We start from the raw sequence: 215,542 nt of genomic DNA on the forward strand, positions 1-215,542 counted from the left end.
GTACGGCTGACGTTGCTCCGCGCGCTCGTCGCGATAGGCTCGACGTTCTGCTTCGTCGCCGCCGTCCGCGTAATGCCGATCGCCGACGCTCTGGCTATCGCCTTCGTGTCTCCCTTCATCCTGTTGCTGATGGGGCGGTTCATCCTGAAGGAGCAGGTCGGACCGCGCCGGATCGGCGCCTCGGTCGTGGCATTCTTCGGGACAGTGTTGGTGATCCAGCCTTCCTTCGCCCGCTTCGGCACCACGGCCCTGTTCCCGATCGGCAGTGCCTTCTGCTTCGCGCTATACATGCTCGTGACAAGGCATCTCAGCCGTATTCAGCACCCCGTCACGATGCAACTTCATACGGCCTTGGCGGCTAGCTTTCTCTGCCTGCCCCTCGTGGCCTTTGGCAGCTTTGCGGAGGTCGCACCAATCCGCTTCTTGCTTCCGGAAGGGGTGGTCTGGTGGTCCTGTCTCTCGGTAGGCATCGCAGCGACCGTAAGCCATCTCGCCATGACCTTCGCGCTATCCCTTGCACCGTCGTCCACGCTGGCGCCATTGGGTTACCTCGAGATCGTGACGGCGACGCTCTTCGGCTTCCTGTTCTTCGGCGACTTCCCGGCAGGCATGACGTGGACTGGGATCGCCATCATCGTGAGTGCGGGCCTATACGTCATTCATCGCGAGCGGGTCGTATCGAAAACCTCTGGGTGACACGGGGGCCCAGTAGGGCTGGATCGACGAACACGATGCATTGCAATGAGCGACGGCAGCGAACGGGGCCTTCGGCAGCTTCTCGAACTCTCCTCTACGAACAGGAAGCTCGATGACCGAAGATCCTTGGACCAGCCAGCCCACTACCTTCCCTCCGAACCCCAACAGATGCGTACCAAGCCCGATCACGGCGAGGAGTCGTATGTCGGCAAGGGCCTGCTCGACGGCCGCGCCGAGCTGATTACCGGCGGCGACTCCGGCATCGGCAAGGCGGTCGCGATCGCCTATGCCCGGGAGGGAGCGGACGTCGCGATCTCCTATCTGCCGGAGGAGCAGGCCGACGCCGACGACACGAAGGCTTGGGTCGAGAAGGCGGGCCGGCGGTGCCTCCAGTTACCGGGCGACATCCGCGACCCCGACCACTGCGTCTCGCTGGTCGAGCGGACCGTCGCTGAGCTTGGCGGAATCAACGTGCTCGTCAACAACGCCGCGGCGCAGACGACCAACGAGGACCTCGGCGACAGCGACGGCATGATCCCCGAAGAAGGCGACGTCGAGCCGCTGGTCGAGATGCTCGGCCGCCCGCTGCACTCCTACCGCGACTTCGCCTTCAAGATGGCCAATGCCACTCACTGAACCTGACAGTGCGCGCCAGTATCACGCCCGACCCTTTCCTAGGGGCGAGGCGTTGGTGTTGGGTGGACCCGACGCAGTAGTCAGGTTGGTTCAAGCTGCCCGATCGGCAGATGCCACTACGTCGGCGCTCGCTGGCAACTTCATCGGACAGGTCCGATCCGAGCGGCGCCGCACGGCCTCCGCTCGCAAGCTGCCCGTCAGTTTACGTCCCAACCTGTAATCGGAAATCTTTTCCGGATCGGCGAGAATGCTGTAAGCCGCTTTCGATCCTGACACCCTGACAAACAGCCTGTACTGTTGCGAATTCGCCTAGTGCCACCACGGTCACAACGCTGAAAACGATTCCGGCTGGTCTCGCCAGCACATAAACTTAGTTCGATAGACGCGATCAACCTAGTCCGTGAAAGCGGCCGCTGAAGGAACTGCCGAATTACTGCGTGGACGGCGCGGGCCATGCCGAGAGCATCTGGTGTGTCGCTGTGAACGCGTCCCATCTTGGCGGCCACGCCCGTCGGGCGGAACTTGGTTCTTGGTGTCGTGCTCATGGCTAACCTTCCAAACTGTAGAGCCTCAAGGAACTCGACAGGGCCGCCGCTGACACTGGCGGCCATGTCTTGTCAGATCGACTGATCGTGCGAGGGCTTGTCCCACAGGTTGATGCCGCCCTCCACCGCGTGAAGGTCGATCTCGGCCAGCTCCTCGGCGGTAAAGGCGAGGTTGTCGAGGGCGGCGACGTTCTCGCCAACCTGCTCCGGGGAGCTTGCGCCGATCAGCGTCGAGGTAACGCGGGGATCGCGCAGGACCCAGGCGAGCGCCAGCTGGGCCAGTGTCTGGCCGCGCCGTTTGGCGATGGCATCGAGCGCCCGGACCCTGGCGATGTTCTCCTTGCTAAGATGTTCGGCGCGCAGCGAGGCACCGCCCGGTCGGTTGACGCGGGCATCGGCCGGAATGCCGCCGAGATATTTGTCGGTCAGCAGGCCCTGCGCCAGTGCGGTAAATGCGATGATGCCGGCGCCGGTCTCTTCGGCGGCATGGAGCAGGTCTGCCTCGATCCAGCGGTTGAACATGTTGTAGGCTGGCTGGTTAATCAGCAGTGGCACGTTCCGCGCGGCGAGGAGCTTAGCGATCTCGCGAGTCTTGGTGCCCGAATAGGATGAGATGCCGACGTAAAGCGCCTTGCCCTGCTGGACCGCGGTAGCCAGCGCGCCAGCGGTCTCCTCAAGCGGCGTATCGGCGTCGAATCGGTGGGAATAGAATATGTCGACATAGTCGATGCCGAGCCGCTTCAGACTCTGGTCTAGGCTGGCTAGCATGTATTTGCGACCACCCCCGCCCTGGCCGTAGGGACCTGGCCACATGTCCCAGCCGGCCTTCGTCGAGATCACCAACTCGTCGCGATAGGCCGCGAGGTCTTCCTTCAGCATGCGGCCGAAATTGATCTCGGCGCTGCCGTAGGGCGGACCGTAATTGTTGGCGAGATCGAAATGGGTGATGCCGAGGTCGAAGGCCTTGAAGATGATCGAGCGCTGGCGTTCTAGCGGGATGCTGTCGCCAAAATTGTGCCAGAGGCCGAAGGAGAGGGGCGGCAGCAAGAGCCCGCTGCGACCGACGCGGCGGAAGCTGGCATTGTCGTAGCGATCGGGAGCGGCTTGGTAGGTCATCTTTGATCCTGTGTAGAGAAAGGCCGAACGAGCGGACGTCGTGACGAAGCGGCAAACAGACGTCGTCGATCGATCCATATGGTGATTCTGGCGCTCGAAACTATGCGGCGGCTGCCCGCGCAGCAGCGTTTGGGCGAGATCATCCTACGCGCCTTTTCAATTTCGGCACTGCGTCGGAACGGAGGCGCCTAGGCAAGGTTCTACGAGGCCACACCAGGCGCGACGATCGCGCCTTTGAACCCCGGGAGACGATATGAGCGGCCAGACCTTGAATGACCTTTTCGTTCACCAGCTCAGGGACACCTACTTCGCCGAGAATGCGATTTTGAAAGCGCTGCCGGCGCTGATGGACGCAGCATCTTCGGAAGATTTGAAAGTGGCGCTCGGCGTCCACCTGGAGGAGACCAAGAACCAGATCAAGCGTCTCGATGATGTGTTCGGGATCATCGGGGCGAAGGCGGAAGGCGTCGAGTGCAAGGCAATCCTCGGGATCATCGCTGAAGGCGAAGAGGTAATCGAGGAGTTTGCCGGGTCCGAAGCACTTGACGCGGGGATCATCGCTGCGGCGCAGGCGGTGGAGCACTACGAGATCACTCGCTACGGAACGTTGTATGCCTGGGCGAACCAGCTCGGTCTGGAAGAAGCTGCCGAGCTTCTCAAGGAGACGTTGATCGAGGAAGAGAACACGGACGAGATTTTATCGGATCTTGCAGAGTCCTCGGTCAACCAGGAAGCGGAAGAGGGCTGAGTCAAAAGGGGCGTCTCGGCATTGCCGGGACGCCTCCGGACCGCAGTTCTGGTTCCGAAGGGGTAACGTACACTAGTTCTTGCCGAACTTGACCGACGTCGAGTCAGCCAAAATCCGGAGCCCGGTCCGTCCGAAAGCGCTCCACCAGTCCCCCCATGTGGCTGGTCGAGAAGTTGTACAGCGTCGCCGCTCCGACCGCTTCTGCTGTAGCAGAATGGACCTCGTCGTCGGTAAGACCGAGATAGTCTCCCGGCATCAGGAGGCCCGTGATCTGTCGCCGTCCGTCGGGTAGGGCAGTTGACAGCTGACGCATTCCAAAGGTCAGGCTGCAGACGCGAGATTGTCGATCGCCTTCGATTACCAAGCCTAGTTGGGTTGCAACGTCCCGGAAGTCATAACGGCCTCGAGGGCGCAAATCTCCCCCCAGCCCAGCACCGCGTACAGTGCCATGGATCGGGCTTCGCAAGCTGCTCAAACGCGACACGCGTGTATCTGCTGCCAGGGAGCGAGTATAATCATAACGTCTGTGATCATTATCGGATCTTCTATCTGGACAGGCTGCATGACCCGACCCGCTAGCGCGCGTCGGGTGCGAATGCTTCCGCTACGGGCTCTCCCCTTCGGGGGGCTTCGCACGGTCGTGTGGCAGTGACGTAATGATGTCCGAGGCAGCTGGTCCGTCGGGAGATTGGCCAGGGGTAAGCCGAAATCAATGCTGATTAGACAACCGGTTTCGCCCCAACGGTTCTGGTTCGACGACATCGACTGTCGCCTCTTCGGCGCCTACGCCCAAAATGAAAACGCCCGACCTCTGGGGCCGGGCGCTCATGAGTGCAGGTGGCTTCAGATCAGTGTGCCATCATCTCGCTGACGATCTCCTTGGTGTTCAGCGAGGACGAGTAGTAGGTCGGCCAGTTCGTGACCTCCTTCAGCAGGGCGGCACGATCGTTGCCCCAGTAGAGGTGGTAATGGTCCGCCTTGGCTGGCGCGATCCCGTGGTCGCTGAACTGGATGAACTGCGGGGCCCCGGCGTCGCCGTTGGTCTTCTTGAACATGAAGCGGACGCCGCGGTTGCCCTTCTTGTAGGTCAACGTCTCGCGGCCGTCGGAGGCATAGGTCCCCTTCAACGGCTTGCCATCCCGGTAGAAGGTCACGATGTCGCCTTCGATCGTGATGCGCTCCACGTCCGTGCGATAGCCCGTCTCGTACTCGGCCTTGACCTCGTCGGCACCCATCGTGCCACTCTCGGCCTTGTGCGCCCAGACAGGATCCAGCGTGCCGTCCCGGAGATAAGGGTACAGGGACTGCCAGTCGCCCGCGTAATCCGACAGTGAGCGGTCCTTGATCTGGCTGTCCTCGAAGTAGCCTGCGTAGATCTTCGGGTCGCCATGGCTATGGGCGTGACCTGCGTGATCGAGGCCGTTGCCCTCATGAACGACGCCGCTGCCGCCGGCCACGACGATGTTGTACGGCATGCCCTCGACGGGGATGGTCCCGGCCTCCTTCAGTGTATCCCTGGCGATGCGGCGAACCATCCCGGCCTTCGGGTCGCTTATGACCACCTCGTTCCCGGCCAGTGCGAGCCGCGGACGTGGGTCGTTCCAGTGGCCATCCATCGAGTAGGGTTCGGTCACCCGGGCACTCTTGGCCACTTTGCCGTTGAGGACGTCGATCTGGTGAAGCGTGCCATCCTCTGTCAGCACGTAGCCGAAGCGGGCGTTGGCAGGATCGAGGACGAAGTCGATGCGCCTGAAAGGCAGTTCGATGTGCCGGAAATGGGGTTCGTCGACGGGATCGACCACGACCAGGCCCTTGTCGCCAAGATTGCCGAGGAACACCTGCATGCTCTTCGAGCCTAGGATAGTTCCCGTCATCTCACCCGCTGGCAGGTCCGCCGGGTAGGGCAGCATCTTGAACGAGGGTGCATCGGGGCCCGCGGTAACGGTGAGGATTCCCTCCTCGCAACCCGTCGCCAGATAAGCCCCGGAGAAGGCCTCACCGTGGATCCCGGTGCAGGTCGCGACCTCTCCGACAGGTGTGCCGTCCGGCTTCACTTGTTGCAGGCCGAGACGCTTGGGCGCCGCATCGCCTTCGACAGGGGCGTCGGAGGCAACACTCGTCACCCAGGCGCTGCCGATCGGGGCGGCGTAGCCATGATGGGCCCGTCCCTGCGGAAGGCGGCGCGCCTCGACCTTGCCCTCGGAGAGTTCGTGCGCGTCGACGATCTCGGCGTAGCCGCCGCGATCGAAGTTGATCACTGCCTTGCCGCCATGGTCGATCAAGTGGAAGGGGCGCGGTCCCGTCAGCGGGCCTTCGACGGCCACCGGATCGGCAATGGCGATGTCGGAGTGGTCGCCATGGGAGTGGAGGACGATGCCACTCTGGATGAAGTGAACGGCATCCTTGTCGGACTGGACTGCCGCGACGGCTGCTCCGTTGTCGACGGCGTAAAGCTTGCTTTGCCCGGTCGTCTCGAACGTCCACCGCTTGTCCGGCGCGCCGAGGTCGAACGCCGTGACCTTCGGATCGGCGTGATCGCCGACGAAGACACGATAGAGCGTGACGTCGTCGCGGTCCTGGTCGGCCTCTTGTGCCATGGCGTTGGCCGCCAAGACGAGTGAGATGCCCGTCACGCACGTAAGAGTTCGCAGCATTGTCTTCTCCATTGAGTGGGGATGAAGGGGATAAGGGCCAGAAGGCGCTCAGTCGGCGGCGAAGGCCTCGACGATGGTCCGCGCATTGTGGCGCATCATGTCGGCGTAGCTGGACGCAGGGCCGTCGTCGGTGGACAGGGCGTCCGAGTAGAGCGTTCCGCTGAGGGTGAAGCCTGCCTCGGAGGCGATCTGCTCGACCAGCCGGGTGTTCGAGATGTTTTCGGCGAAGACCGCCACCGCACGTCGCTTGCGGATTTCGCGGATCAGGGACGCTACGTCGGCCGCCGAAGCCTCGGAGCCCGTAGACACGCCTTGCGGGGACAGGAACGTCACGCCGTAGTCGCGCTCGAAGTACCGGAAGGCGTTGTGGCCGATCACGCCGACGCGACGGTCGGCAGGAACCTTTGCCATCGCCTCTTTGATCTGGGTGTCGAGAGCCGAGAGCGTGGCCTGGTAGGTCCTGGCATTGGCATCGTAATCCTCGCAGTTGGCGCTGTCCGCCGCGCAGAAAGCGCTAGCGATGTTCCGGACGTACACCTTCGCGTTGCCGACCGATTGCCAAGCATGCGGGTCGTTGGGTGTGGCGTGGAAACTCGCCTGACCGTTGGTGAAGTGGTAGTGGCCGCCGTTCGGGTCGGTCAGGACATCGGCACCATCAGTCAGCTTCACCATGGGAGCCTGGGTACCGCTCGACTCGACAAGTCGCGGCAGGAAGCCTTCGAAGGCGAGGCCGTTAACGAGGACGACGTCGGCGCGGGCTAGTGCCCTTGCGTCAGCCGGACGTGGTTCGTAGACATGGGCGTCCGCGTTCGGACCTACGAGCGTGATCAGTTCGATGTGGTTGCCGCCAACCTGCTTTGCGAAATCGCCGATGACGGAAAAGCTGGCCACGACGCGTAACGGGTCGGCTAGCGCGTGCGTCGGCAGGGCAGATGCCACAAGGCATGACACGAGGCCGAACCTCAGGATGGTCATCTTCATAGGTTGCCTCACTGGTTGGGGTGGTTCCGAGGGAGACGGCACCGTGCCCGTTTCCGGGATGAAGGGATGCGTTCTCCGACGATCGTTCTCGCCGGGCCTCCAACACACACGCCCTTCGACCTGCCGTTCGATCTTTCCGACCCAAAGCGATGAAGCCTCCTAAACGTTATGTAATACCATTACAAGTTAGATGACGATTGCTGGCGATGTTCGTGGGGGATGCCGGGCGCGGATCGTATCCTCGGGTCAGCAGTTGCGGACTACCGCTTCGTCCTTCACCTCCGCAGAACTACGGCGAGCACGAACAACGCGCCCGCGGCGGACGTGACGATACCGACAGGAAGCTCCTGCGGGGCAAGGACCACACGGCTGGCAAGGTCGCTGACCAAAAGAAGGATGGCTCCGAGCAGCGCCGATGTCGCGACCAGTGCTCCGTGGCGTACGTCGACAAGCGCCCGGGCAAGATGCGGCACCGTGAGGCCGACGAAGCCGATCACTTTGCTGCGGCCGTGCTCCCAGTCGGGCATGCAACCGACACGGATGTCGACCTTCTTGTCGAGGAGATCATGGTCGTCGCGCGCGGGAAGAAGGCGGGGCGAGCCAGTTTTCGGGCGATGCTGGCCCACGGCAACCCGGACGCCGTGTCCAAGGACCAGGAACCCTGCAACGCTCGGTTCGACCTCAGTCCCTGGTCGCGAGCGTTGAAGCCGATCCTTGGCTATTGGCCCTTGGACAAGCTCGTGAAGCGTGACCGCGTTTTCGAGGACGGCGCCTACACGAGTATCCGGTACCAAGCGACCCCACTTGGCCAGGCAGTGTACGCCGCCATGCTCGCTGAGGATCTGAACTGATTTCTCCGGCATAAGGTAGCCAAGGGCCACCAACTGGGCGCTTCAATGCGCACTGGGAATGGCGAAGTTGGTTGGAAAGCTGGCTGTCCGCTTACTGACACCATAACCGTAAAGCCGCCGAGCCGGATGTCCGGAAGCCGTTACCGAGCATTCTGTCTAGGCAGGAGCTTCGATCCCGCCCGTGGTACCCGCGTGACGCCAAGCTGCCCGCACCATATCTAACCGGCGTTCTCAATGTTGTCTGCTGATCGGCCAGGCACTCGCCTCGCGATGCGTCTTACGTTTTTCGTCGCTGGATTCGGCGTCGCTTGCTGGGCGCCGCTTGTGCCGTTCGCCAAGTCCCGGCTCGGAGTGGATGATGGGACGCTTGGGCTTCTCCTCCTCTGCCTCGGCCTCGGCTCGATAGCCGCAATGCTGGCTGCGGGCCCGGCGAGCGCAAGGTACGGGAGCCGGCCCGTGATCCTTGCCGGCGGCTTCGGCTTGGCACTCCTTTTGCCTCTCCTCGCAGTGGCCAGCACGCCACTGACCTTCGGCCTGGCACTTCTCGCCTTCGGTGCTTCGCTCGGCTCGATCGACGTCGCGGCGAACACTCATGCGATCGAGGTGGAAAAATCGGCGGGGACGCCACTGATGTCCGGCTTCCATGCCCTCTTCAGCATCGGTGGCTTCTCCGGGGCGACATTCATGACGTCGCTCCTTTCCGCATCGTTCAGCGTTCTTACCGCAACCCTCATGGCCGCAGCCGTGATGGCAGTCTCCATGGCTGTCGCATGGCCCCGTTTCCTGAAGTCAGTTCAGGCGAGTGACGGGCCGCATTTCGCGCTGCCACGTGGCATTGTCCTTCTTCTCGCAGCGCTTGCGGCGATCATCTTCTTCGTTGAGGGCGCCGTCCTTGATTGGAGTGCGCTCCTCATCACCGGGGCGGGTCTGGTCGAGACGAGGCAAGGCGGCCTCGCCTACATGCTGTTCGCGATCGCCATGACTGGCGGCCGTCTGGTCGGCGATGCGTTGACGGCTCGGCTGGGAGATCGAAGGACGATCCTCTTCGGCGGGCTGGCGGCCGTACTTGGCTTCGTTGTCGTCCTGGGTGTACCCGTCGGATGGCTGGCCCTGTCGGGATTCGTCCTCGTCGGGCTCGGAGCATCGAACATCGTCCCCGTGCTGCTTCGGCTCGCGGGTTCTCAAACCATCATGCCCTCCGGGCTTGCGGTCGCCTCGATCACCACCGCTGGCTATACGGGCATGCTCGTCGGTCCCGCCGGCATCGGCTTCTTGTCCCATCACGTCGGGTTGCTAACGTCATTCTGGCTTCTGGCCGCGCTTCTCCTTGTCGTACCGCTTTGCGCCCGGGCCGCAACCATCCCCAGCAAATGAAGGAACCGCCACATGCGCCTTGGCACGAAGCCCGGAGTGCCAATGGCAATTATCCGCGAAGAACTCGTAGAAGGAGGTCGTCCAGGCGTCCGGACTGATCGAGGGTCTGAAGATCATCGCCTCCGCCGATGTGGGTCGAACCGACGAAAATCTGCGGCACCGTACGACGGCCGCCGCTGTGGGCGACCATGACGTTTGCCGCTTCTGGATCTCGATCGACGTCGATCTCGATGAAGGCAACTCCCTTCTCGGACAGGAGCGCCTTGGCTGCCTTGCAATAAGGGCAGTCCGAAGTCGTGTACATCAACACACCCGCGCCGTGCACGGGAGCCGTGTTGTCTTGCAACCAGGCGACGACTTCAGCGGCCGATCTGTTCGGAGGGAAGACCGGATAGAAGACGTGCTCAATCACACCATCCTTGATGACGAGGGTAAGCCGCTTGATCAGCCGCATGCCCTCCACAGCCATCGTTGGCAGGCGCAGCGTGTCGGTGAGCTTGAAATCGGCATCGCTTAGGATGGGGAACGAAAGCTTCAATCGGTCGGACAGCTCCTTCTGGTACTCCGGCGTTTGCGTGCTCAATCCGAAGACCGAGACGCCAAAGGCTGCAATGGCGTCCTTCTGGGTCTGAAACGACAAGGTTTGCGGCGTGCAGCCGCGAGCCCCGGGGATGTCGTTCTAACCTAGCGGTAACTCGACGCCGGGAACGCCGGTCATCGGATAGGCATAGACGACCGCGCGGCCCGGAAAGATGGAGAGGTCCACCACCTCGCCCGAGGTCGCGCGGAGCGCGATGCCCGGCATCTGCATGCCAGTCAGATGATCGGCCCCACCGTCGTCTACCGGGGGCGGCAGGTTGTCGGGAAGGGACATCGGATTCGTTGTGTTCGGGGAGTTGGTCATAAGGAGCCATCCTCGGTCATTGGTAACCCTGCCTTTTGGCACCCCGTCACGTCCTGGAAAGAGGTCCATTATGTAGAGCCATTCTGAGGAAATTTTACTGAACCACTTTCAGCAAGCGTGTTTGGAACCAACTTGCCGAGGATGGTGCGCAGGGTGCGGGCGGCCCCTTCCAACTCCTCACGGGAAAAGCCTCCGAAGCCAAGCATCAGTCCCGGTCGCCCCTTGGCGTCGCCGTACATCGGGGAGATCGGCCTAACCGAAACAGACGCGGCTTTTGCCTGCCGGGCGATTTCGATGTCGTCCGTGCCGTTTGGCAGCCACAGCAGGATGTGCATGCCCTGGTCACTCGGTTGGACGCAGCATCCTTCCGGGACATCCACGAGGGCGCTCAACAGGATCGTGCGACGCTCGGCGTAAAGACCGCGTATCCGCCGGATGTGGGCTTCGAGCGCGCCCTCCTTCATGTAGGCGGCCAGGACACACTGGTCGGCCGTCGGGGAGTGCCTGTCGAGGATGGCACGGGCACCCGTGAACGCGCGGACGAGCGGTTTCGGCGCGAAAACGTATCCGAGGCGCAGGGAGGGAAACAGGACCTTGCTGAACGTGCCAAGGTAGATCACCCGCGATGTGCAAAGTCCCTGCATGGACGGAAAGGGATGGCCCGCGTAGCGCAGCTCGCTGTCGTAGTCGTCCTCGACGATCCAGGCCCGTCGCGTTTGCGCCCACCCGATCAGCGCCTGTCGCCGTGCCATGTTTAGGGGCATGCCCAAGGGGTATTGATGGGACGGCGTCACGAAGGCTGCCCGCGCCTGTGGGCAGGCATGGACGCCGGCGGCGACATCGATGCCTTGCTCGTCGACCGGGACGCGATGGACCTGCACTTCAAGGTCGTCCAAAACTGCGGTGAGGCCCGGATACGCAGGATCCTCGGCCCACACCGCATCGCCCCGCGCAAGCAACACCCGACCTGCCATGTAGAGGCCCTGCTGAGTGCCCGACGTCACGACCACCTGGTCGGGCTCGCAACGAACGGCCCGCGCCCGTCGAACGTGATCGGCGATCGCCTCCCTCAGCTCGGGAAGGCCCTGTGGGTCGGCGTAACTCGCCGGGCCGGCACATCCCGATCTGCGCAACCGGTTGCCCAGTTGCCGCCACCTGTCGTCCGGCTCGATGCCGCAGGCCGGAACGGCGACCGCGAAAGGGATGGGCGGTGCGGCTCCATCGCGTCTGCACGGCCGCCAACCGCGCCACCGAAGCGGGAAGGTCGGCATCACCTGGATCGGGCGAGCCCATGCCGCCGGATGCCGCCTGCGTCATGGATTGGATGTCGCTCAGGTCTGAGGCGACTGAGGTCCCGGCGCCCACCGAAGCTTCGAGATAGCCTTCCGACCGCAACTGCTCGAAAGCCTCCACGACCGTTCCCCGGGAGATGCCGAGCGAGGCGGCCAACGCGCGTGTCGAGGGCAGCCGCTCGTTGGCGGACCTGAAGGACACCCGCCCCCGCTGCGTGCTGGCCCGGATACCGCTGGTTGAAAGTACCGAAACGCCGGGAACGTTTTATCTTGCGCGCTCGGACGGAGATCGTCATGCTGGGATGCTTCGGCAGACGAAGCACGGCAACAAGCTGGCCGAGATGCTTCGCCTCGATACCCTTTTCGAACCGTTCACACGCATTCCGGCGAAGGAGGGCGGGGTGGACATCGAGGGCATCGCGGTTTCGGGGAACCGTCTCGCGCTCGGGATGCGCGGACCCGTCATCCGCGACTACGCGGTTCTGCTGGAGGTGGGAATCGAAGCGGAATCGGACGGTACTCTGAAGCTGCCGTCGCCTCCGATGAAGCGGCTTCTTGACCTGGAGGGCCTCGGCATCCGGGACCTCAAGCAGCGTGGCGACGACCTGCTGATCCTCGCAGGGCCGACGTCGAGCCTATCGGGTCCGTGCGCGCTCTATGTTTGGCGGAACTGGGTCAACGAGCCCGCGTCCGGGGCGGACACGGTCTTGGTCCATCGACCCGAACGGCTGATCGACCTTCCATACGGAAGGGGAGTCGATCACCCGGAGGGCTTGGCTCTTTGGGGCAAGGATGGCGGGAGGAACCGGATACTTGTCTTGTGTGACAGTCCGGCGCCCGCCCGCTTCGCGGATGGACCGGCGACGTTCCTCGCCGACCTGTTCGAGTTGCCCGACTGATTGCCGGCCCAGCATCAGGTAGCTGAAGCCACCGCACTGCTCGGCAAATGTCCAGACCAGTGCCTGCCCTAAAACGGTCATTCGAACGCGCCTTGCCAGTCGTAGAGCGCTGCCGTCGTGGCATATTCCCGTAGATACGAGAGCTTGCCGTCGTACAGCTTCGCGATGGTCGCGCCGTTAAAGCTCTTTTCCTCACTGCGCCACGAGTAATGGAAGGTCCATTCCGCAGTCTCACCCTCGGGCGAAGATCGTAGATCGTGGACTGTCCAATCGATGACCCGACCGTCCTCGGCCAGCCACCTCGAGACCCACCGTTCAACCCAGTAGTGCCCGCGGTAGATCGGTCCGAAACTTTCGATGACGACGCAATCCTGGGTGAGCGTTCCGAGGATCGCGGACAAGTCGTGTGCTCGCCAGCCGGCGATATATTGCTCCAATGGCGTCATCAGTTTGCTGCCTTTCCGTGGATCCACCTCGATACGGCATGCCAACGCTTCGTGCACGAGGCCAGGTTGTCAGCGAGCGGCACGCGCCTGCCTCACCTCGAGCTACGAGGATCGCGGGCGTGGCGTATCACTGGAGCCGGCGCATGCCCACGGCGAGGCCAACTACCGCGCAAACCCTCAAGGTATCAGCACGCGGCGCCGGAAAAGATTTCCGATCCGGGTGGAAAGGCGACAGTCAGCTTCTGGACGCCACAAGCGGGAAGCAGACCATAACCGAGCTCGACGAGCCAACCGATGGGCGGCCGACAATGTGTGGTTTTTCTTACCCACGATAGCGCAGGGCCTCGACGATGACGTTGAAGGCCGGCGAGGACTGCCGGCGGCTCGGGTAGTAGAGGTGGTAGCCTTGAAATGGGGGGCACCACTTGCTCAGCACTTGAACCAGTTGGCCCTCGCGGATGCAGGAACGTGCCTGCTCCTCGGGAAGGTACGCAACGCCAAGGCCTGCCAAAGCGGCGTCCATGATCGGCCCGGAGCTGTTGAAGACGAGCTGCCCGTCGACCCGCACCTTCAGTTCACGCCCGTCTTTTTCGAACTCCCAGGCGTACAAGCCGCCGTAGGTCGGCAGGCGCAGGTTGATGCAGTTGTGACTGAGGAGGTGCTGCGGCTTCGTCGGCTTTGGGCACCGGGCGAAGTAGGACGGCGCGCCCACCACCACCATGCGCATCTCGGGCCCGACCGGCACTGCGATCATGTCCTTCGCCACCTGCTCCCCGAGACGAATGCCCGCGTCGAAGCGGTCCGCGACGATGTCCGTCAAGCCGTAGTCAACGGTGACCTCGACCTTGATGTCTGGGTACTCCGGCAGGATCCGGCCAAGGGCGGGCGAGATGATGGCGTCCACGGCGTGCTCGTCGGCGTTGATGCGGATCGTGCCCGCCGGCTTGTCACGATACTCGCTTAGGGCATTCATCCCTGCGACGATGCCTTCGAACAAGGGGCCCACGGTCCGGAGCAGACGCTCGCCCGCTTCGGTCGGCGAGACGCTGCGGGTGGTGCGGGCGAGGAGGCGAACGCCGAGCCGTGTCTCGAGCTGGCGGACTGTGTAGCTGAGCGTCGGCTGCGAGACGCCGAGCTTAGCCGCCGCGCGCGTGAAGCTGCGCTCCTCCGCCACTGCGAAGAAGGCCTTCAGGTCACTCAGGTCGTCGCGGCCATTCATAGATAACATCTATAGCCTCGTGCGGATTGGGCTGTCTAATCCTGAGCCCCTTCCTGACTTATGTTTTGACCGAGACGCGGCGGCAACCTCTGAAGCCATGCCTCGTGATCGCCCGCGAACCATCGTCCATTCACGACAGAAGGGGACCGAACTGATGAAGCTGCTGTCCGCGTTGTTATTTGCCCTCACGATAGGAACTTCAGCAATGGCCCAGGAAACCGCCACCCCCGCTAGCCCCCTTAGAGAACCCTCGGCCCTTTCCTCTGCCGACATTCAGGCGGTCGCTCCGGCTCTGGCCCGCTATGGACAGCAGGACATCGCCGCCAGTCTCTGGGAGCGCCCGCAGCTATCTCCCCGTGACAGAAGCCTCGTTACCGTCACCATCCTGATCGCGCGTAACCAGACAGTGGACCTTGCCCACTACATGGACGTTGCCCTCGACAGCGGCGTGACACCTCGCGAACTGTCCGAGGCGATCACCCATCTTGCCTTCTACTCGGGCTGGTCGAGCGCCATGTCCGCAGTATCCGTCGCCAAGGACGTCTTCGCCGCCCGCGGCATTGGAGGCGATCAGTTGCCGCCCGCCTCGCCGGAGCTTCGCCCCATCGACATGCAGGCGGAGGCAAAACGCGTGACCAGCGTCGAAGGTCTTGTAGGGACCGCGTCCCCGGGCCTTGCCCAGTACACCACTGACCCGCTCTTCCGAGACGTTTGGCTGCGCCCCGATCTCTCCCCGCGTGACCGCAGCCTCGTCACCATCACGTCGCTGATGGCCAATGGTCAGGTCGCACAGCTCCCGGGCCACTTGAACCGCGCCTTGGACAATGGCCTGACGAAGGACCAGGCGGGCGAGGTCGTTACCCAAGTCGCCTTCTACGCGGGCTGGCCAAACGCCTTCTCCGCCGGCCCCGTCGTCAAGGACGTGCTCGAAAGCCGACCTGACTGAGCGCAACCTGCAATCAGCCACGGCCCAGGGCCGTTTTGTCCCTTAACTTTTGAAGGTACCACCATGAAAAACACGCTCATCGCCGCCACGTTTGCCGTCGCAGGCGCCACCTCCGCCTCCGCTCAGGAGATTCGGGTTTTCCCGAGTGGCTCTGCCCCGTCGATGATGGCCGATCCCAAGAACTTCTCCGGCCAAGTGGTCGTCGACCTGCTCGTGCCGTCGGGCGTCGAGACGCCCGCGTCGTCCGGGCTGGTGAACTTCGCTCCCGGCGCCCGCACGGCGTGGCATAGCCATCCAGTTGGGCAGATGCTGATCGTCACCTCGGGCAAGGGATGGGTCCAGCGGGATGGTCAGCCGCGCCAGGACATCAAGCCCGGCGACGTCGTGTGGATCCCGGCGGGGATCAAGCACTGGCATGGCGGAACCGACACGAACGCCATGAGCCACGTCGCCGTCACGTACATCCAAGACGGCAAGAACGCCGACTGGATGGAGCTTGTGACCGACGAAGAATACGCCGCCCGCTGACGCACCATGCGCGGAGCCGGCCAGCCCGATCCGGCTCCTCGCCGCAGCGTAGTTCTTCTCGTCTTTCTCGGCCATCGGCCCGGGCCCATGCTGCCGTCCCCCTTCGATCGGGGACGGCAGCATGGGGCTCAGCGGCTCAGGAAAATCCCATGAGAAATGATTTCCGCCTGCGCGACGCGCTGACATCCATTGCGGTCGCCGCCCTTATGGCGGTGTCCTCGCCCGTCCAGGCTCAAGCACCCCTTGAGGTGACCACTGCGGGTGGACCTGTCATCGGCACGGCAACCGACGGCATCGAATCCTGGCTTGGCATTCCCTACGCCGCGCCACCTGTCGGACCGCACCGCTGGCGCCCGCCCGAGCCCGCCGCGGCATGGACGGTGCCATTGAAGGCCAACGCACCGTCCAGCGCATGCGCCCAGAACGCCGATCTCGGCATATTCGCGCGCGCCGGCGGCAGCGAGGACTGCCTCTACCTCAACGTTTACCGGAGCGCGCAGGCCGCGGCGTCGGGTCAAGACCTTCCGGTGTTCGTGTGGATCCATGGTGGCGCCTTGCAGGTGGGCGACGGCGGCCACTACGACACGACAAAGCTGACCACCGAGGGCAAGGCGGTCGTCGTCACGCTCAATTATCGGCTTGGCACCTTCGGCTTCCTGTCGCACCCCGATCTCGACGGCGAAGGACACGACTTCGCCAACTACGGCCTGATGGACCAGCAGGCCGCGCTTCGGTGGGTGCAGCAGAACATCGCCCGGTTCGGTGGCGACCCTGCGAATGTGACGATCTCGGGTGAATCCTCGGGCGGCAACAGCGTTATGGCGCACATCGCGTCGCCATCGTCGGCGGGCCTTTTCCAGCACGTCGTCGCCATGAGCGGCGCCGGCATCATGACCCGCCATCCCGCGTTCGGTGCGCCGCGGCCGCTCGACGTGGCGCGAGACGTCGGCACCGCCTTTGCCGAGGCCACCGGGTGCGCCTCCGGAGGGGCCGACTGCCTGCGCGGCCTGTCCACCAAGCGGGTCCTCGACGCCCAGACGCCTTTCCTGCTCAACGAGTTCATCATCGATGGCAAGGTGCTTCCGATCCATCCCGCCGACGCCTACCGTTCCGGCGAGATCAACCGCGTGACCCTCGTGCACGGGTCGACGCGGGACGAGGGGCGCTTCTTCGTCGCCCTTCCCGAGCTCGCGACCGGGAAAGCACCGACGGACGAAGACTACCCTGTCTGGATCGGGCGCCAGTACGCCGCCCTCGCGCCAAGGGTACTCGAGGAGTATCCCCTCCACGACTACGACAGTCCGAGCGAGGCGTTCGCCGCGGCGAGCACGGACAGCATGTTCGCGTGTACCGGATTGGCGATGAGCCGGGCGTTGGCCGACAAGATCCCGGTCTATGCCTACGAGTTCGGCGACCGCACCGCACCGTCCTATGTAGGGCCGACGACGTTCCCGCTCCTTGCAGCGCATACCTACGAGCTGCCCTACGTCTTCACGGGCTTTCGCGGCGGCGGATATGCCCAGGTCAAGTTGAACCCGTTGCAGGAGAAGCTATCCGACAAGATGGTCGGCTATTTCGCGAACGTCGCTAAACTGCCGTCGCAGGGGACGGAGTGGCCTAAGTTTGATCCTGCTCGCGAGAACGTCATGACCTTCGCGCTCCCGGCTTCGAGGCTGGTATTGGGACGCTTGGCCAACGCACATCACTGCGAATTCTGGGACCGGACGGGCACTTATTGATGTCCGCCTCGGGATGCGACACAGAGGTGCAGGCAGTCCACTATCCGACCGCGCAACCGGAGTGCCGTCGCACGCTCCGATTCGACCAGTACTCCGCTCAAACTCTATGCCGGAGCGCTTCGAGAACGAGCGAAAACGCGGCCGACGGTTGGCGACGGCTGGGATAGTAGAGGAAATACCCAGGGAACGGATCGCACCAATCCTGAAGGACACTGACCAGTGAGCCGGAGCTCACGTAAGGCTCGACGTACTCCTCGGGAAGATAGGCCAGGCCCATTCCGTCCAACGCTCCCAAGCGAGCCAGGGTGTTGGAGTTGACCAGAAGCTGGCCCTCCACGCGCACGTTCACGGCACGTCCCAACTTCTCGAACTCCCAGACCGCCCATCCGCTGTTTGCCGTGTAACGTAGGTTGATGCAGTTGTGCTCAGCCAGATCGTGAGGGGTGACGGGCGGCTTGCGGGACCTGAAGTATCCGGGCGACCCGACGATCGCCATCCGTGTGTCAGGGCCGATTCGGGCAGCCACCATGTCCTGCGCGACCGTCTCACCGAGGCGAACGCCGGCGTCGAAGCGCTCAGCTACGATGTCGACGAAGCCGGCGTTGACGCTGATCTCCACGCGTAGGTCCGGATAGTCCGGGAGGAGCTTGGCGATCGCCGGAAGAATGATCCCTTCGGCGGGCGTATCGCCCACGGTAATGCGCACCGTACCCGCGGGCTTGTCTCGGACGTCCGTCAGGGCGGAAAGACCTGCTTCGATCCCGTCGAAGTGGGGCGAGATGGTCTTGAGGAGGCGTTCTCCCGCCTCGGTCGTCGAAACGCTGCGCGTTGTCCTGTTCAACAGTCGCACGCCGAGCCTGGCTTCGAGTTCCCGCATCGTATGGCTGAGGGCCGGCTGCGAGACGCCCAGTTCCTTGGCGGCCCGGGTGAAGCTGCCGGCCCTGGCTACAGCCAGGAAGGCGACGAGATCGCCGACGTTCTCCCGCACGACTGATAACCCCTGTTTATAGCTCCATGCGAGATCTACCGTCTAATGGGGACCGCGTACAGGCACTAGTTCTTGATCGAACGCCGGCCCGCAGGTTGGCCAACAACATCGCCAACCCCGTCAGGAAGCCCCATGCACGCCACGATCCTCTCGCTCTCCATGCTCCTCGCCTCGGCATCCATCGTGATGCTGCCCGATCGCCACGCCTTCGCCCAGGACATGTCCAACGGCGCGAACAACTTCTACAAGAGCGACACCGTCGACGCGCAGAAGGTCTCCTTCCGCAACAAGATCGGCATGAACGTCGTCGGCAACCTTTTCGTGCCAAAGGCCCTCGACCGCAGCACCCAGGCATCGGCGATCGTCGTGGGCCATCCGATGGGCGCCGTGAAGGAGCAGAGCTCCAACCTCTATGCTCAGAAGCTCGCCGAGCAGGGCTTCGTCACCCTGTCCTTCGACCTGCCGTTCTGGGGAGAAAGCGATGGCATGCCCCGCAACACCGTGGCTCCGGAGCTCTACGCCGACAGCTTCAGCGCGGCCGTGGACTTCCTGTCGACGCAGGCTTTCGTGAACGCCGAGAACATCGGCGTCCTCGGCATCTGCGGCAGCGGCAGCTTCGCCCTCAGCGCCGCTCAGATCGATCCGCGCATGAAGGCGATCGCGACGGTCAGCATGTACGACATGGGCGCCGCCAACCGCGATGGCCTGCGCAACGGGGTGACGCTGGAGCAGCGCAAGGCAGGTATCGCGGCTGCGGCGGAGCAGCGGATGGCCGAGTTCACGGGGGTGCCCGTCGCCTACACGGGCGGGACGGTCACCGAACTGACAGCGGACGCCCATCCCATCCAGCGTGAGTTCTATGACTTCTACCGCACCTCGCGTGGCGAGTTCACGCCGCCCGGCCAGCCAAGCGTGCCGACCACCCAGCCCACCCTTTCGAGCAACGCGGCCTTCATGAACTTTTATCCCTTCGCGGCGATCGAGACGATCTCGCCACGCCCGGTCTTGTTCATCGCCGGGAGCGAGGCGCACTCGATCGAGTTCAGCGAGGACGCCTACCAGCTCGCAGCCGAACCGAAGGAACTGGTCATCATCCCGGGGGCCGGCCACGTCGACCTCTACGACCGTACGGGGCTCATCCCCTTCGACAAGCTGACCGAGTTCTTCCGCGGCAACCTTAGCTGACCTTCGAACAGGGACGGGTCTCGTATCCGTCTGCCAGTGACTCGCCGACACACAATGGCGCGTCACGCCAACCCACGATCCCACAGGAAACACCATGTCCAATCCGAGCCGTTTCGTCGGCAAGGTCGCCTTGGTCACGGGGGCGGCCAATGGCATCGGTCGCGCCACTGCTCTCGCCTTCGCCGTAGAGGGGGCAAAGGTTGCCATCCTCGATCGCAGCGAGGCGTCCCTCCGCGGCACCGCCGACGCCATCGCGAGCGCTGGCGGCGAAGTCCTCGTCCTTGCCTGCGACGTCTCCCGGCCAGAGGAGGTCGAGGCCGCGGTCGCACGCGTCGTCGAACGGTTCGGGCGGCTCGACTGCGCCTTCAACAATGCCGGCGTCGAGAACGAGGCTGCCCCGCTCCACGAGATTGACCTGGAGGAATGGGACCGGGTCCTCGGCATCAACCTGCGCGGTACCTTCGTGTGCATGAAACACGAGATCGCTCAGATGCTGCGCCAAGGCGGCGGCGTGGTGGTGAACACTTCGTCGGGCGCCGGGGTGCGCGGCGTCGCGGGAGGCGCCTCCTACTCGGCGTCCAAGCACGCGATGATCGGGATGACCAAGTCCGCCGCGCTCGACTACGCCAAACTCAACATCCGGGTTAACAGCGTCTTGCCCGGCAACATCGACACGGAGATGATGGACCGCTTTACCGACGGCGACATCCAGAAGGCCATAGACCTCGAGCCCGTCGGCCGGCTGGGCAAGCCTGAAGAGATCGCGGAGGCCGTCCTCTGGATGTCCTCGGACCTCGGCGCCTTCGTGACCGGGGCGTCGATCGCCGTCGACGGTGGTTGGTCGCTCTGACCGTTCGCGGCCCGAAGGCCACAGAGGATATCGGAAAGGAACCCTATAATGCGCAGACGTTACGCCGCCGCCCTCCTCGCCCTATTCATCACGGAACCCGCCATGGCCCAGCAACCCATCCAGATCACCTCGCAATGGGGGAACGTGACGGCTGAACTCGCCGACAACGAGGCCGCTCGCTCGCTGGCGGGAATGCTGCCGCTCACGATCCAGATGGGCGATCATCTCCGTCAGGAGAAGACGGGCGACCTGCCGTCACCGCTTCCGGAAGGCGCGCGCCAGCGCGACTTCTCTTCGGGAACGCTCGGGCTCTGGGGATCGAGCGACTTCGTGATCTACTACCGGGACGGCCGCGTTCCCCTGCCGGGCATCGTGATCCTCGGCAAGGTCACCGGAGACGTCTCGATCTTCGATCGACCGGGCGAGATCACTGTCAAACTAACGCGCTGACACCGTAACTGGCGTTTAGCCATTGGAGACGGTCGTCAGAACATGATGTAGCCTCTGGCCGCTGAGCGTCGACTTGACGGATACCAGCTCCGCCAAGTCGAAGTCGTTCACCTGATCGCGGCATTGCGGCGGGGATTAGGTCTCGTCTGCGAGCAGACCGAAGCGAAACGACGAGGATGCCGCATTGGCCAATGTCTCCAGGCACGATCGTCAGATCAATACGGTTTCGGTCGCCCTAATCAAGGCTGAGCGCAACGGCTTCAGGATTGCCGTCATCGGCCGGACGATCGCCATAATGGCGATCGCTCTGGCCTCGCTGTTCGCGTTCTACTTTCCGATCAACGTCGCCGTGGCATTTTCCACGACGATGATCGCGGTCGGCGGGCTCGCCTCGCTCCTGGCAGTCGGCACACGCTTTGAAATGGCGACGAGGTTTGCGCTCTTCGCGTTCGATGCAAGCGCGGTGACCTGTCTCCTGGCGTTTGTTCCGCTGAGCAGCGGCGACGACATTCCCCAGAACCTCGTGTTCCTGACCAGTTCCACCCAGCACTATTATCTGGTCGTCGCCGCATCCGCCCTGACGCTGTCACCGACCCTTGTCCTCTGGACGGGAGCCTGGGCCGTCTGCGGCCTCCTCTTCGCGACCGGATGGATCGTGCATGGGATGGAGCAGGTTCTGACCTACAGCGACCTGCCGATCGCACCGACGCGCGACGTCTACTTCCAGATCGTGCTTAGCGCAAACTTCATCGGCCTTGCATCGAGGATGCAGGAGGCCCTCATCATCGCCTTGATGACCGCCACGGCTGCTCTAGCCGTCCATCGCGCCAGGGGGGTCGTGAAGGATCATGCGAACGCCGATGCCAGCCATCGCCATGTCCGCAATCTCTTCCAACGCTACGTTCCCGCGCCCGTGCTGCGGGAACTGCTCGACGAAGGCCATCTCGTTCCGCAGACAAGGGAAACGACCCTGCTGTTCGCGGACATAGAGGGCTTCACGCGACTGTCGGAGACAATGCCTCCCGTGCAGATCGTCTCTCTCCTGAACGAGCTGTTCACCGCGGTCACGGGCATCGTCGACCGATACGACGGTGTCGTCATCAACTATGTGGGCGACGCCGTCATCGCGTCCTTCAACGCCCCGCTTCCAACCGAGAACCACGCGGACAAGGCGATCGACGCGTCGCGGGAGATACTGGCGATGGTGGAGGAGCGTCGGTTCGACGGCGTCGCGATCCGCCTCCGGATCGGCATCGCCACAGGCAGCGTGGCGGCCGGGACGGTCGGCGCAGATGAACGGCAGGTCTACACACTCTACGGAGATGCGGTGAACCTGTCCCAGAGGCTGCAAGAGCTGAACAAGCTGAAAGGTACGAGATGCCTCATAGCGGGAGGTACCGTCAGCAGGGCTGTCAAAGACCACCGCTTGCAAAGTCTGGGAGAGGTCGAGATCCGCAATCTGTCCGCTGCAACTGAGATATTCAGTTTCCAATAACTGCCGCAGAAGCTAGCGGACACGTTCACCTCGCTGATCGGCTGTGGCGGAGACTGTATCGGTTGCCCTCGAGGACGTGCCGATGGCTGGTTGGAACGACGCGGTTTGCTTACCTGAAAGCGAGACACGGCTCGACCATCTTCACACCAGGCTGGCCATGCGTGACCTGATCAGCATTCGGCGTAAAGGCGCACGCGGTCACTCCCGCGTGTCTCCCATCCTCAGGCCACGTCTGGGAGGCTCCCGATCAGCTGGTCCAGGGTGATCGGGTAGGACCGAACACGGATGCCCGTAGCGTTGTAGATCGCGTTGGCGATCGCTGGCGCGACGCCGGTCAGGCCCAGTTCGCCGACGCCCTTGGCCTTGAGCGGCGATATCGTCGGATCGACCTCCTCTACGAAGAAGGCATCAAGATGCGGGATGTCGGCATGGACCGGGACCTCGTAGCCGGCGAGGTCGTGGTTCACGAAGAAGCCGATCCGCTTGTCGACCGCCATCTCTTCCATCAGAGCGGCGCCGACGCCCATCACCATGCCGCCGATCACTTGGCTGCGCGCCGTCTTGGGACTGAGGATCCGGCCCGCGGCGCAGACCGCGAGCATGCGGCGGACGCGGATCTCGCCTGTGTGGGCGTCGACCCCGACCTCGGCGAAATGCGCGCCGAAGGTCTGCTGCGCGTACTCCTTCGACAGGTTGCCGAACTCCATCTTATCCTCGACGATGATGTCGCCGGCCGCTGCGGCCTGTCCGAGCGGCACCGCGCGGTTGCCCGAGCTGACGTTGCCGTCGGCAAACGCCGCATCGGCCGAGTTGAAGCCGAGCCGCTGCGCCACGGCTTCCCGCAGCTTCACGCAGGCGGCGTACACGCCTGCCGTGACCGAGGCTGCTCCCTGCTGTCCGCCGGAACCCGGCGTTTCGGGAAAGCTGGAATCGCCGAGCCTGACAGCCACCATCGATAGCGGCACACCCATCATCTCAGCAGCCGTCTGCGCGACGATCGTGTAGGATCCAGTCCCGATGTCGGTCATGTCGGTCTCGACCGTCACCAAGCCATCCCCATCAAGCCGAACCCGGGCTCCGGCCTTGCTGATCGGGCCGCCGCGGATTGCCCCCGCCATGCCCATCCCGACAAGCCATTGCCCGTCGCGGACGCTGGCAGGCATCGGCTTGCGACTGTCCCAACCGAAGCGCTCTGCGCCTGTACGCAGGCATTCGACGAAGTTCCGGACGGAGAAAGGGCGCTCGGGCTTTTCGGGATCGGCCTGCGTGTCGTTGAGTATGCGAAACTGGACAGGGTCCATTCCAAGCTTCTCGGCCATCTCGTCCATGGCGATCTCCAGCGCCATCAGGCCGGGCGCCTCGCCGGGCGCCCGCATGGCGTTGCCTTCGGCAAGGTCGAGCACGGCGAGGCGGTTTCGCGTCATCCGATTCGCGCCGGCATAGATCGAACGTGTCGAGAGGGTCGAGGGCTCGGTCCGGCCACCCGGCTGGTTGCCGCTCCAGTTCTCATGCCCGATGGCCGTGATGGTGCCGTCGCGTTCCGCGCCGATCCGGATGCGCTGGATCGTCGCCGGGCGGTGGATGGTGTTGTTGAACATCAAGGGGCGCTGAAGCGTGACCTTGACCGGACGCCGCGCCGCCCTGGCCGCCAACGCCGCCAGGACGAGATCTGACTGAACGGTGCCCTTTCCCCCGAAACCGCCGCCGATGAACGGCGATTGCAGATGGATGCTCTCCTTCGGGATGCCCAAGGTCTTGGCGAGATCGCGAAGCCCCCAGTTCATCTGCTGGATGGAGGTCCGGCAGGTCAGCCGGTCGCCGTCCCACCAAGCGATCGTCGCGTGGGGCTCCATCATGGCGTGGGCTTGGTCGGGCGTCTCATAGGTTTCGTCCACCTTGACGGGCGCGGCGGCGAAGGCTCCATCAAAATCGCCGACCGAGGTCTCAGGCGGTCCGCCGAACTGCGCCTTCTCCGCGACCGGCGCGGTCTCCACCTGCGCGGCGAGGTCGAACGAACCCTGCTCCCTCGTGTACTTAACGCGAACGAGCTGGGCGGCGGCGCGAGCCTCTTCGAACGTCCGGGCGACCACCACGGCAACGGCCTGGTGGTAGTTATCGATCTCGGGAGCGGCGAGGAACCGCTGGACATAGAACTCGCCCTTTCCCAATGGGCCGGCGTTCTCATGCGTCACGACCGCGAGCACGCCGGGCGACGCCATGGCCGCAGTGGTGTCGATTGAGGCGATGCTGCCCTTGGCGATGGCCGAACCAAGGATAAAGCCGTAGGCGGCATCCTGGGGCAGGTCCTTCCATTCGTAGGCGTAGGTCGCGGTCCCCGTGGTCTTCAATCGACCTTCGATGCGGTCGACGGGCTGACCAACCACCTTCATCTGGTCGATTGGGTTCGTTTCCGCGGGTGTGTCGAACTTCATGGGATCGATTCCTAGCCTGTCCCGCCACCACGCCGAGCATTGGCTCGACCAGCGGAGTCTTGAACGCGTTGTTGCCGTTCGCTTGTCATGGGCAAGCAGTCGCTTTTCGACGACGTTTGCCGCCACCTGTCATCAAGATGACCGATATTGATGGGACTCGACGGGTAGCACCTCGAGAAGATGCGGCAGCCAGTAGCCCGCAAAACGACGCAGGCCTCACTATGGACGATAGGCGGCGGCGTGGAGGCGGTGTGGATCGTCCTCGAGGACGTGCCGATGGCTGTCGGGACCGATGCGGTCCACATTGCTGAGATCGAGCAACAGCTCGACCAACTTTGCGTCAGGCCCGACTACGGAGGGCCCGACCAACTCCTGGCGTCACGGCGCGCTAGGAAGGTCCCGCGCGCGCCGGTCATTCCTCAGGCTACGTCCGGGAGGTCTTCGATCAGCTTGTCCAGCGTGATCGGGTAGGATCGGACACGGATGCCCGTGGCGTTATAGACCGCGTTGGCGACCGCCGCGCCGACGCCGCAGAGGCCGAGTTCACCGATGCCCTTTGCCTTCATCGGCGAGGATCGCGGATCGGTCTCGTCGAGGAAGATCACCTCCTGGTGCGGGATGTCCGCGTGGACAGGAACCTCGTAACCCGCGAGGTCGTGGTTGACGAAGAAGCCATGCCGCTTGTCTAAGGCGAGCTCTTCCATCAGCGCGCCACCGACGCCCATGGTCATGGCGCCGATCACCTGGCTGCGGGCCGTCATCGGGTTGAGGATGCGGCCGGCCGCGCAGACGGACAGCATCCGGCGCACGCGCACCTCCGCCGTCGACACGTCGACTCCCACTTCCACGAAATGGGCGCCGAACGTCGATTGCTGCTCGGCGTCGGTGAAGGCGGTATCCCATTCCATCGTGTCTTCCGCGACCAGCTCGCCATCGGCCGCCGCATCCGTCAGGCTGACCGAACGATTGCCGGACCGCACTTCGCCGTCCGCGAAGACCAGATCGTCCGCCGAGTTGAAGCCGAGTTTGGCGGCGATTACTTCCCGCAGCTTGACGCAAGCGGCGTAGACGCCCGCCGTGGACGAGTTGGCGCCGAACTGGCCCCCGGACCCCGCCGATACGGGAAAGCTGGAGTCGCCTAGATTAACCGCGACGCGGAAAGAGGCAGCCCCATCATCTCGGCCGCCGTCTGCGCGATGATCGTGTAGGAGCCTGTACCGATGTCGGTCATGTCCGTCTCGACGGTGACGATACCGTCCTGCCCCAGGCGAACCCGAGCACCGGAAGGCAGCGTCATGTTGTTGCGGAAGGCCGCGGCGACGCCGACGCCGACCATCCACTGCCCGTCGCGGACCTGGCCCGGCCGGGGATTGCGGGCATTCCAGCCGAAGCGCTCGGCGCCCTGGCTCAGGCACTGAACGAGCTGACGCTCCGAGAAGGGCCGCTCCGGTTTCATCGGATCGACCTGCGTGTCGTTGAGTGCCCGGAACTCGACCGGATCCATCCCGAGCTTCTCGGCCATCTCGTCCATGGCGATCTCGAGCGCCATGAGGCCCGGTGCTTCCCCGGGGGCGCGCATGGCGTTGGCTTCCGGCAGATCCATCTTGGCGAGCCGGTTGGACGCCAGACGATGAGCGCCGGCGTAGAGCAGCTTCGTCTGCGCGACGGCGTCCTCGGGATCGCCGCCGGTCAGGTTGCCGGACGCGCTCTCATGGCCGATCGCGACGATGCGACCGTCCTTGCCGGCGCCGATCCGGATGCGCTGGATCGTGGCGGAGCGGTGCGTCGTATTGTTGGGAATCATGGGACGCGTCAGCGCCACCTTCACCGGGCGCTTGGCCGCCTTGGCTCCAAGAGCTGCCAGGACCGCATCGGTGCGCAGGAAGAGCTTGCCGCCGAAGCCGCCGCCGATGAAGGGCGAGATCAGGCGCACCTTATCCTTCGGCATATTCAGCGTCGTGGCGAGATCCGTCACGCTCCAGTCGATCATCTGGTTCGACGTCCAGACGGTCAGCTCGTCCCCGTCCCAGCGCGCGATGGAGGCATGGGGCTCCATGGCGGAATGGCTTTGGCTCGGCGTCGTATACTCTTCGTCGAGCTTGACCTGCGCATCGGCGAAGGCCTTGTCGAAATCGCCGTGGCGGTCTTCTCCCGGAGTCGCGCTGCCCTCGCTACCGCTGCGCACGACAAGCGAAGCGTCCTTGGCCAATCCCTTCAGATCGAACTGCCCATCCTCGCTGATGTAGTCGACCCGAACGAGGCTTGCGGCCGCCCGCGCCTCCTCGAAGGTACGCGCCACGACGAGCGCGATAGCTTGGTGGTAGTGTTCGATCTCGGGGCCGCCCAGCAGCTTGGCGACGTTGAACTTGCCCTTGCCAAGCGGCCCGGCGCTCTCAGCCGTGACGATGGTTATAACACCTGGCGCGCGCCGTGCCTCGTCGAGCTGCATGGCGGAAACCCGGCCCTTGGCGATCGCGCTCCCAACGACGTAGCCGTAGGCAGTATCAGGACCGACATCATGGCGCTCGTAGGCATAGGGCGCGGTACCCGTCACCTTGTGGCGACCGTCGATACGCTCGTGCGGCTGGCCGACGACCTTCAACTGGTCGATCGGGTTGGTGCCGGCGGTTTTGTCGAACTTCATGGGGTCAGCTCCTCGCCTGCGCCATCACCGCGCCGAGCGTGCGCTCGACCAGCGGGATTTTGAACGCGTTGTGTTCCGTCGGCTCGGCATCGGCCAGAAGCCGTCCGGCGGCCGTCTTCGCGCCATTGGCAAAAGCCGCATCGGCTCCGTCGACACGCCAAGGCTTGTGGGCGACGCCGCCGACCGCAAAGCGGCCAGTGCCGTCCGGCTGAACGACGGCGGCGACCGAGATCAGCGCGAAAGCGTAGGACGCGCGATCGCGGACCTTGCGATAGATGTGCCTGCCGCCGAGAGGTTTTGGGAGCGTCACCGCGGTGATGAATTCGCCCGCCTCCAACACGGTCTCGATGTGGGGCGTATCGCCGGGCAGGCGGTGGAAGTCGGCCATCGGAATGGTGCGCGTCGCGCCGTCGGGCTTCACCGTCTCGACTTCGGCATCGAGCACCCGGAGCGCGACATTCATGTCGGACGGGTTGGTCGCGATGCAGGCCTCGCTGACGCCCACGACGCCAAGCTGGCGCGAGTAGCCTTCGAGCGCCGAACAGCCGGAGCCCGGGGTGCGTTTGTTGCAGGGCATGTTGGTGTCGTAGAAGTAGGAGCAGCGCGTGCGCTGGAGCAGGTTGCCCGCCGTCGTCGCGCGGTTGCGGAGCTGGCCCGAGGCGCCGGCGACGATCGCCCGCGTCAGCACGCCGTAATCCCGCATCACGCGCGCATCGGCAGCGAGATCCGTGTTGCGCACGAGTGCACCGATGCGAAGCCCGCCCTCCGGCGTCGCCTCGATCGTGTCGAGCTTGAGCCCGTTCACATCGATGAGGTGTGCGGGCGTCTCGATCTGAAGCTTCATCAGGTCGAGCAGGTTGGTGCCGCCCGCGATGAACTTCGCGCCCGGAGTGGCACTTGCGGCCTTGGCGGCTTCCGCGGGAGAGGTGGCGCGTTCGAACGTGAAGGATTTCATGCTGGCCTCCCGGCGACGTCGGTCATTGCTTCCGCGATGTTGGAATAGGCGCCGCAGCGGCAGATGTTGCCGCTCATCCGCTCGCGAAGCTCGACGTTCGACGCATCGGGCGAGGTCGCGAGATCAGCCGTCACATGGCTCGGAATGCCCGCCTTCACTTCGGCCAGCACCGCGACCGCAGAGACGATCTGGCCAGGCGTGCAATAACCGCACTGGTACCCGTCGTGCTTTACGAAGGCATCCTGCATCGGGTGGAGGTTGTCGGGGGTGCCGAGCCCCTCGATCGTGGTCACCTCGTCGCCCTCGTGGAGGACGGCAAGCGTAAGGCAGGAGTTGATCCGCCGTCCGTTGACCATCACCGTGCAGGCGCCGCACTGACCGTGGTCACAGCCCTTCTTGGTCCCGGTCAGGTGCAGGTGCTCGCGCAACGCATCGAGGAGCGAGGTGCGCAGGTCGAGGTCGAGTTCGCGCCGCTCGCCGTTGACGGTGAAGGACACCTTCGACGTCACGGGGGGTAGATCGCCCCCTTCGGACGCCTGCGCGTAAGACGAGGACGGGACGGCCAAGGCCGCCGCACCGGCGGAGACGCCTACCATCAAGTCCCGGCGGTTCAATTCAAGGTCGGTCGATCTCATCGTGGTTTCCCCGGTTGAGTGTTCGGTTGGACCACCCTCCATCCCGAATGGTTTCGGCCGGCCGACGATGTCGGCGTACGAGGCATGGGCAGCCCGATGCAGTTTGAAACTAGTCTAAACTGCGCGTTTGATTACCGCTCAAAAGCTGAATGCTCCTATGAGCGGCGGTTATGAATGGGCGGGAGGAAATAGCCGCTTTGGGAGGCGCCAGTCACAGCTCACGTCGGCTCGTGTCGCTAGACTGGGGACAGTCCGCAAGCTTCAGGCGCTCTGCGCGTTTCCGGCTTTCCGCGCCATGACCGCCATTCCGGCAGAGCAGCAGAGAAGGACGGCACTGAGGATGAAGGTGCTTCGGTAGCCGCTGTGATCGAAGAGCACGCCCCCTGCCGTGGCGCCAAGGGTGATGGCGAGCTGGATCACCGCCACCATGAGGCCGCCCCCGGCGTCCGCGTCTTCCGGCACCGTCCGGGACAGCCACGTGCCCCAGCCGACGGGCGCCGGGACGCTGATGAGTCCCCAGAGACCGAGAAGGATTGCCGTCGCGGTAGTAGAGGCGCCGAGCAGGACCAGTGCGACGGCTATCGCCGCCATTCCCAACGGGATGAGGATGAGGACGGAGAACAGTCGCGAATTCAGGAGCGCGCCGACCAAGGACGTGCCGACGAGCCCCGTCAAGCCAATGACCAGAAGCAATAGCGACAGGACCGAGATGTCGACCCGGGTGACGGTTTCGAGGAATGGGCGCAGGTAGGTGAAGAGGGCGAACTGGCCCATGAACAGCAGGAAGATGGCCGCCATGCCGTAGGCGACCGCCGGATGCCGCAGCAGGCGGAAGACATTGCCCGCTGGCTTTGCCTCCGGCTCCGGCGGCATGGAGGGCATCGACAGGAGCTGCCAGACGATGGCGAGAACTGCGAGTGGCACCACCGCGAAGAAGGCGCCACGCCAACCGATGATGCTGCCGAGGTAGCTTCCGAGCGGAGCGGCGACCGTGGCCGCGAGCGCGTTTCCCCCGTTCAGCATCGCAAGCGCCTTCGGCACCGCGTCACTCGGCACGAGGCGCATGACGGTCGCGGTGCTCATGGACCAGAAGCCTCCGATGGCGATCCCGAGCAGCGCGCGGCCGGCCATCATCACCAGATAGGTCGGGGCGAGCGCAACGATCGCTCCGGAAAGGATCAGGAGCGACGTGTAGAAGAGCGTCACGGCGCGTCGATCGTAGCGTGTAACGAGGGCGGAACCGAACAGGCTGGTCAGGACGGCGAAGACACCCGAGATCGAGATCGCCTGCCCTGCCTGCCCCTCGGTGATCCGCAACGTTTCCGCGATGGGGGTGAGCAGGCTGACGGGCAAGAACTCGGATGCGATGAGGACGACGACGCCGAGCGACATCGACAGGACAGCGCCCCAGGCGGCGGGCCCGGCGGAAGCAGGTGCCTCGGTTCGGATGGCTATGGACATGAGGGTCTCTCAGTTTGACGGCGGTCGCCTGCGCGTCGGGCAGACGACCGTCTCGTTCGGCAGGCAACTTCTCCGGCCTTCCCGTCGAAGTCAGTGCTGGAGATAAGCCCCCGGGGTGAGTGGCACTATCCTGGAAGATCGACATGCTATGATAAACGCAGCTTATCAATCGTATCCCGCTTGCTGGCGCTGTTGCACCGTGGTCGGCGACCGTGATCCGCGAGCCGGGGCATTGCTACCCACCCATCGCGGCATTGCCTGAGCTAGCCGGCCTCGGCCGTCCGGTCAAAGAGCTCACGTAAAACGCGGCGATCGCCGGCAGGGCAACCACGCCTGCCCAATGCCCGAAGAACGGGGCGACCGCGGTCGTGAAGTCCCAGAAGTCGAGACTGTAGGTGAAGGTGAGCTTGCCCCACACGTCCAACACGGACCAACTCCAGAGGCCGAAGGCACCGAGAACCGCAGTGACCAGGCGAAGTGCCGAGGTGCGCTTGGCGTTCGTGGGACCAAGTCCAAGCGTGTTGCGGACCAGGGTCATCACCCGCGTCCAGTGAAGCCCGACATGAACGCCGACGACGACCATCACCCAGTAGGCCGCGAACCAATGGATGTCCCGCAGGGAGATGCTGTCTTGAATCGGCAGGGCGGCGAACACCGACTTGGAGATAACCACGCTCGTCACGAGGAGCACCGCCATGTTGATCACCAACACCAGATGCAGGATCAGCTTCAGGACGCGACGACCGTTGTATCGTCCGTGCGCCAGGTTCGCGAACCAATGGCGGTTCACCACAAGATGCAAGGCAAGCAGGGCGAAGACGGCCGTGCCGAATAGTTCGTGGGCGATGTTCCCGAGCCACCAGTACGCCAACGACAGGAGGAGCCCCGCTGCCATGGCAGCAGGAAGTCCCAAGCGCTGGGCGACGACGGCGGAGACCGGACCCCTTCCACGGTGGCCGCGGAGGGCTATCACTCGAACTCCACGGCGTCGGAGTACGTGAACATGAACTGGCGGTCCTGTCGGCTGCGTTGATGGCAGGAGTAGCACCGCTCGACGTTCTCGTCGGCCTTGACCGATCCATCGGGGCGGAACCACTGGTATTGCCAGTCGGCGATGCCATCGCCCGTCTTTTGGGCAACGAGGTATCGCTCGAGAACATCGCTCTGGTAGTCGACGAGGACGACGTGCGACCCGGTCGGCACAGACTGGCCGGCTTTGATGGCGTCGAGCGCCGAGCGGTTGGTGAGCATGTGCTCACGCGTCACGCCCCGGCGTACCGTCGTGTAATGCTCGAGTTGCTCCAGCGGCGGAAACGTCACCGCGTTCTCTTCCGCATGCGCCGAGGGCAGGCTTGCGTCGCCCGGCAGCATGAACGACGCCACGGCGATCGCGACGAGAGCGATGGCCGCCGTCCACACCGCTCGCTGACTCTTGCTTCTCATGCACCCGTCCGTTCCATTGGTTGTTCGAGGTGTCTCGATGCCAAGGTACGCGGGCGCGTTAGGTAGGATTAGGCGGTTAAAGCGGCATAGACCAATAACGAAGGCTTATGAGTGAGTGGACTGCCGAACTGCTTTCTCGGAAGGTGCCGAAAGCTGAGAACGACCCACGGTCATGTCTGCTTTCGTGGTAGCCGAATGGACTTCTGGATGACTAAGAAGGGTCGAAAGCGGCTGGACCGCTTTCGGGCGTCGGCGACGATCGGCGCGACCAGGTGGAAAGCCGTCTGTCTGCTTTAGGAGCTTTTTCCCGATGCCGAACTGCCTGAGCCTTTGACATTGAGAGTTCGGGCTCATTGATCTCGGAGAGGCTGACAAACGGCTGTTTGTCGTCATGGCCGGCAGCGTGCTTCGCCTCCGGCCTGTCTGCTAGACCGCCACCATCATCTCCATGAGAGTGTCGTTGCCGAAGCCGCCCCCACCACCACCGCCGGACCCACCGGCGAAGCTATCGAAGCTGAAGTCACCTATTCCGTAATCAGATGAGAACGACCCAGCGTCGAAGCCGAAGTCGCCGCCAAAGCTGTCGTAACCGCCGCTGTTGAACCCGAAGTCCGTAACGCCGTAGTCGGCGGCGAACGATCCCGCATCGAAGCTGCTAGCGTCATAAGTGCCAAGGTCTGAGGTATTCAACGTATCGTTGGTGAGAACCCCGGATGTGTCGGCGTACGAAACGGTTGGGTCTGTAACAAGCAGGAGATCGCCGTCTGCATATCCCGCCCGCTGTGGTTCGCCCAGCTCGATCGCCATATCGTTCGCGGCTAGATGGGCGACCGCCTCTGCTGAGTTATCCCATACCGCATCCGGCGTTGCATTCGGGTCGAGACCACCTTCAAGAGTTAAATGCGCCAACTCAGATGCGAGATTAAGAGCCGGACTCATGACTTCGCCAGTCGAAAGCTGAAGCGCGACTTCGGGGTTCCAGCCGACGCCTGACGCGTCCATGAATGCCTGATCGGCATTGATATCGGCCCGGTCGAAAGTGATGCTTGTGCCGCTCGCAGCGTCGATGATCTCAGTCGCGTAAGGCGACTGCTGAAGGTAGATGAGCGATTGCTCGAGGTTGTTGCGTCCTGCGTCGTCTCATTTATCATGTTGAAGTCGTTAGCCGTGACGCGGCCCTCACCCATGACGACGCTCGACGTAGCGGTATCGAATTGCTCTTGCATGGTATTTTTCTCCCTTACGGCGGTCCCTTGGAACTAGCTCGGGTCGAAGATTACCTAATTCAATAAATAGCTAGAGAGCCTGTTCTTAGATCCGTTTCTAATAATGCCTTACCAAGCTAGCCATCCAGCCTTATCGGTCAAACTGTTTCTGCCCACGATTTGGAGTATCCGGTAACCTATTCTCAGAGCTACATTTTCGCCGAGTTCTTGACTTGGCGTACGCGATCGGTTTGCCGCGCCTTCGCCACATTTCTACGGAGCTTTCCCTAAGCCGTAAATTTTCTGTACACGTCAATCGAACCACCGAGGGTGCAGCGCGAACCTGCACCATTTGGACCACTGTCAACGGCAGTTATCAGCGTTGGCCGGCCAGACGCGCATAGTCAGCTTTCGGCTCTTTGTGGGATCGGAAATCGTTTCCCGCCTGGGTGGGTTCCTGCCTGTCCGCTTCCGGATCGGGTTGGGCGAAAGCTGCCTCTCGATCCGTCAGAGATTAGATCTCGAAAACCCGATCGAACCCCACGCGCTCCACGAAGGATGGATCGTGGCTCACGACGAGAAGCGCACCGTCGAAGCTTCGCAATGCGTCTTCCAACAGTTCGACGGACTCGATGTCGAGATGGTTCGTGGGTTCGTCCAGGATGACGAGCCACGGTGCCGCCGCGCCTAGAAGAGTCGCGGCAAGGCCTGCCCGCAGCCGCTCGCCGCCGGACAGAGTGCCGACGACGCGCCTTGCATCCCGATTGCGGAAGGCGAACCGAGCACAGATGGCGTAGGCCTCCTCGTCGCTGGCATCGGGAAGCAGCCGGCGGATGTTGTCGAGAATGCTGCCTTCGGGATCCAGCAGCCCGACATGTTGGTCCAGCATGATGATGCGTCCCTCGGCGCGGTACACCGTGCCCGCGACGGGGGCTAGAAGACCGGCGGCAATCCGCAGAAGGGTCGTCTTGCCCGCGCCGTTCGCTCCCTTCAACGCGATGCGCTCCGGCCCGTCGATGCGGAAAGTCCACGGCCCGAGGCAACGGTCGCCCGCTTCGGCCACGACGCCCGCCATGGCAAGGACGTTGGCGCCTGATGGCAGGCCGCTCGGGGGCAGCGTGATGGTCAGGGGCGTCAGGACTTCCACCTGCGCACGAGCCTGTTCCGCTTCTGCCCGAGCAGTGCCCATGCGTCGATCGTTGATCGCCCGTGCCCTCTCGCCGCTGTTCTCCGCTCGCTCGGCTCGCGCATCCAGCAAGATCTTCGGCTCGGACCCCTTGGCTGCAAACGCACGTCCCGCCCTGTCGCGTCGCTCCTTCGCCTCGCGCTGCGCCTGCGCGGCCTGCCGCGCCGCTCGGACACCCGCGTCGGCGCGCTCCAGTTCGGCGCTGGCGCGGCGCCGATCCTCATCGCGGGCAGCGGCGAAGGCCGACCAGCCCCCGCCGAAACTGCGCGCTCCGGTCGCCGTTAGCTCCAGAATGCGGTCCACATCTTCCAAAAGCTCCCGATCGTGGCTGGCGACAAGGACGCCTCCGCGCCAATCCCGCATCAGGGCTTGGATCGCACCGCGACCGACGGAGTCGAGATTGTTCGTCGGCTCGTCCAGAAGCAGGAGGTCTGGTGCCTCGATGAAGAGACGAGCAATGCCAACTCGCGTCCGCTCTCCGCCCGACAGCGTTTGGAGGCAACGGTTCAGCAGCAGCTCGGGAAGCCCTGCATGCGCAAGAGCGGTACCGATGCGGCTCTCCAAGGTCCAATCCGCAGCGTTGAAATCGCTAGCGGTGCCGTTCCCTGCCAGGATGCGCTCCAGCATCTCCAGACGATCCATGACGCCAAGGGCTTCGGCCAACGTCCACCCTCCCGGCATATCCTGCTGGAGGACACCGATCGTACCGTTCGCCGAACAGCGCCGGAGGATGGCTCTGCGAGACCGGCGGCGATGCGAATAAGAGTGGATTTGCCGGAGCCATTGCGGCCGACGATTCCAACACGCTCATCGCCGATTGCGAACGTCAGATCGTGGAAAAGAGAACGGTCAGTTGTCCGAGCGGCAACGGAGTCGAACGTGAGGAATGCGGACATAGGCAACCGTAGAAGGGATAGAGACAAGGCGGATCGCGTTGCTCGTCCTGTTGTTCACGGCTGCACTCCCTCTGCGGTTCGTCCTCCAGCGTACGATTCGAACGCCTCTCGTGCAACCGAACATCCGCTTCCTGGGATCTCTGATGGGCGAGCGGGTGTCTTGGAAGGGTCGTGAACTGCCGTCCCCTCGGTGTGCCTTTGCTACCAAAGGACGGATCCATCCATGGGGCACGTCAAAAAGCTGGGATCGCATTGAGGATTGCGGCGAACAGAGTGTCGCATTGTCGAGACGGCTTGCGGTAGCTGTAGCCTCAAGAGGCGAGCCGTTGGACTGGCTGCGGCACTGAAGGAAAATACTGGCTCTCCGGCCGCTCCAGCCCGAAGTGGCCGCGCAGCGTCTCACCCTCGTACTCCGTTCGAAATAGGGCCCGGCGCTGGAGGATCGGCACCACCTCTGAGGTGAAGGCGTCGAACAGCAGCGGCAGGATCGGCGGCATGACGTTAAAGCCGTCGGCTGCGCCAGACTTGAACCAGTCCTCGATGACGTCGGCGACCTGCTCGGGCGAGCCGGCAACGGTGAAGTGTCCGCGGGCTCCGGCAAGACTGTGAAGCAGAGCGCGAAGCGTGGGTCGCTCGCGGCGCACAAGGCCGATGATGCCTTCAGCCCGGCTGCGCGCCGCCTGCACCGTCTGAGGGTCCGGGAAGTCGTCGACCGACAGGACCGTGTCGAGATCGAGGCGGGAGAAGTCGTACCCACCGAAACGGTCCGACAGCCGCGCCAGTCCGACTGCCGGGTCGGAGAGCTCGTTGAGATCTTGGAGAATGCGCTTAGCTTCAGCCTCTGTAGCTCCGATGGCGGCGCTGATGCCGGGAAGGATCAGGATGTCGTCGCGGCGTCGACCGATGCCCGCCGCCTGTCCCTTGATGTCTAAATAGAAAGCGGCGGCGCTTTCCTTGTCGAGATGGGCGGTGAATACGGCTTCCGCGTGCCGAGCCGCGAACCGCCGGCCGTCGGCGGAGGATCCTGCCTGGACGAAGACGGGACGTCCCTGCGGCGATCGGGCGATGTTCAGTGGGCCTCGGACGTTCTTCCACTTTCCGCGATGGTCGATCCGGCGGATGCGGTCGGGATCGGCGAAGCGGCCGCTCTGACGGTCGTCGAGAACGGCATCGTCTGCCCAACTGTCCCAAAGCTTCGAGGCGATCTCGACGAACTCCTCAGCGCGCTCGTAGCGCTCGGCGTGCTCGATCTGGACGTCATAGCCGAAGTTCGGGCCGGCACCCTGCACCCAGGAGGTGACGATGTTCCAGCCGACCCGGCCGCCGCTGATGTGGTCGAGCGACGCGAACTGGCGCGCGAGGTTGTACGGTTCGGTGTAGGTGGTCGACGCGGTCGCGATCAGCCCGATCCTGTCGGTCGCCCCGGCAATGGCGGCAAGCGTCGTGATCGGCTCCAGGCCGCCCTTCGCCACATGGCCGATCTCGTCACCGATCGCGAGGGCGTCGGCGAAGAAGATGCTGTCGAAGTGGGCCGCTTCGGCGCGTCGGGCGAGGTCGCGGTAGTAGTGGATGTCGGTCAGCGCCAGCGGGGTCGATCCCTCGTGCCGCCAGGCGGTCTCGTGGTGACCGCGGCCGTGGACGAAGAGATTGAGGTGAAGCTTGCGGGTCATGGAATTGTCCTCTCAGAGCTGGTCGACGACGCCGAGCGCGTCGAGCAGGGTGGCGCGCAGCCCCTCGAACTCCGCATCGGAACGCCGGCGCGGATGCGCGAGCTTGATCTTCCGGTCGAGCACGATCCGTCCTTCGTCCATGACGAGCACACGGTCGGCCAGGACGAGCGCCTCCTCCACGTCGTGCGTAACGAGAAGAACCGTCGGCCGATGGATGCGGACAAGGTCGAAGAGGAGGTTGTGCATCCGGATACGCGTCAGTGCGTCGAGCGCACCAAACGGTTCGTCGGCTAGGAGAAGAGCAGGATCGCGCACCAGCGAGCGTGCCAACGCGACGCGCTGCTGCTCACCACCGGAGAGCTGGTTCGGCCAGTCGTCGCCCCGACCCTTGAGGCCGACTGCTATTAAGGCTGCCAGACCGCGATCCACAGGCGCGTTGCCGCGCACTCCAAGCGTGATGTTCGCCAACACCGTCTCCCAAGGCAGGAGACGGGAATCCTGAAAGAGCACGGACGCGTTCTCGGGAACGTCAATTGTGCCCGACCCCTCGACGTCGTCGTCGAGATCGGCGAGTGCGCGCAGCAAGGTGCTCTTTCCGGAGCCGCTGCGGCCGATCAAGGCGACGAACTCGCCGGGCGCAAGATCGAGTGTCACGTTGTTGAGGACTGTCCGGCCGTTGAAGCCGCGCTTGAGGTTGCGGATCCGGACCGCCGTGCCGGGCGAAACGCGTGGCGCCGCCGGATGGCGATGGTCGACGTGCTGGGCGAAGGCGCTCATGACCCAATTACCTTCCGATAGCCGAGGACCTGTCGCTCGACGGCGCGGACGCCCACGTCGGAGAGAAGCCCGAGGATCGCGTAAATTGCCAATCCGACGACGATGACATCGGTTTGGCCGTAATCCCTCGCACGGTTCATGAGGTAGCCGATGCCTTTGGTTGTGTTGATCTGCTCCAGCACGACGAGCGCGGTCCAGCAGGTAGTGACCGAAAGGCGGAGGCCCGTGAAGAAGCCAGGCAGCGCACCGGGAAGCGCGACCCGTCGGACGAACTCGGTGCGGGTCAGGCGGACGGTGCGGGCAAGCTCGACGTAACGGATGTCGATCGAGCGCAGCGCCGCGTGGGTGTTGATGTAGACCGGAACGAGCACCGCCATGGTGATGATCGCGACCTTCATGGCCTCGCCAATGCCGAGCCAGAGGATGGCGAGCGGGATCAGAGCGAGGGTCGGGATGGCGCGCTTGATCTGGACAAGGCCGTCGATCGAGGCCTCTCCCCAACGGCTGAGGCCGGAAGCCAGTGCCAGCGCAAGCCCCAGGAAGACGCCGAGGAGAAGACCAGAGTACGCTCGGCCGGCCGACGCAAGGAAATGGTCGACCAGTGCGCCGTCGGCGATCATCTGGACGCCCGTGAGGATGGCGGTGGACGGTGCAGCGAGGAGCCTTGGCGACAATATCCCGGTCTGGGAAGCCAGCTCCCAGACCGCCAGGACGACGGCTGGTCCGATCAGGTAGCCGCCGCGCCCGAGGCGGCGCGGCGTAAGGGAGAACGATTTGCGTTGCGGGTTGGCCTGCCTCCCCGACGGCCGGACCTTGGTGGTCCTCTGCCAGCCGAGCGAGGCCTTAGTACCATGCGACTTTGTCTGATACGTCATCGTTCGGCTCCGGATGGGTTCAGTTCGAGGCGGTGGCGAGCACCTCGTCGAACCGCAGGTCGAACTCGTCGGAAGCCTCGAGGCGCGTCGGGATGTCCCCGGCCTCGACGATGATGTCGATCAGGCCCTGCTGGCGTTCGATGAGCGTGGAGAGCTGCGGGAAGGAGATATCGCCCTCGGCGGCGACGAGAGCGTCGCCCTCGGCCATGGTCAGCTTCTGTCCCTTCACGTAGTAGGCGTCGACCCAGGCGTCGGGGTTGGCTTTCGACCATTTCTTCGCGGCGATGTAGTGCTCGACGAAGTCGCGGACGGCGGCCGTCTTGGCCGGGTCCTCGAGGGCCGCGCCGCTCGCATAGAGGTAGGAGAGCGACCGGGGCAGCTTGTCCTGCTCGGCCTTGGGCAAGACCTTGCTTTCGCGATTGCCTTCGGCGAGGTAGCGGGAGAAGTGGGGTTCAGTCAGAGGGGCGAGATCGACCTGTCCGTTGCGGATTGCGTCCGGGAAGTCGGATACGCGAAGCGGAACGAGCTCGACATCGTCGCGCGTCAGTCCGCCGAATTTAAGCGCCTGCAACACGAAGGGCTGGCGGCCCGTGCCCTCGGCATAGGCGATCTTCTTGCCCTTGAACTCGGCGAACGAATTGATCTTCAGGCCCGGCCGCACGGCGAAGTCGTAGTCGGGTTCCGACCCGGCGAGCGCGGCCACGATCGGGATTTTCTCGCCCGACGCCTGTGCCTGGATCGGCGGTGTGTTGCCGACGCTGGCAACGTCGAGCGCCCCGGCGCGGAACGCCTCGAGGATCGCCGGGCCGCCAAGGAAGTTGGCGTAGGTCACGTCCGCCGACAGCTTCTCCTGTTGACCGGAGGCTTTGAGGAGAGTCTGGACGACCTCGTTCTGGTCGGCGACGACGAGCGCGGTCCCTGCGGGCACGTCCTTGGGGAGTGCAGTCTCGGCCCGGGCGACGGCAAGGCAGAGCGGTGCGATCATCAGGGAGAGGGCCAGCGAGCGGAAGGTGCTCCGAGCGGTCTTCATGGTGGGATGCGACATCGACATTCTCCTTCAGCCACCATCCGAGGGGGCTACGGGGAGAATAGGCGAGCTGGGAAACCGAAGAAGGAAGGCGATCCTTAAATCTACTGGATAAGTAGAATGATCATTCGCAGTTTCGCCCGGCTGGATAGCGACGTTTTTCTGTTTCACCCTGCGGGGGCAACCGCCGACGTTCGAACAACTGCCAGTCGAAGCGGTTCTTGCGAAGGCCCTGTGCCGACACCCCGGTACCTATGCGGCCACTGGCAAGGCGGGTGCCCTCCAGACCTCATCTCAAAGAAGCTAAAGAAGGCAGATACGATGCCGTCCTAGTGGTCGAGTCCAACCCTTGGTCCCTTAACCGAACATCCGTTGTGGGTGGAAAGCGGTCGGTCAGCTTTCGGGGCTGATTGGCGTTCCTTGGTGGAATGCCATCTGCCATTGGCCGTCGATCAGTGTCCAAACAGAACTGCGCAGCGTATGTAGGTCTGGCGATCCTTCCCCCTTCCATTTGGTTCGGTAGGTCAACAACACTACGCCCACGGCGAGGGTCTTCAACTCGTATCCGTAGGCGGTCAGTTGTCGCAACTCACGACCCCCTTCAGCGGCGAGACTGCGAACGACCTCATCTTTCCCGTAAACTCGGCCAGTCCTTCCAAACTCCAAAAAATCATCTGTCAACAGTGCGGCCACTGTCCCCGGAACCGCGCGAACGGCGGGATCATGCAGCCGCTCTTCCAGGGTACGCACGAGGTCCAATTCGCTGAGGAATGCCATCCTTGATCTCCATTGCATCTTGGCCATTCAGTGTGGAATGTCCGCCTTGGGTCGAGGCTGTGTCAAAACCCTGATTTGAGCTAGACTTGTGATCTCACTTAGGGAGGTCGGCATGGGTCGGTTCATCGAAGGGGAAGACCGGCGCCAATCCTGGCTTCTTCCCAGTTCGTTGGACGACTACGTGGCCGAGGATAACCCGGTGCGCGTCGTCGAGGCTTACATCGACGAGCTCGACCTTTGCACCTTGGGCTTTGTCCGACCGGAACCTGCCTCGACAGGACGTCCGGCCTACGATCCGGCGACGCTCCTGAAGCTGTACCTTTACGGCTACCTGAACCGCGTCCCGTCCAGCCGCCGACTGGAGCGCGAGGCGCAGCGTAACGTCGAGGTCATGTGGCTGGTTGGTCGTCTGGCGCCCGACCACAAGACGATCGCCTTGTTCCGGCGGGACAATGGACCCGCGATCCAGGCGGCGTGCCGACAGTTCGTGGCGCTGTGCCGCCGGCTGGGGCTCTTTGCCGGGGCGGCGGTGGCCATCGACGTCTCCAAGTTCAAGGCGGTCAACAACCGCGATCGCAACTTCACCGTGGTCAAGGTCGCCAAGCGGCTCGAGCAGGTCGATGCCAGCATTGCCCGCTTCCTTGCGGCGCTCGATCGGGCCGACAAGGAGCCGAACGACGTTCCCGAAGTTAGGGTCCAGCGCATCGGCGAGAAGATCGCAGGCCTTCGCCGTCAAATGGCGTTCCTGCGTCAGATGCAGACCCAGGTAGAGGCATCGGACGCGGGCCAGGTCTCGCTGACCGACCCGGATGCGCGTTCTATGGCCACCAGCGGACGCGGCACCGGTATCGTCGGCTACAACGTTCAGATCGCGGTGGATCCCGACCATCATCTCGTCGTGGCGCACGACGTCGTCAACGAAGGCCACGACCGCACGCAGCTCGTATCAATGGGCGCCAAAGCCCAGGAGGCGATCGGTGCTGAAAAGATCACGGTCGTCGCCGATCGTGGCTATTATAACGGCGAGGAGGTTCTGGCCTGCGAGGGCACAAGCATCCTGCCTGTCATGCCTCGGGCCGACACGTCGGGCCACGCCAAGAAGGGCCTCTTCGTTCGCGCGGACTTCACCTACGACCCGGTTGCCGATCACTCTGTCTGTCCCGCCGGCGCGCTGTTGACCAAAGCCAAGGTCCGTTCTGACAGGCATGGCGACATCGACCACTACCGTAACCTCGACGCCTGCCATGCCTGCGCGATGCGGGAGCGGTGCACGCCCGAGAGGGTAAAGCGGATGAAGCGCTGGCGGCACGAGGGCGTGCTGGAGGCCATGCAGAAGCGGCTCGACGTGATGCCGGACGCCATGGCGGTTCGTAGGGCGACGGTGGAACACGTGTTCGGCACGCTGAAGGCGTGGATGGGCGCGACGCCGTTCCTGACGAAAGGGCTCGGAAACGTCAGAACCGAGGTGAGCCTCGCCGTTCTGGCATACAACATGAAACGAATGATCCGTTTGTTTGGCACCGTCAGGCTCGTAGAGGCCATACCGGCCTGAAGTAGGCTGCTGTGTCGTTCCTCGCCCGCACTCAGTTGTCGTGCCAGACGTCAGTTACAGCGTTTCGACACAGCCTCGGTCGGAAGGAGATGGGCCGTAGCCCGTTCAGGCGATGACGCCGCCGCCATCCACCCGCACGGTGGAACCCGTAGCGAACGGTGTCGTCATCAGGAACAGTACGGCATTGGCGATGTCGTCGGGTCGTCCCACGGTCTTTGCGGGCAGGTTTGCCGTCGCCCGGTCAAACATAGCCTGCCGGGCCTCGTCCGACAGTTTCGACCACAGCGGCGTGTCGATCATGCCCGGTGAGACCGTATTCACCCGGATCGGCGACAGCTCCAGCGCTAGACCCCTCGCTAGGCCATCGAGCGCGGCGTTGATCGCGCCCTGCGTCACGGACGCGGCTGAGGGACGATCCGCGAGATAGCCGGTGATGAAGGTGAGCGACCCGCGCTCGGCGATCCGGGCGGCCCGCGCCACCCGGTAGGCACCCCAGAACTTGCTTTCCATTGCATTTCGCGCGTCCTCGAGCGGTAGGGTGCGCACTGGGCCGGTCGCCGTCTGCGCGGCCGACACGACGACGTGGTCGAAGGTGTCGCGGCCGGCGAAGAAGGTCTCTATCCCGTCGATGTCCCCGGTGTCGAGAACCGCTGCCTCGGCGTTCGGTCCGAGAGTGGAACGCGCCGCCTGGAGTTTGGCTTCGGAGCGAGAGGCGATCGTGACCGTCGCCCCCGCCCGGTCGGCCTGCTGGGCGATGGCGAGCCCGATGCCCGAGCTGCCGCCCACCACCAGTACGCGGCGTCCGTTGAGTTCCGTCATGGCTTGGTCCCTTTCCATCGGTCGATCGGTCCTAAAACGCTTCGAGCCGCCGATCCGGTTCAACTGTCGTATCGCGAATGAGGGCAGGGCGACGCTTTCCCAGGCGCCGACCTGCGTTCTAGGTTCAGATCTCGGGGAAGAGCCCCCGGACCGGGCTCACGCCTTCGAGGAGCGAGGCGACGTGCAGGATAATCGTCTCCGCATGCCAGGCGCCGACGACCTGCACGTTGATCGGCAGGCCCTCCCGGCTCGTTCCGAACCGCATCGCCAGACCGGGCAACCCAGTGACGTTAAGTGGCACGGTCGCGCCCTGGAGGTAGGTCGCGTCCACCTCCTGGCCGTCGATGGTGAACGTTTCCACCCCGTGCTTGTGCGCCGGGATCGGCAGCACGTGGGTGATCAGGGCGTCGAAGCGGGCGAAGTAGTCCGCGTAGCCGTCTCGCAGTCGCTCCGCAGCCTGCTCGGCGTCGATGAAGTCGGCCATCGAAGTGTCGGGCAGCGACAGCATGGTCTTCGACATCTTGTACATCTCGCTCTCGTGGCCGCGCGTCGCCTCGCGGAACGCGGGCTTCATCTCCATGACGTGCAGGCGATTGAACACGTCGAGGGCAAAGTCACGCTCAAGTGCCGGGATGCCCACCTGCTCGACGTGGACGCCAAGGTCCTTCAAGGCCTCCGCCGCCGCCTTCACAGTCGCTGCGACCTCGGGGTCGACAGGCCCGAAACCGGGACCGACCATCCAGCCGACACGAAGCGGGCGGTCGGGATGCCCCACAGTGCCTGCATTGAACCGACCAGTGATCGTCGCGAACGCATCCTCGCCGTCCGGCCCGGCGAGCTGGGAGAAGGCTAGCGCGACATCGCGCACCGATCGAGCCATCGGCCCGACATGCCAGAAGCGGCGTGGCGCACGCGGCCAGATGCCCGTCATTGGCACTCGGCCATGCGTCGCCTTCATGGAAGTGATCCCCGTCTGCGCGGCGGGACCGCGGACGGAGATGGCAAGATCGGTGCCCAGGCCGAGCGGCGACATGCCCGCGGCGATGGCCGCAGACTCGCCGCCGCTTGAACCGCCCGGCGTGCGACTCAAGTCCCAAGGGTTGTTCGAGCGACCGGACAGGAGATTGTCGCTCTCGATCCAGTACGAGAACTCGGGAAGGTTGGTCTTCGCGAGAAGGATGCCGCCGGCCTGCTTCATGCGGGCAACGCTCGTGGCGTCGCGGTCCGGTGTCCGTCCCCGGAAGATCGGCGAGCCGCGTTGCGTCAGGACCCCGGCGGTGTCGATCGAGTCCTTCACGGTGAACGGGACGCCGTGCAACGGCCCGAGCTCCTCTCCGGCCAGCACGGCGGCTTCCGCAGCCTTGGCCGCGTCGAGCGCGCCTCCAGCGACAGTTACGATCGCGTTGATCGTCGAGTCGATGGCCTCGATGCGATCGAGGTGCGCCTGCATGACCTCGACGGGCGAGACCTCCTTCGTGCGGATGAGTTGGGCGAGCTTGGTTGCGTCAAGGCGGGTGAGTGAGGCAGTCATCGCTGGGCTCCTATCTATCAGTTGATAGACAACCCGTAGAGCTTCACATATCGACCGTCAACGTCTATCTATCATTTGATAGAGAAGATTTGCGGAGAGCGATGATGGGTTCGAACATGAAGGAAGACATCATGGCGGCGGCCAAGCTTGCCGCGCAGGCTCATGGCTACACCGGCCTGAACTTCCGCGAGCTCGCGGCCGAGGTAGGCATCAAAAGCGCGAGCATTCATTACCACTTCCCAACCAAGGGCGACCTCGGCGCGGCGGTGGCGAAGCGCTACTGGGAGGACTCGGCTTCCGTCCTGGACGGCATCTGGAATGGCGGAGCCGGTGCTTCGGAAGCCTTGAGGGAGTATCCGAACACGTTCCGCCGGTCGCTTGAGAACGGCAACCGCATCTGCCTGTGCAGCTTCATGTCCGCCGAACACGACGACCTGCCGGACACGGTGAGGCAGGAGATTTCCCGCTTTGCCGAGATCAACGTGGCGTGGCTGACCAAGGTCCTGTCGGACGCGACCGACATGGAGGCCGACGCGTGCGAGCGCCGGGCCCGCGCCATCTTCGCTGCCGTCGCCGGCGCCCAGCTCATGGCCCGTAGCCAAGCCGACGTCGCCGTATTCGACAACCTGATCGATGGCTATTGGGATGCCGGGCTGCTGCCGGCTTGAACGCATCGAAGAAGGCCGGCCGAAACCGAGCCAGCTTCGTAGGGCGAGGGCCAATCGTTCGGCCGTCACGAGGTCGACCAACCCCGGGACATCGCCAGCATGAGGCGTGATTTCCAGTGGAGATACGGACGCAGATCCCAACTGGACGGGTGCCATGACCGCTCACCGAGAACGTCCGCTGTCGGGATCCCATCACGCTGCCTTGTAAGGCAATGATGGGTCGATAGCTGTAAGTCCGGTATCGGCTGCCACCTCATGCTGCGCATGCCTTTACTGAGACCGCAGCAGTTCATCGTTGAGTACCGATCCGTCGTCTTCGATTAACTCCAAGTCCGAGATCCCGTCCATATCTCCCACGGGAGGTCCGTTTAGGAATTCATCAGGATCGAATGCGCAGTCGATGTCTGCGATGCCAAGCTCGTGCAACGTCATGGCATCTGTGGGCGGGCGCTTCGGGGGCATGGCAGCTCCGTTGCTGTGGCCGGGCGCTGGACGTCGCCGCCCTACCAGACTCAATCTACCACGTGACAGCTTGATGAAGGGTCGATCTCGGGCCTTTCATTCCAAGCTTTCCGGACGCCCCGTCAGCACAGATGCACAGATCGGCCAATCGGCGAAACGTCTTGTCTACTCCCGGACGCCTTCAGCTCGCGACAAATCAACCTTCATCGGATTGTTAAATAACTTCCTTACGAAAGGTAAATGCGCTCAGCCATTTTGCAGCATGCTGCGAGTGGCACTGGTTGCAGCCTCTCTGGAGACGTGCCGTGGCTATGATCCTTTCCGGTGCTCCATGGCTCACCCGGCTCTTCGGTGCCGTCCTTCTTGTATGCTTCGTCGGGCAAGCGAAGGCGGATCCAATCCAGGGGGCCGGGTCGACGTTCGCGGCACCGATCATCCAGAAGTGGTCGCAGGACTATGAGGCGGCGCGGACCGACGGCGGCGACTTCACGTCGCCGGACTGGAAGGTCGATTACGAACTCGTCGGATCTCTCGCCGGCATTATGCGTCTCGACCAGCCCGAACTGGATTTTGCGGCGACGGATGTCCCGCTGGCGGCGGCAGAACTTTCCAGGCACGGGCGGCAGCAGTTCCCGATCGTCATGGGCGGCATTGCTGTCGTTGCCAATATCGACGGCATTGAGCCCGGCGCGCTGCGGCTAAGCGGCCCGGTGCTCGCCGACATCTATCTCGGCAAAATCGCGAAGTGGTCCGATCCCGGGATCCGCGCTCTCAATCCGCAACTCCCGCTTCCCGATAGCGACATCTCCGTCCTGCATCGCCAGGACGGCTCCGGCTCTACCTTCGCCTTTACCCAGTTCCTTGCCGCCGCAAGCCCAGAATGGAAGGAAAAAGTGGGCGCCGACACGCTGGTGACCTGGCCCGTCGGCACGGGAGCGAAAGGTACCGCAGCGCTTCTTTCCGCGCTTAGCACCACCAAGGGCGCGATCGGGTACGCCGAATTCGGCCAGGCGCAGCGCGCCAAGCTTGTCTTTGCCGCCATCGAGAACAAAGCGGGGCGGTTCGTCACGCCCGAACCCGCGGGTGTGGCGGCGGCCGCCAGCAGCGCCGACTGGTCCGAGGCGAACGCTTTTGCAGCCAGCCTCGGAGATGGTGGCGGCGACGGCGCATACCCGCTGAGCGTCGCGACCTTTGCCGTTCTTCCCGTGGCAGGCAGGCCCGCCCAGCGGTATCGCCGGGTGCACGACCTCTTCCGGGTGGCCTTTAGGCAAGGCGACGAACAGGCCCGGGCGCTCGGCTACGTGCCGCTTCCGGCAGACCTCGTCAGCAAGATCGAAAGCTATTGGGCAACCATCCCGGTCGCGACACGATAGGCCGCCCGGCATGGCGCCTCCGAAGAAATAGCAGAGGGCGCCGCGTCGCCCGCAGTCGTAGCCCGTAGGGGAGCAAGCCGCATGGAAGTCAACATCTTCAAGGACATCCTTGTCCCGGTGATCGGGGGGCTGGGCATCTTCATGCTGGGCCTCGAATTCATGGCCAATGGCATCCAGGCGCTGTCCGTCAACAAGATGCGCGCCTTTCTCGCCAAGGCGGCGGGGACTCCGATCAAGGGCGTGCTCGCCGGCACCTTCATCACCGGCATCATCCAGTCCTCCACCGCGATGACCGTCATGGTCGTCGGCCTCGTGAATGCCGGCGTCGTGGGGCTCAGACCCGCGATCAGCGTGATCATGGGCGCCAATATCGGCACGACCCTCGGCAATGGCCTGATTGCGTTGCCGCTCGGTCCGCTGGGGCTCATCCTCGCGGGCGTGTTCTCTCTGGTCTACTGCTTCTCCAACAACGAGCGGGTGCGCAACATCGCGCTCGCCTGCATGGGCTTTGCGCTCATCTTCTACGGCCTCAACCTGATGACGGGCGGCCTGCGCCCCCTGCGCAACATGCCCGAGGTGATGGACCTCTTGCAGACGCTGCGAGCGGACAGCTTTGGCAACCTCCTCAAATGTGTCTTTATCGCCGCCGGTGTCACCGCAATGATCCACTCCTCCTCGGCGACCATCGGCATCGTCATGGGCCTCGGCGCAGCGGGCGTGCTCGACTGGACGACGGCCGTTGCCTTCTCTCTCGGCGCCGACCTCGGCACAACCATCACTTCGTGGATCGCCTCGCTCAACCTCTCCAAGAACGCCAAGCGGGCCGCCTACGCCCACATGTCGTTCAATGTGATCGGCGTCTGCGTGACGGTTCCTCTGTTCTTCGTCTCTATCGAGGTGCTGCGCTGGGCCATGCAGTTCTTCGGCGGCGATCCAGGCATTGCTGTGGTCGTCGACGGCAAGGAGACGTTCCCCCTCGTGCCCGTGGCGGTCGGTCTCTACTCGACCTTCTTCAACATCTTCAACGTGCTTCTGCTCTTCCCTTTCATCGGAGTGTTCGACCGGGTGCTGTCGCGCATCGGGCACAGCTCGGCCGAGGACGTCGAGGACTATTCGGTGCCGCGATTCCTCGACCGCAAGCTCGCGGGCGACTTCGCCGCGGCGATCCCGGCCGTGCAGAAGGAAACGGCCCGACACCTCGAAGCTGGCGCGCTGTTCCTCGATATCGCCCGCAAGAGGAAGGAAGCACCGTCGGATCCTGGCGAGCATTACCTTGCAACCGACATCCTCAGCCGCGACATCCGCACCTACACCGCCGACCTGATGAAGAACGACATGCCGTTCGAGCAGCTCGATCTCGTCGCCAGCCTGATCGAGGAAGCCGACTTCACCGCCGCGCTAACGGAGTCCCTGCACCAAGTGGCCCGCCGCGTCCGCCGCGAGAGCTTCGGCCCGGAAGCGGAAAAGATCGTCCAGACGGCGCTCGATCGGCTGGATGCCGATCTCGGCGAGATCATGCCGAAGCATGGCGTTGCCGATGCCCGGCTGCCGGCGGGACACGTCGCTTTCCCGGATGTCGGCGAGCTGCGTGCCCATACCCTTGCCCTCGGACCGAACGCCGGGGCCGGCGAACGCGGCACGATACTCGCTTTGCTGGGTTCGGTGGAGCGCGCCGAACTTCTGATCGGACGCATTGATGCTGAACGCAAGTCGGTCAACCGTCAGGCGGTGATCGCCCGTGCTTCGGCTTTGCGCGAACAGAGGGACGAGACCTCAAGCTATGGCATGAATCCTGTCCCTGCAGAGTAGCCTGAGGAGGTACCAACACGCAACGAGACCTATCGCGAGCACTTTCTTCGCAGTCCACTAGGTCTATGGAGCCCCGATGCGCCTTGCCGTCTACAACGTCGAGAATCTCTTCGACCGCGCCAAGGCAATGAACCTCGACACCTGGGAAGACGGCCAGGACGTCCTCGAGGCATTCGCGGAGCTCAGCGGGCTTCTCGGCTCCATTCGCTACGGCGATGGCGACAAGGCGCGAATGGCAAAGCTTATGATCGAACTTAGCCTTGAGCGATCCGATACGGGGCCCTTCGTCATCCTGCGCCGCAACAGGGGCGGTCTGGTGAAGCGGCCGCGGGCGGGCGGCATCAAGATCGTCGCCGACGGTCGCGTCGACTGGGTGGGGACGTTGGAGCTTCGCGACGAGCCGATCAACGAGCTGGCTATGCGGCATACCGCAAGGGTCATGGTCGAGGTAGGCGCGGACGTGCTGGGCGTCGTGGAAGCCGAGTCCCGTCCTGTGCTGTCGGCTTTCAATACCGAGATCCTTCCGGCGATCGGCGGTGAGGCCTTCAGGCACGTCATGGTCATCGACGGTAACGACGAGCGGGGCATCGACGTCGGGCTGGTGTCCCGAGAGGGCTTCCCCATCGGCGCGATGCGCAGCCATGTCGACGATCGGCTGCCCGATGGGTCCCCGGTGTTCTCCCGCGACTGCCCTGAATTCAACGTCGCGACGCCCGGAGGCAACCGGATCGTCGTCCTGGTGAACCATCTCAAGAGCAAGGGGTACGGAACGACGGCGACCTCCGACAAGCGCAGACGCGCCCAGGCACGACGGGTAGCCGAGATCTACGCGGACCTGAGGCAGGGCGGCGAGAAGTACGTCGCCATCATCGGCGATCTCAACGATACGCCCAATAGCGAGCCGCTCCGGCCCCTGCTGTCGGGCACCGACCTTCAAGATGTCTTCGAGCATCCGGCCTTCGACGATGGCGGGCATCCCGGCACATACGGTTCCTGTCTTCCGGCGAACAAGATCGACTACATCCTTCTCTCCCCCGAGCTCTTCGGCCTCGTGTCTGCGGGCGGGGTATACAGGAAGGGCATGTGGCCGGGCGTGCGGCCGCGCAAGTGGGAAGCCTTCCCGGAGATCGCCCGCAAGCAGGAAGCGGCTTCCGACCATGCCGCGGTCTGGGTTGATATCGATCTTTCCTAGGCAGGAACCAACAAACCCTACACAAGGTCCGGATGCAGCTCGTCTCCGCGCCGCTCGTCTCGAACGCGATGTGCCATCATGGATGGCACGCCCGAAGACGTAGACCGAGGCTTCCCTATAGACGAATGGCAGCACCGGGCAGCAGACGATCAAATTCAGGCTTGCAGGATAAGCTGGAACGAAGACGGTCGCTGCCGTCTTCCACCTTCATCGCGACGAAGGAGGACGAAATGTCGAACACACCAGGCATCAGCCCGCTGACCACGGATATTGAAGAGATCCGTCATACAGACGACACCTCGTTCGACGAGATCGATACGGACTCTGGCAAGCGTCCGGAGATCGACGACGAGTTGGACGAAACCGACGCTCTTGCCGATCTTCCAGGCAAAGACAGCGGCGCCCCATAATCGAAGAGCCCGCCGGTTGGGAGCCGGCGGGCTCTCGATGGATGCGACGGCGTTGGGAGCGCTGACGCAACGGCAGTGCAGCATGGAGCCGTGTCACACGCCAGATACTCAACCGGGGTAGACGACGCGAAATACACGCTTCAGGACACCTCCATGAGCACTCCCCAGATACCCCAAGCCGTCGTCAAGATGCTGACTGATGGCTTCTCTGCAACAAAAGCGTTCCGTCACCACGCTGGTCTCCCGATCCAATACGTCTCCGCTCGCAGCGGGATACCGGTTAGCCGCCTCGTCAACATCGAGAGCGGAGTCTCGGCTTCGGATGCCGAGATCGCGGCGATCGGGAAGGCTCTCCATCTCCCGCACGGCGTCCTGAGCTGATGCCGCGGCGTCTTCTCCTTCGCGTCAGAAAGCTCCTTCGCTCGGAACCCAGGCGCCACCTATGCGGCTTCGAGCGTCGGCGCATCGTCACGATGATCGATGCGGGGGTCACGCACCGGACGCTGATCCGCCAGCATGGATACACGCGAGCCGAAGTCGATCGCGCGATCCTGGCGCACGTCGGACGGCCGGATCCGGACGACGAGGGTTGACTATGACGGTGCACGGAGTGCGTTTGTGACATCGAGATGAACGTACGGACGGATACGATGCCAAGTCTCATCGAGAATATCGCAGTCGCGGTCTCGGAGCTCGCGACTCCGGAAATGAAACCGAAGAAGCTGTTCGAGGCCGTCAAGGCGAAGTATCCCGAGGCCTCGAAAGGCGACATCGTCCGGGCCGCATTTCTAGCCGTGATCTCGCAAGCCGACGCCGATCCCAAGAAGGCGGACCGGATGCAGGCTGCCGCCCTAACGGAACGGTCGTCGGATCCGGAGAAGGCCAAGGCTAAGCCGAAGAAGCGGAAGTCGAAGACGAAAGCCACCGAGAACGGTAAGTCGGCCTAATCTGCTGCCGTCGCCTGCCGGTCGATTACGCTGATCCTATCGGCAGGCAGTCGGTGATACTCTACCGGAACTCGAGCGCCAAGCGCGAGCGTTACGACCCAGCGCAAGTCGTCGGTCAACGACAGGTCGTCATAGACGACAACGCCATCGACATGCTCTAGCCAGATCTGTGCTTCGACAACGTAGCCGCGGTCACGCCTAATACTGGATGGCCGCTCGCGACGGTGACCCGCGGCACTACCCAGGACACCGAGCTGACCAAGATGGCCGCCGAGCGCGGCTTCACGGTCACCCGCTACGACGACGACGCCACGATGGTGACGGCGGCGGTCAGCGGCCAGGCGAAGATGGTCGCGACCTCGGCAACGCTGGTGAACCAGATCGGCAAGCGCAACGAGACGCTCTCCTTCGAGCCGATAGCGGAAGGGCCGCTATCCGCCTCAGCCACTGGGAAGCCGCAAGGCCGCTTTCGGTCCCGGCGGATGTTCAGTTATACTCGCTAGGTTCTTGCTAAGCAGCGACGCGCAGGCAGTAAACGACCGCCATTTCGCATGCAATGACGATTTGCCTGGTGGATGTCGACGCGCTCTGTCGGGTATTCAATCTGCGGCTTCAATTCTCGCCTGTGGTCAGGATGTTCGGCCGAGGTGTGGCGCAGGCTTGATGCAGTCAAGAACGCTCGGGAGAGTTTTGACGTCACACCGACGTCACATCCCACTGATCTCGCACGCGAACCCATGCGTTTGCGAGGTGTGTTCCAAGCACACTGGGAAGCGCGACTGCGTCCCGCGCTTCAAAGGCTCTGACCATATCCTCGTGCTCAGCAATCGCGGCTGCCCACTTTTCCGGCCCTTCGTGCCCGATGAACCGGACGCGTTTCAACCTGGACTGGAGGAGTGCGTGAAGGTTGATGAGCGTGAAATTGTCCGAAGCAGCCACGATGGCCGAATGGATGTTCTGGTTCAGCTTGAAATATTCCAGCCGGTCGCCTTGCGCATAGGCCGCCAGCATCGCGTCGTGCAGGTTACGCACCATAGCAATGTCGGCGTCGCTGGCGTTTCTGCAGGCGAGGGCTCCGGCCAGTTCCTCCATCGCCTTGACGACGAGGAGCATGTCTTGGACCTCCTTGGCGCCAAATCGCTTGACCACGGCACCCTTGCCCGGAACCAGTTCCACTAGCCCCTCGCTCGCAAGGTATTTCAACGCCTCGCGCAGCGGCGTCCGGGAGACGCCAAGGTGCGTTCCCATCTGCGCCTCATGAATGCGCGCGCCAGGTAGCAGCTCTCCCTCGATGATCATGTCCCGCAGCCGGTTGACGACCTCGCCGTGCAGCGATTGGCGGGAGATCATCCCGGAGGACTTCATGTCGGAGATCAATGTTACGCTTTCGATATCCATCGTCCGCACCTTGGGCCTGGGTGTCAGGGGCAGTAGCACGAGCAGAGCGCGAGAGCATCCAATCGCGTTCTCTGCTTTCATAATTTTGTATACCGAATACAAAATGCTTGCCAGTGCTGTGAGGTGTCGCTAGCGTCCGGGTCAGTCAATGGCATCTGGGAGGACGCTGCGATGGCGCTTACTGCAAATCTTCGGGCTCAGTCCGACCGGATCGTGATGGCGCTCGTCATGGGCGATCCGTCGGGCGTCAGCTCGGAGCTGGCCGCCCGCCTGCTGGCAGAAGAAGATCTCGCCCAGTCCGTGCAGTTCGTCGTCGTGGGCGATCGGCGCCTGATCGAGGACGGCGCGCGGACCGCCGGTGTCGATCTCGATCTCGATTACACCACCAATCGTGCGGACCTGACCCCGCGTTCCCACAAGCCGCTGTTCGTGGACCTGCAGAACCTGGCGCTCGCCGATGTCAGCCGCGGCGAGGCGACCCTTGCCGGCGGCAGCTTCGCCACAGAGAACTTCCGCTTCGGCCTAGAGATGGCGCATCGGGGCGAGGCGGCAGCGGTCTGCTTCACGCCCTTCAACAAGAAGGCGATGCGCTACGCCTATCCCGGATATGACGATGAACTGCGCTTCGTCGCCGATGTGCTGTCCTTCACCGGCAAGGCGCGCGAGTTCAACGTGCTGCAGCAGATCTGGAACGCCCGCGTCACCTCGCATATCCCGCTCTCGGCCGTGTCCGCGGCAATTACCGAGGAGGCCATTCTCGCCGAGCTGGATCTCACGGCTTCCTGCCTGAAGCGGGCCGGTATCGAGCATCCCCGGATTGCCGTGGCCGGCCTCAACCCGCATGCGGGCGACGGCGGAAGCTTCGGCATGGAGGAGATCGACGTGATCGAGCCAGCTGTCGCCCGGGCCAAGGCACTGGGTTTCGACGTCGAGGGGCCATTTCCCGCCGACACGGTCTTCCTGCGGGCCGTTAAGGAAGGATTCCACGCTGTGCTGACGATGTACCACGACCAAGGCCAGATCGCGATGAAGATGATGGGCTTCGACAAGGGCGTGACCATGATGGGCGGCCTGCCGTTCCCGCTGTGCACCCCGGCCCACGGCACCGCTTACGACATTGCCGGCAAGGGCATTGCCGATGTCGGCGCCTCGCGCGAGGCGGTGCTGCTGGCGGCCCGCATGGCGCGCCGGGCCAACGAGGGAAAGTCGACGTCGCACTGACGTCGACCCAAGCTGGCCGACCTGCGGGAGAAACCCGGGCGGCCGAAGTTTTCACAGGGGAGGAATGCCGATGCTCAGATCCATCACACTTGCGGCGACTTTTGCAATCGGCGCCGCGTTGCCCGCTCAGGCTTTCGAGCCGAGCCGCCCAGTCGAGTTCGTTGTCACCTCGGGTCCCGGGGGCGGCACCGACACCTTTGCCCGGACGATCCAGATGATCATCGGCAAGCACGACCTCATGAAGGCCTCGGTGATTGTCACGAACAAGGGTGGCGGCTCCGGGGCGGAAGGGTTCGCCTATAGCGCCGCGCATGCCGGCGACGTCCACAAGCTCACCTTTGGGACCAATAACGAGTACCTGCTGCCGAATGTCGCGAAGATGCCCTACAAGCCGGCTGATCTCGTGCCGGTCGCATCTCTCGCCCTCGACGAATTCCTGATCTGGGTGAACGGCAAGTCCGAGTACAATGATGCCGGCGCCTTCATAGCCGCGGCGAAGGTCGGCAACATGCAGTTCGGCGGCAGCCAGTCCAAGGACACCGACCAGATTCTGGTCTCGATGCTGTCGCAGGTGACCGGTGTGAAGTTTCGCTACATCCCCTTCAATGGTGGCGGCGAGGCGCTGACCCAACTCGCGGGCGGCCACATCGACGCAAACGTCAACAACCCCAACGAAAACCGCGGCCAGTGGGAAGCCGGCCTTGTCAAGCCGCTCTGCGTCTTTCGCGAGGAGCGGCTCCCTAAGAGCGAGCCGGTGTACGAAGGCAAGGGCTGGCACGATATCCAGACCTGCAAGGAGGCCGGCATCGCGCTCGACAACTACCGCATGCCGCGCACCGTCTGGCTGCCGGCCGGTGTCGATGCCGAGGTGGTGACCTACTATCGCGACGTGATGAAGAAGGTGTCGGAAACGCCTGAATGGGCGGAGTACATCACCAAGACAGCGCAGAGCGGCGAGTTCCTGGCCGGCGACGAGTTCGCCGCCTATGCCGAGAAGGACAGCAAGCGGGTCATCGAGGTGCTCGACCGCGAGGGCTGGCTCGTCAAGTAGGATCCCCGCGGCCGGGGTGCGCTCGCCCTCCGGCCGCTCCCATCTTCAGCGAGGCAGTCATGGAAAATTCGGATCACGGCAAGGGCCTGTCGCGGCATGCGATGGAGATCGCCACCGCCTGCCTGACGGGCGTCGTTGGCCTCGTCGTCTGCTACGGCTCGTGGCAGATCGGCATCGCCTGGGAGGAGACCGGCCCGGCGTCGGGCTATTTCCCGTTCTGGATCGGCGTGCTCATCGTCCTCGGCAGCCTCTGCAATCTCGGTCGGGCGCTGGTCCTGAAGCACCATGTCGGTGAGGTCTTCCTCGATCGGCGTCGGCTCGGGCTTGTCGCATCCTTCTTCCTGCCCGTCCTCGCCTTCGCCGTGCTGTCGGTGTTCGTCGGCCTCTACGTCGGGACGCTGATCTACATCACCGCGGCGATGATTTTCCAGGGCCAGTATCCCTGGTGGAAATCGCTGCTGTCGGGCCTCGGCGTCGCTCTCGCCTTCTACCTGATCTTCGAGGTCGGCTTCCAGGTTCCCCTGTTGAAGGGCCCCGTCGAAGCGATGTTCGGCATCTACTGACGACGTTCGTCCGCCAGCGCCCGCGCTGCCTGCCGCCACGGACTCCGGCTCCCGGGAGGGGATGACATGACAGACAACCTCGGCCACTTGATGGACGGCTTCGCCACCGTCCTCAGCACCTATCACCTGATGATCATGATGGTCGGCGTCATGCTGGGTGTCCTGGTCGGTGTCCTGCCAGGGCTCGGTGCCCCGAACGGCGTGTCGTTGCTGCTGCCGCTGACCTTCACCATGGATCCGATCTCGGCAATCATCCTCCTCTCCTGCATGTATTGGGGGGCGCTGTTCGGCGGCTCCACCACCTCCATTCTCTTCAACATCCCCGGCGAGCCGTCATCCGTGGCGACCACCTTTGATGGTTATCCGATGGCGCGACAGGGGCAGGCGACGCGGGCGCTGACGCTCGCCTTCGTCTCCGCCGGCATCGGCGCGCTGGCCGGCGTGGTGATGATCACGCTCCTTTCCGGGTGGGTCGCCGGCTTTGCGCTGCGCTTCTCATCGCCTGAATTCTTCGGGGTCTACTTCCTCGCCTTTGCCAGCTTCATCGGCATGAGTTCCAATTCACCCTTCAAGACGCTGGTCTCGATGATGCTGGGCTTCGCTTTCGCTACCGTCGGCATGGACACCATGTCCGGCGGCATGCGGCTGACCTTCGGCATGACCGATCTCATCAAGGGCATCAGCTTCCTCATCGCCGTGATGGGCCTCTTCGGCATTGGCGAACTGATGCTCACCATGGAAGAGGGCCTCTCGTTCAAGGGCATCTCCGCCCGCGTTCGGGCCGTGGATGTCTGGAAGACGCTGAAGGAGATGCCCCGCTACTGGGCGCTGATGATCCGTTCGATCTTCATCGGCATCTGGATGGGCATTACTCCCGGCGGCCCGACGGCGGCCTCCTTCATGAGCTACGGCTTCGCCCGGCGGTTTGCCCGCGACCAGTCGCAGTTCGGCAAGGGCGATCCGCGCGGCATCGTCGCGCCGGAGACAGCCGACCACTCCGCCGGCACCTCGGCGCTGCTGCCGATGCTGGCGCTCGGCATCCCGGGCTCGGCCACCGCCGCGGTGATGATGGGCGGCCTAATGATCTGGGGCCTGACCCCGGGCCCCATGCTGTTCATCAACCGGCCTGACTTTGTCTGGAGCCTCGTCGCTTCGATGTATCTCGGCAATGTCGTCGCGGTCATCGTGGTGCTCGCCACGGTGCCGCTCTACGCCTCGATCTTGCGCGTGCCCTTCGCCATCATCGGCCCGATCATCGTCGCGGTGATCATGACCGGCGTCTATCAGGTTGCGAATTCGACCTTCGACTTCTGGCTGCTGCTGGGCTTCGGCCTCCTCGGCTACCTCTTCAAGAAGCTCGAATATCCAATCGCGCCGCTGGTTCTGGCCATGGTGCTGGGATCGAAGGCCGAGGCTGCGTTCCGCCAGTCGCTGCTGATGTCGGAGGGATCGCTCCTGGTGTTCTGGTCGAACCCTCTTGTGGCGACCATCATGAGCCTCGGCGTGATCATGCTGGTCTGGCCGCTGATCTCCAAGGTGATCGGTCTTCGCCGCTCCCGCACCCCGATCGAGAACTGAGAGCCCCTTGAATTATCACAGCTACTTCCCGCCCGGCGCGCGCACCGTCGAGACCTGCGTCGTTGGTACCGGTGGCTTCGGTCGCTCTTTCATCGCCCAGGGCCTGCATGTGCCGCTGATGAACGTCCGGATCGCAGTCGACGTGTCCGCTGCCGCGGCCGCGAGCGCGTTGCGGGCCGTCGGCATTGCCCCGGCGTCGATCGCCGAGTGCGAGGGCCCGTCGGAGGCAACAGCGGCCTGGGAGGCCGGGCACTTCATCGCCGCCGGAGACCTCGCCGCAGTACTGCACCTGCCGATCGATGTCGTTGTCGAGGCAACTGGCCATCCGGAGGCGGGCGCCCGGCATGCGCGCCTCGCCATCGAGGCCGGGCGTCACGTTGCCTTGGTGTCGAAGGAGGTCGATAGCGTCGTCGGTCCGGGCCTTGCCCATCTTGCTGCGGCCCATGGTGTCATCGTGACGCCGGTCGACGGGGACCAGCCAAGCCTTCTGATCGGGCTCGTCACCTGGGCGGAAGTGCTGGGCTTCGACATCGTTGCCGCCGGCAAGTCGAGCGAATACGACTTCTGCTACGATCCGGTGACCGGAGAACTTGCCAGCAACGGCACGACGGTCCATGCCCCGGCCTTTGGCGATCTTCTCGACCTTAGCGATCGCCCGGCTGCCGAACTGGTGGCCGCCCGTGCCAAGGCCGCCGCCGCGCTGCCGCAACGCGCCGTTCCCGATCTCTGCGAACTCGGCGTTGCTGCCAACGCGGCCGATCTCGTTCCCGACGTGCCAGCCCTGCACTGCCCGATCCTGCGCACCGGCGAGGTCGCCAGCGTGCTCTCGACCATCGCGGACGGCGGCATTCTTTCCGGCGAGCGCCGGATCGACGTGTTCCATTGCCTGCGTCTGCCGGGCGAGATCAGCTTTGCAGGCGGCGTTTTTGTCGTTGTCCGCTGCCGGGACGGCGCGACGTGGGAAATGCTGCGCGAGAAAGGCCACGTCCTGTCGCGCAACGGCCGCACCGCCATGCTCTATATCCCCCGCCATCTTCTCGGCCTGGAAGCGGCAACCAGCATCCTCGAGGTGGCGCTGCGCGGAGTATCGAGCGGGGCCGAGCGTCCTTTGCCACGCCTTGACCTCGTGGCAGTCGCCGAAACGAACCTTGCGGCCGGGACGCTGCTCTCGGCCGTCGGACATCACCACACGATCGCCGGCGTCGGATCGGCCCTGCAGCCAGCTGGTCCCTTGTCGGTCGATCGCGCCGCCCCGTACTACCTCGTCGCCGACAGGCACCTCGCACGGCCAGTCGCAGCCGGACAATTGATCCGCCTCGGCGACATCGACACGGCGGAGAAGTCGGAGCTTCTGGCCCTCCGCCGCTACCAGGACGAAGCATTCGCGGCAGGCGGTGAGTTGTAGTCAGGGCGCACATCGTCGGAAGCGGACAATCTGCTTTCGGCTCGAACTCACCCCGCTCGCAACCGCCGGCTTGGGTCGAGAGCAGCCCCTCAGCCGCTTGCTAACACCGATGCGTCTCAGCCGCCTGAGAGGGTGGAAATGTTTTCTGATCTCTGGCTGGAAGACCTTGGCACGGCAACCGACCAGATGTCGCTACTCCCGGCACCCAACGCCACTGGTCGTGACTGCGGAGAACGAGCGGCACGGCTTCGGTGAAACCGATTCCACTAAGCTACCCCTTCCATGTCCCTGCCATCCCAACGGCAGCTTGGGTCAGGAAAGCCAAGTTGGTAGGTAGGCAGGAGCTCGCGATTGGATGCAGGTCGAACGTCGATCTGACTAGTCTGGAAAACCCCGCGCGGCGAGACGCTGGAGCCTGGGACGCAGTCTCAGAAAACCTCGATACCCTCGCTCGAGGATGGCAAGCACCCAGGGGCATCGTGCCGCCAGTCCAAGTGGACGCAACATTGGGATCGCGCGCCACATCGCCGCGAAGGCCGCTGCGCCGTCCAGCATCACGCCGTCCTCGCGAGCGTGGAAGCGAGCGAGCAACTCGGCCCGGTCCACCGGGCATCCGAGCTCATCTTCGGTCGCATCAACGAACTGGATTGCGCTGATGCGGTCGAGCCGCCTCATCAGGGCAATCTCCCGGCGACAAAGCGGACAGGATCCATCGTGCCATACAGTCAGGTTGGTCATGACCGAGATGTAGGTATCGCCACTCATTCTGTCGATCGCGCCACTTCATACAATAGCTGGTTCGCTCTATCCAAGGTCACCCCCGTCAGCCCCTCCAGGAGCACCTCCATGGCCGATCGCGCGATCATCGTCGTCGACCTCCAGAACGAGTACCTCCCATCCGGCAAGCTTCCCCTCGTCGGACTGGATGCCGCCCTGTCAAACGCCGCCCGCATCATCGACGAGGCGCGTTCCAGCAACGACGTCCTCATCCACGTGCGTCACGAGAGCGCAACGGCGGATGCGCCAGTCTTCGCGGCAGGTTCTGACAACATGAAGACAATCACGGCCGTCCAGCGCGAGGCGACGAGACCGTCATCGTGAAGGAGCACCCGAACTCGTTCCGGGATACCGAGCTCAAGACGAAGCTCCACGAGAACGGCATCGAAGAAGTCGTCGTGATCGGGGCGATGAGCCACATGTGCATCGACGCGACGACACGTGCGGCGGCGGACTTCGGCTACTTGGTGACCGTAGTTCATGATGCCTGCGCTACCCTTGACGTTGAGTTCGGTGGCAGGACGGTTAAGGCAGCCGACGTCCATGCAGCCTACATGTTTGCCCTAGGCTGGGGTTACGCCAAGGTCGTCTCTCCGGACGAGTTCCTAGCGCGCTGATCACCTCGGCCGCCAGAGCCTGATTTGCGACCGATTGGTCCATTCGAAAGACCGGAAGACACTCCCCGGTCTTCGCCTCGACGCCGGCGGCGTTACGAAGCCATGACAACGACGCCCCGGGTGGAGCGCTTGGCTTGGTAGAGTGCCGCATCGGCCTTGGCGACCAGCGGGCGTCGGGTTTCGGCATCTTCGGGGGCGACCGCGATCCCGACGCTTGCCCCGATGTCGATGGTGAACCCGTCAATGAGGAATGGCGCACTTAAGGCTTCGACAACACGCGCGCCCATGGCCAAGGCAGCGTCCCTCGAGGATACGGCCTTCTGCACGATGACGAACTCGTCGCCGCCTACCCGTGCGATCCTGTCGCCCTCTCGGACAAGCCGGGACAGCCGTGTCGCCACCTCGACCAGAACCTTGTCCCCGACAGGGTGGCCATGCCGATCGTTGACCTCCTTGAAGCGGTCGAGGTCGATGAAGTGCAACGCTGTCTTGGAGACGCTCGGATCCGACAGCGCGGCATCCAGATACGCTTCGAACGAGAAGCGGTTGGATACGCCCGTGAGGGAGTCAATTCCAGCGAGCTGGACGCTTTTCGCCCGGGTCACCAGCAGCTCGACGGTCGCGACATAAGCAGTCTGGACGGTCTCGAAGCTCGTCACCATCATCGCGGCCAGCAAGATGGCGACGCCGATGTCGATCCTCGATCCCAGAGCAAGGGCAGCGGCGACGGGAAGCACGGCAAGTGCAAGACACAGCATGCACATCCACCTCAGCACGGAGCCGCGCACGACGACGCCCGCGGCGTAGCTGAAGGTGACCGCCAGCATGAGCATGCGGTAGTCCTGGACAGGCGCCAGCATGATACGGGCTCCGATCAGGCCGAGCGCAAGGGCGTGCACACATGCGATCGAGGCGTAGAGCGAGCGCCAGCGAGAGACGTCGAGTAGGTGTGGACGCATCCGGAAGAGAACCATCACGCCGAGCTGGACGACGGTCACCGTCGAGGACGCTACCGTGAAGGCGAGCAGCGTGCCGTCGCTAAGGGCGATTGCCGTCAGGCAACCGATGGCAAGCGTTGCTACACCCAGCGCCGATACGGGCACGAGGGGGCTCAGCAGCATGCTCAGGAGCTCGTGCTCAACCTTCTTGGGCCATCCCATCATGAATCGCTTCCGTTCATCGAGATCGCATCTAGGTGCCGATCGGCAAACGGAGGGGCGACCAAATAGCTCAATTGGTATCCGACGTCGGTCTCGCCACGCGGTGATACGTTCTCAAGGCTCAGAGAAAGCCCTGGACCGTTCCAACGCCGTCGAAATCCTCCGCACCTCATCGACGGTAGGATAGGATCCGCCTTCGATCGCCAGGAGCCTAATTCGGCTCAATCTCGATACCTCGGCGACCTGTTCGAGGCTAAGCCGCGAGTACAGCCGGAGCGCCTTCGTTGCAAAGACGCCGTTGACCATCATCTCCGCGATGCTGGCGTTCTCATGGTCGTAGTCAGCCATGCCAGTCTCCGCTTCGGAACGCCGATGAAGCATGAGCAGGCCTCACCTGTATGACGACATGGGCTTAAGGTGACCATTTCCAAAGAATCGATTCGGCAGTAGGTAGGATAAGCCACCAAATGGACTTGTCGGAGGGCGCTTTGGACGGCCCGCTTCATAACCTGGTTGGGCGACAGCTGCCTCGTGATTCAATATAGGATTAGACCTCGAAGGCGCGGTCGAACCCCACCGCCTCTAGGAAGGACTGATCGTGACTTACGATGAGAAGCGCGCCGTCGAAGCGTCGTAGCGCGTCCTTGAGAAGCTCTACAAAGTCGATGTCAAGATGGTTGGTCGGTTCGTCCAGGACGCCGTCGTCTACCACTCGGGCTACGGACACACGAAGCGTGCTGCGGAGGCCGTCGCGGACGGCGCGTCGGCCTTGCTGATCGCGATCGACGCCAAGGGCAACATCTCGGATCACGAGTGGAACGCCCTTGCCGTCGCGGACGCCATCATTTTCGGCTCGCCGACCTACATGGGCGGTCCGAGCTGGCAGTTCAAAAAGTTCGCCGACACGTCCACGAAGCCGTGGTTCGAGGAGAAGTGGAAGGACAAGGTGTTCGGCGGCTTCACGAACAGCGCCAGCATCAACGGCGACAAGCTGAACACGCTCCAGTACATCGTCCTGCTGGCGGGCCAGCACGGCGGACTGTGGGTCAGCCTTGCCATGAAGCCGGCGAACGTGAAGGCGTCCAAGCGCGATGACCTGAACCGGATGGGCTCCTACATCGCCCCGATGGCGCAGTGCGACGCGGATGCCGCCTGGACGAGATGTCGACGGGCGACCTTGAGACCTGCCGCCTCTACGGGGCCCGGGTTGCGGACGTCGCCACCCGGCTTCACGCCCGGCCGGCCGCCTGGGCTTCCCAGGATCGCTCCGGTACGAGGATCGGGTCGCGGCCGGATACGGTCTTAAACCGCGCTCTAATCTCCAAACCACCCGTTGAAAACTAATGCAGCTTAGTCATCCTCGCACTACCTCGATCGCCCAAAGTCGAGGTAGTTGCTTGGAGGCAGAGCTCAATTTGCAATGGCCGCTTCTGACACTGGCACCGCATCGCCATCATTCGGAGCGGCGGACTCCAACGGTCGTCCAGCTCGCCAGGCCTCCGGATCGACCCAGAACTGTACGAAGTGCTCGGCCTCGGCCTCTTCCCGGTCGTTGCCATCATAGGAAGCATATTCGCTCTCCGTGATAGGCCCCAGTGGCGCCCCATACTCGCGCTGATGCTTCCACATGTTTTCCGGCCACGGACCGAACTTGCCCTGCAACGCGCTGTAGTCGATGCCGAGGATGTCGCCTTCGGCCCAGCTGGGGTCGCTCATCGAGGACGTTTCCCGCAACAGCGCCAGCGGCAAAGTTTTCCGCAGTCCTTCTGTCTGACGTTCGACGTGCGAAGGGGCAGCCACGGGCTTCCGTTTGCGACGGAGGCTGTCAGGGGTGATGACATAGTGGCGCCCTTCATACCGCCGCTGGGCCTCGGGGTGGAACTCTTCACCTGTCAGCGCGGATGCAATGGCGCAGCCGAGGTGCAGCGCTACAACGGGCGGAAAAGCATTCGCGATCTGCCGATAGACGTCGTGCTTGCTACCCTGGAAGGGCCACCTCGGCGAAAAGCCCTGCAGCGCGGCAATCACCTTATTCGTCGGCATCAGTTCCCCGACATGGTCATGTGTCGGAGCGTAGTTGCCCCATCGGCTGACGACGAAACCGATATCGCTCCAAACCTGCCGCGACTTGGGCTGTCCGAAATCCGGGCTGGCCTTCTTCAGGCTCCCGCCGATGACCGTCGGCGCTGTGCGATCAAGCCGATCAAGAAGATCTTGCGGTAGCTCAAAGCCCCGGGCTGTCAGAACGGACGCAAGGCCCTCCGCCATCGTATAGGGCATCTCGGCGTAATTGCCGGCGGACACGGGCCACTTGAATCGAGCCATTGCCGCTTTTTCCTTGAAGGCCACAAGTATGGCGCGCTTGCGATCCTGGGGAACTCCAAAATTGGAGCAGTGAACGACCCGCCACTCCGCCTGGTACCCCATTCTTGAAAGCTTCTTCAGGATGTCCAGGCGGTAAAGGTCATGCGCCGGGCCCAACAGACCCGTGACGTTCTCCAACATCACGGCGCGCGGCTTCAAGCTCTTCACCAAGCGCAAGGCCTCCGGGAAGCAGTCGCGCTCGTCGTCTTTGCCCTTCCGCTTCCCGGCCTGTGAGAACGGCTGACAAGGCACCCCTCCGGCGAGCAGATCGACAGGGCCAACGTCGCCCGGTTCGTAGCCGACAAGATCGGCTTCGATGACGTGCTCCGGACCGAAGACCGCACGCAATGTCTCGCACGGTCCGGCTTCACGCTCGAGCATGCCCACATGGTTGAACCCGGCCTTCGCGAGGCCCGCAGCCTGACCGCCGCCGCCAGCACAAACCTCAAAGGCAGTCAGGCCGTGTTTGAACACAGACCCGATCAGCGAGTCCTGCAACCGCGAAAGAGGCTCGGCCTTGTTCGTCGCAGTCATGGTGTCGGGCTCCTGGGGCACCCGCTCGATCGGCAAGGCGGAATGCAAATGGTCAATCTGGTTTCGAACGAGTGAGGATGCAGCGTCGACGTCGGCCGGATCCGAAGAGACCTTCAGCTTGCCGACGGCGTTAGCCAACGCTCGGACCGTGTTGCGGTTGGCATCCTGGGGATCTGTTCCGGAAGCCATCGCCATGAGCTGCGTATGCAGGGACCGGGCTGCGTCGACAACGTCGAACGACGGATCCCGGTCGGTCGATGCGAGCGCAGCCGACAGATCCTCAAGCCTACGCGCAACCTCGGCTGCATGCTCGCGTGCAGCCTTCCGGAATGCCTTCATTCCGATGACGGCATCGGTCGCCTTTGGCTGTTCTCGGATCGCCAGTCTCATTTCGGCGACGCTGATCCGACGATCGGAAACGAGCCCGGCCACGACCCTTTCGATGACTGCGTCCGAAGCTGAGGCGAGGACGACCGCCGCCGACGGCGTCAACTTGGTCTCAACCAGAACCTCCCTATGGACGCCCAGGCGGGCTGCTACCTTGCGATACCCGAGGACGGTCCGAGGCTCGATCTGGCACTGGTGCTTCACCCATGCCCCAAATGAGCCCTTGAGCAGGGTAGCAGCTTCCTGAAACGCAAAACCCAGTTTGAACGTGTCCTCGAGACTGCTCTTTCCGATCGAATTGACGTCATCGCACAGTTCCCTGACCCGATCGGTGATCGCGCGCTGTTCGGCACGTTTGACGGCAAGCGCGTCGAGTTCGCGTTGCTCGGCGGCAAGCTCCGCCTCGGTTTTGATGACTTCCTGTTTTTTTCTGGCCATGTCTGTCTCGATCAAGAGTTGTCACGTCGAGATTGCGCAGCTCCGAGTTAAGCCGTGATCCGGAGAGCGCTTAAAATTTTAACGACTGTACAATCACAGCTAGCGGCGTCGACGAGGTCGACCGATCTACACAACTACAGGACACAAAATCTTAGCTTTCGGTTGCGTAGATCTCGGCGATCCTCAATTGGAAATAGTCGACATGAACATTCACACGACGCGGTCGATCGAGAGGGTTGTCTTTGCGCCCGGAGAGCCGGCGGCGTGGCTGCTGACCCGTCTGGCCCGTCAAAACGGCTTTGAGGATGTGGCGAAATTCGGAAGCGTCATCGGTGTTTCCGAAGCTGAGGTCCGCCGCGGCAATCGCATCGATCAGCTAAGCCACCTTGCTGGCTTGGATCCGGAACTCGTTCGCGAATGGTCGCCCGTCGGAACCACTGCAATGAAGGCGCGCCTGCGCGGCGAAGTCATCCGGATGCCGTGGGACTGGCGCAATCCCGCCATCGGAAAAAAGATCCGCTTCTGCCCGAACTGCGTGGCGGAGGACTTGCGCGGCGGGCCGGACGCCTCGGAGCGGGTGCCATACGTACGGGCATGGTGGTGCCTCAGGGACATCCACCACTGCCACGTCCACGGGAAGGTCTTGCTCGAGACTGCGGATACGACGTCTGGCACCATCACCACCGACCTATGGAACGAGTGTGCCAAGAGGGAGGCCGACATCGCCGATACGGCGTCCGTTGCCGCTGATCTCTACGTGCTCGGTCGCATTGGCGTGACGAAACGGATGCTGATGCCAGGCCTCGATGAGTTCGAACTGGGCGAGGCTTCGGCGGTCCTGTCGTGGCTTGGCGAACTCGCAACCGTCGGAAAGGAGGCGCTCGACTTCCGAAGCTTGCCATTCGGCGAAGCAATGAGGGTACGCTCTGCTGGCCTGGAGATCGCAAAGGATTGGCCGAAGAGAATTCAAGGCCGGCTCAACGAGCTCTTCGAATTGCCCCGAGGAGAGAAGGGCGGCCCGAAAGCTGTCTACGGTCGCTTCTACAACCGTCTATACGACTAGCGGTTCGGTCGGGACGGCCACGAGGCCCGGACAGCCCTAGCGCAGATCGTCGAGGAGCATGCTCTCGAACGCCTCCCGTTTGGAGTCGACACCACTTTGTTCGAAAAGCCGACGTTCTCGAGCAAGATGGTCACGCTGCAGCACGCAGCACTGATCTCGGGGTTCAAGAAAGCCGAGTTCATCAAGGTCGCCGCGGGAATGGGGATCGTCCTGGAGGAGGGCGACGTACTCCGGCGCCGCGGGGTCGATCGTGCGTTGGCGGACGATTTGGCGGACATCCGGCGCCGGTCGCTCACCGGTGAGGAGCTGGCCGAAGAAGCATGCCTGGACCTTGAGGACATCGTGCACCTCAAGTCTAGGGCTGTCATCGCTCCGTATCTGGCTGGCGCCACACCAGCCAACGATCTCTACCACGCAGATGCGCTGCAAACGCTGATGCAAAGGGAAGCGCAACAGGCCGCACACTCTTACGCCGTCACCTGACGTCAATGAGCAGAGTAGTTAGCGTTCGATCAATAAGCGGCGGGCGCATCCAAATCCATTTATTAGTAGGGGACTTCCTGGAGACAGCGCGGTCCGAACACCTTGTTTCTCTGAAGTCAGAGGGAGATGCCTACGACAATCGTAGCACCGCGCTGAGAGTTCGTTAGAACCCAAACCGAAATTCGGCGGCTGAGGATCGGCGAGTGATTTTTGGGGCTCGCGAGGAGGCGATTGCAGCCGATATCGCGGGGTATCGGCAAGATCGCCGACGAAGTGAGGTGCGAAAAGCGCCGACGAGCTAACCCGTCCGAGTTTCGGGTTGGGCTCTTAGGCCATCGTCTCAATGGCAGAGGCGCCAGAGTAGGAGGCTTCCCATTTCGTCGGGATGATTGCTTCCGAGACGTCAATGCATTTTTCGTCGTTGCGCACGAGGTTCCGCAACCGCACGTTTTAGCCGAAGGCTTTTCGACCAGGGGCCCGTTGGCCTCCCTGGTTTCCGACCTCGATGTTTGCGATGATTTGATGTCGTTCTGCAGGTGCCGCTCGCGTGAAGTTGGTTGAAACAGTCGGCCAAGATTAAATCAATGGGTAGCCGCTGGAGATATGGAAAGCGGTTGGTGAAAGCGGCAGGGCCCAGTCAGTTGATCGAGAAACACGTTTCTCACATTCCGAAAAGTCCGAATAATGGGATTTTCGGAATGTGACGGGCGGGCTAGTGTCGACCCACCCGTTCGTCGTCTGCTTCGGGACTCGCTTAGTTGAGGCTTTCCTCGGCCTATGCCTTTCACCGCAGGCCTCCCGCCGATCAACCCCGGCGGCTAGTGTCCCCTGTGAACGTCACGGATCTCTTTGACGACGTCGACCCAAGAGCCGCGCGCGCTGCGACTGAAGGCGGCCACCGATGTGGCCATCACGCAATGCCGCGGTTGACGTGCCGGGCATAAGGCAAAGCCTGCTAGGCTCGGATGCCTCAAGAAGGCCACAAGGACCTTCTCGGTATCTTCGGTCGCCCACTGCATTCTTAGCACCCGCATGGCCGTCGTGACCGCCGCCCTAACGCTACGCAAGTAGACCTGCGGCCGTCCGCGCTGCGTCGGGCGACGGCGGGCTATCAGGCGGATCCCATCTCGAGTACCGTCGCGCACTCCGCCTCCGACACAAAAAGCAGCGCTTCGGCGATAGCGAAAGACATGCGAGCGCCTTGAGGACGAACATCGGTGATGTGGCCGATGTCAGCCGCGTTCTCGGCGCGCGCCATGGCTGCCTGCGCGTCTTCCCAGATCGCGTCGTCGTTCAGGTGGTCGAAGCTTGCGTTGCCTATCGCCAAGCCCTCGCGCGCGCGCGTCACCGCGACGTTGTGGAACGCGACGGACGAGGCTTGGCAGATCGTCTGGGCGGCGCGCAGGCCCGCGAGCAAGTGCCGGGCCAGCTTCGCAGATGTCGAGGGCAATCGCCGCGAGGCGCGTGCGTGCTGTTTGCGGGCGGCAAACCACTTTAGCAAAACGTCGTCCTTCCGGAGCGGACGGGCCGCATTCGGTGGCGGGAGGACCATCCGCATGACAGTGGTCTTGTAGTGCATGTATCGCATGTCGCTCATCCCTTGATGACGAAAGAGAAGCGTGTCCGCCGGCGGAGCCGCGGTCGGATGGCCTAGTAGGCTAGCCGAGGTTTTTGTAGGGCACTCCACCGACGGCCGCGATGCGGAGCTTGCTGATGGTCTCGCCCGAGAAAAGGCCATTCCGCTCGCCGATTTCGCGGAGCGTGTGCCGCCCCATGCGCACGAGGAGGGCGTCCCGCTCGCGGCTGGCCTCCTTCTGCCGCGCGCGCATCGCGCCATCGAGGTAGCCCTCGCTGTCGACGGGCGTGAGGGCGATGAACGCCTGAAGCTCGGCGAGCCGGGCGACGTCGGTGGGATCCTCTGGGGCTTGGTCCATGGTCGCACCTTGGAGCCGTCGACCATGGGGCGTCAATCGCGTCCGGGGTGGTCCACCAGGCGACAGGCGATCGCATCTGCGTGATGCCATCGGACCTGGCGAGGTATTCGCGCCGACCATCACCGTCAACGCGATTAGCAAATAGTTGACAGGGATGCCAATCGCTCGCCCTGAAGTAGAGTTTCTGGATTTCGTAGGTGGCGAGAAGTCTTGTCAACAATTGAGTGCCTGTGGCGTCGTCGAAATGCAACACAACGTGAAGAGAGGCGACCGAAAAAACTTGCGGCGAGTAATGCGCCACCACATGATCATTGCAGGCGAATTGCAGGGGCGGGTCGCTGGGGGTCCGAGGGGGCCTAGGGAGAGCAGACATGAAGAGCAAGGCATTCAGGGCGAGCGAAAAGGCGGCAGCGGACGTGGGCATCACGAGCGTCCGCGAGGACGGGAACACCGTCGTCGTCGACTATAGCGGATCGAACGTGCGCATCTCGCTGAGCATGTACTCCGAGGGAGGCTGGAACGTGGTGGTCGACGGAACGAACGAGGGCACCAAGCGGGCACCGAGCGTCGCATTCAAGCACGCCGTCAAGTTGATCGATGCGGCCGATGCCCGCCGGCAGGCCGAGGCCGAGGAGACCGCCATCCGAGACCTCTACGCCGCTGCCCGCATGGGAGGAGCGCAGGTGTCGTTGGTGAAGCCGGACCGCGTCGTCGCCGACTGCGAGGGACACACCGTCGAGCTCCGACTTAAGGAAGGCTACTGGTCGGCACATGCCGGCGTCGATTTCGCGGTGGCTGTGGCCGACACCGCCGCCACGGCGATGAGGTTTGCTCTCGACTGGGTGCGGAGAAAGATGGCGGCGACCGACAGGGCCGCGCCTGTCGAGCGCGAAGTGACGCTCGACGACATGCCCAATCCCTTGGGCACGATTGAGTACCTGTTCGACGATGGGCTCCCGCTGCTGACCGACTTCGCCGAAGTGCGGAACGCCATCGAAGAGACGTTCCAGGCCGGCGACGCCGACCACACGACGAGCGCCGACGAGCTGCGCGCGATCTGCAACATCGACGCCGAGATTGAGGACCACGAAATCCTCAACGCGCTCGCCGAGGCCGTCCGGGACGAAGGCGCCCCAGTGGTTGTCTTCACGCTCGGATGCGACCGTGTCGAGCTCCAGATCGAGCAGGTCGAGTCCGAGCGTGAGGCGGTGGCCACCGCCGAGGAGGCCCTGACCGACATCGCCGGCAGCCAAGCTCGGCTGTCCCGCGTCGGCAGCCACGAAGAGGGGGATGGCATCTTGCGGGCCTACCGGGTGCCGAGCGGCGACTACGAAATCGAGGACTTCGAGACCGTCGAGCGCTTCGGCGTCGAGGTCGGTCGCTACCGGGTAGAGTACGCCGAGGCTGCCTGACACGCGCAGCGCGGGGCTTCGGCTCCGCACCCGTGCCGGCGGGTCCGGCGAGAACAGGAGATCGAGATATGACGAGCATCGAGACACAGATCAAAGAGATGACCCGGGAGCGCCGCCGCCGCATCCTCGACGGGCTAGAGCCGTTCGATTTCGGCCCCCAGACACCTTGGGTCGACACCCGCGTGGTGTCCCGGTTCCAGCCCATCGCATCGCTCCGCGAGGCCGTCGCGGCGATGCCCGCCGTCCTACACGACGAGGGCGACGTCGAGACCTGGGGAGCCGCGACCTACCTCGACATCGACCTTGAGCGCGGCACCGTCCGGCTAGGTAGCGGTCACGACGATGAAGCGGACCGCACCCGCAACAAGGCGGGCCTCACCTGCTGCTACGAAATCCACCCAGGCACGCCGGGGCACCGCTTCGTCGAGGTGCTCGACGTCGCGGAGCGCGAGATGCCGGCGATCGTCGCCGGGTTCGATTCCGACGACTACGGCATGTGCGGCGGCCTGACGACGGACGAGTCTTACGAGGCCCTACTGCGCGTCCGCGACGCCGTGCTCGCGTTGGGCTACGGAAAGGAAGCAGTATGACCCACGACCTCGCCCATGCGGTCGCTTCGGAACGCGCCGACCGCGCGCTCCGCTACAAGAGCCTGCGGCATCGCTTGAGGATGACCGTACCCGAGCTGGCGACGGCGACGGGCTACTCGGCCGGTCATGTGTCGCGCTGGTGCCACGCCGGCAGGACGGCGGTGCCCGTGCCGCAGCGCGCTATCACGGTGCTCGAGGGCGCCCTGCGCGCGCGGGCCCGGGAGGATCTCGCGTTCCTCGACGTCGGCGAGACCGAAGAGGGGCACACGGAGCATTGACGCAGGCCGAACGAACCAAGCCGCCGCCGGGTCAGGACCTCGCGGCGGCTTTCGCTTGCAGGCGATCCACGTGCTCTCGATGGGCTTGCTGGTGATCGACGTTGGCCTGCACCCACGCGGCATCCCAAATCGCGCGCAGCGCCGGATCCGCCGGGCGCGGCGACGCGTCGTCGTCCGACAGTTCGGCCGCGATCTCGTATGCCTGTCGGCCCGTGTCCTCGGCATGCTCGAGGTCGTCCTGCGACGGATCCGGCCAATCCGTGCCGGGAGCCGCCGACGGCATGGCCGGTAACGGCAGGATGGGTGGCGACGGCATGTGCCTCGGCACCCTTTCCCTGATCCAGCCGCGCTGCGCCTCGTCGAGACGGGCTCGGACGGCGGCCTCCGCCGCCGCAGCTTCACGGCGGTGCCGCTCCAGCGCGGCGGCCGGCAGATCCGGCACTGCGGCGAGGACCCACGGCGGGATCTCGTCTTCGTCTTTAGCGAGCCACCTTGAGATGATCGCGTGCGACAGCGTCTCGCCAGACCTGCGGCCACCCTTGCCGTCGACCCTGAATCCAACCAGGTCCTTGGCGATCTCCGTCCGCCAGTTCTTCCCGTACAGTGCCTCGCCGTGACGTCGCAGGTCTTCCGGCTCCATGCGTCCGCGCGGCCAGTTTGCGCGCAGCTCGGCGAGCGTCGCCGCGTCGAGGTGGATGTGCGCCTCGGCGGGCATCTCGTCCATCGACGGACCGGGAGGGACGGGTAGTCGGCGGGGCTTGCGCTTGGGAGTCTCGGCCATCGCGTGACTCCTCCACATTCCATGGGCATATGACAACCCACGTTTCGACAGAGGCCCAGTTAGGAAGTGAAGGGCGGCTAGTTACTTCAAGGCCCTGCCGTCCTCGCCAATGCAGTTGACCTAGCGCGGCGGGAACGAGAGTTTCCTATAGCCCGCGCCGGATGTCGAAGGGATCGACGAACTCTTCATCGAGTCCCTTTCGATCTTGGCCTCGGCGTGGGAGATCGTGCGGTTGGTCAGGCGCAGGCTTATGATGCCCCCTGCTGCTTGACCAGCATCCGGTCGATACGGAGGACGGCGTGGGCGAAGGCTACCCAGTTGGCCCGAGGTGCCGAAACCTCGCTGTGGTCTCCGAGCATGGCCTCTTCGGTGCCGCAGCCGCAGAACAAGCCGTCGATGGACGGCGGTAGGCCGACGATCTCAGCGGCGGCGTTGATGTCCAGCTTTCCCGCTGTCATGCCGCCACCTGCTTCGCCAAGTCCTGCGACCCAAACCCTCCGACCCAAGACATCCAGAGCGTCTCCCGGGAGTGCCGGGTCGTCGTGAACTCCCCATCCACCACCTCCTTGAGGACAACGTGCAGTTCGCCGGCCGGGATGGGCATCCGGGACATGTGGTCACGGTGCTCGCGGCGGCCGCGCACGACCTTCGACGACAGCACTCGGACGTCGCTGTCGTCGCCCCCGAAAATATCGACGGACAGCAGCTCGTCGGCCGTCAGCAGAGCTGTGCGGCGCCGTAGCTCGTCGAGGAGGCCAGGAACGTAGGCACCTGTCTCGGCTATCTCCACCGTCCGCGCGGCGTACGCCCTTGCGGAGTGGAAGCTGGGCAGGCCGTCGCAGTCCTGCTCGCCAACGATGGTGTCCTTGTCCCACGCGTAGCTGACGTTCTCGCCCTCGGCATGCCACTGCCAGATGCCGGGATTCACCTCGACGATGCGGACAGTGAAGACCTCGTCGACATACCGCCGAACGAAGTCGCCCGGCTGGCTTTCGGGAGCCGCGGGCAGTTCTCCAATGCTCATCGAGCTGCTCCCCAATCCAAGGCCTCGAGGACGTCCTCCGGCGTGCGGTCCGGCGACGCGAGCCGCACGCCCAGGTCCTCGCTATAGGCCACGCGCTGCGCCTCGGCGTCGACGAGCACGGGGTATGCCGGGAGGGCGGGTGCCGGGGCGGGCGGGATGCCGAAGAGGGCTTCCCACGCCGCGATGCCCTTGGCGAAGTCGGGGGCCATCAGGCTGCCTCCGCCGTCTGCATGCGGAAGACCGTATCGATGGTCTCCTGGATGCACTTCATCTGGTGCTCCGCCAGCTCGGCGCGGGCGTTGGCCGCAGCGGCCGCCGCGATGAGCTGCTCGTTCACCTTGACGAAGTACGCCAGCCGGGCCTCGGCGTCGTCCTTCCGTCCGGACGGCTCCTCGAAGGCCTGGAAGACCTCCCGGGAGTGCCCGCGCAGGCGAGCGATGTAGGAGTGGATCTACTCCACGCCCTCGTGCGTCGAGCGGATGCGGATCTCCTCACTGTCGCCGTTCAGGTGCTCGACGGGGATGAATCCCTGCCAAGCGAAGTCGGCGTTCAGGTGAGTGTCTGCGACGTCCCACGGCACGTTGCTCGTCGTCGGCGCCAGCACCGCGGCGAGCTGGCGGTCGGTCTTGTCGGTCATGGAAAGGGCCTCCTAGGTGATCCCTAGGAGGCCTGCCGGCCGTGCAAGATTCCATGCACCGTGTGATTGACCGGGCTGGTCACCGCATGGAGGCAGTAATGGCCGTGAACGCTAATCAGGCGTCGCCCCCTCGGACCAGTAGCGCTCCTCGGCGGCAGCCCGTCGTCGGCGTGCCTTGGCCTCGTCAGAGAGGGTGTAGTGGGCGAGGCGATCAAATGACTCGGAGCGGTCGAAACCTGCCTGCGTCAGGGACTTCAGGGCCGCCTTCAAGAGGGTGCCGTACACCGCCGCCGCCGGAGAGTCGGGAGCCTTATGGGCGGCGGCGGCCAGCTTGCGGACCGCGCCGGCCACGGCTTGAACGACGGCCCGCGTCTCCGGCGCGCCGCGCGGGGCCGCCGTGCCGTCCGACCGCGTCTTAGCCCGCTCCCGCAGGCGCGCACGGTAGCGGCGCTGCTCCTCGGCATGCCTCGTCCTCGTCGCCATCGTCGTCGCCCTTCCGCTCACCTCGTGAGCATGCAGGGCGACGACGCAAGCGACGATCAAGTCGTGGCGGCCAGCCGTTCCAGGGTCAGCACGAGCGGCCGCAACGTCGTGGCTTGGCACCGTGCGCGGGTCGTCGATGCAACGGCGGTGCGACCCGGAAAAGCCCGGTGCACGAGGCGCTGGATTGCATCGGCGCCGGGACCGCCAGCGGCCAAGATGATGATCGCGGCGTCGGACAGCACCGCGCGGATGGCCTCGTCGCTAGCCACGGGACGACCGTTCTCCGCCTCCTCCCGTGCCTTCTCCCTCGACCGCCTCTTGGCGTCCCGCATGTACGCCGCGCGGTCCTCTGGAGATCGTTCGCGCACGGCTTTGGGCTTCTTCGACCGGGACGCTGCGACGGCTCGGTAGAGCAAGGCCAAGGCTTCGGTCTTCGAGTCGGCTGATTTCGCGTTCGACATGTCAAATTCCAGTTCAGATCACCAGCATGATCCTTCGGCGGGCACGGAGCAAGGACTTTGTTTGACAGGTCAAACACAAATTAAAATTGCCCCAAACGGGTTTCGGGCGTAAGTTCGAGGCCCCCATGTCGGATGGTCGGCAGAAGGTCTTTCGGGATCCCCCGGGGCCAAGGGACACAGGTTTCGGCGCGGTAGCGGAGGCCCATCGCGGTAGCGTGGTCGACGGGACAGGCGGGATATCCATCAGCACGTCATCAGGGGACATCCGTGCGGAGCTGGCTCGGCGCGGGACGGAAAGGACGGGACGGGTATCTCCAGCCTCCGGCCAAGAAGCCGCGAAGCGGGCCGGCTGAAATCGAGGCCGCTCGCGCGAGTGGAGTCGGCGAACGGACGCGGGATCCACCTGGCGCTAGCCGCTGTCTCCGCTCGCGCGAGTTGGGATTCCAAACTGCGACGACCGACGGGCTATCTTTATGAGTCCGACGATGAGGCGTTGACAGGTATGGCCTGCCGACCTCGGCCCCTCGATCATCGTCAACAGTTTTACCGTCGCAGATTCCGCATCGACATCACGCATCCGCGACGCGCCCGTTCGCGCAAGCGGCGGACTCCAGACGCGCGAGCCGAAGGGCAACGAGTATTCTTATGTATCTGCAAGCGAACGGTGGACAGACTTTGACCCAAGCCCTTGCCTCGCAGGGACGCAGCCGACTTTATTTCACCGCAATTTCCGCAACGCTCTTGTGCGTCGCCTTTGACCGGGTGACCCTTTGTCAGGGAGGTCAACGAGATGCAGCCAGTGACGACCAAGAGAGGCAACAGCGAAGCGCCGTTCATCGACACGCGCGCGCGCACTCGCGTCGTCCGCCCTCGTGGCGATATCGGCCGGGCGCTCGCGGACGGAGCTCGGCTTCTCCGGCACGTCGGACCTGAGACACCGCGTCCGCTGGACCTGCTAACGGAGGTCAAAGGGGACGAGCGGCTGACCGCCCGCGACCAGGTGCTGTGGGAACTGCTTGTCGCCACCGCCTACCAGCGTGCCTACAACGCGAGGCGGACAGGCGCGCCCGTGGTCGTCGGCACCGAAATCTCGCTCCCGCTCCGGGACGTCGCCGCCTACCTCGGCTCCGCCGCGCGTAGAGCGGACGTGGCCGCCTCCCTCACTGCGCTGTCGGGAACCATGGTCACCGTCGCCGGCATCCGCGGGAGGCGCTTCGCGATGCCGATGCTCGCCGGCGGGAAGATTGCGGGCAGCGATGTCCGCTTCGCCCTGCCGACCGCGCTATGGACGCTGCTCGCGACCCAGCGGCGCTACGCGTACCTCGAACTCGACTCCCTTGCGCGCATGAGCAGCCGCCACGCTGTGCGCCTCTACAGGCACCTAGCGGCGCATGTAGCGGGCTACGGTCTCCGGTGGTCGCCGCAGTGCGCCGATTGGACGCTGGAGGTCCCGGCTCGCGAAATGGCGCTGGCGCTTGGCCTGCCGGAAGACGCGCCGGGAAGTCGGGTCGGTGAGGCGCTGGCTCGGTGCCTTCCGGACCTCCAGGCCGTGCGAGCGTTCTCGGTTACGCTCGGCGAACCTCGTCGGCGGGCGGCCCGAGGGGCACCCGTGGAGGCGTACCGACTGATCCTTCGCGCCAAGCAGCCGAACGCCTTCGCGGCTCCATCACTTCAGTTTGACGAGAAGCAGGCGCGCCTCGACGGCGTGCGGGACGCGCCTCGGTTTTGGGTCGCCCAGCATGTGTGGCGGAAAAGCGCGATGCTCGGTGGCACAATCTTCCCTCAGCTCCTCCTCGACGGGTGGCTGGTCGCGCTGGACGAGGCACTGTCGGGTGCTCTCGTAGGCGACGTAGGCGCCGGGCGGAGCTATCGCGGCGCTTCGCTCCTGCGGGCGATCGACGATATCGGCGCCTCCCGCGCCGCGTTCCTGTTCTGCACCGAGGAAGCTGTGGAGGCCGATTTGACGAGGCTCGGCTTCCCCGACGAGATCGCCCGAAAGACGCGGGCGAAGGCGGCACGCGCTGCACGCTGGACGGCGCATCGGGCCGGCCTGCCGCCGAAGCCGAAGGGTGCGAAGGCGGAGAAGGCAACTCCCGTGAAGCTTCGGCGAGTCACGGGCCTCGCGCGGCTGGCGGTTGAGGACGACGAGGGAGGGTTTGGCGTCGTGCTGCGCCTTGGTCCCGGTCGCTCCGGTTTCGAGGCGCGTCAGCATGCCCCGGAAATCTTTGCGAAGATCGGCTGGACGGGCGGGCGCCCTGTCGGGCTGTTCGCAGAGTATGTGTCCCGCGCCGAGCGCAAATGGGTGCGGGTCGCGCTCGGCAATCACGCCGCTTCCGAGGCTGACATCGAGCGTGTTCTCGGTCACTCAGGTGGGCTTTTAATTTCGTGGAGGCGCGATGACCCCAGCTTCGATGTCGCCAACGTCCGGGCGGCGGGCGAGGACATCATCGTCGAGGACGGCCAAGGGAGGCCTCAAGCCGACGACAGGGATCGCATCGAATGGCTGCCGGGTTCGGCCCCCTTGGCTTGGTTCTCGGCACCCGCCGGCAACCACCCTGACTGCGACGAGTTCGCGACCGACGAGCGCGACGAAGACGAGGACGACCTATCGATTTACGAGGGCGACTACGACGTGGGCGAGGACGAGGACGACCCGTTCTAAGCGATCGCATCCCGTTAACCCTGCCGGCGTCCCACACCCGGCAGCCCCCTCGACGCCGGGCCTCGTGCCGGCTACCTCTACGACCGAACCGGAGCCGAACCCATGGACACCTTCTCGATACGCAACTGACGCCCCCGTCAGCCCGCCGCCGCAATCACGCGGTGACGACCGTATCTTGAGGAGATCCGCATGCCGCCCCGTTCGATTCACGCACCCCGTGGAAAACTCGACGTCCGCGCCCTTGCTGCCGCAACCCGCGTGCACAACGCCGAGGATGCTGCGCCGGCCCCGGCCTCGCTCGACGGCCTTCCGCTCCTGCGCCTCTGGTCGCTGTCGTCCCTCGGCGGCGTGAGCATTCTCGGCGTCGCCGAGGACGGTAGCGTTCAGTCCGTTCAGGTCGATGCCTATGCCGGCGACGGCACATGGGCGCGCTTGCTGGACGGCGGGTACATCCGTCTGGAGCATCCATGGCTGCTGCCGATGTCGACGGGAGCGCACCGATGAGCGCCCGCAACCTCACGCCCGACGAGCTCGACTTCGTGCGTGATGGAATCCGGCTCTACGAGTCCTTGGCGGCAGACCTGCGGGCGCTGGAAGCCAGCGGGTGGCCATCGCCGGGTGACCTGCCGGATGCCCCGCTGCTCGACAACTGGAAGACCCAGTTGCGGCCAGTGAAGGTCCTCCGTGGTAATGTTGCCGGGCATCCTTCAATCGATGACGGCGACATGGAGACGTCGCCCATCGTAGCCCTGCCGGCGGGCCATCGGCAGGATGTCGTTCGAACGCAAAGCCGCTGGTACCGCCTCGGGAAAAAGGGAGACATCACGATGAGCCGCCACCCTCTTTCGGCCGACGAGCGCACTGAGATCGAACGCACATTGCGCGGTCACGAGTCCATCGCGGCCGACCTCCGGGACGTCCTCAAGCACGGCTGGCCGTCGCTCCCAGACGCGCCGCAGCTCGAAGGCTGGTGCCGGGCCTCGACCTCTCTGGACACAATCGAAGGCGAGGTCGGTGGCACCTGGGTCCACACCGCTCCGCTCGTTGCCGTCTCCGTTGAGGCCCGCGTCATGCGCACCGCAGGCGGCTGGTATCGCCTGGGCCCGAAGCTGGAGATCATCCCGACATGCGAGATTCGATGATGCTCTGGCAGATGACCGCAGACCAGCGCGACGACCTCCTCGATCAGGCCCGTCGGCATGAAGACCTTGCCGCCGCGCTGCGCGAGCTGGCGACCCTTCGCCGGCCGGCCGACCACCGCCTCGCGACGGCCCCGGTGCTTCACGGGTGGCGCTGGACTTCGGAAAGCGTGCCCTCTCTGCGTGGCACCTGGCGGCGCGACAGCGAGCGCGGTCGGGTCAGCGAGGACGTCGGCACCGTGATCGCGCACATGCCGGACATGTCGGCTGTCCTGACGATGCACGGCTGGTTCGCGATGGGCGTGCCGGACGACGCACGGGCACCGACGACGGGGGTGATCCAGTGATCCGCGTGGTGTCGCATCCCGATGCGCTGCGCGAGCGCGCCGACGAGCTGGAGACCATGGCCCGCCGGCTTCGCGCCGCCGCCGACGGCGACTGGCCGACACCCGTTGCGTCGGCGCTGCTCGAGGGCTGGTCCGTCACCACCCGTCCAGTCGACGTAGTGGTCGGCATCCGGGCGGCATCCGGCAAGCATCACATTTCGGCGCCCTTGCTCGTCCTCGACGAGGAACGAGGCGTCGCGATGTCGACTCACCAGACCTACCGCCTCGGCGCCCGCAAGGACCCAGCTTAATGCCCATACGACGCTCGAAGGCCCTCAGGGGCGACGCACAGCTCCACGGATAGCGCACCTCGGCCGTCGGCTGGGGTGGATACACCCCCCACGACAGGACGAGTCACATGAAAGCCGAGACTCCGCGCGACTGGCGCGACGACATGAACGATCGCTACGGCCGTCTGTTCGGCGGCCATCCCGCCTACGCCGACGTCGGCGAGGGCTGGGCCTCCGTCGTCCTCGACCTCTTGGCCGAAATCGATCGCCTTGTGCCGGCCGGGTACGAGTCCTTTCGAATCACCGACATCAAGTCCAGGTGGACGGGGTTGAGGTGCTACCACACGGGCGGTGAGGACGTGGAGGAAGCCGTCGACCGCGCCGACGAGCGCACCAGCCGGACGTGTGAAACCTGCGGGGCGCCCGGCACCGTCCACGGACGCGGCTGGTACGTCGTCGCCTGTGCCGCGCATGCGCCCCGGGACGGAGGTGCAGCATGAGGGTTTGGCTCCTTTCCGACCTCCACCTCGAGACACGGGGCATCTCGCTCTCGCTCCCGGAAGCCGACGTCTGCGTGGCCGCCGGGGACATCTGCGGCTCGATCGTGGATTCGATGATCTGGCTGTCGGAGCGCGTCGGACGCTGGATGCCTGTGGTCTACGTGCCCGGCAACCACGAGTTCTTCGCTGACGACCGCAGCGCCGCGCTGCGCCAAGCCCGCACGCTGGACGACCGCAGGTGGCTGGACGGCGTACACCTGCTGGACGACCGGCAGGTCGTCCTCGGTGGCATGCGCTTCGTCGGGGCGACGCTCTGGACGGACTACGCGCTGGACGCGACACCGGAACCGGGTCCGGCGCGCGACCGCGATCTCGCCTACGCGCAGCGCCGCGCGGCGGAGCTCGTGCCGGACCACCGCGAGATCGGCGGGTGGCATCCGTCGGATGCGGTCGCCGCTCACCGCGTGTCGCGCGCTTTCATCGAGACCACGCTGGCTGCGCCGTTCGACGGCCCGACGGTCGTCGTCACGCACCATGCGCCGTGCGCGCTCAGCCTTTCGCGAGAGTTCACCCGGACGGGCCTCGACGGCACCTACGCCTCGGATCTTTCGTCGACGATCGAGGCGGGCCGGCCGGAGCTCTGGATCCACGGACATGTCCACGGAGCGCGCGACTACCGGGTCGCCAGCACACGGGTCGTCGCCAACCCTCGCGGCTACGCGTCCGAGGACACGGGCTGGGATCCGGGCCTCGTCATCGACGTCGTGTCACGTCAGGAAGGAGACCGCACATGAGCGGGAGTGCACGCAAGCCGCGCGGCGTCGAGGCGGCGATCCTTGCGCTGGAGTGTCCGGAAGCCCGCGCCCGGCTGCTCGCGAAGCTGGAGAAGCTGCGCGAGACCACCAGCCGGGCAATCGAGATGGCACGTCAGCGTCGGCTCCAGCCACGCCGTCCTGACGGCTGGATCCCCATCGGTGAGGTGTCGCAGCGAGTTCGCGCGGCGATCGAAGAGGTGCGAGACAAGCCGGCGATGTCAGTCGAGCAGGCGATCGCGATGTTCGATGCGCTCGATACCACCAAGCACTGATTACGGCTCCTCGTCGCGGAGAGCGGCGGACTGCGCCGCCCCGTGCTCATCGAAGCCTTCCTCTCCGAGCACGGCGCCGAGACGGCTTACGTCAAGCGTGACGTGAGGCTTGTTCACATCGGACCCACGCGATGCCACCAGCGCGGCGATCCGTGCCGAAACGCGCTCCGCTTCCCGTCGCGACGGCTTGCGCTCCGGCTCCGCCGCGACCGTGGCGGCTCGGTGAAGCGGGTTCCTCATGGGCGCATCGTGCCGTCGCTTGATGTCGTCGTATTCTCCTAGGACGGCTTCCGCCCACGCCGACAGGCCAGCATACTTCAGAGCCATGCGCTGGCTCTTGTTGTAATGATCGCGGGTGACCGCGCTTTCCTTCGTTTCCGGCGCGTCTCCCGACGCAGATGCATGGTCCAAGATCGCCGACGCGGCGGAGCCGGGGAGCTGCGTGTTTGAGGACAGATGCGTCACCAGGGAATCGCGGAGTTCGTGCAGCGTGAAATGCGGCAAGCCAGCCGCCGTGAGCTGATCTTGCTCGACGCGCTTGCCCCCCAGCATACCGCGTAACCGCCCCAGCAGGTTGTTCAGGGCCGTGTCGTTGAGCGGGCGGTCCGCGCGCTCATCCTTGCCCTTGACCTTCGTCGTGCGCATGGGAAAGACCCACACGCTCTCTCGGCGATGGGGATCCGACAGCGCGCGGCCGATGGTCCGTTCGTAGATCTGCGGCGGAACAGCGAGCGAGAAGTGGCGTCCGGCCTTCATGTCGACGGGCAAGAAGCGCACGTCGACCCAGCCTTCGGTGGCGGTGAGATCCTCAATCCTCGCGACTTGGACTTGGTAGGCCGCGTGGGTCCGCTGCGCGGTCAACGCGACCCACCACAGCGCCGCCAATGTAACCTCCTCGGTCTCGCGCCGGATCTTCCTCCCAGGGGCGATCCGGTTCAGCTCTGCAACATGGAGGAGGGTGGCCACTTCGCGTGCCGTCAAGGGGCGCGGGGCTGGCTTTCCCCTCATAGCATCCAGCTCTGCCTCCGACGCGTATCGATGATGCTGTAGCTCCAACCACCACGGCCCGACGTCGTCGAGCTGCGCAGAGGAGTGGCGACCCTTGGCCCACTTGTAGGCGGCTTTCACATAGACGCAGAGCTTGTGCTGACGACCTTTGACACCGTTCCCATGGTCCCACCATTTGTCGCGGATGGTTTCGATGTCCGTCTTGCGGACGTCGCGGGCCAGTTTCTTGTCGAGAGCGGCGACGACCTCGGGATGACGGAGGACGAACGTGACCTCCGTGATGGTGTTCTGCTTGTCGGGCTTGATGGCCCCATTCGACTTGATGGTAGGCCGGGAGACGTGATCCGCGATGTACCGTTCGGCCAGGGCGGCAAAGGTCCAAGCTCCGCTTTCGCGTGCGGCAATCGACGCCCCAGTTGCGGCGGCGACAGCATGGCTCTGCCCTTTCGTCCGCGCGGCGATGTAGCTGTCGACTTCCTCCCCAGCCTTCATCATCTCGCGGACATGGTCCGCCAGCTCAGTCACGCCGGCGAGCGTGTAGAGGAGGCCGGGCTTCTGGCTGAGTACTCTTGTTTCGCGCTGGATGTCTCCCAACCGCTTAAACGAGCCGTTGAATTTGACGAACCATCCGCATGATTTTCCCGACACACGGATCGAGATGCCGACGGCCCCCACCTGTGTAAACACGAGGGCATTGCTCGACGGATGCCGACCGTCGGCCTCGGCTAGGGCCTGCTTGTAGACGTCGGAGTTGAATCGGACCTTCAGGGTCGGCATGCGCGGCCTCGGAGTGGATATGCCATATCCATTCCATATCCACCGCCCCTGTGAGATTCTAGCCGGCGATGCCGCTTTACCCACTACGAGGCTCCTAGCGATCACCTAGAGCACGACAGCAAAAAGCCCGGAAAACCGGGCTTTTGCAGGAACTTAGGAGGTTTTGAATGGCTGGGGAACCTGGATTCGAACCAAGACTAGCGGAGTCAGAGTCCGCTGTTCTACCCTTAAACTATTCCCCAGCAGGAGAGCGGCGCGGGAAGGGCGCCGGTCGGGAGGGCTTATAGCGCTACATCGGGGCGATGGGAACCCACCCTGTGGCGTTTTTAGGGGGAGAATGTGCGGGGCAGTGTTCAGGCGGCGCATTTGTCGGTTTTGGTGACGGTGGAGCGGTCTGTCGGGGACGGCGGCCGGGCGGCGAGTTCGACGGCGCTGGCTGCCTTCCTGTGGGGCGGCGGCGGGGCTCCCTTGTGCTTGCCCACCGGCTTGATACACTCGCCTTAACCAAGGAACCAAGGCGCACGGGCCAGCCTCCACGGCCGCTCTGTGCCGGAGAGAAATAGTGAGCATCGATGAACGTACCGGGAGACTGCAGCCGCCGTCGACAGTAATGCGGGAAGAGAGCGGGCGCGGGCCTGATGGCATGGCGACGCCCGGCCGTGCCAAGGCTACTGGCCCGATTCTGCGACCCGACAACGACGCGGCGCGGCCGGAGGGGCCGCGCGCAGATTTTCAGCCCGCTGGCGTTTCCAGTCCGGCGGGCCCGCGGCCGAATCAGGCGAGATCGGCGCTGCCTTTGGCGGACGGCCCTCATTCAGGCGTTTCGGGCCAGCCATATGCCGAGATAGGTTTGTCGGGTAACGGCATCTCAAAAGCCAGCGCCCCGAGGGGCGGTCGCGACGCGTCCGCGGCTTCGCCCCGCTCTGCGGCCGGCAAAGGCCCCGCCCGCGAGGAGGGGGATGCGCCCGGCGCTGATGATCCCGGTGCCAAGGCGAGCCTCACCAAGCGTCAGAAGCGGCGCCGGCGGCGCGGCAGCGGCGGCACGGGGGCGCCTCAGGGTGAGACGCCGGCTCCCGCGCCGGCCGCCAGCGAAGTGCGCGAGGCAAAACCCGGCCGGCGTCGCCGCCGGCGCGGGGCGGCGCGTCAGGGCGGCGAGCCGGGCGGGCAGGCGGGTGCCGTGCCGGCGACCGTGCCGCAGCCGGCGCGGCTGTCGCCGACCTCCGGCGCGGCGGTGCGCGCTCCGTCCCAGCCGCAGCGCACGCCGCAGCCGGTGACGGACGACCGGCCGCCGGTCTATGCCGCGCTGGATCTTGGCACCAATAATTGCCGGCTGCTCGTCGCCGTGCCCTCGCGGCCGGGGCAGTTCCGGGTGATCGACGCCTTCTCGCGCATCGTCCGGCTGGGCGAGGGGCTCGGCCGCACCGGCCGGCTCGCCGCGCCCGCCATGGACCGCGCGGTCGCGGCGCTGACGATCTGCAGCCAGAAGCTTGCCGCCCGGCAAGTCGCCGGCGCCCGGCTGATCGCGACCGAGGCCTGCCGCGCGGCGGCGAACGGCGAGGAGTTCATCGAGCGGGTGAAGCGCGAGACCGGGCTCGACCTCGAGATCGTCAGCCGCGAGAGCGAGGCGCGCCTCGCCGTCTCCGGCTGCGGCTCGCTCGTCGACCGCGCCGCCAAGGGCGCGGTGCTGTTCGACATCGGCGGCGGCTCGTCGGAGATCGCGCTCCTCGATCTCCGGCAAGGCTATTCGCGTCGGCTGTCGAACCACATCGTCGCCTGGACGTCGCTGCCCGTCGGCGTCGTCTCGCTCGCCGAGCACTATGGCGGCCGCGATGTGACGCCAGCGCTGTTCGAGACAATGATCGGCTCCGTCGTCGAGCGCATCGAGAGTTTCGAAGGCCGCGACAAGCTCGCCGACCTCGTCGGCACCGGGGATTTCCACCTTCTCGGCACCTCCGGCACGGTGACGACGCTCGCCGGCGTCCACCTCAATCTCGAGCGCTACGACCGCCGGCAGGTTGACGGACTGTGGCTGACCAACGATGAAGTGAGCGAACTGGTGGCGCGGATCGCCGGCTGGAGCTTCGAGGAGCGCGTCGCCAATCCTTGCATCGGCAGCGATCGGGCGGACCTGGTGCTGGCCGGCTGCGCCATTCTCGAGGCGATCCGCAGGGTCTGGCCGGCGCCGCGGCTGCGCGTTGCCGATCGCGGCCTGCGCGAGGGCCTGCTCACGGAAATGATGGTCGCCGACGGTGTCTGGCGCAAGGGTGCCCCGGTGCGCCAGAAGGTATTGGCATGAACACGATTTTCCCGCGGGGCCGGGCATGAGCGGCGCCGGCGGCGGCCGCGGCGACGACCGCGGGCTGACCGTCCGGGTCAAGAAGGGCAAGCTGAAGGCGTCCTCGCGCGCCTGGCTCGAGCGCCATCTGAACGACCCCTATGTCCGCCGCTCCAAGGCCGACGGCTACCGCTCGCGCGCGGCCTACAAGCTGACCGAGATCGACGATCGCTACAAGCTCCTGACCAAGGGCATGCGCGTCGTCGACTTGGGCGCGGCGCCCGGCGGCTGGACGCAGATCGCCGTCGAGCGCTGCGCCTCGGCGACGGCGGAGTCGCGCGTTGCGGCCATCGACTACCTGCCGGTCGATCCGATCGCCGGCGCGACGATCCTCGAACTCGATTTCCTCGACGAAACCGCGCCGCAGAAGCTGCTCGATGCGCTCGACGGCCCGCCCGACATCGTCCTCTCCGACATGGCCGCGCCGACCACCGGCCACCGCCGGACCGACCATCTGAAGACCATGTATCTCTGCGAGGTCGCCGCCGACTTCGCGGTCAAGGTGCTGAAGCCCGGCGGGCATTTCCTCACCAAGACCTTCCAGGGCGGCACCGAGGGCGACCTCCTCACCATGCTGAAGCAGAACTTTACCAGCGTGCACCATGTGAAGCCGCCGGCGAGCCGCGAGGACTCGGTCGAGCTCTACCTCCTGGCCAAGGGTTTCAAGGGCCGCAAGCCCGTCGCTGTGGACGAAGACGAGGACGTCTCGCCGCTCGGCTGACCCGTCCCGGCATGCCGATCTCCGCCCTCAAGGGGGAGATGGCCGGAAGACCAGAGCGGGGCGCCGCAGGGCGCGGCGTCTCCTCGCGATCAGCAAAAGACAGGCTAAAAGGTCTGCGGCAGTTCGCCCCCCTCTGCCTGCCGACATCTCCCCCTCAAGGGGGGAGATCGATCGGCCTATTCCGCCGGAATGCGTCGCCCGGAAATCTCCGACCCGGCCGACTGCGGCAGCTTGAGGAAGGCGGCGACGGCGAACACCGTGATCGCGCCGACGATCAGGAAGGCCGCCGAAAAATCACCCAGCGTCGAGACGCCGGTATCGCCGACGGCGAGGCCGATCTCGAGGATCGCGCCGGCCACCGCCACCCCGCCGGCGATCGCCACCTGCTGGAAGGCGGCAAGCAGCGCCGTCGCGTCGCCGGCCTTGGCGGACGGCACGTCGGCGAAGGCCAGCGTGTTGATCGAGGTGAAGAACAGCGAGCGGAAGAAGCCGCCGATCAGGAGCAGCACCACCAGCACCAGAACGGGCGTCTCCGGCCGGTAGAAGCCAATCATCATCACGAAGATGCCGCCGATCGCCCCGGTGCCGATCAGCGTCTGCTTGAAGCCGAAGCGTTTCAGGATCGGCTTGGCCAGGAACTTCATCATCATCGCGCCGCCGATCGAGACGGCGCTGATCACGCCGGATTCGAGCGGCGTGTAGCCGAAGCCGATCTGCAGCATCAGCGGAAACAGGAAAGGCACGGCGCCGGCGCCGATGCGGAACACCGCGCCGCCGATCACCGCCGCCCGCAGCGTCGGGATGGCGAGCAGCCGCAGCTCCAGCACCGGATTGTGGTGCCGCCGCGCATGGCTGATGTAGAGCAGCGCCGAGACTGCACCGAGACCGGCAAGGCCGAGGCCGAGGGCCGGCGGCAGCGCCGGCAGCGAGACCACCGAGAGGCCGAACACCACGCCGGCACAGGCTACTCCCGACAGCACGAAGCCGGTCCAGTCGAAGCGGATGCCGGGGATCTTCTCGACCTCCGGCAGGAAACGGGTGGCGAGGAGAATGCCGGCAATGCCGATCGGCAGGTTGATCAGGAAGATCCAGCGCCAGTCGGCGTAGGTCGCGATGGCACCGCCGATCGGCGGTCCGACCAGCGGCCCGATCAGCGCGGGAATGCTGAACCACGCCATCGCCGAGACGAGATCGGCTTTCGCCGCCGAGCGCACCAGGAGCAGCCGGCCGACCGGCGTCATCATCGCCCCGCCCATCCCTTGCAGGAAGCGCGCGGCGACGAAGCCCTCGAGCGAGCCGGCCATGGCGCAGGCGAGCGAGCCGAGGACAAACACGCCGATCGCCCAGCGGAACACCGTCTTGGCGCCGAACTTGTCGGCGATCCTTCCGGAGATCGGGATGAACACGGCCAGCGAGACATAGTAGCTCGTCAGCGCCAGCTTCAGCGCGATCGGGTTGGTGCCGATGTCGCGGGCGATGGTGGCGAGCGACGTCGCGATCACCGTCGAGTCCATGTTCTCCATGAACAGGGCGACGGCGAGCACGAGGGGCACGATGCGTTTCACGGGCTACACCAGGAGCGGGTGATATTATAAGTCTGCCTTACCGCGATGCGGCGGTAGGTGATAGCAGGCGAAGGAATGAGGGCGTGACACGCAGCGCCGGCGCGGGTCAACTCGGCGTGTCCTTCCCTTGAGGTGGCTCCATCCGCGACCAGTTGTGGCCGCAACCTGGGTTTTGCGCGCGTTGCCACGCTCGCAATCGCCCATCCCCGCAGCAGGAGACAAGAGATGACCGACGACAGCCGCACCGACCCGAGCCGGGTCAGCCGCCGCAACGCCATGAAGCTCGCCGCCGTCGCCACCGGCGCGTCGACTTCTCTCCTCTTCGGCGGCGCTGCCCTGGCGCAGTCGGCCGGCGCCGCTGCGCCGGTGGCGCAAAAGGCTGCTACCTCGCCGAAATGGTTCCGGTTCGCCTTTGGCGAGGCGGTGATCACCGTGGTGCTGGATGGCCTGCGGCCGGGCGATGGTCCGTTCCCGACCTTCGGCGAGAACCAGACGGCCGAGGCCGTCGCCGAACTGATGCGGGCGAACTCTTTGCCGGAGACGAAGTTCGTCACCGGTTTCTGCCCGGTCCTCGTCGAGAAGGGTGGCACGCTGGTGCTGTTCGACACCGGCATGGGCGAGGGCGGCCGGGCCAACGGCATGGGCCTCCTCACCCAGCGCATGGCCGAGGCGGGATATGCACCGGTGGATGTCGACATCGTCGTCCTCACGCACATGCACGGCGACCACATCGGCGGGCTGATGGAGAATGGTAAGCCGGCTTTCCCAAAAGCACGCTACATCGCCGGCCAGGTCGAGTTCGACTTCTGGACCTCGGCCGAGGCGAAGGCCGGGCCGCGGGCGCAGAATGCCGAGATGGTCGGCAAGAACGTCGTGCCGCTGAAGGACAACACCAGCTTCATCGCCGAGGGCGCCGAGATCGTCCCGGGCCTTACCGCGCACGAGGCTTTCGGCCACTCGCCGGGCCATCTCGTCTTCACGCTCGTCGAGGGCGACAAGACGCTCTGGCTCACAGCCGACACCGCCAACCACTTCGTCGCCTCGCTGCAGAAGCCGGATTGGGAGGTGAAGTTCGACATGGACAAGAAGGCCGCCATCGCGACGAGGCACAAGGTCTTCGACGAGATCGCCAAGACCGGCGCGCTGTTCATCGGCTACCACATGCCATTCCCCGCCGCCGGCTACGCCGAGACGATCGACGGCGGCTATCGCTTCGTGCCGCTGACCTACCAGCTGGATATTTAGAGGCCTCGAGAGCGAGCGCCTCCGAACGCCGCGCGCCTCACCGCGAGCAACCGATTTCCGCCATGATCGGGACGACATCGGCACGGGAACGGCAGACGTTCTCGCAGGGAATGCCGTCGCCGTCGCGGTCAGCGCCGTTATGCTGACCGGCGCACCAGGCCGTGATGGCCTCCCGGCAAGTCGCGTAACTCTTGCAACTCGCCGCCGCGACGCTCTCCACTGAGGCCGCAAGGGCGAGGAGGAGAACGAGGCTGCGCAGAATGATAGGCATGCGGGTCATAAGGTCTTTCTTGGCACCAGGCAGCAATTGCCATTGAATGGATGTCGCCGTGAGCGCGGCGAATGAAGATGGTAGGTCAGATGCGTGACCATCTTTCTGCCGTATGCTTAGCTCGGCTCTAACGCTCAACGTCCTGCACTCCGCGCTTCGGCTTACGAAATCGGCAGTGCCTGCCCCTCCAAAAGGTCCAAGGTCTGGAGCATGCCGTCCGTGACCGAATTTGCGCGGAAGCCACGCAGGCTTATTCCCCTCCCAATGTGAGTGATGGCTGAGATTACATCAGCCTTTGTGGACGACTTCGAAAGAGTATCCGTCGGGATCCCTGACGTCCGCAGCGTAGTATCCTGGATAGTATTCGAGACGGGCACGCGGCGGGATGCCGCCCGTCGCACCAGCCGCGACGGCGGCCTTGTAAAATTGATCGACAAGGGCGGTGCTGCCGGCCTTGAAGCCCCAATGGATAGCACCCGGGTTCGGCTTGCCTTCTCTGAGCCAAAAGATCGCGCTTTGACCGTCGCCAAATCCCCAGAGGTTAGGGTGACCGTCCTTCCCCTCGAATGGCATGAAGAACCTGATGTTCAGCGGCTCGAGGGCTGATTCGTAAAACGCTAGAGATAGTTCGATCTTGCTGACGGTCAGAATGATATGGTCGAGCATTGCGGCATCCTAGTTTTAAGTTGAGAACAGGGAAAGTCGCCCACTTGGCGCCGGGCAGGGCAGAAATCCGACATTAATTCCAGGGCGTCACGCTTACTTTCCGGAGGCAGTCTATATTTCTACCGCTAGTGCCGCGCAAGAACGCACATTAATGTAAGCAGCTAACACGAAAGTAAGAATGAGCAAGGCAGTCGATAGAATGCAGACCGCCGCCGGTCTTCTCTGTGGCTACGAAGATCCGATTGCGTTTCGTGAGCTTCTGACCAAGGTCGGGGACAAGTGGAGTATTTTCATCATGCTCGCGCTCTCGATGCTCCCCAACAGGCGGGCAAGGTTCTCCGAGCTCAAGAGGTCGATCCCGGCAATATCGGAGCGGATGCTGTCGCTCACACTGCGAAATCTAGAGCGGGACGGCCTGGTTAAGCGCGAGCTTTTTGCGGTGGTCCCTCTCCGGGTGGAGTATGAACTGACCCCCATCGGGAGAAGTCTGCTGCCCGCGTTGCAAGGCCTGGTGGATTGGGTGGCCGCCAACGCCGACGAGGTGAAGGCGGCGCGGATCTCATTTGACGCCCAATAGGCCTTGACGTTTCTCCTCGTCCCAGACGCCATACAGCCGGACCAGAAGCGTCATTCGCTTGTGAAGGATGCGGGGACTGAAACTTCAGTACCAATGTCATCTTCTGGTTAAGCGTTGACGCCTCCAGAGCGTCCGCAACGGTTCGTGGTTTGCCACCCGCTGGCCGATCCTGCAGCCCGGAGCCGGACCTTCCAAAGGTGTTGAGCCAAGCCCTGCGTGCTTTCCGTGCTGACATCATCCCGCGCTTCGCCCCCCCTCCGCCCGACAGTGGACACGCTGTTCATAAGCCGCTTGCGCCTTCCCTCCCGTCCGTCATCGTGCTAGCAGCCCTTGCCAATCCTTCACCGCGGGCGGTCCTTGCCGGACCCGGCGGTTTGTTTATTTTGGGGACTGGCCAATGGCACGCATCATCGAAACTGCCACCGGCGCGACCGCGCTGACGTTCGACGACGTGCTGCTGCAGCCCGGGCATTCCGTCGTCATGCCCGGCGAGGTCGATCTCTCCACCCGCATCACCAAGACCTTGCGCCTGAACCTTCCGATCATCTCGGCGGCGATGGACACCGTCACCGAGTATCGCCTGGCCATCGCCATGGCGCAGGCCGGCGGCATCGGCGTCATCCACCGCAACCTCACCCCAGCCGAGCAGGCCGATGCGGTCCGACGAGTGAAGAAGTTCGAGAGCGGCATGGTGGTCAATCCCGTCACCATCTCGCCGTCGGCGACGCTGGGCGACGCCCGCGCGCTGATGAACATGCACCACATTTCCGGCATCCCGGTGGTCGCCGACGCCGGCCCGACGCCGGGCCTTCTGGTCGGCATCCTGACAAACCGCGACGTGCGCTTCGCCACCGACGACTCGCAGCCGATCCACGAGCTGATGACGAAGTCCAACCTCATCACCGTCCGCGACGGCGTCGACCAGGCCGAGGCCAAGCGGTTGTTGCACCACCACCGCATCGAGAAACTCGTCGTCGTCGACGACGCCCAGCGCTGCATCGGCCTCATCACTGTCAAGGACATCGAGAAGTCGCAGCTCAACCCGCATGCCTCCAAGGATGCGCAGGGCCGGCTGCTTGCCGCGGCCGCGACCAGCGTCGGCGATGACGGCTTCGAGCGCGCCGAGCGGCTGATCGATGCCGGCGTCGACCTCATCGTCGTCGACACCGCGCACGGCCATTCGCAGCGCGTCCTCGACGCCGTCACCCGCGTGAAGAAGATGTCGAACGAGGTGCAGGTGATCGCCGGCAACATCGCGACCCCCGGCGGCGCCCGCGCGCTGATCGATGCCGGCGCCGACGGCATCAAGGTCGGCATCGGGCCGGGCTCGATCTGCACCACGCGCATCGTCGCCGGCGTCGGCGTGCCGCAGCTCTCGGCGATCATGGGCGCCTGCGAGGAGGCCGACAAGGCCGGCATCCCGGTCATTGCCGACGGCGGCATCAAGTATTCCGGTGATCTGGCGAAAGCCTTGGCGGGCGGCGCGTCCGCGGCGATGATTGGCTCGCTGCTCGCCGGCACCGACGAGAGCCCGGGCGAGGTCTATCTCTACCAGGGTCGCTCGTTCAAATCCTACCGCGGCATGGGCTCGGTCAGCGCCATGGCGCGCGGCTCGGCCGACCGCTACTTCCAGGCCGAGGTGCGGGACACGCTGAAGCTGGTGCCGGAAGGCATCGAGGGCCAGGTGCCCTACAAGGGCCAGGTCTCGGCCGTGCTGCACCAGCTCGCCGGCGGCCTGCGCGCCGCCATGGGCTATGTCGGCGCCGCCAGCCTCGAGGAGCTGCGGGAGAAGGCGACCTTCGTGCGCATCTCCAATGCCGGCCTGCGCGAGAGCCATGCCCACGACGTCACCATCACCCGCGAAAGCCCGAACTATCCGGGCTCGGGGCTCTAGTCTCACAAAGACACTGCGTCTCCCGTGCGTCCGCTCGGATGCACGGCGTTATGAAGGGAATGCCGAGATGAACGGAAACATCGCGATCTTCTGGCCGATGATCGTCCAGGCCTTCCTGACCATCGCGGTCTACTTCATGCTGTTCTTCCGCCGCAAATCGGCGGTCTCGGCGGGGGAGGCGAGCCTCGGCGACTTCCGGAGGGCCGGCGCCGAGCCCGACCGCAGCAGCGCGGCGGTGAAGAACCTTGCCAACCAGTTCGAGCTGCCGGTGCTGTTCTACGCCGTCTGCCTGTCGCTCTACGTCACCAACGGCGCCAACTGGCTGGCGGTGATCCTCGCCTGGGTGTTCGCCGTCTCGCGCATCGTCCACGCCGCCGTGCACCTTGGCAGCAACGACCTGCGCCTGCGCGCCCCCGCCTTCGCCGCCGGCCTCTTCGCCGTGCTGCTGCTCTGGATCATGCTGGCCTTCCACGTCTTTAACGTCGTCGGGGCGCTGGAGGCCGCGGGCGCTGCCTAGACCGCGCCGACGCAGCGTAGCGGCACGGCGGTCACGCCAAGGCAAGCTTGACGTCTGTCAGCGTGAAATCCGCGCCCTTGAATGATGGCCGAGGTGTCGATCACCATCAGGTCGGCAGGCCATGTTCGTCATAGCCGAGAATATCGTCGGCACAGCGCGGATCGGCGTCGGGAAGCCGGGCATAGCGCTGTCCGATATCCCGTAGTTGCGCCGCGATTTTTTCGGGATCTTCCGGGCGCTCGCGCGCGAGGCGCTCCTGCAGGGCCGTGGTCACCGCCGCTGTCAGGCTCTCGCCCTTGATGTCAGCGAGTTCCTCCGCCATCCGCTGCATTTCAGGGGTCACCTCTATGCGCATCGGCCCCTCTTGGAAGATTGCGATCAAGCATAGAATGCGATCTTCGACCGGTGCAAGCTTGTGATGGCGGGTCTTTTGCTGGCTGTCCGCACGAACTCTTTGACGGGTAGGTTGGGGCACTCCTGACGCCTGCGCGGAGTTCGTAGAGAGATCCTTCAGGCTCCCGGCCTATGCTGCGGGTCTTGCCGATCCTGCGGATGCCTGCCCCATGAAGATTGCCATCGTCGGATGCGGCTTCGTCGCCGACTACTACATGCTGACGCTCGCCAACCATCCGGAGCTCGAGCTCGTCGGCGTCTACGACCGCGACCCCGCGGCGCTCCGGCGGTTCTCGGCCTATTTCAAGGCCCGTGCCTTCGAGAGCCTCGACGCGCTTCTCGCCGAGCCCTCGGTCGAGCTGGTGCTGAACCTCACCAATCCGTCCAGCCATTACGCAGTCTCGAAGGCGGCGCTCGAGGCCGGGCGGCATGTTTATTCCGAAAAGCCGCTGGCGATGTCGCGGGAGGAAGCGGGCGACCTCGTGGCGCTCGCCACTGAGCGCGGGCTCGAGATCGCGGCCGCGCCTTGCTCCTACCTCTCGGCCGCCGCCGACACTGTCCGCAGCGCGATCGCAGGCGGGACGATCGGCGCGGTGAAGCTGGTCTATGCCGAGATGGAGGACTCGATGGTCTTCCGCGAAGACTATCGCCGCTGGACCAGCCCGTCCGGCGCGCCTTGGCCGGCCGAGGACGAGTTCGCCGTCGGCGCGACGCTCGAGCATGCCGGCTACTACCTCACCTGGCTCTGCGCCTTCTTCGGCCCGGTCGAGACGATCACCGCCTTCTCCGCCAAGCTGTTCGACGACAAAGGCACGCGGCAGCCGGCGGCGGACATCGCCAACGACCTCTCGGTTTCTTGCCTCACCTTCCGCTCCGGCGTCGTCGCGCGCCTCACCTGCGGCCTCGCCGCGCCGCGCGACCGCTCGCTGCACGTCGTCGGCACCGAGGGCGTCCTCTCCTTGACCGATGGCTGGGACAACCAGTCGCCGGTGTTCCTGCGCACGGCGGAGGGGCACTGGGCGTCGCGGCCCGCGATCCTCGGCAAAATCCTGCAGCGGCTGGAGCGTGGGCGGCCGCTGCGCCACTGGTTCGGTCGCAAGCTGACGGTCGCGCCGAGCGCTGCCAAGGTGCCCGGCACCTCCTCGCGGATGGATTTTGCCCGCGGGCCCGCGGACCTCGCCCGTTCGATCGCCGCTGGCACGCCCCACCCGTACGGCGGCGCCTTCGCCCTGCACGTCACCGAACTCGCCCTCGTCGCCCAGAACGCCGACCGCTATTCCATGCCGCACCGGCTGACGAGCAGTTTTGGACTCACCGGGAGCCGCTGATGATCTCCGGCGTCACGGTTGCGGACGGGCCGCCGCGCTGTCGCGGGCACTGGCCGCCGCCCGCTCGACCAGATCGAGCACGGCGACCGTCTCGTCGAGCGGCATGACCGGGCTCTCCGTCCAGCCGTGCTGCAGGCAGAGGCTGAAATGGTCCGCCTGGTAGTGGAGACCAGTGCCGATGTGGAGCGTCGGGTAGCGCCGCGTCGCCAGGCGGCCGACCAGCGGCCGGAGCGCGGAGAGGGCGGTCAGCGGGCGCACCAGCGGATGGGGGGGCGCCGCAGCTTCGCCGGGCTCGCCGGGAGCGGTGGCGGGTTCGACGCTGCCGGTCTGGCGCAGCGAGATCAGCGGCGGACACAGCACCGGCCGATGGGCGCTGGCGATCCCGGCCGTTCCGGTGACGACGGCCTCGTTGGCACCCTCGACGTCGAACCCGCAGGACAGGGTGGCGATCGCCTGGTCGTAGCCGAGCAGCAGGCCGGCGACGGCGATCGCGCCGTTCCCGGCCCGGATGACGGTCGCATCGACGCTGCGGGGCATGCCGGCGAGGTGGACCGCGAGCGACAGCGGATAGACGCCGAGGTCGAGGAGCGCGCCGCCCTTCACCGGATCGTAGAGCGGCGAGGCGGCGTCGAAGGGCTGCGGATAGGCGACGGAGATGTCGAGCCGGCGGATCTCGCCGATGCGGCCCTCGTCCACCAGGCGTTTCAGCCGGACGATGCCGGGCGTGAAGCGCATCCACATCGCCTCCATCACCAGGACGCCCGCGCGGCGCCCGGCCTCGGCGACGGTGCGCGCCTCCGCGGCGGAAAGGGCGAAGGGCTTTTCCACCAGCACCGGCTTGCCGGCGGCGATCGCCTGGAGCGCCTGCCGGCCGTGGGCCTCGTTCGCCGTCGCGAGATAGACCGCGTCGATGTCGTCCCGCCGCAGCAGGTCTTCAAAGCATCCGCCGACGATATCCGGGCCGAGCTTTTCGGCGAAGCTGGCCGCCCTCTCCGCCGATCGCGATCCGACCGCGACGATCCGGCCGGCGCGGGAATGGTGCATGTCGGCGGCGAAACGTGCGGCGATGCTGCCGGTCCCGATCAAGGCCCAGCGGGTCTGGTCTGGCATGCGATGGACTTCCGTTTCTGAAGGTGGCGCCGAACAGCCGATCCCGGTTTCTACAACCTGTGAGGGACCGCGCTGCCTTCCGTTTCGGCCGAAGATGGAGCATCTGCCCTTCCGGGCAACCGCTGGATCAGCGATGCGATCGCCTCGAAGTCGCGCCGCCGCGCGGCCGAGGGCCGGAACGCCAAGGCCAGCGTGCGCGAGGGCGCGGGATCCTGGAACGGCAGGATCCGGATACCGCCGCCCCGGCTCTCGGCGGCCACCGCCATGTCTGGAATCAGCGTCGCGCCGAGCCCGCCCGCGACCATGCGCAGGATGGTGGTGAGGCTGGTGGCGCCAAGGCTCGCCAGCTGGCTCGCCTCGACCAGTTCGCAGATCTTCAGCGCCTGGTCCCTGAGGCAATGGCCTTCCTCGAGCAGGATCAGCCGCTCGGTGGCGAGCGTCTGCACGGAGATGCGGCCCTGGAAGCGCTCCGACCCATGGGCGGGCACGGCGAGATGAAAGCGGTCCTCGAACAGCTCGATGGTATCGAGCCCCTCCGCTTCGATCGGCAAGGCCAGCACGGCGCAGTCGAGGTCGCCGTGCAGGACGTCCGCTGTCAGCGTCTCGGTCAAGCTTTCGCGAATCTCGCAGTCGAGTTTCGGATGCTCGCGGGCAAGCTGCGGCAACAGATGCGGCAGCAGATAGGGGGCGACGGTGGCGATGAGGCCGAGCTTCAGCCGGCGGTCCAGCACCGCGTGCCCGGCAGCGCCAAGGCCTTCCAGATCACGGATGTCGGTGAGGATCTTTCGCGCCCGGTCGCGGACCAGCGCGCCGTCGCTGGTGAGGAGGACGCCGGACGGCCGCCGCTCGAACAGCGGTCCGCCGAAGCTTTCCTCCAATGCCGCAATTTGCGCCGAAAGCGCTGGTTGGCTGATGTTGAGGTGCTTGGCCGCCCGCCCGAAATGCAGGGTTGTGGCCAGCGCCTCGAAGTAGCGGAGCTGTCTGATCGTGATCATGCCCGATAGGATAAACTGATCGGGCAGCCTAGCAAATACGATTTGCTGTTATGACCCCAAAGGGTCCATTGCTGACTGGAAGCATTCCAAACCGAGGTGACTCCATGACCGAGAAACTGACGACGACCGCCGGCGCGCCGGTGCCGGACAACCAGAATTCGTGGACTGCGGGCGAGCGCGGCCCGATTCTGCTGCAGGACTACCAGCTGATCGAGAAGCTCGCGCACCAGAACCGCGAGCGCATCCCCGAGCGCGTCGTCCACGCTAAGGGCTGGGGCGCGCACGGCACGCTGAAGATCACCGGCGACATCTCGAAGTACACCAAGGCCAAGGTCTTCCAGCCGGGCACCGAGACGCCGATGCTTGCGCGCTTCTCGACCGTCGCCGGCGAGGCGGGTGCCGCCGACGCCGAGCGCGACGTGCGCGGCTTCGCGCTGAAGTTCTACACCGAGGAAGGCAACTGGGACCTCGTCGGCAACAACACGCCGGTGTTCTTCGTCCGCGACCCCTACAAGTTCCCGGACTTCATCCACACCCAGAAGCGCCACCCGAAGACTAACATGCGCTCGCCGACCGCGATGTGGGACTTCTGGTCGCTGAGCCCTGAGAGCCTGCACCAGGTGACGATCCTGATGTCGGACCGCGGCCTGCCGCAGACCCCGATGAACATGAACGGCTACGGCTCCCACACCTTCTCGTTCTGGAACGATGCCGGCGAGCGCTACTGGGTGAAGTTCCACTTCAAGACCCAGCAGGGCCACAAGCACTACACCAACGAGGAAGCCGACCAGATCATCGGCAAGACCCGCGAGAGCTACCAGGAAGCCTTGTTCGGCGGCATCTCCAAGGGCGAGTTCCCGCGTTGGACCGTGCAGGTCCAGATCATGCCGGAAATGGACGCCGAGAAGACCAGCTACAACCCGTTCGACCTCACCAAGGTGTGGCCGCATTCGGAATACCCGCCGATCGAGATCGGCGTGATGGAGCTGAACCGCAACGCCGAGAACTATTTCGCCGAGATCGAGAACGCGGCCTTCTCGCCGTCGAACATCGTGCCCGGCATCGGCTACTCCCCGGACAAGATGCTGCAGGCCCGCGTCTTCGCCTATGCCGACGCCCACCGTCACCGTCTCGGCACGCATTACGAGACGATCCCGGTGAACCGTCCGAAGAACGAGGTGCACCACTACCACCGCGACGGTCAGATGAACGTCTTCGGTGGCATCAAGACCGGCAACCCCGACGCCTACTACGAGCCGAACTCGATGAACGGCCCGGTCGAGGTGCCCTCCGCCATGGAGCCGCCGCTGCGGATCCACGGCGATGCCGACCGCTACAACCACCGCATCGGCAATGACGACTACGGCCAGGTGAGGGACCTCTTCAACCTGTTCGACGCCGGCCAGAAGCAGCGGCTCTTCGCCAACATCGCCGCGGCGATGTCGGGCATTCCGGAAGAGATCGGCGAGCGCCAGCTGGCGCATTTCGACAAGGTCCACCCGGATTACGGCGCCGGCGTGCGCAAGGCCCGCGAGACCCTGACGGGCCGCGAGCCGGCGATTTCGGTCACCGCCGACACGCCGCAGCAGGCCGCCGAGTAAGCCACAGCGACTCAGTGATGAATAAGAAGGCCGGGAGCGATCCCGGCCTTTTTCGTTAAGCCGGGCTTTTCCTTTGGGTAGCGAGCAGTCGCTTGTTGGGCTTTCGGATTGGCCGTATGATCGAGCCAGCCAGAGGCCCGGCTTGAGGGAGACGGCAGTGGGAAGCAACTGGACGCTGAAAGACGCCGAAGCCGAGTTCGTGACGCTCGCCCATGCCGCGAGCGACGGCGAGCCCCAGCGGATCGCCATGCCCGACGATGCGGCGGTGGTGCTGGTCTCCGCCCGCCAGTACGACCTGATGGCCCGGCGCCCCAAGACCTTCGTCGAGCACATCCTGGATTTTCCCATGCTGCCGGAAGGGATGGAGGACTTCATGGACTTCGACAACCGACCGCAACTCATTCCACGCGATATTGATTTTGGAGACTGAGGCCGGTGTTCCTCCTCGACACCATAGTCGTTTCCGAACCGCGCAGGCCAAAACCCGACGCGGGCGCCCTGCAATTTCTCGCTTTGGCTGATCGCGCGCTGACTTTTATCAGCGCCATTAGCTTTGGCGAGATCGCGGCGGGTATCGAGAAGAAACGGCAGGCCCATTCGGCTCTCAGCGGGCGGCTTGACCTCTGGTTCGCCGAAACCCGCGCCCTGTACGAGGAGCGCACGCTGCCGGTGACGGTGGAGGTCGCCTTGCGCTGGGGAAGTCTGTATACGCGGCTGGGACGCCGTGACATGGATCTCCTCATCGCCGCCACCGCGCTGGAGCACGACCTCACCGTCGTCACCCGCAATACCCGACACTTCAAGCCGACCGGTGCGAAGCTTCTGAACCCTTACGAAACGTGATTCTTTTGACTTTATCCCAGATGCCGCCGCTGCCCCGCCCCGCCGGGAGCGTGATCCCATGCGTCTAGGTGGCCGGATCGCGGCCGCGATCGAAATCCTCACCGATACCGCCGCCAAGCGCCGCCCGGTCGCCGACGCCCTGAAGGACTGGGGCCTGTCGCACCGTTTCGCTGGCTCGGGCGACCGCGCCGCCATCGGCAACATCGTCTACGACGTCCTGCGCAAGCGCCGCTCCTATGGCTGGCGCATGGGCAATGACAGCCCGCGCGCGCTGGTCTTTGCAGCGCTGATGGACAGCCAGCACCTCGATCCCGAGGCAATGCTCGCCGCCCTCGAGGGCGACCGCTTTGCGCCGGAGACGCCGAGCCTCGAGGACCTCGGCCGCTTTAACGCCAGCGACCTGTCGAAGGCCGCGCCCGCCGTGCAGGCGGACCTGCCGGACTGGCTGGCCAAGGAGTTCGAGGCCTCGCTGGGCGAGGACTGGATCGCCGAGGCGCAGGCTCTCTCCGCCCGCCCGCCGCTCGACATGCGCGTCAACACGCTGCTGTCGGACCGCGACCAGGTGCTGGCGGCGCTGGCGCCTTTCGGTGCCGAGGCGACGGCGATCTCCGAAACCGGCCTGCGCATTCCGCCGATCGCCGGCAATGGCCGTCATCCCAACGTCCAGGTCGAGGCCGCCTTCCAGAAGGGCTGGTTCGAGATCCAGGACGAGGGCTCGCAGATCGCCGCGTGCCTTACCGGGGCCGAGCCAGGCGAGGAGATCCTCGACTTCTGCGCCGGTGCCGGCGGCAAGACGCTGGCGCTCGCCGCCGCGATGCACGGGCAGGGCACCGTCCACGCCTATGATGCCGACAGGCAGCGGCTCGCGCCGATCTACGACCGGCTGAAGCGCGCCGAGGCCGGCAACGTCCAGGTCCACGGGCCGCGCGAGGACATCTCCGTCCTCGGCAGCCTGATGGACCGCGTCGTGGTCGACGCACCTTGCACCGGGGCTGGCACGTGGCGCCGCCGGCCGGATGCCAAGTGGCGGCTCGCCGCTTCGGCGATCGACAAGCGGGTTGCCGAGCAGGATGCCGCGCTCGATGCCGCCGCGCGCTTCGTGCGGCCGGGCGGCACACTCGCCTACATCACCTGCTCGCTGATCGGCCGGGAAAATGCCGGCCGCGTCAGCGCCTTCCTCGAGCGCCACCGCGACTTTTCCGCCGGCGACTCGGCCGCGGTGTTCGCGAAAGCCTTCCCAGCGGCGGGAACGCCGTACCGCGAGGAGAAGGTGCATGGCGGCACGGTGCTGACGCTGACGCCGAAGCTGACGGGCACCGACGGCTTCTTCTTCGCGCAGCTCGTGCGCCAGTGAGAGGCCCTGCCGCCCGCTACGGCCTGCTCGCCTTGTTTCTGGCGGTGTCGCTCGGCGGCGGCATGCTGGTCGGCATCTCCAACCCGCCCGGCGAATGGTATGCCGGGCTGGCAAAAGCGAGCTTCAACCCGCCGGGCTGGGTCTTCGCTCCCGCTTGGACGGTGCTCTACATCCTCATCGGCATCGCCGGCTGGCGGGTGCTCATGGCCGGACTGCGGCTGCCGCTGGCGATCTGGGTGCTGCAGCTCGCGATCAACCTCACCTGGTCGCCCACCTTCTTCGGCCAGCACCAGATCGGCCTCGGCCTCGCCATCCTCGTCGCGATGTTCGCGGCGATCCTCGCCTTCATCGCCACGACCTGGCGGCGCGACAGGCCGGCGGCGCTCTGCTTCCTGCCCTATGCGCTCTGGGTAGCGTTTGCCGGGCTTCTCAACGGCTCGATCTGGTGGTTGAACTGAGGCACCGGTGCCCCGGAAAGGCGCCGGTCACTTCGGCATTGAAAAGATAGAGCGTCTCTTGTGCGTCCTCTTGGACGTCCAGCGCTCTAGGAGAGACGCATGAGCGAGGTCGATCGGGTGAACGCCGCCGCCGCGGCCGAAAGCATTTCCGGAAGGCGGGTGCTCTTCGTCATGGCAGCTTTGCCGGAATACGGCCCGCATTTGCGCCAGCGCATCAGGCCGTTGATCACCGGCGTCGGCCCGATCGAGGCGGCGCTGGCCACCGGCGTCGCGCTGCAGACGCTGAGTGCCTCCGGCGGCCTGCCGGACCTTCTGGTCTCGCTCGGCTCGGCCGGCTCGCGTGTCCTCGAGCAAGGCAAGGTCTACCAGGCGGCGTCGGTCTCCTGGCGGGACATCGACGCCTCGCCGCTCGGCTTCACCAAGGGCGTCACCCCCTTCCTCGACCATCCCGTCGACACGCCGCTGCCGACGCCGATCGAGGGCTTCGCGGCCGTCCGCCTGTCGAGTGGCGCGGACATTGTCTCCGGCGCGGCCTATGACGCGATCGATGCCGAGATGGTCGACATGGAGACCTTCGCCATCCTGCGCGCCTGTCAGCGCTTCAGCGTGCCGCTGATCGGCCTGCGTGGCATTTCGGATGGGGCTGCCGACCTCCACCACTACGACGACTGGACGAGCCTTCTCCATGTTGTCGACGAGAACCTCGCCGAGGCCATCGACCGGCTGCCCGCGGCGATCGAAGCGGGACGGATCTAGCCGGCGCTGCCGCCTGCCATCCGCGGGGGTCCGCAGACCCTCCTATCGTGCGGCCGCTCGGGGCCGAGACTCACCGAAACCCTTGCCTTCCCGGCGATGCCTGCTTAAAGGCTTGCAATGACCGCACATCCAGACACAGTCCTCATCATCGATTTCGGCTCCCAAGTGACGCAGCTCATCGCGCGCCGCGTGCGCGAGGCCGGGGTCTACTCGGAAATCGTGCCTTTCCAGCTGGCGGAAGCAGCCTTCCAGCGGCTGAAGCCGAAGGCGGTGATCCTGTCGGGCGGTCCCGCCTCGACCGGCGACATCGGCTCCCCCCGCGCGCCGCAGATGATCTTCGAGGCCGGCATCCCGATCCTCGGCATCTGCTACGGCCAGATGACCATGTGCGTGCAGCTCGGCGGCCGCGCCGAGAGCTCCCAGCACCGTGAGTTCGGCCGGGCCTTCGTCGAGGTCCAGCGCGACTGCGCGCTGTTCGCCGGCGTCTGGCCGGAGGGCACCCGCCATCAGGTCTGGATGAGCCATGGCGACCGCGTCATCGACATGCCGCCGGGCTTCGAGATCTTCGCGAAATCCCCGGGCGCGCCCTATGCCGTCTTCGGCGATGCGGCCCGCAACTTCTACGGCCTGATGTTCCACCCGGAGGTGATGCACACCACCGACGGCGCCAAGCTGATCCATAACTTCGTGCACAAGGTCGCGGGCCTTCCCGGCGACTGGACCATGGCCGCCTTCCGCGAGAAGGCGATCGAGGAGATCCGCGCCAAGGTCGGCACCGGCCGCGTCATCTGCGGCCTGTCGGGCGGCGTCGACTCGTCGGTGGCGGCGGTGCTGATCCACGAGGCGATCGGCGAGCAGCTGACCTGCATCTTCGTCGACCACGGCCTTCTGCGGATGAACGAGGCCGAGGAAGTCGTCACGATGTTCCGCGACCACTACAACATCCCGCTCGTCCACGTGGAGGCGCAGGACCTCTTCATCGACGCGCTGGAAGGCGAGATGGACCCCGAGGTCAAGCGCAAGACCATCGGCCGCCTGTTCATCGAGACCTTCGAGGCCGAGGCGAAGAAGATCGGCGGTGCCGACTTCCTGGCGCAGGGAACGCTCTATCCCGACGTCATCGAGAGCGTCTCCTTCACCGGCGGGCCGTCCGTCACCATCAAGTCGCACCACAATGTCGGCGGCCTGCCCGAGCGCATGAACATGCAGCTCGTCGAGCCGCTGCGCGAATTGTTCAAGGACGAGGTCCGGGTGCTCGGCAAGGAGCTGGGCCTCCCCGCCCACTTCGTCGGCCGCCAGCCCTTCCCGGGCCCGGGCCTTGCGATCCGCTGCCCCGGCGGCATCACCCGCGCGAAGCTCGAGATCCTGCGCCAGGCCGATGCGATCTATCTCGACGAGATCCGCAAGGCCGGCCTCTACGACGCGATCTGGCAGGCGTTTGCCGTGCTTCTGCCGGTGCAGACCGTCGGCGTCATGGGCGACGGGCGCACCTACGAGTTCGTCTGCGCGCTGCGCGCCGTCACCTCCGTCGACGGCATGACCGCCGACTTCTACCCCTACGACATGGAATTCCTCGGCAACACCGCGACCCGCATCATCAACGAGGTCAAGGGCATCAACCGCGTGGTCTACGACGTCACCTCGAAGCCGCCCGGCACGATCGAGTGGGAGTAGGGCCGTCCCCTCCGGGCCCTGGCGAAATACTGCTGTGAAGCGACAGAAGGCATCGTGATAGAGCACCTATCTCGATGCCTTTTGTTTTTCTGTCGCAGGGATGCAAGGTCTGACAGGCTGGCCGATGGGATCGCGGCCGTGTCAGCGCCCCTGGCGTCGATGAGCCCCGATCCTTACCAACACTCGCTGAACGTTGCGCATCCCGCGCGCCTGCCGGACACTCGAGCGGTCCTGGCGGACCGCGACCGCACGCCCGCTGGGCGCCGGAAGCGCGGATATAATTTGATACACGGCGTAACGGTTGGCTGCCTATATATCATCCATCACCTTACACCGCGTGCCCGCACTGGGTTCGGCGAGATCCTGACCAGAGTGGCCGATATGAACCAGACAGCAAATGCCTCCTGGGCGCTGCCGACCACACGGCAGCGGGCCGTCATCGGCCTGATGCTGGCGGCGTTGAGCCTTTCCGCCTGCTCCGGTGAGTCGAAGGACGCGGCGGCCCGCCCGGCGCCGGTGCCGGAGGTCGGCGTGGTGACCGTCCATCCGCAAGAAATCTCGATCACGGCCAGCGTCTCCGGCCGCGTCGTGGCGCTGCAGACGGCGGAGATCCGGCCGCAGGTGGATGGTCTCGTGCAGAAGCGCGTGTTCCAGGAGGGCAGCGAGGTCAAGGCCGGCGACGTGCTCTACCAGATCGATCCGCGCAGCTATCAGGCAAAGCTTGCCGCCGCCGCCGCGGCGCTGAAGAAGACGCAGGCCGCCGTTCCCTCGGCCAAGGCCAAGGCGGAGCGCTACAACAATCTTGGCGCGACGAGCGTCGTTTCCAAGCAGGACGCCGAGGACGCGCAAGCGACTTACCTCCAGGCGGAGGCGGACGTCGCCGTCTCGGAAGCCGACCTCGAGACCGCGCAGATCAACCTCGACTACACCACGATCAAGGCGCCGATCGATGGCCAGATCGGGACGTCGTCGGTCTCCTCCGGCTCGCTCGTCACCGCCGCCCAGAGCAATGTTCTCGCCACCATCCGCCAGCTCGACACGGTCTATGTCGATCTCACCGAATCCAGCGGCAACCTCCTGAAGTTCCGCAAGGAGCTGCAGGAAGGGGCGGTGCGCAGCGTTGCCGGCGGCGAGGAGAAGATCGAGGCCAAGCTGACGCTGGCGGACGGTACCCCCTATTCCGAGACCGGCACCATCGAGGCCGCCGACCGCTTTGTCAGCGAGACGACGAGCAGCTTCACCTTCCGCTCCAAATTCGCCAATCCCGACCGGATCCTCCTACCCGGCATGTATGTGCGTGCCACCGTTCGGCTCGGCATCGACAATAACGGCTTCCTGCTGCCGCAGCGCGGGGTCAGCCGTAATTCGAAGGGCGAGGCCGTTGCCAGGTTCATCGCCGCCGACGGCAAGGCCGAAACCCGGACGCTGACGGTGCTGCGCGATGTCGGCTCGAACTGGCTGGTGACCTCTGGGGTTGCCGATGGCGACAGGCTGATCGTCGAGGGGCTGCAGAAGGTGCAGGATGGGCAGACCGCGACGGTGACCGAGATGGCGATCGACGCTGCCGGCAATGCCAAGCCAGTCACGACGAACGCCGAAAAGGTCCCGGCGGCGGCAGGTGTCGATCCCTCGGCCGCGGCGACCGCACCGGCAGAGCCCGCCGCCCCGACATCAGACCCCGCCAAGGCGGCCAAGCCCGCGACGGCAGCGGAGTAGGGGCATGTCGCATTTCTTCATCACCCGCCCGGTCTTTGCCTGGGTCATCGCCATCGCGATCATGCTGGGCGGTCTTCTGGCCCTAACCCAGCTGTCGATCTCGCAGTATCCAGAGATCGCGCCACCCACCGTCAGCATCAGCGCCACCTATCCCGGCGCCAGCGCCGAGACGGTCGAAAACTCAGTGACGAAGATCATCGAGCAGAACATGACCGGGCTCGATGGCCTGCTCTACATCTCCTCGACCAGCGCCTCGTCGGGCGCCGCGTCGATCACTCTCACTTTCGAGAACGGCACCGATCCCGATACCGCGCAGGTGCAGACCCAGAACAAGCTGTCGCTGGTGGAATCGCAGCTGCCGGACGCCGTGCAGCAGCAAGGCGTGACGGTGACGAAGTCGAGCTCCGGCATCCTGATGATCGCCGCGCTGACCTCGCAGAACCCGTCCTATTCCTCGACCGATCTCGCCGACTTCATCAGCTCCGACCTTGAGGATACCATCCGGCGGGTCGTCGGCGTCGGCAATCTCAACATCTTCGGCTCAGGCTATGCCATGCGCATCTGGCTGGATCCGAACAAGCTGGCGCAGTTCCAACTGACGCCCTCGGACGTGACCGCCGCCATCTCCGCGCAGAACGTCCAGGTCTCCGTCGGACAGCTCGGCAACCTGCCGGCCGTGCCGGGCACGCAGATGAACTTCACCGTGACGTCGCAGAGCCAGCTGCAGACGCCGGACCAGTTCCGCGCCATCACCCTGAAGACCGATACCGGCGGCTCCGTCGTCACCATCGGCGATGTCGCGCGGGTCGAGATCGGGGCGGAAAGCTATTCCTCGTTCAGCCGCTACAACGGCCAGACCGCGGCGGGCTTCGGCGTGAACCTTGCCACCGGCGCCAATGCGATCAACACCGCCGAGGGCGTGCGCGCCGCGCTGACGACGCTGGAAGGGGCGCTGCCTTCCGACGTCAGCGTCGTCTACCCCTATGACACCACGCCCTTCGTCGAGCTCTCGATCGAGAAGGTGATCCACACGCTGCTCGAGGCGGTGGTGCTGGTCTTCGTGGTGATGTTCGTCTTCCTGCAGAATTTCCGGGCGACGCTGATCCCGACCATCGCGGTGCCCGTCGTGCTGCTCGGCACTTTCGGCGTCCTCGCCATCGCCGGCTACTCCATCAACACGCTGACGATGTTCGCCATGGTGCTGGCGATCGGCCTCCTCGTCGACGACGCCATCGTGGTGGTCGAGAACGTCGAACGGGTGATGACGGAAGAGGGCCTGTCGCCAAGGGAGGCGACGGAGAAGTCGATGAAGGAGATTACCGGCGCCCTCGTCGGCATCGCCCTCGTGCTGTCGGCCGTGTTCCTGCCGATGGCCTTCTTCGGCGGCTCGGTCGGCATCATCTACCAGCAGTTCTCTATCACCATCGTCACCGCCATGCTCCTGTCGGTGCTGGTCGCCATCGTGCTGACGCCCGCGCTCTGCGCGACGATCCTCAAACCCGCGCACGACAAGCCGAAGAACTGGTTCTTCCGCAAGTTCAACTCGGGCTTTGCGCGGATGACCGGCGCCTACGAGGGCAGTGTCGGCGGCATGATCCGCCGGCCGCTGATCTTCTTCGCCGTGTTCCTGGCGATCGGCGGCGGCGTCGTCTGGCTGTTCGGGGCGCTGCCGAGCTCCTTCCTGCCGGAGGAGGACCAGGGCGTCCTGATGACGCAGATCGAGCTGCCGGTGGGCGCCACCGCCGAACGGACGATCGAGGTCGTCAAGCAGGTCGAGGACTACTACCTCAACCAGGAGAAGGACAACGTCGCCGGCGTCTTTGCGGCCATCGGCTTCGGCTTCTCCGGCACCGGGCAGAACAATGCCATGGCCTTCGTCAAGCTGAAGGATTTCGACGACCGGACGGGCGCCGGCCAGAGCGCCGGCGCCATCGCCGGAAGGGCGATGGGGGCCTTCTCGAGGATCCGCGACGCGCAGGTGATCGCCCTGTCGCCGCCGGCGCTGCCGGGCCTCGGCAACTCCTCGGGCTTTAGCATGTATCTGAAGGACTCCGGCGGCAATGGCCGGCCGGCTCTCCTCGAGGCGCAGGACAAGTTGCTGGCGGCCGCGGGCAAGGACGCATCGCTCGCCGGCGTTCGCCGCAACGGCGCCAGCGAGCAGCCGGAGTTCCAGGTCAACATCGACCAGAAGCTCGCGGGGGCGCTCGGCATCGCGATCTCCGACCTGAACAACACGCTCTCGACCGCCTGGGCCGGCACCTATGTCAACGACTTCGACAATGGCGGCCGGATCAAGCCGGTCTACGTCCAGGCGGACGCCGCCTTCCGCATGCTGCCGAGCGACATCGACCGGTGGTATGTGCGCAACGGCACCGGCGAGATGGTGCCGTTCTCGGCCTTCACCCAGACCGCCTGGACCGAGGGGCCACCGCGGCTGGAGCGCTATAACGGCGTTGCCGCCGTCAACATCCAGGGCTCGCCCGGCGCCGACGTCAGCTCCGGCGATGCGATGAACACGATGGACGCACAGGTCGCCGCGCTCGGCAGCGGCTACACTTCGGAGTGGACGGGCCTCTCCTACCAGGAGCGGCTGTCCGGCTCGCAGGCGACGCTCCTCTACGCGATCTCGGTGCTGGTGGTCTTCCTCTGCCTTGCCGCGCTCTACGAGAGCTGGTCAGTGCCATTCTCGGTCATCCTCGCGGTGCCCATCGGCGTCTTCGGCGCCCTCGTCGCAGCAACGCTGACCGACCAGGCGAACGACATCTACTTCAAGGTCGGCCTGCTGACGACGATCGGTCTGGCGGCCAAGAACGCCATCCTCATCGTCGAGTTCGCCAAGGATCTCGAGGCGCAGGGCAAGGAACTGGTCGCCGCGACCCTCGAGGCATCGCGGCAACGCCTGCGGCCGATCCTGATGACCTCCTTCGCCTTCATCCTCGGCGTCACGCCGCTGGCGCTGGCGACGGGCGCGGGCTCCGGCGGCCAGCGGGCCATCGGCATCGGTGTGATGGGCGGCATGTTCGCCGCGACCTTCCTCGGCATCTTCTTCGTGCCGCTGTTCTACGTCTCGGTGATGAAGCTGACGGGATGGCGCCGCAAGCCGTCCGCCGACGCAAGGCCCGCCGCCACGCCTTGACCGGACGAGCCTCACCGTCTGGTGAAAGGGGAGGGTGTCTCCGTTCGCCAGCGGCTCGGCCGTTCCCGACGCGTCGCCCCTGCGTTAGGGTTGAGCCGGGCTGCCTTCGCGGGCAGACCCGCCTGCGTTGAAGGGACTGCGTCTTGGCTGCTGCCGAAACCCCGGTGAGGGCTTGATCCTCGACATGACCGCCTTGCCGACCGCCATCGAGCTCGTCTGCCGCGACGGCGTACGGCTCGGCGGCCATCTCTGGACGGCGCCTTGCGGCGGGACCCACGGCACGGTGATCGTCAACCCGGCGACCGGAGTCCTCGCCCGCTACTATCACCGCTATGCCGCCTTCCTGGCCGAGGCGGGCTTCCATGTCGTGACCTACGACTATCGCGGCATCGGCGCGTCGCGGCCGGCGTCGCTGCGGGGATGCGGTCACCGCTGGCGGGATTGGGGCGAAGAGGATTTCGATGCCGCCTTGCGCTTCGTCCTCGACCAGTCCCTGCCGAAACCGCTGCAGGTGGTCGGCCATTCGATCGGCGGCTTCCTGCCGGGTTTCGCACAGCACGCGCTCGCCATCGACCGGATGCTGACGGTCGGCGCTCAATATGCCTACTGGCGCGACTACCGTGCCGAGGACCGGCGGCGCTTGTTCCTCAAATGGCATGTCGCGATGCCCGCGCTAACGCTGATGCTCGGCTATTTCCCAGGAAAGCGGCTCGGCTGGCTGGAAGACCTTCCGGCCGGCGTCGCGCTGGAATGGAGTTCTCGACGGCGCCGGATGGAGGAGAGCTATCACCGGCGGGAGCGGGCGGCAATTCTCTCCCACTTTGCGGCCGTCCGGGCGCCGATCCTTGCCGTCGGGCTCAGCGACGATCCGCTGGCGCCAAAGCCGGCGATCGATCGGGCGCTCGCCTACTATACGGGGGCGGATCGGACCGCGGTCGTCCTCGCGCCCGAAGATCTCGGCTTTCCCGCTATCGGTCATTTTGGCCTGTTCCATGCGCGGCACCGCGACGGTTTTTGGCAGGAGACGCTGCGCTGGCTGAGCGACGGCATCAATCCATGGCCGTCCGCAGGGGGCGGTGTAAGCGCTGGGGATGGCGGTTCCGGGCAGAGCGCGCCGAGCCCAACCCGCTCTGACAAGGAAGGCGCGGCGGCGCTGCTTCCACCCTGACGGTGACGGCGCGGGCGTCCGCCGGCATTTTCATCCGCCCGCTCTTGCGCCGGGCGGTTGCGCCTGATTCTGTTCTGACTACGCATCCTGTTTATTCAGCGTATGCAATCCAAGGTTGTTGCCGCACTGGCGGCGCGCTAGGCTCGCAAGCCCTCGGCGCGAAGCTTCCAGTGGCGGGAACCATGATCGGGCTCGGCCATTTCGCCTTTGAAAATGTGGAGGATTTCAGAATGCGTCTGGTGCGCTTTGGCGCTCGCGGGTCGGAGCGTCCGGGCCTGATCGACCGCGAGGACGAGGTTCGCGACCTCTCCCAGCACGTGCGCTCGCTCTCCGGTGCGTCGCTCGATCCAGACGCCCTCCGGGCGCTTGCCTTGATCGATGAGGCGTCATTGCCGCTCGCACCCGCCGGGGCGCGCCTGTGCGCGCCGTTGTCGCGGATCGGCAAGATCATCGGCGTCGGGCCGAACTTCGAGGCGAGCGCGTCGCTGGCCGGCTTCAAGTCGAGCCCCGAGCCGACGGTGTTCATGAAGGCGACCTCGGCGATCAGCGGACCGAACGATCCCATCGAGATTCCCCGCATGTCGAACCGCACGGACTGGGGCGTCGAGCTTGCCGTGGTGATAGGCCGGACCGCGAAATACATCCGCGTCGAGGACGCCATGCAGCATGTCGCGGGGTTCACTCTGGCGAACGACGTGACCGAGCGCAGCCTGCAGCTGCAGCGGGGCGGGCAGTGGACCAAGGGCAAGTCGCACGACACCTTTGCGCCGCTCGGCCCCTGGCTGGTGACGCCAGATGAGCTGCAGGACTACGGCGACCTGACGCTCTGGCTCGAGGTCAACGGCGTTCGCCAGCAGCAAGGCTCGACGGCCGACATGATCTTCAAGGTGCCCTATCTCGTCTCCTACCTGTCGCGCTTCACCCGCCTGGAGCCGGGCGACGTGATCCTGACGGGGACGCCCGGCGGTGTCGGCCTGTCCTACGACCCGCCGCGGTTCCTGGCGGTCGGAGACCGGATGCGGCTTGGGGCGACGGGGCTCGGGGTGCAGGATTATGTCTGCGTCTCCAGCTGAGCCGCTCCTCTTCCCAGAATGCCGCTGACAGCCTGGAGCGCTCCCGCGCCGCGGGCGGCCGGGAGGGTGATATGGAAACGGCGGAGCGCCGGGGTTGGTGTTGCGCAAGGTGGCGGGCATGTCCGGCGCACCGCGGGTTTTCCGGCAGACGTTGACCATCCGCCCCTGCACGTCCTGACCCAGGGCGCTGGCGCCTGGGCCGCTGCCTCTCGGGAATGCCAATCCCTCGAGGCCTTCCATCGGCAGCGCCGGCCCGGCCAAGGCCCTTGCCGCCGCCCGTCCTTCGCTGCCTCGGCCCGATCTGCCCGGCGGGTCCCGTGCCCGGCGGGGGCTGTCTCAGGCATCGACCAGCGGGCGTCCACCCTTTCGCGACGGAGGGCGGACCCGGAGGCTGCAGGAGGGGCGGGTGATCAGTCCGCCCCTCCGCAGTCCGCAAAATCTGACATAAAATCCCATATAGGAAAATAGTCTAGACCGGAGATTGCGTAGCTGGGTGCGCGAAAACCGGTCGGGACAAGGCCGACCGGCTTTCGCTGCCCATGCAAGTCAGCGGCGCATCCCACGATGGGACCGCATTTTTGCAGCCGCTCTCCTGTCGCCACTTTCCCGCGCTGATTGTAACGCAGTGCTAAGCCGACGGTGACGGTCTTGTCCTGTTGCCCCCAGCCGATTACTCGGCCGCGGGCTTGCGGGTGCGACGGACGCGTGGCTTGGCCGGCGTGATGGTCTCGGGGGACGCCGCGAGGTCGTTCTCGACCTCGACCGTCTCGACGGCGTCCTCTTGCACATCACCCGTCCCGCTGGTGGCGCCCAGCGCTGTCGCATCGCTCAGCTGTGCCGCCTCTGCAGGCTGGGTCGTCTCGGGGAACGAACGCGGCGGAGCAATGTCGTCCGGCGCGGCCGCAGGCGCGGCTGCTCCCGCCGACGGGCGGTCGTGCTGGGTGGCGATCGGCGACACATCGGCCATCGGAAAGCTGTCGACGGCGACGACCCCGGCGACCGCGGTGCGCGCCGCAGCCCACTGGTCGAATTCCGCGGCCGTGATGACGCCCTGGTCCAGCGCCTTCTGGGGATCGCGGATGCCGGCGTCGCGCAGCTTGCGGTCGATCGGGGCCGCCTCGGCGACCAGCTCGAAGGCCGCCTCGAGCGCGGCAACGGGATGGTCGGTCCGCCCCTCGCCGAGATAGAGGTCGGGCGTCAGCCGGTCGCGCTGGGTGGAGGGGCGCATCAGGATTTGCGCGACCTCGGTCACCAGCTCGTCCGAGGGCATCGGCAGCGGGATGGCGAAGGGGAAGGCGACGACGCGCGTCAGCACCGCGGCCCAGCGGGCGGGCAGGTTGTCGAGCACGCCGTTGAAGGCGACCCCGATCCGGAAGAAACCCTTCTGCATGACGTATTCGACCAGCGGCCGGTCGGCCTCCGGTCGGCCCTCGCTCTCGAAGCGCTTCAGCGCGGCGCCGAGCAGGTACATCTCGGACAGGATGTCGCCGAGCCGGGCGGACAGGAGCTCCCGCCGCTTCAGGCTGCCGCCGAGCGTCAGCAGCGCGAGGTCGGAGAGCATTGAGAAGGCCGAGGCGTAGCGCGACAGCTGGCGCCAGTGGCTGGTGAAGGCGACGCCGACCGGCGCATGTGCTGCCAGCCCGCCGGTCCAGCCATGCAGCAGCGAGCGGAAGGTGTTGGTGACCGCGTGGCGGGCGTGCGCCCAGAAATGCGTGTCGAAGCTTTGGAGCCCGGCCGCCTTGTCGGTGTCGGCCAGCGCCAGCATTTCCTTGAGCAGGTAAGGATGCGCGCGGATGGCACCCTGGCCGAAGATCATCAGGCTGCGGGTGAGGATGTTGGCGCCCTCGACGGTGATGCCGATCGGCAGCGACTTGTACTGGGCGCCGAGATAGTTGCCCGGCCCGTCCATGATCGCCTTGCCGCCATGCACGTCCATCGCGCGCTCGACGGATTCGCGGGCGCGGTAGGTGGCGTGCGCCTTCATGATGGCCGAGACCACGGAGGGCCTGTGCCCCTCGTCGAGGGCGGCGACCGTCAGCCGGCGCGCGGCGTCGATCTGGTAGGCGTTGGCGGCAAGGTCCGCCAGCGGCTCCTGGATGCCCTCGAACTGGCCGATCGGCAGGTTGAACTGATGGCGGATGCGGGCATAGGCGCCGGTGACGCGGGCGCAGTAGGCGGCCGCCGCGGCGGCCTGCGAGGGCAGCGAGACTGAGCGGCCGGCGGCGAGTGCCGTCATCAGCATGGTCCAGCCCTGACCGATCTGCGCTTCGCCGCCGATCACCGCATTCATCGGGATGAACACGTCCTCGCCCGTCAGCGGGCCGTTCTGGAAGAAGGTGAACTGCGGGATGTGGCGATCGCCGGTGGTGACGCCCGCGGTGTCGGTCGGGATCAGCGCGACGGTGATGCCGAGCGACTCGCCCCGGCCGAGGAGGTTGTCCGGATCCGACAGCTTGAAGGCGAGGCCCATGACCGTCGCGACCGGGCCGAGGGTAATGTAGCGCTTGGCGAAGTTGAGCCGGATGCCAAGGACCTCTCGCCCCTCGTGCTCGCCGTGGCAGACGATGCCGTGGTCGGTCATGGAGGCAGCGTCCGAGCCGGCCTCCGCCGAGGTCAGGCCGAAACACGGAATCTCGCGGCCGTCGGCGAGGCGCGGCAGCCAGTAATCGCGCTGCGCGTCCGTGCCGAAGTGGAGCATCAGCTCGCCGGGTCCGAGCGAGTTCGGCACCATCACCGTGACGCCGGCGACGACGCTCGCCGACGAGACCTTGCGGACCACCTCGGAATGGGCGGTGTGCGAGAAGCCGAGGCCGCCATACTCCTTGGGGATGATCATCCCGAAGAATTTCTCCTGGCGCAGGAAGTCCCAGACTTCCTTCGGCAGGTCGCGGTCTTCCCAGACCAGCTTCCACTCGTCGATCATCGCGCAGAGCTGGTTGACCGGGCCGTCGATGAAGGCCTGCTCCTCGGGGGAGAGGCGCGAGGGCGGCATGTCGATGAGCTTCTGCCAGTCGGGGCTGCCGGTGAACAGCTCGCCGTCCCACCAGACCGTGCCGGCGGCGATCGCCTCCCGCTCGGTCGCCGAGATCGCCGGCAGCACGCCCTTGGCCCAGCGGAAGATCGGCTTGGTGATCCTGTCCCTGCGAAACGACATGGCATCCTCCCTCGAAGTGTTCCTTGACGGGGAACTTAACGCAGCGGACGGGAAAGTCGCGTATTGGATATGTCTGCAACTTCGCCGACAGTTCTTCTCGGCGCAAGCGCGACACCCGGCCGCGGCAGCAGCGTCCGGTACGTTGACGCCATATCCACCGTTTCCAGTCGCCCCGGGGCCGCTTACTTTCGACGGCCCAGCAGCCCTCGATCGCTCGGTTGCTTGACCGTGCCGTGCTTCAGCCTTCCGCCGAGGCTTCTTCGCGGGCGATGGCGTGGTGGCCGATGTCGGTGCGCCAGAAACCCTCCGGCCAGTCGATCTCGGCGACCGCGGCATAGGCCTTCACGGCCGCCTCGCCGACGCTCGGAGCCGAGGCGGTGACGCCGAGGACGCGGCCGCCCTCGGCCAGCATCCGGTCGCCGTCGCGCCGGGTGCCGGCATGGAAGACGATGGCGCGGTCGTCGTCCTCGGGCAGCGCGCGGATCTCGCTGCCCTTGGCATAGGCGCCGGGATAGCCCTGTGCGGCGACGACGACGCAGAGCGCCGGATCGTCGCGCCAGACCGGCGTGCAACCGGAGAGATCGCCCCGCGCCGCCTGCATCAGGATCGGCAGGAGGTCGCCCTCGAGCCGCATCATCAGCACCTGGCATTCGGGATCGCCGAAGCGGGCATTGTACTCGATAAGTTTCGGCCCGGTGCCGGTGAGCATCAGCCCGGCATAGAGCACGCCGGAGAACGGCGTGCCGGCTTCGCTGAGGCCCCTCAGCGTCGGGCGAATGATCTCGGCCATCACCTGCTCGATCAGGGCAGGCGTCATCACCGGAGCCGGCGAGTAGGCACCCATGCCGCCGGTGTTGGGGCCTTGATCGCCGTCGAAGGCGCGCTTGTGGTCCTGCGCGGTGCCGAACAAGACGGCGCGCGTTCCGTCGGCGAGGCAGAAGAGGCTTGCCTCCTCGCCGGTCATGCACTCCTCGACCACCACCTCGGCACCCTCCGGGGCGCCGGCGAAGCAGTCCTCCACCGCGGCGAGGGCGGCCTCAATGGTCTCGGCGACGGTGACGCCCTTGCCGGCGGCGAGCCCGTCCGCCTTGACGACGATCGGCGCGCCGCTCGCGCGGACATAGGCTTTGGCGCTCTCGGCATCGGCGAACCGCTGGTAGGCCGCGGTCGGGATCGACATGCGGGTGCAGAGGTCCTTGGTGAAGCCTTTCGAGCCCTCCAGCTGGGCGGCGGCCGCGGTCGGGCCGAAGACCAGGATGCCGGCGGCCGTCAGGGCATCGGCGATGCCGGCGACGAGCGGCGCCTCGGGGCCGACGACGACGAGATCAACGCCCTTATCGCGGCAGAAGGCGGTGACGGCGGCGTGGTCGGTGATGTCGAGCGGGACGATTTCCGCATGGGTGGCGATGCCGGGATTGCCGGGCGCAGCGTAGAAGGCGCCAATCTCGGGCGATTGCGCGAGTTTCCACGCCAGCGCGTGTTCGCGTCCGCCGGAGCCGATCAGGAGGAGATTGGTCATGGAACGGGGCCCGTCTTTCATCGCCGAAAGGCCGATTACGGGCGAGGAAGGCGCAAGGTCAAGGTCGCAAAGGCGCTACCAACGGGAAACATCTTGACGAAAGAGGCTTTCGGCGCACTCTCCGGCCATGTCGAATCTCAGAGATCCCGTTGCGTCCGCCCCGCCCGAGCACCGGGTTGCCGACGCGCCGTCCGACAATTTCGTCTACCGCCTGCTGCCGCAAGGTGCCTGGCCCTATGCGCAGCTCGCGCGCTGGGACAGGCCGATCGGCTGGCAGCTGCTGCTCTGGCCGTGCTGGTGGTCGGCCGCGCTCGCCCCGCAGGCGATGGCCGCGGGGGCGGTGACTACCGGCCTGCCGAGCCTCTGGCACCTCGCGCTGTTTCTCATCGGCGCCATCGCCATGCGCGGCGCCGGCTGCAGCTACAACGACCTCGTCGACCAGAAGATCGACGCCAAGGTCGCGCGCACCCGCTCGCGGCCGCTGCCATCGGGCCGCGTCACGAGCGGGCAGGCCAAGATCTTCGTCGTCGTGCAGGCGCTGGTCGGCCTTGCCGTGCTGCTGCAGTTCAATTTCTTCGCCATCTGCCTCGGCATCGCCTCGCTCGGCGTCGTCGCGGTCTATCCGTTCCTGAAGCGGGTGACCGACTGGCCGCAGCTCGGCCTCGGCCTCGCCTTCTCCTGGGGCGCGCTGATGGGCTGGGCCGCCTATTGGGGCTCGCTCGGGGCAGCGCCACTGCTGCTCTTTGCCGGCAGCGTGCTGTGGACCATCGGCTATGACACGATCTACGCGCACCAGGACAAGGAAGACGACGCGCTGGTCGGCGTGCGTTCGACGGCGCGGCTGTTCGGCCGGCACACAAAGCGGGCGCTGGCCTGGCTCTATGGCGGCACGCTCGTCTGCTTTGCCGCGGCCTACTGGCTGACCGGGCCGGATGTCGGGCCGACCTGGCCGGCCTTTGCCGCCCTTGCCATCGGCGCGGGGCAGATGTTCTGGCAGATCCGCACGCTCAACATCGACGATCCCGACCAGTGCCTGGTGCTGTTCAAGTCGAACACGTCGTTCGGCTGGATCGTCTTCGCCGGGCTGATCGCCTCGGCGCTCTGGGCGCTGGCGTTTCCCGGCTGAGGCCGCATCGACGCAGAAGGTTTCACGCAGAAAGGCCGGCGCATCCAGGGATGCGCCGGCCTTCTTTGATCGCTGAACAGCTACTGGTATCAGGTCCGGGCGATGATCTCTTCGCCGGAGATGACCATCCGCATCCCCAGGCCGCCGGGCTTGCGCCGGGCGAGGAAGCGCGGGCGCCGGTTGCGGTGCGGGCTCGCCGAGCGGCGGCGCGGGGCGGCGGCCGAAGCCCGGATGGCGCCGAGCGTCTCCTCCAGCGGCCGGACGCTGCCGTCCGACTCCACCATCAGCATCGGCAGGTTGAACAGCTCTGCCCAGCCGCGCCAATCGGCGGCGACGTCGAACAGGTCGCTGGCGACCAGCAGCGGCACGGAGAACTTCGGGTCCTCGTGGTAGAGCTCGAGGGTGACGGTCACCTCGCCGGCGCCGTCCTCCATCGCACGGGCGGCGATGCCCTTGAAGGCACGGGCCGGCAGCGCAATCGACATCGGCACGCCCGACATCTCCAGCTTGCGGCTGATCACCGCGCCGCGGTGGTCGACGCGGTAGCTGACGCGCTCGCCATTATCGAGCATTTCGAAGCTCTGCTTGCGGTCGGCCGCAGCAGGATCGAGCCGGATCGGAACATTCGCCCATTCGGGTTTCAGGGATGCTGAAGTGGAAGCCATGTTCATCTTGGACGCCTCTATGCCTCGCCTGAGAGCCGATCGCTCGGTCTCCCGGTATGACCGATGTCTCCCGGCCTTTGATGACTTGAAGCTACAGCCGGCATCTTGAGGTCAGCCTAAGAAAGTCAGTTAAGTGATCCTGACTATCCACAGGGTTACTGAGTCGAAAAACTGAATAGAATTTTAAACGACTTTTCCCGGATTCAGCAAATGGAAAGGATCGAACGTCCGTTTTAGATCGCGCATCAGCTTCATTTCCACAGCATCCTTGGTACGGGCAAGTTCATCTCGTTTTAACTGTCCGATACCGTGCTCGGCCGAGAAGCTGCCGTCGAGGCTGGCGACGATGCCGTGGACGATCTGGTTGAGCTCGGTCCAGCGCGCGAGGAAGGCCGCCTTGTCGGCGCCGACGGGCTGCGAGACGTTGTAGTGGATGTTGCCGTCGCCCAGATGGCCAAAAGCGACAATGCGCGCGCCTGGGATCGCCGCAAGGACGGCGGCATCGGCGGTGGCGAGGAACTCCGGCACGCGGGCGATGGGCACAGAGACGTCGTGCTTGATCGAGCCGCCTTCCGGCTTCTGCGCCCAGCTCATCTCCTCGCGCATGGTCCAGAACGCCTTGGCGTCGGAAAGCGACTGGGCGATCGCGGCGTCGTCGATGGTGCCGTCCTCGAGCGCCGTGCCGAGAATTTCCTCCATCGTGTCGCGGGCATCCTCGGCCGAGCGCGAGGAGGAGATCTCGACCAGCACGTACCAAGGATGCGCCGATGCCAGCGGGTCGCGGGCGCCTTGCGTGTGGCGCAAGGTGAACTCCATGCCGCGGCGGCCCATCAGCTCGAAGGCGGTCAGCTGCGCGCCGGCCCGGTCCTGCGTCAGCGTCAAAAGCTGCAGGGCGGCCTCCGGCGAGGTAAGGCCGACATAGGCGACCTCGCGCCCGGCAGGCTTGGGGTGAAGCTTCAGGACGGCGGCGGTGATCACCGCGAGCGTGCCCTCGGCGCCGATCAGAAGGTCCTTCCAGTCATAGCCGCGGTTGTCCTTCTTCAGCCGGCGCAGGCCGTGCATAATCTCCCCCGACGGCAGCACCGCCTCGAGGCCGAGGCAGAGCTCGCGGGCGTTGCCATAGGCGATGACGCCCGTGCCGCCGGCATTGGAGGAAAGGTTTCCGCCGATCTGGCACGAGCCCTCCGACCCCAGCGACAGCGGGAAGAGGAGGCCTGCCTCATCGGCCGCCGCTTGTGCCGTCGCGAGCACGACGCCGGCCTCGACCGTCAGCGTGCGGCCGACGGGGTCGATCGCGCGGATGCGGTTGAGGCGCGACAGCGACAGCACCACCTCGGCCGACGAGCGTGGCGACTGGCCGCCGACGAGCCCGGTATTGCCGCCTTGCGGCACGATCGGCGTGCGGGTTTCGGTGGCGAGCGCCATGATAGCGGCGACCTCGGCGGTGGAGCCGGGACGCAGCACCAGCTGCGTCTGGCCGTGGAAGAGGTCGCGCGGTTCGTGCAGGAACGGGGCGATCAGGTCGGGCGAGCGCAGCGCATTGGCCTCGCCAACGAGCGCGGTGAAGCGGGCGAGCGAATCGGCGGAAAGCGGGGGATGATCCATGCGCGGACGATAGCCACGCCGCGGAGCCGCGTCGAGCGGATGCGCCTTACCCGCGGGGTGCGGCGGCGCGCGAGAGCCGGTCGTTGATGGCTTCGCCAAGGCCCTCGGTGGGGATCGGCGCGACGGCGATGCTGGCAATGTCCGGCCGATCGAGCGCGCTGAGGGCAGCAAACAGGTTGGCGGCGGCCTCGCGGAGATCGCCGGACGGGCTGAGGTTGACGATGCCCGCTGCTTGCTCCTCGCCGGGAAGGCGTGTCGGACCGAAAGCGATCAGCCATTCGCCGGGCAGGACAAAGCGCGCCTCCAGCCGGACGCGGCCCTCGGGCGCGTAGTGCGAGGCGAGCTGGCCGGGCGCCTCGATGCCGGCATCCGGGCCCGGCCTGAACACCGGCAAGCCGATGCGGGCGGCGATCTCGGCGGCGGGAATGCCGCCGGCGCGCAGGAGCGCGATGCGATCGCCCATCGGCTTGACGATGGTGGATTCCAGCCCGACGGCCGACGGACCGCCATCAATGATCAGATCGACGCGCTCGCCAAGGCTCGCCTCCACATGGTCGGCAGTGGTCGGGCTGACGCGGCCGGAGCGGTTGGCGCTGGGCGCGGCGACCGGCCCTCCGAGCGCGGCGATGATCGAGCGGGCGATGCCGTGGGGCATCCGCAGCGCGATGGTGGACAGGCCGCCGCCGACGAGCGGATGGATGCCGGCACTGTCGCGCAAGGGAAGGACAATGGTCAGGGGCCCCGGCCAGAAGGCCTCCGCCAGCTGCCGAGCGAGCGGATCGAACATGGCCGTCGCCTCGGCCATCGCCATGTCGGACACATGGGCAATCAGCGGATTGAAGCGGGGCCGGCCCTTTGCCGCGAAGATGCCGGCAACGCCCGTGCCGTTGGTCGCGTCGGCGCCGAGGCCGTAGACGGTCTCCGTCGGAATCGCCACGAGGCCGCCGGCCCGCAGAACTTCTGCGGCCAGCGCAACACTGTCATCGGAGCGGGAGGATATTCGCCGGGTCATACCGGGTCTTCTGCCGGCAAACCACGGCAAAAGCAAAAAAGAGCAGCGGCCCGAGGGGGAGGGCGGCTGCTCTTTTCACTGTCAGATCCGGCGGGGGGACCGGATGGTCTGAAAACGCCCGGGCTTGGCGACATCGATCGGGAAGGGGGGCCGGATCGGGGTCGGGGGGTGCCAAGTGTTCGTGTGGCGTTGCTGGAATAAGCGTGGCGGTCGGGAAGGGTTCCGGGGAAAGTAAAAAATATCTAAATTTCTGGGGGAGTTCGGCGAATTCTTTTGCCGCACGGCGGTCGCACGACGGCAGCGTGGGAAGTCAGCGGTGGTGGGGGACTTGGCAAAGGGTGCGGGCCAGCTTGAGGAGCGCTAGCGATGTGCGTTGCGCGCTGAGTGTTCTGTGACGAATGGAAACGTCCCAGTTTCGTCATCCCGGACTTGATCTCTGCGAAACTAATGGTTTCGCTGGGATCCATTCCTCTGCGGTGGATGCCGCAGTCCGTGACAGAACACCGGAAGGTCGACCGTACGATCGCTCGTTCAAAGATTTGGAATGGATCCCAGCGAAACCATTGGTTTCGCAGAGATCAAGTCCGGGATGACGAAGCGTTGGCGTGAGCGTCCAGCTTATTCAAGCCAACGGGCAGTCCCCGTGCACAAGGCGCCCCCTTCAGGCCAACAAATGCTACCGCCTCTCAGGCCGCAATAAACTAACGCGTGGCGACGAAGGCATTCGCGACCCTTTCGGCCGCGGCGATGATGCCCTGGCTGCCGACGGCGGGGAGCCGCGGGCCGCGGGTGCTGGCGTTCGTATCGTCCTTGACCCTGTCGGCCATGTAGGCGGCCTTTTCGGCTTCGGCGGCGCGGCGGAAGCCGTTGGCGGAGATCTGCAGCCAGCGGCGCAGGCGGGCCTTTTCGGCGGCATCGAGCGGATCGCGCGCGCCGGCCATGGCTGGCGGCAGGTCGGGGCCGAACACTTCGCGGGCGCCGCTGGTCAGTCCGTCCAGCGGGCCGAGCGCGGCGATCTGGATCGGACCGCCGGCATGCAGGATCTTCGGCGCCGGCTTCAGAGCGGCGGCGTCGACCTTGCGGGCAGCGGCCTTCTCGGCCTCGGCGGTCGCGGTGATCAGCTGCAGCGGATCGATATGCGGGGCCGGATGCTCGGCCGGACCGTAGGCGGCGAGGAACGTCGAATCCCGGTCGGGCGCGGCGGTCTCGGCTGGCGGGGCGGCAGTCCGGGCGACCACCACCGGGGTCTCGGCGGGCCGGCGGTTCTCGGCGAACCGGACGAGGTCCGCCGACAGCGCGGCGAAGACCGATCCTGCCTTGCTCGTCAGGCCCTTCAAGCTGGCGACGAGGCTCGGGGCGGCCGGCGCGTCGAGCGGCTTGATCAGGTCCTTGAACGGCCAGGCGGCGCGCAGGCCGGCGACGTCGTAGGCGGAGACGTTGACGTCGATGTCGTGCTTGGCGCCCTTGACGCGGTAGGGGCACTGCTTAGGCGAGCAGTTGTGCATCGAGGAGAACTGCCAGAGCGCGTAGCTCGGCCAGGTCGTCTCGGGGAAGAGCCCGGTGATGTCGTCGCGGTAGCGGGCGTACCAGAGCGGCAGGCGCGACAGCAGCGGATAGGTCTCGCGGTAGTCGGAGATCCACTTGGCGGTGGAGCCATTGGTGTAGAGGACGGGGTAGCGGCCGGTGCGGATCTTCACCTGGTCGGCGAAGATCTCGGCATCGGCAAGGCTCATCCACTCGTTGGTGTTGTCCTCGATGTCGATGGCGATGAGGTCGTCGGCCTCCGGCTCGGCGAAATCGATGAAGTGGTCGGCCTGGGCGCGCGGATTGCCGGGACGGGCGAGGTGGTAGGCGCCCCATTTCAGACCCAGCGTCTTCGCCATGGTCCGCCGCGTCATATAGAGTTCCTTGGTGACAGAGTACTTCCACCAGCGGTTCTTGCAGAGCAGTTCGTCGTCGCCCGTCTTGCCGCTGCAGTTCCATTCCGGCGGCATGCCGTCGGAGGCCTTGTTGATGAAACCGGCGATGCGCTTGTCCTCCGCCAGTTCCTTCCAGTCGATCGGGTTGAACTCGTAGGCATCGACGACGAGCGCGCGATCCTCCGCCTTCCAAGGCTTGTTCCAGGCGGCGCCGGCGGTGTCCGTAAACACGGCGACGAGCGTCATGGCTGCCACGAAAGCGGCGCGCAAGTTCTGCATCCAGAAATTCCCCTTCGCAGCCACCCCGCCCCCAAGCGGTTTTGGGGACCTTCCCCAGCGGCTACAGGGACTTGTGTGCCTGACCAATCGGGCCTGTTCCGGGCACGCTGAGTAATATCAGATTACCGGATGAAACATAGCGTGATAATTTGGTGGCGTGTCATAGTTAAGGGATTGTTCCCGTTGCCTTAGCGCCACCTTGCGCGAAACTGTCGCCGCCGCACAAGGCGGGGTCCCAACCCTAGAAAAGGGCCGCAAGCGGCTGATCCCGAATGCGAAAACGGCAGCCTCCGACACAATTCGGGGCTGCCGTTCTGCAGGAAGGGTGATGCGTCCTGTCGGCCTTCAGCCGGCGATGCGGGCGAAGTCGGCGACCTTGCGGGTGGCGAGGCGGATGCGGGCGAGGAGGGCAAGCCGGTTGGCGCGCACCGCCGCGTCGTCGGCATTGACCAGCACCTTCTCGAAGAAGCCGTCGACCGGGCCGCGGAGGCCTGCCAGCGCCGTCATGGCGCTCGCATAGTCCTCACGGGCGACGGCCGCGGAGACGTCGGCATCCACCGTGGCGATCGCGGTGGCAAGCGCCTGTTCCTCGGGCTCGGCCAGGAGGGCGGGGGCAACGCTGTCGGCGATGCGCGTGCCCTTCTTCTCCTCGGCGGCGAGGATGTTGGCGGCGCGGCGGGTCCCGCCGAGGAGGTTCTTGCCGTCCTCGGTGGCGAGGAAGGCGCCGAGCGCTTCGACACGGCGGGCGATGTCGAGGAGGTTGTCGCCCGACGAACTGCCGATCTCCCCCCTGGAGGGGGAGATGGCCGGCAGGCCAGAGGGGGGCACGCTGCCGCCAGCGTTCGAGGACGCACCATCGGCGGGCGTCGTGTCGCGCGCGCTCCCCTCTGCCTTGCCAGGCATCTCCCCCTCTTGGGGGGAGATCGAAGCGTCGGCGTCGAGGACACCAGACAGCACGGCGTCGACGAGATCATGCCGCGCGCCCTGATCGCGGAGCTGAACCTTGAGGCGGTCGTGGAAGAAGGAGAGGAGGTCGGCGTCATCGACGATGTCGGCAAGACGCAGGTCAAGCGAGCGGTCGAGCACGATCCGGATTAAGCCGAGCGCTGCGCGCCTGAGGGCATAGGGGTCCTTCGACCCCGTCGGCTTCTCGTCGATCGCCCAGAACCCGGTGAGCGTGTCCAGCTTGTCGGCGAGCGCCACGGCGATCGCCACCGGATCGGTTGGGACGGCGTCGGACGGGCCTTGCGGCTTGTAGTGTTCCTCAATGGCCGCTTGCACCGACGGGTGCTCGCCCTGGAGGCCGGCGTAGTAGCGGCCCATCAGCCCCTGCAGTTCCGGGAACTCGCCGACGGCCTCGCTGGTGAGGTCGGCTTTCGCCAGCAGCGCGGCGCGCATCGCCAGCGCCGGGTCGGCGCCGACCATCGGGGCGATCTGTTCGGCCAAGGCCGCGATGCGCTGGACGCGGGCGCCTTGGGTGCCGAGCTTGGCGTGGAAGGTGACGCCGAGGGCGTCGAGTTTCGCCATGCGCTGGTCGAGCGGCTTCGACAGGTCGAGGCCGAGCTTTTCGGCGGAGGCGGCAAGGCCCGCCTGGTCGGGGAGGGCGCCCTGGTCGGTCTGCCAGAAGTAGAGCGCATCCGACAGGCGGGCGCGCACCACCTTGCCGTTGCCGCGGGCGATCTCGGCGCCGCCATCGGAGGCTTCGATGTTGGCGACGAGGATGAACTTGTTCGACAGGCCCTCGCCGCCGACCGGGCGGGTGACGAAGCATTTCTGGTTGGTCTTGATGGTGAGGCGCACGACCTCCGGCGGGATGGCGAGGAAGGCTTCCTCGAACGTGCCCATCAGCGTCACCGGCCATTCGACGAGGCCGGAGACTTCTTCCAGCAGCGCCTCATCCGGCACGACTTCGAGGCCGATGGCGAAGGCGAGGTTCTCGGCGTCGGTCTTGATGATCTGCTGGCGGCGCTCGGCGTCGAGGACGACGTAGGCCTTCTCCAAGCTTGTTACGTAGTCGTCGAAGCGGCGCACCCGGATCGCGTCCGGGGCGTGGAAGCGATGGCCGTAGGTCAAGTTGCCCGAGCGGATGCCGGAAACCTCGAAGTCGACGACCTCGGGCTCCGAGGTTTCCGGGCCGAACATGCAGAGGATCGACTGCAGCGGGCGGACCCAGCGCAGGCTCCCGGGCGCTGCCGAAGCCTTGCCCCAGCGCATCGACTTTGGCCACGGAAACTCGCGGATGATGGCCGGCATCAGTTCGGCGACGATTTCTTCGGTCGGCCGGCCAGGCTTGCGGAGATGGGCGACATAGAAATCGCCCTTCTTCGGGTCGCTGTGGACGTGCGCCTCCTCGATCGACGACAGGCCGGCGCCCTTCAGAAAACCCTCGATCGCCTTGGCCGGTGCGTCGGTGCGCGGGCCCTTGCGGTCCTCGACGGTGTCCTTGGAACGGGCGTCGACGCCGCGGATGTCGAGCGTCAGCCGGCGCGGCGTCCAGTACTCGCGCGCGCCCTCATAGGTGAGGCCGGCGGCGACGAGGCCATCGGTGACGAGCTTGCGCAAATCGCCCGCGGCCTTGCGCTGCATGCGGGCGGGGATTTCCTCGGAGCGCAATTCGATCAACAGGTCGGGCATCGGTCTCTCCACCCTCCGAAGAGGGGTTTCGGCCGGCGGTCGGCCTTATCGTTTCGGTCGCGGGCGGCGCTTGCCCGGCGGCGGCGCCAGGGCAGGCTCGTCGCGGCGCGGCAAGCCCTGCCGCTCTTCGACCACGGCGCGGATGGTGTCAAGAACGGCGGCGGCATCAGTGCGCACGGTGGCATTGGCGAAGCGCAGCACGCGGTATCCCTTGGCGTCGAGCCAGACGTCGCGGGCCGCGTCCTTGGCGAGTTGGCGCGGGGTGCGGTGCTGGTCGCCGTCGAGCTCCACGATGAGGCCGAGGGGGTGCGAGACGAAATCGCAGAGATAGGGGCCGATGCGGACCTGGCGGCGGAAGTGGCGGCCTTCGCCGGGGATGGCCTGAAGAGACGGCCAAAGGGATTGTTCGAGGGGGTTGGAGGTCGCTTGCACGGCCCGGCGGTCGCGCTGGGCTTTCAGCTCAAGGCGGGTCAGCGCCATGGGGTAGGGCGGGGCTGTGCGGCGTATGTCGAATGGTTGCGGGTGGCACACCCCCCTCTGCCTGCCGGCATCTCCCCCTCAAGGGGCGAGATCGGCTTGTCGCCGGCGGCCGAGTGCCTGATCTCCCCCCTTGAGGGGGAGATGGCCGGCAGGCCAGAGGGGGGTGTGAGCACCGTCAGCGGAAGCGGTGTAAGCCCCGGCAGCGGGCGCGGTGAGCACCCCAACAGCGCAGGCGGAAAGCGCCGCCGGCCGCCCTGTCCCGTCCGCCTCATGCCCTAGATGTCGCCCTTCGACGTATCGCAGGCGGCGATGTTGCCCTGCTCGTAGCCGCGCTTGAACCAGGTCTGGCGCTGGGCCGAGGTGCCGTGGTTGAAGCTGTCGGGCACGACGTAGCCCTGGCTTTCCTTCTGCAGCGTATCATCGCCGATCTGCTGGGCGGCGTTCAGGGCCTCGTCGATGTCGCCGGGCTCGATGTAGCCGGCGCCTTGCGTGTCGTGTGCCCAGATGCCGGCATAGCAGTCGGCCTGAAGCTCGATGCGCACCGACATGGCGTTGGCGTCGGTCTGGCTGGCGTTCTGCCGGGCGCGGTCGAAGGCGGGGAGGATGCCGGTGATGTTCTGGACGTGATGGCCGACCTCATGCGCGATGACATAGGCCTGCGCGAAATCGCCGGGCGAGTTCAGCTGGCCTTGAAGTTGCCGGAAGAAGCCGAGGTCGAGGTAGAGCTTCTGGTCGTTCGGGCAGTAGAACGGACCGCTGGCCGAACTCGCACTGCCGCAGGCGGAGGCGACCGAATTGTTGAAGAGGACGAGCGTCGGCTTTGGATACTGCTGGCCGGCATCGGCGAAACGCTTCGTCCAGACGTCCTCTGTGTCGGCAAGCACCGTCGCGACGAAATCGTCGGTGGTGTCGGAGGTGCCGTTGACGCTCGGTCCGTTGGCGGTCTGCGACTGCGTCTGCTGCTGGCCGCCATCCATGCCGAACAGGAACATCGGGTTGACGCCGAAGCCGAACCACAGGACGCCGGCGATGATGATCAGCCCGACGATCCCGATGCCGCCACCCCGCCCGGCGCGCATCGGCACACGCATGCCGCCGCCACCGAAACCGCCGCCGCCATCGCCGCGGCGATCCTCAATGTTGTCGCTCTGCCGCCGACCTGTCCAACGCATGGATGCTCACTCCTGACTGACGTCCCGCACGGCAACGTTCCGCCCGCGGTTTAGTGCCATGCCGGTCACATTTTGCGTGATCGCCGTCGCAGATGACAAGCGATTAGCCAAGTCGGGGCTCGATGTTCGGCCTCAGGCCGCCTCGATCGCCGGCGCGACATAGCCGAGCCCGCCGCCTTCGGTCGCAAGGAAGGCCTCCCCGCAGGCCTTGGCCAGCGTGCGGACGCGAAAAATGTAGCTCTGGCGTTCGGTGACGGAGATCACGCCGCGGGCGTCGAGGAGGTTGAAGACGTGGCTCGCCTTGATCGCCTGGTCATAGGCCGGCTGGGCCATGCGGTGGCGTCGTTCGGCGTCGGCCTCGCCGGGGGCGCCGGCCTTCAGCAGCGCCTGGCACTCGGCTTCGGCCTCGTTGAAGTGGCGCAGCAGGACGGCGGTATCGGCGTGCTCGAAATTATAGCGGGAATATTCCTGCTCGGCCTGCAGGAAAATGTCGCCATAGGTGACCTTCTCGTCGCCTTCGCGGCCATTGAAGTTGAGGTCATAGATGGAATCGACGTTCTGGACGTACATCGCGAGCCGCTCGAGGCCGTAGGTGAGTTCGCCCGCCACCGGCGCGCATTCAATGCCGCAGATCTGCTGGAAATAGGTGAACTGCGAGACTTCCATGCCGTCGCACCAGCACTCCCAGCCGAGGCCCCAGGCGCCGAGCGTCGGGCTCTCCCAATCGTCCTCGACGAAGCGGATGTCGTGCAGCGCGGTGTCGATGCCGATCGCCTTCAGCGAGCCGAGATAGAGCTCCTGAAGGTTGGGCGGGTTCGGCTTCAGGATGACCTGGTACTGGTAGTAGTGCTGCAGCCGGTTGGGGTTCTCGCCGTAGCGGCCGTCCTTCGGCCGGCGAGAGGGCTGGGCATAGGCCGCGTTCCACGGTTTTGGCCCGAGCGCGCGCAGCGTGGTGCCGGGATGGAAGGTGCCGGCGCCGACCTCCATGTCGTAGGGCTGCAGGATCACGCAGCCATAATCCGCCCAGTAGCGGTGCAGCGTCAGGATCAGCGCCTGGAAGGAGCGCTCAGGGCGCATGTGCAGCGGCAGGTCGGTCATGGCGGGCTCTCGCTGTCTGGCCCCCGCGTCCGCGGTCCCCGGGGGATGCGGCGGGGGAAGGTGCTGCGCGAGTGCCATGCGCCGGCCGCGAGCGTCAAGCGCTTCGGCACCAGAAGAGGCTGAGAGCCAGACGCCAGCCAGTCCCGGCCGGACGGCTCAGTCGCGCTTGAGGCGGTAGATGCCGTCGGCGTCGCGCACCAGTGTGCCCTGCGCACCGCTTTGGCTTTCGGCCTCGGAGCGCCGGTTGCGCTCGGTGACGCGGACGGCCTCGCGCTTCAACTGCTTGAAGCCGTAGACGGCGGCGGCCCCGACGAGGCTGAGAAGGATGAATTGGGGCATCAGATCGACCATGGTGACGGGTCCGAAAACTATGAGCCGCGATCGGGCGCAAGTAAAGCGCCGGGCGGGGACGCCGGATGCGCCGGCGCCTTTCTCCGCAGGTTACAAGCCGTAGCGCGACCAGAGGCCGCGCTCCTCGGCCAGCGCGCCGAACTCCGCGACGGCGCCGGCCCCGATCCGCGCCGGATCGAGCCCGGTCGTGACGCCCGTGGCCGCCCGGCGGCCGAAGAGGCCGCGGTTCTGGCTGATCAGCACCGGTTTCACCTTCTCGCCGAAGCGGGCGTGGAGCACCGAGCGGAGGTCGCCAAGGCTGTCGACGAGACCAAGCTCCAGCCCGCGCTTGCCCGACCAGAACAGGCCGGTGAAGAGGTCGGGATGATCGGCGAGGCGGCTGCCGCGGGCGTTTCTAACGAGGTCGATGAAGGTTTCGTGCACCTCGGCCTGCAGCGCCAGGAGATGGGCGACATCCTCCGGCCGCTCCGGCTTAAAGGGGTCGAGCGTCGCCTTGTTGGTGCCCGACGTGTGCACCCGGCGCTCGATGCCGAGCTTGTCCAGAAGATCGACGAAGCCAAAGCCGCCGGAGACGACGCCGATCGAGCCGACGATCGAGGAGGGGTCGGCGATGATCTCGTCGCCGGCGCACGCGATCATGTAGCCGCCGGACGCCGCGACATCCTCGACGAACACCAGCACCTTCTTGTTCTTCTCGGCCGCAAGATCCCGGATCCGCTTGTAGATCAGCCGCGACTGCACCGGCGAGCCGCCGGGCGAGTTGATGACGATCGCCACCGCCGGCGCCTTCTTCATGGCGAAGGCCTTGTCCAGGAGGGAGGCGGTCGAGGCCAGCGACAGCGTCTGCCGCAGCGGCCCGGACCCCGCCATGATCGCCCCGCTCAAGCGGACCACCGGCACCGTCAGGGCATCCGACCGGAAGCGTTTCGGAAGATATTTCTGGAACGGGAACGCCACGCGGCTCAGCCTCTCGATGGGGATCAGAGCCTGGATATGGGAAGCCGCGGGGCTGTTGGCAAAGGTAGGGGAATGAAGGGGTGATCTGGTGCCGGATGAGCCGCTTTCGATTTGGATAGAGGTTCGGGGCGGGATGCCGATCCTGCAGCGAAAATGGTGCGCTTGGGGCGATGGCATGGGTCCCCGCCCTGCGGGCGAGGATGACGACCGGAGAGGGGGCGGCGGCTGGAGAGGTCGGAGGGCGGCGGTCGGAGGGCCGCGTCAGCGCACAGAACGGCCGGGCGTTCATCCACGGCAACCCGCTTCCTAAAACCTAGATGCCGCAAGTCGCGACACCCCTCCCGTCGTCATCCTCGCCCGAAGGGCGGGGACCCATGCCGGAGCGCTAGAACTAGGCTCGTCGGTGTCGGAGGATTTGGGGACGGGTTACCCGCTTCGCGCCAGCTCGCTCAGGTGAGTCCCAGGTTGATCCAGGCGGAGCCCATGCCGATGCCGGTGCCGATCTCGGTCAGCGCGCCGTCGCCGCCGTGCAGGATCGCCGGTGGCAGCAGCGATAGCGGGGCCCGCGAGGCCTTGCGGGCGTGGACGAGGATGCGGTTGGCCGGGCGGTCGGCATGGCTGTGGACCGGAAGAATGCGGACATCGCCGAGCCGGTTCGGCACGGCCGCGAGGATCTCTTGAAGGTTGACCGGCCGGGCGACCATGGCGAACAGGCCGCCGGTTTCGAGAAGGGCCGCCGCAATGCGGATCCAGGCGGTGAGGAAGCCGTCGTCCGGCATGCCGCGGGCGGTTTCGCGCAGGCGGTCGGTCGAGGCACGCCCGCCGGCGGGGTGGAAGGGCGGGTTGGTGAGGACGGTGGCGAAAGTGCCGTCGCCGAGCCCCGCGGCAAGACGCGAGCCGCGCCCGGCGAGAAGATCGGCCTCGACGACGGCGAGGCGGGGCGAGTGCTCGGCGTTCTCGGCGAGGGCGAGGGAGCGGCGCGCCAGATCCGCCATGACCGGCTGATTCTCGACGAGGGTCAGGTCGAGGCGCGGGCAGCGCACGGCCGCGGCAAAACCGGCGGTGCCGGCGCCGGCGCCGAGATCGGCGGCCTTGCCCGCGCGGTCCGGCGGGAGGCTTGCTGCCAGCAGCAGTGCGTCCAGTCCGGCGCGGAAACCGAAGCCGGACGGCTGCAACAGATGGAACCGGCCGGCGTAGAAGGCGTCGAGCGTGGTGCCCGCGGGGCCACCGGATTTTTCGGCTGCAGGCATCAATCCGTCAGAGTTCAAGCCTTCCGGACTCGCGCAGGCGCTCTCGGCGTTGTCTACGCCCGCTGGCACGCCGGCGGTTCCAACCGGCGCACCCGCCGTTCCAGCCGGCGCACCCAAAATTTCAGCGGGAGAGTTCATGGCCGAGATCGGCATCGCGCAGGAGCCGGCGGGCCTGGTCGACCTGTTCCTCGTCGATCATCACGCGCCGCGGCAGTGCGCCGATCGAGCCGTCGAGAATGCTCATGTGCTCGTCTGCGACGAAATGCTCGATCTCGGCATCCCGCAACAGCGACCCGACGAAGGAGATCAGCACGGGGTCGTTGGACCGCATCAGTTCGATCATCCGCTGCTTTTCCTTGCCTCATCGCCCGCATCCGTCGATGTCGGGCCTTTCAGGCGGGTGCCGCGCCGCCGAAGCCGACGATATGGCATCCGGCACGCGCCTGCAGCAATCCCGAGCGCCGCTTTTCGGCCGGACCTCGCGCTTTGCGATGCGGCGTCGCAGCGACGCAGCCTTTCCCTTGGCGGCGCAAACCCCATCTACCGGCTTGCCGGGCACGCCCGACCGTGTTTAGTCCTGCCGCAACCAACGGAGTGAACCCTCGTGAGTGTTGCCAGCCCCGTCCGGGAGACATCCGACATGGCGTCCGCTAGGGCGTCCGCCAGAGCATCAATCGACCCGATCGTCCAGCTGACCGCGCCCGACATGGGCAAGGTCAATGCGCTGATCCTGTCGATGGCCGGGTCGAATGTCGCCCTGATTCCCGAGATCGCCGAGCATCTCATCTCGTCCGGCGGCAAGCGGCTTCGGCCGATGCTGACCATCGCCTCCGCGCTCGCCTACGGCTATCGCGGCGCCGACCATGTGAAGCTCGCGGCCAGCGTCGAGTTCATGCACACGGCGACGCTGCTGCACGACGACGTCGTCGACGAGAGTGATTTGCGCCGCGGCAAGCAGACGGCGCGGATGATCTGGGGCAACCAGGCGAGTGTCCTCGTCGGCGACTTCCTGCTCGGCCAGGCCTTCAAGATGATGGTCGAGGTCGGCTCGCTCGACGCGCTCGACATTCTGTCGCGGGCCTCGGCGGTGATCGCCGAGGGCGAGGTCTGGCAGCTGTCGGCGGCCAAGAAGATGACGACGACGGAGGCCGATTACCTCCAGGTGATCGGCGCGAAGACCGCCGCGCTGTTCTCGGCCGCGACCGAAGTCGGTCCGGTGATCGCCGAGGCCGGGCCGGAGGCGCGGGCGTCCATGCGCGCTTACGGGCTCAATCTCGGCCTTGCCTTCCAGCTGTTCGACGATGTGCTCGACTATCGCGGCACGGCGAGCGCGCTCGGCAAGAACACCGGCGACGATTTCCGCGAGGGCAAGATCACGCTGCCGGTGATCCTCGCTTACGGTCAGGGCGACACTGCGGAGCAGGCGTTCTGGCGGGACTCGATGGAGCAGGGTGTCAACGACGATACCGCGCTCGCCGAGGCCAAGCGGCTCCTTGACCGGCACGGCGCGATCGAGGCGACCATCGAGCGCGCCCGCGGCTTCGGCGAGATCGCCTATGCGGCGGCCGCTGCGCTGCCGCGCTCGCCGAGCCGGGATGCGCTGATCGACGTCGTGGAATTCTGCATCGACCGGGTCAACTGACACGGTTTTCCGGCGGGGATGCGCCGCCGGGACCGGTGGTCAACGCAGACGTGCGCGCGGCCTGATCGGCCGGCTCTGGCGAAACGGTCGCAATATGGTCATTCTAACAGAACAATGAGAGCAATGGCCGCGTCTTCGGCGTGGCGGGCCATTCGATCGAATCGCAGCAGGCGAGGCCGGGCAGAACCCGGCAGCCGGCCAGACGATATCCGCCCATCAAAGGATTTCCTCGTGCAGCGTATTTCCCGGCTTGCCCTCGTCCTCGCGCTCAGCGCCGCCGCCGTGCCCGCCGCCCATGCCGCCGGCACCGAGACGCCGAAGCCCGCGGCGATCGTGCAGCCGCCGCTGATCCAGTCGCTCTCCGGAGCGTATCTGGCGGCGAAGTCGGCGCAGATCGACGGCGATCTCAACGCCTCCACCGGCTATTTCGGCCAGGCACTGGACCTCGACCCGACCTCTGAGATGCTGCAGCAGGAGGCAATGTTCGCCTTTCTCGCCGCCGGCCAGTTCCGCGAGGGCATCGATCTCGCCGCCAAGCTGCGCGATGCGCCCGATGCCGGCAAGGTGGCCCGCATCGCGCTCGGCGTCGATTTCCTGAAACAGAGCAAGTTCGAGCCGGCGATGGCCGAGTTCGACATCGTCAACCCGAGCGATCTCGATGCGCTGCTGCTCGGCCAGCTGTCGGCCTGGGCCGATGCCGGCAATCAGAAGTTCGACGATGCGCTGGCGCGCTTGAAGGAGTTGGACGGGGCCGAGTGGTACCCGATCTTCAACAACTACCAGTCCGGCCTGATCGCCAGCTTCGGCGGCAAGACGGATGCGGCCCGGACGTTCTTTGCCAAGGTGCTCGACGACAAGGCCAATGCGCAGACCTCGCCCGACGCCTATCTCGCCTCGGCCGAAGCTTTGGCGCGGCTGGAGATCGGCGCGGGCAAGAAGGACGCGGCGCTCGCCGCGCTCGCCCGCGGGCTCGACCTTGCCGAGAACTACGATCCGCTGCTTGACCTGAAGGGCCGCATCGAGAAGGACGAGAAGATCGCGCCGTCGATCGCCAGTGTTCAGCAAGGCGCGGCGGAGACGCTCTACATTCTCGGCCAGGCGATCAACCGCGGCGAAGGCCAGCAGGTGGCAATCCTCTATTTCCAGCTCGCTCGGACGCTGGCGCCGAACAATCCCGGCCTCCTGACCGCGCTCGCCGGCATTGCCGAGCGCTCCAAGCGGCTCGACGACGCTATCGCTTTCTACCAGCAGATCCCGCAGGATTCGGCGTTCCGCCGCACGGCCGAGCTGCAGATCGGCCTCGACATGTACACCGCCGAGCGCAAGGACGAGGCGAAGGCGCATCTGCGCCGTGCCGTCGAGACCTATCCCGACGACCTGCAGGCCTATCTGGCGCTTGCCGATGTCGTCGCCGCCGACAAGGAGTACGGCGAGGCGGCCAAGGTGCTGGACAAGGCGGTGACGCTCGCCGTCGAGCGCAAGGAAGAGACCTGGAACCTCTACTACAAGCGCGGCATCGCCAACGAGCGGCTGAAGCAGTGGGACAAGGCCGAGCCGGACTTTAACAAGGCGCTGGAGCTCTCGCCCAACCAGCCGCAGGTGTTGAACTATCTCGGCTATTCCTGGGTCGACATGAACCGCAACCTCGACAAGGGTCTCGGCATGATCAAGACCGCCGTCGATCTGCGCCCCAATGACGGCTACATCATCGATTCGCTCGGCTGGGCCTATTTCCGGCTCGCGCGCTATGACGACGCGGTCGAGCAGCTGGAGCGGGCGGTGCTGATCACGCCGGTGGACCCGACCATCAACGACCATCTCGGCGATGCCTACTGGCGCGTCGGCCGCGAGCGGGAGGCGCGCTTCCAGTGGGCCCGCGCCCTGGTCGGCGATCCGAAGCCCGAGCCGGAGGAGGTCGCCAAGATCGAGGCCAAGATCAAGGACGGTTTGCCGGCGGATGACCGCAAGGCGGACATGAGCGCTGGCGGGCCGACGAAGGCGCAGCCGGCCAAGGCCGACCCCAAGGCCATGCCGGCACCGAACGCCACGCCGGCACCGAACTCCACGCCGGCACCGAACGCCACGCCGGCACCGAAGGCCGCACCGGCGCCCGACGCCGCGCCGGCGCCCGGTGCCGTGCCGGCGCCCGCTGGCGCCACGCCGAACTGACAGGCATGACGCAGCCTCGCGTCCGCCTGTCCGGCCGCGACCTGCCGGCTTCCGCCAAGATCAACCTCGCGCTGCACGTCACCGGGCAGCGCGCGGACGGCTACCACAGCCTGTCGAGCCTCGTCGCCTTTGCCGAGATCGGCGACAGCCTGAGCTTTGCCCCGGCGGATGCCGATAGCCTCGAAATCACCGGCCGCTATGCCGCCGTGCTGGGCGCCTGCGCGCCGCACGACAACATTATCCTGAAGGCGCTTGCCGCCGCCCGCGCCGTCGCTGCGGAGGCGGGCATGACGCTCGCCCCCGTCGCGGTTCACCTCGACAAGCGGCTGCCGGTGGCCTCCGGCATCGGCGGCGGCTCGGCGGATGCCGCCGCGGTGCTGGCGCGGGTGGTTTCGGCCGCTCCCGCTTTGCGCGAGCCGCTGCGCCGGGCGGCGCTGTCGCTCGGCGCCGACGTGCCGATGTGCCTCGACGGTGTCCCGGCGCTCGTCGAAGGTGTCGGCGAGGTCGGGAAGCCGCTCGCCGGTTTCCCCGAAATCGATTGCGTCCTCGTCAATCCCGGCATCGCCGTCTCGACGCCCGATGTTTTTCGCGCCCTCGACGTTCGCGCCAACCCGCCGCTGCCGCCGCTGCCGGCGGGAGGGTTCGCAGGCCTCGAGGCGCTCGCCGCCTATCTCCGTGAAACCCGCAACGACCTCGAGCCGCCGGCGATGGCGCTGGTGCCGGTGATCGCCGAGGCCGCGGCGGCGCTGCGGCAGGCCGGGGCGGTTCTGCAGCGGATGTCCGGCTCCGGCGCGACGGTGTTCGGCCTGTTCGATACAGTGGCATCGGCGCAAGTGGCTGCCGATGCCATTGCTGCCGTCCAGCCGGACTGGTGGGTCGTCGCCACGCGGTTGAAGCCGGCAAGCCTTCAGGAGAGACCGAGATGACCGAGAGAAGTTTCCTGCCGCTGTCGATCGCCGTGCTGACGGTTTCCGACACAAGGAGCCTTGACGACGACAAGTCGGGCGCGACGCTCGCCGACCGGCTGACGGCGGCCGGACATCATCTGGCGGACCGGAAGATCGTGCCGGACGACGTCGGCGCCATTCGCGAGACGGTTCTCGCCTGGTCGAGGGATGCCGCCATCGACGTCGTCATCACCACCGGCGGCACCGGCTTCACCGGCCGAGACGTGACGCCGGAGGCGCTGGAGCCGATCTTCGAGAAGCGGATGGACGGGTTCTCGGCGATCTTCCACCGCGTCTCTTTCGAGAAGATCGGCGTCTCGACGATCCAGTCGCGGGCGACCGGCGGCGTGGTGAATTCCACCTTCGTCTTCGTGCTGCCGGGCTCGCCCGGCGCCTGCCGCGATGGCTGGGACCTGATCCTCGCCGCCCAGCTCGACTACCGGCACAAGCCCTGCAACTTCGTCGAGATCATGCCGCGCCTCGACGAGCACCTGCGCCGTGGAGCGGGCGAAGCGACCTCTTCGTAGACCAGCGGATCAGCTTCCGATGGGGTGGACTCATCCCATCGGAAGAGGGTCATAGGGGAGCCGTCTTCATCGACGGAGCTGGCTCGAGCCTTCCGCTCGGCGACCGAACCTGGTGATTAGGACCGGCGCGTCCGCTGCCGCGGCCGGATCGTCGCCTCCAGCGCTGATGTGGCGAGGCCCTTGCCGATATCCTCGAGCGTCGCGCTGCGGCTGGCGGGCCCGCGGGCCTGCGTCTTCGTCAGAAGGAGGCCCTCGACAAGCGCCGTGCGGCGGCCGGTGAAGCGGGCGAGAAAGCTCTGGCGATCGCGCGGGGCGCGCGAGAAGCGGGCGGCGCGGGGCGTCTTCGCCTGCAACTCGACCTCGCCGATATGCGCGTTGACCGAGTCGATCCAGTCGAGCGACAGCCGTGAGCCGGTTTCCAGCAGCAGCAGCCAGTCGCCCTTCGCCGCCCCGACGATCGCCGGCAGCGTCTCGCCCGAGACGATGCGGCAGCCCGCGTGGTCGGCGACCTTGCGCGTCGCGTCGTCGAGCCCGCGGTCGATCACCACCACCTCGCGCACCAGCCCTTCGACCGCCCCCGCAACGAGGGTGGAGAGCGTGAGGGCAAGCCCGTTCGGGTCTTCTGCGGCGTCGATGAGCACGGTGAGCATGTCACCGCTCTAGCCGATCTGTCGCGCCCTCGCCAGCCACGGTGTATTTTGTTCTTGTAATGTTCTCATCGGAATCCTAGGTTTTAGGTCACAGCTGAACGAACGTTCGGAAGGTTTCCCATGCAGGACGTCATCACCGCAGACCGCGCTGCCTTCGCTTCGCCGAACGGCGTCGACATCGCCAACCACATCATCGCCGAATCCGGCCTCCGGGTCGGCTTCGAGCGGCGGCGGGGCCGCGGCGCCGGGGTCAACCCGACGGGTCGCTTCGAGCCCTTCGCGCGCAGCGCCTACGACGACGGCTGGAACTCGCTGGAGGAGCTGCCGGCGTTCAAGACCGACGTGCAGGTCGAGAAGCCGAAGACCATCATCACCCGCAATTCCTCGCCCGACATCTCGTTCGACCGCTCGATCAACCCCTATCGCGGCTGCGAGCACGGCTGCGTCTACTGCTTCGCCCGGCCGACGCATGCCTATATGGGCATGTCGCCGGGGCTCGATTTCGAATCAAAACTCTTCGCCAAGCCGAACGCTGCTGAGCTGCTCGAGCGTGAGTTGGCCAAGCCGGGCTACGAGCCGCGCTCGATCGCCATCGGCACGAACACCGATCCCTACCAGCCGATCGAGAAGAGCTGGAAGATCATGCGCGAGGTGCTGGAGGTGCTGGAGGCGGCGAACCATCCGGTCGGCATCGTCACCAAGTCATCGCTCGTCACCCGCGACATCGACATTCTCTCCCGCATGGCCGCCAAGGGCCTCGCGCGGGTTGCCCTGTCGATCACGACGCTCGACCGCACGCTGGCGCGGGCGATGGAGCCGCGGGCGGCAACGCCCGCGAAGCGACTGGAGGCGGTGAAGGCGCTGAGCGAAGCGGGGATCCCGACCATGGTGATGACGGCGCCGATCATTCCGGGCCTCACCGACCACGAGATCGAGCGCCTGCTCGATGCCGCCGTCACGGCGGGGGCCAAGCACGTCGGCTACGTCCTCCTGCGCCTGCCGCTGGAGGTCAGCCCGATCTTCAAGGACTGGCTGCTGACGCACTATCCCGATCGCTACCGGCACGTCCTGTCCCTGCTGCGCTCGATGCGCGACGGCAAGGACTACGATGCCGAGTGGGGCAAGCGGCTGAAGGGCACCGGGCCTTACGCTTTCCAGATCAAGCGGCGGTTCGAGATCGCGGTGAAGAGGCTTGGGCTGAACGAGACCCGTCCGCAGCTGCGCACCGACCTCTTCACCCCGCCGCGGCAGGCGGGTGTGCAGCTGTCGTTGCTCTGAGACTTGAAGGCGTCGTGGCCTGCGGGCTCCGGCGTGATCAAATAAGCCCAGCGATGTCCCGAGGGGGCTGAGGCAGGGCTACGACATCGCCGGCCGCCCCCTTGGGCCGGCGACGCTCGGTGCGTTCTCACCCCGGAGCGACACCGAGCCTTGTGGAGAATCGGAGAATGCGCGAGTCTGGCCGCACCATGGCTCGCCGACCCTCCGATTCTCCCGCTTCTTTGCCTACGCTCGTCGTGGTGCCGGATTTCCGCATCGAGACCGAGAGGTTCGAGCGGGGTGCACGCTTCGTGGCGGGAATCGACGAGGCGGGAAGGGGCCCCCTGGCGGGGCCCGTCGTCGCCGCGGCGGTGATCCTCGATCCCCAGCAGATCCCCGATGGGCTGAACGATTCCAAGAAGCTTGGCGCTGACGATCGCGAGCGGTTGTTCACCGACATCCTGCGGGTCGCCACCGTGTCCATCGGGTCGGCGAGTTCGGCCGAGATCGACCGCGTCAACATCCGTCAGGCGACGCTTTTGGCCATGCGGCGGGCGGAGGGCGGTCTCGCGCAGCCGCCATGCCATGCGCTGATCGATGGCAATGACGTTCCGCCGTCCCTCAGACTGCGCGCGACGGCCGTGGTGAAGGGCGATGCGCGCTGCCTGTCCATCGCCGCTGCATCGATCGTCGCCAAGGTGACGCGGGACCGGATGATGGCGCGGGTCTGCGCGCGCTACCCCGCCTACGGCTTCAGCCAGCACATGGGCTACGGCACACCGCAGCACCTCGCCGCGCTGCTGACGCACGGCCCTTGCGTCTTCCACCGCATGACTTTCAGCCCGATCCGCCAGGGCGAACTGCTGCTGGTGTAGGTGCTGCGGGTAATTCGGCAGGTTGGCGGCGCACGCACCCCCCTCTGGCCTGCCGGCCATCTCCCCCGCAGGTGGGGAGATCGATCATCGCCAGCGCCGCGACTGCCGATCTCCCCCCCTTGAAGGGGAGATGCCCAGCAGGGCAGAGGGAGGCGAGCGGCCGCACCCTGTCATGTCGAACGATTTCAGAAGCTTTGCTGCCGTCAGTGGAAGCGTCGACCAACTGCCGACAATCCACCCAAACAAAAACGCCGCCCCTCTCGGAGCGGCGTTCGATCACTGCGGAAAGCTGAGCCTAGTTGAGGCGCTGGCGGACGTCGCCGATCGCCTCGTCGACGAAGCGAGCGCTTTCGGTGCCGTTCTGGCTGCGCTCGGCGAGGATCCGCGTGGCGGCGGCGACGGCGATGTCGACGGCGGAGCGGCGGACCTCGGTGATTGCGTCAACCTCGGCTTGGGCGATCTTGGTCTCGGCCATGGCGGAGCGGCGGGTGATGTATTCCTCGCTCTTGACGCGGGCCTCTTCGAGCAGGCCGTCAGCCTCGCGCTGCGCACCGGCAACGATCTCGCGGGCTTCGATCTCGGCGTCGTGGCGACGACGCTGGTATTCGGCGAGCTGCTGCTTGGCTTCTTCCTTAAGGGCGCGGGCTTCCTCGATGTCCGAACGGATCTTCGCCGAACGCGCGTCGAGCGCCTTGGCGATCATCCCCGGCACCTTGAAGTAGGCGACGACGAGCAGGAAGATGATGAGGGCGACGAGGGCCCAGAATGTGTTGTCCAACGCCGGTCTCCTTAGCTGCGCACGGCGCGCACGGCGCCAGCGACTTCTTCGCGCGGTACGTCGAGACGGGCAACGGCAGCGAGGATTTCCGCGGTTGCCTCTTCGGCGATGGCGCCGACATCGGCGAGCGCGCGGCGCTTGATCTCGTCGATCCGGGTCTGCGCGGCGTTGAGCTTCTCGTCCAGCGAGGCCTCGATGCGGGCACGTTCAGCCTCGGCATCCACCTTGGCGGTGTCGCGCGCGGCGGTGGCAATGAGGTGCGAGCGCTCGCGGGCGGCGGTCAGTTCCTGCTGGTAGGCGGCCATGGCCTCGTCCGCATCGGTCTTCATCTTGCCGGCGGCGTCGAGGTCGAGCGCGATCCGGTCGCGGCGATTCTCGATGATGGCGCCGATGCGCGGCAGGATGGCCTTCTGCAGGACCCAGTAGAACAAGCCGAAAGTGATCGCCAGCCAGAGCAGCTGGGAAGGGAAATAGGTGGTGTCCATCGGCGGGAAGACGCCGACGCCATGCTCGCCGTCACCGGCGACTTCCGTGTGTGCGCCGTGCTCGACCGGAGGCTGTGCTGCGATGGGAGCGGTGCCCACCGTCGGCTCTGCGGTTTGTGCCTGCGCTTCAGTGACGAACATCTGTCTCTCCGACGGAAGGAACCAGCCGCCCCATGGTCGGGGCGGCTGGGAAAACGGTCTCGACGGGTCTGATTAGACCGCGAAGAGGAGGAGCAGCGCGACCAGCAGCGAGAAGATGCCGAGCGCTTCCGTCACCGCGAAGCCGAAGATCAGGCGGCCGAACTGGCCGTCAGCAGCCGACGGGTTGCGCAGGGCGCCCGAGAGGTAGGCAGCGAACATGTTGCCGAGGCCGAGGGCCGTTCCGGCCATGCCGAAGCATGCGAGGCCGGCACCGATGTACTTTGCAGCTTCCGCGTCCATGGTAATCTCCTTTGGTGGAACGTGCGGTGGGAAGTCACGACCCCGGGGGGACGCGGCGTCTTGGGGGTTCAATGATGAGGATGGACCGCATCGTTGAGGTACATGCAGGTCAAGACCGCGAAGACGTAGGCCTGCAGGAATGCGACCAGGAATTCAAGGCCTGTAAGGGCGACCGTCATGATCAGGGGAAGGATCGCGCCGCCGATGCCGACCGCGCCGAGGGCGCCGAGCGACACCACGAAGCCGGCGAAGACCTTCAGCGTGATATGGCCCGCCAGCATGTTGGCGAAGAGACGAACCGAGAGCGAAATCGGACGCGACAGGAACGAGATGACCTCGATCAGCACGACGAAGGGCAGGATCAGCATCGGCACGCCGGTCGGCACGAAGAGCTTGAACCAGGACAGGCCGTGCTTGGCGATGCCGTAGACCACGACCGTGCCGATCACCACGATCGCCAAGGCGAAGGTGACGATGATGTGGCTGGTGACGGTGAAGAAGTAGGGGAACATGCCGAGGAGGTTGGCCACCAACACGAACATGAACAGCGAGAACACCAGCGGGAAGAAGCGCATGCCGGACGTGCCGGCGGAGTCGCGCAGCATGTTGGCGATGAACTCGTAGGACATCTCCGCCATCGACTGCGCGCGGCCGGGCACCAAAGCCTTGCCGGACGTCGACCAGTAGAGGAAGGCCGAGGCCACCGCGACGGTCGCGACCATGTACAGCGCCGAATTCGTGAAATCGAAATGCAGCCCGCCGATTTCGATCGGCACGATGGGCTGAATCACGAATTGGTGGAGCGGATCGTTCGCCAAACTATGTAGCCCTCTTGCATCCCAGCGTCCCGTCGCCGGGCCGCATTGCCATAGCGTCTGAGGCTGCGGAGGGCAACACCCCCTTCGGTCATTCCAAAGGGCGATTCTCGCGATTTGTGGCGTCTTTCGGAACGCTCGTCGGGGCCGGGGCGGTTTTTCCGACCGATCGAAGGACGTTGAGGACGCCCGCGACGAAGCCGAGAATCAGGAACACGATGAGGCCAAAAGGCCCGGTGCCGGCGATGCGGTCGAGGAGATAGCCGATGCCGGCCCCGGCGAGGATGCCGGCGACGAACTCGCTGGCAAGCTTCATGCCGTCGGCCGCGCCGCGCAGGCCGGTGGCGGGCGTCGGCTTGACGAGGCCGGCCTTCACCTTCTGCTTTTCCAGCTTCTCGGCCAGCGCCTCGCGCCGTGCCTGCCACTCGGCGGGGGACACCGGATCGGTTTCTCTGTCGTTCATGCCTGTCCTCGATTCGTTCGGCCATCAAGACGGCAGGTCGGGCGGGGATTCAAGCGGTGCCGCCGTCGCGATCCGTTTCTCCGCTCCGCCAAAGTCGCGAGCCGTCGAGGCCGTACAGAGGGTTGTTGCCCGGAACCATCCCCAAACAGGCCGCCTTAGTCTCGCAACAAGGAGACCTGTCATGACCGATACCACCCGTCGCACCTTCCTCACCGGCGCAGCGCTTACCGCCGGCGCCGTCGTCACCCTCGGCGCCACCGGCAGCGCGTCCGCGCAGCAGAGTGGCGGTGCCGCAACCGCCGCCACGCCCGCGGCTGCCGCCTATCCGAAGCCGCCTTATCCCGTGGAGATGCAGCCCTGGCCGGGCCTTGCCTCCAAGATGAACCCGCGTCCAGACCACGGCGAGACCAGCTACAAGGGATCCGGGCGTCTTGCCGGCAAGAAGGCGCTGATCACCGGCGGCGACAGCGGCATTGGCCGGGCCGCGGCGATCGCCTATGCCCGCGAGGGCGCCGACGTCGCGATCAACTACCTGCCGGTCGAGGAGCCGGACGCCAAGGAAGTCATCGCCCTGATCGAGGCCGAGGGCCGCAAGGCCGTGGCGATCCCCGGCGATCTCCGGGACGAGGCCTTCTGCCAACGCCTCGTCGCGGAAGCTGCGGAGAAGCTCGGCGGGCTCGACATCCCTCGTCAACAACGCTGCGCGCCAGCAGACCCGGCCGGAGATCGCGGCGATCTCCTCGCAGGATTTTGACGACACGATGAAGACCAATGTTTACGCGCCGTTCTGGCTGACCAAGGCGGCGGTCGCACGGATGCAGGCGGGTGCCGTCATCGTGAACACCTCGTCAGAGCAGGCCGGCAACCCGTCGGAGGACATCATCGACTACGCGATGACGCGTGCGGCGGTGTTGAACTTCACCAAGGGTATGGCGAAACAGCTGGCGCCAAAGGGAATCCGCGTCAATGCGGTGGCGCCCGGCCCGTTCTGGACGCCGCTGCAGGTCAGCGGCGGCGCGACGCCGGAGAAGCTGAAGAGCTTCGGCAGCGATTCGCCGATGGGTCGGGCGGGCCAGCCGGCCGAGATCGCCGGTCTCTACGTTGCCGCCGCCGATCCCTCACTGAGCTTCTCAACCGGACAGATTTTTGGCGCGACGGGCGGCAACGGCCAGCCCGCCTGATCTGCAGGCTGGCGCTACACCGTACGAGTGCTCCTGAAACAAGAAAGGCCGCCCCGGATGGAGCGGCCTTCTTCGTCGGATAGGCAAAGTTGAATGTCCGGTGAGGGAGGTGGGTCAGCCCCAGCCGCCGCCGAAGGTGCGGTAGAAGATGTGGCGGCCGATGGTGTCGACCTTCTGCATCGCCTTGGCCCAGCGGGGGGCGACGTAGGTGGCGTGGTAGTGCGTCGCCGAGCCGACGTCGGCCAGCCAGATCTCGCCCCGGCTGACCTCGCCGGCGATGCGCTTGGCGGTGGAGAAGGCGCGCTTGTTGGTGATGCGGTCCTTGATGCCGTCGCAGGCGAAGGAGAACTGGCAGCGGTTGCGCCAATTCTTGTTCTGGTAGACGACGCCGCAGATCGATTTCGGATAGGTCGGGTTGCGGACCCGGTTGAGGATGACCTGGGCGACCGCGGCCTGTCCGGTCTCCGGCTCGCCGCGTGCCTCGAAATAGATGCCGTTGGCAAGGCAGGTCTGCTCCTTGGCCGAGAAGGCCTCGGACGGCAGCGGCGTCGCCGCCCACGCATGGTCGTCCTTGCCGAGCGGCGGGATGAAGCCGTTGGAGCCGGGACGCAGGATCCTGTTGAACAGGGATGCGACGGGGTTCTCCGCCTCGGGCGCCGCGCCATAGGCGAGGACATTGGTTTCCGGGACGCTCGCGATGACGATTTTGTCGGGGACATGCGCCGGGCGGGCGTCGAGCCGGGTGGTGGCGGGGTCGAGCGAGGCGACCATCACCTTCTCTTCCGGCCTTACCACCGGCGAGCCCGCAGCTTCGAAATTCATTGCCAGCGCGATGGTGTCGCCGCGTGTCTCCTGCCGGATGAAAGCCGTGCGCAGCTCGGCGCCCACCGCAGCGCCGGGTCGCAACAGGCTCTGCCGCTCGAGGATGGAGCCGGCGGTGAAGGCCTTCGGCGGCGCCTGCTGGGTGATCGCGAGGACGCGGCCTTCCTTCTGGTAGCGGGTGACGCGGGTCTCGTCCGGCGTCTCGACGTCCGGGCTGCGGGAATTGACGGTGTAGAGATCGCCATTGCCGGCGCGGATGCCGGCGCCCGCGGGCATCCGGCTGCGGGCGGCGGCGCCGAAACTGATCTCGGCCTTTTCGACGGCGCCGGCGGGGGAGGGGATGAAATAGGCCTGCCAGCGCGTTTGAGCGCGGTCACCCTCGAGGAGGCTCGTCATGTCCTGGAAGGCGACGGCCGAGGTGAGGGCCGGCACCATGGCGAGACTGCAGCTGACGACCAGCGCAGCCCGCCGCAGAACCGGCTGCGGCCGCTGGATCGATCCGCCCTGGCGGCGCGCCGTTTTCGTCATGGGAAACCTGCTTCATCACTGAACGAAGCCGATCATCCCTCATTAACCTTGTTTCTTGGTTAACGACCCGTTGAAATCATTCGCCAATCCCGATCCGCCGGAAAAGGCGGCGACAGTGGCGGTCGCCCGCCGCTCCGGAAGCGCCGTCAGGTGTACTTCTTCGCCTTGCCGGCGAACGGGTTGTCCGGCTTGCGCAGGATCAGCCGGATCGGCACGCCCGAGAGCTTGAAGGTCTCCCGCAGCCCGTTGACGAGGTAGCGCGTGTAGGACGAGCCGAGCGCGTCCGGGCGCGTCGTCGACAGGACGAAGGTCGGCGGCCGGCTCTTGATCTGCGTCATGTACTTGATGCTGACGCGGCGGCCGGAGGCTGCCGGCGGCGGGTGGTGGCTGACGACCTTTTCCAGCCACTGGTTCAGCTTGGACGTCGAGATGCGGGTGTTCCAGATCTCGTGCGTCTTGGTGATCGCCTGCATCAGCCGTTCGAGGCCATCGCCCGTCTCGCCCGACACGGTCACCGCCTGGATGCCGCGCGCCTGCGGCAGCAGCCTCTCGGTCTTTTCGCGCAACTCCGCCAGCACCGCCTGGCGGTCCTCGATGAGATCCCACTTGTTGAAGGCGATCACCGGGGCGCGGCCTTCGCGCATGATGAGGTCGGCGAGCGACAGGTCCTGGCGCTCGAAGGGGATGGTCGCATCAAAGACGATGACGACAACCTCGGCGAAGCGGATGGCGCGCAGCGAGTCGGCGACCGAGAGAATCTCCAGCTTTTCCTGGATCTTCGCCTTGCGGCGCATGCCGGCGGTGTCGAACATCTTCACCCGGCGGCCGCGCCACTCCCACTCGACCGAGATCGAATCGCGGGTGATGCCGGCCTCGGGACCGGTCAGCAGGCGGTCCTCGCCGAGGAAGCGGTTGATCATCGTCGACTTGCCGGCGTTCGGGCGGCCGATGATGGCGATGCGCAGCGGCTTGGTCGCATCATAGGGCTCGACCGGCTCTTCCTCGTCGAACTCGGCGTCGTCATCGAGGATCGTGACGTCGGCGCCGATCGGCTCCTCCTCCTCGGCGAACGCGGCTTCGCCCAGCGCGCCGACGATGGCGTCCCTGAGATCACCCATGCCCTCGCCGTGCTCGGCGGAGATGGGGACGGGCTCGCCGAGGCCGAGCGAGTAGGCATCGTAGAAGCCGGCGTCGGAGCCTCGCGCCTCGGCCTTGTTGGCGACGAGCAGCACCGGCTTGTTCTTGCGGCGGAGCAGTTCGCCGAAGAACGAATCCTGCGGCGTCAGCCCGGTCTTGGCGTCGACCATAAACAGGCAGAGGTCGGCGAGGTCGATCGCCGTCTCGGTCTGGGCGCGCATGCGCGCCTCAAGGGTTTCCGAGCCGGCTTCCTCGAGACCGGCGGTATCGACGATCTCGAATTCGAGGTCGAGCAGCGTCGCGTCGCCGTTGCGGCGGTCGCGGGTGACGCCCGGCCGATCGTCGACGAGGGCTAGCTTCTTGCCGACGAGGCGGTTGAACAGCGTCGACTTGCCGACATTGGGGCGCCCGATGATGGCGATGGTGACCATGGTGGTACTATCCGGTCCGGAACTGGAAAAAAGGCAATGCCCCCGGACCGGCGCCGGGGGCTCTGCCGTGAGTATACGGCATTTCGTCGCCCGCCGGAGGCCCCCGAAGGTGAAACCTCGGGGGGGGGGACGCTCCGGCGAGCTAAAGGGGCAACACGGTCCGGCGAGGTTTCGCGCCGGACGTGGGAAGCGGCGGAGGCCGCCGGGATCAGTTGGCCGGGGCGGGGGTTCCGCTGGTGGCCGGGGCCGGAGTCGCCGGCGCGTCGGCCGGTGCCGCAGGAGCGGGCGCTGCCGGTGCTGGCGTCTCCGGGGCGGGCGCTGCTGGCGCTGCCGGGGCTGTGGCTGGCGCGTCCGCCGGCGGGGGCGTCGCCTCGGTCGGCTCCGTCGGTGTTGTCGGCATTTCCGGCACGACGAGGCTCGGGTCGAGGCCTGCGGCAGGCGTTGCGGCATTCGGCGTCGCCGGCGCGCTGCCGGCGGCGGGCAGAGCGTCGGCCGGCACGGGCTTGTTGCCGGCGGCGATCAGCTCGAGCAGGAGGCGCGTGCGCAGCGCGATGCCGTTGGGCGTCGCCTGGTCGTCACTCAGCTGCTGGAACAGGCGCTTGGACTCTTCGAGGTCGCCGGCCTTCCAGGCGGCAAGGCCCATGGTCTCGCGCGCGGCAAAACGCAGTGGCTCGTTGTCGCCCGACAATTGCTGGACGCGCTCGGCCACGTCCTCGACGCTGCCGGTATCGACGAGGATATAGGCCGCGCGCACCGCCGCCATGTTGCGCAGCGGCTTGGGCGCGCCCGCATCGTCCGAGACGGCGTCGAAGGCGGCGATCGCGCCAGCCTTGTCGCCCTTGGCCTCGAGAACGCTCGCTGCGCGCATCCGCGCGAGATCGCGATAGGCACCATAGCCCTTGTCGGAAAGCGCATTGAGCGCGGCCAGCGCCGCGTTGTTCTGGCCGGCGGAGGCGAGATCGAGGGCCGCCAGATACTCGTCACCGGAGGCATTGGCGCGGCTGATCGAATACTGCCGCCAGGCGACGTAGCCGGCGGTCGCGACAACGGCGAGGATCGCGAGCGCGATCAGCCAGCGGCCATAGCGGGCCCAGAGGACGCGCGTGCGGTCCTGGCGGATCTCTTCGTTGACCTCGCGAAAGAAACTCTCGTCACTCATTCCGGGCATCACCTTGGCGATGCGGGAGGCCTTGCCGGGCAAGGCTGCCGCATGGAAGCTTTGGCTGGCGTTCTAACGATTTTTGCTGGAAACGAAAGGGCCGGCGGCCAAAGCGGGCTTGATCGCGCCGGCGCGCGGCGGGCGACCGGGGCGATGCGGCGCTGGCGCGATCGGCGGTTCGGCCGTACGCGGGATCGCCAATCCGCCGCGATTGACGATTACGTCAATTGGCCGTAGCCGTGACCTCTGCAAAATGCCAGTCCTTTCGGGAGAGATGCATGTACAAGGCCCCCGTTGCAGACATCGCCTTCGCGCTGACCTCGGTCGCCGGCCTCGGCGACTCCATGCGGGACGGGCGCGTCGGCGACCTGACGCCCGACCTTCTCGACGCCATCCTGGAAGAGGCCGGGCGCTTCGCCTCCGAGGCGATCGCGCCGCTCGGCGTTGTCGGCGACCGCGAGGGCGCGCGGCTGGAGGCGGGAAAGGTCACGACGCCAGCGGGCTGGAAGGCGCTCTATGCCGACTGGGCCGCCGGCGGCTGGAACGCGCTGACCGGGCCGGTGTCCCATGGCGGCCAAGGCCTGCCGGTGGCGCTCTCGGCCGCGGTCTTCGAAATGTGGAACGGCGCCTCGATGGGTTTTGCGCTCGCCCCGATGCTGACGGTCGGCGCGGTCGAGGCGATCGCCGCGCACGGCTCCGAGGAATTGAAGCGCCTCTATCTCGAAAAGCTCGTCTCCGGCGAATGGACAGGGACGATGAACCTCACCGAGCCGCAGGCGGGCTCCGACCTCTCGGCCCTCAGCACCCGCGCCGAGCGGCGCGACGACGGCAGCTACCGGATTTTCGGCCAGAAGATCTACATCACCTTCGGCGAGCACGACTTCACCGCCAACATCGTCCACCTCGTCCTCGCGCGGCTGCCGGACGCGCCCGCGGGGGTGAAGGGCATCACGCTGTTCCTGGTGCCGAAATTCCTGGTCGGGGACGACGGTGCGCTCGGGGCCCGCAATGACGTCACCTGCCATTCCATCGAGCACAAGCTCGGTATTCACGGCTCGCCGACCTGCACGATGATCTACGGCGACGGCAAGGGCGAGACCGGCGAGGCCGGTGCCGTCGGCTGGGTCGTCGGCGAGGAGAACAAGGGCCTCGCCTGCATGTTCACGATGATGAACAATGCGCGCCTGCATGTCGGCACGCAGGGCGTCGGCATTGCCGAGGCCGCGACGCAGCTGGCGCTGGCCTATGCCAAGGACCGCCGGCAAGGGCGCTCGACCCTTTTGGCGCCCAACGCCGAGCCCGCCGGCCGAATGAGTCCGATCGTCGAGCACGCCGACGTCGCCCGCACCCTGTTGACGATGAAGGCGCTGACGCAAGGCGCGCGCGCCATCACCTTCGCCTGCGGCCATGCGATCGACCGCGGCCATGCGGCCGGGGCGGAGGACGCCCGTGCCTGGAAGGAGCGCGCCAACCTCCTGACGCCGATCGCCAAGGCGTTCGCGACCGATGTCGGCGTCGAGGTCGCCTCGCTCGGCATCCAGGTGCATGGCGGCATGGGCTATGTCGAGGAGACCGGCGCGACGCGGCTGCTGCGGGACGCGCGGATCGCGCCGATCTACGAAGGCACCAACGGCATCCAGGCGATCGACCTCGTGCTGCGCAAGCTGCCGCTGTCGGAGGGCGGCGCGATCGAGGCCTATATCGCCGAGCTGTCCGAGGTGGTGGCTGGGGTGCGCGCCAGCAACGCGCCGGGCTTCGGACGGACGGCCGACGCATTGGAGGCCGCTCTCGTCGACTTCAGCGCCGCGACGGCCTTCCTGCTGCGGGCGATCGCGGGCAAAGAGACCGAGACGGCGCTGGCGGGGGCAACGCCCTTCCTGCGGCTGGCCGGCCTTGCAGCCAGTGCGGCCTATCTCGCCAAGGGTGCGCTCGCCGACGGCAGCCGCGCCGACCGCGTGGCGCTCGCCCGCTTCATGGCTGAGAACCTCCTACCGGAGACAGCAAGCCTGCGCGTGCAGGTCGTCTCCGGCGCCGAGAGCCTTGCGGCGGCGCGCATCGCCTTGCAGTAGGCCGGCACGGATTTCTTCAGACCCAGCGCTTGGCCCGCGGGCCGAGCACCACAGGAGCCGAGATGAGCGAGTTCATCGAGACCAGTGTCGCCGACGGCGTCCTCATCATCAGGATGAACCGGCCGGCCAAGAAGAACGCCATCGACCGGCCGATGTATACCGCCATGGCCGCAGCGCTGGCGCAGGCCGACGCCGATCCCGCCGTTGCCGCGACCCTTATCTGCGGGGTGCCCGGCGCCTTCTCGGCCGGCAACGACATTGCCGACTTCGTCGCCTTCGCGATGGGCGGCGGCAAGACCGGCGAGGTGGAAAGTTTTTTGCGGGCGCTGGTCGCGTCGCAGAAGCCGCTGGTCGCCGCCGTCGACGGCCTCGCCATTGGCATCGGCACGACGCTCCTGATGCACTGCGACCTCGTCTTCGCCTCCGACCGCTCGACCTTCCGCACGCCCTTCCTCGACCTCGGCCTGGTGCCGGAGGCCGGGTCGAGCCTGATCGCGCCGATGCTGATGGGCCACCAGCGGGCGTTTGCGCTGCTGGCGATGGGGGCGACCTTCGACGCCGAGGAGGCGCGTGCCGCCAACCTCGTCTACCGCGTGACGGACAGTGCGACGGTCGAAGGCGAGGCGATGGCGGCGGCAGCAGCGCTGGCGGCCAAACCGAAAGAGGCGCTGCGCATCGCCCGCACGTTGATCCGCGGCCCGAAGGAGGCACTGCTCGAGCGCATCGAAGAGGAAATTCGGCACTTCGAGGCGCGGCTGGCCTCCGACGAGGCCCGCGCCGCGTTTCAGGCCTTCATGACACGCTGAGGTCTACGCCCCGGGCATGGCCGGTCGCCAGGCGAGGCGCCCTATTCTCCGGGTTTGGCGACCGGCGGGACTTCCGGCGCACCGTCACCGTCCGCCTTAGCGTTGCGGGCCTCGCGGAAGAAGCCGTAGACCGTCGTCCCGCTGGCGATGATGAAAACGACGGCGATGCCGGCGAACACCCAGCGGCCGGCCGAAAGATAGCGCTCGACCGCGGTGCCGAGGAGATAGGCGCCGCCGCAGTAGACGCCGGACCAGAGGGCGGCGCCGAGCGCGTTGTAGAACGAGAAGCGCCACCACGGCATGTGGGCGGTCCCGGCGAGGAAGCCGCAGAGCTGGCGCAGGATCAGGATGAAGCGCGCGATCAGGACGATCGGCGGCCCGCGCTTCAGGAACCGCGCCTCGATCACCTCGATCCGCGCCCGCGGCAGCCCGACCTTGGCACCGTAGCGGTAGACGAAGGGCCGGCCATAGCGATAGCCGAGGATATAGCCGACATTGTCGCCAAGCGTGCCGCCGACGAAGGCGGCCAGAAACACCTCGACGATCCCCAGCCGCCCTTGGCTCGCCAGGACGCCCGCCGCGATCAGCAGGCTCTCGCCGGGCACCGGCAGCCCGGAGGATTCGATGAAGATGCCGAGAAAGACGACCACGACGCCGTATTCGGCGAGGAAGTTCATGATCTGGTCGAGCATCTTGGCTTTCGCGGGACGGGGCGGGGTCTTCTAGCAATGCGGCCGTCGGGCTGCAATGCGAGGCGGTGGGTCGCCACTGCGGTCTCAGCGGAGCACGATTTCCGGATGGTCCACCGCGCAGTCGATTTCCAAGCATCGGCATGGGTCCCCGCGATGCGCGCGAGGATGACGAGCTTGAAAGGCGCGCCGCCCTAACGCTCGTCATCCTCGGCCGCAGGCCGGGGACCCATGCCGCCGCCTCCTCGTCCTCTCACCAGTCCCGGAAGGTCCGTCCGTTCTTCTGGAGGCTTGCTTGGCCGGGTCAGTACGCAACGACCGTCAGATGTCCCATCCAGCTTGCCTCCTCATCAGGAAGCGGACTTGCTATCGGTATGGCGGGGCACGTTTACATCATGGCGAGCCAGAAGCGGGGCACGCTGTACATCGGCGTCACCTCGGACCTGTCGCAGCGTGTCTATGAGCACAAGGAAGGTCTGACGCCCGGCTTCACCAGTCGCTACGGCTGCAAGCGGTTGGTTTGGTACGAGGAGTACTATGATTTTCGGGATGCGATCGTGCGCGAAAAGGCGCTGAAGAAATGGCCGCGCCAAAAGAAGATCGAACTGATCGAGGGGATGAACCCAGATTGGTCGGAGCTTTATCGCGGGATGGGCTGGTAGTTGCGCACCTAACCCATCGGTGGTTTGAAGAGCGCTTCACACCCCTCTAGCCATCATCCTCTCGCGCAGCGCGGGGACCCATGCCGGGAGTTTGCCACCAGGACGGCGTTTCAGGACCGGTGGCCGTCGTCACCAATTTCAATGCATCGGCATGGGTCCCCGCGCTTTGCGCGAGGATGACGAACTCGAAAGTTGCAGTCTTACCGCTCGAACAGCGCCACGGCCTCGACGTGGTGGGACCAGAGGAACTGGTCGATCGGCGTCACCGAGAGGAGCTTGAAGCCGCCGTCGAGGAGGATGCGGGCGTCGCGGGCAAGCGTTGCGGGGTTGCAAGAGACGGCGGCGACGCGCTTGACCTTGGAGAGGACGATTTCGCGCACCTGCGTCTCGGCGCCGGCGCGAGGCGGGTCGAAGACAAGGCCGTCGCATTTGCTGAGTTCGCGCGCGGTCACCGGCCGGCGGAACAGGTCGCGGCGCTCGGCGGTGATCTGCTTGAGGCCCGAGACGCCGCGGCGGCCCTGGTCCAGTGCGGCGAGGGCGGCCGCGTCGGTCTCGACGGCGAGCACGGAGCTCTTCGCCGCCAGGCGAAGCGCGAAGGTGCCGATGCCGCAGAAGAGGTCGGCGGTCGCCTTGCAGGCGGCGAGGTGGCCGGTGACCAGGGCGGCCATGGCTTCTTCCGCGGAGGCGACGGCCTGGATGAAGGCGCCGGGGGGCGGCGAGACGGCGATGCCGCCGATCGGGATCGTCGGCTTGCGGGTCTCGACGATGATCTCGCCGTCGAGCGTCACCCGCGGGAAATCGCGGCGGAGCGAGAAGGCGAGGATCGACTGGCGCATGCTCTCGGTGAGCTTGGCCGTGTCGGACAGCGCGATGTCGAGGCCGGCGGAGGTCGCCGTCACGCTCATCCGCATCGGCCGCTTGCGGTCGGCGACGATCAGCGCGAGGCCCTTGAGGTCGGCGAGACGCGCGGCGATCTCGGGTACCACCACGAGGCAGACGTTGATCTCCGCGACGCGGTTGGTCTGCTGCTCGAAGAAGCCGAAGACGATGTTGTTGCCCTCGCGCATGCCGGAGAACACCGCGCGGCGGCGCGTGTTCGGCAGGCAAGGCACGAGATCTTCCACGGTGATCTCGATGCTGCTTCTCGCGAAAGCGTCGACGACGAGGTCACGCTTGAAGGCGCGGTAGAGCGGCTCGCTCGCATGCTGCAGGTCGCAGCCGCCGCAGACGCCGAAATGCGGGCACGGCGGCTCTTGTCGCTCCGGCGAGGCGTCGATGAGCGTGCCGATCGACAGACGGGCACCGATGCGTTCGACGGCGATGCGCTCGCCCGGCAGCGCGAAGGGCACGAACAGCGGCTCGCCCGCGGTGCCGTGCGCGAGGCCGTCGCCCTTGGCGCCGAGGCTCTCGATAGTGACCTCGAGGCTCATGCCTTGCGCCCGTGCATCAGGAATTCGTGGTTTCCGTCGCCGCCTTCTATCGCCGACGGGATCGGGTCGGAGGCCGTCCAGCCGTCCTGCTCGTTCAGCCATGCGCTGAGCTCGGAGGCGACGGCGGGCGCGGATTCCGGATCGCGGAGCAGGCCGTTCTTGGCGATGGCGAGGCGTCCCGCCTCGAACTGCGGCTTGATCAGGAGGATCGCGTCGGTGCCCGGCTCGGCGAGTTCCAGCGCCGGCGGCAGCGCGAGCTTCATCGAGATGAAGCTGACGTCGCAAACGAGGAGGTCGAACTGGTGGTCGCCGAGATGGTCCTCGTCGAGGTCGCGGGCGTTAAGGCCCTCGATCGAGGTGACGCGGGGATTTCCCGAAATGCGCGGATGGATCTGGCCGTGGCCGACGTCGATGGCGATCACGTGCTCGGCGCCGCGGCGCAAGAGGACCTCGGTGAAGCCGCCGGTGGAGGCGCCGACGTCGAGCGCGGTGCGGCCCTCGACCGCGATGCCGAACGTGTCCAGCGCCGCCTCGAGCTTCAGCCCGGCGCGCGAGACGTAGTCGGCGGCGGGGTCGTCGAGGGTGATCACGCTTTCCGGCGGGACGTTTAGGCTCGGCTTGGTGACGGTGTGCCCGTCGACCTTGACGTGGCCGCGCAGGATCGCGTCGCGCGCCCGGGCGCGGCTCGCGGCAAGGCCGCGATCGCTGACGAGAATGTCGAGCCGGATGCGCGACAGGTGTTGTTCTTCGGTGCAGGCCATCGCTAGCTCATGCGGCCCGCGCCGCGAAATGGCAAGCTGCGAATGATTCCAGTCTGCCGGCTCAGGCCTTCATCACGCGGCTGGCGCTGGTCCCGAGCGCCTTGAACACCGCGTCGACAATGCCTGTCTTGTCGAGGCCCGCCTGGCGGATCATCGCATCCGGAGCGGCGTGGTCGATAAAGGTATCAGGCATCACCAGTGGGCGGACCTTCAGACCGTGCTCCAGCAGGCCACGCACCGCGAGGAACTGCAGGACCTGCGTCGCGAAGCCGCCGGTGGCGCCTTCCTCGACGAGGATCAGCACCTCGTGCTCGCGGGCGAGGCGGGAGATGAGGTCGGCGTCGAGGGGCTTTGCGAAGCGGGCGTCGGCGACCGTGGTGGAGAGGCCGAAAGTCTCAAGTTCCTCGGCCGCGGCGAGGCTGTCGGCAAGGCGCGAGCCAAAGGAGAGGATGGCGACCTTGGTGCCCTCGACGAGAACCCGACCCTTGCCGATGGCGAGGGCCTGCCCACGCTCGGGCATCTCGACGCCGGTGCCATTGCCGCGGGGATAGCGGAAGGAGATCGGCCCGTCCTCGTGTACGGCGGCGGTGCGGACCATATGACGGAGCTCGGCCTCGTCGGCAGCGGCCATCACGACCATGCCCGGCAGCGGCACCAGGAAGCCGGTGTCGAAGGAGCCGGCATGCGTCGGGCCGTCGGCACCGACGAAGCCGGCGCGGTCGATGGCGAAGCGCACCGGCAGGTGCTGGATCGCGACGTCGTGGACGATCTGGTCGTAGGCGCGCTGCAGGAAGGTCGAGTAGATCGCGACGAACGGCTTGTAGCCTTCCGAGGCGAGGCCCGCGGCGAAGGTGACAGCGTGCTGCTCGGCGATGCCGACGTCGAAGGTGCGGGTCGGAAAAGCCTCGCCGAAGAGATCGAGGCCGGTGCCGTTTGGCATGGCGGCGTTGATCGCGACGATCTTCTCGTCGTCGCGCGCTTCCTGCACGAGGCTCTCGGCGAAGACGGCGGTGTAGCTCGGCGCGTTCGCCTTGGCTTTCGCCTGCGCGCCGGTGATGACGTCGAACTTCGAGACGCCGTGATACTTGTCGGCCGAGCTCTCGGCCGGGCCGTAGCCCTTGCCCTTCTTGGTCACGACATGGACGAGGATCGGGCCGTTCTTGGCGTCGCGCACGTTCTTCAGGACCGGCAACAAATGGTCGAGGTCGTGGCCGTCGATCGGGCCGACATAGTAGAAGCCGAGCTCCTCGAACATCGTGCCGCCGGTGAAGAAGGCGCGCGTATACTCCTCGGTCTTGCGGGCGCCCTCGCGCATGAAGTCCGGCAGAATCTTGGTGAGGTTCTTCGCCTTGTCGCGCAGGCCCCGATAGGTCTTGCCGGAGACGAGGCGGGCGAGATAGGCGCTCATCGCACCGGTCGGCGGGGCGATCGACATGTCGTTGTCGTTGAGGATGACGATCAGCCGGGCGTCGAGCGCGCCGGCATTGTTCATCGCCTCGTAGGCCATGCCCGCCGACATCGCGCCATCGCCGATGACGGCGACGACATTGTTGGCGCCGCCGGCGAGATCGCGCGCCACGGCCATGCCGAGGCCGGCCGAGATCGACGTCGAGGAATGGCCTGCGCCGAACGGATCGTAGGCGCTCTCGGTGCGCTTGGCGAAGCCGGAAAGGCTGCCTTCCTGGCGGATGGTGCGCATGCCCTCGCGGCGACCGGTGAGAATCTTGTGCGGATAGGCCTGGTGGCCGACGTCCCAGATGATGCGGTCGTCCGGCGTGTTGAAGACGTAGTGCAGCGCGACCGTCAGCTCGACCACGCCAAGTCCGGCACCGAGATGCCCGCCGGTGCGCGACACCGCGTCGATGAGATCGGTGCGCAGCTCGTCGGCGACCTGACGCAGGTCGCTTTCCTTCATCGCCCGGAGATCAGCAGGGGACTCGATCCGATCGAGGAGGGGGGTCTCAGGCTGATCTGACACGGAACTCGGCACCTTTCACTGTCCTCGCGATCCTGAAACCGGACCGGTGGCATCGAAGGCCATGTCTGCACGGCCCTTGTCGTTGTTCTTAGATCGTGTCGAAAGTGACCTCGACAAGGCGTTATGCCCGACAAGGCGCTTTTACGCACCTCTCGCTGCGGAAAATTTGCTCAGGAGCGCCCGAACTGCCTGCCCGGAGGAGCGAAAGCGCGTCCGCCTACGCGAGACATGATCAGGATTTAGGCGGGATCGAGCGGCTCGGTGCCCACCGGCTTGCCGGCGCGCGAGAGCTTGATCTTCTCGACCTTGTCCTCGGCGACCGAGAGCAGGCGCTCGCAATGGTTCTTCAGCTTCTCGCCGCGCTCATAGATGCGAATCGAGATGTCGAGCGGCACGTCGCCGTGCTCGAGATCGGCGACGATCCGCTCGAGCGCCGACAGAGCTTCCTCGAAGCTCATGCGCTTGATGTCCGAATCGTCGGCGGGGACGGTGGTGTCTGCGGCCATGCTGTTCCTTTTACGCGAACTCGGTCAGCCGAGCATCAGGCGTTTCACGTGCGCCGACACCGATTTGTCGAGACCGACGAGATCGTAGCCGCCCTCGAGCAGGCTGACGAGGCGGCCACCGGCATGGCGGTCGGCAATCTCCATCAACTTGCCAGTCGCCCAGTCGAAATCGTCTTCGACGAGTTGCAGCGAGGCCAGCGGGTCGCGGTGGTGCGCATCGAAGCCGGCCGAGATGATGACGAGCTCCGGCTGGAAGGCGATGAGCCCCGGCAGGACGCGGGTGAGGAAAGCCTCGCGAAACTCATCGCCGCCATCGCCGGACCGGAGCGGTGCGTTGAAGATGTTGCCGGCGCCCACTTCGTCGCGTGCGCCGGTGCCGGGAAACAGCGGCATCTGGTGGGTCGAGGCGTAGAAGACGGAGGGGTCGTCGAAGAAGATCTCCTGCGTGCCGTTGCCGTGGTGCACGTCCCAGTCGACGATCGCCACCCTTTCGAGGCCATGGACGGCCTGGGCGTGGCGGGCGGCGACGGCAGCGGTGTTGAACAGGCAGAAGCCCATCGCCGTCTCGCGCTCGGCATGGTGGCCGGGCGGCCGGGCGGCGACGAAGACGTTCGCGGCCTCGCCGCCGATAACGTCGTCCACGCCGGCGCAGGCAGCGCCGACAGCATGGAGGGCGGCCGAAAAGCTCTTCGGGCTGACCACGGTGTCGCCGTCTATCCTCGCCATGCCCTCCTCGGGAATGGACTTGGCGACGCGCCGCACAAAGGCCTGGGGATGGCAGCGGTAGATCGCCTCGAGCGAACCCTCCGGGGCCTCCTGCCGGTCGAGGTGCTGGAAGGCTTCCGCCTCCAACGCCGCCGCGACCGCCTGCATCCGTTCCGGCCGCTCGGGATGGCCGAGCCCGGTCAGGTGCTCGGCGAAGATCGGATGGTGGTAGAGGCGCGTGCTCATGTGCTGCGAGCTAGGGCTGGCGCAGCCGGTTTCCAAGGCCTTGCGCCAAAGAGATCAGCCACGGCCGGTCTGGCCCCGGTGGCGGAGATAATGGTCGGCCAGCGCACAGGCGACCATCGCCTCGCCGATCGGCACCGCGCGGATGCCGACGCAAGGATCGTGGCGGCCCTTGGTCATCACGTCGACCTCCTGCCCGTCGGCGTCGATCGAGCGGCGGGGGGTGAGGATCGAGGATGTCGGCTTCACCGCGAATCGCGCGACGATCGGCTGGCCGGTGGCGATGCCGCCGAGAATGCCGCCGGCATGGTTCGACAGGAATTCCGGCTGGCCGTCGGCGCCAATGCGGATCTCGTCGGCATTCTCCTCGCCGGAGAGCTCGGCAGCGGCAAAGCCGTTGCCGATCTCGACGCCCTTCACGGCGTTGATTGACATCAGGTTGGAGGCGATGTCCTGATCGAGCTTGGCGTAGAGCGGCGCGCCGAGGCCGGCCGGCACGCCGGTCGCGGTGATCTCGACCACGGCGCCCACGGACGAGCCGCGCTTGCGGATGGCGTCGAGATAGGTCTCCCATTCCCTGGCGGTCTCGGGGTCCGGGCAGAAGAACGGGTTGTTGTCGATCTCCGCATCGTCCCAGCGCGAGCGATCGATCTCGATCTCGCCGATCCGCACCAGGGCGCCGCGCACGGTGAGGCCGGGCACCACCAGACGGGCCAGCGCACCGGCGGCGACGCGCGTCGCGGTCTCGCGCGCCGAGGACCGGCCGCCGCCGCGAAAGTCGCGCACGCCGTATTTCATGTCGTAGCTGATGTCGGCATGGCCCGGGCGGTAGCGCTTGGCGATGTCGGAATAGTCCTTCGAGCGCTGGTCGACATTGTCGATCTGCATCGCGATCGGCGTGCCGGTGGAGATCCACTCCCCTTCGCTCGTCCCCGGCACGACGCCGGAGAGGATGCGGACCGCATCCGGCTCCTGCCGCTGCGTGGTGAAGCGCGACTGCCCCGGCCGGCGCTTGTCGAGAAAAGCCTGGATGTCGGCGGTCGAGAAACGCAGGCCCGGCGGGGTCCCGTCGACGACGCAGCCGATCGCCGGCCCATGGCTCTCGCCCCAGGTCGTGACGCGGTAAAGATGTCCGTAACTATTATGCGACATGGAGATTTCCGCGGATGTCGGGAAGGGATCGGCGACTGCGGTTTAAGTCAGGCCGTGGCGTCCGGTCAAATATCGTGTCGGCAGCGACACACAGGCTTTATCGCACGCAAAAGACACAATCGGCCCGAACAGTAAGCTTCCAGAAGATGCGGGCACGTCGCTCGAGGCTTCAGGAGGTGCGCGCGGGCGGGGGCTGTCGTCGTGCCAGGGGTATCAGGGTTTCGAGGGATGGACATGACCAGGAAAATTATTGCGTTCTTTGCCAGCTCCGTCCTCAGCGTCGCGCTGACGATTCCGGCCAAGGCAGAAGAGAAGACCGGCATCGTCGCCGCCATCGATCCCGACGCGTCGCTGCTGACCTTTGCCGACGGCACCACCTATGTCCTGCCCGGCGCGTTCAACTATGCCGCCGTCGAGCCCGGCATGGTCGCTCACGTCATTATCGACGAGGCAGCCTGCGCCTGAAGCGGAGAGCCGCTGCACCTTGCGCATATCGTAGCAAACGGCTGGGCGCTCCTGCGGAAGAACCCGTCAGACCCAGTCGATCTCGCCGTCGCTGTATTCCAGGATAAGGTCCTGCGGGATGAGGAGGTGCGCCGCATCGGCCGGCGGCATCGCGCCATAAAGCTTCAGGAACGAGCGCAAGATCCCGCCATGCGCGACGAGGATGGTCGGACCGGACAGCCCCTCGAACACCGGCTTCGCGCGTTCCGCCAGCATGTCATAGCTCTCGGCTGGCGTCCCCGGCGGGACGAAAGTCCACTTCTTCGTCTCGCGCTCCGAGACGGCCGCCGGGTCGCGAACGGCGACCTCGTCCAGCGTCGATCCCTGCCAGTCGCCGAAGTGGAGTTCGATCAGCCGCGCGTCGGTCTCGTAGACCTCGGGGTCGAGCCCCAGTTGGCCGCGGATGATCTGCATCGTCTGGCGCGTGCGCTGCATCGGACTGGCGACGAAGCGGTAATTGCCGATCTCGCTGCCGAGGAGGCTTGCCAGCCGCTGACCGTTGCGGGCGGCCTGGCTGCGGCCGAGCGCGTTCAGCGGGATCTCCTCCTGCCCCTGCAGCCGACCTTCGGCGTTCCAGTCGGTCTGGCCATGACGGCAGAGGAAGAGATGCGGCAGGCTCATGCGGTGGTCACGGTCATGCGGGAGGAGGGGCCGGATCAGTCCTTGACGACCGAGATGTCAGGCGCATCGACGGCCTTCATGCCGACGGTGTGGTAGCCGGAGTCGACATGGTGGATCTCGCCGGTGACGGCGGTCGACATGTCGGACAGGAGATAGAGTGCGGACTGGCCGACCTCGTCGATCGTCACGGTGCGCTTCAGCGGCGAGTTGTACTCATTCCACTTCAGGATATAGCGGAAGTCGCCGATGCCGGAGGCGGCGAGCGTCTTGATCGGACCGGCGGAAATCGCGTTGACGCGGATCTTCTGCTTGCCGAGGTCGACAGCGAGATAACGCACCGAGGCCTCGAGAGCCGCCTTGGCGACACCCATCACGTTGTAGTGCGGCATCACCTTCTCTGCGCCGTAATAGGTCAGCGTCAGCATCGAGCCGCCATCGCTCATCAGCTTCTCGGCGCGCTGCGCGACGGCCGTGAACGAGTAGACCGAGATCAGCATCGTCTTGGTGAAGTTGCCCTCGGACGTGTCGACGTAGCGGCCGGTCAGTTCGTCCTTGTCGGAGAAGCCGATGGCGTGGACGAGAAAGTCGATCTTTCCCCACTTTTCCTCGATCCCAGCGAACACCGCGTCGATCGTCGCCCCGTCGGCGACGTCGCAATGGCCCGCGACGAAGGCGCCGAGTTCAGCGGCCAGCGGCTCGACCCGCTTCTTCAGGGCGTCGCCCTGGTAGGTGAGGGCGATCTCGGCGCCCTGGTCGGCCAGCGCCTTGGCAATGCCCCAGGCGATCGATCGGTTGTTGGCGACGCCCATGATGAGGCCACGCTTGCCTGCCATCAATCCGCCTGCGGCGGCGCCGTTCGATACTGCCATGTCGTCCATCCCTAACCCGGTGCCCCGGCAGTGCCGGCGCGGCGGCGGGTATGGCATAGCATCGGCCCGCCTTCAAGTTGACCGCCGCCGGCGCGTCCCTTGTCCCGCCCGAACGGCAGCGAGCGGCGGGCGTTTGGCGTCCTACTCGTCCGCGGGTTTTGCCGCGAAGAAGGCGGCGAGCTGTTCGTCTTTTTCTGCCGGCAGGACGATCCGCACGGTCACCAGAATGTCGCCCCGCTCGCCGCTGACCTTGGTCAGACCCTTGCCCTTGAGCCGAAGCGTCTTGCCGGAATTCGTCCAGGCCGGAAGCGACAGCGAGATCCGCCCGTCCAGCGTCTCCACCGGCACCTTGCCGCCGAGCACGGCGGTGCGGATCGGCACGGGGAGGTCGAGCTTCAGGTCGCGACCATCGACCTCGAAGCGCCGGTGCGGCACGAAGTCGATGGTGATCAGCGCGTCGCCGGCCGGGGCGCCATTGCCGAAGCCGGGCTGGCCCTGGCCGCGCAGGCGGATGGTCTGGCCGTTCTCGACGCCATGCGGGAGCTTGATGGCAAGATGCTTGCCGGACGGAAAGATCGCCTCGACCTTTTCCTCCGCGACGATGTCCTCCAGCCGGACCTTCAGGTTGGCGCGGATGTCCTCGCCCTTGGCGGCCGCCTGCCGCGCTCCGGTGAAGCCCGGCCGCGCGCCGCCGCGGGCCTGAGCGCCACGGCCGCCGAAGGCCTGCTCGAAGAAGTCGCCGAAAATGCTGTCGGCCTCGCCGCCGCCAGAACGGAAATCGAACGACTGGCCGCCGCCGGCATTGCCGAACGGGCTGCCGCCGCCGCCGCCGGGAAAGCCCTGGAACTTCGGCTTGCCGTCATTGTCGATCTCCCCGCGGTCGAACTGGGCGCGCTTCTCCTTGTCGCCAAGGATCTCGTAGGCCTGGTTCGCCTCGTTGAAGCGCACGCCGGCGGTCGGATCCGAGGTGTTCGAGTCGGGATGATACTTCTTGGCAAGCTTGCGGAAGGCGCTCTTGATTTCCTTTTCGCTGGCCGTTTTGGCGACGCCAAGGATGGCGTAGGGGTCACGCATGGTTTCGATCCTGGCGGAGTCCGGGGAGCCGGAAGGCTCCACGTTATGAGGGCGGCGGCGCCTCGCGAGAAGCTGCCAGCCGAGATGGCGGTGAAAGAAGAACGGCCATTAATATGGCCCTTGCGCCCCTATATGGCCACTGCGCGTCCCGATTTAAGGGCCGCGCGCCGCCAGCGGGTCGTCAGGAGCCTTCGTTGAACCTTGTCAACGTCCACTCGCCCTGGCCCTTGGTGCAAGCCTCGCCATTGTAGAGCGCGACGCCGTCGAAGCGCTGGCGCGAGGTCTGGAACTGGCGGCAGATCACGTCGCCCGCCCGCACTTCCTTGATCGCGGTAATGACGCCGGTGGCGCCGGTGTCGGTGTTGGCCCAGGCGGTCGGCTGCTCGGCGGCCGCGTGCAGGTCCGCCGCCGAGACGGCATTGCGCACCATGTTGCGGTCGGAGGTCTGGTCGGGCGCCTCGGCCGGGGTCGCCGGCTTGGCGGGGGCGATGGAGTTGGTGACGATGCTGCGGTCGACCATCTCCTCCATGCCGCCGCCGGACACGACGCAGCCGGAGAGCGGCGAAATCGCGAGGCAGATCAGGAAGGGGACTTTGATCAGCTGCATTGCGGTCGTATGTCTCGCAGGCCCAGGTCTTGATCGGCGGTGGGCGGAAGACGCAAGGGAGCCCGACACCACTATGACCAATGAAAGTTTAACCCTTGGTGAAACTGTCGTCGGCGACGATCCTTTCGATCTGTTCGCCAGTTGGCTGAAGGAGGCCGAGGCCACCGAGCCGAACGACCCGAACGCTTTGGCGCTCGCGAGCGTCGACAGCGCCGGCCTTCCGGATGTGCGGATGGTCCTGCTCAAGGGTTTCGACGCCCGTGGCTTTGTCTTCTACACGAATTTCGAGAGCGCGAAAGGCCGCGAAATCCTCGCCAGCGGCAAGGCGGCGATGGGATTCCACTGGAAGTCGCTGCGCCGCCAGGTCCGCGTCCGCGGCGCGATCGAGGTCGTCACCGATACCGAGGCAGACGCCTATTTCGCCTCACGCGCCAGACAGAGCCGGCTCGGCGCAATCGCTTCCGCGCAGTCGCGGCCGCTGGAAAGCCGGCAGGTGCTGATCGACCGCGTCGCCGAACTGGACGCCGAGTTCCCAGGCGACGTCCCGCGTCCGCCCAACTGGTCGGGCATTCGCGTGGTCCCGAGCGAGATCGAGTTCTGGAAGGACGGCGAATTCCGCCTGCACGACCGCATCCAGTTCAGCCGCGTGACCCCGGATGCAGGCTGGTCTCGCACGCGGCTCTATCCGTAAGGGCACGACAGCCGGCGGGAGGACCTCGGCCGTCCCGCCCTTGTGGCGTTTTGCCCGGCGTGGCCGCGATCAGGCCTCGGTGCCGCCGACGGTGATCTGGTCCATCCGGAGGTGCGGCTGGCCGACGCCGACGGGCACGCCCTGGCCGGCCTTGCCGCACATGCCGATGCCGGTGTCGAGGGCGAGGTCGTTGCCGATCATCGAGACGCGGTGCATCGCCTCCGGGCCGTTGCCGATCAGCATGGCGCCCTTCAGCGCCTCGCCGACCTTGCCGTTGTGGATGCGGTAGGCCTCGGTGCAGCCGAAGACGAACTTGCCGGAGGTGATGTCGACCTGCCCGCCACCGAAGGAGACGGCGTAGATGCCGTCCTTGACCGAGGCGATGATCTCCTCCGGCGTCTTGTCGCCGGCGAGCATCATCGTATTGGTCATGCGGGGCATCGGCACATGCGCGTAGGACTGCCGGCGGCCGTTGCCGGTGGCGGCCATGCCCATCAGCCGGGCGTTCTGGCGATCCTGCATGTAGGCGACGAGCTTGCCGTCCTCGATCAGCACGGTGCGGTTGGTCGGCGTGCCCTCGTCGTCGATGGTGAGGGATCCGCGCTTCTCGGCGATGGTGCCGTCGTCGACGACGGTAACGCCCTTGGCGGCGACCTGCTGGCCGAGGAGGCCGGAAAAGGCCGAGGTTTTCTTGCGGTTGAAGTCGCCCTCGAGCCCGTGCCCGACCGCCTCGTGCAGCATAACGCCGGGCCAGCCGGCGCCGAGCACGATGTCGAAGGCGCCGGCCGGCGCCGGTACGGCATCGAGATTGACCATCGCCTGGCGCAGCGCCTCGTCGGCGATGTGCTGCCAGCGCGCGGTAACGAGGAATTCGCCGAAGCCGGTGCGCCCGCCGGCGCCAAAGGAGCCGGTCTCCTGGCGGTCGCCGCGGCCGGCGACGACGGAGACGTTGATGCGCACCAGCGGCCGGATGTCGCGCACCAGCTGGCCGTCGGCGCGCAGGATCTCGACATTCTGCCATTGCGAGCCGAGCGTCACCGAGACCTGGCGGACCGCTTCGCCCTTGCTTCGGAGATAGGCGTCGATGTCCTGCAGCAGACGGACCTTCGCCTCGAAGCCGGGGGAGGGGATCGGGTTCTCGTCGCCGTAAAGCTTCTGATTGGTGCGCGGCGGGGCATCGGCGTAGACGCCGACATGGCCGGTCTTCACCGCCGACACCGCGGCGGCCGCACGCCCGAGGGCGGCCTCCGACAGATCGCCGGCATGGGCGTAGCCGACAGCCTCGCCCGAGACGACGCGCAGGCCAAAACCTTGCTCGGTGTTGAAATTGCCTTGCTTCAGCCGGCCATTGTCGAAGGACAGCGACTCGGACTCGCGGTATTCGAGGAACAGCTCCCCGTCGTCCGCCCCGGCCAGCACGTCGCCGAGGATGCGGTCGATCCCGGCGCGGGAGATGTCGAAGCGCTCGATCAGCGATGCGGTCATGGAAGCCGTCCGTTTTCGGTTGTCATCGCCCCCGACATAAGCGTCGCGGGCCATGGTTCCAATGCGCGCCGCGCGTTTCCCGCAGCGATGGCTCGGGGGCGGCCGGCTTTACGGAAGCGCCTTGAAGCCCTCGCCGAAACCGTTGAGGTCGACCGGAATGCCGATGCCCTCTTCCGGGGTCTGGAACACGATGAAGGTCGCGCTCTTGCCCTTGCTCAGCGTGTCCAGCAGCGTGTCGACGAGGATCACCTCGGCATAGCAGCCGTCGGAGAAGCAGCGCACGAACTGGGCGCGGCCGATATCCTTGCCGTCGACATAGAGGCCGAGCCCGTTCGGCAGCAGGATGCCGAGCGGCGCGAGGATGCGCAGGATCCGCGCCTTCTGGTCGGCCGTCTTCAGCGCGACCACGGAGAGGCCGACCTCGGGCCGGTCCTCGGCGACGACGTTCTGCAGCAGCGCGCACTGATCGCTCGGCGCGCCGGCCGGCTTGTCGCAGACCACTGCCCAGGCGCCATGCTGCGATTTCACCGCGCCGCTCGCGCCGGCCTGCGCCAGCGCGCCGGGCACCGATCCGGCCAGCGCCGACACGAGGACGCAGGCGCCGAGAACGGTCTTCAGTCTCATGGTCATGATCTCATCCGAATCAGCATCACCGCGATCTTGCGACAAATATGGACAACAGAAGGTTACCGCCCTGCAGATCGTCGCATAGGCCGGGGCGTGATGTCACCGACCCCGGACCACCGAATTTTTACCGCGGGGCAAATTCCTGGTGGACTGCCCTGCCGGCCCGATTGCGGCGGAATTGCCGCAGGCCGCGCCGCTGCCTTGCGAAAATGTCGCAAGGCCCGGCTAGTTTGGAAATGTTGCAGAAAAGGCGTTTTCGTGGTTTGAACCTGACGGGCATCCGGCTAGAAGCGGCGAGGCAATCTAGGCTGGATTGGCGCGGCTCCGCTGCAGATTTGACGATGACGGGATCGCCAAGGCCGACGTGTCCGCGCAAGGGAGAGCATTAGTGAAAAGAACGATCATCTCGGCAGCGGCGTTGTTGGCGACCAGTCTGGGCGCCGCCGCGCAGGATGCGCAGCATCCCGGCCAGCCCCACAACTGGGGCATCAACCTGCAGGAGGCGCTGTCGCCGGTCGAGCGCAGCATCCACTGGTTCAGCACCTACACGCTCTTCTTCATCATCCCGATCACCATCCTGGTCGCCGTGCTGCTCGCTTGGGTCGCTTATCGCTACAGCGAGCGCCGCAACCCGGTGGCGTCGCGCACCAGCCACAACACCTTGATCGAGGTGGTCTGGACGGTGGCGCCGGTGCTGATCCTGCTCTGCCTCGCGATCCCGTCCTTCCAGCTCTTGACCGAACAGTACAACCCGCCGCGCGACCCCGAGCTGACCATCAAGGCTACCGGTTACCAGTGGTACTGGGGTTATGAGTACCAGCCGGTCGTCGCCGCTGCTGCCGCGCCTGCCGCCGCGGGCGAGGCTGCGCCGGTCGCCGAGCCGGTCGCCTTCGAGTCATACATGATGCAGGAGACCGATCGTCCGGGCTCCGGCAAGGAAAACATGAACCAATACCCGCGGCTGCTGACCGTCGACAACGAGCTCGTCGTGCCGGTCGATACCGTTATTCGCGTCCTCGCCACCTCCGGCGACGTGATTCACTCGTTCGCGCTGCCGTCGATGGGCGTCAAGGTTGACGCCGTACCGGGCCGCAACAACGAATACTGGTTCGAAGCGCTGAAGGAAGGCATTTTCTACGGCCAGTGCTCCGAGCTCTGCGGCCGCGATCACGCCTACATGCCGATCTCGCTGCGTGTCGTCTCGAAGGAACAGTTCGCCACTTGGTTGGCAGCTGCCGCGAGCGATGTCGGCGAGGCCAACAAGGCGCTGACCGCTTCCATCCAGTCCGCAGGCACCGTTTCGGTCGCCGGTCGCTAAGATAGGCTTCTAGGAGAACTCCATGGCGCACGACGCTGCCCACGATGCCCATCACGATCACCGGCCGACCGGCTGGACGCGCTGGGTCTACTCGACCAACCACAAGGACATCGGGACCCTCTACCTGATCTTCGCCATCGTCTCCGGCATCATCGGTGGTGCCCTGTCGATCGCGATGCGCATGGAGCTGCAGGAGCCTGGCGTCCAGATCTTCGGCGATCCGGCGGTCTACAACGTCTTCGTCACCGGCCACGGCCTGATCATGATCTTCTTCACGGTCATGCCGGCGCTGATCGGTGGTTTCGCCAACTGGATGGTGCCGATCATGATCGGCGCGCCGGACATGGCGTTCCCGCGCCTCAACAACATCTCGTTCTGGCTGCTCGTCCCGGCGCTGCTGCTGCTCGTGCTGTCGATGTTCGTCGAGGGTGCGCCTGGCTCGAACGGCGCCGGCACCGGTTGGACCATGTATCCGCCGCTGTCGACCACCGGTCACCCAGGTCCCGCGGTCGATCTCGCGATCTTTGCGCTGCACATTGCCGGTGCGTCTTCGATCCTCGGCGCGATCAACTTCATCACCACCATCCTCAACATGCGCGCCCCCGGCATGACGCTGCACAAGATGCCGCTGTTCGCCTGGGCCGTGCTCGTCACCGCCTTCCTGCTGCTCCTGTCGCTGCCCGTGCTCGCCGGCGCCATCACCATGATGCTGACCGACCGTAACTTCGGCACGACCTTCTTCACCGCGGCCGGCGGCGGCGATCCGATCCTCTACCAGCACCTGTTCTGGTTCTTCGGTCATCCCGAGGTGTACATCCTGATCCTGCCCGGCTTCGGCATCGTCAGCCATGTCATCTCGACCTTCTCGAAGAAGCCGATCTTCGGCTACCTCGGCATGGCCTATGCCATGGTCGCGATCGGCGTCGTCGGCTTCGTCGTGTGGGCCCACCACATGTACACCACGGGCCTGTCGCTCAACACGCAGCGCTACTTCGTGTTCGCCACCATGGTGATCGCGGTGCCCACCGGCATCAAGATCTTCTCCTGGATCGCGACGATGTGGGGCGGGTCGATCTCGTTCAAGACGCCGATGCTCTGGGCGATCGGCTTCATCTTCCTGTTCACGCTGGGTGGCGTGACCGGCGTGAAGCTCGCCAATGCCGGCATGGACCGGGTGCTGCACGACACCTATTACGTTGTCGCCCACTTCCACTACGTGCTGTCGCTCGGCGCGGTCTTCGCCATCTTCGCGGGCTGGTACTACTGGTTCCCCAAGATGACCGGCTACATGTACAACGAGACCATCGGCAAGCTGCACTTCTACGTCACCTTCGTCGGCGTGAACCTCGTCTTCTTCCCGCAGCACTTCCTGGGCGCCCAGGGCATGCCCCGCCGCTACGTAGACTATCCCGACGCGTTCGCCGGCTGGAACTACGTGTCCTCGATGGGCTCCTACCTCTCGGGCTTCGCCGTCCTGATCTTCCTCTACGGGATCTACGAGGCCTTCTCGAAGAAGCGCGTCGCCGGCAACAATCCCTGGGGTGAGGGCGCCACCACGCTCGAATGGCAGCTCACCTCGCCGCCGCCGTTCCACCAGTGGGAACAGCTGCCGCGCATTCGGTAAGCGCTCGGCTTCGATCCAAGACGATCCCGGCCTAGTCGCCGGGATCGTTGCATGAACAGACGTGGGCCGCTTGCCGGCCCGGCATCTTCCGCCACTGGCGCGGCCGGCTGACCAAGCCGCAGATGCACAGGCCCGAGGATCATCTTGACGCTGCTCAACACAGACATCGCCCCCGCTTTCGTTGCCCGTGACGGCATCAGCTTGGCGGAACCGCGCGACTTCTTCGCTCTCCTGAAGCCGCGGGTCATGTCGCTGGTGGTGCTGACGGCGATCACCGGGCTCCTGATGGCCCCGGGCGATATCGATCCGGCGTTGGCAGTGATCGCCATCCTGTCGATCGCGCTCGGCGCCGGCGCCTCCGGCGCCCTCAACATGTGGTACGACGCCGACATCGACGCGATCATGGCGCGGACCGCGAAGCGACCGGTTCCGGCCGGCCGCATCCTGCCGGGCACGGCGGCAGCCTTCGGCATGGCGCTGTCGCTGCTCTCGGTCATGACGCTCGGCCTTGCCACCAACTGGTTCTCCGCGGCCTTCCTCGCCTTCACCATTTTCTTCTACGCCGTCGTCTACACGATGGGCCTGAAGCGCTCGACGCCGCAGAACATCGTCATCGGCGGCGCCGCCGGCGCCTTCCCACCGATGATCGGCTGGGCCTGCGTCACCGGCGGCATCTCGCTGGAAAGCGTCGTCCTGTTTCTCATCATCTTCCTCTGGACGCCGCCGCACTTCTGGGCGCTCGCCATGTTCAAGATGAAGGACTACGGCGCCGCCGGCGTGCCGATGCTGCCCAACGTCTCCGGCGAGGCGACGACGCGCATGCACATCCTCGTCTACTCGCTAATCCTGGTGCCGGTCGGCGTGCTGCCGTTCGCGCTCGGCTTTGCCGGTCCGGTCTACGGCGCGGTCTCGGTGCTTCTAGGCGCCAACTTCCTGTGGCTCGCCGTCAAGACTTTCCGCATGGCGGATGCGGACCCGAAGATGCTCCCGGCCAAGCGGCTGTTCGCCTTCTCGATCTTCTATCTCTTTGCCCTCTTCCTGGTGCTGATCGGCGAGGCCTCCGTGGCACGCCTCGGCCTGATCGGAGCCTGAGATGAGCGAAGAGCGGGTCACCTTGACGGAGCGGGAACAGCGCGCGCGGCGCCAGCGCTCGATCGCGATCGGCGTGTTTCTCGTGGTGCTCGTCGGCGTGTTCTACGTCGTCACCATCGCGAAGATGGGCTGACGCCATGGCCACCGAGAGCCCCACCCCGCGCAACCGCAGCCGTGACAGGACGGTCGCCATCGCGTGCCTCGCCTTCGCCTGCGGCATGGTCGGGGCGGCCTATGCCTCGGTGCCGCTCTATCGCATGTTCTGCCAGATCACCGGCTATGGCGGCACCACGCAGCGGGCCGAAACCGCGCCGAGCCGCGTGCTCGACAGCGTCGTGACGGTGCGCTTCGATTCGAACGCGTCGCCGGACGTTCCCTGGGCCTTCCAGCCCACCGAACGCGAGATGAAGGTCCGCCTCGGCGAAGTCCGGCAGACCAGCTACCGCGTCAAGAACCTGTCGAACCAGCGCGTCACCGCGCAGGCGACCTATGGCGTGACGCCCGATACCGCCGGCAGCTACTTCAACAAGCTGCAGTGTTTCTGCTTCTCGGACCAGACGCTGGAGCCGGGCGAGACGAAAGACATGCCGATCATCTTCTTCGTCGATCCCGCGATGATCGACTCCGAGGAGATGCGCGATCTTCCGCCAATCACCTTGTCCTACACCTTCTTCAAGGCGGCGGACGAGAAGCCGGTGGCGGCAGCGGGTGCCGAGGCGGGGCAGCCCGCCGCGAACAAACTATAGACGGCGGGTTGCCGCAGGGCAGCACGTCGGCGAACTAGAGCAGGCCGTCGTTCTGGGTTACACAGGACATCGGGACCGAGGGCAGGGAATCGGGGATACAGATATGGCCGACACTCACGGCAAACAGCATGACTACCACATCATCGACCCCAGCCCGTGGCCGTTCATGGCGTCGATGGGCTCCCTGGTGATGTTCTTCGGTGCGGTGGCGTGGATGCGCCATCTCGCCGAGCAGCAGATGGTGATGTTCGGAATCGACTTCGCCACGCCCTGGATCTTCTTCCTCGGCCTCGCGGTGATTCTCTACGTTATGTACGCCTGGTGGTCTGACACCATCAAGGAAGGCCAGGAAGGCGCGCACACCAAGGTCGTGTCGCTGCACCTTCGCTATGGCATGATTATGTTCATCGCCTCCGAGGTGATGTTCTTCGTCGCCTGGTTCTGGGCCTTCTTCGATGCCAGCCTCTTCCCGAACGAGGCGATCCAGGCCGCGCGTGTCGAGGCGCTGGGTGGCCAGTGGCCGCCGGTCGGCATCGAGGTTCTCGATCCGCTGCACCTGCCGCTGTTCAACACCGTGACGCTGCTGCTCTCGGGCACGACCGTCACCTGGGCGCACCACGCGCTGCTGCACAACGACCGCAAGGGCCTGCTCACCGGCCTGACGCTTACCGTCGTGCTCGGCCTGATCTTCTCCTATGTCCAGTATTACGAATACGCCCACGCGCCCTTCGCTTTCTCCGGCTCGATCTACGGCTCGACCTTCTTCATGGCGACCGGCTTCCATGGCTTCCATGTCGTCGTCGGCACGATCTTCCTGCTGGTCTGCCTGATCCGCGCCGCCAAGCACCAGTTCACCCCGGAGAAGCACTTTGGCTTCGAGGCGGCCGCCTGGTACTGGCATTTCGTCGACGTCGTCTGGCTGTTCCTCTTCTTCTCCATCTACGTCTGGGGAAGCTGGGGCGCGGTGCTCCACGCCGAATAACACCGCGCCTGGCCATTTGGCCCGGCAAGGGTAGAGTTGGGAAAAGGCGGCGCACCCGGTGGCCGCCTTTTTTCGTTGGAGGCGGCGCGACCAAAGGGTTGGCGCCGCCGGAACAAGGATTGGCGCCATGCTAGAGGATACCGCGATGCATGCGCCGGTCGACGCGGCGAAAATGGCGACGCGCGGACGCTGTCCGCAGTGCGGGCAAGGAAAGCTCTTCGACGGCTATCTCAAGCTCGCGCCCGCCTGCTCGGTCTGCGGCCTCGACTATGCTTTCATCGACGCCGGCGACGGGCCGGCGGTTTTCGTCATCCTCTTGATCGGTTTCGTGGTCGTCGGCCTCGCGCTGTTTGTCGAGGTCTCCTACAGCCCGCCGCTCTGGGTGCATCTACTCGTCTGGTTGCCGCTGACGCTGGCGCTCTGCCTGCCTTTGCTGCGCATCCTCAAGGGCCTGATGATCGGCCTGCAATACCGCAACCGCGCGGCCGAGGGCCGGCTCGGGGGCGGGGACGGAGCCTGACATGAGCATTTCCGACGCACCGCGACCGACCTCCGGTCCGCGCTTCTGGATCGGCGTCGTCATCTGTCTCGTCGCCATCGTGCTGCTTTGCGGCCTCGGGGCCTGGCAGCTGCAGCGCCTCGCCTGGAAGGAGACGCTGATCCAGCAGATCGACGAGCGCGTCCACTCCGCGCCAGCGCCGTTGGAGGAGATCGAGCAGATCTACGACAGCACCGCTGATGTCGAATACCGTCCCGTCGACGTCTCCGGCCGCTTCCAGCCCGGCGGCGAGCGCTTCTTCTTCACCACCTTCAACGGCGACAGCGGCTGGAACGTCTATGTCCCGCTGGAGCTGTCGGACGGTCGCCGGCTGTTCGTCAACCGCGGTTTCGTCCCCTATGACCTCAAGGACCCCGCCACCCGACCGCCGCTGCCGCAAGGCGATGTCGAGTTCACCGGCCTCGCCCGTAATCCCCTGTCGGAGAAGCCGGACAGCTGGCTGCCGGACAACAACCCGCAGCAGAACGCCTTCTTCTGGCGCAACATGCCGGAGATGGCGGCGGGGCTGCCGGCGGGCGGCGCGCTGCTGCCGTTCTTCGTCGACCATGGTCCGACACCGAAAGAGGCGGGCTACCCTGTCGGCGGCACGACGATCGTCGAGATCCCGAACAACCACCTGCAATACGCCTTTACCTGGTTCGGCCTGGCGCTGGTCCTGGCGGGTATGCTCGGGGCTTTCCTCTGGAAATCGGCCCGGCGCGGCAGGAGCGCGGTCGCACCACCGCGCGCCGGATCCCGCGCCAAGGGTTGACAGAGGGGGGCGCCATCCCTTCATTCGCGACAGAGCGATGCCGGGCATCTCGTGCCGGCCGCGAACGGAGAGCGCCTTGCTCCAGACCCTTGCCAAGCCCGATCTGACCATCCGCCTCTGCGAGCCGCGGGGCTTCTGCGCCGGCGTCGACCGGGCGATCCAGATCGTTGTGCTCGCGCTGAAGAAATACGGCGCCCCGGTCTATGTGCGCCACGAGATCGTGCACAACCGCTACGTGGTCGAGGGGCTGGAGACGCTCGGCGCCGTGTTCGTCAAGGAACTCGCCAACGTTCCCGACGACGGCCAGCCGGTGGTGTTCTCGGCCCATGGCGTGCCGAAGTCGGTGCCGGCCGAGGCGGCCTTGCGCGAACTCCTCTATCTCGACGCGACCTGCCCGCTGGTCTCGAAAGTGCACAAGCAGGCGATGCTGCACGTCCGTCGCGGCCGCCACGTGCTCCTGATCGGCCACAAGGGGCACCCGGAAGTGATCGGCACCATGGGGCAGCTGGCACCCGGCGAGGTGACGCTGGTCGAGACCGTGGAAGACGTCGCACGGTTGTCCCCGGCGGATCCCGCGGCGCTCGGCTTCGTGACGCAGACGACGCTCTCGGTCGACGATACCGCCGGCATCATCGCGGCGCTGAACGAGCGCTTCCCGGAAATGACGGCGCCGTCGTCGGAATCCATCTGCTACGCCACCACCAACCGGCAGGAAGCGGTGAAGGCTGCGGCCCCGGGGGCGGACGTGTTCCTGATCGTCGGCGCGCCGAACTCGTCGAACTCGATGCGGCTGGTGGAAGTCGCGACGCGGGCCGGCGCGATGGCGGGGCGCCTGGTCCAGCGCGCTACGGACATCCCTTGGGAGATCATCGGCGAGGGCGCGACCATCGCGATGTCGGCGGGCGCCTCGGCGCCGGAGATCGTCGTTGACGAGATCATCGACGCGTTTCGCGAGCGCTTCGAGGTGCGGATCGAGCTGGTGCGGACCGCCGAGGAGAACGAGAATTTTCCGGTAATGCGCAGCCTACGCGACACGCCGCTGACCTCGGCCGACATGGCCTTCGTCAACGGCGCCAACCGCCCGCTCGCCCCCGCCGGGGCGCTGAGCGAGGAAGCCTGAGCCATGGCCGTCTACACCGATGTCAGCGAGCCCGAACTCGCCGCTTTCCTCGCGCCGTACGGGCTCGGCGCGCTGCTCAGCTACAAGGGCATCGCCGAGGGCGTCGAGAACTCGAACTTCCTGGTGCACACCGAGACCGGCACCTTCATCCTGACGCTCTACGAGAAGCGCGTGGACAAGGGCGACTTGCCCTTCTTCATTGGGCTGATGGAGCATCTGGCGGCGCGGGGCCTTTCCTGTCCGCTGCCGGTGGAGACGAAGACCGGCGAGCGTCTCGGCGAGCTGGCGGGCCGTCCGGCCGCGGTCTTCACCTTTCTCGAGGGCATGTGGACCAGGCGGCCGAACGCCGGCCAGTGCCGCGAGGTCGGCGCCGCGCTGGCGGGGATGCACCGGAATGCCGCGGACTTCGGCCTGATCAGACCCAACGCGCTGTCGGTCTGCGCCTGGCGGCCGCTGGCGGAGGCTTGCGGACCGGATGCCGACAGCGTCGAGCCCGGCTTGGCCGCCGAGATCGCCGGCGACCTCGCTCGGCTCGAGGCGGCCTGGCCGACGCACCTGCCGACCGGCGTCATCCACGCCGATCTCTTCCAGGACAACGTCTTCTTCCTCGGTGGCAAGCTGTCGGGGCTCATCGACTTCTACTTCGCCTGCAATGACATCCTCGCCTACGACCTTGCCATCTGCCTCTGCGCCTGGTGCTTCGAGCAGGACGGCGCCTTCAACGTCACCAAGGGCAAGGCGATGATCGAGGGCTACCAGGCGGTGCGTCCGCTCTCAGCCGACGAGATCGCGGCGCTGCCGCTGCTGGCGCAAGGCGCGGCGATGCGCTTCCTGCTGACCCGGCTCTACGACTGGCTGAACGTGCCGGACGATTCCTTCGTGACGAAGAAGGATCCCCGCGAATACCTGCGCAAGCTGCGCTTCCACCGCGGCGTCTCCAGCGCCGCCGATTACGGCCTCACACTCGATAAGGTCCCGGCATGAGCGAAGACCGCGTCACCATCTTCACCGACGGCGCCTGCTCGGGCAATCCGGGGCCCGGCGGCTGGGGGGCGATCCTGCGCTTCGGCGGCACCGACAAGGAGCTGTCCGGCGGCGAGGCGATGACCACCAACAACCGCATGGAGCTGCTCGCCGCCATCGAGGCGCTGAACGCGCTGAAGCGCCCGGTGCCGGTCGATCTCCACTCGGACTCGCAGTATCTGCGCGATGGCATCACCAAGTGGATCCACGGCTGGAAGCGCAATGGCTGGAAGACCGCCGACAAGAAGCCGGTAAAGAACGCCGAGCTCTGGCAGGCGCTCGATGCCGCCCGGACCGTGCACGACGTCACCTTCCACTGGGTGAAGGGCCATGCCGGCCATCCCGAGAACGAACGCTGCGACGAACTCGCGCGGCTGGCGCTCGCACCGTTCAAGAAAAAGCCGGCGTTTCCGCCGGCTCCTCGATAAACAGCGACAGGCCTTTGATTCAGAGCTGCTCGAGCATCGCCCCGGCAGTCGACTTGTCGGCCTGGCCCGGTGAATCCTCGACGTTCAGCGACTTCACGACGCCGTCCTCGACCAGCATGGAATAGCGCTTCGAGCGCACGCCGAGGCCGGCGACGGCGAGGTCGGCGTCGAGGCCGACGGCCTTGGTGAACTCGGCATTGCCGTCGGCGAGGAAGAGGATCTTGCCGTCGGCCTCGTTCGCCTTGGACCAGGCGTTCATCACGAACACGTCGTTCACCGCGACGACGGCGATGGTGTCGACGCCCTTGGCGCGCAGCTCGTCGTTGAGCTCGAGATAGCCGGGCAGGTGGTTCATGCTGCAGGTCGGCGTGAAGGCGCCAGGCACCGCGAACAGCACTACCTTCTTGCCGTCGAAGATCTCGGACGTCGTGATGTTGGTCGGGCCGTCCTCGGTCCGGGTCTTCAGCGTGGCATTGGGCAGTTTCTCGCCGATGGTGATGGTCATGTCAGTCCCCGCTGTGGCGGCCGATGCCGCGAAAAGAACGATGCGCCGCCGTAGATAGCAGTCACGGCAAGGGAGTCGAGCCGTCCGGCGAGGCGGCGACCTTGAGCTCCCGCACCTCGGTCGAGGCGCTGCCAGCTGTCAGCACGGCATCGACGGTGAGGCCTTCCGCCGGAAGCCGCCGCGGCCGCGACAGGACGGGCAGGCTGAGGCGTGTGCCGGCGCCCTCCGCGGCGCGCTCCTCCGGTGGCCCGAACGACCAGCCGCGTGGTCCGGCGACGAAGAGATCAGAGGTCGCCGGGTCGAGCGGGGCAGCGGTGACAACGAGAAGGTGCGTGCCATCCGCCGTCAGCCGGGCGCCGACAATGCCGGTTCCCAGCGCGCTCGCCGGCGGGAGTGCGGCGAAGGCTTCGGCCACCGCACGGCCTGCCGCCGACGCCCCAACTGCCTGTGACATGACACTGGCAGGGACGCCGAGCGCCAGTTCCGCCTGGACGGGGATGCAGATCTTTTCGCAGACCCCCAGCATGATCTTCAGGCGGATGTCCGTCGCCTCGCCGGGGGCCGTCTGCGGCACGACGAAGGTGACCGCCATGTCGCCGGAATAGCCGTTCGACATGCCATAGCCGTCGCTGAAGCGGTGTGGCGCCGGGAAGCCGATCCGCGCCGGCCCGGTGTTGCGGCTCCCGGAGAAATCGAAACTCGGCGGGATCCCCGCCTCGCCGGGATCGCGCCAGTAGGTTTTCCACCCCGGCGCCAGATCGATGCGAAGGGCCACCCGGATCGTGCCGTCGGCCCGCGGCGTCTCGGCCACCAGCTGCAGGTTGACTTGGTCGCTCTCGAAGCGCGCCGCATCGGCGCGGGCGTCGACGGAGGCCAAGGCGATCGCCAGGAAGGCGCCAACGACGGCGCGGTGGGAAAGGATCATGCAGAGGTCTCCGGCACAGCGTCGGATCAGCTTCGTCCCGCGACAGCGTTGCGCGGGGGCGGCGTGGAGCGAGACGGGCATGCGCTGCACAGCCGGGGCGCCGCCTTCGGCCGCAACCTATCCCCTATGCGCCGCAACACCTAGCCGAAATCCCGCGCGCCCGCGGTCAAAGGCCCTTGATCTGCCGCATTCCTTTCTCCCCAATGGGGCTGCCCGCTGACACCGGTTGCAAGGATCCCTATCTCCTGCCGATGGACGCCATGAACGAAGCCGAAAACGACCAGCCTTCCCTCGAAGGGCACTTCCTCATCGCCATGCCGGGCATGCCGGACGAACGGTTCGCGCGCAGCGTGATCTACGTCTGCGCGCATTCGCCCAAAGGCGCGATGGGCTTCATCATCAACAAGCCGCAGGACATCAGTTTCGGCGCGCTGTTGACGCAGCTCGGCATCGTCGGCAACGAGGACGAGATCAGGCTGCCCGGCAAGGGGCGCGAAGTCTCGGTCTGCATGGGCGGGCCGGTCGAGAAGGGTCGCGGCTTCGTGCTGCACTCCGACGACTATGATTCCGAATCGACCGTCGCCGTCGCCGAGCACATCGCGTTGACGCCAACGCTCGATATCCTGAAGGCGATCTCCGCGGGCATCGGCCCGGCCACCGCGATCATGGCGCTCGGCTATGCCGGCTGGGGCGCCGGGCAGCTGGAGGAGGAGATCGCCGCCAATGGATGGCTCACCTGCGCGGCGGATCCGTCGGTGATGTTCGACCCGGTCCTCGACGGCAAGTACAACCGCGCGCTCGGCCTCCTCGGTGTCGACCCGGCCTTCCTCAACAGCGAAGCCGGCCACGCTTGAACGACTGGGCGTCTCGGCGCCGCTTTTTCCGGCCGTCGGACAGGCTGGCGGCGAGGGCGCTCACCCCGCCCGCTTCAGACCCATCTGCTTGTCCTGCAGCCGGCGCCGCGCCGCCTCGGCCGTAAGCGGCGGCGAGAACATGTAGCTCTGCGCGAACTCGCAGTGGAGTTGGCGCAGCCGCAGCGCGTCCTCGTCGGTCTCGACGCCTTCCGCTACCACCGCCAGCCCAAGATCGTGCGCCATGGTGACGATCGACTGCAGGATGATCGGCCGCTGCGGCTGGCCGTCGTCCTTCAGGAAGGACTGGTCGATCTTCAGCGTGTCGAAGGGGAAGCGCAGGAGATAGGACAGCGAGGAGTGGCCGGTGCCGAAATCGTCGAGCGACAGCCCGACGCCCATTTCCCGCAACTTCTCGAGGAGTTTCGCCGAGCGCTCGGGATTGTCCATCACCAGGGATTCGGTGATCTCGAGCTTCAGCGAGCGCGGCGGCAGCTGGTAGCGGTCGAGCACGTTGCGCACGTCCGTCAAAAGGTCCTGGCGGATCAGCTGCCGGCTGGAAATGTTCACCGACATGGTCAGCGCGTCGTCGCCGGTCAGCTTGTGCCAGTCGGACAGGCGCCGCCCGGCCTCCTCCAGCGCGAACTGGCCGATCTGCACGATCAGGCCCGAGCTCTCGGCGACCGGAATGAACTCGGCCGGGGAGATCGTGCCGCGCTTAGGATGTTCCCAGCGCATCAGCGCCTCGAAGCCGGCGATCTCTCCGTCCTCCAGCCGCACGATCGGCTGGAAGGCCAGCGACAGCTCGTTGCGCGAGAAGGCACGGCGGAGATCCGACTCCAGCTCCAGCCGGCCGGAACCGACGGTCTTGTAGGCCGGGCGGAACGGCTCGATGCGGTCGCCGCCGAAGCGCTTTGCCTGATACATGGCCAGCTCGGCTTCCTTCAGGATCTCCTCGGAATTGGCGTTCTCGGTCCAGCCGGTAAGGCCGATCGAGCCGGTGAGGATGATCTCGCGACCGGCAAAGGCGATCGGCGCCTTGATTGCCTCGCGCAGGCTCTCGGCGAAGGCAACGATGGCGGCGACGTCTGTCTCGGAGATCAGAATCAGGCCGAACTGGTCGCCGGAAAGACGGGCCAGCGAATCCTGCGGCTTCAGGACGCGCTTCAGCCGGCGCCCGACGGTGAGGAGGATGGTGTCGCCGGTGGCGATGCCGAGGTCGTCGTTGACCTGCTTGAACCGGTCGATGTCGATGACGAAGACGCTCGGGCGCACGTCGGCATGGCTGGCGGCGAGGATGCCGATGGAATCCAGCCGGTCGATGAACAGCTCGCGGTTGGGCAGGCCCGTCAGCTGGTCGTGCAGCGCGTCGTGCAGCAGGCGTTCCTCGGCCTTCTTGCGTTCGGTGACGTCCTTCAGCGTGCCGACGCAGCGCACCACCTCGCCGTCGGTGCCGAGCACCGGGCGGGCGCGTAGCGACACCCAGTGATAGTGCCCCTCGCGCCCGCGGACCCGGAAATCCTGCGAGATGCGGCCGCGCCGGTGTTCCAGGATGGTGTCGAGCGTCAGCTTGAAGCGGTCGCGGTCGTCGGCGTGAAGGATCGGCAGCCAGTCGCGGGCCGGGCCGTTCATGGTGGCGAAGGGGAGGCCGATCAGGCTGTCGCCGTCGGCGCCGGCAAAAATCCGGTCGCGCGTGACGTCCCAGTCCCAGATCGCGTCGCCGGTGCCGGCCAACGCCAGCGCGCGGCGCTCCATGTCGGAGATCGCGCCGCCGACGAAACCGCCGCCGGCAAAGGCGTGCTGCATCACCGTGAAGCCGATCAGCAGCACGATCAGCACGAGGCCGCCGCCGAGCGCCGGCTGGATGACGTCGTTCACCAACTGGCCGGTGACCGTCAGCCAGCCGCCGAACAGCCAGACGATGACGAGGCACCAGGTCGGGATCAGCATGATCGCGCGGTCGAAGCCGAGCCAGGAGAGGTAGAGGATGAGGCAGAGGCCGATGCCGGCAGTGGCGACCAGCGAGAGGCGGGCGAGACCCGCGGCGATCTGCGGGTCGAAGGCTGCCGCGCCGCCGAGGCCGAGGAGGCCCACCAGCCAGAACAGCGTGAAGGCGGAGAGGATGCCGTGCCAACGGTTAAGGTTGAGGTAGGCGTAGAGGAAGACCACCAGCGTGAAGGCCAGCGCCACCTCGGTGCCGGCGCGCCAGACGCGCTCCTGGCCGGGCAGGATCGGCACCAGCTTCTGCCAGAAGTCGAAGTCGATGCAGATATAGGCGAGCACCGCCCAGGCGAGCGCGGCGGTGGCCGGGAACATCGCCGAGCCCTTCACCACGAAGAGGATGGTCAGGAACACCGCGAGGAGGCCAGCGATGCCGAGCACGATGCCGCGGTAGAGCGTGTAGGCGTTGATCGTGTCCTTGTAGGCGTTCGGCTCCCAGAGGCGGATCTCCGGCAGGTCCTTCGAAGCCATCTCGGCGACGAAGGTGATGACCGAGCCGGGATCGAGCGTCACCAGGAAGACGTCGGCCTCCGAGCTCGGCTGGCGCTCGAGGCCAAAGCCCTCCGAGGGCGTGATCGAGGCGATCCGCTGCGAGCCAAGGTCCGGCCAGACGATGCCGGAACCGGCGAGCTTAAAGTTCGGCGCGACGACCAGCCGGTCGATCTGCACGTCAGTGTTGTTGGCCAGCGCGAACACCGCCCAGTCGCCGGACGAGTTGGGCGCGTTCGCTTCCACCTCGATGCGCCTGACAATGCCGTCGGCACCCGGCACGGTCGAGACCTGGAAGCTGGCGCCGCGGTCGCGGTAGATGTCGACCGCCGGCGCGAGGTCGATGGCGACGTCGTCACGCGAGATCCCGACCGGCTCCAGCGCCAGCGCTGGCATGGCCAGCACGACGAGGGCGACGAGCGCGCAGGCGAGACGGACGAGGAGGCGAGCAGGCTGAAGCATTGTGCAATGGGGACCATGGTCGGCGCGTCCGGGGTGGCTGCGCTGAATGTTTCATCGTGCCGAAGCGGCGTCTTTTCCTGCTGCGGCAGAATCGGTGCTGCTCGTGGCCCCAGATCGCGTCCAATCTTCGGCGAGAAGCGAGTAGAGGTAGTGGTCCTCCCAGGACCCGGCGATTTTCAGGTAGTTTCGCAGATAGCCTTCCCGGCGGAAACCGGATTTTTCGAGCAACCCTATCGACCGGGCATTGCTCGGCAGGCAAGCGGCCTCGATCCGGTGCAGGGACTCGACGTCGAACACGAAAGGCTTCAGCACCTCGACCGCCCGCGACATGATGCCGGCTCCCGCATGCGCCTCCCCCATCCAGTAGCCGAGCGTGCAACACTGGGCGACGCCGCGCCGGATCAAGCCGATGGTGACGCCACCGTAAAGCCTGCGGCCATCGGGGTCGAAGACGAAGAAGGTGTAGCCCGATCGCTCCCGGGCATCCTGGCGATAGCGCAGGAGGCGGATGCGATAGGCCCGCCGGGTCAGCTCGTCGGCGGACCAGGACGGCTCCCACGGTGTCAGGAACCTGCGGCTCGCGGCGCGCAGGTCCCGCCACGCTTCGTAATCCCCAGCTTTCGGCAGGCGCAGCAGGATGCCCTCGCCGCGGAGGACCGGGAGACCTGCCTGGAAGAACGCGTCGAGGAGCCGCATGGCCGCGGCTAGTGGTGCGCGGCGGCCCGCAACCCTGGCGCCGCCGTGCCGCCGGCCAGCTGCGCGCCGATCTCCTCGATGCTGGCGAGCTGGCCGACCGGGCCAATGGCCGCCAGCGTCGGCACCTTGCCGACGAAAGTGCGCTCGGCAAGTTCCGCCAGGCGCGGCGCGGTGATCGCCGACAGCCGGTCCATCAGCTCGGTGTTGGAGATCGTCGCGCCGTTGAACAGCAGCTGGCGGGCGATCTGGCCGGCGCGCGAGGCGGGGCTTTCCTGGCTCATCATCAGGCTGGCGCGCATCTGGGCGCGGGCGCGGGTCACCTCGTCCTCGTGAATACCCTCGGCGGCCTTCATCAGCTCGTTGATGATCACCGGCGCCAGCTCCTTCAGCTCCTCCTCGCCGGTCGCCGCATGGACGCCGAAGATGCCGGAGTCCGAGAAGCTCCAGTGGAAGGCGTAGATCGCGTAGCAGAGTCCGCGGGTCTCGCGGATCTCCTGGAACAGGCGCGAGGACATGCCGCCGCCGAGGATCAGCGACAGCACCTGGCTGGCGTAGAAGTCACGGGCGTAATAGGGCCGTCCCTCGAAGCCCAGCACCATCTGCGCGTCCATCAGGTCGCGCGGCTGGCGGAAATCGCCGCCGGTATAGGCGGCGAGCGGCCGGTCCGGCATGCCCGAGGGCTCGACCACCGGGCCGGAGGTGCCGAAGGCCTCGGAGACGCGGCGCACGATATCCTCGTGCGAGACGGCGCCCGCCGCCGACACCACCATCTTGTCCGGCGAATAGTGCTTGGCGAGGTAGGTCCGGAGGCTGGCGGGCGTAAAGCTCTTGACCGTCTGCCGGGTGCCGAGGATTGGCCGGCCGATGATCTGGTTGCGGAACGCCGTCTCCTGGAAATGGTCGAAGACGATGTCGTCCGGCGTGTCCTCGGCGGCGCCGATCTCCTGCAGGATCACCTGCTGCTCGCGCTCGAGCTCGGCCTCGTCAAAGTTGGAATCGATCAGGATGTCGGTGAGGATGTCCATCGCCAGTGGCACGTCGTCCTTCAGGACGCGGGCATAGTAGGACGTGGTCTCGACCGAGGTCGCGGCGTTCAGCTCGCCGCCGACGTCCTCGATCTGCTCGGCGATCTGCCGGGCGGTGCGGGTCGAGGTGCCCTTGAAGGCCATGTGCTCGAGAAGATGGGCAAGGCCGTGCTCGTTCTCCGTCTCGTCGCGGGCGCCTGCCTTGACCCAGATGCCGAGCGCCGCGCTTTCGAGGTGCGGCATCGTCTCCGTCGCCACCGTGATGCCGTTCGAAAGCTTGGTGATCTCGACATTCATGCTCATGCTGCAGCTCCGGTCCGGACAGCGCGGCTGCGCTCGGCGATGTACGTCTCGATGGCGGTGAGGTCGTTCGGCACGGCGTCGAACTTCTCGACGCGCCGCATCAGGTCGCCGTGGCTCGGCGGCAAAGGCGGGGTGAAACCGCAGGCGGCTTCCACAGCGGCCGGAAACTTAGCGGGATGGGCGGTGCCGAGGGTGATCATCGGGCTGTCACCGATGCGGCCGTCCGCGACCTTGACGCCGACGGCGGTGTGCGGGTCGAGCAGATAGGCGGAGGTGCCGAAATAGCCTCGGATGGTCTCGGCCGTTTCGGCATCATTGGTCCGGTCGGCTTCGAACTCGGCGCGGATGGCGGAAAGCGTCGCCTCCGGCAGATCGAAGGCGCCGGACTGGCTGAGCTGCTGCATCAGACGGCGCAGGCTGTCCGAGTCGCGGCCGCCGGCCTCGAACAGCAAGCGCTCGAAGTTGGAGGAGATCTGGATGTCCATCGAGGGCGACGTCGTCGCATGCACCCCGGTCATCTCGTAGCGGCCGGTCGCCAATGTCCGGGCGAGGATATCGTTCTCGTTCGTCGCAATCACCAGCTGGTCGATTGGCAAGCCCATGCGCTTGGCGGCATAGCCGGCGAAGATGTCGCCGAAATTGCCGGTCGGCACCGTGAAGGACACTTTCTGGTCCGGGCTGCCGAGGCTGGCGGCAGCGGTGAAGTAGTAGACGATCTGGGCCATGATGCGCGCCCAGTTGATTGAGTTGACGCCGGAGAGCTGCGTCGACGCGCGGAACTTCGCGTCGTTGAACATGCCCTTCACCAGCGCCTGGCAGTCGTCGAACGTGCCGTCGATCGCCACCGCATGGACATTGCCGGCGCCCGACGTCGTCATCTGCCGCTGCTGGACCGGGGAGACGCGGCCTTTCGGGAAGAGGATGAAGATGTCGGTGCGCTCGCTTGCCGAAAACGCCGCGATCGCCGCGCCACCGGTGTCGCCCGACGTCGCGCCGACGATGGTCGCCCGGTTGCCGCGCTCCTTCAGCACATGGTCCATCAGCCGCGCGAGCAGCTGCATGGCGACGTCCTTGAAGGCGAGCGTCGGACCATGGAAGAGCTCAAGGACGAAATGCCGGTCGCCGATCTGCACCAGCGGCGCAACGGCGGGGTGGCGGAAGGTCGCATAGGCGTCGTCCACCATCGCCTTCAGCGCGGGCTGCGGGATGTCGCTGCCGACGAAGGGGCTGAGGATGCGCAGCGCCACCTCGGCATAGGGCCGTCCGCGGAACGATCGGATCTCGTCCGCCGAAAACTGCGGCCAGGTCTCGGGAACATAGAGGCCGCCATCGGTGGCCAGTCCCGCCAGGAGCACGTCGGCGAAGCCGAGGGTGGGCGCCTCGCCCCGCGAGCTGACATATTTCACGTGGTCTTCACTCCCCGCCGCCGCGCCAATCCTTTGGATCGTCGCGGGGCCATCTCGATTTTGTCGCGCCCGTCGCCTAAAGCGCAAAGGGCTGATATAGAACGGCGCGCCATAATAAGGGAAGAACCGACGGATGGATATGTTCAACGCCGCCCGGATCACCGCACTTCTTGGCGCAGCTGCGCTGGTGTCCGCCTGTGCCTCGACCAAGGACGACGCGCCGCTGGTGCCGCCGCCGGCCAGCATGAATGCCGCCGCTTCCGACGGCACCATTCCCGACTATTGTCCGCGGGTCTCGCTGCGCGAAGGCACCGCGATCCTGCGCAAGGGCGACGGCGCGGCGCTGCAATATGTCGCGTCGATCACCTCCACCACCCGCGACTGCCGGATCGTCGACGGTCAGCTGCGGATGAAGATCGGCGTCGCCGGTCGCGTCGTGCCCGGGCCTGCCGCCAAAGCAGGCGAGGTCGGCTTGCCGATCCGCGTCGTCGTCGTCCGCGGCACCGAGGTGCTCTACTCGCAAATCGGATCGCGCGCCGTCACGGTCAAGCCCGGCGGCGGCGCCGAGCCGTTCGTCTACGTCGACCAGTCGGTCGCCGTGCCCGAGCCGACCGAGAAGGACATCACCGTCTATGCCGGCTTCGACGAAGGCCCGAAGAAGTGACAACGCGCCTTTCAGGGCAGGTCTGGTCTTCAGTTTAGGCGCTTCCAGCCTGACATATCGTCGATCAACTCGACGATGGGCTGTCGCAGGATGTCGCGGCTGGAGTAGCCGCGAAGCGACAGCGCATCATAGTTGTCGGTGGTGAAGTCGTTGAAGCGGTTATAGATCGTCGCCGGTCCCGGAGCTCGAAGCTGTGCTTCGGCATTCAGCCAGTTCCGGACCACGGCGGACGCCTCGATGGGGTCGTTGCCGTGGACCGCGATGTCCGAGTTGGACATGTCGGAAATGGCCGCTTGGTAGCGAAACCGCTCGGCTTCCAGGATCAGGCACTTCTTTCCGGACCACTGGCCTCCCTTGAACAGCCGGCAGCCGATGTCGATGCCAAGTTCTAGCGGCATGTTGAGCCGGAAGTATTCGCCGACTTCGGCGGCCTGCAGCCGGGAAAGGTCGTGAATGGCATATTTGCAGGATTCGATGAGGCCGATGATCTTCTCGATCCGCGGCCGACCTGAATCGAGGCTTTCGAGGGCCAAGCGCGGGTAAAGGCCAAGGTCGATGATGGTGAAGAGGATCGGCCGAAGCAGCAGCATGTAAGGTTCGTCGAACGGGCAGTTGATGAAGACGCTGGTCTCAAATCCCTCGTCCCGTCGCATCAGCGCTGCTGCGAACCGGCATCGACCCCGAAGTTGATTTTCTGCTGGATGCTGCCATCGCGTTGATGAACGTAAAGTTCGGTCCGCTCGCGTCTGGCCACGTCGGTCGCGTAGGTCACCGCATCCGCCTGTGTCCTGAAGACCTTGCCGGAGCGCGCCGCACCGTATCGGCGGACGCCCCAGCCCCCGTCGCGGGTCGCTACCACATGCCGTGAATTCTTCGCCATCGGCCGTCTCCGCGTGCACTCGCTGCAGCGTACTATGCCGGCTTCGAACAGGGAATGGGCGTCAGACGGCGTCCCAGGCTGCCATCGCCTCGACCACCGCCGGATAGTCCTGCAGGCGGGCGATGACGGTTTCGGCGCCGGCTTCGCTCAGTGCCTCGGCGTGGCCGGGATAGCTGTGGCTGCCGCCGGTGAAGCCGACGACGCGGCAGCCGGCGGCGACGCCGGCCGCCACCCCGTGCACGGAATCTTCGAGCACGATGGCGCTGGCGGGGGCGACGCCGAACTCGGCGCAGGCGTAGAGGTAGACGTCGGGCGCCGGCTTGCCCTTCTTGCTGCCGACCTCGCGCGCGGCGTAGACATAGGGCTTGAACCGGTCCCAGAGCTTCAGCGGCGTCAGCGACAGTTCCAGCCGCGCCGAGGACGAGTTCGAGCAGATGCAGCGCGGCAGATCGATGGCGTCGAGCATTTGCTGGACACCGGCGATCGCCTCAAGGTCGCGGCCGAGCCGGACGTCGGTCTCCTTCTCCACCCGGTCGGCGAACTCCTCGGCGAAGCGGATGCCGGTCTCCTCGCTCACCAGTTCGAGGATGCGCGGCAGCGTGAGGCCGGCAAAGCGCTCGGCCAGTTCCTCGGCGGAGATCTCATAGCCGACCTCGGCAAACATCTCGGCCTCGATGCGCGCGGCGATGATCTCGGAGTCGACGAGAACGCCGTCACAGTCGAAAATGGCGAGGGCGAGGGCGGGCATGGTTACTCCGGCGTCTGTGTCTGGGGCGTCTGTGTCTGGAATTTTCGGATCTGCAGGCCGCGGCACTATCGCGTCGCACCTGTCCTGTCGAGGGCGCGGCTGCCATGCGCTGGCGGCGCGGCGGCCGAATTCGCGCGCTGCTTCATCGATTGTTTACGCTGTTCGGTAACCATGCCGTTGGTAATTGTTCTGCGTAACCGGTGAGAAAAATGGCAAAAGCGCGTCCTCTGACGACTTCCGAGCTGGGCTTCGATCCCGTTGCCGCCAAGGCCACCTGGCTCGACACGATCATCAAGGGGGACTGCATCTCCCGCATGGAGTCGCTCCCGGCCGGCTCGGTCGACGTGATCTTCGCCGATCCGCCCTACAACCTGCAGCTCGGCGGCGACCTGCACCGGCCGGACCAGTCGAAGGTCGACGCCGTCGACGACGAGTGGGACCAGTTCGAGAGTTTTGCCGCCTACGACAACTTCACCCGCGCCTGGCTGCTGGCAGCACGTCGCCTGTTGAAGCCGAACGGCACGATCTGGGTGATCGGCTCCTACCACAACATCTTCCGCGTCGGCTCGATCGTCCAGGATCTCGGCTTCTGGATGCTGAACGACGTCGTCTGGCGCAAGGCCAACCCGATGCCGAATTTCCGCGGCCGGCGGTTCCAGAACGCGCATGAGACGATGATCTGGGCCTCGCGCGACAGACACGCCAAGGCCTACACTTTCAACTACGATGCCATGAAGGCGGCGAACGACGACCTGCAGATGCGCTCGGACTGGCTGTTCCCGATCTGCTCGGGCGGCGAGCGGCTGAAGGACGAGGCGGGCCGCAAGGCGCACCCGACCCAGAAGCCGGAAGCGTTGCTGGCCCGCGTGCTTTTGTCCTCGACCAAGCCCGGCGACGTCGTGCTCGACCCGTTCTTCGGCACCGGCACCACCGGCGCGGTCGCCAAGCGCCTCGGCCGGCACTTCGTCGGGATCGAGCGCGATGACGCCTATATCGAGGCGGCCCAAGCGCGCATCGACGCCGTCGAGCCGCTCGACCTGCGCGCGCTGCAGGCGGTCACCTCCAAGCGCGCCGAGCCGCGGGTGCCGTTCAACAGCCTGATCGAGGCCGGCCTCGTCGCGCCCGGCGCCGAGCTGACGGATTCCAAGGGCCGCTGGGTCGCCAACGTCCGGGCCGACGGCACCATCGCCATCGGCGATCACGCCGCCTCGATTCACCGCCTCGGCGCCCAGGTGCAAGGGCTCGACGCCTGCAATGGCTGGACGTTCTGGCATGTGCGCCACGGCAAGACGCTGCGGGTCATCGACGAGCTGCGCCAGGAAATCCGCGACCGTATGGCGGCCGTCAGCGCCTGATCGTCGAAGGTCGGCCGCGCGAACGGCGGCCTTCGCCGCTCGCGCGGCTGCGGCTGATCCTGAGGCTCAGCCGTTCGCGGGGACGTTGATCCCGAAGTCGGCGAGATCGCGCCGCAGCTGCTCGGCATTCTGAAAATGGATGGCCTGCCAGCCGGCGGCGCGTGCGCCTTGGACGTTAACCAGGCTGTCGTCGATGAACAGGCTGCGCGCGGGATCGAGCGCGAAGCGCTCCGCATGGTGGGCGTAGATCGCCGGATCGGGCTTCACGAGGCCGATCTCGCCCGACATGGTGACGCCGCGGGCCTCCTTGAGGAAGCCGTAGATCCCTTGCGCCTCGCGAAACGTGTCCGCGGCGAAATTCGTCAGCAGCGTCACGTCGCGGCCCTCAGTGAGGAGGGCGCGCAGGATCGCCACCGTGTCTTCGTAGGCATGCGGCACCATGGCGGTCCAGTGCCGGCGGTAGCTGCGGATGAGCTCCGCCTTCTCGGGATGAAGCGCGATCAGCTGGTCTTCCGCTTCAAGCCACGGCCGGCCGCGGTCCTGTTCGAGGTTCCAGGCCGAGTTGCAGACCTCCGAGAGGAAATGCGCACGCTCCACCTTGTCCGGGATGAGGTCGAGGAAAGGCCTTTCCGGATCCCAGTGGATCAGCACGCGGCCGATGTCGAAGACGATGTGGCCGATCATGTCGTTCTCTTCCGTTTCGGCTTTTCGGGTTCCTGCGCGAGGGCGTCCGGCGCAGCGAGCGCGATCGCCTTCTTCATGAGGGTCGGCAAGGCCTCGCCGGGCAGCCGGTTCGGTCCCGCCCACCAGCCTTCGGTTCCGGGGTCGCTCGTGAGCGTCGCGCGCCAGACTTCCAGCGTCAGGGTGAAATGGGTGAAGACGTGGACGACGGCCCCGGCGGGCGCCCACGCCGCCTTGAACGGCGCCGCGTCAGCGCCGATCGCGCCGTCCCGGCCGACGCGCCAGTCCGTCGTCGGCGGCTCGGCCATGCCGCCGAGCATGCCGCTCTCCGGCCGGCGCCGCAGCCAGACGGCGCCGTCTCTTTCGCGCACCGCGACGAAAGCCGCGCCGCGGCGCTCCGGCTTGGCGCGCTTTGCCGCCTTCACCGGGAAACTCTCCATCGTCCCGTCCTGCCGTGCCTGACAGTCGGCCGAGATCGGGCAGAGGACGCAGGCCGGACGCTTCGGCGTGCAGATCGTCGCGCCGAGGTCCATCATGGCCTGCGCGAAATCGCCCGGCCGGCCCGCCGGTGTCAGCGCCTGCATCTGCCGGCGGATCTCGTCGCGGCCGGCGGGGAGGGGCGTCGCGATCTTGAACAGCCGGCTGACGACGCGCTCGATATTGCCGTCGACCACGGCGATCTTTTCGCCAAAGGCGATCGCCGCGACCGCCGCCGAGGTGTAGTCGCCGATCCCCGGCAGGGTTCGCAAGCCCTCCGCCGTCTCGGGAAAACGCGAGCCGTGCAAGGCCACCACCGCCTTGGCGCAAGCGTGGAGGTTGCGGGCGCGCGCGTAGTAGCCGAGCCCTGCCCAGGCGCCCATCACCGCCTCGGTCGGCGCATCCGCGAGCGCGTCCACGTCGGGCCATTGCTGCACGAACCGCTCGAAATAGGCGATGACGGTCGCCACCGTCGTCTGCTGCAGCATGATCTCCGACAGCCAGACCCGGTAGGCATCGGCCCGCTCCCCGCGCTGGCCGTCCGCCGGACTGACGCGCCAGGGCAGGACCCGCGCATGCCGGTCGTACCAGGCGAGCAGATGTGCCGAGGCCGCGGGCTCGGCGCCGTCGGGAGCCCTGGCGGAAGGTCCCGCGGGGAGGGAGGCCTTGACTTTCATGGCGTAACCATCGCACGCAAAAGGAATGCCGGCGGCGCGGCATAGGGGGTTGGACGAAGGCTTTAAGCGAGGGGCACCGCCTTGTCTTCCTCGAAACGGCTCCTGAAACGATCCATCAAGCGTTGCACGCTAACGTCACGGCGAAACCGGCGAAGCGGGCAGCATCGAACCGGCAAGAAGATGGGTGATGCCGCGACCTGGCGGGGCCACTCCTCCCGCACAGTACCACCGGAAGGGCGCCGCGCGGCCATCGCAAGGCTCGACGCCGCGGTCCTTGCCATAAAGAAGGCGTCAAGCTGGTCCTCCAAGTCCGCCGGGATGGACAAGGGTTTCAATTCTCGTGCTGCGGTGGAATTTTCCTGGAATGAATGATGTGAGCTACCCGATGTCGATCGAGCAAGCCGTCCATGTCGCTGTCGGGGCGCAGGCGTGAGGGCTGTCGAGCCGCTGTCTGCACCGGACCTGTCGCGGAGGGCTGTGCCCAGCCTCATCGCCGGAGCCCCGGTGGCGCCAGTCGTCGGCCTGTCGCCTTTCGAGCGGGCACGGGCTTTCGTCCTGAACCGCGATCCCGTCAGGCTCGGACGGCGCAACCGGCTGTCGAACTTTACCCTGTACTTCTTGGCCGCAGCCGGCGGCTCCGGCGCCTCGGTGATCGGCGGCCTCCTCGGCGTCTGGGCCTTGCTGTCGATCCTGCTACGGCGGTTTGCGCTGAAGCTTCAGCCGTCCGACCGTCCGATTGTCTACGCCTCGCTGCTGTTCTTCGTGGTGATCTCCGCCTCGGAGTTGTTCCACGACCGCCGGCCGAGCGCGCTGCTCGATGTCGCGGCCTTGCTGCCCTTCGTCATCCCCCTCTTCCTCGTGCCGCGCATGCGGCACTCGCAGTTCGCCGACACGCTGCCGCCCGCCTTCTTCGGGGCGGTTGTCGGCGGCGCGGTGCTTTTGCCCATCGTGCTCGTCGAATACGCCCTCGGCTCGCCGCGGGTGCAGGCCCTTGCCGGCAATCCGGGGCCGTTGTCGGTGACCTCGCTGCTCTGTGCCGGCTGGGCCATCCTCTCGGTGTCGCGCACGCAAAGCGGCTGGCGCCTGCTGCTGACGCTCTGCGGCGTGCTGGGAGCCTGCGTCGCGGTGATCCTCTCCGGCATGCGCGGCGCCTGGCCGCTGCTGCCGGTCTGCGTCGGCATTGCCATCTTCGCGCAGCGGCGGGAGTTCGCAGCGCTCTGGCGTGCGGCGTCCGGACGCCTGCGCGCGGCCGTGCTTCTGCTGTTCGGCGCCATCGCGGCGGCCGTCGTGGTCGTCGCCTTGCCGGTGATCCACAGCCGGATCGGGCAGATGTGGGCCGATCTCGGGCTGATCGCGGCCAATGCCGAGACCCCGACCTCGCTGAACCTGCGCAAGGAAATGTATGGCGCGGCGGTCCGGGCGATCGAGGCGCAGCCTTGGTTCGGCTACGGTTCCGAGAACCATTGGGCGGCGGTGACGCCCTATCTCAACCGCACGACCTTCGAGGGGCTGACCTTCTCGCATTTCCACAACATCTTCCTGACCGTCGGGGTCGATGCCGGCCTGATCGGCATCGCCGCGCTGATCCTGATGATCCTGTCGCCGCTCTACGTCGCCTGGCGCGCCCGCTTCACGCTCGGCGGCGGTCGCCGGCTGGCGGCGGCACTCATCCTGTTCGTCGCCTTCGTCGGCGCGGGCATGACCAACATCATGCTGTTCCACGACATTCTCGATGCCGTCTGGGTGTTTTCGCTGGCGCTGATCGCGGCCTCTGTGCCGGCGCAGACGGGCGGCGGTTCACCCCGCGCAGCGGCGCTGGACCGGCGATGAAGAAGCCCTGGGTCAGCTATGGCGCCAAGCCGGTCGGCGACCTCGCCTCGGCGCTGCTCGACCCGGTGCTGGCGCGCAAGGCCGGCATGACCACCGGGCTGATCGCCGCCTGGCCGGATCTCGTCGGCACCCGCCTCGTCGGCGTCTGCCGGCCGGAGAAGCTGGTCTGGCCGCCGCGGCGCAACGAGGACGATCCTTTCGAGCCAGCGACGCTCGTCGTCGCCTGCGAGGGCGCCTCGGTGCTACGGCTGCAGCACCAGACCTCCGAGCTCGTCGGCCGGGTCAACGCCTTCTTCGGCTATCCCGCCGTCGCCCGGATGAAGATCGTCCAGAAGGCGGTGGCCGGCGGGCGGCCCAACCGCAAGCCGAAGCTGCGTCCGCTGCAGCCCGGCGAGGCCGAAGGCATTGCGGAGATGACCAGCCGGATCGAGGATCCAAAGCTCAAGGCAGCGCTCGCGGCCTTCGGCGACAGCGTGCTGCGCCGACTGCCCGTGACCAAACGGTAAGCCCGGCTCACGCCAACGTCTATTGGCTTTGCCACAATCTCTTTCTATGCAGCATGTACACCAGGGGCAGGCAGGGCCGGCCGGCACGAGAGACGGGAAAACAACGATGCGCACACTCATTCGCAACGACGCCAGGTCCATCGCGCGCACGTCGGTGCTGCTCGCGGCGGGCGCCGCCATGCTGGCGATCGCCGGCTGCTCCGGCGAGGAGACCGCCTCGACCAACGTCGTCTCCACCGCGCAGGCGCAGGAAACCACTCCTGCAGCGCCGGCCGCAACGCCGGTGCCGGGCGCGGCGACCTCGCCCGCCGCAACCCCGGCCGCGCCGGCGGCCCCGCAGGCCGCCGCCGTCGAAGCGCCCGCGCCACAAGGCACCGTCGATGTCGCCAAGCTGATGGCGCCAGGCAGCCTGCCCGACGTCGTCATCGGCGACGCCAACGCGCCGGTGACCATTGTCGAATACGCCTCGATGACCTGCAGCCATTGCGCCGACTTCGCCGTCAACATCTGGCCGACGGTGAAGAGGGACTACATCGACACCGGCAAGGCCAAGCTGATCCTGCGCGAGTTCCCGTTTGATCCGCGCGCCGTCGCCGCCTTCATGCTCGCCCGCTGCGCCCCCGACGACCGCCGCACCGCCATGGTCGACGTGCTCTTCCACCAGCAGGAGCAGTGGGCCCGCGCCCAGAACGCATCGGAAGCCCTCCTCGGCATCGCCAAGCTCGCCGGCTTCACCCAGGAGACCTTCGCCGCTTGCCTCAACGACAAGGCGCTGCAGGAGAAGGTCGTCGAGATGCAGAAGCGCGGCGAGACCGACTTCGGCGTCAACGCCACGCCCACCTTCTTCATCAACGGCGCGAAATATCCGGGCGCCATGAGCGCCGCAGAATTTGGCGCCATCATCGCCGCGGCGAAGTAAGCGGCACAGCCGCCTTCTATCAAGCCGGCGGATATCCGAGACACTGCATCGCGTCCGGTCGGCGCGGTGCGGCTCTTCAGAACAAGCCCTCCGCTTCTTTTTGCGTCGCAACAATTGGCGGGCCCGCCGATTTCCCGTAAGTGTTTGATGACCTGCCCATTTGAAGGCGGGGCACAGCGAATCTGGGAAGCACGCGGCACCGTCCGATGGCCAAACGAGTCCACACCTTCAAGCGCGGCGCGGCCGAGCGCACGGCCGACGCCTTCGAGGCGCTCGGCGCCAAGGGCGCGAACCTTGCGCTGCTCGCCTCGCTCGACCTGCCGGTCCCGCCCGGCTTTACAATCACCTCGACCGCCTGGCGCGAGGCCTCGGCCGGGCAAGGCAGCCTGCCGCAAGCGCTGCGCTCGGAAATCACCGCGGCCGTCGAATGGCTGGAAGCTTCGAGCGACCGCCGCTTCGACGATGCGGAGCGGCCGCTGCTGCTCGCCGTGCGCACCAGCTCGCGCACCGCCATTCCCGGCCTTGCCGACACGGTGCTCGACGTCGGCATGAACGACCGCACGGTCGAGGTGCTGAGCGCCGAGCTCGAGGATCTCGACTTCGCCTTCCGCAGCTACCGGCGCTTCATCGAATCCTTCGCGGTCCTCGTCTACAGCGTCGAGCCCGGCGATTTCGAGGATCTCGCTGATGCTGAGCGGGTGAATGCCGCCTGGCCCGGGCACGAGCCCGGCAGCGCTGAGCAGTGGCGCGCGCTGATCGCCCGTTACCTCGCCTTCATCGAGGACGAGATCGGCGAGACCTTGCCGCAGACCCCGGTCGAGCAGCTGTTCAAGGTGGTCGAGGCGAGCTTCGCCAGTTGGCGCAACCCGCTCGCGCGTGCCTTCCGCGTGCTGCACGGCATTGCCGAGAATGCCGGCCTTGCCGTCACCGTGCACGCGATGATCTTCAACGAGCGCGACGAGAATTCTGGTACCGGCAAGGCGCTGTCGCGCGATCCTCAGACCGGCCAGTCGCGCCTCACCGGCGAGTTTGGCCTCGGCGGCCGCGAGCGCAGCGACATCGGCCACCGGGTCGAGCGCTGGCGGCTGGAGGCGTTGCTCGACAGCCATGCTGCTGCGCTGCCGCACGGCTTTCCGGGCGATCTCGGCGCGCTTGCCGACCATGTCCGCCGGCTGGAGGCGCATGTCGGCGACGCCGTCGAGGTCGACTTCATGGTCGGCGACAGCGAGCTCTTCCTCCTGCAGTCGCGGGTCGCCAAGCGCACGGCCGCCGAGGCGGTCCGCATCGCCGTCGAGCTGGTGCGCGAGGGGCTGATCGAGGAGGAGGAGGCGATCCTCAGGATCGACCCGGCCTCGCTCGACCAGTTGTTGCACGCAACGATCGTACACAATCCCGACCACGTCATCATCGCCCGCGGCATGCCGGCCTCGCCGGGCGCGGCGACGGGAGAGATCGTCTTCACCTCCGAGCGCGCCCAGCAGCTCGCCGGCGAGGGGCGGCCGGTGATCCTCGTGCGCAACGAGACGCATCCGGAGGACATCCACGGCATGCACGTCGCCGAGGGCGTCCTGACGGTGCGCGGCGGCACGACGAGCCATGCCGCCGTCGTCGCCCGCGGCATCGGCAAGCCTTGCGTCACCGGCGCCGGCTCGCTGCGGATCGACGCCGAGGCCGGTGCGCTGAAGGCCGGCGGCCTGACGCTGCGGGCCGGTGACCAGATCACCATCGACGGCACCTCCGGCGAGGTGATCGAGGGCTCGGCGCGGCTGAAGCGGCCGGTGCTCTCCGGCGATTTCGCGACCCTGATGCAATACGCTGACCGGGCCCGCCGGATGGGCGTTCGCACCAATGCGGAGACGCCGATCGAGGCGCGCGCCGCCCGCTCCTTCGGCGCCGAGGGCATCGGCCTCTGCCGCACCGAGCACATGTTCTTCGACGGTGATCGAATCCGCTTCATGCGCGAGATGATACTCGCCCCCGACGAGGAGGGGCGCCGTGCGGCGCTCGAGCACCTGCTGCCGATCCAGCGCTCGGACTTCGTCGAGCTGTTCGAGATCATGGCCGGCCAGCCGGTGACGATCCGCTTGCTCGACCCGCCGCTGCACGAGTTCCTGCCCAAAAGCGAGGCGGAGATCGCCGAGACCGCCTTGCAGATGGGGATCGAGGAGCGGGTGCTGCGCGAGCGCATCGAGAAGCTGCAGGAGATCAACCCCATGCTCGGCCACCGCGGCTGCCGCCTCGCCATCTCCTATCCAGAGATCGTCGAGGTGCAGGCGCGCGCGATCTTCGAGGCGGCGATCGAGGCCGGCGAGCGGGCCGGCGAGGCGGTGGTGCCGGAGATCATGGTGCCGCTGGTCGGCCTTCGCAAAGAGCTCGATTTCGTCAAGCAGTTGATCGACGAGGTCGCCGAGGAGGTCGCGATCGAGCGCGGCAAGCGCGTGAACTATCTCGTCGGCACGATGATCGAGCTGCCGCGCGCCATCGTGCGGGCCGATACCATCGCCGAGGTCGCCGACTTCTTCTCGTTCGGCACCAACGACCTAACGCAGACCGTGTTCGGCATTTCGCGCGACGACAGCGCCAACTTCCTGTCGACCTACGAGCGCAAGGGGATCATCGAGCGCGATCCGTTCCAGTCGATCGACGTCGAGGGCGTCGGCGAGCTTATCGCCATGGCGGTGGAGAAGGCGCGGCGCACCCGGCCGGACATCTCGCTCGGGGTCTGCGGCGAACAGGGCGGCGACCCCGCCTCGATCACCTTCTTCGAGCAGGTCGGCCTCGACTACGTCTCCTGCTCGCCCTTCCGCGTGCCGATCGCCCGGCTTGCGGCAGCGCAAGCGGCGATCCGCGCGACGCGCGCCTTGCGCGGCCCGGCCAAGGGGCGCGGGCGGGGATAGGGGAGGCGCCGCCCTCGTCCAGACCTTTGAAGCGCTCCGGCCCTTCGGCCGGGCCGCACTGCGGCCGGGCGCTTGCCTTTCAGGCGAAGCGCTTGGCGCCGGCGACGCAGAGGACGACCAGCCCCGTCACAGTCACCATGCTCCAGGCGACCGGTTCGCCAAGCAGGAGCGCGGCCAGCGCCAGGCCGAAGAACGGCTGGAGCAGCTGCAGCTGCCCGACGCCGGCAATGCCGCCGAGCGCGAGCCCGCGGTACCAGAAGACGAAGCCGATCAGCATGCTGAAGACCGAGACGTAGCCGAGGCCGAGCCAGGCGGAGGCGCCGACATCCGCGAGCCCCGTTGGACGAACGACCAGCGCCAGCGCCAGCATCAGCGGCAGCGCGAGGACCAGCGCCCAGCAGATGACCTGCCAGCCGCCGAGCCGCCGCGACAGCGCCGCCCCTTCGGCATAGCCGAGGCCGCAGATGACGATCGCCGCGACCATCATCAGGTCGCCGGCGAGCGAGGCGCCGCTGCTGCCGGCCAGCGCGAAACCTGCGACGGCGCCGCTGCCGAGAAGCGAGAAGAGCCAGAAGGCCGGCTTCGGCCGCTCGCCGCCGCGCAGAACCCCGAAGACGGCGGTGGCGAGCGGCAACAGGCCGATGAAGACGATCGAATGCGCCGAGGTCATCTGCTGCAGCGCCAGCGCCGTCAGCAGCGGGAAGCCGATGACGACGCCGAGGGCAACGATCGCCAGCGAGAGGAGGTCGCCCGCCGCCGGCCGCTTCTGCCGCAGGCCGGCGAGGAGGGCTGCGGCGATCAGCGCGGCGATGACGGCGCGGGCCGACGTCAGGAACAGCGGCGTGAAGCCGTGCACCGCGACCCGCGTCGCCGGCAGCGACCCGCTGAAGATGATGACGCCGAGCAGCCCGCTGCCCCATCCCGCCGTGGTCCTGTCCATGCCGTCTCCCCCTTCGTTCGACGTCGGGATAGCGCGGCGGTAGCTGGCGCGGACAGTGACAGTTCAGTACGGTTGATGGAAACCGTATGGGTCAAAGGGCCAGCGAGGGCGACAGCGATGCTGGAGAGGATGACGCCGGGAAGCCGCACCGGCGCGGTGATGCAGGAGATCCGCCAGCGAATGGCGGCCCGCATCCTCACCGCCGGCGATCGGCTGCCGTCGATCCGGGGTTTTGCCGACACGCTCGCCGTATCGCCGTCGACGGTCGCCGAGGCCTATGGCCGGCTGGCGGCAGAGGGCCTCATCCGGTCGCGGCCGGGCTCCGGTTTCTACGTCGCCGGTGTCCTGCCGCCGCTGGCGCTCGCCGAGGTCGAGCCGAGGGCCGATCGGGAGATCGATCCCTTCTGGGTGTCGCGGCAGTCGCTCGACGCGCCGGGCACCACTTTGCGCCCGGGCTGCGGCTGGCTGCCGGCGGACTGGATGCCGGAAGCCGCGATCCGCCGCGGCCTCCGCCGCCTCGCCCGCGCCGATGCCGCCGTCCTCGCCGACTACGGGCCGACGCGCGGCTCCATCGGGCTGCGCAGCCATCTCGCCCGGCGCTTTGCCGGCGAGGGGATCGACGTCGGCGCCAACGAGATCATGCTCGCCGCCTCGGGGTCGCAGGCGCTGGACCTTCTCTGCCGCTTGCTGCTGCAGCCCGGTGACTGCGTGCTGGTCGACGATCCCTGCTACTTCAACTTCCAAGCCCTGTTGCGCGCCCACCGCGTCCGCATCGTTGGCGTCCCCCACACCCCGACCGGCCCGGACGTCGCGCTGTTCATGGCGGCCGCCGCCGCGCATCGACCGCGGCTCTACCTCACCAATTCGGCGATCCACAACCCGACTGGCGCGACCCTGTCGGCGGAAACGGCGCGGGCCGTGCTCGACACCGCGGCGGCGCAGGACATGGTCATCGTCGAGGACGAGATCTTCGCCGATTTCGAGCCGGACCCTTCGCCGAGGCTCGCCGTGATGGGTGGGCTCGACCGGGTCGTGCGGATCGGCAGCTTCTCGAAGACGCTGTCGGCCTCGGTCCGCTGCGGCTACATCCTCGCGCGGGCCGACTGGATCGAGGCGCTGGTGGACCTGCAGATCGCGACGAACTTCGGCGGCCCGAGCCCGGTGGCAGTCGAACTCGTGCTCGGGGTTCTCAGGGACGAGGCCTATAGCCGGCATCTGAAGACGTTGCGCACCCGCCTCGATCATTGCCGCCGCGACGTCGCGGCTGCGCTGTCGGGCCTCGGAATCGCGGCATGGACGATGCCGCGGGGCGGCTTCACCCTCTGGGGCCGGCTGCCGGACGGACGCTCCGCCGCGGCGGTGGCGAAAGCGGCGATGACTGAGGGCCTGGTGCTGGCGCCGGGCGACATCTTTAGCACCAGCCAATCGGCGAGCGATATGATGCGCTTCAACGTCGCGCAGATGGACAAGGCAAGCCTCGAGATGATCCGGCGATCGCTGAGGCTGAACCCCCGCCCTTAGAATTAGTAAGATAGAGCGTCCTTTGTACGCCCTTCTTGACGCACGGCGCTCTAGGCGGTTCCGGCCGGGCGCATGCCGGCGATCGGCAGGTCGCCGCGGATCCGCTCGAGCACGCCGATGAAGGCGCGGGCAAAGCCGTGGAAACGCTCGCCGACCTCAGCCCTCGAGGCCATGCGCACCGTCAGCCCGTCCTGGTCGAGGATGGCGAAGAGGATGCGGCCGGAATTGTCGCCGGCCATCCGGACCGCGGCGATCCGCTGGGCATCCTCGATCGAGCCGTCCGCCGGCATTTCGAACAGGATTTCGCCGCCGATCACATGGGCGGCGTTGCTGACGCAGTCGGCAAACGGCGCGGCGGTCACGTCCTGCAGGTCGAGCGCGAGTTCGAACTCCACGGCCTCGAAAGGCTCGATGGCGCTGTCCGCGGCCGGGATGGCGGTGTGATTCTCGAGCATCTGTTTTTCCCCTCGAATGGCGCCGTTTCCGCCGGTGGCGGTGGCGGCTTGGCTTCGCTGGACAAAGATCCGGCGGGTGAACACACTGCAGGTGCGGGAGCGTCCCCAGCCCGTCCGGCTGATGCGGTCCGGCTGAGGCTTCCCCAGAGAAGCCAGTCAAGATGAGAAATGCGACGAAAGGGAGGAAGCTGCCCGTGCAGGGACTGATGCAGGACTGGCCGCTGGCGTGCTCGAAGGTGATCGACCACGCCGCCACGTATCACGGCGGGCGCGCCGTCGTGTCCCGCTCGGTCGAAGGGCCGATCCACCGCACCACCTATGCCGAAGTGCGCCAGCGCTCGCTGCGGCTCGCCAAGCGGCTGGCGGCCGAGGGGCTGCGGCCGGGCGACCGGGTGGCGACCATGGCCTGGAACACCTGGCGACATCTCGAATGCTGGTACGGCATCACCGGCATCGGCGCGGTCTACCATACGCTCAACCCGCGGCTGTTTCCCCAGCAGATCGCCTGGATCATGAACGACGCGGAAGATCGGCTGATTTTCGTCGACCTCACCTTCCTGCCGATCCTCGAAGCCATCGCACCTAGCATTCCGAGCCTTCGCCGCCTTGTCGTCCTCACCGATGCGGCGCACCTGCCGGAGACCAGCCTTCAAGGCGTCGTGCCCTACGAGGAATGGCTGGCCGAGGCGGACGAGGATTTCGCCTGGGCGGCGGTCGGTGAGAACGATGCCGCGGGCATGTGCTACACCTCCGGCACCACGGGCGCGCCGAAAGGCGTCGTCTATTCCCACCGCTCCAACATCCTGCACTCGATGATCGCGCTCGGTGGCGACGCGATGGGCCTGTCGTCGCGCGACCGGGTGATGCCGGTGGTGCCGCTGTTCCATGCCAATGGCTGGGGTCTCGCCTTTTCCTGCCCGATGGCTGGCGCGGCGATGGTGATGCCGGGTCCGCGCATGGACGGTGCCTCGATCTTCGCGCTGCTGACCGAGGAGAAGGTGACGATGTCGGCGGCGGTGCCGACGGTCTGGATGATGCTCCTGCAGCACCTCGAAAAGCATGGCGGCGCGCTGCCCGATCTCGACCGCGTGGTGATCGGCGGATCGTCCTGCCCGCGCGCGACGATCCGCACCTTCCAGGACGATTACGGCGTCCGCGTCATCCACGCCTGGGGGATGACCGAGATGAGCCCGCTCGGCACGCTCTGCTCGATCACTGCCGACTATGCCGACCGCAGCGGCGAGGCGCTGCTCGACATCGCGCAGACGCAAGGCCACCCGCCTTTCGGCGTCGAGATGAAGGTGGTGGACGACGACGACGTGCCGCGGCCTTGGGACGGCGAGACTTTCGGCCGGCTGAAGGTGCGCGGTCCGGCGGTGGCGTCGGCCTATTTCAAGGGCGTCGGCGCCGAGGCGTTCGATGCCGACGGCTGGTTCGACACCGGCGACGTCGCCCATGTCGACCCGCACGGCTACATGAAGATCACCGACCGCTCCAAGGACGTCATCAAGTCCGGCGGCGAGTGGATCTCCTCGATCGACCTCGAGAACCTCGCCGTCGGCCATCCCGACGTCGCCGAGGCGGCGGTGATCGGCATCCGCCATCCGAAATGGGACGAGCGGCCGCTTCTCGTCATCGTCGCCAAGGAGGGACGAAGCCCCGGCAAGGCGGACCTCATCGCCTTTCTCGACGGCAAGGTCGCGCGGTGGTGGCTTCCCGACGACGTCGTCGTGGTCGACGAGATCCCGCACACCGCGACCGGCAAGATCCAGAAGACGACGCTGCGCGAGCAGTTCGCCGACTATCGGTTTTCGCTGGAGTAGACCGGCAGAGGGCGACACTGGCACCGCGCGTCTTGCGGCCGGAAGGCGGCTCGTTACTGGAGCGGTAACTCCGCTTGGGCTAGGATGCAGGCCAAGGGGCATTCTATGAGCGTGGCGGCATTGTCGGGGCACTATATCAGGAAGCAGCTGCGGACGGCGGGCTGGGCGCGGCGCATCGCGGCCTTTGCCGGCCTGCTGCTGGTCACCGGCATTCTCGTCTACCGCTTCGGCGGGATCGACTTTCCGGCGCTGAAAGCGGTTCTGCGCCTGGTCTTCGCGCTGGTCTGCCTGACGCTCGTCCTCGCGCTGGCGGGGCTTGGGCGCGTCTGGCGGCACGGCCACGAAGGCGGCGGCAAGGCGGCCGGGGCGCTGTTCATCGCGCTGCTGGTCGCGGCGCCCTTCGTCGCGGCCGCGGTGATCGCCAGCCGCAGCCCGATGGTCGACCGCGCCGAGACCGACGGCATGCTCGCCTCCGACATCGCCGAGGGCGCGACGCTTGCCGAGGCGCTGCCGAACGAGGCGAAGGCGCCGGTGCTCGGCGGGCGGCATTACCAGGCGCGCGCCGCGCAGGTCTACATCCTCGTGCGCACGGTGCTGGCCGACGAAGGCTGGACGCTGGAGGAGGTTGCGACCGCCGAACCGGACGCGCCGGCCGGGCCGCTGGATGATTCCGGCGACCTCGGCATTTCCGGCACCGTCGACATTCCGCTGCCGACCGCCCGCGGCTCGGTGACGGCGCCGCCAGACCCCTTCGACCGGCCGGAATCGCGCGAATACACGCTGAAGGCCGTCGCTACCGGCCCGATCCTCGCGCTGCCGAGCGACGTCGTCATCCGGATCTCGGAGGATGAGGACCAGACCTATGTCGACCTGCGCGCGACCTCGCGCCTCGTCGACTGGGATCTCGGCCAGAACCGCCGCTTCCTCGAGACTTTCCTCGCCGACCTCGACACTGCCATGGCCGGCCTCGTCGCCATCGGCCCGGTGGTCGAGGGCTGAGGTGGCGGGACTGCGGCGTTCTGACGCAAGAAGTGCCGCTGGCATCTGCGCCCGCCAGCAAACACCGGCTCCGGGCGCGACGCTCGCCGATCGCCAGCAGACCAAGGTCGGGCGAGCGGCGACGCGCCGCTGCGCCATCTCGGCATGCCGATCGGCCATCGGTCATGCCTGATCCGCTCCGGCTCCCGTGAGTTGAGCCAGATCCTGCGAGCGTGTATGATCCCAGCATCGCTGACCGGGCCTTTCGCCTAACGGCTGAGCCAACCGGACCCGGACATTGCCAGACGCGTTCACCGCCGACATCGACCTCATCGCCAGCATCCCGGCCATCCCCTCGATCCTCGACGTTGTCTGCCGGCTGACGGGCATGGGCTTTGCGACCATCGCGCGGGTGACCGAAGGCCGGTGGGTCATCTGCGCGGTCAAGGACGATATCCGTTTTGGCCTTGCTCCCGGCGGCGAGCTGAAGGTCGAGACGACGATCTGCCACGAGGTTCGGGAGAGTTCCGAGGCCGTCGTGATCGAGAACGTCGCAGAGGATCAGATCTACTGTAACCACCCGACGCCAAAGATTTACGGCTTTCAGAGCTACGCGTCCTTCCCGATCGTGCTGCCGGACGGCTCGTTCTTCGGCACCCTCTGCGCGATCGACCCGCATCCGCGAAAGCTGAAGACGCCTGAGATCATCGGGACCTTCAAGCTCTTCGCCGAGCTCATCGCCTTCCATCTCGATTCCGCCCGCAAGCTCGCCGACACCCAGCGGCTTCTCGACGAACGCCGTGACGCCGACCGTCGGCAGCGGATTTTGCAGCGCGAACTGTCGCACCGGATGAAGAACACGCTGGCCATGGTGCAGGCCGTCGTCACGCAGAGCCTCAGAAGCGCGACGTCGTTGAAAGACGCCGCACATCTGGCGACGGAGCGGATCCAGGCGCTTGGGCGCGCGCAGGATATGCTGACCGAGACGAACTGGGAGACCGCGGACATTCGCGACGTGGTCACCGCCTCCATCGCGCCCCATCTCGACGGCGGCGAACGGTTCGTCGTCGACGGGCCGCGGGCGGACCTGACGGCGCAGCAGGCCATGGGGCTGGCCCTGGCGATCCATGAACTCGCGACGAACGCGGCCAAGTACGGCGCCCTGTCCAATGAGATGGGGCGGATCCATCTGTCGTGGACCGTCGATGACGGGCAGCTGCGTCTCGACTGGCAGGAGAGCGGTGGGCCCGCGGTCGCGCCACCGACCGGGAAGGGTTTCGGCTCCAAGCTGACGGAACGCGTCGTGCCCACCTATTTCAGCGGCAAGGCGTCTCTCGCCTATCATCCGCACGGCGTGCACTACGCGCTCCAAGGCGTGATCTAGGATTACGCGTCCGATCTGCCGGGGTTGCTGAAACTTACGGCCTAAGCGGCCAAACGTTCGCTCTTCGAAGACGGCGGGCAGCGCTGTGACCAGTGGCCGGAATTGAATGCCAAGCGCAGCTATTCCGCCGGCACGTAGATGCTGTCGACCAGCACCGGTCCGTCCGTCGTCACCGCGCCCTTGGCGACGAGATCCTCGAGATGCGCCAGCACCGAGAGGCCGGCGGCGCCGTGGAGGCGCGGATCGGTCTGGCGGTAGATGGCCGCGACGATTTCGGGGATCGTCCTGTCGCCGCCGTGCAGCCGTTCGAGGATCGCCGTCTCGCGCATCCGCCGGTGCGTCTTCAGCCCGCGCATGAACGCCTTCGGCTTGCGGACCGGCCCGCCATGGCCGGGCAGGAACAGCGTCTCGTCGCGGGCGAGGAGGCGGTCGAGCGAGGCCATGTAGTCGGCCATCGCGCCGTCCGGCGGGGCGACGATGGTGGTCGACCAGACCATCACGTGGTCGCCCGAGAACAGCGTGTCGCCGAAGGCGAAGGCCATGTGGTTGGCGGTGTGGCCGGGCGTCGCCACCGCCTCGAAGCGGCCGGCGGGAAAGTCGAGGATCTCGCCGTTGCGGACGAGGCGGTCGGGGCGGAACGCCATGTCGCCGGCGGCCTCCATCGCGTTGACCTCGCCTTCCTGCAGCGCGCGGGTGGCGCGGTGCGGGCCCTCGGCCACCACCGGTGCGCCGGTGGCGGATCGCAGCCTGTCCACCAGCGCGGTATGGTCGCGGTGGGTGTGGGTGACGAGGATGGCGTCGACCGGCCGCCCCGCGATCGCCGCCATCAGCGCCTCGAAATGCCCCTCCTCGTCCGGGCCGGGATCGACCACGACCACTGAGCTGTCACCGGCGATGTAGCTGTTGGTACCCTGGAAGGTGAACGGGCCGAGGTTGCGGCCGGTGACCCGGAGCACGCGGTGCGCCACCGGCACGGCCTCGCCATGCCGCGGATCGAACGAGGTTTCAAATTCTATGTCCATGCGAGACCCTTTGGTCTTTGCGCCGCAAGAGGCAAGCGCCTCAAGCGGAAGCGTCCGCCGCCTTCACCGGAAAGACTTCGGCGATGTCCGCCGCCGTCATGATGCGGTACGCGCCGGGGGCGAGGTCGTCCGGCAGCGCCAGGCGGCCGATCCGGTCGCGGTGGAGCGCGGCGACATGGTTGCCGGTGGCGGCGAACATCCGCCGGACCTGGTGGTAGCGCCCCTCGTGCAGGACGATGCGGGCCGTCGTCTCCGAGGTGACCTCGAGCTCGGCCGGCAGCAGCGGCTTGTCGTCGCCGTCGAGCATCAGCGTGCCTGCGGCAAAGACCGCCGCCTCGTCGCCCTTCAGCGGCCGCTCCAGCGTCACGACATAGCGCTTCGGCACATGGTGCTTCGGCGAGATGATCCGGTGCAGCAGGGCGCCGTCGTCGGTGAGCAGAAGCAGGCCGGACGTTTCCTTATCGAGCCGGCCGACGGTCGAGAGCGCGGGGTCCCGCTGGCGCCAGCGCGGCGGCAGCAGGCCGTAGACCAGCGGTCCCGCCTCCTTGTGCGAGCAGGTGACGCCGAGCGGCTTGTGGAGGAGCAGGCAGACGCCGGGCAAGGGATCGAGCGCCTCGCCGTCGACAATGAGCCCGGAAGCCAGCTCCGGCGTGAGCTTGACCCGGCCCTCGGCATCGCGGATCGGCGCGCCGTCGAGAACGATGCGGCCGTTGCGGGCCAGCTGCTGCATCTCGCGGCGCGAGCCGTAGCCGAGATTGGCAAGCAGCCGGTCGAGCCGGACGCTGGCCGGCCCCTTCACTTGCGCGCCTCGAAGATCTTGTAGCCGCCGCTCTCGGCCTTGAGGTTGACCAGCTTGAAGATCGGCTTCAGCACCTCCTCATAGGGTAGGTGCCGGTTGGCGGTGAGCCAGAGGAAACCGCCGGGCTTCAGCATGTCCGCGGCCTGGCGGATGAAGCTCTGGCCGAGCGTCCTGTCCTCGGTGCCGCCATCGTGGAAGGGCGGGTTCATCACCACGAAGTCGAACTTGTCCGGCAGCCGGGCGCCGCCGCGGACATCCGCCCACTGTACCGTTGCGCGGGCATCGCCGACGTTCTTGCGGGCGGCCTCGACGGCGCGGCGATCGATGTCGACCAGCGCGATGCTCTCGACTTTCGGCGAGGCCAGCACCGCCAGTGCCAGCGTGCCCAGGCCGCAGCCGAGATCGGCGACACGGCCGGAGAGTTTTGGAAGCTGTTCGATGAGCAGCGCGCTGCCGGGATCGAGCCTGTCCCAGGAGAAGATGCCAGGCTGCGTCCACAGGCCCGCCTCGTTCTGCCGCGGACCGCCCTCGGCGATGGCGGCACTAATGTTTTCGCGGGCGTCCCGGTCGAAGCTCTCGGGGCGTAGCGTCTCGCAGATGCGGAAATGCTTGCGCGAGTCCTCGCCGACGTCGCAGCCGAAAGCCTTCAGCTCCTTGGCGATCCGCAGGCCGCCCTTGTCTTTCAGCGCCAGCACGGTGAGCGGCGCGCCGGGCTTCAGCGCCTTCAGCGCCAGGGCGATGATCGCCCGGCGTTCGAGCGTGCCGGGCGGCGCGAGCAGCACCATGGCGCCGAAGCTCGCCGGGGTGGCCGCCTCGAGCGCGGACGCGCCGGGCACCAGCGGCGAAAACTGGACGGCGCCGTCGGGGAGATCGACGAGGTCGGCGGGCGGGGCGCCATAGACGCCTGTGGGGATGATCTGGGACACGAAAATTCCAATCGGCTTTTCCGCGTCTCTATATCGCCGGGCCGGCAAAGGCTATGCGGAAGGCCGACGCGGCGGTGAGAAGCGGGCTGCGCTGCTGGCGGGCGGGCGCGCGGGAAGCCAGCGGACGAATATCGAACGCAACCGAAAGAGGGCCGAATGCCGACGATTGCGATCTATGCCCTGGCCGCGCTCGCCGAGATCGGTGGCTGCTTCGCCTTCTGGGCATGGCTGCGGCTGGGAAGATCAGTGCTCTGGCTGATGCCGGGCCTGCTCAGCCTCGCCGCCTTCGCCTGGCTCCTCGCCCTCGTCCCCACCGATCAGGCAGGGCGCGCCTATGCCGCCTATGGCGGCGTCTACATTGCTGCCTCGATCGCCTGGCTCTGGAGCGTCGAAGGCGTCCGCCCCGACCGTTGGGACATCACCGGCGCGGCGATCTGCCTGGTCGGGGCGGGGATCATTCTCTGGGCACCCCGCGGGGCGTGAGCGGAGAGGCCGCTGGCAGGGAAGGGGGCTTGCGCCATGTCCAACCCCCTCTGCCTGCCGGCATCTCCCCCTCAAGGGGGGAGATCAAGCACGGGACCGCGCGCGATAAGCCGATCTCCCCCCTTGAGGGGGAGATGCCCGGCAGGGCAGAGGGGGGCCAACTGCCGCGGCGATAGCAACTACGCTAGCTGCCGCAGCGATCGCCTTCCGCGAACTCCCCCCAAACCCGCCTTACCAGCTCGGGATCACCGCGCCCTTGAAGCGCTCGGTGACGAAGGCCTTCACCTCGGGGCTGTGATAGGTCTCGACCAGCGTCTTGACGAAGGGCTTGTCCTTGTCGGCGCCGCGCACGGCGATGACGTTGACGTAAGGCGACTTCGCGGCCTCCTTGGCGATGGCGTCCTTCTGCGGGTCGAGGCCGCCTTCCAGCGCGTAATTGGTGTTGATGACGGCGGCATCGACGTCGGCGAACGAGCGCGGCAGCTGGGCGGCGTCGAGCTCGGCGATCTTGATGTTCTTCGGGTTCTCGGTGATGTCGAGCGGCGTCGGCTTCAGGCCGGCGGCCGGGTCGAGCTTGAACAGGCCGAGATCGGCGAGCAGCAGCAGCGCGCGGCCGCCATTGGTCGGATCGTTCGGCACCGCCACCTGCGCGCCGTCGGCGAGCTCGGTGATCGCCTTCACCTTCTGCGAGTAGATGCCCATCGGGAAGTTGACCGAGGTGGCGACGCTGACGAGGTCGTAGCCGCGGTCCTTCACCTGGTTGTCGAGATAGGGCTGGTGCTGGAAGGAGTTGGCGTCGAGGTCGCCGTCCGCCAGTGCCTGGTTCGGCACGACGTAGTCGGAGAATTCGAGGATCTCGATGTCGAGCCCCTTCGGCGCGGCGAGCGCCTTCACCTTCTCCATGATCTCCGCATGCGGGCCGGGGGTGACGCCGATCTTGATGCTCTCGGCGAGCGCCGGCAGAGCGACGCCGCCGGCAAGAAGGGCGGCAAGGACGCGGGATTTCAGGCGCATGGGACTCTCCTGGGGAGGGAAGACGGGGTAGGGAGGGGTAAGATAGGTGTGTCGGTGGAAGATCAGGCCTTGCGGCTGCGCTTGTCGAAGCGCCGCGCAACGAGGTCGCCGGTCGACTGCACGGCCTGGACGAGGACGATGAGCACGAGGACGACGGCCAGCATCATCTCCGGCATGAAGCGCTGGTAGCCGTAGCGGATGCCGAGATCGCCGAGGCCGCCGCCGCCGACGGCGCCGACCATGGCGGAGTAGCCGATGAGGCTGACCACGGTCATCGTGACGCCGAGGGTGATCGACGGCCGCGCCTCCGGCACCAGCACCTTCAGGACGATCTGCAGCGGCGTCGCGCCCATCGCGCGGGCCGCTTCCGTGAGGCCCGGATCGACCTCGCGGATCGCCGATTCGACGAGACGGGCGACGAAGGGAATGGTCGCGATGGTCAGCGGCACGATCGCCGCCGTGGTGCCGATCGAGGTGCCGGTGAGGAACCGCGTCAGCGGGATGATGGCGACGACGAGGATGATGAAGGGCGTCGAGCGCAGCGCGTTGACGACGACGCCGAGCAGCCGGTTGACCATCGGCGCAGCGTAGAGCTCGCCCTTGCGGCTGGTGGCGAGGAAGACGCCGAGCGGCGCGCCGAAGACGATGCCGATGGCGGCTGCCACCGCCACCATGAACAGCGTGTCGAGCGTGGAGGCGAGGATCAGGTTGATCATGTTAGCGGACATGGCCGAGAACCTCCGCTGAAAGGCCGCGCGCGGCGATGAAGGCGAGCGCCGGGGCAAGGCTCGGCTCCGGCAGCGACACGACGAGCGTGCCGAAAGGCTGGCCGCCGATCTCGTCCACCGCGCCGGCGAGGATGTTGACGTCGATGGCAAGCTCCCGCCCGAGGGCTGCGAGGATCGGGTCGGTGGCGGTCGGCCCGGTGAACAGGATTTTGACCACCGCCTGCGTGTCCGGCCCGGCGGCCTGCGTCAGGCGCTCGGTGACGAAAGCCGGCAGCCGGACGCCGGTGACGCCTTCGAGGAAGGCGCGGGTCACTTCATGCTGCGGCCGGGCAAAGACCGAATAGAGCGCGCCCTCCTCCACCACGCGGCCGGCATCCAGCACCGCGACGCGGCTCGCCACCTCCCGCACCACCTGCATCTCATGCGTGATGAGGAGGACGGTGAGGCCGAGCTCGGCATTGATCTGCCGGAGCAGCGCCAGCACCTGGCGCGTCGTCTCAGGGTCCAGCGCCGAGGTCGCCTCGTCCGACAGCAGCACCTTCGGCTCGGTCGCCAGCGCCCGGGCGATGCCGACGCGCTGCTTCTGGCCGCCCGACAGCTCGGCCGGATAACGGCCCGCCTTGTCGCCGAGGCCGACGAGATCGAGCAGCGGCGCGACGCGGGACCGGATGTCGCGTCGGCTGACGCCGGCGATCTCCAGCGGCAGCGCGACATTGTCGAAGGCGGTGCGCGAGGACAGGAGGTTGAAGTGCTGGAAGATCATGCCGACCGAGCGGCGCACGCCCCGCAGGCCCGCCTCGTCCATGCCGGCGACGTCGACGCCGTCGACCAGCACTTCGCCTGAACTCGGCCGTTCCAGCCCGTTGACCAGCCGCACCAGCGTCGACTTGCCGGCGCCCGACCGGCCGATGATGCCGGTGATGCTGCCGCGCGGCACGGTGAGGCTGACATCGCGGAGCGCGACGAAGCCGGCTTGCCCCTTTGCGGCGGCAAACTCCTTGCGGACGGCGGAGAACCGGATGATCGGTTCGGCGGACTTCTCGGCGACGGGCACGGCACAACTTCGAATGGGGTCGTCCGGCCATCACGGCCGATTCCTGGAAGGGGAGAGACATGCCGCCTCCAACCGCCGCACGCAAGGAAGGAACGTGCGGGGGAGGGCCGGCGGGTGGAAAACCGATCCGTCACCCATGGTCAAAGACCATTTCCAGATCCACCTTGCCAGCGAGTTCAATTGCGGAAGCGGGGCAAGATCGTCAGGACTGACCGCCTCAGTCCATCCGGAACACTTCCTCCATCGGCGCCCACCATTCGCCCTCGGCGCGGTTTTCGCGGGGGACCTGGCACGGGTCGGTGAGCTTCCACCAGCGCTGGGTGTCGGGGCAGGCGGCGATGGCCTTCTGGTCGGCGGCGTGGTCGGTGCCGTGGTATTCATAGGTGCCGAAGAGGACGTTCTCGGGCTCCTGGAGGAAGATCGAAAAGGCGCGGATGTTCTGGCGGTGGAGCGTTGCCAGCACTGCCGGCCAGACGTCGGCGTGCAGCGCCTTGTATTCCGCCACCTTGTCGGCCCGCAGGCCGATGGTCATCGCATAGCGCTTCATGCCGGCAGCTCCACCACGATCTTCAGCACCTCGCCGCGGTGCGCGTCCCAGTAGGGAAGGGCGTCCGCGGCATCGTCGAAGGCGAAGATGTTCGAGATCAGCCGGTCCGCATCCTCCCCCATCGCCTCGAGGCACGCGGCGGCTGCGGCGAAGTCGGCGGCGGTCGCGTTGCGCGAGCCGAAGATGTCGAGCTCCTTCAGGTTGAAGAGCTGCGTCTGGTAGCTGACCGGCGCCTTGCAGTAGCCGATGTAGACGACGCGCCCGGCAAAGCTGGCAAAATCCACCGCCTGGGTGAAGGTCTCGGGCAGGCCGACCGCCTCGATGACGACGTCGAAGCCATCATCGCCGGTGAGGCGCGACACCGCAGCCGCGGCGTCCTCGTCGGCGGGGTTGATGCTGGCGGCTGCCCCGAGCGAACGGGCGAGCGCCAGCTTGTCGCCGGCGATGTCGAGGACGGTGACCTCCGCTCCCTTGCGCACGGCGCCGAGCAAGGCGCCCATGCCGATCATGCCGCAGCCGATCACCAGCACGCGGTCGCCCTGTTCCACCCGGCCGCGCTCGACGGCGTGGAAGCCGACCGAGAGCGGCTCGATCAGGGCGAGATGGCGCGGTGCCAGCACCGCGTTGACGATGATCTTCTCGAACGGCACCGTCAGCCGCTCCTTCAGCCCGCCATCCTGCTGTACGCCGAGGGTGCGGTTGTAGCGGCAGGCATTGGTGCGGCCCTTGCGGCAGGACGCGCAAGTGCCGCAGGCGGTGTAGGGCAGGACGGTGACGCGGGTGCCGACGGAAAGATGGGCGGGCACCCCGCTGCCGACCTCGGCGATCTCGCCGCCGATCTCGTGGCCGGGAATGCGCGGCAGGCTGACCAGCGGATTGAGGCCGCGGAAGGTGTTGAGGTCGCTGCCGCAGAGCCCGACATGGCGGATGGCGACGACGACCTCGCCGGGGCCCGGCGTGGCCTCCGGTGTTTGGCCGAGGGCGGTGGTGCCGACGGCGTCGATGAACAGGGCTTTCATGCGGTGGCTCTCTCCAGGGCGGCGGCTCAGCGGCCGCGGCGCCTCAGCTGGTCGAAGAAGACGATGACGATGATGAGGACGCCGGTGATGATCCTCTGCCAGAACGAGTTGAGGTTGAGAAGGTTGGCGCCATTGTTGATGGTGGCGAGGATGAAGGCGCCGATCAGCGGGCCATGCACAGAGCCGATGGCGCCGAACAGGCTGGTGCCGCCGATCACCGAGGAGGCGATCGCCTGCAGCTCCCAGCCTTCCGCTTGGGTGGCGTTGCCGATGCCGATGCGCGCGGCGAGGAGGATGCCGACGAAGGCGGCGCACAGCGCCGAGAGCGAATAGGCGAGGTAGATCATGGTCGAGACCCGCACGCCCGAGAGGCGAGCGGCCTCCGCGTTCGAGCCGACGGCAAAGAGATAGCGGCCCCAGCGGCTCTGGTGCAGGAAGATGAAGGCAGGCACCGCGACAAGGATTACCATCCAGAAGAGGTTGGGAACGCCGATCAGGCTGCCGCGCGAGAATTCGTTGAAGGCCTCGTTCTTGATGCTGATGGTCGAGCCGTTGGTGATGAGCAGGCCGATGCCGCGCAGCGAGGTCAGCGTCGCCAGTGTGATGATGAAGGGCGGCAAGCCCATGCGCACGATCGCGAACCCATGGAACAGGCCGATGCCAAGGCCCATCGCCAGTGTCAGGAGGACCGCCGCCCAGATCGGAAACTCCGCCTGCAGCAGGAGCGCGACGATCACCGTCGAGAAGCCGACGATGGCGCCGACGGAGAGGTCGATGCCGGCGGTGATGATGACGAAGGTCTGGCCGATCGCCAGGATCGCGATCATCGATCCCTGCCGCAGGAGGTTGGCGATGTTGCTGGCGGTGGCGAAGTTCGGCGTGGCGACCGCAAGGATCGTGCAGAGCAGCAGGAGGAAGCCGAGGAGGGTCAGCGCGAACAGGAAGCTGAAATTGCGGCGCGGCTTGGCCGGCACGGGTTCGGTCGTCATGGGCAGCTCCTGCGGGCAGGGTTTGTCGGGAGGCGAAGGCCGGGTTTTCCGGCAGGCCAGATGCGGTGGTGCCGTCAGACGCCGATGGCTTGCGCCAGGACGTCCTCGTGGCTCGATTGCTGGTAGGCGCGGGTGGCGACGAGGCGGCCGCTGCGGAAGACGTGCAGCGTGTCGGCGAGCTCGTAGACCTCCGGCAGGTAGGACGAGATCAGGAGGATGCCGGCGCCGCGCTTCAGGAGCGCCCCGAACAGACGGTAGATCTCGGCCTTGGTGCCGACGTCGACGCCGACCGTCGGCTCGTCGAAGATGAAGAGCTCGGCGCCGTGGTTCAGCCACTTGCCGATGACGATCTTCTGCTGGTTGCCGCCCGACATGGAGGAGGCAAGGCTCCGCCGGCTCGGCGTCTTGATGCCGAGGCTCTTGATCTGCCGGTCGGCGTGCTCGTGCTCGAGCGTGCGCGAGACGGTGAGGCCGCGGGTCAGCCGGTCGTAGATCGGCAGGTTCAGGTTAAGGCCGATCGGCAGGTTCAGGCAGAGCCCCTGGTCGCGGCGGCTCTCCGGCGCCAGCGCCATGCCGAGGCCGATGGCGACGCGCTCGTCGGAGATCTCGACCGGCCGGCCCTTCCACAGCGTCTCGCCCGCCGTCTTCTTGGTCCGGCCGTAGAGGCCCATGACGAACTCGCTGCGGCCGGCGCCGATGAGGCCGTAGAGGCCGACGATCTCGCCGGCGCGCACCGTTAGCGAGACGTCGCTGAAGCCGGGGCCCGAGAGGTTGCGGACCTCGACGAGAGGGGCGCCGAGCGCGATCGTCTCCTTGTGGTAGATCTGCTCCAGCGAGCGGTTGATCATCATGGCGACGAGCTCGGCGTCATTGGTCTCGCCGATCAGCCGCGTGCCGACGAGGACGCCGTCGCGCAGCACCGAGACGCGGTCGGCGAGCTCGAATACCTCCTCCATCCGGTGGCTGATGTAGACGATCGTCACCCCTTCCGCCTTCAGGCGGCGGATGAGGGCGAACAGCTGGTCGGCCTCCTGGCGGGTGAGGTAGGCGGTCGGCTCGTCGAAGATCAGGAACCTCGTGCCGCGCAGCGAGGCACGCGCGGTGGCGACGAGCTGCTGCTGGCCGATGGTCAGCGATTCCAGCGGGGCGCCTGCCGGCAGCCGGAAGCCCATGTCGTCGAGGATCGCCTGCGCGGCCTTGGTCATCTCGCGCTTTTGCAGGATGCCGAAACGCGCCTTCTCGTCGCCGAGGAAGATGTTGGCGGCGACCGAAAGGTGCGGGCAGAGCACGACCTCCTGGTGCACGGCATTGATGCCGAGGTCGATCGCGTCCTGCGGCTGGGCAAGCGTCACCGGCTGGCCGCGCCAGAAGGCCTCGCCCGCCGTCCGCCGGATGACGCCGGTCAGGAGCTTGATCAGCGTCGACTTGCCGGCGCCGTTCTCGCCGACGATGGCGTGGATCTCGCCCGCGTCGAAGGCGAGTGTCAGGGGTTTCAGCGCCCGGACCGGGCCGTAGGATTTCTCGAGGCCCTTGAGCTCGAAGATCGGCCCCGGCGTCTCGGCCGCTGCCACCCCTCGGGCGGCCAATGCTTGCGTCACGCTGTCACTCCCTCCCAGGATGTCTCCGGGAGCGGATGCCCCCGGAGGATGGTCGCGCGCCGCCGCGCCGGCCCGGTTGCTTCCGGGCACTGTTCACGGCGGGCTCGGCTTTCGCGGCTCAGTTGACCTTGGGGTTGAGCAGTTCCTGCGAGCGGGCGTCGTTCATGTTGGCGGTGGTGATGAGGTTGGCGCCGGTGTCGACGTTCTTCTCGACCATCTCCTTCTTGGAGACGGCGAGCGCGGTCTTAATGCCGTCATACCCCATCCGGTAGGGGTCCTGAACCACCAGCGCCGAGATCACGCCTTCCTTCAGGAAGCCGACCAGCTTGTCGTCGCTGTCGAAGCCGACGAGCGCGACCTTGTCCTGCGCCTTGTTCTCGGCGATCGCCTGGCCGGCGCCCTGCGCCATGATGAGGTTCGACGCGAAGATGCCGACAAGGTTCGGGTTGGCGGTCAGAAGGTCGGTCGTCATGTTGAGGCCGGTCGCCGCCTGGCCGTCGGCATATTTGTCGGCGACGAGCTTGAGGCCGGGATACTTCTCCTTCAGCTGGGCGGTGAAGCCCTCGCGGCGCTGTTCCAGCGAGCCGGCGCCCGGCGTGTTGGTGATGAGGGCGACGTCGCCCTCCGCCTTGCCGTGCTTGGCGGTGATCGCAGCGGCCAGGCCGTCGGCGGCGATGCGCCCGCCCTGGACGTTGTCGGTGGTCAGGAACGAGGAGAAGGCGTCGGAGTCGGCGCCCGAATCGATGCCGATGATCGGTACGGAAGCGGCCGCCTCGGTGATCGGCGCGCCGAGTGCGGCGCGTTCGGTCGGCGAGATGACGATCGCCGCCGGGGCGCCGGAGACGGCGTTCTCGAGGATGGAGATCTGGCCGTTGACGTCGGTCTCGGCCTGCGCGCCGAGCTCGGGCACGGTGACGCCGAGGTCCTTGCCGGCGGCGCGGGCGCCGGCCAGCACGATCTGCCAGTAGAAGGACGTGGTGTCCTTGACGATGATTGGGATCGTCACCCCTTGCGCCACCGCCGGGCCCGCGGGCACCAGGCTGGAGACGGCGAGAAGGGCGACGGCAACGGTGCCGAGGATGCCGCGGCGGCTCATGCGATACGATGACATTCTATTCCTCCCAAAGGCGCTCTGCGGTGTCATCGTCATGCCGGCGCGGAGCATGCCGTGATCCTTGCCCCGTTCGGGGCTGGCGGGCGCGGTTGTTCCGCTGCTCCGCCAGGAATTCTGTTGTCGTGCCAGCGTCCCCGAAGGACGCAGACCCTTTTATTTGACCGGCAACTCGTCCGGGTGGCGGGCCACCAGGTCGTCGCGACTGGATTCTAGATGGTGCCGCAGCGCCGCCACGACGGCCTCCGCGTCGCCCGACCGGAAGGCATCCATGATGGCGGTATGCTCAATCCGGACCCGCTCGGCGACATAGGTGTCGATCGAGTAGGTCCGGGCGGTCTGAAGGCGCATCTGGATCGACTGGTGCCATCCGGCGAGCACCGAATTGCCGCCGAGTTTCACCAGCCGGTCGTGGAACTCCCGGTCGAGCGCGATCGCCTTGCCGAGCGCCGCCTTGTTCCTGGCCGGCAGGATCTGGAACTGCTGGGCCGCCAGCGTCGCCAGCCCGTCGATGAAGGCTGCGTCGACGCGTCCGGCGCTCCAGCCGGCGGTCACCGCATTGGTCTCGATCAGGATCCGCGCCTCGTAGATCTCGACGATGTCCTCAACGAGGAAGCGCCGCACCAGCGAGGCCCGGCGGTCGTTGCCGGTGACGAGGCCGTCGCGTTCGAGCAGCGCCAGCGCCTCCTTGATCGGCGTCTGGCTGATGGCTAGTTCCTGCGCGAGCTCGTCCGGAAACAGCCGCTGTCCGGCGCTGAGCTCGCCCGACAGAATCTTGTTCTGGATTTCCGCATAGGCCTGTCGCGCCAGCGTCGGTCGCCCGGTCGCCATCACCGCTCCCCCCGATTTGGCGAGAGATCATCACGGCAACGGGAGCGGGTCAATAAAAAATTTTCTATTTAGTTCACTCTGCTGTTTGGTGGCGTTGCCGGGGCTTCATTGGCACTCTTTGGAGAGGGATGAGTCCGATCAGCCGACCGGCGATATGAAGGCCGAACCTTGCCCGCAGCATCGTTGCCCCGCTGCAACAGCCAGCTCCAGACAAGTAAGCCAGACCTATCTTTGCGTGCAGCGACCATCTTGTCGTCATATAGGCTTCGCGTTGAAACCTTAGTCCAGCCCCATCGCCGCCGCAATTGCTGCTGGTGTGTCAGGCCGCGGTTACCAGGAGCGTTTCGAATGCGCATCAAGACCCTTCTCCTCACCTCCGCTGCCGTCCTCTCCGGCGCGATGTCGGCGCAGGCCGCCGATGCCGTGGTCATGGTCGAGCCCGAGCCGGCCGAATATGTCCGCGTCTGCGACGTCTACGGCGCCGGCTTCTTCTACATTCCGGGCACCGAGACCTGCCTCAAGGTCGGCGGCTATGTCCGCGCCCGCGTGATCGTCGAGGACAAGATCGGCAACAGCGACCTCGACGATGCCGGGCGCGATGCCAATGGCGACGTCGTCTTCGACAATGATGCCGCGCGCATGGGCACACGGGTCCGCGCCCGGCTCGAGTTCGACGCCCGCGAGGAGACCGAGTTCGGCACGCTGCGCGCCAAGGCCCGCGTGCAGGCCGAGAACACCGGCGACGGCTTTTCCACCGGCGACCAGGGCTACGGCATGGACGAGGGCTATCTGCAGCTCGGCGGCCTGACGGCGGGCTATGTCGACTCGCTGTGGACGCACAATGACGGCGGCATCGAGGACGGCCTGCTGCTCGAGGAAGCCGACTTTGCCGCCGGCGATTTCACGCAGAACCGTCTCTCCTACATGTACACCGACAACGGTTTCTCGGCGACGATCTCGGCCGAAGACGACGGCACCGGCGACTTCGTCCCCGACGTCCTTGGCAAGCTCGCCTATACCGGCGCCTTCGGCGGCGCCTACCTCATCGGCGTCTTCGACGAGGAAGCCTACAGCCGGACCTTCGCCAACGATGTCGACTTTGCATCGCTTGGCGTCGACAGCGACATCTTTGGTACGCTGGTCCTGCCGGAAGGCTATGCCGCCAACGACAGCGCCTTCGCGCTGAAGGCCGGCGTCCTTCTCGAAAACCTCGTTGCCGACGACTCCTCGTTCAAGATCGAGGGCCATTACGCCTTCGAGCCGACGGAATACGCCGTGGTCGAGACCGCCTATGGCGAGGGGCTCCTCGACGGCAATTTCGTCGGGCAGAACGTGCCGAGCGAATATCAGGTCGGCGCCGGCTACAGCCAGACTTTCGGCAAGCTCACCCTCGCGGTCGACGGCGTCTACGGCGAGACCTTCGACCTCGAAGTGGCGAATGGCGGTTTCTTCAACGGCAACGAGTTCGTCGGCGCTACGCAGAAGGTCGGATCGGCCGACTATTACGGTCTCGGCCTGAATGTCGGCTACGAGATCACGACCAACCTCTCGCTGCTCGGCGAAGTCTCCTACCGCGACATCGACCTGCCGGCCGGCGTCGACAATTTCGACCAGACGGCCGGCTATCTCGAGCTGAAGCGCGAGTTCTGAGCCCGTCCGGATGGGGTGAAAGCACCCCCTCCGGCATGTGGTTATGGATGATAGGCCATCAGCCGCGCGTCCCCTCGGGCGCGCGGCTTTTTAGTCGCGGTCGCCCGCCGAGTTGGCGAGAACCTGGCTTTCGAGCAGCCTGACGGCCGCGACGACGCCGTCGATCACCGGCAAGCCGAAGCGCCCGGTATAGTCGGCCGCAAGGTCGGCCATCCCCGCGCAGCCGAGCACGATGGCCGCCGGCTGGTCCTCGGCGAGGGCGCGGGCGATCTCGGCGGCCACCGTCTCGCGGGCCGTACTGCCTTCCTCCTCCAGCGCCAACACCGGCACTTCCGAAGCCCGCACCCGCGCGCAGGCGGCCGAGAAGCCATAGGTCTCGATATTGCGTGAGATCACCGGGATCGACACCGACAGTGTGGTGACGACGGAAAACCGCCGGCCGCCGTCCATCGCCGCGATGAAGGCGGCCTCGCCGATGCCGACGACGGGCTTGTCCGTCAGCCGTCGCGCTTCAAAGAGGCCGGTATCGTCGAAGCAGGCGATGGCAAAGCCGTCCATCTCGGCGGCATGCTCGGAGATCAACGCGAGAAGGCCGGGCACCGCGGCCTCGCCGTCTTCCGGACCCTGGATCGAGGCAGGTCCGGTCCCGGAAGTCAGCGCGACGATCTCGGTGCCGTCGGAAGCCGCGGCCCGGGCTGCGATCGCGACCTTGTCGGTCATCGAGGCGGTGGAGTTCGGGTTGATGAAGCAGAGGCGCATGCGGATTTCTTCGACGTCGAGGGTGAGGGGGCAGGGCGGAGGCTACAGCGTGCCCTTGCCGGCATCGGAGGCGCCGCGGGTGCGGCGGCGGCGGAGCAGCAGGCCGGTGCCGAGCGTCGCGCCGATGACCAGGAAGGAGATCGCCGTCGTCATCGTGCCGAGCGCGTAGATCGCCGGCGTCGTCACCGTCGTGGTCAGGCCCTGCAGTTCCAGCGGCAGCGTGTTCGGGCCGCCGATCGCCTGGCTGGACCGGGCGATCTCGTCCCAGGACAGGGTGAAGCCGAACAGCGCGACACCGATGAGGTAGGGCGCGATGATCGGCAGCACGACATGGCGGAACGTCTGCCAGGGCGACGCGCCGAGATCGCGCGCGGCCTCCTCATAGGCCGGGTTGAAGCGGTTGAAGACGACGAACATGATCAGCATGCCGAAAGGCAGCGTCCAGGTGAGGTGCGCGCCGAGCGCCGAGGTGAAGAGGCCCATCGCCGACTGGAAGGCGGGCCCAAGGAGGGAATGCTCCTTGATGAAGTCGTCGAGGATCCGGAACTCCAGCGCGATGCCAAGCGAGACGACGATCGAGGGCAGGATCAGGCTGGCGATGGCGGTGTAGAACAGAAGCGTTGAGCCGACGAAGCGGCGGCGGAAGGCGAGGCCCGCCAGTACCGAGATTACCACGGTCAGTACCGTGACCACGAGGCCGAGGCGGAAGGAGCGCCCGAAGGCCGCCCAGACGTCGACGACGCCGAGCCCTTGCCAGAGCACGCCGAACCAGTGCGTCGAGAAGCCGTTCATCGGAAAGGTCAGGCCGCCTTGCGGGCCCTGGAAGGACAGGATGACGATGGTCAGCGTCGGCCCATAGAGGAAGGCGACGAACAGCGTGAAGAAGGCGGCAAGGAGGTAGAAGACCGGGCTGCGCTTTTCGCTCATCTCAAAGCTCCTTGCGGATGTCGACGAGCCGCGTCAGCGCGAAGATCATCAGGAGGACGGTGGCGAGCAGCACCACCGCGTTGGCGGCGGCGACGGGGAACTGCAGATAGCTGATCTCGACCGAGATCGTCTTGCCGACCGAGGCGATCTGCTGGCCGCCCATCAGACCGATGGTGATGAAGTCGCCCATCACGATGGTGATGACGAAGATCGAGCCGATCGCGATGCCGGTCTTGGAGAGCGGGATGATGACGTTGGTCAGCGTCTGCCAGCCGCTGGCGCCGGCGTCCTTCGCCGCCTCGATCAGCGAGCGGTCGATCCGCAGCATGGAATTGTAGATCGGCACCACCATGAAGAAGGTGAACAGGTGGACGAAGGTGATCGTCACCGAGAATTTCGAATAGAGCAGCCAGTCCAGCGGCGCGTCGATCGCGCCGATGCCGAGGAGCGCCTTGTTCACCAGCCCCTCGCGCCCGAGCAGCGGGATCCAGGAGATCATCCGGATGACGTTGGAGGTCCAGAACGGGATGGTGCAGACGAGGAACAGCATCGACTGGATCGCCTTGCTGCGCACCTCGAAGGCGAGGAAGTAGGCGACGGTGAAGCCTATCAGCAGAGTTAGCACCCAGACGATACAGCAGAAGTAGAGCGTCGACAGGTAGGTTTTGAAGGTCGTGCAGACGGTCGGCAGCTTGACGATGCAGCGGTCGAAGACGTCCATGTAGTTCTGCAGGACGAAGGCCGGCTGGATCGAATAGTTCTCATAGGTCCAGAAGCTCACCACCACGATGAAGGCCAGCGGAATCACCAGGAAGACCAGGAACACCAGGCCGAGCGGCATGGCCTGGAGATAGGGTGCGATGCTGGTGCGTGATGCCATGGAAGATCCGGGTGAGAGGGTAACGCCGCCAATCTCCCCCCTTGA

Annotated in this window: 204 protein-coding genes, 1 tRNA gene and 6 pseudogenes (1 of these 211 cut by a window edge); 96 read left to right on the plus strand and 115 right to left on the minus strand. The window is 66.3% G+C overall.

The features are described 5' to 3' along the window. Both ACZLZQ_RS19275 and ACZLZQ_RS19280 read left to right on the plus strand, forming a co-directional pair. Positions 1 to 696 carry the 3' portion of a DMT family transporter gene (locus tag ACZLZQ_RS19275; protein WP_472950749.1) on the plus strand. 240 nt of this gene lie to the left of the window's left edge, so the window shows 696 of its 936 coding nt (coding positions 241–936); the start codon falls outside the window, past its left edge; it ends in the stop codon at positions 694 to 696. Positions 697 to 864: 168 nt separating this feature from the next. Next, on the plus strand, positions 865 to 1,332 hold the full coding sequence (locus tag ACZLZQ_RS19280) for an SDR family NAD(P)-dependent oxidoreductase (protein ID WP_472950750.1): 468 nt from the start codon (positions 865 to 867) through the stop codon (positions 1,330 to 1,332). A gap of 617 nt (positions 1,333 to 1,949) precedes the next feature. Here the strand turns inward: ACZLZQ_RS19280 and mgrA are convergent. Further along, the gene (gene mgrA, locus ACZLZQ_RS19285) at positions 1,950 to 2,993 is read right to left on the minus strand and encodes an L-glyceraldehyde 3-phosphate reductase (RefSeq protein WP_472950751.1); all 1,044 of its coding nucleotides are present in this window, start codon (positions 2,991 to 2,993) and stop codon (positions 1,950 to 1,952) included. Between the two features lie 253 nt (positions 2,994 to 3,246). On the opposite strand from mgrA, the gene ACZLZQ_RS19290 reads away from it, so the two are divergent. Further along, a complete protein-coding gene (locus ACZLZQ_RS19290; protein WP_472950752.1) occupies positions 3,247 to 3,741 on the plus strand; it encodes a YciE/YciF ferroxidase family protein in 495 nt (164 codons plus the stop codon). Positions 3,742 to 3,844: 103 nt separating this feature from the next. Here the strand turns inward: ACZLZQ_RS19290 and ACZLZQ_RS19295 are convergent, their stop codons facing one another. From ACZLZQ_RS19295 to ACZLZQ_RS19310, 4 genes are all read right to left on the minus strand, one after another. Further along, complete coding sequence (locus tag ACZLZQ_RS19295; protein ID WP_472950753.1) at positions 3,845 to 4,225, minus strand: cyclic nucleotide-binding domain-containing protein; 381 nt, start codon at positions 4,223 to 4,225, stop codon at positions 3,845 to 3,847. 364 nt (positions 4,226 to 4,589) lie between these two features. Next, positions 4,590 to 5,216: a ZinT family metal-binding protein gene (locus ACZLZQ_RS19300; RefSeq protein WP_472950918.1), complete on the minus strand. Its 627-nt coding sequence runs from the start codon at positions 5,214 to 5,216 to the stop codon at positions 4,590 to 4,592. 1,227 nt (positions 5,217 to 6,443) lie between these two features. Further along, positions 6,444 to 7,376 carry a zinc ABC transporter substrate-binding protein AztC gene (aztC, locus tag ACZLZQ_RS19305; protein WP_472950754.1) on the minus strand — a complete coding sequence of 311 codons (933 nt, stop codon included), beginning with the start codon at positions 7,374 to 7,376 and terminating at the stop codon, positions 6,444 to 6,446. A 275-nt stretch (positions 7,377 to 7,651) separates the two neighbouring features. After that, complete coding sequence (locus ACZLZQ_RS19310) at positions 7,652 to 8,239, minus strand: iron chelate uptake ABC transporter family permease subunit (RefSeq protein WP_472950755.1); 588 nt, start codon at positions 8,237 to 8,239, stop codon at positions 7,652 to 7,654. A 222-nt stretch (positions 8,240 to 8,461) separates the two neighbouring features. Between ACZLZQ_RS19310 and ACZLZQ_RS19315 the strand changes: the two genes are divergently transcribed. After that, positions 8,462 to 9,601 carry an MFS transporter gene (locus ACZLZQ_RS19315; protein ID WP_472950756.1) on the plus strand — a complete coding sequence of 380 codons (1,140 nt, stop codon included), beginning with the start codon at positions 8,462 to 8,464 and terminating at the stop codon, positions 9,599 to 9,601. Positions 9,602 to 9,650: 49 nt separating this feature from the next. On the opposite strand, the gene grxC is transcribed toward ACZLZQ_RS19315, so the two are convergent. From grxC to pdxR, 3 genes and pseudogenes are all read right to left on the minus strand, one after another. Further along, a complete protein-coding gene (gene grxC, locus ACZLZQ_RS19320; RefSeq protein ID WP_472950919.1) occupies positions 9,651 to 10,274 on the minus strand; it encodes a glutaredoxin 3 in 624 nt (207 codons plus the stop codon). A gap of 6 nt (positions 10,275 to 10,280) precedes the next feature. Beyond that, positions 10,281 to 10,505 (minus strand): thioredoxin domain-containing protein, encoded by a 225-nt coding sequence (locus ACZLZQ_RS19325; RefSeq protein ID WP_472950757.1) that lies wholly within the window; start codon positions 10,503 to 10,505, stop codon positions 10,281 to 10,283. Between the two features lie 68 nt (positions 10,506 to 10,573). Beyond that, positions 10,574 to 11,984, minus strand: a pseudogene (gene pdxR, locus ACZLZQ_RS19330) (MocR-like pyridoxine biosynthesis transcription factor PdxR); the annotation flags it as partial. On the opposite strand from pdxR, the gene ACZLZQ_RS19335 reads away from it, so the two are divergent. Next, positions 11,935 to 12,696 carry a DUF3616 domain-containing protein gene (locus ACZLZQ_RS19335; RefSeq protein WP_472950758.1) on the plus strand — a complete coding sequence of 254 codons (762 nt, stop codon included), beginning with the start codon at positions 11,935 to 11,937 and terminating at the stop codon, positions 12,694 to 12,696. The pseudogene pdxR and the gene ACZLZQ_RS19335 sit on opposite strands and share 50 nt — an antisense overlap. A 77-nt stretch (positions 12,697 to 12,773) precedes the next feature. On the opposite strand, the gene ACZLZQ_RS19340 is transcribed toward ACZLZQ_RS19335, so the two are convergent. Both ACZLZQ_RS19340 and ACZLZQ_RS19345 read right to left on the minus strand, forming a co-directional pair. Continuing rightward, positions 12,774 to 13,142, minus strand: a complete 369-nt coding sequence (locus ACZLZQ_RS19340) for a nuclear transport factor 2 family protein (protein WP_472939472.1) — start codon at positions 13,140 to 13,142, stop codon at positions 12,774 to 12,776. A gap of 322 nt (positions 13,143 to 13,464) precedes the next feature. Beyond that, a complete protein-coding gene (locus tag ACZLZQ_RS19345; protein WP_472950759.1) occupies positions 13,465 to 14,361 on the minus strand; it encodes a LysR family transcriptional regulator in 897 nt (298 codons plus the stop codon). 151 nt (positions 14,362 to 14,512) lie between these two features. On the opposite strand from ACZLZQ_RS19345, the gene ACZLZQ_RS19350 reads away from it, so the two are divergent. From ACZLZQ_RS19350 to ACZLZQ_RS19360, 3 genes are all read left to right on the plus strand, one after another. Then, positions 14,513 to 15,307 (plus strand): carboxymuconolactone decarboxylase family protein, encoded by a 795-nt coding sequence (locus ACZLZQ_RS19350; protein WP_472950920.1) that lies wholly within the window; start codon positions 14,513 to 14,515, stop codon positions 15,305 to 15,307. A gap of 63 nt (positions 15,308 to 15,370) precedes the next feature. Then, positions 15,371 to 15,835 carry a (R)-mandelonitrile lyase gene (locus ACZLZQ_RS19355; protein ID WP_472950760.1) on the plus strand — a complete coding sequence of 155 codons (465 nt, stop codon included), beginning with the start codon at positions 15,371 to 15,373 and terminating at the stop codon, positions 15,833 to 15,835. Positions 15,836 to 15,984: 149 nt separating this feature from the next. Further along, positions 15,985 to 17,574 carry a carboxylesterase/lipase family protein gene (locus ACZLZQ_RS19360; protein WP_472950761.1) on the plus strand — a complete coding sequence of 530 codons (1,590 nt, stop codon included), beginning with the start codon at positions 15,985 to 15,987 and terminating at the stop codon, positions 17,572 to 17,574. Between the two features lie 97 nt (positions 17,575 to 17,671). Here the strand turns inward: ACZLZQ_RS19360 and ACZLZQ_RS19365 are convergent, their stop codons facing one another. After that, the gene (locus ACZLZQ_RS19365; RefSeq protein WP_472939476.1) at positions 17,672 to 18,562 is read right to left on the minus strand and encodes a LysR family transcriptional regulator; all 891 of its coding nucleotides are present in this window, start codon (positions 18,560 to 18,562) and stop codon (positions 17,672 to 17,674) included. Positions 18,563 to 18,694: 132 nt separating this feature from the next. On the opposite strand from ACZLZQ_RS19365, the gene ACZLZQ_RS19370 reads away from it, so the two are divergent. From ACZLZQ_RS19370 to ACZLZQ_RS19385, 4 genes are all read left to right on the plus strand, one after another. Beyond that, the gene (locus ACZLZQ_RS19370) at positions 18,695 to 19,747 is read left to right on the plus strand and encodes an alpha/beta hydrolase (protein ID WP_472950762.1); all 1,053 of its coding nucleotides are present in this window, start codon (positions 18,695 to 18,697) and stop codon (positions 19,745 to 19,747) included. Between the two features lie 94 nt (positions 19,748 to 19,841). Further along, positions 19,842 to 20,597: a glucose 1-dehydrogenase gene (locus ACZLZQ_RS19375; RefSeq protein ID WP_472939478.1), complete on the plus strand. Its 756-nt coding sequence runs from the start codon at positions 19,842 to 19,844 to the stop codon at positions 20,595 to 20,597. 48 nt (positions 20,598 to 20,645) lie between these two features. Beyond that, positions 20,646 to 21,047 (plus strand): cyclophilin-like fold protein, encoded by a 402-nt coding sequence (locus ACZLZQ_RS19380; protein WP_472950763.1) that lies wholly within the window; start codon positions 20,646 to 20,648, stop codon positions 21,045 to 21,047. 184 nt (positions 21,048 to 21,231) lie between these two features. Then, positions 21,232 to 22,542 (plus strand): adenylate/guanylate cyclase domain-containing protein, encoded by a 1,311-nt coding sequence (locus tag ACZLZQ_RS19385; protein ID WP_472950764.1) that lies wholly within the window; start codon positions 21,232 to 21,234, stop codon positions 22,540 to 22,542. Between the two features lie 221 nt (positions 22,543 to 22,763). On the opposite strand, the gene paoC (ACZLZQ_RS19390) is transcribed toward ACZLZQ_RS19385, so the two are convergent. The 15 genes and pseudogenes from paoC (ACZLZQ_RS19390) to ACZLZQ_RS19460 all read right to left on the minus strand — a co-directional run bounded on the left by paoC (ACZLZQ_RS19390) (position 22,764) and on the right by ACZLZQ_RS19460 (position 40,525). Next, positions 22,764 to 24,974 carry an aldehyde oxidoreductase molybdenum-binding subunit PaoC gene (gene paoC / locus ACZLZQ_RS19390; RefSeq protein WP_472950765.1) on the minus strand — a complete coding sequence of 737 codons (2,211 nt, stop codon included), beginning with the start codon at positions 24,972 to 24,974 and terminating at the stop codon, positions 22,764 to 22,766. 419 nt (positions 24,975 to 25,393) lie between these two features. Further along, positions 25,394 to 27,618, minus strand: a pseudogene (gene paoC / locus ACZLZQ_RS19395) (aldehyde oxidoreductase molybdenum-binding subunit PaoC). Positions 27,619 to 27,622: 4 nt separating this feature from the next. After that, positions 27,623 to 28,573, minus strand: a complete 951-nt coding sequence (locus ACZLZQ_RS19400; protein ID WP_472950766.1) for an FAD binding domain-containing protein — start codon at positions 28,571 to 28,573, stop codon at positions 27,623 to 27,625. Beyond that, positions 28,570 to 29,208 carry an aldehyde dehydrogenase iron-sulfur subunit PaoA gene (paoA, locus tag ACZLZQ_RS19405; RefSeq protein ID WP_472950767.1) on the minus strand — a complete coding sequence of 213 codons (639 nt, stop codon included), beginning with the start codon at positions 29,206 to 29,208 and terminating at the stop codon, positions 28,570 to 28,572. The genes ACZLZQ_RS19400 and paoA overlap by 4 nt, the downstream gene beginning before the upstream one ends. A 261-nt stretch (positions 29,209 to 29,469) precedes the next feature. Next, positions 29,470 to 30,669, minus strand: a complete 1,200-nt coding sequence (locus ACZLZQ_RS19410; RefSeq protein ID WP_472950768.1) for an MFS transporter — start codon at positions 30,667 to 30,669, stop codon at positions 29,470 to 29,472. Positions 30,670 to 30,904: 235 nt separating this feature from the next. Further along, on the minus strand, positions 30,905 to 31,564 hold the full coding sequence (locus ACZLZQ_RS19415; protein WP_472950769.1) for a DUF4405 domain-containing protein: 660 nt from the start codon (positions 31,562 to 31,564) through the stop codon (positions 30,905 to 30,907). Positions 31,565 to 31,638: 74 nt separating this feature from the next. Beyond that, the gene (locus ACZLZQ_RS19420; protein WP_472939486.1) at positions 31,639 to 32,112 is read right to left on the minus strand and encodes a cytochrome P460 family protein; all 474 of its coding nucleotides are present in this window, start codon (positions 32,110 to 32,112) and stop codon (positions 31,639 to 31,641) included. Positions 32,113 to 32,538: 426 nt separating this feature from the next. After that, positions 32,539 to 33,114 (minus strand): hypothetical protein, encoded by a 576-nt coding sequence (locus ACZLZQ_RS19425; RefSeq protein ID WP_472950770.1) that lies wholly within the window; start codon positions 33,112 to 33,114, stop codon positions 32,539 to 32,541. 717 nt (positions 33,115 to 33,831) lie between these two features. Continuing rightward, on the minus strand, positions 33,832 to 34,866 hold the full coding sequence (locus tag ACZLZQ_RS19430) for an ATP-binding cassette domain-containing protein (RefSeq protein ID WP_472950921.1): 1,035 nt from the start codon (positions 34,864 to 34,866) through the stop codon (positions 33,832 to 33,834). 99 nt (positions 34,867 to 34,965) lie between these two features. After that, positions 34,966 to 35,399 (minus strand): annotated as a pseudogene (locus tag ACZLZQ_RS19435) (ATP-binding cassette domain-containing protein); the annotation flags it as partial. Between the two features lie 311 nt (positions 35,400 to 35,710). Next, on the minus strand, positions 35,711 to 37,069 hold the full coding sequence (locus ACZLZQ_RS19440) for an LLM class flavin-dependent oxidoreductase (protein ID WP_472950771.1): 1,359 nt from the start codon (positions 37,067 to 37,069) through the stop codon (positions 35,711 to 35,713). A 12-nt stretch (positions 37,070 to 37,081) separates the two neighbouring features. Then, positions 37,082 to 37,846: an ABC transporter ATP-binding protein gene (locus ACZLZQ_RS19445; RefSeq protein WP_472950772.1), complete on the minus strand. Its 765-nt coding sequence runs from the start codon at positions 37,844 to 37,846 to the stop codon at positions 37,082 to 37,084. Further along, on the minus strand, positions 37,843 to 38,721 hold the full coding sequence (locus ACZLZQ_RS19450) for an ABC transporter permease (protein WP_472950773.1): 879 nt from the start codon (positions 38,719 to 38,721) through the stop codon (positions 37,843 to 37,845). The genes ACZLZQ_RS19445 and ACZLZQ_RS19450 overlap by 4 nt, the downstream gene beginning before the upstream one ends. Before the next feature lie 19 nt (positions 38,722 to 38,740). Then, complete coding sequence (locus tag ACZLZQ_RS19455; RefSeq protein WP_472950774.1) at positions 38,741 to 39,766, minus strand: ABC transporter substrate-binding protein; 1,026 nt, start codon at positions 39,764 to 39,766, stop codon at positions 38,741 to 38,743. Positions 39,767 to 40,141: 375 nt separating this feature from the next. Continuing rightward, positions 40,142 to 40,525 carry a nuclear transport factor 2 family protein gene (locus tag ACZLZQ_RS19460; protein ID WP_472950775.1) on the minus strand — a complete coding sequence of 128 codons (384 nt, stop codon included), beginning with the start codon at positions 40,523 to 40,525 and terminating at the stop codon, positions 40,142 to 40,144. A 112-nt stretch (positions 40,526 to 40,637) separates the two neighbouring features. Between ACZLZQ_RS19460 and ACZLZQ_RS19465 the strand changes: the two genes are divergently transcribed. Next, complete coding sequence (locus ACZLZQ_RS19465) at positions 40,638 to 42,077, plus strand: IS1182 family transposase (RefSeq protein ID WP_472950776.1); 1,440 nt, start codon at positions 40,638 to 40,640, stop codon at positions 42,075 to 42,077. A gap of 105 nt (positions 42,078 to 42,182) precedes the next feature. Here ACZLZQ_RS19465 and ACZLZQ_RS19470 read toward each other — a convergent pair whose 3' ends face one another. Continuing rightward, entirely contained in the window at positions 42,183 to 42,896 is a 714-nt protein-coding gene (locus ACZLZQ_RS19470) for an SDR family oxidoreductase (RefSeq protein WP_472950777.1), read from the minus strand. Positions 42,897 to 43,020: 124 nt separating this feature from the next. Next, a complete protein-coding gene (locus ACZLZQ_RS19475; RefSeq protein ID WP_472950778.1) occupies positions 43,021 to 44,427 on the minus strand; it encodes an amidase in 1,407 nt (468 codons plus the stop codon). A 104-nt stretch (positions 44,428 to 44,531) separates the two neighbouring features. On the opposite strand from ACZLZQ_RS19475, the gene ACZLZQ_RS19480 reads away from it, so the two are divergent. The 8 genes from ACZLZQ_RS19480 (at position 44,532) to ACZLZQ_RS19515 (ending at position 51,791) form a co-directional block, all read left to right on the plus strand. Next, positions 44,532 to 45,095: a TetR/AcrR family transcriptional regulator gene (locus tag ACZLZQ_RS19480; protein ID WP_472950779.1), complete on the plus strand. Its 564-nt coding sequence runs from the start codon at positions 44,532 to 44,534 to the stop codon at positions 45,093 to 45,095. A 773-nt stretch (positions 45,096 to 45,868) separates the two neighbouring features. Next, entirely contained in the window at positions 45,869 to 46,930 is a 1,062-nt protein-coding gene (pstS, locus tag ACZLZQ_RS19485) for a phosphate ABC transporter substrate-binding protein PstS (protein ID WP_472950780.1), read from the plus strand. A gap of 81 nt (positions 46,931 to 47,011) precedes the next feature. Then, on the plus strand, positions 47,012 to 48,739 hold the full coding sequence (locus ACZLZQ_RS19490) for a Na/Pi cotransporter family protein (RefSeq protein WP_472950781.1): 1,728 nt from the start codon (positions 47,012 to 47,014) through the stop codon (positions 48,737 to 48,739). 76 nt (positions 48,740 to 48,815) lie between these two features. Continuing rightward, the gene (locus ACZLZQ_RS19495; protein WP_472950782.1) at positions 48,816 to 49,931 is read left to right on the plus strand and encodes an endonuclease/exonuclease/phosphatase family protein; all 1,116 of its coding nucleotides are present in this window, start codon (positions 48,816 to 48,818) and stop codon (positions 49,929 to 49,931) included. A 230-nt stretch (positions 49,932 to 50,161) separates the two neighbouring features. Continuing rightward, entirely contained in the window at positions 50,162 to 50,341 is a 180-nt protein-coding gene (locus ACZLZQ_RS19500) for a hypothetical protein (RefSeq protein ID WP_472950783.1), read from the plus strand. A 153-nt stretch (positions 50,342 to 50,494) separates the two neighbouring features. Further along, entirely contained in the window at positions 50,495 to 50,722 is a 228-nt protein-coding gene (locus tag ACZLZQ_RS19505; protein WP_472950784.1) for a hypothetical protein, read from the plus strand. Positions 50,723 to 50,991: 269 nt separating this feature from the next. After that, entirely contained in the window at positions 50,992 to 51,288 is a 297-nt protein-coding gene (locus tag ACZLZQ_RS19510; RefSeq protein ID WP_472950785.1) for a hypothetical protein, read from the plus strand. A 224-nt stretch (positions 51,289 to 51,512) separates the two neighbouring features. Further along, positions 51,513 to 51,791: a type 2 periplasmic-binding domain-containing protein gene (locus ACZLZQ_RS19515; RefSeq protein ID WP_472950786.1), complete on the plus strand. Its 279-nt coding sequence runs from the start codon at positions 51,513 to 51,515 to the stop codon at positions 51,789 to 51,791. Between the two features lie 193 nt (positions 51,792 to 51,984). Here ACZLZQ_RS19515 and ACZLZQ_RS19520 read toward each other — a convergent pair whose 3' ends face one another. Continuing rightward, on the minus strand, positions 51,985 to 52,686 hold the full coding sequence (locus ACZLZQ_RS19520; RefSeq protein WP_472950787.1) for a GntR family transcriptional regulator: 702 nt from the start codon (positions 52,684 to 52,686) through the stop codon (positions 51,985 to 51,987). A gap of 171 nt (positions 52,687 to 52,857) precedes the next feature. Between ACZLZQ_RS19520 and ACZLZQ_RS19525 the strand changes: the two genes are divergently transcribed. From ACZLZQ_RS19525 to ACZLZQ_RS19545, 5 genes are all read left to right on the plus strand, one after another. Further along, the gene (locus ACZLZQ_RS19525) at positions 52,858 to 53,907 is read left to right on the plus strand and encodes a 4-hydroxythreonine-4-phosphate dehydrogenase PdxA (RefSeq protein ID WP_472950788.1); all 1,050 of its coding nucleotides are present in this window, start codon (positions 52,858 to 52,860) and stop codon (positions 53,905 to 53,907) included. A 70-nt stretch (positions 53,908 to 53,977) separates the two neighbouring features. Next, on the plus strand, positions 53,978 to 54,958 hold the full coding sequence (locus tag ACZLZQ_RS19530) for a Bug family tripartite tricarboxylate transporter substrate binding protein (protein ID WP_472950789.1): 981 nt from the start codon (positions 53,978 to 53,980) through the stop codon (positions 54,956 to 54,958). A 59-nt stretch (positions 54,959 to 55,017) separates the two neighbouring features. Further along, positions 55,018 to 55,521 (plus strand): tripartite tricarboxylate transporter TctB family protein, encoded by a 504-nt coding sequence (locus ACZLZQ_RS19535; RefSeq protein WP_472950790.1) that lies wholly within the window; start codon positions 55,018 to 55,020, stop codon positions 55,519 to 55,521. 66 nt (positions 55,522 to 55,587) lie between these two features. Further along, a complete protein-coding gene (locus ACZLZQ_RS19540) occupies positions 55,588 to 57,099 on the plus strand; it encodes a tripartite tricarboxylate transporter permease (RefSeq protein WP_472934972.1) in 1,512 nt (503 codons plus the stop codon). 7 nt (positions 57,100 to 57,106) lie between these two features. After that, the gene (locus ACZLZQ_RS19545) at positions 57,107 to 58,504 is read left to right on the plus strand and encodes a flagellar biosynthesis protein FlgA (protein ID WP_472950791.1); all 1,398 of its coding nucleotides are present in this window, start codon (positions 57,107 to 57,109) and stop codon (positions 58,502 to 58,504) included. Between the two features lie 378 nt (positions 58,505 to 58,882). Here the strand turns inward: ACZLZQ_RS19545 and ACZLZQ_RS19550 are convergent, their stop codons facing one another. Continuing rightward, entirely contained in the window at positions 58,883 to 59,269 is a 387-nt protein-coding gene (locus ACZLZQ_RS19550; protein WP_472950792.1) for a thiol-disulfide oxidoreductase DCC family protein, read from the minus strand. Positions 59,270 to 59,350: 81 nt separating this feature from the next. On the opposite strand from ACZLZQ_RS19550, the pseudogene ACZLZQ_RS19555 reads away from it, so the two are divergent. Further along, positions 59,351 to 59,898 (plus strand): annotated as a pseudogene (locus ACZLZQ_RS19555) (cysteine hydrolase family protein). A gap of 92 nt (positions 59,899 to 59,990) precedes the next feature. Here the strand turns inward: ACZLZQ_RS19555 and ACZLZQ_RS19560 are convergent. Beyond that, the gene (locus ACZLZQ_RS19560; RefSeq protein WP_472950793.1) at positions 59,991 to 61,061 is read right to left on the minus strand and encodes a diguanylate cyclase domain-containing protein; all 1,071 of its coding nucleotides are present in this window, start codon (positions 61,059 to 61,061) and stop codon (positions 59,991 to 59,993) included. A 111-nt stretch (positions 61,062 to 61,172) separates the two neighbouring features. Beyond that, positions 61,173 to 61,406 carry a helix-turn-helix domain-containing protein gene (locus ACZLZQ_RS19565; protein ID WP_472950794.1) on the minus strand — a complete coding sequence of 78 codons (234 nt, stop codon included), beginning with the start codon at positions 61,404 to 61,406 and terminating at the stop codon, positions 61,173 to 61,175. Between the two features lie 325 nt (positions 61,407 to 61,731). Here ACZLZQ_RS19565 and ACZLZQ_RS19570 point away from each other — a divergent pair. Next, positions 61,732 to 62,279 (plus strand): annotated as a pseudogene (locus ACZLZQ_RS19570) (flavodoxin family protein); the annotation flags it as partial. Positions 62,280 to 62,468: 189 nt separating this feature from the next. Here the strand turns inward: ACZLZQ_RS19570 and ACZLZQ_RS19575 are convergent. Continuing rightward, a complete protein-coding gene (locus ACZLZQ_RS19575) occupies positions 62,469 to 64,781 on the minus strand; it encodes a DNA cytosine methyltransferase (protein ID WP_472950795.1) in 2,313 nt (770 codons plus the stop codon). A gap of 202 nt (positions 64,782 to 64,983) precedes the next feature. Between ACZLZQ_RS19575 and ACZLZQ_RS19580 the strand changes: the two genes are divergently transcribed. Continuing rightward, a complete protein-coding gene (locus ACZLZQ_RS19580; protein ID WP_472950796.1) occupies positions 64,984 to 65,844 on the plus strand; it encodes a TniQ family protein in 861 nt (286 codons plus the stop codon). 96 nt (positions 65,845 to 65,940) lie between these two features. Next, complete coding sequence (locus tag ACZLZQ_RS19585) at positions 65,941 to 66,327, plus strand: hypothetical protein (protein ID WP_472950797.1); 387 nt, start codon at positions 65,941 to 65,943, stop codon at positions 66,325 to 66,327. Positions 66,328 to 67,438: 1,111 nt separating this feature from the next. Here the strand turns inward: ACZLZQ_RS19585 and ACZLZQ_RS19590 are convergent. Both ACZLZQ_RS19590 and ACZLZQ_RS19595 read right to left on the minus strand, forming a co-directional pair. After that, positions 67,439 to 67,906 carry a hypothetical protein gene (locus ACZLZQ_RS19590; RefSeq protein ID WP_472950798.1) on the minus strand — a complete coding sequence of 156 codons (468 nt, stop codon included), beginning with the start codon at positions 67,904 to 67,906 and terminating at the stop codon, positions 67,439 to 67,441. Between the two features lie 79 nt (positions 67,907 to 67,985). Further along, complete coding sequence (locus tag ACZLZQ_RS19595) at positions 67,986 to 68,261, minus strand: hypothetical protein (RefSeq protein WP_472950799.1); 276 nt, start codon at positions 68,259 to 68,261, stop codon at positions 67,986 to 67,988. 371 nt (positions 68,262 to 68,632) lie between these two features. Between ACZLZQ_RS19595 and ACZLZQ_RS19600 the strand changes: the two genes are divergently transcribed. The 3 genes from ACZLZQ_RS19600 to ACZLZQ_RS19610 all read left to right on the plus strand — a co-directional run bounded on the left by ACZLZQ_RS19600 (position 68,633) and on the right by ACZLZQ_RS19610 (position 70,541). After that, positions 68,633 to 69,673: a hypothetical protein gene (locus tag ACZLZQ_RS19600; RefSeq protein WP_472950800.1), complete on the plus strand. Its 1,041-nt coding sequence runs from the start codon at positions 68,633 to 68,635 to the stop codon at positions 69,671 to 69,673. Positions 69,674 to 69,741: 68 nt separating this feature from the next. Continuing rightward, complete coding sequence (locus tag ACZLZQ_RS19605) at positions 69,742 to 70,263, plus strand: hypothetical protein (protein ID WP_472950801.1); 522 nt, start codon at positions 69,742 to 69,744, stop codon at positions 70,261 to 70,263. Next, positions 70,260 to 70,541: a hypothetical protein gene (locus ACZLZQ_RS19610; protein ID WP_472950802.1), complete on the plus strand. Its 282-nt coding sequence runs from the start codon at positions 70,260 to 70,262 to the stop codon at positions 70,539 to 70,541. The genes ACZLZQ_RS19605 and ACZLZQ_RS19610 overlap by 4 nt, the downstream gene beginning before the upstream one ends. 31 nt (positions 70,542 to 70,572) lie before the next feature. Here the strand turns inward: ACZLZQ_RS19610 and ACZLZQ_RS19615 are convergent, their stop codons facing one another. The 8 genes from ACZLZQ_RS19615 to ACZLZQ_RS19650 form a co-directional block, all read right to left on the minus strand. Then, positions 70,573 to 71,322, minus strand: coding sequence for a hypothetical protein (locus ACZLZQ_RS19615; protein ID WP_472950803.1), 750 nt, complete (start codon positions 71,320 to 71,322; stop codon positions 70,573 to 70,575). Positions 71,323 to 71,570: 248 nt separating this feature from the next. Beyond that, a complete protein-coding gene (locus tag ACZLZQ_RS19620; RefSeq protein ID WP_472950804.1) occupies positions 71,571 to 71,780 on the minus strand; it encodes a hypothetical protein in 210 nt (69 codons plus the stop codon). Then, positions 71,777 to 72,346, minus strand: a complete 570-nt coding sequence (locus ACZLZQ_RS19625; protein WP_472950805.1) for a hypothetical protein — start codon at positions 72,344 to 72,346, stop codon at positions 71,777 to 71,779. Before ACZLZQ_RS19625 ends, ACZLZQ_RS19620 begins: the two co-directional genes overlap by 4 nt. Beyond that, positions 72,343 to 72,555, minus strand: coding sequence for a hypothetical protein (locus ACZLZQ_RS19630; RefSeq protein ID WP_472950806.1), 213 nt, complete (start codon positions 72,553 to 72,555; stop codon positions 72,343 to 72,345). Before ACZLZQ_RS19630 ends, ACZLZQ_RS19625 begins: the two co-directional genes overlap by 4 nt. Beyond that, complete coding sequence (locus ACZLZQ_RS19635) at positions 72,555 to 72,683, minus strand: hypothetical protein (RefSeq protein ID WP_472950807.1); 129 nt, start codon at positions 72,681 to 72,683, stop codon at positions 72,555 to 72,557. The genes ACZLZQ_RS19630 and ACZLZQ_RS19635 overlap by 1 nt, the downstream gene beginning before the upstream one ends. Before the next feature lie 114 nt (positions 72,684 to 72,797). Beyond that, complete coding sequence (locus tag ACZLZQ_RS19640) at positions 72,798 to 72,983, minus strand: hypothetical protein (RefSeq protein ID WP_472950808.1); 186 nt, start codon at positions 72,981 to 72,983, stop codon at positions 72,798 to 72,800. A gap of 111 nt (positions 72,984 to 73,094) precedes the next feature. Next, entirely contained in the window at positions 73,095 to 73,487 is a 393-nt protein-coding gene (locus tag ACZLZQ_RS19645; RefSeq protein ID WP_472950809.1) for a hypothetical protein, read from the minus strand. A 35-nt stretch (positions 73,488 to 73,522) separates the two neighbouring features. Then, on the minus strand, positions 73,523 to 73,927 hold the full coding sequence (locus ACZLZQ_RS19650; RefSeq protein ID WP_472950810.1) for a hypothetical protein: 405 nt from the start codon (positions 73,925 to 73,927) through the stop codon (positions 73,523 to 73,525). Positions 73,928 to 74,717: 790 nt separating this feature from the next. Here ACZLZQ_RS19650 and ACZLZQ_RS19655 point away from each other — a divergent pair. The 8 genes from ACZLZQ_RS19655 (at position 74,718) to ACZLZQ_RS19690 (ending at position 79,931) form a co-directional block, all read left to right on the plus strand. Beyond that, positions 74,718 to 76,589, plus strand: a complete 1,872-nt coding sequence (locus tag ACZLZQ_RS19655; protein ID WP_472950811.1) for a hypothetical protein — start codon at positions 74,718 to 74,720, stop codon at positions 76,587 to 76,589. Between the two features lie 189 nt (positions 76,590 to 76,778). Continuing rightward, on the plus strand, positions 76,779 to 77,093 hold the full coding sequence (locus ACZLZQ_RS19660; protein WP_472950812.1) for a hypothetical protein: 315 nt from the start codon (positions 76,779 to 76,781) through the stop codon (positions 77,091 to 77,093). Next, positions 77,057 to 77,731, plus strand: coding sequence for a DUF6634 family protein (locus tag ACZLZQ_RS19665; protein WP_472950813.1), 675 nt, complete (start codon positions 77,057 to 77,059; stop codon positions 77,729 to 77,731). Before ACZLZQ_RS19660 ends, ACZLZQ_RS19665 begins: the two co-directional genes overlap by 37 nt. Then, a complete protein-coding gene (locus ACZLZQ_RS19670; protein ID WP_472950814.1) occupies positions 77,716 to 78,075 on the plus strand; it encodes a hypothetical protein in 360 nt (119 codons plus the stop codon). Before ACZLZQ_RS19665 ends, ACZLZQ_RS19670 begins: the two co-directional genes overlap by 16 nt. Then, positions 78,072 to 78,365 (plus strand): hypothetical protein, encoded by a 294-nt coding sequence (locus tag ACZLZQ_RS19675; RefSeq protein ID WP_472950815.1) that lies wholly within the window; start codon positions 78,072 to 78,074, stop codon positions 78,363 to 78,365. The genes ACZLZQ_RS19670 and ACZLZQ_RS19675 overlap by 4 nt, the downstream gene beginning before the upstream one ends. Before the next feature lie 107 nt (positions 78,366 to 78,472). Next, on the plus strand, positions 78,473 to 78,844 hold the full coding sequence (locus ACZLZQ_RS19680) for a hypothetical protein (RefSeq protein ID WP_472950816.1): 372 nt from the start codon (positions 78,473 to 78,475) through the stop codon (positions 78,842 to 78,844). Then, complete coding sequence (locus tag ACZLZQ_RS19685; RefSeq protein ID WP_472950817.1) at positions 78,841 to 79,638, plus strand: metallophosphoesterase; 798 nt, start codon at positions 78,841 to 78,843, stop codon at positions 79,636 to 79,638. The genes ACZLZQ_RS19680 and ACZLZQ_RS19685 overlap by 4 nt, the downstream gene beginning before the upstream one ends. Then, complete coding sequence (locus tag ACZLZQ_RS19690; protein ID WP_472950818.1) at positions 79,635 to 79,931, plus strand: hypothetical protein; 297 nt, start codon at positions 79,635 to 79,637, stop codon at positions 79,929 to 79,931. The genes ACZLZQ_RS19685 and ACZLZQ_RS19690 overlap by 4 nt, the downstream gene beginning before the upstream one ends. Here the strand turns inward: ACZLZQ_RS19690 and ACZLZQ_RS19695 are convergent, their stop codons facing one another. Next, complete coding sequence (locus ACZLZQ_RS19695; protein WP_472950819.1) at positions 79,932 to 81,716, minus strand: hypothetical protein; 1,785 nt, start codon at positions 81,714 to 81,716, stop codon at positions 79,932 to 79,934. 168 nt (positions 81,717 to 81,884) lie between these two features. After that, positions 81,885 to 81,958, minus strand: a tRNA-Gln gene (locus tag ACZLZQ_RS19700). A 608-nt stretch (positions 81,959 to 82,566) separates the two neighbouring features. Here ACZLZQ_RS19700 and ACZLZQ_RS19705 point away from each other — a divergent pair. Then, positions 82,567 to 84,012 carry a Ppx/GppA phosphatase family protein gene (locus ACZLZQ_RS19705; protein WP_472950820.1) on the plus strand — a complete coding sequence of 482 codons (1,446 nt, stop codon included), beginning with the start codon at positions 82,567 to 82,569 and terminating at the stop codon, positions 84,010 to 84,012. A 25-nt stretch (positions 84,013 to 84,037) separates the two neighbouring features. Beyond that, complete coding sequence (locus ACZLZQ_RS19710; protein WP_472934546.1) at positions 84,038 to 84,772, plus strand: RlmE family RNA methyltransferase; 735 nt, start codon at positions 84,038 to 84,040, stop codon at positions 84,770 to 84,772. A 176-nt stretch (positions 84,773 to 84,948) separates the two neighbouring features. On the opposite strand, the gene ACZLZQ_RS19715 is transcribed toward ACZLZQ_RS19710, so the two are convergent. After that, a complete protein-coding gene (locus ACZLZQ_RS19715) occupies positions 84,949 to 86,337 on the minus strand; it encodes an MFS transporter (protein ID WP_472950821.1) in 1,389 nt (462 codons plus the stop codon). Between the two features lie 225 nt (positions 86,338 to 86,562). On the opposite strand from ACZLZQ_RS19715, the gene ACZLZQ_RS19720 reads away from it, so the two are divergent. Continuing rightward, positions 86,563 to 87,582, plus strand: coding sequence for an MBL fold metallo-hydrolase (locus tag ACZLZQ_RS19720; protein ID WP_472950822.1), 1,020 nt, complete (start codon positions 86,563 to 86,565; stop codon positions 87,580 to 87,582). 37 nt (positions 87,583 to 87,619) lie between these two features. Here ACZLZQ_RS19720 and ACZLZQ_RS19725 read toward each other — a convergent pair whose 3' ends face one another. Then, positions 87,620 to 87,862: an excalibur calcium-binding domain-containing protein gene (locus ACZLZQ_RS19725; RefSeq protein ID WP_472950823.1), complete on the minus strand. Its 243-nt coding sequence runs from the start codon at positions 87,860 to 87,862 to the stop codon at positions 87,620 to 87,622. Positions 87,863 to 88,141: 279 nt separating this feature from the next. Continuing rightward, positions 88,142 to 88,519 carry a VOC family protein gene (locus tag ACZLZQ_RS19730; RefSeq protein ID WP_472950824.1) on the minus strand — a complete coding sequence of 126 codons (378 nt, stop codon included), beginning with the start codon at positions 88,517 to 88,519 and terminating at the stop codon, positions 88,142 to 88,144. 178 nt (positions 88,520 to 88,697) lie between these two features. Here ACZLZQ_RS19730 and ACZLZQ_RS19735 point away from each other — a divergent pair, with 178 nt between their 5' ends. The 3 genes from ACZLZQ_RS19735 to ACZLZQ_RS19745 all read left to right on the plus strand — a co-directional run bounded on the left by ACZLZQ_RS19735 (position 88,698) and on the right by ACZLZQ_RS19745 (position 91,507). Further along, positions 88,698 to 89,096, plus strand: a complete 399-nt coding sequence (locus ACZLZQ_RS19735; RefSeq protein ID WP_472950825.1) for a winged helix-turn-helix transcriptional regulator — start codon at positions 88,698 to 88,700, stop codon at positions 89,094 to 89,096. Positions 89,097 to 89,493: 397 nt separating this feature from the next. Next, on the plus strand, positions 89,494 to 90,990 hold the full coding sequence (gene guaB, locus ACZLZQ_RS19740; protein ID WP_472950826.1) for an IMP dehydrogenase: 1,497 nt from the start codon (positions 89,494 to 89,496) through the stop codon (positions 90,988 to 90,990). Positions 90,991 to 91,057: 67 nt separating this feature from the next. Next, complete coding sequence (locus ACZLZQ_RS19745; protein WP_472950827.1) at positions 91,058 to 91,507, plus strand: MAPEG family protein; 450 nt, start codon at positions 91,058 to 91,060, stop codon at positions 91,505 to 91,507. A gap of 106 nt (positions 91,508 to 91,613) precedes the next feature. Here the strand turns inward: ACZLZQ_RS19745 and ACZLZQ_RS19750 are convergent, their stop codons facing one another. After that, complete coding sequence (locus tag ACZLZQ_RS19750; RefSeq protein ID WP_472950828.1) at positions 91,614 to 91,982, minus strand: type II toxin-antitoxin system VapB family antitoxin; 369 nt, start codon at positions 91,980 to 91,982, stop codon at positions 91,614 to 91,616. A gap of 88 nt (positions 91,983 to 92,070) precedes the next feature. Here ACZLZQ_RS19750 and ACZLZQ_RS19755 point away from each other — a divergent pair, with 88 nt between their 5' ends. Further along, complete coding sequence (locus tag ACZLZQ_RS19755; protein WP_472950829.1) at positions 92,071 to 93,228, plus strand: Gfo/Idh/MocA family protein; 1,158 nt, start codon at positions 92,071 to 92,073, stop codon at positions 93,226 to 93,228. 12 nt (positions 93,229 to 93,240) lie between these two features. On the opposite strand, the gene ACZLZQ_RS19760 is transcribed toward ACZLZQ_RS19755, so the two are convergent. Next, entirely contained in the window at positions 93,241 to 94,338 is a 1,098-nt protein-coding gene (locus ACZLZQ_RS19760) for a Gfo/Idh/MocA family protein (RefSeq protein WP_472950830.1), read from the minus strand. 50 nt (positions 94,339 to 94,388) lie between these two features. Beyond that, positions 94,389 to 95,333 (minus strand): hydrogen peroxide-inducible genes activator, encoded by a 945-nt coding sequence (locus tag ACZLZQ_RS19765; RefSeq protein WP_472950831.1) that lies wholly within the window; start codon positions 95,331 to 95,333, stop codon positions 94,389 to 94,391. A 104-nt stretch (positions 95,334 to 95,437) separates the two neighbouring features. Here ACZLZQ_RS19765 and katA point away from each other — a divergent pair, with 104 nt between their 5' ends. The 11 genes from katA to ACZLZQ_RS19820 all read left to right on the plus strand — a co-directional run bounded on the left by katA (position 95,438) and on the right by ACZLZQ_RS19820 (position 109,112). Further along, positions 95,438 to 96,934 (plus strand): catalase KatA, encoded by a 1,497-nt coding sequence (gene katA, locus ACZLZQ_RS19770; protein WP_472950832.1) that lies wholly within the window; start codon positions 95,438 to 95,440, stop codon positions 96,932 to 96,934. A gap of 157 nt (positions 96,935 to 97,091) precedes the next feature. After that, entirely contained in the window at positions 97,092 to 97,364 is a 273-nt protein-coding gene (locus ACZLZQ_RS19775; RefSeq protein WP_472950833.1) for a type II toxin-antitoxin system Phd/YefM family antitoxin, read from the plus strand. Positions 97,365 to 97,369: 5 nt separating this feature from the next. Next, entirely contained in the window at positions 97,370 to 97,777 is a 408-nt protein-coding gene (locus ACZLZQ_RS19780; RefSeq protein WP_472950834.1) for a type II toxin-antitoxin system VapC family toxin, read from the plus strand. Between the two features lie 58 nt (positions 97,778 to 97,835). Continuing rightward, entirely contained in the window at positions 97,836 to 99,131 is a 1,296-nt protein-coding gene (locus ACZLZQ_RS19785) for an RsmB/NOP family class I SAM-dependent RNA methyltransferase (RefSeq protein ID WP_472950835.1), read from the plus strand. After that, positions 99,128 to 99,589, plus strand: coding sequence for a TspO/MBR family protein (locus tag ACZLZQ_RS19790; protein WP_472950836.1), 462 nt, complete (start codon positions 99,128 to 99,130; stop codon positions 99,587 to 99,589). The genes ACZLZQ_RS19785 and ACZLZQ_RS19790 overlap by 4 nt, the downstream gene beginning before the upstream one ends. Positions 99,590 to 99,688: 99 nt before the next feature. Further along, a complete protein-coding gene (locus ACZLZQ_RS19795) occupies positions 99,689 to 100,345 on the plus strand; it encodes a 5'-methylthioadenosine/S-adenosylhomocysteine nucleosidase (RefSeq protein ID WP_472950837.1) in 657 nt (218 codons plus the stop codon). Between the two features lie 117 nt (positions 100,346 to 100,462). After that, the gene (gene guaA / locus ACZLZQ_RS19800; RefSeq protein WP_472950838.1) at positions 100,463 to 102,019 is read left to right on the plus strand and encodes a glutamine-hydrolyzing GMP synthase; all 1,557 of its coding nucleotides are present in this window, start codon (positions 100,463 to 100,465) and stop codon (positions 102,017 to 102,019) included. 381 nt (positions 102,020 to 102,400) lie between these two features. Continuing rightward, positions 102,401 to 103,735, plus strand: coding sequence for an efflux RND transporter periplasmic adaptor subunit (locus tag ACZLZQ_RS19805; protein WP_472950839.1), 1,335 nt, complete (start codon positions 102,401 to 102,403; stop codon positions 103,733 to 103,735). A gap of 4 nt (positions 103,736 to 103,739) precedes the next feature. After that, the gene (locus ACZLZQ_RS19810; RefSeq protein WP_472950840.1) at positions 103,740 to 106,871 is read left to right on the plus strand and encodes an efflux RND transporter permease subunit; all 3,132 of its coding nucleotides are present in this window, start codon (positions 103,740 to 103,742) and stop codon (positions 106,869 to 106,871) included. 184 nt (positions 106,872 to 107,055) lie between these two features. Further along, positions 107,056 to 108,039: an alpha/beta hydrolase family protein gene (locus tag ACZLZQ_RS19815; RefSeq protein WP_472950922.1), complete on the plus strand. Its 984-nt coding sequence runs from the start codon at positions 107,056 to 107,058 to the stop codon at positions 108,037 to 108,039. Positions 108,040 to 108,269: 230 nt separating this feature from the next. After that, a complete protein-coding gene (locus ACZLZQ_RS19820; RefSeq protein WP_472950841.1) occupies positions 108,270 to 109,112 on the plus strand; it encodes a fumarylacetoacetate hydrolase family protein in 843 nt (280 codons plus the stop codon). Between the two features lie 670 nt (positions 109,113 to 109,782). Here ACZLZQ_RS19820 and ACZLZQ_RS19825 read toward each other — a convergent pair. Together ACZLZQ_RS19825 and purD are read right to left on the minus strand one after the other, a co-directional pair. Continuing rightward, entirely contained in the window at positions 109,783 to 112,266 is a 2,484-nt protein-coding gene (locus ACZLZQ_RS19825) for an acyl-CoA dehydrogenase (protein ID WP_472950842.1), read from the minus strand. A 238-nt stretch (positions 112,267 to 112,504) separates the two neighbouring features. Continuing rightward, on the minus strand, positions 112,505 to 113,785 hold the full coding sequence (purD, locus tag ACZLZQ_RS19830) for a phosphoribosylamine--glycine ligase (protein ID WP_472950843.1): 1,281 nt from the start codon (positions 113,783 to 113,785) through the stop codon (positions 112,505 to 112,507). A 127-nt stretch (positions 113,786 to 113,912) separates the two neighbouring features. Here purD and ubiA point away from each other — a divergent pair, with 127 nt between their 5' ends. Next, the gene (ubiA, locus tag ACZLZQ_RS19835; RefSeq protein ID WP_472950844.1) at positions 113,913 to 114,911 is read left to right on the plus strand and encodes a 4-hydroxybenzoate octaprenyltransferase; all 999 of its coding nucleotides are present in this window, start codon (positions 113,913 to 113,915) and stop codon (positions 114,909 to 114,911) included. 89 nt (positions 114,912 to 115,000) lie between these two features. Here ubiA and ACZLZQ_RS19840 read toward each other — a convergent pair whose 3' ends face one another. The 12 genes from ACZLZQ_RS19840 to ACZLZQ_RS19895 all read right to left on the minus strand — a co-directional run bounded on the left by ACZLZQ_RS19840 (position 115,001) and on the right by ACZLZQ_RS19895 (position 128,676). Further along, on the minus strand, positions 115,001 to 115,582 hold the full coding sequence (locus ACZLZQ_RS19840) for a DUF6101 family protein (RefSeq protein ID WP_472950845.1): 582 nt from the start codon (positions 115,580 to 115,582) through the stop codon (positions 115,001 to 115,003). 177 nt (positions 115,583 to 115,759) lie between these two features. Beyond that, complete coding sequence (locus ACZLZQ_RS19845) at positions 115,760 to 117,181, minus strand: FAD-binding oxidoreductase (RefSeq protein ID WP_472950846.1); 1,422 nt, start codon at positions 117,179 to 117,181, stop codon at positions 115,760 to 115,762. Positions 117,182 to 117,227: 46 nt separating this feature from the next. Continuing rightward, positions 117,228 to 118,193 carry an L-threonylcarbamoyladenylate synthase gene (locus tag ACZLZQ_RS19850; protein ID WP_472950847.1) on the minus strand — a complete coding sequence of 322 codons (966 nt, stop codon included), beginning with the start codon at positions 118,191 to 118,193 and terminating at the stop codon, positions 117,228 to 117,230. Between the two features lie 701 nt (positions 118,194 to 118,894). Then, the gene (locus ACZLZQ_RS19855) at positions 118,895 to 120,391 is read right to left on the minus strand and encodes a glycoside hydrolase family 25 protein (protein ID WP_472950848.1); all 1,497 of its coding nucleotides are present in this window, start codon (positions 120,389 to 120,391) and stop codon (positions 118,895 to 118,897) included. 345 nt (positions 120,392 to 120,736) lie between these two features. Then, the gene (gene glyS / locus ACZLZQ_RS19860) at positions 120,737 to 123,025 is read right to left on the minus strand and encodes a glycine--tRNA ligase subunit beta (protein WP_472950849.1); all 2,289 of its coding nucleotides are present in this window, start codon (positions 123,023 to 123,025) and stop codon (positions 120,737 to 120,739) included. 45 nt (positions 123,026 to 123,070) lie between these two features. Continuing rightward, entirely contained in the window at positions 123,071 to 123,505 is a 435-nt protein-coding gene (locus tag ACZLZQ_RS19865; protein ID WP_472950850.1) for an endonuclease domain-containing protein, read from the minus strand. A gap of 275 nt (positions 123,506 to 123,780) precedes the next feature. Beyond that, positions 123,781 to 124,677, minus strand: coding sequence for a KPN_02809 family neutral zinc metallopeptidase (gene ypfJ / locus ACZLZQ_RS19870; RefSeq protein WP_472950851.1), 897 nt, complete (start codon positions 124,675 to 124,677; stop codon positions 123,781 to 123,783). A 132-nt stretch (positions 124,678 to 124,809) separates the two neighbouring features. Next, complete coding sequence (locus ACZLZQ_RS19875; RefSeq protein ID WP_472950852.1) at positions 124,810 to 125,775, minus strand: glycine--tRNA ligase subunit alpha; 966 nt, start codon at positions 125,773 to 125,775, stop codon at positions 124,810 to 124,812. Between the two features lie 156 nt (positions 125,776 to 125,931). Beyond that, complete coding sequence (locus ACZLZQ_RS19880) at positions 125,932 to 126,114, minus strand: hypothetical protein (RefSeq protein ID WP_472934577.1); 183 nt, start codon at positions 126,112 to 126,114, stop codon at positions 125,932 to 125,934. Between the two features lie 102 nt (positions 126,115 to 126,216). Further along, a complete protein-coding gene (locus tag ACZLZQ_RS19885) occupies positions 126,217 to 127,083 on the minus strand; it encodes a S49 family peptidase (RefSeq protein WP_472950853.1) in 867 nt (288 codons plus the stop codon). Between the two features lie 449 nt (positions 127,084 to 127,532). Next, on the minus strand, positions 127,533 to 128,333 hold the full coding sequence (locus ACZLZQ_RS19890) for a tRNA1(Val) (adenine(37)-N6)-methyltransferase (protein ID WP_472950854.1): 801 nt from the start codon (positions 128,331 to 128,333) through the stop codon (positions 127,533 to 127,535). Between the two features lie 121 nt (positions 128,334 to 128,454). Then, the gene (locus ACZLZQ_RS19895; protein WP_472934580.1) at positions 128,455 to 128,676 is read right to left on the minus strand and encodes a putative signal transducing protein; all 222 of its coding nucleotides are present in this window, start codon (positions 128,674 to 128,676) and stop codon (positions 128,455 to 128,457) included. Positions 128,677 to 128,973: 297 nt separating this feature from the next. Here ACZLZQ_RS19895 and ACZLZQ_RS19900 point away from each other — a divergent pair, with 297 nt between their 5' ends. The 4 genes from ACZLZQ_RS19900 to moaB all read left to right on the plus strand — a co-directional run bounded on the left by ACZLZQ_RS19900 (position 128,974) and on the right by moaB (position 133,618). After that, complete coding sequence (locus ACZLZQ_RS19900; protein WP_472950855.1) at positions 128,974 to 129,975, plus strand: polyprenyl synthetase family protein; 1,002 nt, start codon at positions 128,974 to 128,976, stop codon at positions 129,973 to 129,975. A 231-nt stretch (positions 129,976 to 130,206) separates the two neighbouring features. Further along, entirely contained in the window at positions 130,207 to 132,144 is a 1,938-nt protein-coding gene (locus tag ACZLZQ_RS19905) for a tetratricopeptide repeat protein (RefSeq protein ID WP_472950856.1), read from the plus strand. A 5-nt stretch (positions 132,145 to 132,149) separates the two neighbouring features. Then, on the plus strand, positions 132,150 to 133,070 hold the full coding sequence (locus tag ACZLZQ_RS19910) for a 4-(cytidine 5'-diphospho)-2-C-methyl-D-erythritol kinase (protein ID WP_472950857.1): 921 nt from the start codon (positions 132,150 to 132,152) through the stop codon (positions 133,068 to 133,070). Further along, positions 133,067 to 133,618 carry a molybdenum cofactor biosynthesis protein B gene (gene moaB / locus ACZLZQ_RS19915; RefSeq protein WP_472950858.1) on the plus strand — a complete coding sequence of 184 codons (552 nt, stop codon included), beginning with the start codon at positions 133,067 to 133,069 and terminating at the stop codon, positions 133,616 to 133,618. The genes ACZLZQ_RS19910 and moaB overlap by 4 nt, the downstream gene beginning before the upstream one ends. Positions 133,619 to 133,734: 116 nt before the next feature. On the opposite strand, the gene ACZLZQ_RS19920 is transcribed toward moaB, so the two are convergent. After that, positions 133,735 to 134,268: a glycosyltransferase family protein gene (locus tag ACZLZQ_RS19920; RefSeq protein WP_472934585.1), complete on the minus strand. Its 534-nt coding sequence runs from the start codon at positions 134,266 to 134,268 to the stop codon at positions 133,735 to 133,737. Positions 134,269 to 134,388: 120 nt separating this feature from the next. Here ACZLZQ_RS19920 and ACZLZQ_RS19925 point away from each other — a divergent pair, with 120 nt between their 5' ends. Together ACZLZQ_RS19925 and rnhB are read left to right on the plus strand one after the other, a co-directional pair. Beyond that, entirely contained in the window at positions 134,389 to 135,546 is a 1,158-nt protein-coding gene (locus ACZLZQ_RS19925; RefSeq protein ID WP_472950859.1) for a PA0069 family radical SAM protein, read from the plus strand. Positions 135,547 to 135,734: 188 nt separating this feature from the next. Further along, positions 135,735 to 136,400, plus strand: coding sequence for a ribonuclease HII (gene rnhB, locus ACZLZQ_RS19930; RefSeq protein WP_472950923.1), 666 nt, complete (start codon positions 135,735 to 135,737; stop codon positions 136,398 to 136,400). A 295-nt stretch (positions 136,401 to 136,695) separates the two neighbouring features. On the opposite strand, the gene ACZLZQ_RS19935 is transcribed toward rnhB, so the two are convergent. The 5 genes from ACZLZQ_RS19935 to ACZLZQ_RS19955 form a co-directional block, all read right to left on the minus strand. After that, a complete protein-coding gene (locus ACZLZQ_RS19935) occupies positions 136,696 to 137,178 on the minus strand; it encodes a F0F1 ATP synthase subunit B (protein WP_472934587.1) in 483 nt (160 codons plus the stop codon). Between the two features lie 11 nt (positions 137,179 to 137,189). After that, positions 137,190 to 137,804: a F0F1 ATP synthase subunit B gene (locus ACZLZQ_RS19940; RefSeq protein WP_472950860.1), complete on the minus strand. Its 615-nt coding sequence runs from the start codon at positions 137,802 to 137,804 to the stop codon at positions 137,190 to 137,192. Positions 137,805 to 137,876: 72 nt separating this feature from the next. Beyond that, positions 137,877 to 138,104 (minus strand): F0F1 ATP synthase subunit C, encoded by a 228-nt coding sequence (locus ACZLZQ_RS19945; protein WP_188849331.1) that lies wholly within the window; start codon positions 138,102 to 138,104, stop codon positions 137,877 to 137,879. Between the two features lie 68 nt (positions 138,105 to 138,172). Next, positions 138,173 to 138,922, minus strand: a complete 750-nt coding sequence (locus ACZLZQ_RS19950; protein WP_472934589.1) for a F0F1 ATP synthase subunit A — start codon at positions 138,920 to 138,922, stop codon at positions 138,173 to 138,175. An 88-nt stretch (positions 138,923 to 139,010) separates the two neighbouring features. Continuing rightward, a complete protein-coding gene (locus ACZLZQ_RS19955) occupies positions 139,011 to 139,382 on the minus strand; it encodes an AtpZ/AtpI family protein (protein ID WP_472950861.1) in 372 nt (123 codons plus the stop codon). 181 nt (positions 139,383 to 139,563) lie between these two features. On the opposite strand from ACZLZQ_RS19955, the pseudogene ACZLZQ_RS19960 reads away from it, so the two are divergent. Continuing rightward, positions 139,564 to 140,563, plus strand: a pseudogene (locus ACZLZQ_RS19960) (SDR family oxidoreductase). A 114-nt stretch (positions 140,564 to 140,677) separates the two neighbouring features. On the opposite strand, the gene ACZLZQ_RS19965 reads toward ACZLZQ_RS19960, so the two are convergent. The 3 genes from ACZLZQ_RS19965 to ACZLZQ_RS19975 all read right to left on the minus strand — a co-directional run bounded on the left by ACZLZQ_RS19965 (position 140,678) and on the right by ACZLZQ_RS19975 (position 144,640). Continuing rightward, positions 140,678 to 141,913 (minus strand): cell wall hydrolase, encoded by a 1,236-nt coding sequence (locus tag ACZLZQ_RS19965; protein WP_472950862.1) that lies wholly within the window; start codon positions 141,911 to 141,913, stop codon positions 140,678 to 140,680. 146 nt (positions 141,914 to 142,059) lie between these two features. Continuing rightward, positions 142,060 to 143,481 (minus strand): ribosome biogenesis GTPase Der, encoded by a 1,422-nt coding sequence (gene der, locus ACZLZQ_RS19970; RefSeq protein WP_472934593.1) that lies wholly within the window; start codon positions 143,479 to 143,481, stop codon positions 142,060 to 142,062. A 208-nt stretch (positions 143,482 to 143,689) separates the two neighbouring features. After that, the gene (locus ACZLZQ_RS19975) at positions 143,690 to 144,640 is read right to left on the minus strand and encodes a tetratricopeptide repeat protein (RefSeq protein ID WP_472950863.1); all 951 of its coding nucleotides are present in this window, start codon (positions 144,638 to 144,640) and stop codon (positions 143,690 to 143,692) included. A 278-nt stretch (positions 144,641 to 144,918) separates the two neighbouring features. On the opposite strand from ACZLZQ_RS19975, the gene ACZLZQ_RS19980 reads away from it, so the two are divergent. Together ACZLZQ_RS19980 and ACZLZQ_RS19985 are read left to right on the plus strand one after the other, a co-directional pair. Beyond that, positions 144,919 to 146,709 (plus strand): acyl-CoA dehydrogenase family protein, encoded by a 1,791-nt coding sequence (locus tag ACZLZQ_RS19980; protein ID WP_472950864.1) that lies wholly within the window; start codon positions 144,919 to 144,921, stop codon positions 146,707 to 146,709. Positions 146,710 to 146,771: 62 nt separating this feature from the next. Beyond that, entirely contained in the window at positions 146,772 to 147,515 is a 744-nt protein-coding gene (locus tag ACZLZQ_RS19985) for a crotonase/enoyl-CoA hydratase family protein (RefSeq protein ID WP_472950865.1), read from the plus strand. A gap of 41 nt (positions 147,516 to 147,556) precedes the next feature. Here ACZLZQ_RS19985 and ACZLZQ_RS19990 read toward each other — a convergent pair whose 3' ends face one another. Beyond that, entirely contained in the window at positions 147,557 to 148,207 is a 651-nt protein-coding gene (locus ACZLZQ_RS19990) for a DedA family protein (protein WP_472950866.1), read from the minus strand. Positions 148,208 to 148,578: 371 nt separating this feature from the next. On the opposite strand from ACZLZQ_RS19990, the gene ACZLZQ_RS19995 reads away from it, so the two are divergent. Further along, positions 148,579 to 148,866 (plus strand): GIY-YIG nuclease family protein, encoded by a 288-nt coding sequence (locus ACZLZQ_RS19995; RefSeq protein ID WP_472950924.1) that lies wholly within the window; start codon positions 148,579 to 148,581, stop codon positions 148,864 to 148,866. Positions 148,867 to 149,066: 200 nt separating this feature from the next. On the opposite strand, the gene ACZLZQ_RS20000 is transcribed toward ACZLZQ_RS19995, so the two are convergent. From ACZLZQ_RS20000 to aroC, 6 genes are all read right to left on the minus strand, one after another. After that, the gene (locus tag ACZLZQ_RS20000; RefSeq protein ID WP_472950867.1) at positions 149,067 to 150,296 is read right to left on the minus strand and encodes a class I SAM-dependent RNA methyltransferase; all 1,230 of its coding nucleotides are present in this window, start codon (positions 150,294 to 150,296) and stop codon (positions 149,067 to 149,069) included. Then, on the minus strand, positions 150,293 to 151,057 hold the full coding sequence (locus ACZLZQ_RS20005; RefSeq protein WP_472950868.1) for a TlyA family RNA methyltransferase: 765 nt from the start codon (positions 151,055 to 151,057) through the stop codon (positions 150,293 to 150,295). Before ACZLZQ_RS20005 ends, ACZLZQ_RS20000 begins: the two co-directional genes overlap by 4 nt. A gap of 61 nt (positions 151,058 to 151,118) precedes the next feature. Next, positions 151,119 to 153,035: a 1-deoxy-D-xylulose-5-phosphate synthase gene (gene dxs, locus ACZLZQ_RS20010; RefSeq protein ID WP_472950869.1), complete on the minus strand. Its 1,917-nt coding sequence runs from the start codon at positions 153,033 to 153,035 to the stop codon at positions 151,119 to 151,121. A gap of 239 nt (positions 153,036 to 153,274) precedes the next feature. Then, positions 153,275 to 153,541, minus strand: coding sequence for an exodeoxyribonuclease VII small subunit (locus tag ACZLZQ_RS20015; protein WP_472934601.1), 267 nt, complete (start codon positions 153,539 to 153,541; stop codon positions 153,275 to 153,277). A gap of 24 nt (positions 153,542 to 153,565) precedes the next feature. After that, positions 153,566 to 154,492: a histone deacetylase family protein gene (locus ACZLZQ_RS20020; RefSeq protein ID WP_472950870.1), complete on the minus strand. Its 927-nt coding sequence runs from the start codon at positions 154,490 to 154,492 to the stop codon at positions 153,566 to 153,568. 54 nt (positions 154,493 to 154,546) lie between these two features. Further along, a complete protein-coding gene (gene aroC / locus ACZLZQ_RS20025) occupies positions 154,547 to 155,641 on the minus strand; it encodes a chorismate synthase (protein WP_472950871.1) in 1,095 nt (364 codons plus the stop codon). Positions 155,642 to 155,875: 234 nt separating this feature from the next. Here aroC and ACZLZQ_RS20030 point away from each other — a divergent pair, with 234 nt between their 5' ends. Then, complete coding sequence (locus ACZLZQ_RS20030; protein ID WP_472934604.1) at positions 155,876 to 156,106, plus strand: DUF1344 domain-containing protein; 231 nt, start codon at positions 155,876 to 155,878, stop codon at positions 156,104 to 156,106. 66 nt (positions 156,107 to 156,172) lie between these two features. Here the strand turns inward: ACZLZQ_RS20030 and ACZLZQ_RS20035 are convergent, their stop codons facing one another. From ACZLZQ_RS20035 to ACZLZQ_RS20050, 4 genes are all read right to left on the minus strand, one after another. After that, positions 156,173 to 156,766: a histidine phosphatase family protein gene (locus tag ACZLZQ_RS20035; protein ID WP_472950872.1), complete on the minus strand. Its 594-nt coding sequence runs from the start codon at positions 156,764 to 156,766 to the stop codon at positions 156,173 to 156,175. A 35-nt stretch (positions 156,767 to 156,801) separates the two neighbouring features. Further along, positions 156,802 to 157,635: an enoyl-ACP reductase FabI gene (gene fabI / locus ACZLZQ_RS20040; RefSeq protein WP_472950873.1), complete on the minus strand. Its 834-nt coding sequence runs from the start codon at positions 157,633 to 157,635 to the stop codon at positions 156,802 to 156,804. Between the two features lie 141 nt (positions 157,636 to 157,776). Then, a complete protein-coding gene (locus tag ACZLZQ_RS20045) occupies positions 157,777 to 158,709 on the minus strand; it encodes a DnaJ C-terminal domain-containing protein (protein WP_472934607.1) in 933 nt (310 codons plus the stop codon). 181 nt (positions 158,710 to 158,890) lie between these two features. Continuing rightward, on the minus strand, positions 158,891 to 159,316 hold the full coding sequence (locus ACZLZQ_RS20050) for an RT0821/Lpp0805 family surface protein (protein WP_472934608.1): 426 nt from the start codon (positions 159,314 to 159,316) through the stop codon (positions 158,891 to 158,893). A gap of 73 nt (positions 159,317 to 159,389) precedes the next feature. Between ACZLZQ_RS20050 and pdxH the strand changes: the two genes are divergently transcribed. Next, the gene (gene pdxH, locus ACZLZQ_RS20055) at positions 159,390 to 160,007 is read left to right on the plus strand and encodes a pyridoxamine 5'-phosphate oxidase (RefSeq protein ID WP_472950874.1); all 618 of its coding nucleotides are present in this window, start codon (positions 159,390 to 159,392) and stop codon (positions 160,005 to 160,007) included. A gap of 69 nt (positions 160,008 to 160,076) precedes the next feature. Here the strand turns inward: pdxH and tldD are convergent, their stop codons facing one another. Both tldD and ACZLZQ_RS20065 read right to left on the minus strand, forming a co-directional pair. Beyond that, on the minus strand, positions 160,077 to 161,492 hold the full coding sequence (gene tldD / locus ACZLZQ_RS20060; protein WP_472950875.1) for a metalloprotease TldD: 1,416 nt from the start codon (positions 161,490 to 161,492) through the stop codon (positions 160,077 to 160,079). Between the two features lie 108 nt (positions 161,493 to 161,600). After that, a complete protein-coding gene (locus ACZLZQ_RS20065; protein ID WP_472950876.1) occupies positions 161,601 to 162,122 on the minus strand; it encodes an invasion associated locus B family protein in 522 nt (173 codons plus the stop codon). A gap of 385 nt (positions 162,123 to 162,507) precedes the next feature. Between ACZLZQ_RS20065 and coxB the strand changes: the two genes are divergently transcribed. The 11 genes from coxB to rnhA all read left to right on the plus strand — a co-directional run bounded on the left by coxB (position 162,508) and on the right by rnhA (position 171,762). Beyond that, positions 162,508 to 163,437, plus strand: coding sequence for a cytochrome c oxidase subunit II (gene coxB, locus ACZLZQ_RS20070; protein ID WP_472950877.1), 930 nt, complete (start codon positions 162,508 to 162,510; stop codon positions 163,435 to 163,437). A 22-nt stretch (positions 163,438 to 163,459) separates the two neighbouring features. Further along, entirely contained in the window at positions 163,460 to 165,061 is a 1,602-nt protein-coding gene (gene ctaD / locus ACZLZQ_RS20075; protein WP_472934612.1) for a cytochrome c oxidase subunit I, read from the plus strand. Between the two features lie 144 nt (positions 165,062 to 165,205). Continuing rightward, positions 165,206 to 166,153 carry a heme o synthase gene (cyoE, locus tag ACZLZQ_RS20080; protein WP_472934613.1) on the plus strand — a complete coding sequence of 316 codons (948 nt, stop codon included), beginning with the start codon at positions 165,206 to 165,208 and terminating at the stop codon, positions 166,151 to 166,153. Between the two features lies 1 nt (position 166,154). Then, entirely contained in the window at positions 166,155 to 166,286 is a 132-nt protein-coding gene (locus ACZLZQ_RS20085; protein WP_472934614.1) for a cytochrome c oxidase system small membrane protein, read from the plus strand. 4 nt (positions 166,287 to 166,290) lie between these two features. Next, on the plus strand, positions 166,291 to 166,899 hold the full coding sequence (locus ACZLZQ_RS20090) for a cytochrome c oxidase assembly protein (RefSeq protein WP_472950878.1): 609 nt from the start codon (positions 166,291 to 166,293) through the stop codon (positions 166,897 to 166,899). A 103-nt stretch (positions 166,900 to 167,002) separates the two neighbouring features. Beyond that, positions 167,003 to 167,881, plus strand: a complete 879-nt coding sequence (locus ACZLZQ_RS20095; protein WP_472934616.1) for a cytochrome c oxidase subunit 3 — start codon at positions 167,003 to 167,005, stop codon at positions 167,879 to 167,881. A gap of 127 nt (positions 167,882 to 168,008) precedes the next feature. Beyond that, positions 168,009 to 168,401 (plus strand): DUF983 domain-containing protein, encoded by a 393-nt coding sequence (locus ACZLZQ_RS20100; RefSeq protein ID WP_472950879.1) that lies wholly within the window; start codon positions 168,009 to 168,011, stop codon positions 168,399 to 168,401. A 1-nt stretch (position 168,402) separates the two neighbouring features. Beyond that, positions 168,403 to 169,191 (plus strand): SURF1 family protein, encoded by a 789-nt coding sequence (locus tag ACZLZQ_RS20105; RefSeq protein WP_472950880.1) that lies wholly within the window; start codon positions 168,403 to 168,405, stop codon positions 169,189 to 169,191. A gap of 76 nt (positions 169,192 to 169,267) precedes the next feature. After that, entirely contained in the window at positions 169,268 to 170,311 is a 1,044-nt protein-coding gene (gene ispH, locus ACZLZQ_RS20110; RefSeq protein WP_472950881.1) for a 4-hydroxy-3-methylbut-2-enyl diphosphate reductase, read from the plus strand. A 3-nt stretch (positions 170,312 to 170,314) separates the two neighbouring features. Beyond that, a complete protein-coding gene (locus tag ACZLZQ_RS20115) occupies positions 170,315 to 171,295 on the plus strand; it encodes a homoserine kinase (protein WP_472950882.1) in 981 nt (326 codons plus the stop codon). Beyond that, positions 171,292 to 171,762: a ribonuclease HI gene (gene rnhA, locus ACZLZQ_RS20120; RefSeq protein WP_472950883.1), complete on the plus strand. Its 471-nt coding sequence runs from the start codon at positions 171,292 to 171,294 to the stop codon at positions 171,760 to 171,762. Before ACZLZQ_RS20115 ends, rnhA begins: the two co-directional genes overlap by 4 nt. Positions 171,763 to 171,781: 19 nt before the next feature. Here the strand turns inward: rnhA and ACZLZQ_RS20125 are convergent, their stop codons facing one another. Then, positions 171,782 to 172,267, minus strand: a complete 486-nt coding sequence (locus ACZLZQ_RS20125; RefSeq protein ID WP_472934622.1) for a peroxiredoxin — start codon at positions 172,265 to 172,267, stop codon at positions 171,782 to 171,784. 61 nt (positions 172,268 to 172,328) lie between these two features. Further along, on the minus strand, positions 172,329 to 173,192 hold the full coding sequence (locus ACZLZQ_RS20130) for a protein-disulfide reductase DsbD domain-containing protein (protein ID WP_472950884.1): 864 nt from the start codon (positions 173,190 to 173,192) through the stop codon (positions 172,329 to 172,331). A 251-nt stretch (positions 173,193 to 173,443) separates the two neighbouring features. Between ACZLZQ_RS20130 and ACZLZQ_RS20135 the strand changes: the two genes are divergently transcribed. Further along, positions 173,444 to 174,046 carry a YqgE/AlgH family protein gene (locus ACZLZQ_RS20135; RefSeq protein WP_472934732.1) on the plus strand — a complete coding sequence of 201 codons (603 nt, stop codon included), beginning with the start codon at positions 173,444 to 173,446 and terminating at the stop codon, positions 174,044 to 174,046. 60 nt (positions 174,047 to 174,106) lie between these two features. Here ACZLZQ_RS20135 and ACZLZQ_RS20140 read toward each other — a convergent pair whose 3' ends face one another. The 4 genes from ACZLZQ_RS20140 to thrC are packed head-to-tail and all read right to left on the minus strand — an operon-like array spanning position 174,107 to position 180,425. Continuing rightward, complete coding sequence (locus tag ACZLZQ_RS20140) at positions 174,107 to 176,995, minus strand: EAL domain-containing protein (protein ID WP_472934624.1); 2,889 nt, start codon at positions 176,993 to 176,995, stop codon at positions 174,107 to 174,109. 51 nt (positions 176,996 to 177,046) lie between these two features. Then, positions 177,047 to 177,691 carry a GNAT family N-acetyltransferase gene (locus ACZLZQ_RS20145; RefSeq protein WP_472950885.1) on the minus strand — a complete coding sequence of 215 codons (645 nt, stop codon included), beginning with the start codon at positions 177,689 to 177,691 and terminating at the stop codon, positions 177,047 to 177,049. Between the two features lie 8 nt (positions 177,692 to 177,699). Beyond that, complete coding sequence (locus ACZLZQ_RS20150) at positions 177,700 to 179,013, minus strand: M16 family metallopeptidase (protein WP_472934733.1); 1,314 nt, start codon at positions 179,011 to 179,013, stop codon at positions 177,700 to 177,702. 2 nt (positions 179,014 to 179,015) lie between these two features. Beyond that, complete coding sequence (gene thrC / locus ACZLZQ_RS20155; RefSeq protein WP_472950886.1) at positions 179,016 to 180,425, minus strand: threonine synthase; 1,410 nt, start codon at positions 180,423 to 180,425, stop codon at positions 179,016 to 179,018. Positions 180,426 to 180,558: 133 nt separating this feature from the next. Between thrC and ACZLZQ_RS20160 the strand changes: the two genes are divergently transcribed. Next, positions 180,559 to 181,089, plus strand: a complete 531-nt coding sequence (locus tag ACZLZQ_RS20160; protein WP_472950887.1) for a hypothetical protein — start codon at positions 180,559 to 180,561, stop codon at positions 181,087 to 181,089. 29 nt (positions 181,090 to 181,118) lie between these two features. Here ACZLZQ_RS20160 and ACZLZQ_RS20165 read toward each other — a convergent pair whose 3' ends face one another. The 3 genes from ACZLZQ_RS20165 to ACZLZQ_RS20175 all read right to left on the minus strand — a co-directional run bounded on the left by ACZLZQ_RS20165 (position 181,119) and on the right by ACZLZQ_RS20175 (position 182,717). Further along, entirely contained in the window at positions 181,119 to 181,742 is a 624-nt protein-coding gene (locus ACZLZQ_RS20165; RefSeq protein ID WP_472950888.1) for a hypothetical protein, read from the minus strand. Beyond that, on the minus strand, positions 181,742 to 181,969 hold the full coding sequence (locus ACZLZQ_RS20170; protein WP_472950889.1) for a DUF2188 domain-containing protein: 228 nt from the start codon (positions 181,967 to 181,969) through the stop codon (positions 181,742 to 181,744). The genes ACZLZQ_RS20165 and ACZLZQ_RS20170 overlap by 1 nt, the downstream gene beginning before the upstream one ends. Positions 181,970 to 182,030: 61 nt before the next feature. Then, complete coding sequence (locus ACZLZQ_RS20175) at positions 182,031 to 182,717, minus strand: HAD family hydrolase (RefSeq protein ID WP_472934628.1); 687 nt, start codon at positions 182,715 to 182,717, stop codon at positions 182,031 to 182,033. A gap of 209 nt (positions 182,718 to 182,926) precedes the next feature. On the opposite strand from ACZLZQ_RS20175, the gene ACZLZQ_RS20180 reads away from it, so the two are divergent. Continuing rightward, a complete protein-coding gene (locus ACZLZQ_RS20180) occupies positions 182,927 to 184,072 on the plus strand; it encodes a site-specific DNA-methyltransferase (protein WP_472950890.1) in 1,146 nt (381 codons plus the stop codon). Positions 184,073 to 184,138: 66 nt separating this feature from the next. On the opposite strand, the gene ACZLZQ_RS20185 is transcribed toward ACZLZQ_RS20180, so the two are convergent. Together ACZLZQ_RS20185 and mutY are read right to left on the minus strand one after the other, a co-directional pair. Further along, positions 184,139 to 184,756: an HAD family hydrolase gene (locus tag ACZLZQ_RS20185; RefSeq protein WP_472950891.1), complete on the minus strand. Its 618-nt coding sequence runs from the start codon at positions 184,754 to 184,756 to the stop codon at positions 184,139 to 184,141. Continuing rightward, on the minus strand, positions 184,753 to 185,907 hold the full coding sequence (mutY, locus tag ACZLZQ_RS20190; RefSeq protein ID WP_472950892.1) for an A/G-specific adenine glycosylase: 1,155 nt from the start codon (positions 185,905 to 185,907) through the stop codon (positions 184,753 to 184,755). The genes ACZLZQ_RS20185 and mutY overlap by 4 nt, the downstream gene beginning before the upstream one ends. A gap of 504 nt (positions 185,908 to 186,411) precedes the next feature. On the opposite strand from mutY, the gene ACZLZQ_RS20195 reads away from it, so the two are divergent. The 4 genes from ACZLZQ_RS20195 to ppdK all read left to right on the plus strand — a co-directional run bounded on the left by ACZLZQ_RS20195 (position 186,412) and on the right by ppdK (position 192,059). Further along, a complete protein-coding gene (locus ACZLZQ_RS20195; RefSeq protein WP_472950893.1) occupies positions 186,412 to 187,737 on the plus strand; it encodes an O-antigen ligase family protein in 1,326 nt (441 codons plus the stop codon). After that, positions 187,734 to 188,243 carry a DUF721 domain-containing protein gene (locus tag ACZLZQ_RS20200; protein WP_472934633.1) on the plus strand — a complete coding sequence of 170 codons (510 nt, stop codon included), beginning with the start codon at positions 187,734 to 187,736 and terminating at the stop codon, positions 188,241 to 188,243. Before ACZLZQ_RS20195 ends, ACZLZQ_RS20200 begins: the two co-directional genes overlap by 4 nt. A gap of 106 nt (positions 188,244 to 188,349) precedes the next feature. After that, positions 188,350 to 189,162, plus strand: coding sequence for a DsbA family protein (locus ACZLZQ_RS20205; protein ID WP_472950894.1), 813 nt, complete (start codon positions 188,350 to 188,352; stop codon positions 189,160 to 189,162). Positions 189,163 to 189,368: 206 nt separating this feature from the next. Then, the gene (ppdK, locus tag ACZLZQ_RS20210) at positions 189,369 to 192,059 is read left to right on the plus strand and encodes a pyruvate, phosphate dikinase (protein WP_472950895.1); all 2,691 of its coding nucleotides are present in this window, start codon (positions 189,369 to 189,371) and stop codon (positions 192,057 to 192,059) included. A gap of 79 nt (positions 192,060 to 192,138) precedes the next feature. Here ppdK and ACZLZQ_RS20215 read toward each other — a convergent pair whose 3' ends face one another. Beyond that, a complete protein-coding gene (locus ACZLZQ_RS20215; protein ID WP_472950896.1) occupies positions 192,139 to 192,999 on the minus strand; it encodes a DMT family transporter in 861 nt (286 codons plus the stop codon). A 117-nt stretch (positions 193,000 to 193,116) separates the two neighbouring features. Here ACZLZQ_RS20215 and ACZLZQ_RS20220 point away from each other — a divergent pair, with 117 nt between their 5' ends. Continuing rightward, positions 193,117 to 194,520, plus strand: a complete 1,404-nt coding sequence (locus ACZLZQ_RS20220; RefSeq protein WP_472950897.1) for an aminotransferase-like domain-containing protein — start codon at positions 193,117 to 193,119, stop codon at positions 194,518 to 194,520. A 50-nt stretch (positions 194,521 to 194,570) separates the two neighbouring features. Here ACZLZQ_RS20220 and ACZLZQ_RS20225 read toward each other — a convergent pair whose 3' ends face one another. Further along, a complete protein-coding gene (locus tag ACZLZQ_RS20225; RefSeq protein ID WP_472934639.1) occupies positions 194,571 to 194,975 on the minus strand; it encodes a hypothetical protein in 405 nt (134 codons plus the stop codon). 194 nt (positions 194,976 to 195,169) lie between these two features. Between ACZLZQ_RS20225 and ACZLZQ_RS20230 the strand changes: the two genes are divergently transcribed. The 3 genes from ACZLZQ_RS20230 to ACZLZQ_RS20240 all read left to right on the plus strand — a co-directional run bounded on the left by ACZLZQ_RS20230 (position 195,170) and on the right by ACZLZQ_RS20240 (position 199,160). After that, the gene (locus tag ACZLZQ_RS20230; RefSeq protein WP_472950898.1) at positions 195,170 to 196,798 is read left to right on the plus strand and encodes a long-chain-fatty-acid--CoA ligase; all 1,629 of its coding nucleotides are present in this window, start codon (positions 195,170 to 195,172) and stop codon (positions 196,796 to 196,798) included. A gap of 105 nt (positions 196,799 to 196,903) precedes the next feature. Further along, complete coding sequence (locus ACZLZQ_RS20235) at positions 196,904 to 197,797, plus strand: DUF1499 domain-containing protein (RefSeq protein WP_472950899.1); 894 nt, start codon at positions 196,904 to 196,906, stop codon at positions 197,795 to 197,797. Between the two features lie 277 nt (positions 197,798 to 198,074). Beyond that, positions 198,075 to 199,160 carry an HWE histidine kinase domain-containing protein gene (locus ACZLZQ_RS20240; RefSeq protein ID WP_472950900.1) on the plus strand — a complete coding sequence of 362 codons (1,086 nt, stop codon included), beginning with the start codon at positions 198,075 to 198,077 and terminating at the stop codon, positions 199,158 to 199,160. A gap of 119 nt (positions 199,161 to 199,279) precedes the next feature. Here ACZLZQ_RS20240 and ACZLZQ_RS20245 read toward each other — a convergent pair whose 3' ends face one another. The 3 genes from ACZLZQ_RS20245 to ACZLZQ_RS20255 are packed head-to-tail and all read right to left on the minus strand — an operon-like array spanning position 199,280 to position 201,907. Further along, on the minus strand, positions 199,280 to 200,182 hold the full coding sequence (locus ACZLZQ_RS20245; RefSeq protein ID WP_472950901.1) for an MBL fold metallo-hydrolase: 903 nt from the start codon (positions 200,180 to 200,182) through the stop codon (positions 199,280 to 199,282). A 40-nt stretch (positions 200,183 to 200,222) separates the two neighbouring features. Further along, positions 200,223 to 200,981, minus strand: coding sequence for a pseudouridine synthase (locus ACZLZQ_RS20250; RefSeq protein ID WP_472950902.1), 759 nt, complete (start codon positions 200,979 to 200,981; stop codon positions 200,223 to 200,225). Next, on the minus strand, positions 200,978 to 201,907 hold the full coding sequence (locus ACZLZQ_RS20255) for a class I SAM-dependent methyltransferase (protein WP_472950903.1): 930 nt from the start codon (positions 201,905 to 201,907) through the stop codon (positions 200,978 to 200,980). Before ACZLZQ_RS20255 ends, ACZLZQ_RS20250 begins: the two co-directional genes overlap by 4 nt. 156 nt (positions 201,908 to 202,063) lie before the next feature. On the opposite strand from ACZLZQ_RS20255, the gene ACZLZQ_RS20260 reads away from it, so the two are divergent. Next, on the plus strand, positions 202,064 to 202,390 hold the full coding sequence (locus ACZLZQ_RS20260) for a YnfA family protein (protein WP_472950904.1): 327 nt from the start codon (positions 202,064 to 202,066) through the stop codon (positions 202,388 to 202,390). A gap of 231 nt (positions 202,391 to 202,621) precedes the next feature. Here ACZLZQ_RS20260 and ACZLZQ_RS20265 read toward each other — a convergent pair whose 3' ends face one another. The 9 genes from ACZLZQ_RS20265 to ACZLZQ_RS20305 form a co-directional block, all read right to left on the minus strand. Beyond that, the gene (locus ACZLZQ_RS20265) at positions 202,622 to 203,398 is read right to left on the minus strand and encodes a MetQ/NlpA family ABC transporter substrate-binding protein (protein WP_472950925.1); all 777 of its coding nucleotides are present in this window, start codon (positions 203,396 to 203,398) and stop codon (positions 202,622 to 202,624) included. Positions 203,399 to 203,466: 68 nt separating this feature from the next. Beyond that, complete coding sequence (locus ACZLZQ_RS20270; RefSeq protein ID WP_472950905.1) at positions 203,467 to 204,132, minus strand: methionine ABC transporter permease; 666 nt, start codon at positions 204,130 to 204,132, stop codon at positions 203,467 to 203,469. Continuing rightward, entirely contained in the window at positions 204,122 to 205,186 is a 1,065-nt protein-coding gene (locus tag ACZLZQ_RS20275) for a methionine ABC transporter ATP-binding protein (RefSeq protein ID WP_472950906.1), read from the minus strand. The genes ACZLZQ_RS20270 and ACZLZQ_RS20275 overlap by 11 nt, the downstream gene beginning before the upstream one ends. Positions 205,187 to 205,403: 217 nt before the next feature. Next, a complete protein-coding gene (locus ACZLZQ_RS20280) occupies positions 205,404 to 205,733 on the minus strand; it encodes an L-rhamnose mutarotase (protein WP_472950907.1) in 330 nt (109 codons plus the stop codon). Further along, on the minus strand, positions 205,730 to 206,752 hold the full coding sequence (locus ACZLZQ_RS20285; RefSeq protein ID WP_472950908.1) for a zinc-binding alcohol dehydrogenase family protein: 1,023 nt from the start codon (positions 206,750 to 206,752) through the stop codon (positions 205,730 to 205,732). The genes ACZLZQ_RS20280 and ACZLZQ_RS20285 overlap by 4 nt, the downstream gene beginning before the upstream one ends. A 26-nt stretch (positions 206,753 to 206,778) precedes the next feature. Then, entirely contained in the window at positions 206,779 to 207,741 is a 963-nt protein-coding gene (locus ACZLZQ_RS20290) for an ABC transporter permease (RefSeq protein WP_472950909.1), read from the minus strand. 74 nt (positions 207,742 to 207,815) lie between these two features. Then, the gene (locus ACZLZQ_RS20295) at positions 207,816 to 209,339 is read right to left on the minus strand and encodes a sugar ABC transporter ATP-binding protein (RefSeq protein WP_472950910.1); all 1,524 of its coding nucleotides are present in this window, start codon (positions 209,337 to 209,339) and stop codon (positions 207,816 to 207,818) included. A 118-nt stretch (positions 209,340 to 209,457) separates the two neighbouring features. Continuing rightward, entirely contained in the window at positions 209,458 to 210,435 is a 978-nt protein-coding gene (locus ACZLZQ_RS20300; RefSeq protein WP_472950926.1) for an ABC transporter substrate-binding protein, read from the minus strand. A 171-nt stretch (positions 210,436 to 210,606) separates the two neighbouring features. Beyond that, positions 210,607 to 211,281: a GntR family transcriptional regulator gene (locus tag ACZLZQ_RS20305; protein ID WP_472934653.1), complete on the minus strand. Its 675-nt coding sequence runs from the start codon at positions 211,279 to 211,281 to the stop codon at positions 210,607 to 210,609. A gap of 348 nt (positions 211,282 to 211,629) precedes the next feature. Here ACZLZQ_RS20305 and ACZLZQ_RS20310 point away from each other — a divergent pair, with 348 nt between their 5' ends. Then, on the plus strand, positions 211,630 to 212,931 hold the full coding sequence (locus ACZLZQ_RS20310) for a porin (protein ID WP_472934654.1): 1,302 nt from the start codon (positions 211,630 to 211,632) through the stop codon (positions 212,929 to 212,931). 90 nt (positions 212,932 to 213,021) lie between these two features. Here the strand turns inward: ACZLZQ_RS20310 and ACZLZQ_RS20315 are convergent, their stop codons facing one another. Genes ACZLZQ_RS20315 through ACZLZQ_RS20325 form a run of 3 tightly spaced genes read right to left on the minus strand, consistent with a single transcriptional unit; the run spans position 213,022 to position 215,497 of the window. After that, on the minus strand, positions 213,022 to 213,690 hold the full coding sequence (locus ACZLZQ_RS20315) for an aspartate/glutamate racemase family protein (protein WP_472950911.1): 669 nt from the start codon (positions 213,688 to 213,690) through the stop codon (positions 213,022 to 213,024). Positions 213,691 to 213,732: 42 nt separating this feature from the next. Continuing rightward, positions 213,733 to 214,617 (minus strand): ABC transporter permease, encoded by an 885-nt coding sequence (locus ACZLZQ_RS20320; RefSeq protein ID WP_472950912.1) that lies wholly within the window; start codon positions 214,615 to 214,617, stop codon positions 213,733 to 213,735. Position 214,618: 1 nt separating this feature from the next. Then, positions 214,619 to 215,497, minus strand: coding sequence for an ABC transporter permease (locus ACZLZQ_RS20325; protein WP_472950913.1), 879 nt, complete (start codon positions 215,495 to 215,497; stop codon positions 214,619 to 214,621). Positions 215,498 to 215,542: the final 45 nt, after the last annotated feature.

It is taken from the genome of Mesocryomonas lacus (genome assembly GCF_055730105.2).

Bases quoted from the DNA above. Each gene is read 5' to 3' on its own strand.
- ACZLZQ_RS19325 (WP_472950757.1), bottom strand. From the start codon at position 10,505: ATGACCAACTCCCCGAACACAACGAATCCGATGTCCCTTCCCGACAAC.
- ACZLZQ_RS19730 (WP_472950824.1), bottom strand. From the start codon at position 88,519: ATGCTCGACCATATCATTCTGACCGTCAGCAAGATCGAACTATCTCTA.
- ACZLZQ_RS20285 (WP_472950908.1), bottom strand. From the start codon at position 206,752: ATGAAAGCCCTGTTCATCGACGCCGTCGGCACCACCGCCCTCGGCCAA.
- ACZLZQ_RS20235 (WP_472950899.1), top strand. From the start codon at position 196,904: ATGAGCGTGGCGGCATTGTCGGGGCACTATATCAGGAAGCAGCTGCGG.
- ACZLZQ_RS19415 (WP_472950769.1), bottom strand. From the start codon at position 31,564: ATGGCAGCGGGGCTCCTCCTGTCGTTGGCGTACTGGTGGCTCGGGAAC.
- ACZLZQ_RS19280 (WP_472950750.1), top strand. From the start codon at position 865: ATGCGTACCAAGCCCGATCACGGCGAGGAGTCGTATGTCGGCAAGGGC.
- ACZLZQ_RS19370 (WP_472950762.1), top strand. From the start codon at position 18,695: ATGCACGCCACGATCCTCTCGCTCTCCATGCTCCTCGCCTCGGCATCC.
- mgrA (WP_472950751.1), bottom strand. From the start codon at position 2,993: ATGACCTACCAAGCCGCTCCCGATCGCTACGACAATGCCAGCTTCCGC.
- ACZLZQ_RS20215 (WP_472950896.1), bottom strand. From the start codon at position 192,999: ATGGACAGGACCACGGCGGGATGGGGCAGCGGGCTGCTCGGCGTCATC.
- ACZLZQ_RS19430 (WP_472950921.1), bottom strand. From the start codon at position 34,866: ATGCGGGATTGGCGCGGAGGCGTCCTTGTCGCCAGCCACGATCGGGAG.
- ACZLZQ_RS19985 (WP_472950865.1), top strand. From the start codon at position 146,772: ATGAGCGAGTTCATCGAGACCAGTGTCGCCGACGGCGTCCTCATCATC.
- ACZLZQ_RS19815 (WP_472950922.1), top strand. From the start codon at position 107,056: ATGACCGCCTTGCCGACCGCCATCGAGCTCGTCTGCCGCGACGGCGTA.
- ACZLZQ_RS20050 (WP_472934608.1), bottom strand. From the start codon at position 159,316: ATGCAGCTGATCAAAGTCCCCTTCCTGATCTGCCTCGCGATTTCGCCG.
- purD (WP_472950843.1), bottom strand. From the start codon at position 113,785: ATGACCAATCTCCTCCTGATCGGCTCCGGCGGACGCGAACACGCGCTG.
- ACZLZQ_RS19600 (WP_472950800.1), top strand. From the start codon at position 68,633: ATGAAGAGCAAGGCATTCAGGGCGAGCGAAAAGGCGGCAGCGGACGTG.
- ACZLZQ_RS19450 (WP_472950773.1), bottom strand. From the start codon at position 38,721: ATGACGTATCAGACAAAGTCGCATGGTACTAAGGCCTCGCTCGGCTGG.
- ACZLZQ_RS19765 (WP_472950831.1), bottom strand. From the start codon at position 95,333: ATGATCACGATCAGACAGCTCCGCTACTTCGAGGCGCTGGCCACAACC.
- ACZLZQ_RS20115 (WP_472950882.1), top strand. From the start codon at position 170,315: ATGGCCGTCTACACCGATGTCAGCGAGCCCGAACTCGCCGCTTTCCTC.
- ACZLZQ_RS19720 (WP_472950822.1), top strand. From the start codon at position 86,563: ATGACCGACGACAGCCGCACCGACCCGAGCCGGGTCAGCCGCCGCAAC.
- ACZLZQ_RS20200 (WP_472934633.1), top strand. From the start codon at position 187,734: ATGAAGAAGCCCTGGGTCAGCTATGGCGCCAAGCCGGTCGGCGACCTC.
- ACZLZQ_RS19665 (WP_472950813.1), top strand. From the start codon at position 77,057: ATGGCTGCTGCCGATGTCGACGGGAGCGCACCGATGAGCGCCCGCAAC.
- ACZLZQ_RS19955 (WP_472950861.1), bottom strand. From the start codon at position 139,382: ATGAACGACAGAGAAACCGATCCGGTGTCCCCCGCCGAGTGGCAGGCA.
- ACZLZQ_RS20260 (WP_472950904.1), top strand. From the start codon at position 202,064: ATGCCGACGATTGCGATCTATGCCCTGGCCGCGCTCGCCGAGATCGGT.
- ACZLZQ_RS20145 (WP_472950885.1), bottom strand. From the start codon at position 177,691: ATGCGGCTCCTCGACGCGTTCTTCCAGGCAGGTCTCCCGGTCCTCCGC.
- ACZLZQ_RS19755 (WP_472950829.1), top strand. From the start codon at position 92,071: ATGAAGATTGCCATCGTCGGATGCGGCTTCGTCGCCGACTACTACATG.
- glyS (WP_472950849.1), bottom strand. From the start codon at position 123,025: ATGCCCGACCTGTTGATCGAATTGCGCTCCGAGGAAATCCCCGCCCGC.
- fabI (WP_472950873.1), bottom strand. From the start codon at position 157,635: ATGGCAGTATCGAACGGCGCCGCCGCAGGCGGATTGATGGCAGGCAAG.
- ACZLZQ_RS20065 (WP_472950876.1), bottom strand. From the start codon at position 162,122: ATGACCATGAGACTGAAGACCGTTCTCGGCGCCTGCGTCCTCGTGTCG.
- ACZLZQ_RS20315 (WP_472950911.1), bottom strand. From the start codon at position 213,690: ATGCGCCTCTGCTTCATCAACCCGAACTCCACCGCCTCGATGACCGAC.
- guaB (WP_472950826.1), top strand. From the start codon at position 89,494: ATGGCACGCATCATCGAAACTGCCACCGGCGCGACCGCGCTGACGTTC.
- ACZLZQ_RS20165 (WP_472950888.1), bottom strand. From the start codon at position 181,742: ATGCGACGGGACGAGGGATTTGAGACCAGCGTCTTCATCAACTGCCCG.
- ACZLZQ_RS19590 (WP_472950798.1), bottom strand. From the start codon at position 67,906: ATGCACTACAAGACCACTGTCATGCGGATGGTCCTCCCGCCACCGAAT.
- ACZLZQ_RS19575 (WP_472950795.1), bottom strand. From the start codon at position 64,781: ATGGCCAGAAAAAAACAGGAAGTCATCAAAACCGAGGCGGAGCTTGCC.
- ACZLZQ_RS20130 (WP_472950884.1), bottom strand. From the start codon at position 173,192: ATGATCCTTTCCCACCGCGCCGTCGTTGGCGCCTTCCTGGCGATCGCC.
- ACZLZQ_RS20310 (WP_472934654.1), top strand. From the start codon at position 211,630: ATGCGCATCAAGACCCTTCTCCTCACCTCCGCTGCCGTCCTCTCCGGC.
- ACZLZQ_RS20140 (WP_472934624.1), bottom strand. From the start codon at position 176,995: ATGCTTCAGCCTGCTCGCCTCCTCGTCCGTCTCGCCTGCGCGCTCGTC.
- ACZLZQ_RS19560 (WP_472950793.1), bottom strand. From the start codon at position 61,061: ATGATGGGATGGCCCAAGAAGGTTGAGCACGAGCTCCTGAGCATGCTG.
- ACZLZQ_RS19745 (WP_472950827.1), top strand. From the start codon at position 91,058: ATGAACGGAAACATCGCGATCTTCTGGCCGATGATCGTCCAGGCCTTC.
- ACZLZQ_RS19850 (WP_472950847.1), bottom strand. From the start codon at position 118,193: ATGACCCGGCGAATATCCTCCCGCTCCGATGACAGTGTTGCGCTGGCC.
- ACZLZQ_RS19990 (WP_472950866.1), bottom strand. From the start codon at position 148,207: ATGCTCGACCAGATCATGAACTTCCTCGCCGAATACGGCGTCGTGGTC.
- ACZLZQ_RS19495 (WP_472950782.1), top strand. From the start codon at position 48,816: ATGCGCCTTGCCGTCTACAACGTCGAGAATCTCTTCGACCGCGCCAAG.
- ACZLZQ_RS19535 (WP_472950790.1), top strand. From the start codon at position 55,018: ATGGAAAATTCGGATCACGGCAAGGGCCTGTCGCGGCATGCGATGGAG.
- ACZLZQ_RS19690 (WP_472950818.1), top strand. From the start codon at position 79,635: ATGAGCGGGAGTGCACGCAAGCCGCGCGGCGTCGAGGCGGCGATCCTT.
- ACZLZQ_RS20325 (WP_472950913.1), bottom strand. From the start codon at position 215,497: ATGGCATCACGCACCAGCATCGCACCCTATCTCCAGGCCATGCCGCTC.
- ACZLZQ_RS19520 (WP_472950787.1), bottom strand. From the start codon at position 52,686: ATGGATATCGAAAGCGTAACATTGATCTCCGACATGAAGTCCTCCGGG.
- ACZLZQ_RS19640 (WP_472950808.1), bottom strand. From the start codon at position 72,983: ATGACCGACAAGACCGACCGCCAGCTCGCCGCGGTGCTGGCGCCGACG.
- ACZLZQ_RS19995 (WP_472950924.1), top strand. From the start codon at position 148,579: ATGGCGGGGCACGTTTACATCATGGCGAGCCAGAAGCGGGGCACGCTG.
- ACZLZQ_RS19615 (WP_472950803.1), bottom strand. From the start codon at position 71,322: ATGGCCGAGACTCCCAAGCGCAAGCCCCGCCGACTACCCGTCCCTCCC.
- ACZLZQ_RS19605 (WP_472950801.1), top strand. From the start codon at position 69,742: ATGACGAGCATCGAGACACAGATCAAAGAGATGACCCGGGAGCGCCGC.
- ACZLZQ_RS19845 (WP_472950846.1), bottom strand. From the start codon at position 117,181: ATGGATCATCCCCCGCTTTCCGCCGATTCGCTCGCCCGCTTCACCGCG.
- ACZLZQ_RS19425 (WP_472950770.1), bottom strand. From the start codon at position 33,114: ATGGACGCGTCAGGCGTCGGCTGGAACCCCGAAGTCGCGCTTCAGCTT.
- ACZLZQ_RS19695 (WP_472950819.1), bottom strand. From the start codon at position 81,716: ATGCCGACCCTGAAGGTCCGATTCAACTCCGACGTCTACAAGCAGGCC.
- ACZLZQ_RS20135 (WP_472934732.1), top strand. From the start codon at position 173,444: ATGGACGCCATGAACGAAGCCGAAAACGACCAGCCTTCCCTCGAAGGG.
- ACZLZQ_RS19965 (WP_472950862.1), bottom strand. From the start codon at position 141,913: ATGACGAAAACGGCGCGCCGCCAGGGCGGATCGATCCAGCGGCCGCAG.
- tldD (WP_472950875.1), bottom strand. From the start codon at position 161,492: ATGACCGCATCGCTGATCGAGCGCTTCGACATCTCCCGCGCCGGGATC.
- aztC (WP_472950754.1), bottom strand. From the start codon at position 7,376: ATGAAGATGACCATCCTGAGGTTCGGCCTCGTGTCATGCCTTGTGGCA.
- ACZLZQ_RS19735 (WP_472950825.1), top strand. From the start codon at position 88,698: ATGAGCAAGGCAGTCGATAGAATGCAGACCGCCGCCGGTCTTCTCTGT.
- aroC (WP_472950871.1), bottom strand. From the start codon at position 155,641: ATGTCGCATAATAGTTACGGACATCTTTACCGCGTCACGACCTGGGGC.
- ACZLZQ_RS19650 (WP_472950810.1), bottom strand. From the start codon at position 73,927: ATGTCGAACGCGAAATCAGCCGACTCGAAGACCGAAGCCTTGGCCTTG.
- ACZLZQ_RS19360 (WP_472950761.1), top strand. From the start codon at position 15,985: ATGAGAAATGATTTCCGCCTGCGCGACGCGCTGACATCCATTGCGGTC.
- ACZLZQ_RS19480 (WP_472950779.1), top strand. From the start codon at position 44,532: ATGGGTTCGAACATGAAGGAAGACATCATGGCGGCGGCCAAGCTTGCC.
- ACZLZQ_RS19565 (WP_472950794.1), bottom strand. From the start codon at position 61,406: ATGGCTGACTACGACCATGAGAACGCCAGCATCGCGGAGATGATGGTC.
- ACZLZQ_RS19810 (WP_472950840.1), top strand. From the start codon at position 103,740: ATGTCGCATTTCTTCATCACCCGCCCGGTCTTTGCCTGGGTCATCGCC.
- ACZLZQ_RS19660 (WP_472950812.1), top strand. From the start codon at position 76,779: ATGCCGCCCCGTTCGATTCACGCACCCCGTGGAAAACTCGACGTCCGC.
- ACZLZQ_RS19680 (WP_472950816.1), top strand. From the start codon at position 78,473: ATGAAAGCCGAGACTCCGCGCGACTGGCGCGACGACATGAACGATCGC.
- rnhB (WP_472950923.1), top strand. From the start codon at position 135,735: ATGGCTCGCCGACCCTCCGATTCTCCCGCTTCTTTGCCTACGCTCGTC.
- ACZLZQ_RS19510 (WP_472950785.1), top strand. From the start codon at position 50,992: ATGCCAAGTCTCATCGAGAATATCGCAGTCGCGGTCTCGGAGCTCGCG.
- ACZLZQ_RS19625 (WP_472950805.1), bottom strand. From the start codon at position 72,346: ATGAGCATTGGAGAACTGCCCGCGGCTCCCGAAAGCCAGCCGGGCGAC.
- ACZLZQ_RS19290 (WP_472950752.1), top strand. From the start codon at position 3,247: ATGAGCGGCCAGACCTTGAATGACCTTTTCGTTCACCAGCTCAGGGAC.
- ACZLZQ_RS19470 (WP_472950777.1), bottom strand. From the start codon at position 42,896: ATGACGGAACTCAACGGACGCCGCGTACTGGTGGTGGGCGGCAGCTCG.
- ACZLZQ_RS19880 (WP_472934577.1), bottom strand. From the start codon at position 126,114: ATGCCCCAATTCATCCTTCTCAGCCTCGTCGGGGCCGCCGCCGTCTAC.
- ACZLZQ_RS20125 (WP_472934622.1), bottom strand. From the start codon at position 172,267: ATGACCATCACCATCGGCGAGAAACTGCCCAATGCCACGCTGAAGACC.
- ACZLZQ_RS20270 (WP_472950905.1), bottom strand. From the start codon at position 204,132: ATGTCCGCTAACATGATCAACCTGATCCTCGCCTCCACGCTCGACACG.
- ACZLZQ_RS19820 (WP_472950841.1), top strand. From the start codon at position 108,270: ATGCGTCTGGTGCGCTTTGGCGCTCGCGGGTCGGAGCGTCCGGGCCTG.
- ACZLZQ_RS19595 (WP_472950799.1), bottom strand. From the start codon at position 68,261: ATGGACCAAGCCCCAGAGGATCCCACCGACGTCGCCCGGCTCGCCGAG.
- ACZLZQ_RS20225 (WP_472934639.1), bottom strand. From the start codon at position 194,975: ATGCTCGAGAATCACACCGCCATCCCGGCCGCGGACAGCGCCATCGAG.
- ACZLZQ_RS20220 (WP_472950897.1), top strand. From the start codon at position 193,117: ATGCTGGAGAGGATGACGCCGGGAAGCCGCACCGGCGCGGTGATGCAG.
- ACZLZQ_RS19840 (WP_472950845.1), bottom strand. From the start codon at position 115,582: ATGAACATGGCTTCCACTTCAGCATCCCTGAAACCCGAATGGGCGAAT.
- ACZLZQ_RS20100 (WP_472950879.1), top strand. From the start codon at position 168,009: ATGCTAGAGGATACCGCGATGCATGCGCCGGTCGACGCGGCGAAAATG.
- ACZLZQ_RS19355 (WP_472950760.1), top strand. From the start codon at position 15,371: ATGAAAAACACGCTCATCGCCGCCACGTTTGCCGTCGCAGGCGCCACC.
- ACZLZQ_RS19760 (WP_472950830.1), bottom strand. From the start codon at position 94,338: ATGCCAGACCAGACCCGCTGGGCCTTGATCGGGACCGGCAGCATCGCC.
- ACZLZQ_RS19630 (WP_472950806.1), bottom strand. From the start codon at position 72,555: ATGGCCCCCGACTTCGCCAAGGGCATCGCGGCGTGGGAAGCCCTCTTC.
- ACZLZQ_RS19540 (WP_472934972.1), top strand. From the start codon at position 55,588: ATGACAGACAACCTCGGCCACTTGATGGACGGCTTCGCCACCGTCCTC.
- ACZLZQ_RS20090 (WP_472950878.1), top strand. From the start codon at position 166,291: ATGGCCACCGAGAGCCCCACCCCGCGCAACCGCAGCCGTGACAGGACG.
- ACZLZQ_RS19440 (WP_472950771.1), bottom strand. From the start codon at position 37,069: ATGACCCGCAAGCTTCACCTCAATCTCTTCGTCCACGGCCGCGGTCAC.
- ACZLZQ_RS20015 (WP_472934601.1), bottom strand. From the start codon at position 153,541: ATGGCCGCAGACACCACCGTCCCCGCCGACGATTCGGACATCAAGCGC.
- ACZLZQ_RS20005 (WP_472950868.1), bottom strand. From the start codon at position 151,057: ATGGCCTGCACCGAAGAACAACACCTGTCGCGCATCCGGCTCGACATT.
- ACZLZQ_RS19315 (WP_472950756.1), top strand. From the start codon at position 8,462: ATGTTGTCTGCTGATCGGCCAGGCACTCGCCTCGCGATGCGTCTTACG.
- ACZLZQ_RS19925 (WP_472950859.1), top strand. From the start codon at position 134,389: ATGCAGGACGTCATCACCGCAGACCGCGCTGCCTTCGCTTCGCCGAAC.
- ACZLZQ_RS19785 (WP_472950835.1), top strand. From the start codon at position 97,836: ATGCGTCTAGGTGGCCGGATCGCGGCCGCGATCGAAATCCTCACCGAT.
- ubiA (WP_472950844.1), top strand. From the start codon at position 113,913: ATGTCGAATCTCAGAGATCCCGTTGCGTCCGCCCCGCCCGAGCACCGG.
- pdxH (WP_472950874.1), top strand. From the start codon at position 159,390: ATGACCAATGAAAGTTTAACCCTTGGTGAAACTGTCGTCGGCGACGAT.
- ACZLZQ_RS19725 (WP_472950823.1), bottom strand. From the start codon at position 87,862: ATGACCCGCATGCCTATCATTCTGCGCAGCCTCGTTCTCCTCCTCGCC.
- ACZLZQ_RS19975 (WP_472950863.1), bottom strand. From the start codon at position 144,640: ATGAGTGACGAGAGTTTCTTTCGCGAGGTCAACGAAGAGATCCGCCAG.
- ACZLZQ_RS19945 (WP_188849331.1), bottom strand. From the start codon at position 138,104: ATGGACGCGGAAGCTGCAAAGTACATCGGTGCCGGCCTCGCATGCTTC.
- ACZLZQ_RS20020 (WP_472950870.1), bottom strand. From the start codon at position 154,492: ATGAGCACGCGCCTCTACCACCATCCGATCTTCGCCGAGCACCTGACC.
- ACZLZQ_RS19465 (WP_472950776.1), top strand. From the start codon at position 40,638: ATGGGTCGGTTCATCGAAGGGGAAGACCGGCGCCAATCCTGGCTTCTT.
- ACZLZQ_RS20170 (WP_472950889.1), bottom strand. From the start codon at position 181,969: ATGGCGAAGAATTCACGGCATGTGGTAGCGACCCGCGACGGGGGCTGG.
- ACZLZQ_RS19670 (WP_472950814.1), top strand. From the start codon at position 77,716: ATGCGAGATTCGATGATGCTCTGGCAGATGACCGCAGACCAGCGCGAC.
- ACZLZQ_RS19875 (WP_472950852.1), bottom strand. From the start codon at position 125,775: ATGACCGACCTGCCGCTGCACATGCGCCCTGAGCGCTCCTTCCAGGCG.
- ACZLZQ_RS19375 (WP_472939478.1), top strand. From the start codon at position 19,842: ATGTCCAATCCGAGCCGTTTCGTCGGCAAGGTCGCCTTGGTCACGGGG.
- ACZLZQ_RS20000 (WP_472950867.1), bottom strand. From the start codon at position 150,296: ATGAGCCTCGAGGTCACTATCGAGAGCCTCGGCGCCAAGGGCGACGGC.
- ACZLZQ_RS19805 (WP_472950839.1), top strand. From the start codon at position 102,401: ATGAACCAGACAGCAAATGCCTCCTGGGCGCTGCCGACCACACGGCAG.
- ACZLZQ_RS19920 (WP_472934585.1), bottom strand. From the start codon at position 134,268: ATGCTCACCGTGCTCATCGACGCCGCAGAAGACCCGAACGGGCTTGCC.
- ACZLZQ_RS20290 (WP_472950909.1), bottom strand. From the start codon at position 207,741: ATGACGACCGAACCCGTGCCGGCCAAGCCGCGCCGCAATTTCAGCTTC.
- ACZLZQ_RS19340 (WP_472939472.1), bottom strand. From the start codon at position 13,142: ATGACGCCATTGGAGCAATATATCGCCGGCTGGCGAGCACACGACTTG.
- ACZLZQ_RS19400 (WP_472950766.1), bottom strand. From the start codon at position 28,573: ATGAAATCCTTCACGTTCGAACGCGCCACCTCTCCCGCGGAAGCCGCC.
- ACZLZQ_RS19550 (WP_472950792.1), bottom strand. From the start codon at position 59,269: ATGAGTGGCGATACCTACATCTCGGTCATGACCAACCTGACTGTATGG.
- ACZLZQ_RS19345 (WP_472950759.1), bottom strand. From the start codon at position 14,361: ATGAATGGCCGCGACGACCTGAGTGACCTGAAGGCCTTCTTCGCAGTG.
- ACZLZQ_RS19460 (WP_472950775.1), bottom strand. From the start codon at position 40,525: ATGGCATTCCTCAGCGAATTGGACCTCGTGCGTACCCTGGAAGAGCGG.
- ACZLZQ_RS19685 (WP_472950817.1), top strand. From the start codon at position 78,841: ATGAGGGTTTGGCTCCTTTCCGACCTCCACCTCGAGACACGGGGCATC.
- rnhA (WP_472950883.1), top strand. From the start codon at position 171,292: ATGAGCGAAGACCGCGTCACCATCTTCACCGACGGCGCCTGCTCGGGC.
- ACZLZQ_RS19620 (WP_472950804.1), bottom strand. From the start codon at position 71,780: ATGACAGCGGGAAAGCTGGACATCAACGCCGCCGCTGAGATCGTCGGC.
- ACZLZQ_RS20045 (WP_472934607.1), bottom strand. From the start codon at position 158,709: ATGCGTGACCCCTACGCCATCCTTGGCGTCGCCAAAACGGCCAGCGAA.
- ACZLZQ_RS20105 (WP_472950880.1), top strand. From the start codon at position 168,403: ATGAGCATTTCCGACGCACCGCGACCGACCTCCGGTCCGCGCTTCTGG.
- ACZLZQ_RS20245 (WP_472950901.1), bottom strand. From the start codon at position 200,182: ATGGACATAGAATTTGAAACCTCGTTCGATCCGCGGCATGGCGAGGCC.
- pstS (WP_472950780.1), top strand. From the start codon at position 45,869: ATGATCCTTTCCGGTGCTCCATGGCTCACCCGGCTCTTCGGTGCCGTC.
- ACZLZQ_RS20300 (WP_472950926.1), bottom strand. From the start codon at position 210,435: ATGAGCCGCCGCGGCATCCTCGGCACCGTTGCCGTCGCCCTTCTCGCC.
- ACZLZQ_RS20185 (WP_472950891.1), bottom strand. From the start codon at position 184,756: ATGATCGGCCACATCGTCTTCGACATCGGCCGCGTGCTGATCCACTGG.
- ACZLZQ_RS19310 (WP_472950755.1), bottom strand. From the start codon at position 8,239: ATGCCGGAGAAATCAGTTCAGATCCTCAGCGAGCATGGCGGCGTACAC.
- ACZLZQ_RS20150 (WP_472934733.1), bottom strand. From the start codon at position 179,013: ATGAATGTCGAGATCACCAAGCTTTCGAACGGCATCACGGTGGCGACG.
- ACZLZQ_RS20030 (WP_472934604.1), top strand. From the start codon at position 155,876: ATGACCAGGAAAATTATTGCGTTCTTTGCCAGCTCCGTCCTCAGCGTC.
- ACZLZQ_RS19890 (WP_472950854.1), bottom strand. From the start codon at position 128,333: ATGCCTGCAGCCGAAAAATCCGGTGGCCCCGCGGGCACCACGCTCGAC.
- ACZLZQ_RS19500 (WP_472950783.1), top strand. From the start codon at position 50,162: ATGTCGAACACACCAGGCATCAGCCCGCTGACCACGGATATTGAAGAG.
- ACZLZQ_RS19445 (WP_472950772.1), bottom strand. From the start codon at position 37,846: ATGAGCGCCTTCGCCCAGCACGTCGACCATCGCCATCCGGCGGCGCCA.
- ACZLZQ_RS20085 (WP_472934614.1), top strand. From the start codon at position 166,155: ATGAGCGAAGAGCGGGTCACCTTGACGGAGCGGGAACAGCGCGCGCGG.
- der (WP_472934593.1), bottom strand. From the start codon at position 143,481: ATGGTCACCATCGCCATCATCGGGCGCCCCAATGTCGGCAAGTCGACG.
- ypfJ (WP_472950851.1), bottom strand. From the start codon at position 124,677: ATGCGTTGGACAGGTCGGCGGCAGAGCGACAACATTGAGGATCGCCGC.
- ACZLZQ_RS19300 (WP_472950918.1), bottom strand. From the start codon at position 5,216: ATGCCGTACAACATCGTCGTGGCCGGCGGCAGCGGCGTCGTTCATGAG.
- ACZLZQ_RS19475 (WP_472950778.1), bottom strand. From the start codon at position 44,427: ATGACTGCCTCACTCACCCGCCTTGACGCAACCAAGCTCGCCCAACTC.
- ACZLZQ_RS20280 (WP_472950907.1), bottom strand. From the start codon at position 205,733: ATGAAGCGCTATGCGATGACCATCGGCCTGCGGGCCGACAAGGTGGCG.
- ACZLZQ_RS20175 (WP_472934628.1), bottom strand. From the start codon at position 182,717: ATGCCCGCCCTCGCCCTCGCCATTTTCGACTGTGACGGCGTTCTCGTC.
- ACZLZQ_RS20320 (WP_472950912.1), bottom strand. From the start codon at position 214,617: ATGAGCGAAAAGCGCAGCCCGGTCTTCTACCTCCTTGCCGCCTTCTTC.
- ACZLZQ_RS19895 (WP_472934580.1), bottom strand. From the start codon at position 128,676: ATGATCGAACTGATGCGGTCCAACGACCCCGTGCTGATCTCCTTCGTC.
- ACZLZQ_RS19420 (WP_472939486.1), bottom strand. From the start codon at position 32,112: ATGAGAAGCAAGAGTCAGCGAGCGGTGTGGACGGCGGCCATCGCTCTC.
- ACZLZQ_RS20095 (WP_472934616.1), top strand. From the start codon at position 167,003: ATGGCCGACACTCACGGCAAACAGCATGACTACCACATCATCGACCCC.
- ACZLZQ_RS19940 (WP_472950860.1), bottom strand. From the start codon at position 137,804: ATGTTCGTCACTGAAGCGCAGGCACAAACCGCAGAGCCGACGGTGGGC.
- ACZLZQ_RS20160 (WP_472950887.1), top strand. From the start codon at position 180,559: ATGGATATGTTCAACGCCGCCCGGATCACCGCACTTCTTGGCGCAGCT.
- ACZLZQ_RS19655 (WP_472950811.1), top strand. From the start codon at position 74,718: ATGCAGCCAGTGACGACCAAGAGAGGCAACAGCGAAGCGCCGTTCATC.
- paoC (WP_472950765.1), bottom strand. From the start codon at position 24,974: ATGAAGTTCGACACACCCGCGGAAACGAACCCAATCGACCAGATGAAG.
- ACZLZQ_RS19980 (WP_472950864.1), top strand. From the start codon at position 144,919: ATGTACAAGGCCCCCGTTGCAGACATCGCCTTCGCGCTGACCTCGGTC.
- ACZLZQ_RS19865 (WP_472950850.1), bottom strand. From the start codon at position 123,505: ATGGCGCTGACCCGCCTTGAGCTGAAAGCCCAGCGCGACCGCCGGGCC.
- mutY (WP_472950892.1), bottom strand. From the start codon at position 185,907: ATGAAAGTCAAGGCCTCCCTCCCCGCGGGACCTTCCGCCAGGGCTCCC.
- ACZLZQ_RS20180 (WP_472950890.1), top strand. From the start codon at position 182,927: ATGGCAAAAGCGCGTCCTCTGACGACTTCCGAGCTGGGCTTCGATCCC.
- ACZLZQ_RS19380 (WP_472950763.1), top strand. From the start codon at position 20,646: ATGCGCAGACGTTACGCCGCCGCCCTCCTCGCCCTATTCATCACGGAA.
- ACZLZQ_RS19795 (WP_472950837.1), top strand. From the start codon at position 99,689: ATGAGCGAGGTCGATCGGGTGAACGCCGCCGCCGCGGCCGAAAGCATT.
- ACZLZQ_RS19610 (WP_472950802.1), top strand. From the start codon at position 70,260: ATGACCCACGACCTCGCCCATGCGGTCGCTTCGGAACGCGCCGACCGC.
- ACZLZQ_RS19825 (WP_472950842.1), bottom strand. From the start codon at position 112,266: ATGTCGTTTCGCAGGGACAGGATCACCAAGCCGATCTTCCGCTGGGCC.
- ACZLZQ_RS19855 (WP_472950848.1), bottom strand. From the start codon at position 120,391: ATGCAGAACTTGCGCGCCGCTTTCGTGGCAGCCATGACGCTCGTCGCC.
- ACZLZQ_RS19490 (WP_472950781.1), top strand. From the start codon at position 47,012: ATGGAAGTCAACATCTTCAAGGACATCCTTGTCCCGGTGATCGGGGGG.
- ACZLZQ_RS19505 (WP_472950784.1), top strand. From the start codon at position 50,495: ATGAGCACTCCCCAGATACCCCAAGCCGTCGTCAAGATGCTGACTGAT.
- ACZLZQ_RS19530 (WP_472950789.1), top strand. From the start codon at position 53,978: ATGCTCAGATCCATCACACTTGCGGCGACTTTTGCAATCGGCGCCGCG.
- ACZLZQ_RS19410 (WP_472950768.1), bottom strand. From the start codon at position 30,669: ATGTCCATAGCCATCCGAACCGAGGCACCTGCTTCCGCCGGGCCCGCC.
- ACZLZQ_RS19900 (WP_472950855.1), top strand. From the start codon at position 128,974: ATGGCGTCCGCTAGGGCGTCCGCCAGAGCATCAATCGACCCGATCGTC.
- ACZLZQ_RS19335 (WP_472950758.1), top strand. From the start codon at position 11,935: ATGCCGAGCGAGGCGGCCAACGCGCGTGTCGAGGGCAGCCGCTCGTTG.
- ACZLZQ_RS19580 (WP_472950796.1), top strand. From the start codon at position 64,984: ATGAACATTCACACGACGCGGTCGATCGAGAGGGTTGTCTTTGCGCCC.
- ACZLZQ_RS19525 (WP_472950788.1), top strand. From the start codon at position 52,858: ATGGCGCTTACTGCAAATCTTCGGGCTCAGTCCGACCGGATCGTGATG.
- guaA (WP_472950838.1), top strand. From the start codon at position 100,463: ATGACCGCACATCCAGACACAGTCCTCATCATCGATTTCGGCTCCCAA.
- moaB (WP_472950858.1), top strand. From the start codon at position 133,067: ATGACCGAGAGAAGTTTCCTGCCGCTGTCGATCGCCGTGCTGACGGTT.
- ACZLZQ_RS20305 (WP_472934653.1), bottom strand. From the start codon at position 211,281: ATGGCGACCGGGCGACCGACGCTGGCGCGACAGGCCTATGCGGAAATC.
- ppdK (WP_472950895.1), top strand. From the start codon at position 189,369: ATGGCCAAACGAGTCCACACCTTCAAGCGCGGCGCGGCCGAGCGCACG.
- ACZLZQ_RS19710 (WP_472934546.1), top strand. From the start codon at position 84,038: ATGAGCGGCGCCGGCGGCGGCCGCGGCGACGACCGCGGGCTGACCGTC.
- ACZLZQ_RS20205 (WP_472950894.1), top strand. From the start codon at position 188,350: ATGCGCACACTCATTCGCAACGACGCCAGGTCCATCGCGCGCACGTCG.
- ctaD (WP_472934612.1), top strand. From the start codon at position 163,460: ATGGCGCACGACGCTGCCCACGATGCCCATCACGATCACCGGCCGACC.
- ACZLZQ_RS19455 (WP_472950774.1), bottom strand. From the start codon at position 39,766: ATGTCGCATCCCACCATGAAGACCGCTCGGAGCACCTTCCGCTCGCTG.
- katA (WP_472950832.1), top strand. From the start codon at position 95,438: ATGACCGAGAAACTGACGACGACCGCCGGCGCGCCGGTGCCGGACAAC.
- ACZLZQ_RS20035 (WP_472950872.1), bottom strand. From the start codon at position 156,766: ATGAGCCTGCCGCATCTCTTCCTCTGCCGTCATGGCCAGACCGACTGG.
- paoA (WP_472950767.1), bottom strand. From the start codon at position 29,208: ATGAGATCGACCGACCTTGAATTGAACCGCCGGGACTTGATGGTAGGC.
- ACZLZQ_RS19910 (WP_472950857.1), top strand. From the start codon at position 132,150: ATGACGCAGCCTCGCGTCCGCCTGTCCGGCCGCGACCTGCCGGCTTCC.